General features: G+C 62.3%; 190 protein-coding genes, 15 tRNA genes, 2 rRNA genes, 7 pseudogenes and 1 riboswitch (2 of these 215 running past the window's edge). Of the genes and pseudogenes, 90 read left to right on the top strand and 124 right to left on the bottom strand.

All coding sequences use genetic code 11. The annotated features are described in order from the left end of the window. From torA to KI797_RS04685, 12 genes and pseudogenes are all read left to right on the top strand, one after another. A protein-coding gene (gene torA, locus KI797_RS04740) for a trimethylamine-N-oxide reductase TorA (RefSeq protein WP_226171769.1) crosses the window boundary here: on the top strand, nt 1-177 show its end. Its footprint begins 2,316 nt before the window's first position; the window shows 177 of its 2,493 coding nt (coding positions 2,317-2,493); the start codon falls outside the window, past its left edge; the stop codon is at nt 175-177. A gap of 99 nt (nt 178-276) precedes the next feature. Beyond that, nucleotides 277-945 carry a molecular chaperone TorD gene (torD, locus tag KI797_RS04735; protein ID WP_042648773.1) on the top strand — a complete coding sequence of 223 codons (669 nt, stop codon included), beginning with the start codon at nt 277-279 and terminating at the stop codon, nt 943-945. 7 nt (nt 946-952) lie between these two features. After that, nucleotides 953-1,321, top strand: a complete 369-nt coding sequence (locus KI797_RS04730) for a hypothetical protein (protein WP_042648772.1) — start codon at nt 953-955, stop codon at nt 1,319-1,321. 73 nt (nt 1,322-1,394) lie between these two features. Beyond that, complete coding sequence (locus KI797_RS04725; protein ID WP_319003250.1) at nt 1,395-1,802, top strand: PAS domain-containing protein; 408 nt, start codon at nt 1,395-1,397, stop codon at nt 1,800-1,802. After that, nucleotides 1,736-2,071, top strand: a pseudogene (locus KI797_RS04720) (EAL domain-containing protein); the annotation flags it as partial. The gene KI797_RS04725 and the pseudogene KI797_RS04720, both read left to right, overlap by 67 nt. A 196-nt stretch (nt 2,072-2,267) precedes the next feature. Then, nucleotides 2,268-4,214 (top strand): acetate--CoA ligase, encoded by a 1,947-nt coding sequence (acs, locus tag KI797_RS04715; RefSeq protein WP_226171763.1) that lies wholly within the window; start codon nt 2,268-2,270, stop codon nt 4,212-4,214. 283 nt (nt 4,215-4,497) lie between these two features. Next, complete coding sequence (aroQ, locus tag KI797_RS04710) at nt 4,498-4,947, top strand: type II 3-dehydroquinate dehydratase (protein ID WP_005326561.1); 450 nt, start codon at nt 4,498-4,500, stop codon at nt 4,945-4,947. Between the two features lie 36 nt (nt 4,948-4,983). Then, nucleotides 4,984-5,445, top strand: a complete 462-nt coding sequence (gene accB / locus KI797_RS04705; protein ID WP_005326559.1) for an acetyl-CoA carboxylase biotin carboxyl carrier protein — start codon at nt 4,984-4,986, stop codon at nt 5,443-5,445. Nucleotides 5,446-5,460: 15 nt separating this feature from the next. Continuing rightward, nucleotides 5,461-6,801 (top strand): acetyl-CoA carboxylase biotin carboxylase subunit, encoded by a 1,341-nt coding sequence (gene accC / locus KI797_RS04700; RefSeq protein WP_005326556.1) that lies wholly within the window; start codon nt 5,461-5,463, stop codon nt 6,799-6,801. A gap of 114 nt (nt 6,802-6,915) precedes the next feature. Next, a complete protein-coding gene (locus KI797_RS04695; RefSeq protein WP_005326553.1) occupies nt 6,916-7,164 on the top strand; it encodes a YhdT family protein in 249 nt (82 codons plus the stop codon). Between the two features lie 68 nt (nt 7,165-7,232). Further along, entirely contained in the window at nt 7,233-8,690 is a 1,458-nt protein-coding gene (gene panF, locus KI797_RS04690; protein ID WP_226171761.1) for a sodium/pantothenate symporter, read from the top strand. An 88-nt stretch (nt 8,691-8,778) separates the two neighbouring features. Next, nucleotides 8,779-10,203 (top strand): PTS transporter subunit EIIC, encoded by a 1,425-nt coding sequence (locus KI797_RS04685; RefSeq protein WP_042648767.1) that lies wholly within the window; start codon nt 8,779-8,781, stop codon nt 10,201-10,203. Here KI797_RS04685 and KI797_RS04680 read toward each other — a convergent pair whose 3' ends face one another. Continuing rightward, entirely contained in the window at nt 10,204-11,076 is an 873-nt protein-coding gene (locus tag KI797_RS04680) for a LysR family transcriptional regulator (RefSeq protein ID WP_042648766.1), read from the bottom strand. 100 nt (nt 11,077-11,176) lie between these two features. On the opposite strand from KI797_RS04680, the gene KI797_RS04675 reads away from it, so the two are divergent. From KI797_RS04675 to KI797_RS04665, 3 genes are all read left to right on the top strand, one after another. Then, the gene (locus KI797_RS04675) at nt 11,177-12,193 is read left to right on the top strand and encodes a zinc-binding alcohol dehydrogenase family protein (protein WP_226171759.1); all 1,017 of its coding nucleotides are present in this window, start codon (nt 11,177-11,179) and stop codon (nt 12,191-12,193) included. A 532-nt stretch (nt 12,194-12,725) separates the two neighbouring features. Then, nucleotides 12,726-13,604 carry a 50S ribosomal protein L11 methyltransferase gene (prmA, locus tag KI797_RS04670; RefSeq protein ID WP_005326544.1) on the top strand — a complete coding sequence of 293 codons (879 nt, stop codon included), beginning with the start codon at nt 12,726-12,728 and terminating at the stop codon, nt 13,602-13,604. A gap of 258 nt (nt 13,605-13,862) precedes the next feature. After that, entirely contained in the window at nt 13,863-14,411 is a 549-nt protein-coding gene (locus KI797_RS04665; RefSeq protein WP_226171757.1) for a sugar O-acetyltransferase, read from the top strand. A 366-nt stretch (nt 14,412-14,777) separates the two neighbouring features. On the opposite strand, the gene KI797_RS04660 is transcribed toward KI797_RS04665, so the two are convergent. Next, a complete protein-coding gene (locus KI797_RS04660) occupies nt 14,778-15,326 on the bottom strand; it encodes an NAD(P)H nitroreductase (RefSeq protein ID WP_005326541.1) in 549 nt (182 codons plus the stop codon). 143 nt (nt 15,327-15,469) lie between these two features. Further along, a complete protein-coding gene (locus KI797_RS04655) occupies nt 15,470-17,497 on the bottom strand; it encodes an NADPH-dependent 2,4-dienoyl-CoA reductase (RefSeq protein WP_226171755.1) in 2,028 nt (675 codons plus the stop codon). Nucleotides 17,498-17,803: 306 nt separating this feature from the next. On the opposite strand from KI797_RS04655, the gene sppA reads away from it, so the two are divergent. Further along, nucleotides 17,804-19,648, top strand: coding sequence for a signal peptide peptidase SppA (sppA, locus tag KI797_RS04650; RefSeq protein WP_226171753.1), 1,845 nt, complete (start codon nt 17,804-17,806; stop codon nt 19,646-19,648). Between the two features lie 64 nt (nt 19,649-19,712). Here sppA and KI797_RS04645 read toward each other — a convergent pair whose 3' ends face one another. Together KI797_RS04645 and KI797_RS04640 are read right to left on the bottom strand one after the other, a co-directional pair. Next, complete coding sequence (locus KI797_RS04645) at nt 19,713-20,270, bottom strand: NUDIX domain-containing protein (RefSeq protein WP_226171750.1); 558 nt, start codon at nt 20,268-20,270, stop codon at nt 19,713-19,715. Beyond that, a complete protein-coding gene (locus KI797_RS04640) occupies nt 20,267-21,070 on the bottom strand; it encodes a DUF2989 domain-containing protein (protein ID WP_226171748.1) in 804 nt (267 codons plus the stop codon). Before KI797_RS04640 ends, KI797_RS04645 begins: the two co-directional genes overlap by 4 nt. Nucleotides 21,071-21,280: 210 nt before the next feature. Between KI797_RS04640 and KI797_RS04635 the strand changes: the two genes are divergently transcribed. Continuing rightward, a complete protein-coding gene (locus KI797_RS04635; protein ID WP_226171746.1) occupies nt 21,281-22,714 on the top strand; it encodes a glyceraldehyde-3-phosphate dehydrogenase in 1,434 nt (477 codons plus the stop codon). A gap of 34 nt (nt 22,715-22,748) precedes the next feature. Continuing rightward, nucleotides 22,749-23,027, top strand: a complete 279-nt coding sequence (locus KI797_RS04630) for a YeaC family protein (RefSeq protein ID WP_226171744.1) — start codon at nt 22,749-22,751, stop codon at nt 23,025-23,027. A 238-nt stretch (nt 23,028-23,265) separates the two neighbouring features. Here KI797_RS04630 and ansA read toward each other — a convergent pair whose 3' ends face one another. Further along, on the bottom strand, nt 23,266-24,273 hold the full coding sequence (ansA, locus tag KI797_RS04625) for an asparaginase (RefSeq protein ID WP_042648756.1): 1,008 nt from the start codon (nt 24,271-24,273) through the stop codon (nt 23,266-23,268). A gap of 432 nt (nt 24,274-24,705) precedes the next feature. On the opposite strand from ansA, the gene gltS reads away from it, so the two are divergent. From gltS to KI797_RS04610, 3 genes are all read left to right on the top strand, one after another. Further along, complete coding sequence (gene gltS, locus KI797_RS04620; protein WP_005326527.1) at nt 24,706-25,905, top strand: sodium/glutamate symporter; 1,200 nt, start codon at nt 24,706-24,708, stop codon at nt 25,903-25,905. A 177-nt stretch (nt 25,906-26,082) separates the two neighbouring features. After that, nucleotides 26,083-27,621, top strand: coding sequence for a sensor domain-containing diguanylate cyclase (locus tag KI797_RS04615; protein WP_226171743.1), 1,539 nt, complete (start codon nt 26,083-26,085; stop codon nt 27,619-27,621). 3 nt (nt 27,622-27,624) lie between these two features. Further along, nucleotides 27,625-28,416, top strand: a complete 792-nt coding sequence (locus tag KI797_RS04610; protein ID WP_319003257.1) for an EAL domain-containing protein — start codon at nt 27,625-27,627, stop codon at nt 28,414-28,416. Nucleotides 28,417-28,576: 160 nt separating this feature from the next. Here the strand turns inward: KI797_RS04610 and KI797_RS04605 are convergent, their stop codons facing one another. Beyond that, on the bottom strand, nt 28,577-30,448 hold the full coding sequence (locus KI797_RS04605) for a methyl-accepting chemotaxis protein (protein ID WP_041206830.1): 1,872 nt from the start codon (nt 30,446-30,448) through the stop codon (nt 28,577-28,579). 254 nt (nt 30,449-30,702) lie between these two features. Here KI797_RS04605 and prfB point away from each other — a divergent pair. Both prfB and lysS read left to right on the top strand, forming a co-directional pair. Next, nucleotides 30,703-31,801 (top strand): peptide chain release factor 2 gene (gene prfB / locus KI797_RS04600; RefSeq protein WP_152565378.1). Its coding sequence is split into 2 segments (ribosomal slippage): nt 30,703-30,777 and nt 30,779-31,801, totalling 1,098 coding nucleotides; the frame shifts between segments, so codons are not numbered across the junction. 20 nt (nt 31,802-31,821) lie between these two features. Further along, nucleotides 31,822-33,360, top strand: coding sequence for a lysine--tRNA ligase (lysS, locus tag KI797_RS04595; protein ID WP_264160741.1), 1,539 nt, complete (start codon nt 31,822-31,824; stop codon nt 33,358-33,360). Between the two features lie 93 nt (nt 33,361-33,453). On the opposite strand, the gene KI797_RS04590 is transcribed toward lysS, so the two are convergent. Further along, nucleotides 33,454-34,254, bottom strand: a complete 801-nt coding sequence (locus tag KI797_RS04590; protein ID WP_404801073.1) for a PhzF family phenazine biosynthesis protein — start codon at nt 34,252-34,254, stop codon at nt 33,454-33,456. A 185-nt stretch (nt 34,255-34,439) separates the two neighbouring features. Between KI797_RS04590 and KI797_RS04585 the strand changes: the two genes are divergently transcribed. From KI797_RS04585 to KI797_RS04575, 3 genes are read left to right on the top strand one after another with little or no spacing between them, the layout of a single operon-like run. Then, nucleotides 34,440-36,230 carry an assimilatory sulfite reductase (NADPH) flavoprotein subunit gene (locus tag KI797_RS04585; protein ID WP_226173004.1) on the top strand — a complete coding sequence of 597 codons (1,791 nt, stop codon included), beginning with the start codon at nt 34,440-34,442 and terminating at the stop codon, nt 36,228-36,230. Continuing rightward, on the top strand, nt 36,230-37,954 hold the full coding sequence (gene cysI, locus KI797_RS04580; protein ID WP_226171741.1) for an assimilatory sulfite reductase (NADPH) hemoprotein subunit: 1,725 nt from the start codon (nt 36,230-36,232) through the stop codon (nt 37,952-37,954). Before KI797_RS04585 ends, cysI begins: the two co-directional genes overlap by 1 nt. Next, complete coding sequence (locus tag KI797_RS04575; RefSeq protein ID WP_226171740.1) at nt 37,944-38,750, top strand: phosphoadenylyl-sulfate reductase; 807 nt, start codon at nt 37,944-37,946, stop codon at nt 38,748-38,750. The genes cysI and KI797_RS04575 overlap by 11 nt, the downstream gene beginning before the upstream one ends. A gap of 90 nt (nt 38,751-38,840) precedes the next feature. Here the strand turns inward: KI797_RS04575 and proX are convergent, their stop codons facing one another. The 7 genes from proX to KI797_RS04540 form a co-directional block, all read right to left on the bottom strand. Further along, the gene (gene proX, locus KI797_RS04570; RefSeq protein WP_226171739.1) at nt 38,841-39,860 is read right to left on the bottom strand and encodes a glycine betaine/L-proline ABC transporter substrate-binding protein ProX; all 1,020 of its coding nucleotides are present in this window, start codon (nt 39,858-39,860) and stop codon (nt 38,841-38,843) included. Then, the gene (proW, locus tag KI797_RS04565; protein ID WP_226171737.1) at nt 39,857-41,008 is read right to left on the bottom strand and encodes a glycine betaine/L-proline ABC transporter permease ProW; all 1,152 of its coding nucleotides are present in this window, start codon (nt 41,006-41,008) and stop codon (nt 39,857-39,859) included. Before proW ends, proX begins: the two co-directional genes overlap by 4 nt. After that, nucleotides 41,005-42,201: a glycine betaine/L-proline ABC transporter ATP-binding protein ProV gene (gene proV, locus KI797_RS04560; protein WP_226171736.1), complete on the bottom strand. Its 1,197-nt coding sequence runs from the start codon at nt 42,199-42,201 to the stop codon at nt 41,005-41,007. Before proV ends, proW begins: the two co-directional genes overlap by 4 nt. A gap of 467 nt (nt 42,202-42,668) precedes the next feature. Beyond that, on the bottom strand, nt 42,669-43,163 hold the full coding sequence (folA, locus tag KI797_RS04555) for a type 3 dihydrofolate reductase (protein WP_042648748.1): 495 nt from the start codon (nt 43,161-43,163) through the stop codon (nt 42,669-42,671). Between the two features lie 24 nt (nt 43,164-43,187). Next, the gene (locus KI797_RS04550; RefSeq protein WP_041205157.1) at nt 43,188-43,655 is read right to left on the bottom strand and encodes a threonine/serine exporter family protein; all 468 of its coding nucleotides are present in this window, start codon (nt 43,653-43,655) and stop codon (nt 43,188-43,190) included. Between the two features lie 100 nt (nt 43,656-43,755). Further along, nucleotides 43,756-44,553, bottom strand: coding sequence for a threonine/serine exporter family protein (locus tag KI797_RS04545; RefSeq protein ID WP_049832147.1), 798 nt, complete (start codon nt 44,551-44,553; stop codon nt 43,756-43,758). 222 nt (nt 44,554-44,775) lie between these two features. Beyond that, nucleotides 44,776-45,114 (bottom strand): DUF3135 domain-containing protein, encoded by a 339-nt coding sequence (locus tag KI797_RS04540; RefSeq protein WP_226171733.1) that lies wholly within the window; start codon nt 45,112-45,114, stop codon nt 44,776-44,778. Between the two features lie 403 nt (nt 45,115-45,517). On the opposite strand from KI797_RS04540, the gene mog reads away from it, so the two are divergent. Further along, nucleotides 45,518-46,048 (top strand): molybdopterin adenylyltransferase, encoded by a 531-nt coding sequence (gene mog / locus KI797_RS04535; protein WP_042648418.1) that lies wholly within the window; start codon nt 45,518-45,520, stop codon nt 46,046-46,048. Nucleotides 46,049-46,097: 49 nt separating this feature from the next. Here the strand turns inward: mog and KI797_RS04530 are convergent, their stop codons facing one another. From KI797_RS04530 to KI797_RS04445, 18 genes are all read right to left on the bottom strand, one after another. Further along, nucleotides 46,098-46,511: a DUF2541 family protein gene (locus KI797_RS04530; protein WP_226171730.1), complete on the bottom strand. Its 414-nt coding sequence runs from the start codon at nt 46,509-46,511 to the stop codon at nt 46,098-46,100. A gap of 101 nt (nt 46,512-46,612) precedes the next feature. Next, a complete protein-coding gene (locus tag KI797_RS04525; protein ID WP_042648420.1) occupies nt 46,613-47,839 on the bottom strand; it encodes a beta-ketoacyl-ACP synthase in 1,227 nt (408 codons plus the stop codon). A gap of 91 nt (nt 47,840-47,930) precedes the next feature. Continuing rightward, nucleotides 47,931-48,656, bottom strand: coding sequence for a 3-ketoacyl-ACP reductase FabG2 (locus KI797_RS04520; RefSeq protein ID WP_226171727.1), 726 nt, complete (start codon nt 48,654-48,656; stop codon nt 47,931-47,933). Continuing rightward, a complete protein-coding gene (locus KI797_RS04515; RefSeq protein ID WP_042648421.1) occupies nt 48,653-49,126 on the bottom strand; it encodes an ApeP family dehydratase in 474 nt (157 codons plus the stop codon). The genes KI797_RS04520 and KI797_RS04515 overlap by 4 nt, the downstream gene beginning before the upstream one ends. After that, nucleotides 49,123-50,304 carry a beta-ketoacyl-[acyl-carrier-protein] synthase family protein gene (locus KI797_RS04510; protein WP_161506912.1) on the bottom strand — a complete coding sequence of 394 codons (1,182 nt, stop codon included), beginning with the start codon at nt 50,302-50,304 and terminating at the stop codon, nt 49,123-49,125. Before KI797_RS04510 ends, KI797_RS04515 begins: the two co-directional genes overlap by 4 nt. Continuing rightward, complete coding sequence (locus KI797_RS04505) at nt 50,301-50,858, bottom strand: DUF3261 domain-containing protein (protein WP_226171724.1); 558 nt, start codon at nt 50,856-50,858, stop codon at nt 50,301-50,303. Before KI797_RS04505 ends, KI797_RS04510 begins: the two co-directional genes overlap by 4 nt. Then, on the bottom strand, nt 50,855-53,212 hold the full coding sequence (locus KI797_RS04500) for an MMPL family transporter (RefSeq protein WP_226171722.1): 2,358 nt from the start codon (nt 53,210-53,212) through the stop codon (nt 50,855-50,857). Before KI797_RS04500 ends, KI797_RS04505 begins: the two co-directional genes overlap by 4 nt. Nucleotides 53,213-53,262: 50 nt before the next feature. After that, the gene (locus KI797_RS04495; protein ID WP_226173001.1) at nt 53,263-53,853 is read right to left on the bottom strand and encodes an outer membrane lipoprotein carrier protein LolA; all 591 of its coding nucleotides are present in this window, start codon (nt 53,851-53,853) and stop codon (nt 53,263-53,265) included. Between the two features lie 20 nt (nt 53,854-53,873). Next, a complete protein-coding gene (locus KI797_RS04490) occupies nt 53,874-54,314 on the bottom strand; it encodes an acyl-CoA thioesterase (RefSeq protein WP_139750757.1) in 441 nt (146 codons plus the stop codon). Beyond that, nucleotides 54,311-55,873, bottom strand: coding sequence for an HAL/PAL/TAL family ammonia-lyase (locus tag KI797_RS04485; RefSeq protein ID WP_226171720.1), 1,563 nt, complete (start codon nt 55,871-55,873; stop codon nt 54,311-54,313). Before KI797_RS04485 ends, KI797_RS04490 begins: the two co-directional genes overlap by 4 nt. Then, nucleotides 55,860-57,563: a glycosyltransferase family 2 protein gene (locus KI797_RS04480; protein ID WP_226171718.1), complete on the bottom strand. Its 1,704-nt coding sequence runs from the start codon at nt 57,561-57,563 to the stop codon at nt 55,860-55,862. The genes KI797_RS04485 and KI797_RS04480 overlap by 14 nt, the downstream gene beginning before the upstream one ends. Beyond that, nucleotides 57,560-57,931, bottom strand: coding sequence for an ApeI family dehydratase (locus KI797_RS04475; RefSeq protein WP_226171716.1), 372 nt, complete (start codon nt 57,929-57,931; stop codon nt 57,560-57,562). Before KI797_RS04475 ends, KI797_RS04480 begins: the two co-directional genes overlap by 4 nt. After that, entirely contained in the window at nt 57,915-59,285 is a 1,371-nt protein-coding gene (locus KI797_RS04470) for an AMP-binding protein (protein ID WP_226171714.1), read from the bottom strand. The genes KI797_RS04475 and KI797_RS04470 overlap by 17 nt, the downstream gene beginning before the upstream one ends. Next, nucleotides 59,282-59,869 carry a COG4648 family protein gene (locus tag KI797_RS04465; protein ID WP_016351791.1) on the bottom strand — a complete coding sequence of 196 codons (588 nt, stop codon included), beginning with the start codon at nt 59,867-59,869 and terminating at the stop codon, nt 59,282-59,284. The genes KI797_RS04470 and KI797_RS04465 overlap by 4 nt, the downstream gene beginning before the upstream one ends. Nucleotides 59,870-59,888: 19 nt before the next feature. Further along, nucleotides 59,889-60,137, bottom strand: a complete 249-nt coding sequence (locus KI797_RS04460) for an acyl carrier protein (protein WP_011707160.1) — start codon at nt 60,135-60,137, stop codon at nt 59,889-59,891. A 3-nt stretch (nt 60,138-60,140) separates the two neighbouring features. Then, nucleotides 60,141-60,407, bottom strand: coding sequence for a phosphopantetheine-binding protein (locus KI797_RS04455; RefSeq protein ID WP_005297932.1), 267 nt, complete (start codon nt 60,405-60,407; stop codon nt 60,141-60,143). 17 nt (nt 60,408-60,424) lie between these two features. Continuing rightward, nucleotides 60,425-61,183, bottom strand: a complete 759-nt coding sequence (locus KI797_RS04450) for a lysophospholipid acyltransferase family protein (RefSeq protein ID WP_226171712.1) — start codon at nt 61,181-61,183, stop codon at nt 60,425-60,427. Further along, nucleotides 61,168-61,881 (bottom strand): beta-ketoacyl synthase chain length factor, encoded by a 714-nt coding sequence (locus tag KI797_RS04445; RefSeq protein ID WP_226171710.1) that lies wholly within the window; start codon nt 61,879-61,881, stop codon nt 61,168-61,170. The genes KI797_RS04450 and KI797_RS04445 overlap by 16 nt, the downstream gene beginning before the upstream one ends. A 177-nt stretch (nt 61,882-62,058) precedes the next feature. On the opposite strand from KI797_RS04445, the gene KI797_RS04440 reads away from it, so the two are divergent. The 4 genes from KI797_RS04440 to KI797_RS04425 all read left to right on the top strand — a co-directional run bounded on the left by KI797_RS04440 (nt 62,059) and on the right by KI797_RS04425 (nt 65,335). After that, the gene (locus tag KI797_RS04440; protein WP_226171707.1) at nt 62,059-62,523 is read left to right on the top strand and encodes a hypothetical protein; all 465 of its coding nucleotides are present in this window, start codon (nt 62,059-62,061) and stop codon (nt 62,521-62,523) included. 18 nt (nt 62,524-62,541) lie between these two features. Continuing rightward, complete coding sequence (locus tag KI797_RS04435) at nt 62,542-63,618, top strand: methyltransferase (RefSeq protein WP_226171705.1); 1,077 nt, start codon at nt 62,542-62,544, stop codon at nt 63,616-63,618. A 47-nt stretch (nt 63,619-63,665) separates the two neighbouring features. Beyond that, nucleotides 63,666-63,881, top strand: coding sequence for a hypothetical protein (locus KI797_RS04430; RefSeq protein WP_042649423.1), 216 nt, complete (start codon nt 63,666-63,668; stop codon nt 63,879-63,881). A gap of 728 nt (nt 63,882-64,609) precedes the next feature. Next, nucleotides 64,610-65,335 carry a carbonic anhydrase gene (locus KI797_RS04425; protein WP_226172998.1) on the top strand — a complete coding sequence of 242 codons (726 nt, stop codon included), beginning with the start codon at nt 64,610-64,612 and terminating at the stop codon, nt 65,333-65,335. A 72-nt stretch (nt 65,336-65,407) separates the two neighbouring features. Here KI797_RS04425 and KI797_RS04420 read toward each other — a convergent pair whose 3' ends face one another. From KI797_RS04420 to KI797_RS04375, 10 genes are all read right to left on the bottom strand, one after another. After that, nucleotides 65,408-66,316, bottom strand: coding sequence for a pseudouridine-5'-phosphate glycosidase (locus tag KI797_RS04420; protein WP_226171703.1), 909 nt, complete (start codon nt 66,314-66,316; stop codon nt 65,408-65,410). Further along, nucleotides 66,310-67,401, bottom strand: a complete 1,092-nt coding sequence (locus tag KI797_RS04415; protein ID WP_005326010.1) for a PfkB family carbohydrate kinase — start codon at nt 67,399-67,401, stop codon at nt 66,310-66,312. The genes KI797_RS04420 and KI797_RS04415 overlap by 7 nt, the downstream gene beginning before the upstream one ends. Before the next feature lie 144 nt (nt 67,402-67,545). Next, nucleotides 67,546-67,905: a nitrite reductase small subunit NirD gene (gene nirD, locus KI797_RS04410; RefSeq protein ID WP_226171701.1), complete on the bottom strand. Its 360-nt coding sequence runs from the start codon at nt 67,903-67,905 to the stop codon at nt 67,546-67,548. Between the two features lie 47 nt (nt 67,906-67,952). Continuing rightward, the gene (gene nirB, locus KI797_RS04405; protein WP_226171699.1) at nt 67,953-70,526 is read right to left on the bottom strand and encodes a nitrite reductase large subunit NirB; all 2,574 of its coding nucleotides are present in this window, start codon (nt 70,524-70,526) and stop codon (nt 67,953-67,955) included. Between the two features lie 26 nt (nt 70,527-70,552). Next, nucleotides 70,553-71,374: an ABC transporter ATP-binding protein gene (locus KI797_RS04400; protein ID WP_111912858.1), complete on the bottom strand. Its 822-nt coding sequence runs from the start codon at nt 71,372-71,374 to the stop codon at nt 70,553-70,555. A 31-nt stretch (nt 71,375-71,405) separates the two neighbouring features. Next, complete coding sequence (locus KI797_RS04395; RefSeq protein WP_226171697.1) at nt 71,406-72,365, bottom strand: ABC transporter permease; 960 nt, start codon at nt 72,363-72,365, stop codon at nt 71,406-71,408. Nucleotides 72,366-72,379: 14 nt separating this feature from the next. Next, complete coding sequence (locus KI797_RS04390) at nt 72,380-73,738, bottom strand: CmpA/NrtA family ABC transporter substrate-binding protein (RefSeq protein WP_226171695.1); 1,359 nt, start codon at nt 73,736-73,738, stop codon at nt 72,380-72,382. A gap of 288 nt (nt 73,739-74,026) precedes the next feature. Next, entirely contained in the window at nt 74,027-74,608 is a 582-nt protein-coding gene (locus KI797_RS04385; protein WP_226171693.1) for an ANTAR domain-containing response regulator, read from the bottom strand. A 125-nt stretch (nt 74,609-74,733) separates the two neighbouring features. After that, nucleotides 74,734-75,492 (bottom strand): uroporphyrinogen-III C-methyltransferase, encoded by a 759-nt coding sequence (cobA, locus tag KI797_RS04380; protein ID WP_226171690.1) that lies wholly within the window; start codon nt 75,490-75,492, stop codon nt 74,734-74,736. 29 nt (nt 75,493-75,521) lie between these two features. Further along, the gene (locus tag KI797_RS04375; RefSeq protein WP_226171687.1) at nt 75,522-78,146 is read right to left on the bottom strand and encodes a nitrate reductase; all 2,625 of its coding nucleotides are present in this window, start codon (nt 78,144-78,146) and stop codon (nt 75,522-75,524) included. Between the two features lie 316 nt (nt 78,147-78,462). Between KI797_RS04375 and KI797_RS04370 the strand changes: the two genes are divergently transcribed. Next, a complete protein-coding gene (locus tag KI797_RS04370) occupies nt 78,463-78,966 on the top strand; it encodes an RNA methyltransferase (RefSeq protein ID WP_226171684.1) in 504 nt (167 codons plus the stop codon). 38 nt (nt 78,967-79,004) lie between these two features. On the opposite strand, the pseudogene KI797_RS04365 reads toward KI797_RS04370, so the two are convergent. Next, a pseudogene (locus KI797_RS04365) lies at nt 79,005-79,756 on the bottom strand (hypothetical protein). Nucleotides 79,757-79,958: 202 nt separating this feature from the next. On the opposite strand from KI797_RS04365, the gene KI797_RS04360 reads away from it, so the two are divergent. After that, the gene (locus tag KI797_RS04360) at nt 79,959-80,390 is read left to right on the top strand and encodes a universal stress protein (protein WP_005325997.1); all 432 of its coding nucleotides are present in this window, start codon (nt 79,959-79,961) and stop codon (nt 80,388-80,390) included. Nucleotides 80,391-80,463: 73 nt separating this feature from the next. On the opposite strand, the gene KI797_RS04355 is transcribed toward KI797_RS04360, so the two are convergent. The 6 genes from KI797_RS04355 to gpt form a co-directional block, all read right to left on the bottom strand. Further along, nucleotides 80,464-81,096, bottom strand: coding sequence for a murein L,D-transpeptidase catalytic domain family protein (locus tag KI797_RS04355; RefSeq protein ID WP_226171681.1), 633 nt, complete (start codon nt 81,094-81,096; stop codon nt 80,464-80,466). A gap of 149 nt (nt 81,097-81,245) precedes the next feature. Then, nucleotides 81,246-82,499 carry a glutamate-5-semialdehyde dehydrogenase gene (locus KI797_RS04350; protein WP_042649873.1) on the bottom strand — a complete coding sequence of 418 codons (1,254 nt, stop codon included), beginning with the start codon at nt 82,497-82,499 and terminating at the stop codon, nt 81,246-81,248. A 180-nt stretch (nt 82,500-82,679) separates the two neighbouring features. After that, nucleotides 82,680-83,783, bottom strand: coding sequence for a glutamate 5-kinase (proB, locus tag KI797_RS04345; protein WP_005325991.1), 1,104 nt, complete (start codon nt 83,781-83,783; stop codon nt 82,680-82,682). 133 nt (nt 83,784-83,916) lie between these two features. Continuing rightward, nucleotides 83,917-84,309 (bottom strand): sigma factor-binding protein Crl, encoded by a 393-nt coding sequence (crl, locus tag KI797_RS04340; RefSeq protein WP_218409555.1) that lies wholly within the window; start codon nt 84,307-84,309, stop codon nt 83,917-83,919. 62 nt (nt 84,310-84,371) lie between these two features. Then, nucleotides 84,372-85,640, bottom strand: a complete 1,269-nt coding sequence (gene frsA / locus KI797_RS04335; protein WP_226171678.1) for an esterase FrsA — start codon at nt 85,638-85,640, stop codon at nt 84,372-84,374. Nucleotides 85,641-85,812: 172 nt separating this feature from the next. Then, a complete protein-coding gene (gpt, locus tag KI797_RS04330) occupies nt 85,813-86,280 on the bottom strand; it encodes a xanthine phosphoribosyltransferase (RefSeq protein ID WP_005325980.1) in 468 nt (155 codons plus the stop codon). 937 nt (nt 86,281-87,217) lie between these two features. Between gpt and KI797_RS04325 the strand changes: the two genes are divergently transcribed. Beyond that, nucleotides 87,218-88,669 carry an aminoacyl-histidine dipeptidase gene (locus tag KI797_RS04325; RefSeq protein ID WP_182787799.1) on the top strand — a complete coding sequence of 484 codons (1,452 nt, stop codon included), beginning with the start codon at nt 87,218-87,220 and terminating at the stop codon, nt 88,667-88,669. A gap of 611 nt (nt 88,670-89,280) precedes the next feature. Here the strand turns inward: KI797_RS04325 and KI797_RS04320 are convergent. The 5 genes from KI797_RS04320 to KI797_RS04300 all read right to left on the bottom strand — a co-directional run bounded on the left by KI797_RS04320 (nt 89,281) and on the right by KI797_RS04300 (nt 95,420). Beyond that, nucleotides 89,281-90,282 carry an ABC transporter ATP-binding protein gene (locus tag KI797_RS04320; RefSeq protein WP_226171675.1) on the bottom strand — a complete coding sequence of 334 codons (1,002 nt, stop codon included), beginning with the start codon at nt 90,280-90,282 and terminating at the stop codon, nt 89,281-89,283. A 94-nt stretch (nt 90,283-90,376) separates the two neighbouring features. Then, the gene (locus tag KI797_RS04315) at nt 90,377-91,435 is read right to left on the bottom strand and encodes an ABC transporter ATP-binding protein (RefSeq protein WP_043130013.1); all 1,059 of its coding nucleotides are present in this window, start codon (nt 91,433-91,435) and stop codon (nt 90,377-90,379) included. Between the two features lie 13 nt (nt 91,436-91,448). Further along, nucleotides 91,449-93,266, bottom strand: a complete 1,818-nt coding sequence (locus KI797_RS04310; RefSeq protein ID WP_226171673.1) for an extracellular solute-binding protein — start codon at nt 93,264-93,266, stop codon at nt 91,449-91,451. Nucleotides 93,267-93,348: 82 nt separating this feature from the next. After that, the gene (locus KI797_RS04305) at nt 93,349-94,392 is read right to left on the bottom strand and encodes an ABC transporter permease (protein ID WP_042649866.1); all 1,044 of its coding nucleotides are present in this window, start codon (nt 94,390-94,392) and stop codon (nt 93,349-93,351) included. 2 nt (nt 94,393-94,394) lie between these two features. Then, nucleotides 94,395-95,420 (bottom strand): ABC transporter permease subunit, encoded by a 1,026-nt coding sequence (locus KI797_RS04300; RefSeq protein ID WP_041205130.1) that lies wholly within the window; start codon nt 95,418-95,420, stop codon nt 94,395-94,397. Between the two features lie 738 nt (nt 95,421-96,158). On the opposite strand from KI797_RS04300, the gene KI797_RS04295 reads away from it, so the two are divergent. From KI797_RS04295 to KI797_RS04265, 7 genes are all read left to right on the top strand, one after another. Then, nucleotides 96,159-98,765 carry a TonB-dependent receptor plug domain-containing protein gene (locus tag KI797_RS04295; RefSeq protein ID WP_226171670.1) on the top strand — a complete coding sequence of 869 codons (2,607 nt, stop codon included), beginning with the start codon at nt 96,159-96,161 and terminating at the stop codon, nt 98,763-98,765. A gap of 103 nt (nt 98,766-98,868) precedes the next feature. Further along, nucleotides 98,869-99,633 (top strand): DUF3450 domain-containing protein, encoded by a 765-nt coding sequence (locus KI797_RS04290; protein ID WP_226171668.1) that lies wholly within the window; start codon nt 98,869-98,871, stop codon nt 99,631-99,633. Beyond that, complete coding sequence (locus KI797_RS04285) at nt 99,630-101,003, top strand: MotA/TolQ/ExbB proton channel family protein (RefSeq protein WP_226171665.1); 1,374 nt, start codon at nt 99,630-99,632, stop codon at nt 101,001-101,003. The genes KI797_RS04290 and KI797_RS04285 overlap by 4 nt, the downstream gene beginning before the upstream one ends. Before the next feature lie 10 nt (nt 101,004-101,013). Then, nucleotides 101,014-101,541 (top strand): MotA/TolQ/ExbB proton channel family protein, encoded by a 528-nt coding sequence (locus tag KI797_RS04280; RefSeq protein ID WP_005327072.1) that lies wholly within the window; start codon nt 101,014-101,016, stop codon nt 101,539-101,541. A gap of 66 nt (nt 101,542-101,607) precedes the next feature. Next, the gene (locus KI797_RS04275) at nt 101,608-102,015 is read left to right on the top strand and encodes an ExbD/TolR family protein (RefSeq protein ID WP_005327075.1); all 408 of its coding nucleotides are present in this window, start codon (nt 101,608-101,610) and stop codon (nt 102,013-102,015) included. Nucleotides 102,016-102,031: 16 nt separating this feature from the next. Then, complete coding sequence (locus KI797_RS04270) at nt 102,032-102,667, top strand: energy transducer TonB (protein ID WP_041205125.1); 636 nt, start codon at nt 102,032-102,034, stop codon at nt 102,665-102,667. A gap of 11 nt (nt 102,668-102,678) precedes the next feature. Beyond that, entirely contained in the window at nt 102,679-103,914 is a 1,236-nt protein-coding gene (locus KI797_RS04265; protein ID WP_043129655.1) for a tetratricopeptide repeat protein, read from the top strand. Nucleotides 103,915-104,121: 207 nt separating this feature from the next. On the opposite strand, the gene KI797_RS04260 is transcribed toward KI797_RS04265, so the two are convergent. The 8 genes from KI797_RS04260 to gltX all read right to left on the bottom strand — a co-directional run bounded on the left by KI797_RS04260 (nt 104,122) and on the right by gltX (nt 110,192). Further along, nucleotides 104,122-107,160 (bottom strand): glycosyl hydrolase family 18 protein, encoded by a 3,039-nt coding sequence (locus KI797_RS04260; protein WP_404801072.1) that lies wholly within the window; start codon nt 107,158-107,160, stop codon nt 104,122-104,124. Nucleotides 107,161-107,274: 114 nt separating this feature from the next. Further along, a riboswitch (cyclic di-GMP riboswitch) is annotated at nt 107,275-107,358 on the bottom strand. A 469-nt stretch (nt 107,359-107,827) separates the two neighbouring features. Continuing rightward, nucleotides 107,828-107,903, bottom strand: a tRNA-Ala gene (locus tag KI797_RS04255). A gap of 40 nt (nt 107,904-107,943) precedes the next feature. Next, nucleotides 107,944-108,019, bottom strand: a tRNA-Ala gene (locus KI797_RS04250). Nucleotides 108,020-108,077: 58 nt separating this feature from the next. Continuing rightward, nucleotides 108,078-108,153 (bottom strand) — tRNA-Ala (locus KI797_RS04245). A gap of 64 nt (nt 108,154-108,217) precedes the next feature. Beyond that, nucleotides 108,218-108,293, bottom strand: a tRNA-Ala gene (locus KI797_RS04240). A 28-nt stretch (nt 108,294-108,321) separates the two neighbouring features. Beyond that, nucleotides 108,322-108,397: transfer RNA gene (locus tag KI797_RS04235), tRNA-Ala, on the bottom strand. 236 nt (nt 108,398-108,633) lie between these two features. Then, nucleotides 108,634-108,774, bottom strand: coding sequence for a hypothetical protein (locus tag KI797_RS21015; RefSeq protein ID WP_005327087.1), 141 nt, complete (start codon nt 108,772-108,774; stop codon nt 108,634-108,636). Between the two features lie 2 nt (nt 108,775-108,776). Further along, nucleotides 108,777-110,192: a glutamate--tRNA ligase gene (gene gltX / locus KI797_RS04230; protein WP_264160736.1), complete on the bottom strand. Its 1,416-nt coding sequence runs from the start codon at nt 110,190-110,192 to the stop codon at nt 108,777-108,779. A 250-nt stretch (nt 110,193-110,442) separates the two neighbouring features. On the opposite strand from gltX, the gene KI797_RS04225 reads away from it, so the two are divergent. The 3 genes from KI797_RS04225 (at nt 110,443) to KI797_RS04215 (ending at nt 113,794) form a co-directional block, all read left to right on the top strand. Beyond that, the gene (locus KI797_RS04225; RefSeq protein WP_226171662.1) at nt 110,443-112,545 is read left to right on the top strand and encodes a methyl-accepting chemotaxis protein; all 2,103 of its coding nucleotides are present in this window, start codon (nt 110,443-110,445) and stop codon (nt 112,543-112,545) included. A 99-nt stretch (nt 112,546-112,644) separates the two neighbouring features. Further along, complete coding sequence (locus KI797_RS04220; protein WP_041205123.1) at nt 112,645-113,313, top strand: LysM-like peptidoglycan-binding domain-containing protein; 669 nt, start codon at nt 112,645-112,647, stop codon at nt 113,311-113,313. A 271-nt stretch (nt 113,314-113,584) separates the two neighbouring features. Continuing rightward, nucleotides 113,585-113,794 (top strand): cold-shock protein, encoded by a 210-nt coding sequence (locus KI797_RS04215; RefSeq protein ID WP_005327092.1) that lies wholly within the window; start codon nt 113,585-113,587, stop codon nt 113,792-113,794. Between the two features lie 379 nt (nt 113,795-114,173). On the opposite strand, the gene KI797_RS04210 is transcribed toward KI797_RS04215, so the two are convergent. The 9 genes from KI797_RS04210 to orn all read right to left on the bottom strand — a co-directional run bounded on the left by KI797_RS04210 (nt 114,174) and on the right by orn (nt 115,707). After that, a tRNA-Gly gene (locus KI797_RS04210) sits at nt 114,174-114,249 on the bottom strand. 24 nt (nt 114,250-114,273) lie between these two features. Then, nucleotides 114,274-114,349 (bottom strand) — tRNA-Gly (locus tag KI797_RS04205). A 38-nt stretch (nt 114,350-114,387) separates the two neighbouring features. Then, a tRNA-Gly gene (locus KI797_RS04200) sits at nt 114,388-114,463 on the bottom strand. A 25-nt stretch (nt 114,464-114,488) separates the two neighbouring features. Further along, nucleotides 114,489-114,564, bottom strand: a tRNA-Gly gene (locus KI797_RS04195). 25 nt (nt 114,565-114,589) lie between these two features. Continuing rightward, nucleotides 114,590-114,665 (bottom strand) — tRNA-Gly (locus KI797_RS04190). A gap of 38 nt (nt 114,666-114,703) precedes the next feature. Continuing rightward, nucleotides 114,704-114,779: transfer RNA gene (locus tag KI797_RS04185), tRNA-Gly, on the bottom strand. A gap of 29 nt (nt 114,780-114,808) precedes the next feature. Then, a tRNA-Gly gene (locus KI797_RS04180) sits at nt 114,809-114,884 on the bottom strand. A 24-nt stretch (nt 114,885-114,908) separates the two neighbouring features. Next, nucleotides 114,909-114,984, bottom strand: a tRNA-Gly gene (locus KI797_RS04175). A gap of 177 nt (nt 114,985-115,161) precedes the next feature. Next, the gene (orn, locus tag KI797_RS04170; RefSeq protein WP_182787784.1) at nt 115,162-115,707 is read right to left on the bottom strand and encodes an oligoribonuclease; all 546 of its coding nucleotides are present in this window, start codon (nt 115,705-115,707) and stop codon (nt 115,162-115,164) included. A gap of 91 nt (nt 115,708-115,798) precedes the next feature. Between orn and rsgA the strand changes: the two genes are divergently transcribed. The 5 genes from rsgA to KI797_RS04145 are packed head-to-tail and all read left to right on the top strand — an operon-like array spanning nt 115,799 to nt 118,677. Continuing rightward, nucleotides 115,799-116,833 carry a small ribosomal subunit biogenesis GTPase RsgA gene (gene rsgA, locus KI797_RS04165; protein ID WP_226171659.1) on the top strand — a complete coding sequence of 345 codons (1,035 nt, stop codon included), beginning with the start codon at nt 115,799-115,801 and terminating at the stop codon, nt 116,831-116,833. 42 nt (nt 116,834-116,875) lie between these two features. Further along, entirely contained in the window at nt 116,876-117,748 is an 873-nt protein-coding gene (gene asd / locus KI797_RS04160; protein ID WP_041206823.1) for an archaetidylserine decarboxylase, read from the top strand. Then, a complete protein-coding gene (locus KI797_RS04155; protein ID WP_226171656.1) occupies nt 117,745-118,002 on the top strand; it encodes a VF530 family protein in 258 nt (85 codons plus the stop codon). The genes asd and KI797_RS04155 overlap by 4 nt, the downstream gene beginning before the upstream one ends. 4 nt (nt 118,003-118,006) lie before the next feature. Beyond that, complete coding sequence (locus KI797_RS04150) at nt 118,007-118,270, top strand: DUF2960 domain-containing protein (RefSeq protein WP_226171654.1); 264 nt, start codon at nt 118,007-118,009, stop codon at nt 118,268-118,270. 2 nt (nt 118,271-118,272) lie between these two features. Then, a complete protein-coding gene (locus KI797_RS04145) occupies nt 118,273-118,677 on the top strand; it encodes a hypothetical protein (protein ID WP_226171653.1) in 405 nt (134 codons plus the stop codon). A gap of 216 nt (nt 118,678-118,893) precedes the next feature. On the opposite strand, the gene KI797_RS04140 is transcribed toward KI797_RS04145, so the two are convergent. Next, a complete protein-coding gene (locus KI797_RS04140) occupies nt 118,894-119,223 on the bottom strand; it encodes a carboxymuconolactone decarboxylase family protein (RefSeq protein ID WP_024945875.1) in 330 nt (109 codons plus the stop codon). Nucleotides 119,224-119,336: 113 nt separating this feature from the next. Between KI797_RS04140 and KI797_RS04135 the strand changes: the two genes are divergently transcribed. Further along, nucleotides 119,337-120,254, top strand: a complete 918-nt coding sequence (locus tag KI797_RS04135) for an AraC family transcriptional regulator (RefSeq protein WP_226171651.1) — start codon at nt 119,337-119,339, stop codon at nt 120,252-120,254. A 63-nt stretch (nt 120,255-120,317) separates the two neighbouring features. Here KI797_RS04135 and KI797_RS04130 read toward each other — a convergent pair whose 3' ends face one another. Further along, a complete protein-coding gene (locus KI797_RS04130; RefSeq protein WP_042648318.1) occupies nt 120,318-120,812 on the bottom strand; it encodes a hypothetical protein in 495 nt (164 codons plus the stop codon). Between the two features lie 169 nt (nt 120,813-120,981). Between KI797_RS04130 and KI797_RS04125 the strand changes: the two genes are divergently transcribed. Then, entirely contained in the window at nt 120,982-122,952 is a 1,971-nt protein-coding gene (locus KI797_RS04125) for a sensor domain-containing protein (RefSeq protein WP_139751760.1), read from the top strand. A 103-nt stretch (nt 122,953-123,055) separates the two neighbouring features. Here the strand turns inward: KI797_RS04125 and rraB are convergent, their stop codons facing one another. Next, nucleotides 123,056-123,391, bottom strand: a complete 336-nt coding sequence (gene rraB / locus KI797_RS04120; RefSeq protein ID WP_041206820.1) for a ribonuclease E inhibitor RraB — start codon at nt 123,389-123,391, stop codon at nt 123,056-123,058. Between the two features lie 495 nt (nt 123,392-123,886). Between rraB and KI797_RS04115 the strand changes: the two genes are divergently transcribed. Continuing rightward, the gene (locus KI797_RS04115) at nt 123,887-126,100 is read left to right on the top strand and encodes an immune inhibitor A domain-containing protein (protein WP_226171649.1); all 2,214 of its coding nucleotides are present in this window, start codon (nt 123,887-123,889) and stop codon (nt 126,098-126,100) included. Between the two features lie 419 nt (nt 126,101-126,519). On the opposite strand, the gene KI797_RS04110 is transcribed toward KI797_RS04115, so the two are convergent. Then, a complete protein-coding gene (locus KI797_RS04110; RefSeq protein WP_226171647.1) occupies nt 126,520-126,753 on the bottom strand; it encodes a hypothetical protein in 234 nt (77 codons plus the stop codon). Nucleotides 126,754-126,988: 235 nt separating this feature from the next. Between KI797_RS04110 and galE the strand changes: the two genes are divergently transcribed. From galE to KI797_RS04085, 5 genes are all read left to right on the top strand, one after another. Beyond that, nucleotides 126,989-128,002: a UDP-glucose 4-epimerase GalE gene (gene galE / locus KI797_RS04105; RefSeq protein ID WP_226171645.1), complete on the top strand. Its 1,014-nt coding sequence runs from the start codon at nt 126,989-126,991 to the stop codon at nt 128,000-128,002. Nucleotides 128,003-128,053: 51 nt separating this feature from the next. Further along, on the top strand, nt 128,054-129,100 hold the full coding sequence (locus KI797_RS04100; protein WP_226171643.1) for a UDP-glucose--hexose-1-phosphate uridylyltransferase: 1,047 nt from the start codon (nt 128,054-128,056) through the stop codon (nt 129,098-129,100). Continuing rightward, entirely contained in the window at nt 129,097-130,248 is a 1,152-nt protein-coding gene (galK, locus tag KI797_RS04095) for a galactokinase (RefSeq protein WP_226171641.1), read from the top strand. The genes KI797_RS04100 and galK overlap by 4 nt, the downstream gene beginning before the upstream one ends. Then, nucleotides 130,245-131,216 (top strand): aldose epimerase family protein, encoded by a 972-nt coding sequence (locus tag KI797_RS04090; protein ID WP_226171638.1) that lies wholly within the window; start codon nt 130,245-130,247, stop codon nt 131,214-131,216. Before galK ends, KI797_RS04090 begins: the two co-directional genes overlap by 4 nt. 95 nt (nt 131,217-131,311) lie before the next feature. Beyond that, complete coding sequence (locus KI797_RS04085; protein ID WP_082029922.1) at nt 131,312-131,647, top strand: SemiSWEET family sugar transporter; 336 nt, start codon at nt 131,312-131,314, stop codon at nt 131,645-131,647. Nucleotides 131,648-131,796: 149 nt separating this feature from the next. Here the strand turns inward: KI797_RS04085 and KI797_RS04080 are convergent, their stop codons facing one another. Beyond that, entirely contained in the window at nt 131,797-132,816 is a 1,020-nt protein-coding gene (locus KI797_RS04080; RefSeq protein WP_226171635.1) for a LacI family DNA-binding transcriptional regulator, read from the bottom strand. A 325-nt stretch (nt 132,817-133,141) separates the two neighbouring features. Between KI797_RS04080 and KI797_RS04075 the strand changes: the two genes are divergently transcribed. From KI797_RS04075 to KI797_RS04065, 3 genes are all read left to right on the top strand, one after another. Continuing rightward, nucleotides 133,142-134,236, top strand: a complete 1,095-nt coding sequence (locus KI797_RS04075) for a glycoside hydrolase 5 family protein (RefSeq protein WP_226171633.1) — start codon at nt 133,142-133,144, stop codon at nt 134,234-134,236. Nucleotides 134,237-134,299: 63 nt separating this feature from the next. Beyond that, a complete protein-coding gene (locus KI797_RS04070; protein WP_226171631.1) occupies nt 134,300-135,646 on the top strand; it encodes an MFS transporter in 1,347 nt (448 codons plus the stop codon). Between the two features lie 241 nt (nt 135,647-135,887). Next, nucleotides 135,888-136,868, top strand: a complete 981-nt coding sequence (locus KI797_RS04065) for an IS5-like element IS5 family transposase (protein WP_026141915.1) — start codon at nt 135,888-135,890, stop codon at nt 136,866-136,868. A gap of 107 nt (nt 136,869-136,975) precedes the next feature. Here the strand turns inward: KI797_RS04065 and KI797_RS04060 are convergent, their stop codons facing one another. Next, the gene (locus tag KI797_RS04060; RefSeq protein WP_226171629.1) at nt 136,976-137,269 is read right to left on the bottom strand and encodes an ankyrin repeat domain-containing protein; all 294 of its coding nucleotides are present in this window, start codon (nt 137,267-137,269) and stop codon (nt 136,976-136,978) included. A gap of 376 nt (nt 137,270-137,645) precedes the next feature. Here KI797_RS04060 and KI797_RS04055 point away from each other — a divergent pair, with 376 nt between their 5' ends. The 3 genes from KI797_RS04055 (at nt 137,646) to KI797_RS04045 (ending at nt 138,947) form a co-directional block, all read left to right on the top strand. Continuing rightward, complete coding sequence (locus tag KI797_RS04055; RefSeq protein ID WP_226171626.1) at nt 137,646-138,569, top strand: LysR substrate-binding domain-containing protein; 924 nt, start codon at nt 137,646-137,648, stop codon at nt 138,567-138,569. 221 nt (nt 138,570-138,790) lie between these two features. Next, nucleotides 138,791-138,866 (top strand) — tRNA-Phe (locus KI797_RS04050). Nucleotides 138,867-138,871: 5 nt separating this feature from the next. Next, nucleotides 138,872-138,947: transfer RNA gene (locus KI797_RS04045), tRNA-Asn, on the top strand. A gap of 64 nt (nt 138,948-139,011) precedes the next feature. Here the strand turns inward: KI797_RS04045 and KI797_RS04040 are convergent. Next, the gene (locus tag KI797_RS04040) at nt 139,012-139,233 is read right to left on the bottom strand and encodes a hypothetical protein (protein WP_080675078.1); all 222 of its coding nucleotides are present in this window, start codon (nt 139,231-139,233) and stop codon (nt 139,012-139,014) included. 519 nt (nt 139,234-139,752) lie between these two features. Here KI797_RS04040 and KI797_RS04035 point away from each other — a divergent pair. After that, the gene (locus KI797_RS04035; RefSeq protein WP_042650195.1) at nt 139,753-141,030 is read left to right on the top strand and encodes an alpha/beta hydrolase; all 1,278 of its coding nucleotides are present in this window, start codon (nt 139,753-139,755) and stop codon (nt 141,028-141,030) included. Nucleotides 141,031-141,129: 99 nt separating this feature from the next. Continuing rightward, nucleotides 141,130-144,693 carry an ATP-binding cassette domain-containing protein gene (locus tag KI797_RS04030; protein ID WP_226171623.1) on the top strand — a complete coding sequence of 1,188 codons (3,564 nt, stop codon included), beginning with the start codon at nt 141,130-141,132 and terminating at the stop codon, nt 144,691-144,693. 52 nt (nt 144,694-144,745) lie between these two features. On the opposite strand, the gene KI797_RS04025 is transcribed toward KI797_RS04030, so the two are convergent. From KI797_RS04025 to trmB, 5 genes are all read right to left on the bottom strand, one after another. Continuing rightward, nucleotides 144,746-144,955, bottom strand: coding sequence for a YgdI/YgdR family lipoprotein (locus KI797_RS04025; RefSeq protein WP_182787760.1), 210 nt, complete (start codon nt 144,953-144,955; stop codon nt 144,746-144,748). 188 nt (nt 144,956-145,143) lie between these two features. Further along, nucleotides 145,144-146,427: a rhodanese-like domain-containing protein gene (locus KI797_RS04020; protein ID WP_404801079.1), complete on the bottom strand. Its 1,284-nt coding sequence runs from the start codon at nt 146,425-146,427 to the stop codon at nt 145,144-145,146. Nucleotides 146,428-146,465: 38 nt separating this feature from the next. Beyond that, entirely contained in the window at nt 146,466-147,386 is a 921-nt protein-coding gene (glsB, locus tag KI797_RS04015) for a glutaminase B (protein ID WP_171273301.1), read from the bottom strand. 99 nt (nt 147,387-147,485) lie between these two features. Then, nucleotides 147,486-147,818, bottom strand: a complete 333-nt coding sequence (locus KI797_RS04010; RefSeq protein ID WP_226171617.1) for a YggL family protein — start codon at nt 147,816-147,818, stop codon at nt 147,486-147,488. Nucleotides 147,819-147,861: 43 nt separating this feature from the next. Beyond that, a complete protein-coding gene (gene trmB / locus KI797_RS04005) occupies nt 147,862-148,575 on the bottom strand; it encodes a tRNA (guanosine(46)-N7)-methyltransferase TrmB (protein ID WP_041205099.1) in 714 nt (237 codons plus the stop codon). 277 nt (nt 148,576-148,852) lie between these two features. On the opposite strand from trmB, the gene KI797_RS04000 reads away from it, so the two are divergent. After that, nucleotides 148,853-149,920 carry a M28 family metallopeptidase gene (locus KI797_RS04000; protein WP_226171615.1) on the top strand — a complete coding sequence of 356 codons (1,068 nt, stop codon included), beginning with the start codon at nt 148,853-148,855 and terminating at the stop codon, nt 149,918-149,920. Nucleotides 149,921-150,114: 194 nt separating this feature from the next. Then, nucleotides 150,115-151,296, top strand: a complete 1,182-nt coding sequence (locus KI797_RS03995) for an aminotransferase-like domain-containing protein (protein ID WP_226171612.1) — start codon at nt 150,115-150,117, stop codon at nt 151,294-151,296. Nucleotides 151,297-151,423: 127 nt separating this feature from the next. Here KI797_RS03995 and KI797_RS03990 read toward each other — a convergent pair whose 3' ends face one another. Next, nucleotides 151,424-152,974 carry an EAL domain-containing protein gene (locus tag KI797_RS03990; RefSeq protein ID WP_041205096.1) on the bottom strand — a complete coding sequence of 517 codons (1,551 nt, stop codon included), beginning with the start codon at nt 152,972-152,974 and terminating at the stop codon, nt 151,424-151,426. A 261-nt stretch (nt 152,975-153,235) separates the two neighbouring features. Between KI797_RS03990 and KI797_RS03985 the strand changes: the two genes are divergently transcribed. After that, on the top strand, nt 153,236-154,141 hold the full coding sequence (locus tag KI797_RS03985; RefSeq protein ID WP_226171608.1) for a TIGR01777 family oxidoreductase: 906 nt from the start codon (nt 153,236-153,238) through the stop codon (nt 154,139-154,141). A gap of 64 nt (nt 154,142-154,205) precedes the next feature. On the opposite strand, the gene KI797_RS03980 is transcribed toward KI797_RS03985, so the two are convergent. Together KI797_RS03980 and KI797_RS03975 are read right to left on the bottom strand one after the other, a co-directional pair. Next, on the bottom strand, nt 154,206-156,647 hold the full coding sequence (locus KI797_RS03980) for an ABC transporter permease (RefSeq protein ID WP_226171605.1): 2,442 nt from the start codon (nt 156,645-156,647) through the stop codon (nt 154,206-154,208). After that, nucleotides 156,644-157,354, bottom strand: coding sequence for an ABC transporter ATP-binding protein (locus KI797_RS03975; RefSeq protein WP_226171601.1), 711 nt, complete (start codon nt 157,352-157,354; stop codon nt 156,644-156,646). Before KI797_RS03975 ends, KI797_RS03980 begins: the two co-directional genes overlap by 4 nt. A gap of 57 nt (nt 157,355-157,411) precedes the next feature. Here KI797_RS03975 and KI797_RS03970 point away from each other — a divergent pair, with 57 nt between their 5' ends. Next, complete coding sequence (locus tag KI797_RS03970; RefSeq protein WP_226171599.1) at nt 157,412-158,020, top strand: arylesterase; 609 nt, start codon at nt 157,412-157,414, stop codon at nt 158,018-158,020. Between the two features lie 102 nt (nt 158,021-158,122). On the opposite strand, the gene KI797_RS03965 is transcribed toward KI797_RS03970, so the two are convergent. From KI797_RS03965 to KI797_RS03955, 3 genes are all read right to left on the bottom strand, one after another. Beyond that, a complete protein-coding gene (locus KI797_RS03965) occupies nt 158,123-159,067 on the bottom strand; it encodes a chemotaxis protein CheV (protein ID WP_042650193.1) in 945 nt (314 codons plus the stop codon). Nucleotides 159,068-159,416: 349 nt separating this feature from the next. After that, complete coding sequence (locus tag KI797_RS03960; RefSeq protein ID WP_226171596.1) at nt 159,417-160,484, bottom strand: porin; 1,068 nt, start codon at nt 160,482-160,484, stop codon at nt 159,417-159,419. 317 nt (nt 160,485-160,801) lie between these two features. Continuing rightward, a complete protein-coding gene (locus KI797_RS03955; protein WP_226171593.1) occupies nt 160,802-161,212 on the bottom strand; it encodes a CBS domain-containing protein in 411 nt (136 codons plus the stop codon). A gap of 152 nt (nt 161,213-161,364) precedes the next feature. On the opposite strand from KI797_RS03955, the gene KI797_RS03950 reads away from it, so the two are divergent. From KI797_RS03950 to KI797_RS03940, 3 genes are read left to right on the top strand one after another with little or no spacing between them, the layout of a single operon-like run. Further along, nucleotides 161,365-163,275: an ABC transporter ATP-binding protein gene (locus KI797_RS03950; protein ID WP_226171591.1), complete on the top strand. Its 1,911-nt coding sequence runs from the start codon at nt 161,365-161,367 to the stop codon at nt 163,273-163,275. Continuing rightward, on the top strand, nt 163,268-163,729 hold the full coding sequence (locus tag KI797_RS03945) for a DUF2390 domain-containing protein (protein ID WP_182787743.1): 462 nt from the start codon (nt 163,268-163,270) through the stop codon (nt 163,727-163,729). Before KI797_RS03950 ends, KI797_RS03945 begins: the two co-directional genes overlap by 8 nt. Then, nucleotides 163,723-164,577 (top strand): 23S rRNA (adenine(2030)-N(6))-methyltransferase RlmJ, encoded by an 855-nt coding sequence (locus KI797_RS03940; protein ID WP_226171588.1) that lies wholly within the window; start codon nt 163,723-163,725, stop codon nt 164,575-164,577. Before KI797_RS03945 ends, KI797_RS03940 begins: the two co-directional genes overlap by 7 nt. Before the next feature lie 80 nt (nt 164,578-164,657). On the opposite strand, the gene KI797_RS03935 is transcribed toward KI797_RS03940, so the two are convergent. After that, complete coding sequence (locus KI797_RS03935; protein WP_005325909.1) at nt 164,658-164,864, bottom strand: hypothetical protein; 207 nt, start codon at nt 164,862-164,864, stop codon at nt 164,658-164,660. 180 nt (nt 164,865-165,044) lie between these two features. On the opposite strand from KI797_RS03935, the gene KI797_RS03930 reads away from it, so the two are divergent. Both KI797_RS03930 and KI797_RS03925 read left to right on the top strand, forming a co-directional pair. After that, nucleotides 165,045-165,407 carry a DUF2061 domain-containing protein gene (locus KI797_RS03930; RefSeq protein WP_226171568.1) on the top strand — a complete coding sequence of 121 codons (363 nt, stop codon included), beginning with the start codon at nt 165,045-165,047 and terminating at the stop codon, nt 165,405-165,407. A 402-nt stretch (nt 165,408-165,809) separates the two neighbouring features. Beyond that, nucleotides 165,810-166,238, top strand: coding sequence for a VOC family protein (locus KI797_RS03925; protein WP_226171565.1), 429 nt, complete (start codon nt 165,810-165,812; stop codon nt 166,236-166,238). A gap of 586 nt (nt 166,239-166,824) precedes the next feature. Here KI797_RS03925 and KI797_RS03920 read toward each other — a convergent pair. Further along, a complete protein-coding gene (locus KI797_RS03920; protein WP_226172994.1) occupies nt 166,825-167,805 on the bottom strand; it encodes an IS5-like element IS5 family transposase in 981 nt (326 codons plus the stop codon). A gap of 517 nt (nt 167,806-168,322) precedes the next feature. Here KI797_RS03920 and KI797_RS03915 point away from each other — a divergent pair. From KI797_RS03915 to KI797_RS03905, 3 genes are all read left to right on the top strand, one after another. After that, complete coding sequence (locus tag KI797_RS03915; protein ID WP_226171562.1) at nt 168,323-168,754, top strand: MerR family transcriptional regulator; 432 nt, start codon at nt 168,323-168,325, stop codon at nt 168,752-168,754. A 56-nt stretch (nt 168,755-168,810) separates the two neighbouring features. Then, nucleotides 168,811-169,416 carry an NAD(P)H-dependent oxidoreductase gene (locus KI797_RS03910; protein WP_226171559.1) on the top strand — a complete coding sequence of 202 codons (606 nt, stop codon included), beginning with the start codon at nt 168,811-168,813 and terminating at the stop codon, nt 169,414-169,416. 147 nt (nt 169,417-169,563) lie between these two features. Next, a complete protein-coding gene (locus KI797_RS03905; protein WP_226171557.1) occupies nt 169,564-170,154 on the top strand; it encodes an MliC family protein in 591 nt (196 codons plus the stop codon). A gap of 61 nt (nt 170,155-170,215) precedes the next feature. Here KI797_RS03905 and putP read toward each other — a convergent pair whose 3' ends face one another. The 8 genes from putP to KI797_RS03865 form a co-directional block, all read right to left on the bottom strand. Beyond that, nucleotides 170,216-171,724: a sodium/proline symporter PutP gene (gene putP, locus KI797_RS03900; protein ID WP_043132978.1), complete on the bottom strand. Its 1,509-nt coding sequence runs from the start codon at nt 171,722-171,724 to the stop codon at nt 170,216-170,218. Between the two features lie 274 nt (nt 171,725-171,998). Next, a complete protein-coding gene (locus KI797_RS03895) occupies nt 171,999-172,922 on the bottom strand; it encodes a L,D-transpeptidase family protein (RefSeq protein ID WP_043132981.1) in 924 nt (307 codons plus the stop codon). Between the two features lie 185 nt (nt 172,923-173,107). Then, entirely contained in the window at nt 173,108-174,349 is a 1,242-nt protein-coding gene (locus KI797_RS03890) for a mechanosensitive ion channel family protein (RefSeq protein ID WP_182787733.1), read from the bottom strand. A gap of 133 nt (nt 174,350-174,482) precedes the next feature. After that, on the bottom strand, nt 174,483-175,682 hold the full coding sequence (locus KI797_RS03885; protein WP_041205080.1) for an acetate kinase: 1,200 nt from the start codon (nt 175,680-175,682) through the stop codon (nt 174,483-174,485). Between the two features lie 326 nt (nt 175,683-176,008). Then, a complete protein-coding gene (locus KI797_RS03880) occupies nt 176,009-176,479 on the bottom strand; it encodes a YhcH/YjgK/YiaL family protein (protein WP_041206006.1) in 471 nt (156 codons plus the stop codon). A 300-nt stretch (nt 176,480-176,779) separates the two neighbouring features. Continuing rightward, nucleotides 176,780-177,886, bottom strand: coding sequence for a 1-acyl-sn-glycerol-3-phosphate acyltransferase (locus KI797_RS03875; RefSeq protein WP_041206007.1), 1,107 nt, complete (start codon nt 177,884-177,886; stop codon nt 176,780-176,782). A gap of 209 nt (nt 177,887-178,095) precedes the next feature. Next, the gene (locus KI797_RS03870) at nt 178,096-178,647 is read right to left on the bottom strand and encodes a GNAT family N-acetyltransferase (protein WP_226171555.1); all 552 of its coding nucleotides are present in this window, start codon (nt 178,645-178,647) and stop codon (nt 178,096-178,098) included. Between the two features lie 61 nt (nt 178,648-178,708). After that, complete coding sequence (locus KI797_RS03865) at nt 178,709-179,269, bottom strand: GNAT family N-acetyltransferase (protein ID WP_218409597.1); 561 nt, start codon at nt 179,267-179,269, stop codon at nt 178,709-178,711. Between the two features lie 348 nt (nt 179,270-179,617). Between KI797_RS03865 and KI797_RS03860 the strand changes: the two are divergent. Further along, nucleotides 179,618-181,383: pseudogene (locus KI797_RS03860) on the top strand (M4 family metallopeptidase). Between the two features lie 46 nt (nt 181,384-181,429). Here KI797_RS03860 and KI797_RS03855 read toward each other — a convergent pair. After that, nucleotides 181,430-182,329 (bottom strand): LysR family transcriptional regulator, encoded by a 900-nt coding sequence (locus tag KI797_RS03855; protein ID WP_042648909.1) that lies wholly within the window; start codon nt 182,327-182,329, stop codon nt 181,430-181,432. Between the two features lie 208 nt (nt 182,330-182,537). Here KI797_RS03855 and mdtH point away from each other — a divergent pair, with 208 nt between their 5' ends. Then, nucleotides 182,538-183,731, top strand: coding sequence for a multidrug efflux MFS transporter MdtH (mdtH, locus tag KI797_RS03850; RefSeq protein ID WP_226171553.1), 1,194 nt, complete (start codon nt 182,538-182,540; stop codon nt 183,729-183,731). Nucleotides 183,732-183,933: 202 nt separating this feature from the next. Here the strand turns inward: mdtH and KI797_RS03840 are convergent, their stop codons facing one another. The 14 genes and pseudogenes from KI797_RS03840 to trhA form a co-directional block, all read right to left on the bottom strand. Next, entirely contained in the window at nt 183,934-191,685 is a 7,752-nt protein-coding gene (locus KI797_RS03840; RefSeq protein ID WP_264160735.1) for a VCBS domain-containing protein, read from the bottom strand. 43 nt (nt 191,686-191,728) lie between these two features. After that, nucleotides 191,729-191,872, bottom strand: a pseudogene (locus KI797_RS21140) (VCBS domain-containing protein); the annotation flags it as partial. A gap of 103 nt (nt 191,873-191,975) precedes the next feature. Further along, nucleotides 191,976-194,360: pseudogene (locus KI797_RS03835) on the bottom strand (VCBS domain-containing protein); the annotation flags it as partial. A gap of 43 nt (nt 194,361-194,403) precedes the next feature. Beyond that, nucleotides 194,404-194,535 (bottom strand): hypothetical protein, encoded by a 132-nt coding sequence (locus KI797_RS21010; protein ID WP_264160795.1) that lies wholly within the window; start codon nt 194,533-194,535, stop codon nt 194,404-194,406. Then, nucleotides 194,508-194,900 carry a VCBS domain-containing protein gene (locus tag KI797_RS21005; RefSeq protein ID WP_264160734.1) on the bottom strand — a complete coding sequence of 131 codons (393 nt, stop codon included), beginning with the start codon at nt 194,898-194,900 and terminating at the stop codon, nt 194,508-194,510. Before KI797_RS21005 ends, KI797_RS21010 begins: the two co-directional genes overlap by 28 nt. Next, nucleotides 194,831-195,904, bottom strand: a complete 1,074-nt coding sequence (locus KI797_RS03830; protein ID WP_264160733.1) for a VCBS domain-containing protein — start codon at nt 195,902-195,904, stop codon at nt 194,831-194,833. Before KI797_RS03830 ends, KI797_RS21005 begins: the two co-directional genes overlap by 70 nt. Further along, nucleotides 195,790-196,539 carry a VCBS domain-containing protein gene (locus KI797_RS03825; protein WP_226172990.1) on the bottom strand — a complete coding sequence of 250 codons (750 nt, stop codon included), beginning with the start codon at nt 196,537-196,539 and terminating at the stop codon, nt 195,790-195,792. Before KI797_RS03825 ends, KI797_RS03830 begins: the two co-directional genes overlap by 115 nt. Then, the gene (locus KI797_RS03820) at nt 196,421-199,915 is read right to left on the bottom strand and encodes a VCBS domain-containing protein (RefSeq protein ID WP_226171551.1); all 3,495 of its coding nucleotides are present in this window, start codon (nt 199,913-199,915) and stop codon (nt 196,421-196,423) included. Before KI797_RS03820 ends, KI797_RS03825 begins: the two co-directional genes overlap by 119 nt. Continuing rightward, a complete protein-coding gene (locus KI797_RS21000) occupies nt 199,839-202,262 on the bottom strand; it encodes a VCBS domain-containing protein (protein ID WP_264160732.1) in 2,424 nt (807 codons plus the stop codon). Before KI797_RS21000 ends, KI797_RS03820 begins: the two co-directional genes overlap by 77 nt. A gap of 79 nt (nt 202,263-202,341) precedes the next feature. Beyond that, nucleotides 202,342-204,252, bottom strand: a pseudogene (locus tag KI797_RS20995) (VCBS domain-containing protein); the annotation flags it as partial. 10 nt (nt 204,253-204,262) lie between these two features. After that, nucleotides 204,263-204,391 carry a VCBS domain-containing protein gene (locus KI797_RS21135; RefSeq protein ID WP_226171549.1) on the bottom strand — a complete coding sequence of 43 codons (129 nt, stop codon included), beginning with the start codon at nt 204,389-204,391 and terminating at the stop codon, nt 204,263-204,265. Between the two features lie 143 nt (nt 204,392-204,534). Continuing rightward, a pseudogene (locus tag KI797_RS03805) lies at nt 204,535-208,254 on the bottom strand (retention module-containing protein); the annotation flags it as partial. Nucleotides 208,255-208,476: 222 nt separating this feature from the next. Beyond that, on the bottom strand, nt 208,477-210,138 hold the full coding sequence (locus KI797_RS03800; RefSeq protein ID WP_182787716.1) for a putative transporter: 1,662 nt from the start codon (nt 210,136-210,138) through the stop codon (nt 208,477-208,479). Between the two features lie 118 nt (nt 210,139-210,256). Next, the gene (gene trhA / locus KI797_RS03795; protein ID WP_182787714.1) at nt 210,257-210,892 is read right to left on the bottom strand and encodes a PAQR family membrane homeostasis protein TrhA; all 636 of its coding nucleotides are present in this window, start codon (nt 210,890-210,892) and stop codon (nt 210,257-210,259) included. Nucleotides 210,893-211,122: 230 nt separating this feature from the next. Between trhA and KI797_RS03790 the strand changes: the two genes are divergently transcribed. From KI797_RS03790 to KI797_RS03780, 3 genes are all read left to right on the top strand, one after another. Then, nucleotides 211,123-212,628 carry an aminotransferase class V-fold PLP-dependent enzyme gene (locus tag KI797_RS03790; protein ID WP_226171547.1) on the top strand — a complete coding sequence of 502 codons (1,506 nt, stop codon included), beginning with the start codon at nt 211,123-211,125 and terminating at the stop codon, nt 212,626-212,628. 140 nt (nt 212,629-212,768) lie between these two features. Continuing rightward, the gene (locus KI797_RS03785) at nt 212,769-213,320 is read left to right on the top strand and encodes a septation protein A (RefSeq protein WP_218410869.1); all 552 of its coding nucleotides are present in this window, start codon (nt 212,769-212,771) and stop codon (nt 213,318-213,320) included. Between the two features lie 23 nt (nt 213,321-213,343). After that, on the top strand, nt 213,344-213,640 hold the full coding sequence (locus tag KI797_RS03780) for a YciI family protein (protein WP_005327955.1): 297 nt from the start codon (nt 213,344-213,346) through the stop codon (nt 213,638-213,640). Nucleotides 213,641-213,732: 92 nt separating this feature from the next. Here the strand turns inward: KI797_RS03780 and cysQ are convergent, their stop codons facing one another. Further along, nucleotides 213,733-214,488 (bottom strand): 3'(2'),5'-bisphosphate nucleotidase CysQ, encoded by a 756-nt coding sequence (cysQ, locus tag KI797_RS03775; RefSeq protein ID WP_043133057.1) that lies wholly within the window; start codon nt 214,486-214,488, stop codon nt 213,733-213,735. A gap of 168 nt (nt 214,489-214,656) precedes the next feature. Between cysQ and KI797_RS03770 the strand changes: the two genes are divergently transcribed. From KI797_RS03770 to KI797_RS03760, 3 genes are all read left to right on the top strand, one after another. Next, nucleotides 214,657-214,977: a ComEA family DNA-binding protein gene (locus KI797_RS03770; protein ID WP_226171545.1), complete on the top strand. Its 321-nt coding sequence runs from the start codon at nt 214,657-214,659 to the stop codon at nt 214,975-214,977. Between the two features lie 93 nt (nt 214,978-215,070). After that, complete coding sequence (galU, locus tag KI797_RS03765; RefSeq protein ID WP_139439632.1) at nt 215,071-215,982, top strand: UTP--glucose-1-phosphate uridylyltransferase GalU; 912 nt, start codon at nt 215,071-215,073, stop codon at nt 215,980-215,982. Between the two features lie 213 nt (nt 215,983-216,195). Further along, nucleotides 216,196-217,593, top strand: a complete 1,398-nt coding sequence (locus KI797_RS03760) for a peptide MFS transporter (RefSeq protein ID WP_226171542.1) — start codon at nt 216,196-216,198, stop codon at nt 217,591-217,593. Nucleotides 217,594-217,665: 72 nt separating this feature from the next. Here the strand turns inward: KI797_RS03760 and KI797_RS03755 are convergent, their stop codons facing one another. Continuing rightward, nucleotides 217,666-218,637 (bottom strand): response regulator, encoded by a 972-nt coding sequence (locus tag KI797_RS03755; protein WP_226171538.1) that lies wholly within the window; start codon nt 218,635-218,637, stop codon nt 217,666-217,668. Nucleotides 218,638-218,950: 313 nt separating this feature from the next. On the opposite strand from KI797_RS03755, the gene KI797_RS03750 reads away from it, so the two are divergent. The 3 genes from KI797_RS03750 (at nt 218,951) to KI797_RS03740 (ending at nt 221,308) form a co-directional block, all read left to right on the top strand. After that, nucleotides 218,951-219,625 (top strand): DnaT-like ssDNA-binding domain-containing protein, encoded by a 675-nt coding sequence (locus KI797_RS03750; protein WP_226171535.1) that lies wholly within the window; start codon nt 218,951-218,953, stop codon nt 219,623-219,625. Nucleotides 219,626-219,691: 66 nt separating this feature from the next. Further along, a complete protein-coding gene (locus KI797_RS03745) occupies nt 219,692-220,546 on the top strand; it encodes a DnaA ATPase domain-containing protein (protein WP_043133064.1) in 855 nt (284 codons plus the stop codon). 126 nt (nt 220,547-220,672) lie between these two features. Next, complete coding sequence (locus KI797_RS03740; protein WP_226171533.1) at nt 220,673-221,308, top strand: SDR family oxidoreductase; 636 nt, start codon at nt 220,673-220,675, stop codon at nt 221,306-221,308. Nucleotides 221,309-221,386: 78 nt separating this feature from the next. Here KI797_RS03740 and KI797_RS03735 read toward each other — a convergent pair whose 3' ends face one another. From KI797_RS03735 to KI797_RS03720, 4 genes are all read right to left on the bottom strand, one after another. Continuing rightward, entirely contained in the window at nt 221,387-222,586 is a 1,200-nt protein-coding gene (locus KI797_RS03735) for an ABC transporter permease (protein WP_226171530.1), read from the bottom strand. Then, nucleotides 222,583-223,719 (bottom strand): ABC transporter permease, encoded by a 1,137-nt coding sequence (locus KI797_RS03730; RefSeq protein ID WP_226171527.1) that lies wholly within the window; start codon nt 223,717-223,719, stop codon nt 222,583-222,585. The genes KI797_RS03735 and KI797_RS03730 overlap by 4 nt, the downstream gene beginning before the upstream one ends. After that, nucleotides 223,719-224,723 (bottom strand): HlyD family secretion protein, encoded by a 1,005-nt coding sequence (locus KI797_RS03725; RefSeq protein WP_226171524.1) that lies wholly within the window; start codon nt 224,721-224,723, stop codon nt 223,719-223,721. The genes KI797_RS03730 and KI797_RS03725 overlap by 1 nt, the downstream gene beginning before the upstream one ends. 73 nt (nt 224,724-224,796) lie before the next feature. Continuing rightward, nucleotides 224,797-226,203: a TolC family protein gene (locus KI797_RS03720; protein WP_226171521.1), complete on the bottom strand. Its 1,407-nt coding sequence runs from the start codon at nt 226,201-226,203 to the stop codon at nt 224,797-224,799. A 292-nt stretch (nt 226,204-226,495) separates the two neighbouring features. On the opposite strand from KI797_RS03720, the gene dusB reads away from it, so the two are divergent. Continuing rightward, entirely contained in the window at nt 226,496-227,461 is a 966-nt protein-coding gene (gene dusB, locus KI797_RS03715; RefSeq protein ID WP_226171519.1) for a tRNA dihydrouridine synthase DusB, read from the top strand. Nucleotides 227,462-227,486: 25 nt separating this feature from the next. Beyond that, nucleotides 227,487-227,783 carry a DNA-binding transcriptional regulator Fis gene (gene fis, locus KI797_RS03710; RefSeq protein WP_005309538.1) on the top strand — a complete coding sequence of 99 codons (297 nt, stop codon included), beginning with the start codon at nt 227,487-227,489 and terminating at the stop codon, nt 227,781-227,783. A gap of 79 nt (nt 227,784-227,862) precedes the next feature. Here fis and KI797_RS03705 read toward each other — a convergent pair whose 3' ends face one another. From KI797_RS03705 to KI797_RS03695, 3 genes are all read right to left on the bottom strand, one after another. Then, complete coding sequence (locus KI797_RS03705) at nt 227,863-228,495, bottom strand: LysE family translocator (RefSeq protein WP_226171516.1); 633 nt, start codon at nt 228,493-228,495, stop codon at nt 227,863-227,865. Nucleotides 228,496-228,780: 285 nt separating this feature from the next. Further along, nucleotides 228,781-228,895: ribosomal RNA gene (gene rrf / locus KI797_RS03700) — 5S ribosomal RNA — on the bottom strand. A 123-nt stretch (nt 228,896-229,018) separates the two neighbouring features. Then, nucleotides 229,019-230,686 (bottom strand): 23S ribosomal RNA (locus KI797_RS03695); it runs 1,222 nt beyond the window's last position.

Here is a 230,686-nt window from a genome sequence, read left to right as displayed (position 1 = left end):
TACGGAGACCCCAACGTACTGACCGCCGATATCGGCTCCTCCAGCCTGGCGCAGGCCACCACGGCCCATACCGCGCTGGTGGAGATCGAGAAGTTCCGCGGGCAGGCACCGGCTGTCACTGCCTTCGGCGCGCCGGAATCGGTCAAGGGCATCGACCCCATGTTCCCGGCGCTCTGACCCCGGGAGGACGAAAGCGCCCCCTTGAGTTTCCTTTATTTTTAAAGTCGTTAGAATCGGGAGCCATCAAGGCTCCCGATTGTCATCCACGGAGGATAAATGCAGGAATTTATGGCTACCAGCGAACGCCGGGCCGAGCTTTACTGGTGGTTCGCCACCCTGTTCGCCGCCGAACTCAGTGATGAGCAGATCGCCGAATATGACACCTATGATGTGCGAAGCTTCCTGAAGAGCCTCTCCACCCTGGACCCCATGCGCGAGGCCGTGGCCGAGCTCAATGACGCCATCGCCCGCCTGCTGGTTCGCACCGATCGCCAGCTGGAGCTCGCCGCCGACTTCGCCGGCCTCTTCCTGGTGGATCCCAAGCAGGGCGCCCTGCCCTACGAGTCCCTCTACCGTGGCGAGGCCAAGCTGCTGATGCAGGCCCCCATGGCCGAGATGCAGGCCCGCCTCGATCGCCTCGGCATCAATGTCAGCGATAAATACAAAGAGCCTGCCGATCACCTGGCCATCGAGCTGGATCTGATGGGCAACCTCATCATTCGCGCCGCAGAAGCAAAGAGCGCGGCCGAGCGGGAAAGCTGGCTCGACGAGCAGGAAGCGCTGCTGCACGGCCACCTGCTGGGCTGGTTCGACAAGTTCGAAAGCGCCTGTCGCGCCGCCGACCGGTTTGGCTTCTACTGCGCCAGCGCCCGCCTGCTCGGGGTATTCCTCAAGATGGACGCCAACTACCTCTCTCTGGTCAAACCGGCGCAGTCCGCCGACTAAGCCTCGCATGAAGACAGCCCTGCTTCTTATTGCATGCTGGCTGCTGGCCCTGATCCCGCTGGATCAGGGCATTACTCCCCTGATCGCGCTGCTGTTCAACCCGGACAGGGAGCTGTACGGCAGCGCCCAGCTCACCGGCTTTGGCGGCATCCTGCTCACCCTCTACCTTGCCAACCTCGGGGTCGAGGTGGTGCTGCGCCGCCGCTTCCAGATAGCGGGCATGCTGACCCTGCTGGTAGCCTGGATAGGCTTCATCAACAGCAGTGGCAGCGAGTCGCACTTCCTGGTTCTATACCTGCTCGCGCTGCCATTCCACCTGCTCGGCTGGCTGGTATTTGTGCGCGGCATTCAGGCATTTGGTCGCCAGAAAGGCTGACATCCCCTTGATTTAACATCATTCCCTGACATTCTCTCCCTCTTGAAACTTCCTGCCATACTGACACAGCCGTATGAGTGACAAAGAAATCAATTCAGGAGCCTCCATGGAAAAAGTGCTACCCGAATCGGTTCAGACACAGCATTTGTCAGGCCCGTTATCCCTTCATGAATGGCAACAACTGTTCGAACTGGCGCCCTTTGGGATTGGGGTCTTCGATCGTGACTTCAGATGCCGTGGCGTCAACGGTATCTTCACCGAGCTGAGCGGTCTGGCGCAGGGGGATCACCTCGGCAAGACGCTGTTTAACATCACCCCGACCCAGGCCCCCATGCTGCTCCCCAAGCTCAAGCAGTTGCTCAATGGCGCCCCCCGGGCCGAGCTGGATCTCGGCTGTATCCATGTCTCCCGCCCCGGCGGGCCGAGGCGCTGGGAGTGCAAATCGCCATCGACGACTTCGGCACCGGCTTCTCTTCCTTGAGCCTGCTCAAAAGCCTGCCCATCGATCGCATCAAGATAGACAGAACCTTCGTGCAGGCTCTGCCCGACGACAAACACAGCCGGGAGCTGTGCCGCACCATCGTCAGCCTGGCCGACAGCCTCGGCATGGCGGTCACGGCGGAAGGTATAGAGACCCAGCCCCAGCGCCAGTTCTTGCAGTCTCTGCGCTGCGAGGAGGGCCAGGGCTACCTGTTCAGCCACCCCCTGTCCGAACCCCGCATGACCTCCATGCTCACCCCCCAGCGCTGACGGTGGCCGACAGGGATCCAATGAAGAAGGGAGCACCAGGCTCCCTTTCGTTTACTCCCTTCATCTTGCTCCCGTCAGGGGCGCTCAGTGGCGCCCCACCTTCGCTCGTCGCTATCCAAAAGTCTAATTGCCCTCCCGTGCCAAAGGTATAAGTTGTTACTCAATCATTACAAAAATGTATTCACAGGAGTGAGAGATGAGCGAGAGCAAGGTCTATCCGGTCAAGGCCCACATAGGTAGCGACGCCCTGCTGGACAAGGAAGGTTATGAAGCCATGTACCTGGCGTCGGTACAGAACCCGGACGCCTTCTGGGGTGAGCAGGGTAAGATCCTCGACTGGATGACCCCCTACACCCGCGTCAAGAACACCTCCTACGATCCGGGCCACGTCTCCATCAAATGGTATGAGGATGGCCTGCTCAACGTGTCGGCCAACTGCCTGGATCGCCACCTGGCGACACGCGGCGACAAGGTCGCCATCATCTGGGAAGGGGACAACCCGGCCGAGGATCGCAAGCTGACCTATCGCGAGCTGCACGGCGAGGTGTGCAAGTTTGCCAACGTGCTCAAAGCCCAGGGGGTCAAGCGCGGTGACATGGTCTGTCTCTACATGCCCATGGTGCCGGAAGCGGCCATCGCCATGCTGGCCTGTACCCGCATCGGCGCCGTGCACAGCATCGTCTTCGGCGGCTTCTCGCCGGAGGCCCTCTCGGGTCGTATCATCGACTCGGGCTCATCCATCGTCATCACCGCCGATGAAGGCCTGCGCGGCGGCCGCCCCATTCCCCTCAAGAAGAACGTGGACGAGGCGCTCACCCACCCGGATACCAAGGTCAACAAGGTCATCGTGCTCAAGCGCACCGGCGGCAAGGTCGCCTGGCATGACCACAGGGACATCTGGTGGCACGATGCCGTCGCCGCCGCCAGCCCTGATTGCCCGCCCGAGGCCATGAGCGCCGAGGATCCCCTGTTCGTGCTCTACACCTCGGGCTCCACCGGCAAGCCCAAGGGGGTGCTGCACACCACGGGCGGCTATCTGGTCTATGCCGCCCTCACCTTCAAGTACGTGTTCGACTATCACGAGGAGGACATCTACTGGTGTACCGCCGATGTGGGCTGGGTCACCGGTCACTCCTATCTGGTCTACGGGCCGCTCGCCAACGGCGCCACCACCCTGATGTTCGAAGGGGTGCCAAACTACCCGGCCACCAACCGCATGAGCCAGGTGGTGGACAAGCACCAGGTCAGCATCCTCTATACCGCACCCACCGCCATCCGCGCCCTGATGGCCAAGGGCAAGGAGGCCGTCGAAGGCACCTCCCGCACCAGCCTGCGCATCATGGGATCCGTAGGTGAACCCATCAACCCGGAAGCCTGGGAGTGGTACTACCGCACCATAGGGGACGAGCGCTGCCCCATCGTCGACACCTGGTGGCAGACCGAGACCGGCGGCATCCTGATAAGCCCGCTGCCCGGCGTCACCGCGCTCAAGCCCGGCTCCGCCACCCGTCCCTTCTTCGGGGTGCAGCCTGCTCTGGTAGACAACCTGGGTGAGCCACTGGAGGGCGCCACCGAGGGCAACCTGGTGATCACCGACTCCTGGCCTGGCCAGATGCGCACCGTATTCGGCGATCACGAGCGCTTCGAGCAGACCTACTTCTCCACCTTCCCGGGCCGCTACTTCACCGGCGACGGCGCCCGTCGCGACGAGGATGGCTACTACTGGATCACCGGTCGGGTGGATGATGTACTGAACGTCTCCGGCCACCGCATGGGCACCGCCGAAATCGAATCCGCGCTGGTTTCCCATCCGAAGATCGCCGAGGCGGCGGTGGTGGGCGTTCCCCACGAGATCAAGGGTCAGGGCATCTACGCCTATGTCACCCTGATCGCCGGGGAGGAGCCGAGTCGCGAGCTGCATAAAGAGGTGAAGGAGTGGGTGCGCAAGGAGATCGGCGCCATCGCCACCCCGGACGTGATCCACTGGGCCGAGGGGCTGCCCAAGACCCGTTCCGGCAAGATCATGCGCCGTATCCTGCGCAAGATCGCCACCGGCGAGACCGACAGCCTGGGGGATATCTCCACCCTGGCGGATCCGGGCGTCGTGGACAAACTTATCCGCGAGAAGTCGGAAGCGGCCTGAGTCCTTCCCCTCTCACAACAAAGCCGGCCTTGTGCCGGCTTTGTTGTGTCTGGAAAGCCCAAAGAGGCGGACACTGCGACAGAGCGGCGCTGCGCGCCAACATGCTCAATAAATGGCCAGATGTAGAGATTAGACCAGTAAAATGCTGCTAATTTTCACGAAATCAATATAATTGCGAAATCTGTGTGCTAGGGCACACCGAATTGTGCAGAAAGTGGCTAGATTTTTGGTGGTCCACAGATAGCTGATAGATAGCAGCATAATCATCGAGGATGTACTCAATATGTCGCAACATCACCGAATCCTCCTGCTCAACGGTCCTAACCTGAATCTACTGGGCAAGCGGGAGCCGGGCATCTACGGCAGCAAGACGCTCGATGAGATCGTCGCCGATCTGAGCCAGTACGCCAACGAACTCGGTGTCACCCTGGAACACCTGCAATCCAATGCCGAACATGAGTTGGTCGGCCGCATCCATCAGGCCATGGGCCAGGTGGATTTTATCATCATCAACCCGGCCGCCTTCACCCACACCAGCGTCGCCCTGCGCGATGCCCTGCTGGGCGTGGCCATCCCCTTTATCGAGGTTCACCTGTCAAACGTTCATGCCAGGGAACCCTTCCGCCATCACTCCTATCTGTCTGATGTCGCCAAAGGGGTCATTTGTGGGCTGGGTGCCGATGGCTACCAATTCGCTTTAACCGCGGCCGTGCATCAGTTGCGCGCGGCTTGATAATCACTGATCAGATAAAGAAGAAAGAGAATGCTAATGGATATCCGCAAAATCAAGAAGCTGATTGAACTGGTTGAAGAGTCCGGCATCGCCGAGCTGGAAATCTCCGAAGGGGAAGAGTCCGTTCGCATCAGCCGCAATTTCTCCGGCCAGGTTAGCGTTGCCCCGCAGATGATGATGCAGCCGGCGCAGGTTCAACATGCCGCCGCGCCGGTCGCCGCTGCCGCCCAGGCCGCCGCCCCTGCTGCCGATGCCGCCCCGAGTGGCCATCTGATGCGCTCCCCCATGGTCGGCTCCTTCTACCGCTCCTCCAGCCCGGAAGCCAAGCCGTTCGTGGAAGTCGGTCAGCACGTCAATGTCGGCGATACCCTGTGCATCGTCGAAGCCATGAAAATGATGAACCAAATCGAGTCTGACAAGGCCGGTGTGATCAAAGCGATCCTGGTTGAAAATGGTCAGGCCGTCGAATTTGACGAGCCGCTGTTCATCATCGAATAAGGGAAGACGCCACCCATGTTGGACAAAGTAGTCATCGCCAACCGCGGTGAAATTGCCCTGCGGATCCTGCGCGCCTGCAAAGAGCTCGGGATCAAGACAGTGGCCGTTCACTCCACTGCCGATCGGGAGCTCAAACATGTGCTCCTGGCCGACGAAACCATCTGTATCGGCAAACCCGCCAGCGGTGAGTCCTACCTCAACGTGCCGGCCATCATCGCCGCCGCCGAGGTGACCGGTGCCGTCGCCATCCACCCGGGCTACGGCTTCCTCTCCGAGAACGCCGACTTCGCCGAAGTGGTCGAGAAATCCGGCTTCATCTTCATCGGCCCGCGCGCCGAGACCATTCGCCTCATGGGTGACAAGGTCTCCGCCATCGAAGCGATGAAGAAGGCGGGCGTCCCCTGCGTACCCGGCTCCGACGGCCCGGTGGACAACGATGCCAAGCGCAACGCCACCATTGCCAAGCGGATCGGCTACCCCGTGATCATCAAGGCCGCCGGTGGCGGTGGTGGTCGTGGCATGCGCGTGGTGCGCAATGAATCAGAGCTGGCCGCCGCCATCGCCCTGACCAAATCCGAAGCAGGCCAGTTCTTCAAGAACGACATGGTCTACATGGAGAAATACCTGGAGAACCCGCGCCACATCGAGATCCAGGTGCTGGCTGACGGTCAGGGTACCGCCCTCTACCTGGGTGAGCGCGACTGCTCCATGCAGCGCCGTCACCAGAAGGTGGTGGAAGAGGCGCCGGCCCCCGGCATCACCGAAGAGATGCGCAAGTTCATCGGTGAGCGCTGCGTGCGCGCCTGTCTCGAAATCGGCTACCGCGGTGCGGGCACCTTCGAGTTCCTGTACGAGAACGGCGAGTTCTACTTCATCGAGATGAACACCCGGATCCAGGTCGAGCACCCGGTCACCGAGATGGTCACCGGTGTGGATCTCATCAAGGAGCAGCTGCGCATCGCCGCCGGTCAGCCCCTGTCGATCACCCAACAGGACATCCGCATCCGTGGCCATGCCATCGAGTGCCGGATCAACGCCGAAGACCCTGCCACCTTCATGCCGTCTCCTGGCCTCATCCAGCGCTTCCATGCGCCGGGCGGTCTGGGCGTGCGCTGGGAATCCCACATCTATGCGGGTTACAAGGTGCCGCCCTACTACGACTCCATGATCGGCAAGCTGATCTGTTACGGCGAGAACCGTGACATCGCCATCGCCCGCATGCGTCACTCTCTCGACGAGCTGGTGGTGGAAGGGATCAAGACCAACATCGCCCTGCAAAAAGAGATCATGAAGGACGAGAACTTCCAGCACGGTGGCACCAACATCCACTACCTGCACAAGAAGTTGGGTCTGTAAAAGACGCTTTAGCAGAGCGCGTTCGGTCCCTCGGGATCGACAGCGAAAAAAGGGCCATGGCGACATGGCCCTTTTTTGTTATCCTTGCGCCCCTCAAAATTGTCGGAGGCCAAGGTGAATCGTTTCGCGCTCGCCCGTCGGGAAGCAGCCCTCTGCCTGCTGCTGACCCTGCTTTACTTCGTTGCCTGGTATGGCTCGGCGTACTTCGTTCCCGAGACGCTCGAGCTCTGGAATATGCCGCTCTGGTTTCTGCTCAGCTGCATCCTGATGCCACTGCTGTTTATCGGCCTCTGCGCGCTCATGGTGGATCGCCTGTTCGTCGACATTCCTCTCGACCCCGAGGAGCCCCCTCATGACTCCTGAGCCGCGTACTGAACCCATGACGGATCCCCGGTTTACCGACGCCCCGCTGGATACCGAGGAGGCCCCCCATGAATCTTGAGTTGATGCTGCCGCTCGTCGTCTATCTGGTGCTGGTGCTCGGGATCGGCTTCTGGGCCGGTCGCCACCGCGCCGGGGGTGACTTCGTGCAGGAGTACTTCATCGGCAACCGCAGCATGGGCGGCCTGGTGCTGGCCATGACCCTGGTGGCCACTTACACCTCGGCCTCCTCCTTTATCGGCGGGCCGGGCGCCGCCTACAAGATAGGCCTGGGCTGGGTGCTGCTGGCGATGATCCAGCTGCCCACCGTCTGGCTCACCCTGGGGGTGCTTGGCAAGAAGTTCGCCATCATCGCCCGCCGGGTCAATGCGGTGACCATCAACGACATGCTGTGGGCCCGCTACCGCAGCAAGTGGGTGGTGGTGCTGGGTTCGGTGACCATCATCCTCGCCTTCATCGCGACCATGGTGGTGCAGTTCATCGGCGGCGCCCGCCTGCTGGAGACGGCAACCGGCCTCAGCTACCAGCAGGGGCTCTTCCTGTTTGCCAGCTGCGTGCTGCTCTACACGGTGATCGGCGGCTTTCGCGCCGTGGTGATGACCGACGCCCTGCAGGGCATCATCATGCTGATAGGCACGGGTGCCTTGCTTGCGGGGATACTGATTGCCGGTGACGGCTTGCCGAACCTCATCCATCAGCTCAAGGAGATAGATCCCAAGCTGGTGAGCCCGACCGGCGCCGGCGACATGTTGACCCAGCCCTTCATGCTGAGCTTCTGGATCCTGGTCTGCGTCGGTGTGGTGGGGCTGCCCCACTCGGCCCTGCGCTGCTTCGGCTATCGGGACAGCAAGGCGCTGCACCGGGGCATCCTCATCGGCACCGTGGTCAGCGCGTTGCTGATGCTGGGCATGCACCTCGCTGGCGCCCTGGGTCGCGCCATCCTGCCCGGCATGGACAGCCCGGACAAGATCATGCCCTCCCTGATGATGGAGGTGCTGCCCCCCTGGCTGGCCGGGGTCTTCCTGGCGGCCCCCATGGCGGCCATCATGTCCACCATCGACTCCCAGCTGATCCAGGCCTCGGCGACCCTGGTCAAGGATCTCTACCTCAACTACCTCAATCCTCGCCAAGAGAAGCTGGAGGTGCGCATTCCCAGGCTCTCCCTGCTCTGCACCCTGATCCTCGGCACCCTGGTGCTGCTGGCGGCGCTGCAGCCCCCCGAGATGATCATCTGGCTCAACCTGCTCGCCTTCGGCGGCCTGCAGGCGGTGTTCCTCTGGCCCCTGGTGCTCGGCCTCTACTGGTCGCGGGCCAACGGCCCGGGGGCGCTGGCCAGCATGGTGTCAGGCATTGTCTGCTATGGGGCCTTGAGTCAGTGGGGGATCAAGCTGGCCGGCCTGCACGCCATAGTACCGAGCCTGGGACTCGGCCTCGCGGCCTTCATCCTGGTCAGCCTGCTGACCCCGGCCCCGGATCAGTCGGTTCGCCGATTGTTTGATCAGAAATAAGAAAGGGGCCAATAAAGGGACTCGCACCTATTCCCAAATGGGTGCGAGTGAGTAAAATGTGCGCCACGTCACAAAATACCGCGCCCTTATGCCAGTTCAGAACGCCAGAAAGATCCTGACCCAGTCCCTGCAACGGCTCGGTTATGCCCTGTTGCTGCCCGTCTCCATCCTGCCGCTGGCGGCCCTGCTCTATCGGCTCGGCCAGCCGGACGTGCTGGATCTGGCGGTGCTCTCCCTGGCCGGACGCGCCCTGTTCAGCCAGATGCCGCTCATCTATGCGGTGGCCATCGCCTTCGGGCTGAGCCGACAGGGGCAAGGGGCGCAGGCCCTGGCCGGCGCGGTCAACTTCCTGCTGCTGAGCTCGGCGCTCGCCACCCTGCAGCCCGGCCTGCATGCGGACATGATCTGCGGTCTGCTGGCGGGCCTGACCACCGCCATGGTCTGCTCCTGGACCCGCAGCCTCTCCCTCCCCGGCTGGCTGCGACCGCTGCAGGAAGAGCTGCCCGGCCTGCTGCTCTCGGCCCTGGCCAGCCTGCTGCTGGTCGTGCCCCTGGCCCTGCTCTGGCCGCTGCTGGAACAAGGCATCACCCTGCTCGCCTCCGACCTGCTCACCACGCCGTTTGGCGCCTTCTGCTACGGCGTGCTGAACCGGCTGCTGATCCCCCTCGGCCTTCACCAGGTGCTGGGCAGCCTCATGGGTCTGGGGGAGAGCAACCTGCAGGCGCTCTCCGCCGCCCAGCCGCTGCACGAGGGCTATGTGGCGGGTCTCTATCCGGTCATCATGTTCGGCCTGCCCGGCGCCTGTTTTGCCATCTGGCTCCATCGCCAGCGGATGCGACGCCTGCCGCAGGGGGGCTTGTTGCTCACCCTGGCGCTCACCTCGGCCCTGGTGGGGATCACCGAACCCATCGAATTCCTGTTCGCCTTCACCGCCCCCTGGCTGTTCCTGGCCCATGCCCTGCTGACCGGGTTGTCGCTGGCCATCTGCAGCGGGCTCGGCATCCAGGTGGGCAGTTACTTCTCCGCCGGGCTGCTGGATCTGGTGCTCAGCTACGGCTCAGGTGAACACAGTTTCTGGCTCATCCCCCTCGGCATCCTGTTCTTCGTCATCTATGCCCTGGTCTTCTCCCGGCTGCTTGAGTACGCCCCCCTCAGCCTGCCGAGCAAGCCCATCGCCGAGGAGCTGCCCCAGCTCGCGACCGTGGCCCCCACGGATCCCCAGATGCTGGCCATCCAGTACCTCAAGATGCTGGGGGGCATGGACAACCTGCAGGCCATGAGCGTCTGCCTGACCAGGCTCAGCCTGCGAGTGCGGGAGATGGCGCTGGTGGATCAGTCCCGTCTGGCCAGGCTCGGCTGCCTCTCCTGGATCCAGCTCAACGAGCATCAGCTTGTGTTGGTGCTGGGCCCCAACGCCGGTCTCATCGAGGGGCAGATCCGCATGCTGGCAGAGCGACAGTCGGTGCCGCTCGGTCTCGAACCCGGTCAGGCCCCCCTCAGCCAGCACCGCTGATCAGGCGAATGGCAAGCGCTCGGCGACGAAGTCCATCAGGCTGCGCAGGGCGGGTGCCAGATGCTCGCGGCTCGGGTAGATGAGATAGAAGGGATTGGGGGGTATGGGGTGATCCGGCAGCACCTTCAGCAGGCGCCCCGCCGCCAGATCGTCTCGGCAGACATGATCCGGCAACAGGGCTATCCCCCCTTCGTGCAGTGCCAGCTCCCTCAGCGCCAGCAGGCTGTTGCTGATGCAGGCCCCTTGCGGCCGCCAGCCCCCCTCCAGCAACGGCCACACCGGCAGCGACGTGTGCACCAGGCAGGCATGCCCCCCCAGCTCAGTCAGTTGCTGCGGCGTGCCCTGGCTCGCCAGATAACCCGGGGCCGCCACCAGATGGCGCGCCACCTGGCCGATGCGCCGGCAGATGAGGCTCGAATCTTTGAGCGGCGCCGCCCGCAGCGCCAGATCGTAGCCCTCCCCCACCAGATCCAGCTGCTCGTCGCTCAAGGTCAGCTCCAGCACCACCTCGGGATAGAGGGCACGAAACTCGGCCATAATCCGGCCAAGCAGCAGGGTGCCGGTCGCCTCGGGCGCGGTGATCCGCACCCGACCCGCAGGGGCCGAGCGCAGCCTGGCCATGGCCAGATTGGCGCTTCTCGCCAGGGCCAGCAGGGCCTGGCAATGCTCCACATAGACCTCCCCCTGGGGGGTCAGGCTGAGCCTGCGGGTGGTGCGCTGCAATAGTCGCACCCCGAGCCGTGACTCGAGGCGTGAGATCTTCTGGCTCACCGAGGACTTGGGCATGCCAAGCACCTCGGCCGCCCCGGTAAAACTGCCCTGCTCCACCACGGTGGCGAACAGCCCCATCAACTCCAGTTCGACATTGTTCATATATACAAACAGTCTGTCCCGATTACCCATCTTAATCGAAATAATCAACCAGACTAGACTCGCTGGCAATCCCACTCATACCGATTTGAAAGGAACTGCCATGAAAGCCATTGCCCTCACCCATTATCTGCCAAGCGATCACCCCCACTGCTTCATCGAGACCGAACTGCCGGATCCCACCCCGGGCCCACGGGATCTGCTGGTGAAAGTAACGGCAACCTCGGTCAACCCGGTGGACACCAAGGTGCGCGCCCCCAAGGCCAAGGTGGAGGCGACGCCCCGCGTGCTGGGCTGGGATGCGGTCGGAGAGGTTGTGGCGGTCGGCCACGAGGTAACCCTGTTCAAGGCGGGCGACCGCGTCTGGTATGCCGGCGACATCAGCCGCCCCGGCAGCAACAGCGCCCTACAACGGGTGGATGAGCGCATCGCCGCCCTCGCCCCCAAGACCCTGAGCGACCTGGAAGCTGCCGCCCTGCCGCTGACCGCCATCACCGCCTGGGAAACCCTGTTCGAGCGCATCGGCCTCAACCGTGAAAGTACCGGGCGACTGCTTGTCATAGGTGGCGCCGGCGGCGTCGGCTCCATCGCCATCCAGCTGGCCCGTCAGCTCACCGGAATGGAGGTGATCGCCACCGCCTCCCGACCTGAAACCCGTGACTGGTGCCTGGCCATGGGCGCCCACCAGGTAGTGAGTCATCACAACCTGCAGGAAGAGCTGGCCGGCCTTGGCATCAGCCAGCTCGATGCCATCTTCTGCACCAATGCCACCGAGCAGCACTGGGCCGCCATGGCGAGCCTCATTCGCCCCTTCGGTCACATCTGCACCATTGCCGAATCCAGCGAGCCCTGGGATCTGGGCCTGCTCAAGGCCAAGAGCGTCACCTTCAGCCAGGAGTTCATGTTTACCCGCTCCCTGTTCCAGACCCCGGACATGATCGAGCAGCACAAGCTGCTCGGCCGGGTCGCCGCCCTGCTGGACCAAGGGGTGCTCAAGAGCACGCTCACTCGCACCCTGCCCGAACTGACTCCGACCAGCCTGGCACAGGCCCATCGCGAGCTGGAGGCGGGCCGTATGGTGGGTAAGCTGGTGATCGACATGAGCAGCTTTGCCAGCTGAGGTCCTTGCAGCCAGAGATCCCCACAGCCATGCGACCTATTCCCTTATAGGTAAAAAATGCACCATCATGGGGTGAAATCACCAGTGACAAGCCCCAAGAGTGCACAGCCCCGCAGCCGATCTGTGCCCCTGACGGGCCCCTTCCCCGAAAAAACCATAAAAAGAGGCCATCCCGCCGGGATGGCCCTTAAAACCTGAACGTTGGGGTAACAATCACACACATATCCTTATGCAGGACATGTGGAACTTTGCAGATTGCGTGCCAATGTCTGCTTTTACCCGCAAAATGACCGCTTTTCAGCACGCCTGCATAAAAAAAGCCACCCGAAGGTGGCTGAAAAAGATGACGGAACTTCATAGAGCAAAGCATTCAGCGGGAACAAGTTGCTTCCCGTCACCCAGTAAGGAATACATTAACCATGCCAACTTGGCAGAGTTGCCTTCCTTCCCCATCCCATCATGGGCAAACCACGACAGCACAGGCCCATGATGATAGAATTCCGCGGTTTCACATTTATGAAGAGTCGACCCCATGCCCTGGATACAAATTCGAATCAACGCCACCGCCAAGACTGCGGACAAGGTGAGCAACATGCTGCTGGGGCGTGGAGCCCAGGCGGTGACCTTTATGGATGCCCAGGATGTGCCCGTCTACGAGCCACTGCCTGGTGAAACGCCGCTCTGGGGCGAGACCGAGGTGATGGGGCTGTTCGATGCCGAAACCGACCCGGCTCCCACCATCGCCTTCTTCCAGCAGATCTTCGGGGAAGACGTCGGCTACAAGGTCGAGCAGCTGGAGGACAAGGACTGGGTGCGGGAATGGATGGATCACTTCCACCCCATGCAGTTCGGCGAGCGGCTCTGGATCTGCCCGAGCTGGCGCGACGTGCCGAATCCCGATGCGGTCAACGTCATGCTGGATCCGGGCCTGGCCTTCGGTACCGGCACCCACCCCACCACAGCACTCTGCCTGCAGTGGCTGGATGGGCTGGATCTGGCCGGCAAGACGGTGGTCGACTTCGGTTGCGGCTCCGGCATCCTCGGTATCGCCGCCCTGAAACTCGGCGCCGCCCGGGTCATCGGCATCGACATCGACCCGCAGGCCATCCAGGCCAGCCATGACAACGCCGAGCGCAACGGCGTCGCCGGCCAGATCGAACTCTACCTGCCTGCCGACCAGCCGCAAGACGTCGAAGCTGACGTGGTGGTGGCCAACATCCTGGCCGGCCCGCTGCGCGAGCTGGCGCCGCTCATCGCCGGCCACGGCAAGCCCGGCAGCCTGATGGCGCTCTCCGGCGTGCTGGAGAGCCAGGCCCCGGAGCTGGAGACCATCTACAGCCAGTGGTTCGACATGGACCCGACCGCGGTGAAGGAAGAGTGGTGTCGCCTCTCAGGCCGCAAGCACGGCTGATAGAAAGCTCTATTGCGGCGGCAACACTGCGGTCGCAAGCACGGCTGATAGAAAGCGGCCATTGCGGCGGCAACACTGCGGTCGCAAGCACGGCTGATAGCAACAGGTATCCTCTATACCCAACAAGGGCACCCCAGGGTGCCCTTGTCGTTTCCCGGCGCCAGCTGCGCGCCCTTCTGCCCACTCTGGGGAGAGCTTCACGATTCTCTGCGCCTCGATGACTTATCCTCTTCTCCTTCACCCCATTGAGGCCTAGCCATGACCGAATACGAAAAGATGATCGCCAGCCAGCCTTACAACTGCATGGCCCAGGAGCTGGATGCGATACGCCGGGAGACGGCGTGCCGCTATCGCCGCTTCAATCGCGCGGAAGAGGAGCAGCAGCAGTTGGCGCTGCTCAAAGAGATCGTCGGCGAGCTGGCGGAGGGCGCCTTTATCTACCCGCCCCTCTACTGCACCTATGGCCGCCACATCCACCTTGGCGAGCGCAGCTACATCAATATGGGGGCCACCCTGCTGGACAACGCGCCTATCCGCATCGGCGCCGATGTCATGATAGGGCCGAACGTGCAGATCTATACCGCCGCCCACGCCCTGGACGCCGATGAGCGCATCCAGGGGGTAGAAACAGCGCTGCCGGTGACCATAGAAGACAGGGTCTGGATCGGTGGTGGCGCCATCCTGCTGCCGGGGGTCACCATAGGACGGGAGGCCATCGTCGGTGCGGGCGCCGTAGTGACCAGAGACGTCCCGGCCGGAGCCCGGGTGGTGGGCAATCCGGCCCGCATCCTGCCCGCCAGGGCCTAGATGCAAGTGACCGGCAGCGAGGGGCCCACAGATGCCGTGGTGCTGATGCAGAAAACCGCCCATAAAAATAAAGCCCAATGTCATAACGACGCTGGGCTGTAAAAAGGTGCTACGGAATTGCGACTCTCATCGCAGAAAATTAGAAGGGGTCACCTTCTAAACTGGCAATGGGATAATAACGGGGCGCAAACGTTTTACATAGGGTAATCAACCAGGATTGAGAGCAGCCTCTCACTATTCAAAAAATGTCCGGCCAACCCCCTACCCCCCTCTTGGCAAGCCTCCAATTTTGAGTACAGCCCGATGTCGTTCCAGGGGGAATAAAAAAGCCCTGAATAATCAGGGCTCTTGTGCATTATCTTTGACTCAGAAGCGACGTACGAAGTCGGCGATCGGCAACTCCCGCAACTTGCGCGCCTCCAGCATGGGGGTGCCCAGGTAGAGGAAGCCCACCAGTTGATCGTCCGGTGCCAACCCCAGCCCCTGATTGATCCCCTCGTCGAAGATGAACCAGCCGGAGCGCCAAATGCCGTTGAACCCCTGTGCCTGGGCCGCCATCTGCATCGCCATCAGGGCGCAGCCAGCGGAGAGCTCCTGCTCCAGCTTCGGCACCTTGGGGTGTGCCTGATAGCGGGTCGCGACGGCCACCACCAGGGGCGCTCGCAGGGGCGCTTCACTGCATTTCTTGATGCTATCTTCATCCTCGCCGCGGGTGCGAGCGGCGTCCGCCAGCAGGGTCCCCAGACGCTCACGCCCCTCCCCTTCAAACAGGATGAACTGCCAGGGAGTCAGGGTGCCGTGATCCGGCGCTCGCAGGCCGGCCTTCAGAATATTGTCGAGCACCTCGCCACTCGGGGCCGGGGTGGTCAGACGGCCACAGGAGTGGCGGTTGAGTAACAGGGAGAGGGCATCCATGGTCAGTTCCTTATCAGGAGGCAATGTTGGCGCTACCTTAACACAGCCCGAAAGGGAGCACAGCCAGGGCCGGTCGGCGCCACCAACAGAAACCCCCTGATAGTCAGGGGGTTATCATCATGCTGTCGGCTCAGGCCAAGGCGCTAGATGACGGACGCCAGCTCGGCTCCCTGGCGGATGGCGCGCTTGGCGTCCAGCTCCGCCGCCACGTCGGCCCCGCCGATGATGTGCACCGGCTTGCCCGCCGCCTGCAGGCCGGCCTGCAGCTCCCTCAGGGGCTCCTGTCCGGCGCAGATGATCACCTGATCCACCGGCAGGCACTGCTGCTGTTCGCCCACCTGAATGTGAAGCCCTTCATCGTCGATGCGCAGGTACTGCACGCCGGAGAGCATCTGCACCTTGCGGTTCTTCAATACGGTGCGGTGGATCCAGCCTGTGGTCTTGCCGAGGCCATCCCCCACCTTGCTCTCCTTGCGCTGGAGCAGCCAGATCTGGCGCTCGGGCGCGTCGATCACAGGCGTCATCAGACCGCCGCGCTCGCCGAGGCTCTTGTCGATGCCCCACTCCCTGAGCCAGTGATCGCGATGATGATCCGCGCTCCCCTCCCCCTTCTTCTCCACCAGGAACTCGGCCACGTCGAAGCCGATGCCGCCGGCCCCGATCACCGCCACCTTGTCGCCCACCGGCTTGCCATCGCGCAGCACGTCGAGGTAACTCAGCACCTTGGGGTGATCAATGCCGGGAATGTTGGGGGTGCGAGGACGTATGCCGGTGGCGAGGATCACCTCGTCAAAACCGCCGCCAAGCAGGCTCTCGGCACTCTGGCGCTGGCCGAGATAGAGCTCGACGCCGCACTTCTCCAGCCGCCTGGCGAAGTAGCGCAGGGTCTCGTGAAACTCCTCCTTGCCCGGGATCTGCTTGGCGAAGTTGAACTGGCCGCCGATGGTCGGCGCCTGATCAAACAGGCTCACCTGATGGCCACGCTCGGCGGCGTAGCAGGCGAACGCCAGCCCGGCCGGCCCGGCCCCCACCACCGCCAGCTTCTTGGGCTGGGGCACCCGGCCAAACGTCAGCTCGGTCTCGAAGCAGGCGCGGGGATTGACCAGGCAGGAGGCACGTTTTTGCTTGAACACGTGATCCAGGCAGGCCTGGTTGCAGGCGATGCAGGTGTTGATCTCGTCCGCCCGGTTCTCGGCGGCCTTGATGACAAACTCGGGGTCCGCCAGGAAGGGGCGCGCCATGGAGACCATGTCCGCCTCCCCCTGCGCCAGGATGCGCTCGGCCACCTCGGGGGTATTGATGCGGTTGGTGGTGATAAGGGGCACGGTGAGGTGCTTTTTCAGCTCGGCGGTCACCCAGCTGAAGGCGCCGCGCGGCACGCTGGTGGCGATGGTGGGGATGCGCGCCTCGTGCCAACCGATGCCGGTGTTGATGAGGCTCACCCCGGCTTGCTCCAACGCCTTCCCGAGCGCTATGACCTCCTCGAGGGAGGAGCCCTTATCCACCAGATCCAGCATGGAGAGGCGGAAGATGATGATGAAGTCGGTGCCGACCCGCTCGCGAATGGCCCGCACGATTTCCAGCGGGAAACGCATGCGGTTTTCGCTGCTGCCGCCCCAGCCGTCGCTGCGCTGGTTGGTGCGCTCGCAGATGAACTGGTTGATGAGATAACCTTCCGACCCCATCACTTCCACACCGTCATAGCCTGCCGCCTTGGCCAGTGCCGCGGTCGAGGCAAAGTCCCTGATGGTGCCGCGGATCTGCCGCTCGCTCATGGCGCGCGGCTTGAACGGAGAGATGGGAGCCCGGATGGCGCTCGGCGCCAGGCTGAACGGATGGTAGGCATAGCGACCGGCATGGAGGATCTGCAGGGCTATCTTGCCCCCCTCCTGATGCACGGCGCCGGTCACCTTCTTGTGCTTGGCGACCTGCCAGGGGAAGCTGAGCTGCGAGCCATGGGGCACCAGGCGCCCCCGCAGGTTGGGGGCGATGCCACCGGTGACGATGAGGGCGACACCGCCGCGGGCGCGCTCGGCGTAGAAGGCGGCCAGCTTGTCAAAGCCCCCCTTCTCCTCCTCGAGGCCGGTGTGCATGGAGCCCATCAATACCCGGTTCTTGAGCTGGGTAAAGCCGAGATCCAGGGGTGTCAGCAGCGTTGGATACAGGCTCATGACGCACTCCTTTTAGAGGCAGACGCACGAGATGCCGCCAGCACATGGTGACGAAGAAGGGGACTGCGGGGGGTCAGCAACGTCGGGTAGCGGCTCACAGGGCCTCCAGTTAATTTTTTGTTATCAAATTGAGGCTAGAGTAAAGAATCGAAAATCCTTTTTCAAACAAATGTTTGGACATTTTTTCAGCGAACAGCCGTATCCTGAAGCCAGGGAGAGCGATCCCAGCCAAGCGAAAATGGCAATTGGCGGGTCAACTGGTTAATAATGCCCTTCTCTACCCATTAACAGGGCGTTAGCACGGCTATGTCTATTTTCAAAGGTCTGGGGTGGCTGTTTCGCAGCCTCTGGCGTCTGCTCAACTTTACCCGCTTGATGCTGGTCAATCTGCTGTTTCTCATCGTCGTGCTGGTCATCGCCTTCAGCCTCAACCAGAGCGAGACACCCAGCACCCCCATCGAGGGCGCCCTCACCCTCAATCTCGCCGGCGTACTGGTCGAACAACGCACTCAAACCGATCCGACCGTGCAACTGCTGAGGCAGGTGGAGAAAAGCGACGATCAGCCGAGCGAAATCGTGCTCTCCGACCTGTTGTGGGCCATCAAGAGCGCGGGGAATGACGATCGCATCAAGGCGCTGGTGCTCAAGCCCCAGGGGCTGCAGGGGGCCAGCCTCTCCAAGCTGCAGGAAGTGGCAAGCGCCATCGACGCATTCAAGGAGAGCGGCAAACCGGTCATCGCCATGGCCGACTACTACAGCCAGGGCGCCTACCTGCTCGCCGCCCACGCAGACCACGTGCTGCTCAACCAGAGCGGCGCCGTGCTGATCGAAGGCTTTGGCGTCTACCAGACCTACTTCAAGTCGGCGCTGGAGAAGCTCAACGTCACCCCCCATGTGTTCAAGGTCGGCACCTACAAATCCTTCGTCGAGCCCTATACCCGGGATGAGATGTCCCCCGAGAGCAAGGAGGCGAACCAGCGCTGGCTGGATCAGCTGTGGCAATCCTATGTCACCGACGTGGCCGAGCAGCGGGAGATAGAGCCAGATGCCGTCGCACCAGACAAGGATCACTTCCTCGACCTGCTGCGCAAGGCCGGTGGCAATGCCGCCAGCTACGCCCTCGACAACGGCCTGGTGGATCAGCTCGCCACCCGTGACGAGATGACCCAGGCGGTTATCAAGGAGGTGGGCGAGAGCGAGGATCACGGCTGGAAAGGGGTCGGCCTGAAAGAGTATCTGGCCGCCATCCCCGAGCAATATCCCCAGAGCGGCAAGGATGAGGTGGGTCTCATCACCGCCAGCGGCGCCATCATGGACGGGGTGCAACCCGCCGGTACCATAGGCGGCGACAGCCTGGCCGATCTGCTGGCCGAGGCCCGCCGCGATGACCAGGTGAAGGCCGTGGTGCTGCGGGTCGACAGCCCGGGTGGCAGCGCCTTCGCCGCCGAGCAGATCCGCGCCGAGCTGCTGGCCCTGAAGCAGGCTGGCAAGCCAGTGGTCATCTCCATGGGCAGCTACGCCGCCTCCGGTGGCTACTGGATCTCCGCCGATGCGGACAAGATCTTCGCCTCCCCCACTACCCTCACCGGCTCCATCGGGGTGTTCGGCATGTTCGCCACCATCGACAAGGCGCTCTCCCAGTACGGGGTGCACACCGACGGCATCGGCACTACGGACTTCGTGGGGATCGGGCTGACCCGGGCCCTGCCGGAGCACGTCGGTCAGGCCATCCAGCTGAGCGTGGAAGACACCTACCAGCGCTTCGTCGGTCTGGTCGGCAAGGGCCGGGGCCTGAGCCCGGAAGAGGCGGAGAAAGCCGCCGAAGGCCGGGTCTGGACCGGCCTGGATGCCAAGGCGCTGGGGCTGGTGGACGAGTTCGGCAACCTGGACGACGCCCTCAAGGCCGCCGCCGAGCTCGCCAACCTCAAGAGCTGGCAGGTCACCCCCATAGCGCCGGAAGAGTCGGCAAGGGACAAGTTCCTGCGCGAGCTGTTCGACAGCAGCGCCCAGGCGCTGGCCCCGCACCTGCAAAGCTGGCTGCCCACCGGGTTGGGCAAGGCGCTGGTGGAGATGAACCGCAGCCTGGACCCGCTGACCCGCTTCAATGACCCGCAAGGCACCTACGCCTTCTGCCCGGTCTGCGTGCCCTGATCCGGCAGCGACAATAAAAAAACCGCCGAATGGCGGTTTTTTTATCCTCAGAACCCCATGGCGGTCAGCTCAGCAGACCCGCATCCACCCAGTGCTGCAACTCGGCCAGCACCCTCGTCTCGCGCACCGTCCACTGGGGACAGGGGCCAGCCAGCTGGGTCTTGTTGGTCTGCAGAGCCTCTTCCAGTGCGAACCAGCCCGGGGTGAAACCAAGGCGTATCTCGTAGGGTTGGGGGCGCGGCTCGCACCAGTCCTCCCCCACCTGGCAGAGGTAATAGAAGGAGCGGATGCAGTAGGCGTCGTAGTCGGCCTCGCGGGCGGCGCGAAACTCCCGGGTCTGCCCGAGCAGCAGACCCACGGCCACCAGCTCGGCGCCGCACTCTTCCCGCAGCTCCCGGGCCAGGGCGGTACTGTGGCACTCCCCCGCCTCTATGCCGCCCCCGGGGAACATCAGGTCCCCGTTGACGCGAGAATGCACCAACAGCAGTTCATCCCCGCGCATCACCACGGCCCTGACCGTGGTCCGCTCAAGCACCCGCCCCTCGCAGGGAACCTGACCATGGACGAGGCGGATGTCGAACGCATGGGCCCATTCGCGGGCACTGGGTGGTAGCGGGATCATGGGGCCTGGTAGCTCCCTTCCCTGAGGGCGTCGACTATGGTGGCGGCCGCCTGATCTAACCTCTCCTGCTGCTCCTTACCGATAGCGTGGTAGATCCCGAGGCGGGTGGATGACACCTCGGGGGTCTCCTGAAACGACTCGCTCACCTTGCCCCACTGATAGGCCAGATCAAATGCTTTCTGTCCCATGTAGAGGGTGCTGAGGGCGGTGAGGATCCGGCTGTTGACCTTGTCCCCTTCCCCATAGAGGGAGAGTGCATGGTGCATCAAGGCGATGGCCTTCTGGGGCTCGCTCTTGGCATAGATCCCCCCCAGGGCCAGCTGCAGCTCCGGCTCCTCGAGGGCGGGGGTGCCTTCCAGCGCCAGGAAGCTGGCACGAGCCGCTGGATTGGTGTTGTTGGTCCAATGCCAGAGCAGCAGATAGGGATCCTGGGAACCACGGGTCTGCGCATCCAGCTGCGCCAGCTGAGCGCCGGCGGCCAGCATGCCCTCCACCCTGGGGCTCTTCTGCTCGCGGGCCCGCTTGTATTCGATGTTGGTGGAGTGCTCGGCGCACTGCAGATAACGCTCCAGGCCACGCATCAACTCGTACTGGCGTCTGTCCGAGCCCTCCTCCTGGAGGTAGTAGCGGGCACGGATGACATCGCTGCGCTCATGGCGACACCAGCCGTCGTCCACCAGATCCTCACACAGAGTCGGGGATTGGGAGCAGATGTTGTGGATCCTGTCGTCGTCGCAGGCCATCAGCGTCAGACAACAGGCGAGGGGGAGCAGTAACGGACGCTGTGAGAATAGGGTCATGGTTCACATCTGGTTGGTAACAATCGCAACCCGCACTGGCCACCGCCAACTAGCAAACAGGCTACATATCCATTACAATGCGCGCGCCGTATAAGGCCGCGACTGCAGAATAATATAACGAAACCGTCAGCCCTACACTGATCTGCATTCGACGAATGTCAATTTGCCCAGGCAACTTGCTTCAACAACGTGAAATAAAGGATCTGGTTAATGACCCACGAGCACTACTTGCAGGCGTGGCAGGAGAGCCAGGAGCTCGCCGAAGCCATGCAGCCCTTGATTGGTCGCCTCTACCGCCAGCAAGGGATAGAGATCACCCTCTACGGGCGCCCGCTGCAGAACGCCTCCACCATCGACATCCTCAAGGCCCACCGGGTCGTTCGCCGCCACCAGGGCGCCCCCCTCCCCATCCAGCAAAGCTTCCCCCTGCTCCAGGCCATGGTCGCCCTGAACCCGACCGCCGCCGAAGTGGACCTCGGCAAGCTGGCGGTGGGTTACTGGCAGGATCACCAGGATGAAGCCGGCATAGACGACTACCTGCGCGCCAAGCTGGCCCCGGCCCTGAACCGGGCCAGCGTGCCGGCACCGACCGACGTGGTGCTCTACGGCTTTGGCCGCATCGGCCGCCTGCTGGCCCGGCTGCTGATCGAGCGCACCGGCGCCGCCAACTCCCTGCGCCTGCGCGCCATAGTGGTGCGTGGCGGCCGCGAGGGGGATCTCGAGAAGCGGGCCAGCCTGCTGCGCCGTGACTCGGTGCACGGCCCCTTCAACGGCTCCATCGAGGTGGATAGTGATCGCAGCGCCATCATCGCCAACGGCACCTTCATCCAAGTGATCTATGCAAACAGCCCGGCCGACATCGACTACACCGCCTATGGCATCGACAATGCGCTGATCGTCGACAACACCGGGGTCTGGCGCGACGAGGCAGGCCTGTCCGAGCACCTCAAGGCACGCGGCGCCGCCCGGGTGCTGTTGACCGCTCCCGGCAAGGGGGAGATGAAGAACGTGGTGTTCGGGGTCAACCACGAGGTGATAGGCCCGGATGACAAGATAGTCTCCGCCGCCTCCTGCACCACCAACGCCATCACCCCTGTGCTCAAGGTGATGCAGGACAAGTTCGGCATCCGCCAAGGCCACGTGGAGACGGTGCACTCCTACACCAACGACCAGAACCTCATCGACAACTATCACAAGGGCGAGCGACGCGGTCGCAGCGCGGCCCTCAACATGGTGATGACCAGCACCGGCGCCGCCAAGGCGGTGGCCAAGGCGCTGCCGGAGCTCAAAGGCAAGCTGACCGGCAACGCAATCCGGGTGCCGACCCCCAACGTGTCCCTGGCCATCATCAACCTGAGCCTGGAACAAGCCACCGACAGAGAGAGCCTCAACGCCTATCTGCAGCAGATGGCCCTGAGCTCGGCCCTGCATCGCCAGATCGATTTCAGTGCCAGCACCGAGCTGGTCTCCTCCGACATGGTGGGTTCCCGCTTCGCGGGCATAGTGGACTCCCAGGCCACCATCGCCGAGGGGGATCACTGCGTGCTGTACGTGTGGTATGACAACGAGTTCGGGTACAGTTGTCAGGTAGTACGGGTAATGGAGCAGATGGCCGGCGTAGTCCGTCAGGATCTGCCCGCCTGATCCCTTCATGGCTCAATTTTCAAGGAGAGGCCGAATGTCGTTTCAACAGGTGATAGGGCAGATGCCCAAGGAAGTGTACGAGCGGCTCAAGACCGCGGTCGAGCTCGGCAAATGGCCGGATGGCCAGCCCCTCACCGACGAGCAGAAGGCCACCTCGCTGCAGGCCGTGATGGCCTGGCAGGCGATGCACCTCGAGAATCCCGAGCATATGAACATAGGCAGTGACGGCGAGATCGTGATGAAGAGCAAGAGCGAGCTCAAACGCCAGTATCGCGATGAGGAAGAGATAGTCCGCATCGATCTCAGCCACTGAGCCTGACCCGCCCGCCACAACTAAAGAGGGGAGCCATTATGGCTCCCCTCTTTTTCCACTCTCCCCCATGGTGGGGAGGTCAGAAGCTGTTCACGACATGTAGCGAGAAGGCGTCAGCAAGGTGAAGAGCAGCGCAGGAACCGGAGCGTATAGATATACGTGAGCCCTCTTGTTCACAAACAAGCGAGCAGCACATGAGCCTTGATCACGGCTTCGCAGTAAGATCGTGGGCAGTTTCTCAGGGCGTCAGCTCGCCGCGCAGGGACTGCTGCATCAGCTCACGGATGCGCGGCGCCGGCAGATCCTGGCTCAACAGGAAGTGCAGCTTGGTGAGCGCCGCCTCCGCGGTCATGTCGAAGCCCGAGATGACCCCGGCCCGGGACAGCGCGTTGCCGGTGGCATAGCCCCCCATGTTGACCTTGCCGTGCAGACACTGGCTCAGGTTGACGATGATGACGCCCCGGGCCGACGCCTCGGAGAGCAGCGCCAGCATGGCCGGGTTCTGCGGCGCGTTGCCCACCCCGAAGGAGAGCAGGATCAGCGCCCGCACCGGTTGCTGCAGGATGTTGGCGATCACCTCCGCCGAGATGCCGGGATAGAGGGTCACCACACCGATGGGCTGGGGGGTGATGTCGTGCAGCACCAGCGGCCGCTCGGACGGCACGCCCAGTTCCCCCGCTTCCAGGGAGATGGCGATACCGGCGTTGAGCAGCGGCGGGTAGTTCGGTGAATCGAAGGCGTGGAAGCCGTCCGCGTGCACCTTCTTGCTGCGGTTGCCGCGATAGAGCTGATTGTTGAAAAACAGCGTGACCTCGTGGATCGGGTAGTTAGCCGCGATGTAGAGGGCATTGAGCAGGTTCTGCTGGCCATCGGAGCGCAGCTCGGCGAGCGGGATCTGGGAGCCGGTGATGATGACCGGCTTGTGCAGATCCTCCAGCATGAAGGAAAGCGCAGACGCGGTGAACGACATGGTGTCGGTGCCGTGCAGGATCACGAAGCCGTCGTACTGCTCGTAGTTGTCACGAATGTCCTCGGCGATGCGCTGCCAGTCCGCCGGGGTCATGTCGGAGGAGTCGATGAGGGGGGCATATTCGTGAATATGATAATCCGGCATCTCGGGCCGGTGGAACTCGGGCATCCGCGCCAGACAATCTTCCATGAAACCCGCCATCGGCACATAACCGTGGTCGGAACGCTGCATCCCTATGGTGCCGCCCGTGTAGGCGATATAGATAGACTTCTTCACACCCTCTCCTCTCTCTGGACTGACAACCGGCAGACATTTAAAGGCTTAGCCGGTTCCTTCACTTCCTATTCCGGTGCCGCTCATGGGCGGGAAACTGGCGAATTATAGAGACTGCCGCTGCAAATGACAGCAGTCATTGTTGCGGGCCGGAGCACGCCCAGCGCACAGTGTTAAATGCTAGGTTAATGCACTGTTTTGAGCATTAATATGATGAACATGGATATAAACGGTGATTTTTGCTACTATCCGGCGAATTTTTCATAAATGTCATCTGGATGCCTGATGAAATCGGGCTCGCATCGATCCCATTTTTACCTGGGACTGGGCCCGTGGCCCCCTCTTGAACTGGCGCCTGCGCCACACTGTTTCATCCCGGCTGAATCTGTGCGTCTTTCTCGCCAAAGACACAGCCGATCAACATGGGAGTACCGCATGATACAACTTGATTCCTACGCCACCCTGGTCGCCGCCACCCTGGTGCTGCTGCTTGGCCGCCTGCTGGTCAACCGGATTGGCCCCCTGCGCACCTTCAACATCCCCAAACCGGTGGCAGGCGGCCTGGTGGTCGCTCTGGTGCTGCTGCTGCTGCGCTCCACCATGCAGCTTGAACTGCAATTTGACACCACACTGCAAACCCCGCTGATGCTGGCCTTCTTCGCCTCCATCGGCCTCTCCGCCGATCTGGGCAGCCTCAAGCGCGGCGGCAAGGCGGTGATCACCTTCCTGCTGGTGGTCACCGGCCTGCTGCTGGTGCAAAACAGCCTGGGGGTCGGTCTGGCCACCCTGCTGGGTCTGGACCCGCACATGGGGCTGCTGGCCGGCTCCATCACCCTCTCCGGCGGCCACGGCACCGGTGCGGCCTGGGGCTCCATCTTCACCGAGAAGTACGGCGTGCAATCCGCCGCCGAGCTCGCCATCGCCTGTGCCACCTTCGGTCTGGTGCTGGGGGGCCTGATCGGCGGTCCTGTCGCCCGCTACCTGGTGAAGAAGGTGCAGGTGCCCGGCGAGGAACACAACCGGGACGGCGCCCCCCAAGGCTTCGAGATGCCGGACATGGAGCGACCGCTGACCACCTTCAGCGTGATCGAGACCCTGGCCCTCATTGCCATCAGCCTGAAGGGGGGCGAGATGCTCTCTCTCTACCTCAAGGGCAGCGCCCTGGAGCTCCCGGTCTTCGTCTGCGTGCTGTTCGTCGGCGTGCTGCTGCGCAACCTGCTGACCCTGCTGAACTGGCACGAGGTGAGCGACCGCGAAGTCTCCCTGCTCGGCAACGTCAGCCTGTCGCTCTTCCTCGCCATGGCGCTGATGAGCCTGAAGCTGTGGGATCTCGCCAGCCTGGCCCTGCCCATCTTCATCCTGCTGGCCGCCCAGACGGTGGCGATGGCGCTCTACGCCATCTTCGTCACCTTCAGGGTCATGGGCCGCAACTATGACGCGGCCGTGCTGGCGGCGGGCCACTGCGGCTTCGGTCTGGGCGCCACCCCCACCGCCATCGCCAACATGCAGGCCATCACCCAACGCTTCGGCCCCTCTCACCTGGCGTTTCTGGTGGTGCCCATGGTGGGTGCCTTCTTCATCGACATCATCAATGCCGTGGTGATCAAGCTGTTCCTGGCCCTGCCCTTCCTGTAATTCCCGTCCTCTCAGACGCAATATGCGCAAGAACCCTCAGCCCGGAGGATTCTGGTGACCAAAGCCCCCTCTTTATTGCAAAGAGGGGGCTTTTTGCTCAATAGGAGTCAGACAGCGACCGCATTGATCACCTTCCACTACTATTGGCATACGACGTAGTCAATGCGAGGTGGTGCGGTGAGACTCAATAGTCTGCGCAATAAAGTGTCTCTCTATCTTCTGCTGCTGATCTCATGCGCAGCAGCCATCAGCTATGGCGTCAGCACGGCTGTACTCTCTGCCAATACCCGGATTTTGAACGAGCATAATCAGCAAGCAGCCCTGGATCGTGCAGAGCAATACATTGAATCCATGCAGAAAAGCCTCATGGTCAGCACACGGGACTATGCCGAATGGCGAGACTCCATTCGCTTCATCAATGGCAGCTTGCCCACTTATCTCGACGAGAACTTCAACGCGGGAACACTGGATAACCTCAATGCCCACTTTGTACTGTTCATCAGACCGGATCACTCGCTCTATCGTGTCATCGGTAGAGGGGGGGCAACCTACGTAACCTTGGGCGACTCCCACCCCATCTGGTCCAAAGCGCAGGACTATCTCTCTCACTACTGGTCATCACAACACACACGGGGATACACACTGAACGGCTGGTATCAAGAGCACCCCATCCTGCTAGCGGTTCATCCTGTTCAAGACCCTGATGCCACCAACCCGCACGTGGAGGGCTGGATAGCCATGATCCGCCAACTTGATGGGACAGACGTGCAACAGATCCGGGACATGACCAAGCTGGACATCGAGTTTCTCCGAGATACAGGGGAGGCCTCTCTTGCCGAGCAGCGCGCTCTGCCAGACAGTGAAAATGCCCATCGCCTCATACTGCACGTCCCCCCGGATCACCAATTGCTGACGCAACAGCGGCTCAGCAATCGCATGCTACTCATCAACTCAACCCTGCTCCTGATCGCCGCCGGCCTGGGCACTATTACCATTTATGAACGCATGATGATGCGTCGGCTCACCACTTTTACCCGCCTGGCCGAGCAATACAGCAGCTTGCAGCCCACAAGCAAACATTGGCCTTTATCGGGTAGTCCCGAGTTCGATACCCTGGCCAGGGCGCTCAATAGCATGGTGGAACAGCTCCGACTCTCGGAGCAGGCCCTCTACAACGAGGCCAGACGCGATGGACTGACCCAATTGGGCAACCGGAAATTGTTGAGCGAGCAGCTCAATCAGCATCCCTGCCTGCGCGCCAAACATGACCGTGGCCGCATTGCCTTGCTGATGATCGATCTGGACGATTTCAAGACCCTCAATGACAGTCTGGGGCACGAGACAGGGGATCAGGTCTTGCTAACCATCGCAGGGCGTCTCAAGCAGGCTATTCGTGGTGAAGACATGCTGTTTCGCATAGGTGGTGACGAATTTACCATCATCACCAAGATGGTCAGAGAGGAAGAGGGGGCCATTTCGCTCGCCGAACGGCTGATGCTGACTATATCCGGCCAGCAAATCGAGCAGGGGGGACGAAAAATCCAGGTCGGTGCCTCTATCGGAATCGCTTACGATGATGGCGCCATGGCCGCAGATGAGCTCATCCGAAACGCCGACTTGGCCATGTATGATGCCAAGCAGGCGGGCAAACATTGCTACCGTTGTTATCGAGAGATCTTGCATCATCAGCTTTCACAGCGCATGCAGCTGGAATAAGCGCTGCGGGAAGCGTTGCAACTGCGACAATTTGAGGTCTGGTATCAACCCATCATGGATGTGGAAAGTGACCGCGTCGCCATGGTGGAAACCCTGTGCCGCTGGCCCACCCCAACGGGGTTCTGCCCCCCCAGTGTATTTATCCCTCTGGCAGAACAGGCCGGGCTGATTATCCCCCTGGGCAAGTGGATTGCCGACCAGGCGATGGGAACGCTGCATGAACTGAGATACGCCTACCCCGACCTGAACATCAATATCAATCTGTCGGTACTACAATTGATGGAGCCAGATCTGGTGACACAACTCGCCGAGCTGGCCGATCGTCATCAGTTGCCAAGAAGCGCGATCCATTTTGAACTAACGGAGAGTCTGTTTGCCGAGAATCACGGTCGCTTGGAAGAGCAACTGCTGGCACTGACTCAAGCGGGATTCAAAATCCATCTTGATGACTTTGGCACCGGTTACTCCTCCCTGGAGCGATTGCTATCTCTGCCTATCGATGCGATCAAACTGGACTACAGCTTCACCCAGACACTGCTGAAAGGGGATGAAAGACTCGTCAAAGCGGTGCTTTTACTGGGACGTGAACTTGATATGCCAGTCATTGCAGAAGGCGTCGAGACCGAGGAGATGCGTATACAACTCTACCAATTGGGGTGCCATTTGATGCAAGGCTATCTGTTTGCGCATCCCATGAACAAAACCGATCTGACTCAATGGCTTGAACTCAAAACTGGCACGGCTCCCACCGGATTGGCAGAGACCTGTAGCCAAGTGAATTCATTCACTCGCTGACGTTCCCAGACGAACATGCCAGAGGGAGATCGCCTGGCGCATTTGACGTTTCGGCGCAAGCAGCGTTGACGACATACCAACAGCCCCTGACGAACAAGCCTCGCGCTCTCTCGAGTGTGGGGCTTGTTTATGTCAGCTCGAACAGGCTGCGACTGGCGCCTTAGAGGATAAAGGTCGACACCTGCTGGTTCAGATTGGTGGCGCGTCCCTTGAGGTTGTGCGCCTGATCGAGGTCGCGCATGGCGGAGGCGGTGATCTCGTCGCTCACATCCTTGATGGCGGTGGTGTTCTGGGTGATCTCACCGGTCACCTGGGTCTGCTCCTCGGCGGCGGTGGCGATCTGACCCGCCATGTCGGAGATAAGCGAGACCGCCTGGGTGATCTCTTCGAGCGCGGCGGCGGCGGCATCGGCGTCCTTCACGCTGTTGTCGGCCAAGCCCTGGCTGGTCTGCATCAGGCTGACCGCACGGGCCGTGGTCTGCTGCAGGGTCTCTATGGTGGACTGGATCTCCTGGGTGGAGTCCTGGGTACGGCGCGACAGCACCCGCACCTCGTCCGCCACCACCGCGAAACCACGGCCTTGCTCACCCGCGCGGGCCGCTTCGATGGCCGCGTTCAGCGCCAGCAGGTTGGTCTGCTCGGCAATGCCCTGGATGGTGGAGAGGATGCCGGAGATGGCCTGGGCGTGACGGCTCAACTCGCCGATGACGCCGGTGGCCTGACCCACCTCCTCGGCCAGGTTGTTGATGGACTGGCGAGTCTGGTTCACCAGCATCTTGCCCTGCTCGCTGCTCTGGGCGGATTGCTGGGCGGCGGCGGCGGTGTTCTCGGCGTTGCCGGCGATCTCCATGGTGGCGCTCGCCATCTCGGTGACCGCAGTGGCGACCATGGTCACCTCCTGCTGCTGGCGCTGCAGCTCTTCCACCGCGGCCTGGTTGGTTACCAGACTGCGCTCCGCATCGGCGTTCAGCTCGTTGGCAAGCTGGCGGATGTTGCCGATCAGCTGGTGCTGGCTGCCGACGAAGCGGTTGAAGCTGTTGGCCAGCTGACCCACCTCGTCGTTGGCGTCGATCTTGATGCGCTGGGTCAGATCGCCGTTACCGTCGGCGATGCGGGCCAGAGCCTGGGAAACCTTGCCGAGCGGGCCCAGCAGCAGGCTCACCAGCCAGGAGATGGCGAGGATGCTGCCCACCAGTACCAGCAAGGCCAGACCGAGCTGGGTCATCAGCAGGGAGGAGAGCGGCGCCTCCAGGGTGGCCTTGTCCAGCACCAGCACCAGCTCCCAGTCGGTGTTCGGGATGTCCGTCGCCCACAGCAGCTTGTCGCGACCTTCGTTGTCAAAATAGACGGGGAGCAGGCTGTTGCTGCTCTTGCTCTGTTCGATCAGGGCATTGGAGAGATCGTTGTCGATCTCGCTGGCAGGCTTCATCGCCTTGGCCGCATCTTTGTAGGCGATGACGGTGCCATCCTTGTGCATCAGGATGGCGACACCGTCCGCCGGCAGGGCCATCTTGGTGACATCCTCCACCAGGGAGGCGATGGAGAGGTCGCCGCCGACCACGCCGCCCTGGGCCGGTTGAGCCAGGGTCACCACCATGACGTTGTAGGCCACGTCCAGATAGGGTTTGGTGACGATCATGCCGCCCTTGGCCATGGCTTCCTGATACCAGCCACGAGAGCGGGGATCATAGCCGTCACGATTGATGGAGGGATCCGAGTCATTCATCTTGCCGCCGCCCTCACCGAAGTAGGTGAGCTGGAAGCGGCCGGACACCTGGGCCTGTTGCAGGGCGTTGAGGGGCTCGGGGCCGGCCTTGTTGCCAAGGGCCTGGATCACGTCGCGACGGGCGGCGAGCCAGTCACTGACACTGGCGGCCTGCTGGCTGCCGAGGCGCTGCACCTGTTCCTGACTGCCTTGCAGCAACAGGGACTTCTGGCTGCTGTAGCTCTGCCAGGAGAGCAGCAGGATCACCAGGGAGAGGGCGATCACCACAGACAACAGTATCTTCTGCTTGAGTGATAGGTTTTTCATCATGCTTTCTTCTTGTGGGGTCAGGAACAGGATTACTCGAAAGTGCGCGGCACTCCATGTAGTTGTTAGCGGCCAAGGCGCACGAAACTGAAGCTGAAAATGGGGTGGCTGACGATATTTTCCGCAAGAATGCACAAAACGACATCCGAAATCGGTGACAGAAGGCGGCCAGGGCCAGCCAACCCTGTTTATTCCTTCCGCAATTGGCTAGAATATCCCGTTTTTAAATCACATCGACCCCGAGAGTTTTCACGATGTTTGAAGTCAATCCTGTATTAAACAAGCTTAAGGAGCTGTCTGAGAGGACCGAGCTGCTTAGGGGGTACCTTTGACTATGACGCCAAGAAAGAGCGTCTAGAAGAGGTCAATGCCGAGCTGGAACAGCCGGATGTCTGGAATGAGCCGGAACGCGCACAGGCGCTGGGCAAGGAACGCGTGTCGCTGGACAACGTGGTCAGCACCATAGACGTCTTGACGCAAGGTGCTGAGGACGTCGAGATGCTGGTCAGCCTGGCGGTCGAGGGTGAAGACGAGGAGACCTTCAACGAGGCCGTCGCCGAAGCCGATCAGCTGGAAGCCAAGCTGGTGGATCTCGAGTTCCGTCGCATGTTCTCCGGTCAGCACGACGGCTCCGACTGCTACATCGACATCCAGTCCGGCTCCGGCGGCACCGAGGCCCAGGACTGGGCCAACATGGTGCTGCGCATGTACCTGCGCTGGGGTGATGCTCACGGCTACAAGCCCGAGCTCATCGAATGCTCCGAGGGCGACGTGGCCGGCATCAAGTCCGCCACCGTCAAGTTCACCGGCGAGTATGCCTTCGGCTGGCTGCGCACCGAAACCGGCGTGCATCGTCTGGTTCGTAAATCGCCGTTCGACTCCGGTGGCCGTCGCCACACCTCGTTCTGCTCCGTCTTCGTCTATCCCGAGATCGATGACGACATCGAGATCGAGATCAACCCGGCGGATCTGCGCATCGACGTCTACCGCGCCTCCGGTGCGGGTGGTCAGCACGTCAACCGGACCGAGTCCGCGGTGCGTATCACCCACGTCCCGACCGGCGTCGTGGTGCAGTGCCAGAACGACCGTTCCCAGCACAAGAACAAAGATCAGTGTATGAAGCAGCTGAAGGCCAAGCTCTACGAGCTGGAAATTCAGAAGCAGAACGCCGAGAAGCAAGCCCTCGAAGAGACCAAGTCCGACATCGGCTGGGGCAGCCAGATCCGCTCCTACGTACTGGATGACTCCCGTATCAAGGATCTGCGTACCGGCGTCGAGACCCGCAATACCCAATCGGTACTCGACGGCGACTTGGACAAGTTTATCGAAGCCAGCCTGAAATCAGGCCTGTAAACAGAGCAGCAGGAATCACCATGTCTGAACAAACCACTACTCCGGAAGTCGACCAGACTCTCGAACTGAACAACGAGATGACTGAGCGTCGCTCCAAGCTGGCCGCCTTGCGCGCCCAGGGCAACCCTTTCCCCAACGACTTCCGTCGTGACAGCCTGTCCGGCGATCTGCACGCCGAGTTTGGCGACAAGAGCGCCGACGAGCTGGTGGCCTTGAATAAACGGGTGAAGATTGCCGGTCGTATCATGACCCGCCGGATCATGGGCAAGGCTTCCTTCGCGACCCTGCAGGACATGGCTGGCAAGATCCAGATCTACGTGACCCGTGACGACCTGCCGGAAGGCTTCTACAACGAGCAGTTCAAGAAGTGGGATCTGGGGGACATCGTCGGTGTCGAAGGGACGCTGTTCCGCACCAACACCGGCGAGCTCTCCGTCCATGTGGGCGAAATCCGCCTGCTGACCAAGGCACTGCGTCCGCTGCCAGAGAAGCACAAGGGCCTGACCGATCAGGAAGCTCGCTGCCGCCAGCGCTACCTGGATCTGATCGCCAACGAAGAGTCCCGCAAGACCTTCATGATCCGCACCCAGGTGGTGGCCGGCATCCGCAAGTTCTTCAACGAGAAGCGCTTCATGGAAGTGGAAACCCCCATGATGCAGGTCATCCCGGGTGGTGCCTCCGCGCGTCCGTTCGTTACCCACCACAATGCGCTGGACATCGACATGTACCTGCGTATCGCCCCCGAGCTCTATCTGAAGCGTCTGGTGGTCGGTGGCTTCGAGCGTGTCTACGAGATCAACCGTAACTTCCGTAACGAAGGGATCTCGGTGCGTCACAACCCCGAGTTCACCATGATCGAGTTCTACATGGCCTATGCCGATTACATCGATCTGATGGATCTCACCGAGGAGCTGCTGCGCACCCTGGCCCAGGACATCCTGGGTGACACCAAGATCCGTTACGCCAAAGAGGGCGAAGATGGTCTGACCATCGACTTCGGTCAGCCGTTCCAGCGCCTCACCATGGTCGAGTCCATCCTGAAGTTCAACCCGGATGTGACCAAGGACGATCTGGCCACCCTGGAGAGCGCCACCGCCGTCGCCAAGCGTCTGCACATCGAGCTGATGAAGGGCTGGGAGCTGGGCCACGTGATCACCGCCATCTTCGAAGAGACCGTTGAGCACATGCTGCTGCAACCGACCTTCATCACCGAGTACCCGGCTGCCGTCTCTCCGCTGGCCCGCCGCAACGACGTGAACCCGGACGTGACCGATCGCTTCGAATTCTTCATCGGTGGCCGCGAGCTGGCCAACGGCTTCTCCGAGCTGAACGATGCAGAAGATCAGGCCAAGCGCTTCCAGGATCAGGTGAACCAGAAAGAAGCGGGCGACGACGAAGCCATGTTCTACGACGCCGACTTCGTCACCGCGCTGGAACACGGCCTGCCGCCGACTGCCGGTCAGGGTATTGGTATCGACCGTCTGGTGATGCTGTTCACCAACAGCCACACCATCCGCGACGTCATCCTGTTCCCGGCTCTGCGTCCGCAACAGAAATAAGCCTGCCGCTCGGCCAGCCCGAGCGCGCTAGCAATAAAATGCCCCGCAACTGCGGGGCGTTTTTTATGGCGAAGACAACAACCAGCTTGCGGCTCATGGGCAGGGCGGCAGCAGCCACTCCCCCTGCCACAGGGTCAGCGCCTGACCCGACATCCACACCCTGTCTCCCTGCAACTCGAGCACAAGCTCCCCGCCGCGCGCGGAGATCTGGCGCGCCCTCAGTTGCGTCCTGCCGAGGCGCTCGGCCCAGAAAGGCACCAGGGCGCAGTGGTTGGAGCCGGTCACCGGATCCTCCTCCACCCCGACCCAGGGGGCAAAATAGCGGGAGACAAAGTCATGGTCCGGATCCCTCGACGGCGCCGTCACCATCAGGCCACGACCGGGCAAGGCCCGCAGGGCGTGGAAGTCCGGCTTGAGTGCCCTCACTTCCTCCTCACTTGCCAACTCCAGCAGGAACTTGGCGCCGGCGGCCAGGGTTTGCAACGACGTGCAGCCAAGGGCTTCGGCATAAGCGGGATCCAGTGTCAGCGGAGCAAGGGGGATACGCGGAAAGTCGAGCCGGATCCACTCCCCCTCGGCGCGGGCCTCCAGCAGGCCGCTGCGGGTCTCGAAGCGCAGCGTCTGGGAGCGGGCCACCTCCCCGGTTTGCCACAGCACATGGGCCGCCGCCAGGGTACCGTGACCGCAGAGATCCACCTCGACCGTCGGGGTAAACCAGCGTAGCCGATAGCGCGCCTCCCCCAGGGGGCTGAGGAAGGCGGTCTCCGACAGGTTGAACTCCGCCGCCATGGCCTGCAGCTCGGCATCGCTGCGCTCCGGCCCCAATACGACGATGGCGGGATTGCCCCCGAAGGGGTGCTGGCTGAAGGCATTGACATGGAACAGTCTGGACATCGGCAGATCCTGAGAGGCAGAAAGGGACTCAATATTGCGATTTTTATACCACAGCCGGGGAGTCGCCGAGGCGGATTTCGGCTTTATAAATTCATAAATCGCATAAAGAAGATATTTTTATTCTTTGTTGTTATTCATTGCACCCCTTAACCTGACCAAAAATCAGACCATGGAAGACGTGTGTGATGCAATTGACAGCCCCAATACCCAACATAAGCCCGCTCTCTGACGAACAGCAGCGCCAGCTGAATCAGGTCTTGTCGACCCTCAACACCCAGCAACTCGCCTGGGTGAGCGGTTATCTCTACGGCCTCTCCCAGTCTGGCGTCCAGAGCGTCGCCACCAGCGCCGCCGTGGCCGCCCCCAGTGGCAGCCTGACCATTCTCTACGGCTCCCAGACCGGCAACGCCAAAGGTGTCGCCAGCGCCATCCAGGCGCAGGCGAAGGCCCACGGCCTGCCGGTGACCCTGACCTCGATGGTGGACTACAAACCCAAGCAGCTCAAGAAAGAGAGCCATCTGCTGGTGGTAGTGAGCACTTACGGGGAGGGCGAGCCGCCGGAGAGCGCGGTCGATCTGTTCGAGCAGCTCAAGAAGGGCAAGATTGGCAAGCTGGACGGCCTCAAGTTCGCCGTGCTGGGGCTGGGTGACAGCTCCTATGAATTCTTCTGCCAGACCGGCAAGGACTTCGACGACTTCCTGTCAAAAGCCGGGGCCGAGCGCATTCATGAACTCGCGAGCCTGGACGTGGATTATCAGGAAGCGGCCAGTGCCTGGGGCGAACAGGCAGTCAATGCCGTCGCCGCCACCCTGTCTGCTGGCGCCGCGACTGCCAGCGTGGCGGGCTCGGTGCAGCAAGCCGTCGGCCATAGCCAGTATCACAAGGAGAACCCCTTCCCGGCACGACTCTCGGTCAATCAGAAGATCACCGGCCGTGACTCCACCAAGGATATCCGCCATATCGAGATCAACCTGGAAGAGTCCGGCATCACTTATCAGCCAGGGGATGCGCTGGGCATCTGGTTCGACAACGACGCCGATCTGGTGGGCGAAGTGCTGGCCCTGACCGGCCTCTCCGGCGATGAAGCCACCGCCCAGGGCCCGCTGCGCGCGGCCCTGACCCGCCACTTCGAGCTGACCCGCTTGCACGGCGGTTTCATCACCGGGTTGGCCGAGATCTCTGGCAACGCGGCACTGAAAGACCTGGCCGGCGACAAGGCTCAGGTCAACGCCCTGGTGGCCAGCGCCCAGGTGGTGGATGTGCTGAAACGCTTCCCCGCCACACTCACTGCAGAGCAGCTTGTCAAACTGCTGCGCCCGCTGACCCCTCGCCTCTACTCCATTGCCTCCGCCCAAAGCGAGGTAGAGGAAGAGGTGCACCTGACCGTGGGCGTGGTGCGCTACCCGCAGGAAGATGGCACTGTCCGCAGCGGCGGCGCCTCCTCCTATCTGGCAGACCGCCTGGCCGAGGACGCAGAGGTCAGGGTGTTCGTGGAGCACAACGACAACTTCCGCCTGCCCGCCAACCCCGACACCCCCGTCATCATGGTGGGTCCGGGCACCGGCATTGCGCCGTTCCGCGCCTTTATGCAGGAGCGGGAAGCTCAGGGTGCCGAGGGCAAGAACTGGCTCTTCTTCGGTAACCCCCACTTCACCCAGGACTTCCTCTATCAGGTGGAGTGGCAGCGTTATGTGAAATCCGGCCTGCTGTCGAAGATCTCCCTGGCCTTCAGCCGGGATCAGGCCAACAAGATCTATGTGCAGGACCGCCTGCGCGAAGCCGGGCTTGAGCTCTACCAGTGGCTGGAAGCAGGCGCTCACTTCTATGTGTGTGGCGACGCCAACCACATGGCGAAGGATGTGCAGGAAGCCCTGCTGGATGTGATTAGCGATCATGGCCACAAGAGCCGTGAAGAAGCAGAAGAGTATTTGAGCGAATTGCGTCGTGCCAAACGTTATCAAAGGGATGTCTACTGATGAGCAAGCAACCAATCTCGAAGCAAGCAGCAGGACCGGTTGAAGGGCCACTGTCCGACAACGAACGCCTCAAGCGCGAAAGCAACTTCCTGCGCGGCACCATAGCCGAGGATCTGCAAGATCCCCTCACCGGTGGCTTCAATGGCGACAATTTCCAGCTGATCCGCTTCCACGGCATGTATCAGCAGGATGACAGAGACATCCGCCCCGAGCGCACCGCCCAGAAGCTGGAGCCCCTGCACAACGTCATGCTGCGTGCCCGTCTGCCAGGCGGCATCATCACCCCGGCCCAGTGGCAGGTGATCGACAAGTTCGCCGAAGAGCACAGCATGTACGGCAGCATCCGCCTGACCACCCGCCAGACCTTCCAGTTCCACGGGGTATTGAAGCGCGACATCAAGCTGATGCACCAGACCCTTAACAGCACCGGCATCGACAGCATAGCCACTGCGGGGGACGTGAACCGCAACGTGCTCTGCACCAGCAACCCGGTGGAATCCGAGCTGCATCAGGAGGCCTACGAGTGGGCCAAGAAGATCTCCGAGCACCTGCTGCCCAAGACCCGCGCCTACGTGGAGATCTGGCTGGACGGCGAGAAGCTGGGGGACGACGAGGAGCCGATCCTGGGCTCCAACTACCTGCCGCGCAAATTCAAGACGACCGTGGTGATCCCGCCCCACAACGATGTGGACATCCACGCCAACGATCTCAACTTCGTGGCCATTAGTGATCACGGCAAGCTGGTAGGCTTCAACGTGCTGGTGGGCGGTGGTCTGGCCATGACCCACGGCGACACCAGCACCTACCCGCGCAAGGCGAGCGATTTCGGCTTCATCCCGCTCTCCCACGTGCTGGAGGTGGCGGCCGCCGTGGTCAGCACCCAGCGCGACTGGGGCAACAGGGTCAACCGCAAGAACGCCAAGACCAAGTACACCCTTGAGCGCGTCGGCGTTGAGGCCTTCAAGGCCGAGGTGGAGAGCCGCGCCGGCATCCAGTTTGGTGAGGTGCGCCCCTATGAGTTCACCAGCCGTGGCGATCGTTTCGGCTGGGTGGAGGGGATAGACGGCAAGCACCACCTCACCCTGTTTATCGAGAACGGCCGCCTGCTGGACTTCCCGGGCAAGCCCCTCAAGACCGGCATGTTGGAAATCGCCAAGGTGCACCAGGGGGATTTCCGTCTCACCGCCAACCAGAACCTCATCATCGCGGGCGTCCCCGCCGGTGAAAAGGCCCGCATCGAAGCCCTGGCGCGCCAGTACGGCCTGCTGGACGACGGCGTGAGCGAGCAGCGCAAGCAGTCCATGGCCTGCGTGGCCCTGCCCACCTGCCCGCTGGCGATGGCCGAGGCCGAGCGCATGCTGCCAGCGTTTGTCACCGACATCGAAGCCTTGCTGGCCAAACACGGTCTGGCGGATGACGCCATCATCTTCCGGGTCACCGGCTGCCCCAACGGCTGCGGCCGCGCCATGCTGGCGGAAGTGGGTCTGGTGGGCAAGGCGCCGGGCCGCTACAACCTGCACCTGGGGGGCAACCTCGAGGGGACCCGCATCCCTCGCTTACACCTGGAGAACATCACGGAGCCGCAGATCCTGGCCGAGCTGGATGCCCTGATCGGCCGCTGGGCCAAGGAGCGCGACGGGAACGAGTGCTTCGGCGACTTCGTGATCCGGGTTGGGGTGGTTGCGCCCGTTATCGACTCCGCGAGGGACTTCTATGCAGCCTGAACTGACTGAAAGCGGGCGGTTGACACTGACCGCCGATGGCAGGCTCGACCTCGATGCCCTGCTGGCCCTCGGCCGCGAGGAGCAGACCGAGGCGCTGGCCCCTCTCAACCGGGAGCTGGACGCCATGAGCGCCCCCGAGCGGGTGCGCTGGGCGCTGGCGAACCTGCCGGGGGAACACGTGCTGTCGTCGAGCTTCGGCATCCAGGCGGCGCTGATGCTGCACCTGGTGAGCCGCGAGCGGGCCGACGTGCCCGTGGTGCTGACCGATACCGGTTATCTCTTCCCCGAGACCTACCGCTTTATCGATGAACTGACCAAGCGCCTCGCACTCAACCTCAAGATATACCGGGCCGAGCTCACGCCGGCCTGGCAGGAGGCCCGATTTGGTCTCTTGTGGGAGCAGGGGGTGGAGGGGATCACCCGCTACAACCAGCTCAACAAGGTGGAGCCGATGGACAGGGCGCTGCGGGAGCTGGGCGCCCGCACCTGGTTCTCCGGCCTGCGCCGGGAGCAGGCCGGCAGTCGCGGCAAGCTGCCGGTGCTGGCCATACAACGCGGCCGCTTCAAGTTTCTGCCGGTGATCGACTGGAGCAACAAGGACGTCTTCTACTACTTCAAGGAGCACGACCTGCCCTACCATCCCCTGTGGGAGCAAGGCTACCTCTCGGTGGGCGACGTCCACACCACCACCAAGTGGGAACCGGGCATGAGCGAGGAGCAGACCCGCTTCTTTGGCCTCAAGCGCGAGTGCGGCCTGCACGAGGAAAATGGCGAGCACGACGGTTCCGGCATCTGATCCCGGGAGCAAGCGGCTGACCATCAAAAACGCCCGGCAATAGCCGGGCGTTTTGCTTGCTGACATCGGTGGATTGGGCCGAGGCGGGGTTTAGCCCGCAGACTGCTCTTTCGCTGCGGCGGCGCGCGCCTGGGCCAGCCAGTCATTGACCAGGGCCTCGTGTCCCTTGAGCCAGGCATCGGCGTGACGCTCCACATCCGCCGGCTTGTTCTGCCCCTTGTTCATCAGACCGTTCTGGATGTTGATGTCATTGAGGGGCAGCTTGACGATGGAGAAGAGCTTGGCGGCTGCAGGGTTGGCCTCGGCAAACTGCTTGTTGGCGACTATGTGCATGGTGTTCACCGCAAAGCCGTAGTTCTTGCCGTTCGGCAGCCGGGTCTTGTCCGCATCAGGGGCATCGGTGGGTACCTCCAGCCACACCACATCCTTGCCCGGCACCAGCTCGCTGCTGAGCCAGTAGGGGGTCCAGGTGTAGTAGAGCACCGGCTTGCCGGCCTGATAACGGGCCAGGGTATCGGCGATCAGGGCCGCGTAGTTGCCCTGCTTGTGGGTCACCGTGGGGGTCAGGCCGAACTCGTCCAGATGATGGTTGATGGCCCCTTCGCAGCCCCAGCCCGGGTTGCAGCCCACCAGATCGGCCTTGCCGTCGCCATCGCCGTCAAACAACGCCGCCAGCTTGGGATCCTTGAGCTGGCCCAGGTTGGTGATGCCGTATTGGGCTGCGGTCTTCTTGTCCACCAGATACCCCTGGGCGGCACCGGCCACATAAGTGCCCTGACGGAAGAACACCTTGTCACCCCCTGCCTGCTCGTACTTGTTGTCCTGCAGCGGTATCCAGTTGAAGGCGAGGAAGGTGCCGTCCCCCTGCGCCACCGAGGCGTAGGCCACGTTGTAGTCCACCTCCTGGACGGGCTGCACCTCATAACCGAGGCGCCCCATCAGCTTGCTGACCAGCAGGCTCTGGAAGGCCTCCTCCGGCAAGGAGCTCTGCAGAGGCTGCACCTTGACCCCCTCCCCCGGCAACTCGGCGCTGGCCATGGCGAGCGGACTCAGCAGTTGGGTACTCAGCAGCAATGTGCCCAGGGTCAATCCTTTGGTGATCTCTCTCATGCGTTTACTCCTTTGTAATCGATTTTCTTGTTACGACCGGCCAGACGCAGCAGCAGGGCGGCGGGACCACGTTGATACCAGCGGCCGGTACGGGTGCGATCCGGTTGTCCCATCGCCTGGGTGAGGCGATCCAGTACTATGGCCAGCAGCACTATGCCGAGGCCGCCGATGGAGGCGAGCCCCATGTCGAGCCGACCTATGCCGCGCAGCACCATCTGGCCAAGGCCCCCGACCGCTATCATGGAGGCGATCACCACCATGGAGAGCGCCAGCATCAGGGTCTGGTTGACCCCGGCCATGATGGTGGGCATGGCGAGCGGCAGTTGAACCTTGAACAACAACTGGGAGGGGCTGGCACCGAACGAGTGGGCCGCCTCCACCAGATCGGCGGGCACCTGACGAATACCCAGCATGGTGAGGCGGATCATGGGGGGCAGGGCGAAGATGACGGTCACCACCACCCCGGGCACGTTACCGATGCCAAACAGCATGACGATGGGGATGAGATAGACAAACGCCGGGGTGGTCTGCATGGCATCCAGCAGCGGCCGGGTCCAGGTGGAGAGCCGCTCGCTGCGGGCCAGCAATATGCCCACCGGCAAGCCTATCAGCACGCAGAAGAACAGCGAGGTCAGCACCAGAGACAGGGTCACCATGGCATCGGACCAGGCCCCGATAAGGCCGATCCCAACAAGAGATGCGAGCGTGCCGAGCGCCATGCGGCCGCCCACCAGCTGCCAGGCGATCAGGGTCAGGAGCCCCATCATCAGGGTGGAGGGTACTGTCTGCAGCAGCTGGGTCATGGCCCCCAGCGCCAGCTCCACGGGGGCGCGGATCAGCTGGAACACAGGCCGCAGGTTCTCCACCAGCCAGCCTATGCCCCCTTCGACCCAAGTATCCAGCGGCACCATGGCCTGCTGGAAGGGATCCAGCCAGTCGACGGCGACACTGTCATCGACAGCTGCAATCTGGCTCTGCCAGTCTGCAGCCTCTGTGGCCGTACTGCCCCAGGGATCCTCGGCTGTTGTGGTGGTGGTCGCAGCTCCCCAGGGATCGGCCTGCGCCTCGTCGGCCCCAGTGGGAGTGCTGGTCAATAGCAACAGCGCCAGCAAGCCGGTCAGCAGAGGGTTAAAGGGGTTGAGATTCATGCCGGTGTACTCCTGTCCAGGGTGTTGAGCAGATTGGCCTTGGAGATGAGTCCCAGATAGGTGCCATCCTCCTCGACCACGGGCACCTGACAGGGCGCGGCGGCCACCTGGCTGATGAGTTCATTGAGGGAGGTGTCCGCCAGAATGGGCTTGATGTCTGCCAGCAGCGCCTGCTCCAGGCTCCCCTTGTCACGCACCGCCTGACCGAGCGACTCGACCGAAACGACCCCGAGGAAGCGGCGGCTGCGATCCACCACATAGCCGTACTCCCGCTCCAGCTCCTTGAGCTGGCGCAGGGCGTTGCCCGGTCCGTCCGTGGTGTGCTTCTTGATGAGGGGCGTCTGCTTGCGGCTGGCCACATCTCGGGCACTGAAGACGTTGGCGAGATCCACCCCACGAAAGAAGGCGCGCACATAGTCGTTGGCGGGCTGGTTCAGGATCTCGTCCGGGGTGCCCACCTGCACCAGCTGGCCATCCTGCATGATGGCGATGCGATCGCCGATACGCATCGCCTCGTCCAGATCGTGGGAGATGAAGACTATGGTGCGCTGCTGGCTCGCCTGCAGCTTGAGCAGCTCGTCCTGCATCTCGGTGCGGATCAGCGGATCCAGCGCCGAAAAGGCCTCGTCCATCAGCAAGATATCGGGGTCATTGGCGAGCGCCCGGGCCAGACCGACCCGCTGCTTCATGCCGCCGGAGAGGGCATCGGGGAAGGCGTCAATCCACTGACCCAATCCCACCTGATTCAGCGCCTGACGGGCACTCTGCTGGCGCTCCGCCAGCGGCACCCCAGCCAGCTCCAGACCGAAGGCGGTATTCTCCAGCACGCTCAGGTGTGGCATCAGGGCGAAGGACTGGAACACCATGCTGATCTTCTTGCGGCGCACCTGGCGCAGCTCGCGCTCCGAGATGGCGGCTATGTCCTCGCCGTCGATCAGCACCTGGCCACGGGTCGGCTCTATCAGCCGGTTGAATAGGCGCACCAGGGTGGATTTGCCCGAGCCGGAGAGGCCCATCACCACGAAGATCTCCCCTTCGTGGATGACCAGATTGACATCCTGGACCCCCAGGGTCTGCCCGGTCTTTTGCAGGATGCTGGCGCGGTCGTGCCCTTTCGCCAGCAACTTGAACGCTTTTTCCGGCTGATCGCCGAAGATTTTGTAGAGTGATTTAACCTCGAGTTTGACTGTCATATTGTCCTTTTTTCATGGTCGACGACTTGCAAGGCAAACCGTCGAACGCGAGCCAACTACTTTTAACACTAAGTAATTTTGGGGCCTAATAAAAGAACCATAAGAGTCTCAACGAAGTTCTATAATCATAACTCATTGATATTAAATGATTATTTTTAATATAAAAAACCATCTAAATGTGACATAACAGCATATGCTCGACAATGAAATGCAAACAAATTCAATCAAAATGCCGAATTCATTGAGAAACAGGCTTGATTCAGGGGCAGGATACGAGGAAATAACTGCACTTATCTTCGAAGGGCTAGTTTGATTAGATAACTAATTATTTTAGGAAGGTGGACAAGAAAAGAGCTGATCAAGCGACGCTGTATAAATACCTCCATTCACCGCGCCAGGAGCAGCCAACAAAAAGGCCCCTTGCGCAGCGCAGGGGGCCTTTCATCTACCACGGCAATACGCTGTCGTCAGCGCCTCTGCCAGGTCTCGAAACAGTAGGGATGAGGGTTTTTCTCATCAGCCTCATGAGGCTCGCGTTCAACGCAATGCCACTCTCCCTCATCGAAGGCGGGGAAGCGGGTATCCCCTGCCACCGCCAGATCGATCCGGGTTAGATAGAGGCTATCGGCCCGGGGCAACAGCTGACCATAGAGATGGCCGCCGCCGATCACCATCAGCTCATCTGGCGCCTCGGCCTCAGATAAGGTGGCCAATACCTCGTCGATGGATGAAAAAACCTCTATGCCTGATGCTTTGAATCCTGGGTTACGGCTAATGATCAGGTTTCGGCGCCCGGGCAAGGGCCGACCGATGGACTCGAAGGTCTTACGCCCCATCAGTACCGGCTTGCCCAGGGTGACCCGCTTGAAGTGGGCCAGATCCGCCGGCAGGTGCCAGGGCATCTGGTTGTCCAGACCGATCACACGATCGTGGGCCATGGCGGCAATCATGGAGATTTTCATGGTGTCAGCCTCTCACACAACCATTCATATTATGGGCCGGTTACGGTACACGACCAGGGAGGGTATCGCCAGCCCGAAGCTCAATGCGCCTACTATAAAGATAGCCTTCAAGCCGTTCTCCACCGCGCTCTGGATAAGCTCCATGGTCACCCCGGAGATGTTGAGCTCCACTATGGCTATCATCGCCTTGAAGGCATAGCTGCCGGGGATCATGGGGATGATGGAGGCGACGCTGAACACCGGACGCGGCGCCAGCAACCGGCGCGACCAGTAGACGCAGACAAAGCCGACCGTGGTCGCCGCCGCCAGGGTGGCCCACTCGATGGGCATGCCGTAATGGATGAGCAGGGTACGCAGACTGTGGGCCAGGGCGCCGCCCATGGCGCAATACTTCAACATCCGTGGCGGCACGTTGAACAGCATGGCAAAGCCCACCGCCGGAATGGCAGACCAGAAGGCATCCTTGGCCAGCAGCCAGATCAAATCCATCATACCTTCCACCCCCAGATGCCGGTCACCGACATGGCGAGGATGATACCGATATGGATCCGCGCGCTGATGGATGGTCGGGTTGATACAGCGTCAAATCCCTTCATACCTTCCACCCCCAGATGCCGGTCACCGACATGGCGAGAATAATCCCTATCGCCGCGCTGATGGTCAGCAGGGTCGCCGTGCCCCAGCGGGCCAGCCCCATGTTGAAGTAACCTTTCACCATGTCGGAGACCGCGTTGATCAGCGGAAAACCGGGCACCAGCAAGAGTACGCTGGCGGCCATGGCGAGATAAGGCTGCTCGCCCCAGCCAAAGAAGGTGGCGCTGGAGGCGAGCAATGTGGCGATGAAGCCGGTCACGGCGAAATTGATGAGGGGGCTATGGTGGTGGCGAGCCATCAGCTGGCGAACCCGCATGGCGACCGAGGCCGAGAGGCAGGTCACCATGAAAATGGGCCAGTCACCGCCGAACAGCAGGCTGAAGGCGCCGCAGGAGAGCCCCACCATGGGCACCACCAGCCAGGGGTGGTAGTGAAACGGTACTATGCCGTCGAGCCGCTGACGCACCTCGCGCGCGCCGATCAGCGCCTTTTCAGCCATGATGCAGATACGCTGGATCTCGCACACCACCTGCATGTTGATGCCATGCTCGCGCACCCGCCGGGTGGTGGTGACACAACTGCCCTGATAGAGGCTGGTCAGCACGATGGCGCTGGAGGAGATGGCCATCTCGACGCTCTCCAGCCCCAGTGCCAGGCCAAGCCGAACCGTGGTCTGCTCTATGATGCGGCTCTCGGCTCCGAACTGGGCCAGCATCTGACCCGCCTTGACGATGATCCGGGTGATTTCCGTCTGCTGCTCCCGCGACAGCTCCCTTCCTGGTGTGATGCTGCTCATGATCCCTTTGAGTGTTAGCAAGGTGGAATATGCCGTGATATTACCCCAACCCTTATATTCCTTCATCTATATCTGCTGATTTACCTGATCACTATGTTATTCAACTTGTACCACAGGTCCATTTGCAGCAAATAAAAAACAAACCACCCAGCTTATTAACATTGGATGGTTTGAACTGAATGAAATATTGGGAAATAACGAGACTGGATGCCTGCCAACGCATTATTTATCCTTCACACGCTCTACCAGCCAGATCACATTGTTCGGCGGCACAATCTCTTCGCTCTCCTCCTGAGACGCCTCCTGCAGGTGAACGATGTGGCGGCGCATGGCATGAACGGATTCGTGCATCATGTTGGCGATCCGGATGCAGCTGTCCAGATTGTTCCTGGCGAGACGACGCTGACAGTCGATGCGAAACTGCAGGCCTCGCAACCGCCGTTGCTGCTCCGGCCCCACCTGCGCGATCAGTGCCTCTATCTGCTGGTGCAGCAAGGCATCGAGCCGCTCCGGCTCGGCCAGGGCCCAGTATTTCAGCGTATCAAAATCCGGCATCTCCATATCCCCTCCTGGCCAGACGCCTTGCGTGAATCTGTGTGACCACACCCGGCACATCATTTCGCTGTCCATAAACAGGTTATATAAGATGGTGGCGATTTAGGGTCATCCCGCACCGATCCACAGGAGTCTGATTTTTCATCCATTTGGCGACTATGGGTCGAAAGGAAATATTTATTCGTTATGATTCATGAAATTATCCTCATGCGACCTGCGTCACTTTTTTTATAAATTTTAAAGGCTTTTATGGTTCTTCTTATTCCCTATTCATCGATAGCGAATAAATCTGCTTTTCGTTCGACTCTCAAATCTGGCCTTCCTGTGTCACGCCCATGCCGGTGCTTTAACATATCTCACTGATTATGTTATTTTATTTACCACTTTTTCCAATGACCAAAGGCAGATCATGAGCAAGGCAAGAATCGGTATCGTCACCGTCAGCGATCGCGCCAGCGCGGGCATCTATGAGGACCTCTCCGGCAAGGCCATCATAGACACGCTGAACGCCTATCTGACCTCAGAGTGGGAGCCCATCTATCAGGTGATCCCGGATGAGCAGGATCAGATCGAAGCGACCCTGGTCCGGCTGGCGGACCAGGAGCAGTGCTGCCTCATCGTCACCACCGGCGGCACAGGGCCGGCCAAACGGGATGTGACTCCGGAGGCGACCGAGGCGGTGTGCGATCGCATGATGCCGGGCTTTGGCGAACTGATGCGGGCCGAGTCCCTCAAGTTCGTGCCGACGGCCATCCTGTCGCGCCAGACCGCCGGCCTGCGCGGCAGTTCCCTCATCGTCAACCTGCCGGGCAAGCCCAAGTCCATTCGCGAGTGTCTGGATGCGGTCTTCCCCGCCATCCCCTACTGCATCGACCTGATGGAAGGGCCCTATCTCGAATGTGACGAAGCCGTCATCAAACCGTTTCGCCCCAAGAAATAGGCCCTGAGTGGGCGGGGAGCTCCCCGTCCATCTCCCAACTTGCAGCCGTTTATTTGCGGCCGTATACCTTGACCCCCGCCTTGCTCCCTTCCGAATTGCCATAGACCTCGACTCGCTTGATGCAAACCCGACTGCCGAGGGATTTCCAGCCGGACTCCTGATCCTCTTTCAGGCTCTTGTCAAAGTGCAGGGTCTTGCTGCGGTCATTGCCGTAGATCACCTTGACCCTGTCCAGGGTCAGCTCCCTTCCCGCCTTGACCATGATGGACCTGGCCGGTCGGCAGATGATGATGGGAATAATGGCTGGGTGGTCGCCCACCCCCAGCAGGATGGTGTTACCCAGCCAAAATTCATCATCAGCCCTGACGGGCGAGGCCACCCCCCACCACAGGCAAGAGAGTAGAAAGGCCAGCAGACCACGGCGCAGCGAAGATTGAACAGAACAAAAAGCTAAAACAGACATGATGCCTCCCAACAAAGTGGGAGACATATTAATTAATCAAACCTAAACCAAAGCTGTACTGGAGCTGTACCGGGTGCAACCGGACGGGCTGGACAGCCCCCTCAACCCCAGCGCTTGAAGATGAGGGAAGTGTTGATACCACCGAAGGCGAAGTTGTTGGACATCAGGTAGTCCACCGCTAGCGTGCGGCCATTGCCCATCACGTGATCCAGCGGGGCACAGGCCGGATCCGGCTCGGTCAGGTTGATGGTGGGGGCAAACCAGCCCTCCTGCATCATCTCCAGCGCCAGCCAGGCCTCGATGGCGCCGCAGGCTCCCAGGGTATGGCCGAAGTAGCTCTTGAGCGACGATATGGGGGTCTTGTCGCCGAAGATGGCGGCGGTGGCGTGGCTCTCGGCGATGTCGCCCCGCTCGGTGGCGGTGCCGTGGGCGCTGATGTAGCCGATGTCGGCGGCCTTGAGTCCGGCCTGGGCCAGCGCCATCTCCATGCACAGCTGCATGGTCTCCTGCTGGGGCTGGGTCACGTGGGCGGCGTCGCAGTTGGTGGCAAAGCCCACCAGCTCGGCGAGGATGGTGGCCCCGCGCGCCTGCGCATGTTCCAGCTCCTCCAGCACCAGGGTGCCTGCCCCCTCGCCAATCACCAGCCCGTCCCGCTGCCGATCGAACGGTCGCGGCGCCAGCTCGGGGTTGTCGTTCATCTGGCTGGTGGCAAACAGGGTGTCGAACACCACGGCCTCCGACGGGCAGAGCTCCTCGGCCCCGCCGGCCACCATCAGGGTCTGATAGCCGTGCTTGATCGCCTCAAAGGCGTAGCCAATGCCCTGGCTGCCGGAGGTGCAGGCGCTGGAGGTAGGGATCACCCGCCCGCGCAGACCGAAGAAGAGGCCGGCATTGACCGCCGCCGTGTGCGGCATCATCTGTACATAGGTGGTGGCCGTGATGCTGGCGGTGCTCTTGTCGTTGAGCATGACCCCGAAGGCACGGATGGGCTCCGTGCTGCCGATGGAGGAGCCATAGGCGATGCCGGTGCGACCATCGGTCAGCACGGGGTGGTCGGTAAGTCCCGCCCGTGCCAGCGCCAGTTCGCTGGCCACGGTCGCCAGCTGGGAGACTCTCCCCATGGCCCGCGTCTTCTTGCGCGGATAGTGGGCGGGCAGCACAAAATCGGCAATGGGCGCCGCCAGCCGGGTGTTGAGCCCCTCGTAGATGGCCCATTCCGGCATGGCCACCACCGCATTGCGCCCCGCCTGCAACTTTGCCCGCACGCTCGGCCAGTCCTGGCCGAACGCCGTCACCCCGGCCATGCCGGTTACCACTACCCGCTTCATACCATACCGCCATTCGCAGAGATAAGCTGGCGTGCCACAGAGACAGCACCATGTTGAATCAACATCAGACAAGATCTCACCGACATCCGCGTCATACCATGCCCCCGTTGATGGAGATGACCTGACGCGTGACATAGCCGGCGATGTCCGACATCAGGTAAGAGACCAGCCCGGCCACCTCGTCAACCTGCCCCATGCGCTTGAGCGGGATCAGTTTCAGCGCCTCGGCCTTCACCTCGGCATCCACCATGCCGGTGTCGATAAGGCCGGGTGCCACGCAGTTCACCGTGATCTTGCGCTTGGCGAGCTCCAGCGCCAGCGCCTTGGTGGCCCCCATGATGCCCGCCTTGGCGGCGCTGTAGTTGACCTGGCCCCGGTTGCCCATCAGGCCTGAGACCGAGGAGATGGTCACGATACGGCCGCCCCGGCGCAGGCCTATCATCGGCATGATGCAGGGCTTGAGCAGGTTGTAGAAGCCATCCAGATTGGTGTGCAGCACCCCGTCCCACTCTTCGTCGGTGAGGGCGGGAAAGGCGCCGTCACGGATGATGCCGGCATTGCAGACCACACCGTAATAGGCGCCGTGTTCGGCCATGTCGGCCTCCAGCCGCACGCGGCAACCCTGGCGATCGGCGATGTCGAACTGGATCAGGCGCCCCTGCCCACCGGCCGCTTGCAGGCTGGCCAGCGTCGCCTCGGCACCGGCGCGGTCGCCGTGGTAGTGCACCACGACGAGAAAACCGTCGGCGGCCAGCTTGAGGGCGATGGCGCGGCCTATCCCCTTGCTGGCGCCCGTGACCAATACGGTAGAGATCATGAAACGTCCTTCGCTAACAAATCGGATAACTCGCCGGGTGCGGGTTGATAGGTCGAGAGGCGTGCGGTGGCGCACTCCCGCCCATCTTGCAGGATCCGGCATTCGAAACTGGCCATGCCGCCGTCTTGCAACAGGCAGCTGGCCTCTATGGTGAGCAGGGCCCCCGCAGCAAAGCTAGTGGGCTGGCAGCGGTACTTGCGGGTGCCGAGCAGCATGCCAATACGCACCGGCTCACCGCGCAATCGCCCCTGCATGCCAGCCCAGGCGGCGATGGTCTGGGCCATCAGCTCGATGCCGACCCAGCCGGGCAACGAGCCCTCGCCATCCAGCAACAAGGCGTGGCGGGCACCGACACGGGTCTCGCAGCGCGCCCGGCTCGCATCCACGGCGCAGAGCCGGTCCAGCAGCAACATGGGGGCCTGATGAGGCAGCAGGGTCTCGATGGCGGGCAACGGTGTGAGCTCATTCATGAGGCAGATCTCCCGAACAGCAGGCTGACATTGTTGCCACCGAAGGCAAAGGAGTTGGAGAGGATCCGGGGCGTCGCCAGCGGGGTGGTGCCACTCACCAGCCGGATGGGCGCCAACGCCGGATCCGCCGTCATCACCCGCTGGGGTGGCAACGGCAGTGCCCGCTCCAGCAGCAGGCAGGCGAGCGCAGCCTCGATGGCCCCCGCCGCCCCCAGAACATGGCCGGTGAGCGGCTTGGTGGAGCTGCAAGGCACCCTGTCCCCGAACAGGCGATAGACGGCCTGGCTCTCCATGGCGTCATTGAGGCGGGTAGCGGTGCCGTGCAGGTTGATGTAACCCACCTGCTCCGGCGTCAGACCTGCCTGGGCCAGCGCCATGCCCATGGCCGCCTCGGCCCCCACGCCGTCTGGATGCGGCGCCGAGATGTGCCAGGCATCGGACGACTCCCCCGCCCCCAGCAGCGCAATCGGCGCAGGCTGTCTGCTCAGCAGAAACAGCGCCGCCCCCTCGCCGATGTTGATCCCCTGGCGGTCGTTGTCGAAGGGCTGGCAGAGGGTGCCACTGAGGGACTCCAGGCTGTCAAAACCGTTGAGAGTCAGCCCGCACAGGCTGTCGGCGCCCCCCACCAGCACCGCATCCACCAGTCCGGCCGCCAGCATCCGCTGACCGCTGATGAAGGCGCGGGCGCTGGAGGAGCAGGCGGTGGAGAGGGTGTAAGCGGGTCCTTCCAGGCCGAGGTGGCGAGCCAGAAATTCGGACGGGGAGCCCAGCTCCTGCTGACGATAGTCAAAGGCCGTTGGCACCGCCTCCCCCCGCCGGTCGGCGGCGATCGCCAGCTCGGCCTCGCCGATCCCGGCGGTGCTGGTGCCGAGCACCAGCCCCACCCGCGCAGGGCCAAACGTCGCCAGCGCCTCGTCGAGGGCGGGCCGGATCTGGGCCAACGCCGCCAGCAGCAGCTGGTTGTTGCGCGAGGCGTAAGGAGCCAGCGCCGCCGGTATGGCCGGCAACTCGCCCTCTACCCGTCCCACCGGGGTCAGGCGGCCATCCAGCAAGGCCTGGTTGTGGCGGGTGAGCGGCGTGCTCCCCTTGGCCTGCCAGGCCAGCAGGGCCTCGGCGCTGGCATCAACGCCCTCACCCAGTGCCGAGATGAGGCCATAGGCGGTGATAAAACAGCTCATCGGCTCAGGGTCTCCAGTTGCAGGCGGTAGTGGAATACGTGCTGCTGCAGGCTGACCGGCTCGCGCACGCCGTCGATGTCGCGGTAATGGATCTCGCTGACCAGGGTGCCATCGGGGGCACGCAGCCGGCGCGTCAGCCCTTCGTCGTGCAGCGTCCAGCCCGGTGGCAACTGCGGCTGCCAGCTCGCCAACGGCCAGTAGCAGAGCATGACGTCCGCCAGCACCTGGGTCACAGGCGGCATGCCGGTGGCGAGCAGCGGGCTCAGTTGTTGGGTCGCTATGCCCTGCTGATCGTAACGCACTCGGAACAGCCGTACCCCGCTCGGGGTCAGGCCGACCAGGGTCAGCTGGTGTCCATCGGCCTCCAGCACCGTCATCAGCTGATGGGCGCTCTCACCCACTGTGGCCGTCAGCAACTGCTGGCGATAGAAGGGGGTGGCCAGCACGGGGGCCGGCAGCACCATGACGCTGCTCTTGTCGAGATAGGCGGTGGGGGCCGGTTGGCTGCTGCAGCCCCCCAGCAAGAGGATGAGTAATGCGAACACTGATCTCATGGTTGCTCCGGCTCCCGCTCGTCATGCCTCCGCTTGTCCGCTTCCCTGTCCAGCACCAGGGGCGACAACAGGAAGGCGGTAAAGATACCGCCACTCAGCACCAGACCAAAGCCCGCGATGGCGGGGGTGTGACTCAGCGCCAGCAGACCGAAGGCCAGCTGGGTGGTGAGGTTCGCCAGCAGGATGGCGAGCAGGGTGGCACTCTGCCGCGCCAGCTCGCGCCCGCTGTGGGCGAAAAAGAGACCATAGTCGATACCGATGCCGAAGATGAGGCTGAGCGCCAGCACCCCGAACAGGGTGAGCGGCTGGCCGCAGGCGGCGAGCAGCGCCAACCCCATGGCCAGCGCAATCAGGTTGACCAGCAGCACCCGGGCCGCCCGGGCCGCCCCCATCCGCCGCCAGAGCAGCAGGGCCACCAGGCCGATGGCCACCGACAGCAGCTCCGCAAGCTTGATCCGGTAGTGGGCGAACAGCCGGCTCCACTCGCTGCGCTGATCCTGCCAGTAGACTCCCTGCTCGGCCGCCGCCAGCGCCGTCAGGGCCTCTTCGTCCACCACCCCCACCAGCGGCACCCAGATGGCGACGCGGCCATCGTCCAGCGAGTGCCACAGCAGACGGCTCCCCTCGCTGACCGGGCTGGCCAGCCAGGCCGCCGGGGTCAGCCAACCGGGCTCGCGGACGGGCGCTTGCCCCCCTGCAGGTATTGGCACCCCGGCCTCTTGCAGTCGGGTCACCACTTGGGGCAGCAGGGCCCGGATGGCGGCCGCATCCTGCTGCTGGCGCGCCAGCGAAGGCAGCCAGCGGGAAAGAGAGACAAAATCCTGCAGCGCACCGCGCTGTTTAAGCTCGGCCAGCCGGTCGTCGAGCCGCTCCAGTCGTTGCAGCGCCTGTTCGCCGTCCGCTCCCGTCACCAGAAAACCCTGCATGCCGCCCTGCTGGCCGGTCAGGGTCTTGATCTGGTTCTCCTGCGCCTGCAGTTCCACCGGCAAGGGTTGCAGCCGGCGGATGTCGTCATCCACCCGCAGCTGGCTGATGCCAAGAGCGGCCAGCAGCAGACAGCAGAGCGGCAGGCCGATACGCACCAGCGGGCGCTGCCGCCAGGCCCTGAGCCAGGCCATCAGCAGTGACTGAATGACCAGGGGCCGGGTCGGCAGCGGGCCGGCCCAGCGCGGAAACAGGCAGAGCACAGTGATGAAGGCGCTGAACAGCCCCGCCAGCGCACACACCGCCAGCTGCTGCAGCCCGGGGAAGGGGGCGAACCAGAGCAGGCCATAACCGATCAGGGTAGTCAGCACCGCCAGCGACAGGCTCGGCAGCAGCCGTAGCCGGGTCTGATGCGCGCTCTCGTCGCCGCCGTGCAACCGCCGCTCGCACAGGAAGTGGATGGCGTAATCGATGGCGATGCCGATGAGGCTGCTGCTGATGACCAGGGTGAAGACATGGATCTCGCCAAACAGGATGAGCACGGCGCCCAGCCCCCACATCAGCCCCACGCCGATGGGCAGCAGGGAGAGCAGCAGCGCCCGGGTCGAGCGGAACACGCCCCAGATCAGCAGGATGACCCCGATCATGGAGCCAAGCCCTATGGTGGAGATGTCCTGCTGGGCCAGGTTGCTGGCGTGCTGGCTGTAGAAGAGGGTGCCACGGCGCAGCAGCTCGGCACCGGGATAAGCCAGGGCCAGCCGCTGCTCGGCGTTGTCGAGCGCCCTCAGCACCCCTTGATTGCGCTGGATGTCGAAGGCGGAGAGATCCAGCTCGGCGCGCACCATGTACCAGTCACGCCCCCCCTTGTCCCGGCTGACCAGCCAGCCCGCCTTGAGCTGCATGGGGCCGCTGACCTCGGCCAGTACCCCGGCCCGGGTCAGCAGCAGCGGATCGCTTTGCCACTCGGCGCGAGAGACTCCGCCAAAGGGCGAGTAGATCTGGCCGAGCACCCACTGGCTCCAGCCCTCAGCGCCAGCTGCCAGCCGGGCCCGGCTCGCCTCATCCAGCCGCTGCCAGGCGAGATCGTGCAGATAGACCTGCCAGGCGGAGGCCAGCTCGGGCTGATGCCCCTTGATATGGGAGAAGGCCGCTATCTGGCCGAGTTGTGTTACCCATAGCTCGGCCGCCGCCTGCCCGCTCTGTCCGGCCGGCAGACTCAGCATCCAGACCAGCTGGCGATCGAGCTGCTGCAGCAAGCCCTGCTGCAGGGCCGGATCCAGATCGCTGCGGGATGCGTGGGGCAGCAGATCCATCAGGCTGGTGTTGATGCGGCTGTGGGGCAGCTGCCAGGCGAGTACCGCCGCCAGCAGCAGACAGAGGCCGATCCAGAGCGTGCCAAGCCGGTGCCAGGTGGTTTCAGCTTGCAGCAAGGTCGACTCTCCCGGCCAGAACACGGGCAGTGGCTTGGCGCGATGCGGGGCTAGTGGGCAGCAAAGCGGGCCTGCTCCTCAGGGGTCAGTGGCAAGCTTCGCGCCTGCCAGGCACTGAAACGGATGCGGGTGCTGTCCCCCTGCTTGTCGGCGATGATGAGCTGATCCAGCTGCCCCAGCCCGCTCAGGGTGAGGCTGGCGAACACCTTGTCGAGCGGCGCCTGCGTGGGCACCATCACCAGCTGCCAGCCCGCCTCCGAGCTCTGGAAATCGATGCTGAAGTAGCGGCTCAGGGTCGCCTCGTCCGAGCCGAACAGCGCCAGCAGCATCTGGCTGAATTCCAGCAGTTGGGGGCTGTCGATGACGGTGGCGGGCTGACCCGCCACCTGCTGCACCATGCGTTGCGGCGTCAGGGTCAGCGTCAGGGCAAAGGGCTTCTGCTGCTGCCACCAGAGCCCGAGATCGCGCACCAGCAACAGCTCGCCGGAGGCTTTGAGCGGCTGACTCAGTCCCGCCACCTGTTTCTCCTGCTCGAAATGGGCCTGCCGGGCCGGGCTCAGGGTCAGCAACTGCTGCACCTGGTCACGGGTCAGGGGGGCCGCCTGCAGTGGCCACGCCAGCAGCAGGACCAGTCCGACCATCAGCCGGTTCAGAAGAGGGGTCACTGGCTCACCCCCAGCTTGTCCAGCAGCACCTGGGGCGAGGCCAGGCACATCTCGCCGCTCGCCTTGCTCACCGCCACCTGGATGCTGTAACCCTTGCTGGTGCGGGTGCCGCTCACGGCATCGCTCAGCAGGTAGTCGATCTTCAAGCGGTTCTGGTACTCGGTCAGGGTGGCGCGCACCCGCACCCGCTGGCCGAAGCGCAGCGACGCCAGGTACTTCATCCGAGTGTCGATGATGGGCCAAAGGTAGCCGGAGGCCTCCATCTGCGGATAGTTGTAATCGATGAGGTCGAGCAGGGCGCAGCGTGCCAGCTCGATGTAGCGAAAGTAGTGGCCGTGCCAGGCTACCGCCATCATGTCCACGTCGTGGAATGGGATGGTCACCTCGATCTCAGTACTGATCTGCCAGGGTTCAGGCGTAGTCTGGATGCGGCTCATAGCGAAGAGTCCTGATAGAGGGGGTAGTGGCGCTGGCGGATGCGGGCTATCAGCGCCCTGAGCTCGGGCTCCAGCGCCCTGTCTTCCAGCAGCGGGGCGAACTCGGCCCGCACCTGCACGACCATGTCGGCCAGCGCCGTGCCGAGCGGGCGGGTGAAGGGGGTGGGCCGGGCGAGACGCAGCTCCACACCCTGCACCGCCGCCAGCAGGCAGGCGGCCGCGACCTGCTCGGTCAGGGTCAGCACCCGCAGCGCATCGCGCGCCGCTATGGTGCCCATGCTCACCTTGTCCTGGTTGTGGCACTCGGTGGAGCGGGAGAAGACGCTGGCGGGCATGGTCTGCTTGAGCGCCTCCGCGGTCCAGGCCGAGACGCCGATCTGCACCGCCTTGAAGCCGTGGTTGATCATCTGCCGTTCATCCGGCGCGCCGGAGAGGTTGCTCGGCAGGCCGCCGTTGAACTTGCTGTCCACCAGCTGGGCCAGCTGGCGATCCAGCAGGTCGGCCAGGTTGGCGACGGCCGTCTTCATGCTGTCCATGGCCATGGCGATGTGACCGCCATAGAAGTGGCCGCCGTGCATCACGTGCTCCCCCTCCCCGTCGATCAGCGGGTTGTCGTTGGCGCTGTTGAGCTCATTTTCGATGAGCTGGCGCCACCAGGGCAGGCTGTCGGCCACCACCCCGATGACGTGGGGGGCACAGCGCAACGAGTATCTGTCCTGCAGCCGGTCGCTGTGGCGCGGCAGCTCGCCGGCCACCAGGTCTTCCCTCAGCCAGGCCGCGATGCCCTGCATGCCGGGGTGCGGCTTGGCGGCAAACAGCCGCTCGTCGAAGTGGAAGGCGTTGCCACCCATGGCGACGCTCACCAGCGCGGTGATCCGGGTCGCCAGCCGCATCAGGTAGTCGGTGCGGGCATAGGCGAGGCAGGCCAGCGCCGTCATCACCGAGGTGCCGTTCATCAGTGCCAGCCCCTCTTTCGGTCGCAGGGTCAGGGGGGTGACCCCCAGCTCCCGATAGACCTCGGCGGCGGGGCGCAGCCGCCCCTGCTGATGGAGCTCGCGCTCCCCCACCAGCACGGCGGCGACGTAGGAGAGCGGGGTAAGATCGCCGCTGGCACCGACGGAACCCTCTTCCGGGATACGCGGCACCAGATCCTGCTCCAGCAGCCAGCAGAGCCGCTCAAGCAAGGCCGGGCTGACCCCGGAAACCCCCTGCGCCAGGGAGCAGAGCCGGGTCGCCAGCACGGCGCGGGCGGCATCGAGCTCGAGATCCGCCCCCAGCCCGCAGCCGTGAAAGCGGGTCAGATGCAGCGGCAGCTCGGGCACCAGCTCGGTCGGTACCGGCCGGGTCACCGAGTCGCCGTAGCCGGTGGTCACCCCGTAGATGACCCCCTCTTCGGCCAGCAGCCGGTCGAGAAAGTCGGCCCCCCGCTGGATGCGGGCCATGAAAGCCGGATCCGGATTCAGTGCGGGGGTGGCGCGCCCTTCGGCCAGCGCCACCACGTCTTCGATGGTCAGCGGCGCGGCGCCGAAGGTGACCCTTCTCATCTCACTCTTGTTCATCGGTCAGCTGCCAGAAATCAAAAAAGTTGAACCAGTCCAGCGGGGCCCGCAGGCAGTGATGCTGCAGACGATCGGCATAGGCCTGCACCCGGGACGCAAGAATCTCTTGTCGCCCCTGGCGTGGCAGGGGCTGGCCGTCGACAAAGGGCTCGAAATGCACCCGAAAGCGCCCCTGCTCCTTGAGGCCGAACATCAGGTAGACAGGGCAGCCCAGCACGCTGCTGAGCACGAAGGGTCCGAGCGGAAAGGGCGCCGGCGCCCCGAGAAAGTCGGCCCAGATCACCCGCTTCTCCCGGGTCACAGAGGTGCGATCGCCGACGATCACCACCCACTCCCCCCGCTCCAGCTTCTCCTTGAGCAGGATGGCGGTATCGGCCCCCAGCTCCTGCACCTGAATGAGGTTGAGGTGCGAATCCGGGTTGATCTGTTTGAGCAGGGCGTTGAAGCGGGCCGCGTGGCGGGTGAACACCAGCGCGTTGATGCGCAGCCCCTGCTTGCGACTGCCAAGCGCGCGGCACAGCTCCAGATCGCCGAGATGGGAGCCCAGCAGCAGAACGCCCTGACCGCTATTGATGGCCGCCTGATAGTGCTCCGCTCCCACCAACTCCACCTCTTGCTCCGTGATGTCGCCGCGCCAGCCCGCCAGCTTGTCTAGCGCCGCCTCGCCAAAGCGCAGGAAGTGGCGAAAGCTCGATCTCGGCTCGGCGGGCAGCGTCACCCCCTGCGCGCGGGCGAAGCGCTCGAGGCGGGCCAGATAGGCCTGGGATGCCTGGCGCTGGGCGCGGCCGGTCAGCCAGAAGTAGCCGATGACCGGATAGAGCAGCAGGGAGAAGCCGCGCCGCCCCAGCAGGCGATAGCTGGTCAGCATGATCTGCATGCCGAGCAGCGATCCCCGCTCCGGGGTGCGTGACCAGTGGGTGCGCCGCTCTCGCCACAGCCGGGTCACCCATGACCAGAGGCGGCGGGGCCAGCGGCCGATGCGCAGCAGCTGATCCCACAGCAGGCGGCACACCAGTCGGGTGTGCATCCAGGAGATGTCGCGGTTGTCGCGCCAGAGCTGGAAGTGGGAGCTGCCATCGGCGGGATAGATGACCCGGGTTGGCACGAAGCGCACCGCCACCCCGGCCCAATGGAGGCGCACCATCACCTCGGTGTCGAAATCCATCCGCCGGCCGAGCGCCACCCACTCGAGCAGCGCGCAGGTGGCGGCCAGCGGATAGACCCGAAAGCCGCACATGCTGTCCTTGATGGCGAACGACAGCGTCTCGATCCAGACCCAGACATGGGTGATGTAGCGGCCGTAGAGGCGCCCCTTGGGCACGGAATCATCGTAGAGCGGGCGGCCGGAGATGAGCGCCGCCGGGTGTTTGTCCGCCTCGGCCAGCAGGGCCGGCAGGTCCGCCAGATCGTGCTGGCCGTCGGCATCCACCTGCAGGGCGTGGCTGAAGCCGAGTGCATGGGCGCGGCGCAACCCCGTCATCACGGCGCCGCCCTTGCCCTGGTTGTGGGGGTGGCGCAGCAGGGTGACCCAGGGGTAACGCGCAGCCAGCGCATCCAGCTCGGCGGCGGCAACCGGCTCGCTGCCATCGTCGATCAGCAGGCAAGGCAGCCCGTATTCGGCCAGCCGCGCCAGCACGGCGGCCAGCGGGCCGGCATGGTTGTAACAGGGAATGAGAATGCAGGGCGTCATGGGATCAGACGCACCCGTCCGCTGCTCGCTGGCTCATCGCCGAGCAGATACTGAAAGAGGAGCTGGTCCTTGTCCGCCTGCCACTGCAGGCGCAGGCTGCACTCGGCTCCGGGGCGCAGGGGGCGTTGGAACTTGAGCTGATCCACCCCGTGAAACGGCCGCGCCAGCTTGAGCAGGCTGGCGGCATAGTGCATCACCCAGTGGATCTGGGTCACCCCGGGCAGCAGGGGCGCACCGGGAAAATGGCCTGTAAACCAAGGCAAATCGGGATCGAGCCGCAGTTGCAGGCGCACCCCGTCGGCCAGCGTCTCGCAGGCCAGCACGGTGGGCAAGGTGTTCGGTGGCAAAGAGTCAACCGAGAGGCTCATCGAACAGCTCCTTGAGTTGTGGCCAGGGGCGCTTGCCCTGGGCGTTGACGGGCATCTGTTCGACCCGGCGCACGCTGCGCGGCAGGGCGACCGGCTCGAGCCAGGGACGCAGTTGCTGGCGCAGGGCCAGCAGAAAACGCCCGGGCCCGAGCTCGGCCCAGCGGGCGGTGCCCGCCTCGCTCAGCACCAGCACGGCGCCGAGGATCTGGCGCTGGCCCTGCTGCAGCGGCAGCACGGCGGCCGCTTCCACCTCCGCCAGCCCCTGCAGGCGCGCCTCCACCTCGTCGAGGGATATGCGCTTCTCCTCCAGCTTGACCACCCGATCCTGGCGGCCCAGCAGCTCGAACCCGGCCCCCGTCATCAGGATACGATCGGCGCAGGCCAGCCAGTCGTCCTCTGCCAGGAAGGGGGAGCGCAGCAGCAGGCCCTGATCCGGACCGACCCGCACCTCGACTCCGGGCAGCGTCGTCCAGGGGGTCTGTACTTGGTGGCGCTGGCGCCAGCCGATGCCACCGGTCTCGCTGCTGCCGAAGATCTCCACCGGCAGCTGACCGAGCAGCAGTTTGGCCTGCTGGGCATCGCCCGGTTGCAGGGGACCGCCAGAGGAGACGATCAGCCGGCAGCCGGCGGCGGGAATCGCCGGGTCAAGCCGGCTCAGAAACGCTGGGGAGGCGATCAGGCACCAGGGGGCCGTTTGCAGCGCCAGCTGCTCCGGGTAGTCGATGCTGCGGCGATCGAACGGACGGCCGAGGGCCAGCGGCAGCAGGATGCGAAACAGCAGGCCGTAGATGTGCTGGTGACTGACACTGGCCAGCACCCGACTATCGGCCAGCCGCTCGCCCCACAGCGCCATCTGCACCCGCAACTCCGCCTCCAGCTGGGGCCAGGCCTTGGGGATCGCCTTGGGCTCGCCGGTGGAGCCGGAGCTGAACAGGGTGAGATCGAGGCGCTCGGGCAGCAGGGCCGCGCCGTCTGCCTCCAGCTCGTCATCCGCCACCAGCAGCGGCAGCCTGAGTTGAGGCACGGCAAGTGCCGCACCGGGCGGTTCGCCATCGGTGAGCAGGCCGTCGAACTGTGCCTGCAGCGCCTGCAAACCGGCCAGCCGCTGATGGCCCGGCAGGATTGCCTGATAGCCACCGAGGGCGCAGGCGAGCAGTGCTTGCGTGAACAGCAGGCTGTCATCGAAGCAGAGGGCCCAGCGCGCACCTGGCTGGCCGGCGCCGGCGTGGCGGGCCATGGCCCGGGCCAGTTGCAGGCTGCCGCGGCGCAGCTCGGCCAGGGTCACCTCGCCATCCGGGCCGAACGCCACCACCAGCTCGCCGTCCCGCTGCCAGATAGTTTTCAGCAGGGTCATGGGGCCAGCCTCTTGAGCAGGCGGCGGCGCACCAGATACTCAGCGCCCATCAGGCCGCCCATCAGGGCGTAGCTGATGAGACCGTTGTAGAGGCTCCAGAGCGCCAGATCCCCGTGCCAGATAGTGAAGGCCGCCAGCGCGCCGTTGATGACGAAGAAGCCGCACCAGACCTGGGTCACCCGCCGGGTGTAGCCGATGGCTGCCGGCGGCAAAGCGGGATCCTGCAGGCGGGCCAGCCGCTCCACCAGGCTCATGGGACGAGTCAGGCTCCAGCCAAACAGGCAGAGCAGCGCCAGGCTCACCGCCAGCGGGTAGTAGAGCAGCCAGTGCCGGGCACTGAACAGGGCCGACAGCAGGGTCAGTCCCAGCCCGATGCAGGCCAGCAGGCGGCCCAGCCAGAGCCACTCCGGCAAGGGGCCGAGCCGGACCCGCCCCTTGAGCAGGCCGGGCAAGAGCCGCAGTGAGAAGATGAGCAGCAGACCGAGCAGCAGCGGGGTCTGACCGGCGTGGGTCAGCCCCCAGTAGACCGCCAGCGGGTAGAGCAGCAGGGCACCACCGGCCAGCCAGGAGAGCCAGCGCATCATGGCAGGGCGTGCACCGGCATCAGGCGTCGGCCAGCAGACGCTCGACCGCATCCACCACGTCGTTGACGCTGCGCACCGACTTGAACTCTTCCGGCTTGATCTTCTTGCCGGTCAGCTTCTGCAGGTGCACCACCAGATCGATGGCGTCGATGCTGTCGAGCTCGAGATCCTGATAGAGGCGGGCCTCGGGGGTGATGGCCTCTTCGTCGACCTCGAACAGCTCAACGAGGGCGGCCTTGATCTGGGCAAAGATGTCGTCACGGGTCATGGCTCAGGCCTCCCCTTTCGACTGGGCCTGCACCAGGGCGACCAGGGCCGCAACGGAGGCAAAGTGGCGACGGGTGTTCTCATCCTCGGCGGAGAGCACGATGCCGTAGCGGCCCTTGATGGCAAGGCCCAGCTCCAGCGCATCGATGGAGTCCAGCCCCAGGCCATCACCGAACAGCGGCGCCTGACTGTCGATGTCGTCAGGGGTGAGCCCCTCGAGGTTGAGGCTGTCGATGATGAGTTGTTTTATCTCTAGATGAAGGTCTTGCATAACTGTTCCATATGCTGTCATTGGGGCCCCGGTTGCAGGGCCCGGGTGAGAAAGCGGGTCAGCTGGCGGGCGGCCAGCGCACTGCTCTGGCCGGTGGAGACCACCTCGTCCGCCGCCACCTGTTGCAGGAATTCTATGGTGAAAGTCGGCTTATTTTCCGGGATCTTGAACCATTTGTCCTGCTTGGTGAGAAATCGGGTGCTGCAGTGGATCCGCACCAGTTGCAGCGGCACCTGGCTGCGCACCGCAAGCTGGGCCGCGCCGCGCTGCAGCTTGATGGGTTCGCCCGGGGTGGTGCGGGTTCCCTCCGGGAAGACCAGCAGCAGGCCGCCGGCCCGGATCCGCGACTGGCACAGGGCCAGTAGATCCTCGCCTGCCACGTTGGGCAGATAGTCGGCCGCCCGCACCACGCCACCGATGAAGGGGTTGCGCCAGAGGGACTGCTTGACGATGCAGTCGCACACCGGCATCTCGGCCGCTAGGATGACGTAGTCGAGCAGGCTGGGGTGATTGGCCACCACCAGGGCGCCACGCAAGTGGGCGGGCATGCCGCTCACGCTGTAATCGAGCACCCCCCAGCCACGCAGCACGCCGAGAAACAGCCGAAAGCTGTGGCGGATGGTGAGCTGGGCCAGGATACGGCGCCGCTCGCCGCGCAGACAGAGTGCCAGCAGCGGAAACCAGAACAGGGAGAGCAGCAGGCCGCCCACCCCGAACAGGGTGAAGCCAAGGGCCGTGCCGATCAGCCGCCAACCCCGGTTCAGCAACGCTGCCATGCCCACTCCTGGCGGCCATCGCAAAGGGCCAGGGTCGACTCATGCCGCAACAGGGCACGCCAGCAGGCCAGACTCTGCGGCAGCGGGCGGGCATGGGGTTCGACTGTGCGGCGCGCCCCCTCGCAGCGCCACTGGTCGCCAGCCTCAAGCACCAACCCCAACGCGTGGGGCGGCGCCTCGTCCGCCAGCCAGGGACGGTGAAACTCGGGCACAGGTCCTTCGAATCCCACCAGCAGCACCCGGCGGGCACCGGCCTGCAGGGCGCAGACCGCTTCGGTCAGGCCCGCCATCAGGCCGTTCTCTCCCGCCGCCAACGAGGTCATGGGAATGGCGGCCTTGCCCTGAATGGAGCAGAGTCCGGCGGCGGTGTTGTGCACCGACATGGAGAAGTCCGTGGGCGACAACGCCTGTCCGTCCGCCAGCGCCTGCAGCAGGGTCACAGAGCGGGCCAGCTCGCCATGACGGCTGACGAAGATGGCGTAATCAATGGCATGGCGAGCCAGCAGGCTCAGCCCCACCTGCACCGCCAGCCGGGAGCCCTGGCTCAGACGGCGCGCCATCATCATGGGCAGCAAGGGGGTAGCGGGAAACGGCGGGTCGACGGGCCAGCGGCCCTGCTGCGCCCACGCTTGCCAGGCGGCCTCATCGGCCAGACCCGGAGACAGTGCCTGGCTATCCAGCAGCGAGAAAGAGAGCATATTTCAGGCAACCTGTCCTTAAAACGGTGGGTGGGAGCGAAGACGATAAAAGGCACTCATCCGACGTGCAGTGCCTGCTCCACGGCATGGAATGGCGTCATCAGGTTAATACCGGTCGGATAATACCATTATTCATCAAAAATAATAGCTGGCGCAGATTATCCACTGCCTTGGCGATTGAAAATAAACAATTTGTGTTGTCTCATTGCCTCGCCCGAATTGATGAATATCCTCCCCGAAGGAAATATTATGAAACTCATTAATAAAATATCCCTGATACTGACCTGTGCCTTGTTGGCCGCTTGCTCCACCAGCCAGCCCATCCGTAATATGGCGGTCAATCCGGTGCCCTTCAATCTGACCGAAGAACAGGTGGCCAAGGCCATTATTACGGCGGGCATAGGCAAGAGCTGGGTGATGAGGAAAGAACGACCAGGGCTTATTCGTGGCCAGGTCAATGTGCGTCAACATCAGGCGGTGATCGATATTCCCTATAGCGCTCGCGATTACTCCATTAATTATGTGAGCAGCATCAACCTTGATGAAAAGGGCAAGGGCAGCATACATCGCAGTTATAACCGTTGGGTGCTGGGTCTGAATCAGGCCATCCAGACCGAACTCTCCCGCACACAGAACCAATAATCCGGCAGGAGTCACCCCGTGAACCACTATCAGGCAGACCCATACAACGCGCTGGAAGCCATCAGCGAGGCCCAGAAAATCGCCTTCGGGCCCATGCTGTTTCAGGCCAGCTGGTGCCTGCGTGAAACCGGGGTGCTAGCGTTTCTCGAGACCTGCGGCTCGCGGGGGGCATCGCTGGCCGAGATCGCCCTGGCATGCGAGCTGAGCGAATACGGTGCCGGCGTGCTGCTGGACATGGGGCTCGGTGGCGGGCTCTGCTACCTGACAGACGAGCACTATGTGCTGGGCCGGGTCGGCAAATACCTGCTGCACGACGCCATGAGCCGGGTCAATCTCGATTTCACCCAGCATGTCTGCTACCAGCCTCTCGCCCATCTGCTCGACGCCATCCGTCAGGGCTCGCCGGCCGGCTTGCAGGAGTTCGGTCCATGGCAGACCCTCTACCCGCACCTGAACGAGCTGCCCGAACCGGCCCGCCGCAGCTGGTTTGCGTTCGATCATTTCTACTCCGACTGGGCATTCCAGCAGGCGCAGGACAAGGTGTTCGGCTATGCGCCGCGCCACCTCTACGATCTGGGCGGCAACACCGGCAAGTGGGCCATCGCCTGTGCCAAACGGGATCCCGCTCTGCGGGTCACCATCCTGGATTTGCCCGAGCAGCTGGCACTGGCCCACCTCAACATCGAGGAGGCCGGACTGGCGGAGCGGGTGCAGGGTCATCCGGTGGATCTGCTGCAACCAGGCCCCCTGCCCGGCGAGGCCGACATCTGGTGGATGAGCCAGTTTCTCGACTGCTTCAGCCACGCGCAGATCGTCGCCATCCTGAACCGGGTCCGACTGGTCATGAAACCGGACGCCCGGGTCTGCATCCTGGAGCTGTTCTGGGACAGGCAGACTTTCGAAGCCGCCAGTTTCAGTCTCAACGCCACCTCCCTCTACTTCACCTGCCTGGCCAACGGCAACAGCCGCTTCTATCACTCCAAACAGCTGTACCAGTGCCTGCGCGAGGCTCATTTCCATGTGGAGGCCGAGCACGAGATCCCGGGACCGGGCCACACCCTGCTGGTTGCCCGCCCGCTGCACACGAGGCCATAATGCCGACATCGACATGAAGATGATGATGAAACGAAAAGGAGCACGGCATGAGGCATGACTGCATGGCACTGATGGCACTCGGCCTGGCCCTGGGCAGCCTGCTCGGCGGCTGCGCCGACATCAAGGAGGCGGGCCGCACCGTGGGTCACACCACCCGGGACGTGACCCGCGAGATTGGCCACACCACCCGTGACGTGACCCGCGAGATCGGCCACGGTACCCGGGATGCGGTCAAGCAGGTGGGGGATGAGATCAGCAAATGACAACGGGGCCGAGGCCCCTGTTGTCATGAGGGAGAGCCACTGCCCATATGGCCATCAGCCTGAACTCCATAGCCTCTTCCGGCTCATCAGGTCGCTCGGCGCAGAAGTCGAGCCCGCTCTGCTGCTTCACCTCATCCACCGTCACTGCGTAGTCCGCAAGCCGGCTGGCCGACTTGTTGTCCTGAGGCATAGCCCTCCCGGTACAGCAGCTGATCGGGCTGACCAGTTATATCGGCCCAATTACCCGTTCCGGGCAAGGTCAGCACCAGCGCCAGCAAACAATATTTACTCTCTCTCTTGAGTTTGCGAACAATCGCAGCGTCAGCCTGCTCGGGAGCAACTGTCTATCATTTGTTCAAGTTCAAAGCAGGAATGAAAAATGATAATAAAAAACAATGAATTGTGATTTTTTTTGGTGGGCTTGAAGCGAAGGCTTGCGAGGTAAAAAGCCTGACCTCGATGAGAATAACATGAAAAAATTCATCCTTGATACCAGCCAATTAATTAGATTACTTTCATTTTACAGAGCCACCATTCAATATTAAGGAGTGGCCTAAGGTTATTTAGATTCATATTAAATGTATCATAAATATCGCCTGCAATGATCCTCAATAATAAATATCCGGTCTGACATTCTGTATCCCGCATTCCAGAGAATGCCATCTGCTGTTCCCTCACCGAGTGGGGAAACGGATGGCCGTGCTTTTCAATCAAGATAAGGATGCATGATGAGAAAGTCCCTGTTGGCCTGCTCTCTGTTGTTGTGCCCCACCGCCTTCGCCGCAGCTCCGCACTGGGAATACAGCGGTGAGGCCGGCCCGGCGAAATGGGCCAGCCTGACCCCGGAATTTGGCCAGTGCGCGGGCAGCAACCAGTCGCCGGTCAACCTCGCAGGTCTGGTGGAAGCCGAGCTGGCACCACTGCAGTTCCACTACCTGTCGGGCGGCAAGACCCTGGTCAACAACGGCCACACGGTGCAGGTCAACTATGCCCCGGGCAGCAGCCTTGAGCTCGACGGCATGCGCTTCGAGCTCAAGCAGTTCCACTTCCACGCACCCAGCGAAAACCTCATCGAAGGCAGGTCCTATCCCCTGGAGGGGCACTTGGTACACGCCAATGACAAGGGGGAGCTGGCAGTGGTCGCCGTGATGTTCGAGCCGGGCCGGGCCAATGCGGCCCTGAGTCAGGCCTGGCAGGCGTTACCAGCCAAAGCGGGTGAGATGCACAGCTTGGAGCAGCCGATCTCGGCCGAGTCACTGCTGCCCGCCAGGCGCGACTACTACCGCTTCAGCGGCTCCCTGACCACACCGCCCTGCTCGGAAGGAGTGCGCTGGCTGGTGATGAAGCAGCCGGTGCAGGTGAGCCAGGCCCAGATCGATGCCTTCAAAGTCGTGATGCACCACCCCAACAACAGGCCCGTGCAACCCCTCAACGGGCGACTGGTGCTGCAATAAGGTTTTATGTAACCGATTTGCACAATAAGAAAGAGGGCCAACAGGCCCTCTTTTGCATTCATCCACCTGCCGTTACAGGCTGGCGGCAATCTTTGCACCCAGGGCGGCATTGTTCAGCACCAGCTGGATGTTCGCCGCCAGCGAGTTGCCGCCGGTCAGCTCGCACACCCGGGCCAGCAGGAAGGGAGTGGACTCCTTGCCCTTGACCCCCTGCTCGTCCGCTTCCCGCAGCGCCTGTTTGATCGCGGTATCGATGTCGGCCTTGGGCATGGCAAACTCGGTCGGGATGGGGTTGGTGACCACGGCGCCACCGGCCAGCCCCAGCTCCCACTTCAGACGCAGCGCCTCGGCGATCGCCGCCGGGGTGTCGAGGCGGTAATCCACCTTGAAGCCGCTCTCGCGGGTGTAGAAGGCGGGCAGCTCCTCGGTCTGGTAGCCGATCACCGGCACACCCTGAGTCTCCAGGTACTCCAGAGTCAGGCCGATGTCGAGGATCGACTTGGCACCGGCGCAGACCACGGCCACCGGGGTCTGGGCGAACTCCTGCAGATCCGCAGAAATGTCGAAGGTCTCCTGGGCGCCGCGGTGCACGCCGCCGATGCCGCCGGTGGCGAACACCCGGATCCCCGCCATGGCGGCAATGATCATGGTGGAAGCTACAGTCGTCGCGCCCAGCCCCTTGTTCGCCAGCACGAAGGGAATGTCCCGTCGGCTGCACTTGGTGGCGGTGTGGCCGGCCTTGCCCAGCGCCTCCAGAGCCCCCTCGTCCAGACCCACCTTGAGGCGACCGTCGATGATGGCGATGGTGGCCGGCACGGCGCCGTTGTCACGCACCACCTGTTCGACCTGACGCGCCGTCTCCACGTTCTGCGGATAGGGCATGCCGTGGGAGATGATGGTGGACTCCAGGGCAACGACAGGTTTGCCAGCGGCCAGGGCAGCGGCGACTTCAGGTTGGATATCGAGGTAAGCGTTCAACATGGGTACTCCTCCAGCATGCGTTCAACGGCGGCCTTGGATAGGCCGGAAAAGACGGTATCGGAACAATTGACGGTGAGGGCGGCGCAGCCGAGGGCGAATCGGGTCGCCTCCATGATGCCCTGCTCCAGCAACCAGGCGTGGGCCAGCCCTGCCATAAAAGCATCGCCGCCGCCGGTCACATTGACGACAGGGCTGCCGAGCACGGGCAGATGGCCCTGGCACTCCCCGTCGCTGTAGAAAATCCCCTGATCGCCGAGGCTCAGGAACAGCCGTTGCACCCCGGCGCGGTGGAACCAGGCCGCCGCCATGGGCCAGGTGTCGGGCCCGGCGATGGTGAAGCCGCACAGTTGTTCCGCCTCGGTGCGGTTCGGCTTGAGGGTGTGGATACGGTGCAACCAGGGGCGGATCTTCTCCACCTTGGCCACAGAGACGGTGTCGACGAAGATGATGTGTTCACCCTGGCGCTCGAACAGCCAGTCCAGGGTGTGAGTAGCGAGGTTGGTGTCGAGCACCCAGAGCCGCGCCGCGCCGAGGAAGCCGCTCAAGGGAGCGAGCCTGGCCGGAGTCAGCTCGTCGATGATCCCCATGTCGTTGACGGCGCAGCTCATCTCGCCGCTGCCGTCGTGCAGGCTGAGGTAGCAGGAGGTCGCCTGCCCATCCAGCACCAGCACCTGGCGCACGTCGACGCCGGCACGCTGGCTCACTTCCAGCAGGTGATGGCCGTACTGATCGTTGCCCACCGCGGTCAGCAGCCGGGTATCGGTGCCGAGCCGCGCCAGGTTCTCGGCGATGTTGCGCCCCACCCCGCCAGCCGAGGTACGTACCCGGCCCGGGTTGGAATCGCCGATGCGCAGGTTGTCATGGCTGCAACCACAGATATCCATGTTGGCGCCGCCGATCACCACGGCGTAGGGGCCTTCACGCAGCACATAGCCTCGGCCTTGCACATAGCCCTGGCGCATCAGGCTGGAGATATGGCTCGCCAGCGCCGAGCGGCTGATGCCAAGCCTGTCCGCCAGCTCCTGCTGGGCAATCATGGGATCCTGGCGCAGCAGGGCGAGGATCTCTTGCTCACGTTCCGTCATAGACAAACATCCAGTTACAAACGTTTGTCCATTATTTCCGAAAAACGTTTACCCGCCATCGCCTCGTGTAAAAATTGTCGACTTGCGCACAAAAAATCACCGGGCAAGCCCGGTGACAGGAAAACGGTTTTCAGATGGTGCCACTCAACCCAGCTGTACCCAGACCTCGCCGCCGTCCAGTCGCACCGGCCAGCAGGCGACGCTCAGGGCCGGATCGTCCAGGCAGCGGCCGTCCATCAGGGCGTAGCGCTGCTTGTAGAGGGGTGAGGCGACCACGGGCTCGCCCCCGGCATCCCCCACCAGGCCACGCCCGAGCACCGCCACCCCGGCCAGGGGATCCACCCCGTCCAAGGCATAGACTCGCTCCCCGAGGCGAAACAGCGCCAGCACCCGCCCCTCAAGCCAGGCGCTGCGCCCGGCCTGCTCCGGCAGGGCCGCCAGCTCGCACACTCGATGCCAGGCTCCGGGCGCTGACGTCAAGCCCTCTTCCTTCCATTCGCTCATATCACCTCCTTGATGCTGATGGCGGGCGTGCAACCCGCTGGCCCCGCTCATACCACCTCCTTGATAGAGATATCCGGCACCCACTGCCCCCGCTCCTCACGGCGCGGCGGTGTCTCGTCTTCGGGCCGGTTGACGAAGGCCTCGAACAGCTTCAGCTTGTCCGGGTCCGCCAGGGTGCTCTTCCACTCGCACTGCCAGGTGCCGACTATCTCCCCCATCATGGCCTCTAGTTCGGCACCTATGCCGAGCCTGTCCTCGATGATCACCGACTTGAGGTAGTCGAGCCCCCCTTCCATGTTCTCCATCCAGACCGAGGTGCGTTGCAGCCTGTCCCCGGTGCGCACATAGAACATCAGCAGCCGGTCGATGTAGCGGATCAGGGTCTGCTCGTCGAGATCGGTGGCGAACAGGTCGGCGTGGCGCGGCCGCATGCCGCCGTTGCCGCACACATAGAGGTTCCAGCCCCGCTCGGTGGCGATGACGCCGATGTCCTTGCTCTGGGCCTCGGCGCACTCCCGGGTGCAGCCAGAGACCGCGAACTTCAGCTTGTGGGGGGCTCGCAGTCCCTTGTAGCGGTTCTCCAGGGTCTGGGTCAGGGTCATGGAGTCCTGCACCCCGTAGCGGCACCAGGTCGAACCCACGCAAGACTTCACGGTGCGCACCGACTTGCCGTAGGCCTGACCGGTCTCGAAGCCCGCCGCCACCAGCTCGCCCCAGATGGCGGGCAGCTGATCGACCCTGGCACCAAACAGATCGATGCGCTGACCGCCGGTGATCTTGGTGTAGAGGCCGTACTTGCGCGCCACCTCGCCTATGGTGATGAGGCCCTCCGGGGTGATCTCCCCACCGGGGATGCGCGGCACTACCGAGTAGGTACCGTCCTTTTGCAGGTTGGCGAGGAAGGCGTCGTTGGTGTCTTGCAGGGCGCGGTGGGGCTTCTCCAGCACGTGCTCATTCCAGAGCGACGCCAGAATGGAGGCGACCGTCGGCCGGCAGATGTCGCAGCCCAGACCCTGGCCATGCTTGTCTCGCAGCGCTTCGAAGCTCTTCAGCTCGCCGACACGGGCCAGGTGATAGAGCTCCTGGCGCCCGTAGGCGAAGTGCTCGCACAACCCCTTGTCCGCCTCGACACCAAGATCCGCCAGGGTCTGATCCACCACCTGTTTGAGCAGGTTGCTGCAGCCGCCGCAGCCGGTGCCCGCTTTGGTGCAGCTCTTCACCGCAGACAGCTCGTGATTGCCCGCCCGAACGGCGGCCACCACGTCCCCCTTGCTCACGTTGTGGCAGGAGCAGAGGATGGCGCTGTCCGGCAGCACCAGGGGCGCGGGGGCCGTGCCCGCCTCTCCCACCAGCAGGGAGAGCGGCGGCTGGGGCAGCGCCACCCCGTTCTGGTAGTACTGCAGCAGCCGCTCATAATCGGTTCCGTCCCCCACCAGGATGGCGCCGAGCAGGCGATTGCCCTCGCCGTCTGTCACCAGCTTCTTGTAGATGCCATTGACCCTGTCCAGCAACAGCAGCTCCTGGGCCCCGGCAGTGCTGGCGTGGGCGTCGCCGATGGAGCCCACGTCCACCCCCATCAGCTTGAGCTTGGTGGACATGTCGGCCCCGACGAAGCGGGTCTCGCCGCCGCACAGGCTGGCCACGGCGGTGCGGGCCATCTGGTAGCCGGGAGCCACCAGGCCGAAGATGCGCCCCTGCCAGAGCGCACACTCGCCGATGGCGAGGATGGCGGGATCCGAGCTGTGGCAGCCGTCGTCGATGCAGATGCCGCCGCGCTCCCCGACGTTCAGCCCGGATTGGCGGGCCAGGGCGTCGGCGGGGCGGATGCCTGCCGAGAACAGCAGGACATCGGTCTCAAGATGAGAGCCGTCCTTGAAGCGCAGCCGGTGGCGGGCCTGCTCCCCCTGCTCGATGCACTCGGTGGCCTTCTCCACCAGCACCTCGACCCCGAGCGCCTGAATCTTGTCTCGCAGCACGGCGCCGCCGCTCTCGTCGAGCTGCACCGGCATCAGCCTGGGGGCAAACTCCACCACCTGGGTCTTGAGCCCGAGTAGGCGCAGGGCGTTGGCCGCCTCCAGCCCGAGCAGGCCGCCGCCGATGACCACGCCGCTGCGGGCCTGGGCGCAGGCATCGCGGATGGCGGCAAGATCCCCCAGGGTGCGGTAGACGAAGCAGCCCTCCCGCTGATGGCCGGGGATGGGGGGCACGAAGGGCACAGAACCGGTCGCCAGCACCAGGCGGTCGTAAGGGAACTGCTCGCCGTTGGCGAGCGTCAGGGTGCGGGCGGCCCGGTCGAGCACCTCCACCTCGGCCCCCAGCCGCAGCGCAATGCCGCTCTCTTCATACCAGGCAGGATCCGCCATGCGCAGCGCCTCCGGGGCCTTGCCGCCGAATACCTCGGAGAGGTGCACCCTGTCGTAGGCGGAGTCAGGCTCGGCCCCGAACACCGTCACCTCGAACCGGTCGAGGCCACCGGCCGCCACCAGCTGTTCGACGAAGTGATGACCCACCATGCCGTTGCCCACCACCAGCAGGCGTTGCTTTTCGGCGGATCCGGCGCTCTGGCGATCGATCAGGTCCACGCCGTCGCCGATCACCCACTGTTGCTCTTTGTCAGTCATATCTCTCTTCCTTGAATCCGGTGGGCTCAGGCGCGCAGCTTGCTGCGCGCTTGCCCGGCTGCCTTGAGGGGGGTCACCTTGCGCTGCTTCTCGTAGAGGAAGCGCAGTACCTGCTGGCGCAGCTTGTGGTAGTGGGGGTCATCCGCCAGGGCGACCCTGTCTCTGGGCCTTGGCAGATCCACGGTCAGGATCTCCCCGACGGTGGCACTGGGGCCGTTGGTCATCATGACGATGCGATCGGAGAGCAGCACCGCCTCGTCCACGTCGTGGGTGATCATGATGACGGTGTTGCCAAGCTCCGCCTGGATCGCCATCAGCGCATCCTGCAGATGGGCCCGGGTCAGGGCGTCGAGGGCACCGAACGGCTCATCCATCAGCAGTACCTTGGGGGAGAGCGACAGGGCCCGCGCGATGCCGACCCGCTGTTTCATGCCCCCCGACAGCTCGTGGGGCATCTTTTGGCTGGCGTGATCCATCTGCACCAGGGAGAGGTAGTAGTCCACCCGCTCCGCCACCGCCCGCTTGTCAGGCTCCACCTGGCCCACCGCCAGCGCCACGTTCTGCTGGACGCTGAGCCAGGGCAGCAGGGCGTGGTTCTGGAACACCATGGCCCGCTCGGGCCCCGGCCCCGCCACCTCGCGGCCATCGAGGATGATGCCGCCCAGGGTCGGCTCCAACAGCCCGGCCACCAGGTTGAGCACCGTGCTCTTGCCGCAACCCGAGTGACCGATGAGGGAGACGAACTCCCCCTTCTCGATGCGCAGGTTGACCCGGCTGAGGGCCTCGAAGCTGCCCTGCTCCGTCTCGAACGAGATGCCGACGTCGCTTATCTCCAGATAACTCTTCATTGGCTCTTCTCCTGCCTGAATAGAAATGTGATTAACGCAGCACCTGGCGCTTGTCCCAGGACAACCACTGCTGCAGGGCCAGCATGCCCCTGTCCAGGGCGCAGCCGATGAGGCCTATGGTGATCACCGCCACCATGATGCGGGCCAGGGAGGCCGAGCCTCCGCTCTGGAACTCGTCCCACACAAACTTGCCGAGCCCCGGGTTCTGGGCCAGCATCTCGGCTGCGATCAGCACCATCCAGGCCACCCCAAGGGAGAGCCGCAGCCCGGTGAAGATCATGGGCAGGGCGCCGGGCAGCACGATGCGGCGCACGTGGGTCACAAAGGAGAGGCGCAGCACCCGGCTGACGTTGTGCAGGTCGCTGTCCAACCCCGCCACCCCGACTGCGGTGTTGATCAGGGTCGGCCAGAGGGAGCAGAGGGTCACCGTCAGCGCCGAGGTGAGGAAAGACTTGGCAAGCCAGGGGGTGGGGTTTGCATAGAGAGCGCTCACCACCAGCGTGATGAGCGGCAGCCAGGCCAGCGGCGACACCGGCTTGAGCAGCTGGATCACCGGGTTGGCGGCGCGATAGAGCCCCTGGTTCATGCCAAGCAACACCCCGCACGGGATGGCGATCAGGGTCGCGAGCCCGAATCCACACAGCACGGTGAACAGGCTGGTCGCTATCTGATCGAAGAAGGTGGGGCGCCCTGTGTAGGGGCGCAGCTTCACCTCGGCCGCCGGATCCGCCGCCAGCCGCTCGGCGTTGCGAACCTGCTGGCGCTCGAGGAAGGCGCTCGCCTTCTCCCGCTCCGCCAGGTGATCCTGGCCGAGGGACCAGAACTGGCTGGCGGTGGCGAGCGGCCCCGGCAGGGTGCCCAGGCTGGTCTGCACCTGACTCGCCCCCCACTGCCAGAGGCCGAGGAACAGCAGCACGCCGAGCAGGGGCTGCACCAGGGTTTTCAAATTGATGGCTTTCCAATTGATGAATGGCCACTTGTGTCGTTTCATTGCGTTCTCCTCGCTCATTGCACCCGCTCATCGCCCTTGAGGCCGATGGCGAACTGCTGCAGATAGGCGTTGGGGTGGCGGCCGTCATAGATGAGGCCGTCGATGAAGCCATCCTGGGGGCCGCGATAACCCTGCTCGCTGGCAAAGTCGGGGAAGTCTTGCGCCTTGAGCTTGCCCTCGGCGATCAGCGCCTCGGCGGCCTGGCGATAGACCTCGGGTTGATACACCGCCTTGGCCACCTGCTCGAACCAGGCGTCCGGCCTGGCCTCGGGGATCTGGCCCCAGCGCCGCATCTGGGTCAGATACCAGATGGCGTCGGAGTAGTAGGGATAGGTGGCGTGGTGGCGGAAGAAGACGTTGAAGTCAGGCAGCTGCCGCTTGTCCCCCTTGGCATACTCGAAGGTGCCGGTCATGGAGCTGGCGATCACCTGCTCGTCGGCACCCACGTACTCGGGTTTGGCCAGCATCCTGGCCGCCTCGCGCCGGTTGCCGTTGTGTTCGGCATCCAGCCACCAGGCCGCCCGCAGCAGCGCCTTCACCAGCCGGACATGGGTGTTGGGGTGGCGCTCTGCCCATTGCCGGGTGACGCCGAACACCTTCTCCGGGTTGTTGCGCCAGATCTCCTGATCCGTGATGACGGGCACCCCTATACCCTTCGCGACCGCCTGCTGGTTCCAGGGCTCCCCCACGCTGTAGCCGGCGATGGTGCCCGCCTCCAGGGTGGCGGGCATCTGTGGCGGCGGCGTCACCGACAGCAGCACGTCCGCCTGGCGCTGGCCCGAGTTGTCGCCGAGCTTGGGTGCGTAGAAGCCGGGATGCAGGCCGCCCGCCGCCAGCCAGTACCTCAGCTCGTAGTTGTGGGGGGAGACGGGGAACACCATCCCCATGTTGAAGGGCTTGCCCCCCTGGCGGTACTCCGCCACCACGGGCTTGAGGGCGGCGGCGCTCACCGGCGGTGGCACCTCTCCTGCGACCGGCTTGGGCAGTTGGGTGGCCATGGCCGCCCAGACGCTGTTGGCCACCGTGATGGCGTTACCGTTGAGATCCATGGCGAACGCCGTCACCAGCTCGGCCTGGGTGCCGATGCCGATGTGGGCGGCCAGGGGTTGGCCCGCCAGCATCTGGGCGCCATCCAGCTCGCCGTCGATCACCCGATCCAGCAGGATCTTCCAGTTCGCCTGGGCCTCCAGGGTCACGTAGAGCCCCTCGTCCTCGAAATAGCCCCGCTCGTAGGCCACCGCCAGCGGCGCCATGTCGGTCAGCTTGATGAAGCCGAGTCTGAGCTCCTCCTGCTCGGGGGCACCCACCGCGGCCAGCACCGGCAGCGACAGCACCGCCAGCAGCATCCCCGCACATCCTTGTCGTCTTTTCATTCCAGTCCCTCGCTCGGTTCCTTGTTCCGGGCTGTCACCCTCCTGCCTCGTTGCAGGATGGCGACCAAAAAAAAGCCCCACCGATCCGGGATCGGTGAGGCCTCTTTGCCCTGTTGCGAGTGACGGGCCCTGGGCGCCATCACTCCTTGTATGTTGGGTAATTCACTTTTCGTGCCAGATTGGCCAAGCCGCATCGGACGGCCTTTCCCGGCTTTTTCTTCCCTCCTTTTCCCCCCTGTTTGCCTCAATTAGGCGCAATTGCACCAAAACGGTTTGCCAGCGGGGCGCTCAGGCGGGCAATGCCTGCAGCAGTTGCCGCGCCAGCTCCCCCAGGCTCAGGTGGCGGCTCATGGCGGTGCTGCGCATCAGGCGATAGGCCTGCTCCTCATCCAGCCCCTGATGACGCATCAGGCGCCCCTTGGCCTGCTCGATGAGCCGCCGCTCCACCAGCTTCTGGCGCAGCTCGCTCTCGGTCTGCATCAGGGTCTGCACCATGGCGAGCTGGCTGCGGGCGAGCCGCAACCACTGCTCCACCGGCTCCCGCTCGCCGCAGGGGTGGGGCACCAGCAACACCCCCTGCTGCAGCAGGGCGAGCTGGGTATCGCCCCCGAGCCGCTCGCAGAACAAGAGGCGCGGCATGTCGGGCCAGAGGGAGAGGCCGAGGCGCACCTCGGCGCCGAACTGGCGGCAGCTGACCAGCAGGGCCTCCCCCTGCTCCATCGGGGTCAGCAACTGGCGGGTGTCGAGGATCCTGGGCTGATGACCGTAGTGGCTGACCAGCAGGGCCAGGCGATTGGCCTGGCCCGGATCATCGGCGTGGATCAGCAGGCGGGAGGAGGGGCCATCCTGGCCCCGGGGAAGAGTAGTCATGGCGCTCCTTGCCAACGGCTATCGCAACGTGTCTGCTGCCAATGCCGCAACATGAAGGCCAACTATTTGAATCTACCTCCTTTTTATCCATCAGGAGGTAGTAGGGGTAGAGGGGGAAACCCGGCTCAGGCTACCCGCTCCATGGTCTGGTTCAGCAGGGCCTGCAGCTCGGCGCCAAGGTTCACCACCTCCCCCATGATCATCAGCACGGGGCTCTGGCCGAGCAGGGCACGGGCGGCCTGCTCCAGTCCCTCCAGCCGGGCGTGATGGACCTGCTGGCGCGCACTGCACCCGGCCACCACCAGCGCCACCGGCAGATCGCCCGAGGCCCCCGCCGCCAGCAACCCCTGCCGGATCTGGGCCGCCCGCTCCAGCCCCATGTAGAACACCAGGGTATGGCCGGCCCGGGTCAACCCCTGCCAGCCCCGATAGTCCCCCTCGTCCATCAAATGACCCGTCACCAGGGTCAGGGAGCGGGCCAGCCCTCTGTGGGTCAAGGGAATAAGAGTGCTGGCGGCGCAGCCCAGGGCCGCCGTGATACCAGGCACCAGCTCGGCCTCGATGCCGTGGCGGGCCAGGTGCAGCGCCTCCTCCCCGCCCCGGCCGAACACCAGGGGATCCCCCCCCTTGAGCCGCACCACCCGCTTGCCGGTGCGGGCCAGCGCCAGCAGCAGGGCATTGATCTCCTCCTGGGTCGGGCTCGGCTCGCCGCAGCGCTTGCCCACGTCGAAGCGGGCCGCCCCCTGGGGGATCCGGGCCAGGATCTCGCTCCCCACCAGGCGGTCATAGACCACCACTTCTGCCGCCTCGATGCGGTACAGGGCGCGCAGGGTCAACAATTCGAGGGGCCCGGGGCCCGCTCCTACCAGACTGATTTGGCTCATCGCACACTCCTTGTGTTGCTGCCCAGGCCTCAGACCTGGGCGATATAGACATGCTTGATCAACAGCTTGTCGATCTCGGGCAGGCAGGTGCCGCAGTTGCTGCCGCAGCCGAGCAGGGCCTGCAGCCCCGCCAGCTCGCTCACCCCCTGCCGGGTGATGGCATCGACGATGCGCTGCTCCGACACCCGCAGGCAGGAGCAGACCAGCCGGCTCTCACCGGCCAGGGCCTGGCTCAGGGTCTGGCTCAGGGCCCCCGTCTGCAGCGGCGTGCCGAGCAGGCTGGCCAGCAGATCGACTTTGATGTCCGGTCGCCGCTCCCCCACCAGCAACAGGCCCTCGATGCGATCCCCGGCCAGGGCCAGGGCGAGCCAGCCCTCCTTCAGGGGGAGCCGCAGCCAGCGCCCCTGGGTTGCCAGCCGCTGCCACAGGAGTTCGGGGGCCTCTGACCAGGAGGCCAGCAGGGTGCAGTTGCCCTCGGGCAGAGGGCGTCTGGCCCACCAGTCCACCGGCTCGCGCCAGTCCCGGCGGCCGCACCAGAGTCCCTGCCAGCGGGTGGCTTGCGCCCTGGCCTGCACCCGCCCCTGCTTGAACATGGGCTGGCCGGAGAGGGGATCCACCACGGCGGCGATGAGGCGGTTGACCGCACCCTGGCTGCACTGGCTGTCGGTCCAGTGCATGGGCAGGAAGGCTTCCCCTTCCCTGAGCCCCTCGTCCAGCCCCAGCAGCAGCAGGGCCTCCCCGAGCTCGTTGTGAAGGCGCACCAGATCCCCCTCCCTGGCACCGAGCGCCAGCAGGCTGGCGGCCCCCACCCGCACCCTGGGCCAGGGCTCGGCCTCCTGCAACCTGGGCACGTGACCGGTGCGGGTCATGGTGTGCCACTGATCACGCAGCCGGCCGCTGTTGAGGAGCAGGGGGAGATCCTCCCCTCGGGGGGCGGCATCATGCTGGGGGGGGAAGTGCTGGGCCAAGGGCAGCAGGCGGGCCCGGCCATCCGGGGTGGCAAAGCGCCCATCCTCGAACAATCGGGCCCTCCCCTGGGGCCAGTCGGCATTGACGGGCCAGCTCAAGGGTTCCAGCGCCTCGAACTCGGCGCGGCTCAGACCCGCCAGCCCCGAGATATCAAACTGGCGGCGCCCCTGGTTCTCGAAGCCGGAGAGGGCGGCGTGCTCACAGAAGATCTCGTGCTCGTGCTCATAGGCGAACCCCTCGCCAAAGCCGAGCCGGCGGGCGAGCTGGGTCAGCGCCCACCAGTCTGGCCTGGCCTCTCCCGGCAAGGGCAGAAAGGCGCGTTGGCGACTGATGGTGCGCTCGGAGTTGGTAACCGTGCCGCTCTTCTCCCCCCAGGCGGCGGCGGGCAGCAGCAGATGGGCGAGGCGCGCCGTGTCGGTGTTGGCCGTCACCTCCGAGACCACCAGCAGCTCGCAGCGGCTCAGGGCTTCGCGCACCCGGTTGCCGTCCGGCAGGGAGACCGCCGGGTTGGTGCCGAGCACCCAGAGGGCGCGGATCTCCCCACGGTGCACCGCCTCGAACAGCTCGACTGCCTTGCGCCCGGGCCCGCGCACCATGGTCGGACTCTGCCAGAAGCGCCGCACCCGATCGCACTCTTCCTCGCCAAAGCCCATGTGGGCGGCAAGCTGGGTCGCAAGCCCCCCCACTTCGCGCCCCCCCATGGCGTTCGGTTGCCCCGTCATGGAGAAGGGGGCCGCCCCCGGCTTGCCGATGCGGCCGCACATCAGGTGGGCGTTGATGATGGCGTTGGCCTTGTCCACCCCCTGGTTGGACTGGTTGATCCCCTGGCAGAACAGGGTGACCGTCTTGGGGGTGCGGGCAAACAGCTGGTAGAAGCCGAGCAGATCGCTACGGGAGAGGCCGCAGCTGCGGGCCACCTCGTCCAGTTGCCAGGCGGGGTCGTCCAGCGCCGCCGCCAGCGCCTCGAAGCCGCTCACATGTTGCGCCACATAGGCCTTGTCCCAGCCGTCGCTGTCAAGCAGGTAGCGGCACAGGCCGTTCCACAGCGCCACGTCGCTGCCGGGCTTGAGGGCCAGGTGCAGATCCCCCTGCTCCGCCGTCATGGTGCGACGGGGATCCAGCACCACCACCTTGAGCTCGGGGCGCCGTGCCCGCGCCTGCTGCAGGCGGCGAAACAGCACGGGGTGGGTCCAGGCGGTGTTGGCACCGGTGAGCACCACCAGATCCGCTAGCTCCAGATCCTCGTAGCAGGCGGGCACCAGATCCTCCCCGAAGGCGCGTTGGTGGGCCACCACCGCCGACGACATGCAGAGCCGGGAGTTGGTGTCCACGTTGGCACTGCCCAGATACCCCTTCATCAGCTTGTTGGCGACGTAGTAGTCCTCAGTAGTGAGCTGGCCCGACAGGTAGATGCCGATGGCCTCGGGCCCGGACTCGGCCAGGATGGCGGCAAGGCGCTGCGCCAGGGTGTCCAGCGCCTCATCCCAGCCGATGCGCTGCCCCATCCAGCGCGGGTAGAGCAGGCGATCGGGGAACGCCAGGCTCTCCAGCAGGCTGGCCCCCTTGACGCACAGGGCGCCGCCATTGGCCGGATGCTGTTCATCCCCCTGCAATTGCCAGTTGTCGCCCTCCCGGCTCAACCGGATGCCACACCCCACTCCACAATAGGCACAGGTGGTCTTCATTCCCTCGCTCCTTGTCGCCGGCGGCCCCCGGGGGCCGCCTCCTTGTCCTGTTGGATGACGGGCCCATAAAAAAAGCGTCCGCCCCCCTGCGGGGACGGACGCCTTTGTCCGGATGAGCCTCAGTCATCTTGTATGAGGAAATGACTGCAAACCCCGCGCCAGGATGTCAGGTGCGCCACCATTGAGCGCCAGGGCGCGGGGCTGCGCCAGAGCGGTGCAACTGCTCCCTTGTTGGGCCCGCCGGACGGGAGTCGGCGCCACAGGCTGGGCAAGGGGCGCGCCGGGGGTATAATGCGCCGCCACAGAGGAGAACGAGATGAAAGAGTCAGATTACGGCGCCGCACAGCGGGTCGATGTGCAGCCGGATGCGGCTCCCGATTATTGCGCCATCGGGCTGGTCAATCCCAAGTCACCGGAGAATGTGGGAGCCGTGATGCGGGCCGCCGGCTGTTACGGGGCAGAAGAGGTCTACTACACGGGGCAGCGCTTCGAGCTGGCGCGCCGCTTTGCCACCGACACCAAGCAGATGGTGGAGAAGATCCCCCTGCTCGGGGTCGAGGATCTGCTGGCGTTCGTCCCCGAAGGCTGTACTCCTGTGCTGGTGGATCTCATCGAGGGGGCCACCTCGCTGCCGGACTATGTGCACCCGGCGCGGGCCTTCTACATCTTCGGCCCGGAGGATGGCACGCTGGATCCCGCCCGCTTCGCTGCGGTGAAGGAGGTGATCTACGTACCGACTCAGGGTTGCATGAACCTGGCCGCCTCGGTCAACGTGATCCTCTACGACCGGCTGGCCAAGAAGCTGAGGGCTGAAGACTGAGCAAGAAGGTGATCCAGACAGCCAGACACAAGACCGCATCAATCCGGTGATGGTGCCAGCGTGCGCGCCCTCGCCTCCTGCTCCCTGATAAAGTCCCGGTAGTCGTGGTAGAGCCTGTTTTTCCGATAGATCTCCGCCAACCTTCCCTGCCTGATCAGGGTGCGCATGCCGGGATCCCAGAGCCCATGCAGCTGCCTGCCCTTCTCGTTATCGGCGAAGATGGGGTAGGTCGGGATCCAGCGCAGGAAGACCTGAGCCAGCTCGGGCGGGAGGGCGCCCTTGGGGTAGAGGGCGCCATCGGTCAGGTAGTAACGGTAACGCCCCTTGAGCAGCAATTGCAGTGCCGTGGTGTGGTTGTCTATCTCGTACCAGCGCATGGTCACCGGGATGTACTTGTCGAAGGCCCAGCCCCGCAGCCAGAGCACCTCCTGCTCCTTCAGGCTGGCCTCCCCGGTCCATTGCGGCAACCAGCGCTTCTGCATCACCACAGTTACGTAGTCGGCCGAGTCGGGGTAATCCGGCTGATGAACGCCTGCCACCTCCCCCGATAGACCCCCATCGCCATGTCGCCCCCCTTCTGCGCCACCACCGCCAGCGCCCGCTTGTAGGGCACCAGGTGAGGCTTTACCACATACCCTTCGGGTTCATAGATGGCGCGAACAAGGTCCAGATAGACCCCTTTGCCATCCCTTTGGCAGAAGCCGGGCCAGTCATCACAATAAACGTGCAGGGTGTCGGCCCGAACAGGCAAGACGAGCAGCAAGCAGCACAACAGGAGCGGACGAACCATGTACCAGTGTTTCCTCTAAGATGTTGCCGTCAGCAGGCGCTCACAGCCAGGCGGCACATTCAGGCATACAGATAGCATAGAAAGCCGTCGTGCCCGTTCATATTTTTCCTGATTTTGCGAGCGGGTCGAGGGTTATTGCCCCATCGTTCCGTATCATGAATCATAAGATTCATTAGTGACCTAACTTGAGGGGAGCTTTCTCATGCCAACCATCAAATCCCTGCTCTGTCCCGTCGATTTTTCCGATATGTCCAAGGCCGTGCTCGACTACGCCGTCTTCATGGCCCAGAGCCACCAGGCCGAGCTCAAGCTGGTGCACGTGGTGGACCAGTTGCACGGCTTCGACAGCTACAAGATCCTGCACATGACCGCCATCGAGATCACCCACGAGATGGAGCGTCAGGCCAAGAGCCAGCTCAAGGAGCTGGTCGCCAGCCTGCCCATCCCGGCCAAGTTCGAGGTGCGCTTCGGCCGCGCCGCCGACGAGATCGTCCTCCAGGCGAAGGAAGACAAGGTGGATCTGCTGGTCATGGGCAGCCACGGTCGCTCCGGCCTCAGCCATCTGCTGGTGGGCAGCGTGGCGGAATCCGTGGTGCGTCACGCCCCCTGCCCGGTGTTGGTGGTGCGCAAATAATCCCCCTTCCATCTGACAACCGAAGGCCAGCATTTGCTGGCCTTCTTGCCCTGTATTGCTCGGGGTACCCGCCTCAGCCGTGGGCATAGATGACACTCCCCCCCTTGATGATGTCGATGATGGCCCTCGACTGCTCTCGCGGCAGCGCCGGGCAACCCCAGCTGCGGCCCAGCTTGTCATATTTTTGCAGATGCCTCGGGCTCGCATAGTCAGCCCCGTGCACGACGATGGCGCGCTTGCGGGCATTGCTGTTCTTGCCCGGACTCAGTCCGTCGAGGCGCAGGGAGTAGCCGTGCTTGCCCTGATAGGTTTCGGCGGTGCGATAGACCCCGAGGGAACTCTGCCGGGAATTCATCTGGTTGGAGAACTGGCGCGCGGCCAGCTCCCCCGAATTGCGACCGTGGCTGACCCAGGTGTGGTAGAGCAGCTTGTGCCGCTTCACGTCGATGACGAACAGCCGGCGCATGGTCGAGGGCTTGCTGTAATCGATGATGGTGAGGATGGGTTTGCGCTTGTGGCGCACATCTTGATAACCCAGCAGGGCCTTGCGGAACACCTGTTTGTCGAGCTTGCTCGCCAGACCCAGCTGACGGTAGAGATCCTGATCCCAGCTGGCGTGGCCCTGGCTGCTGAAGCAGAGCGCCACCAGCAGCGGCAGCCCCAGCCAGAGGCGGGTCAGCCGCGCAACCCAATGCTGTCGCTTCATCCTTGAAGTCGCTCCCCTTCCTGATCTTGCGCCCTGAATGACGCCATCTCTCGCTGGATAGTTATATGCAAGCCACTGATAGTGCGCAATAAAAAACCACAAAATGCCGACCAGAGTCGGCATTGACGGCAAGATGTTGATCGCCTTGCTCAGGCACGGATCAGATAGTCCGCCTGGCCGACCCACTTGTAGCTGGTCAGCTCGGTCAGCCCCATGGGGCCACGGGCGTGCAGCATCTGGGTCGAGACCGCGACTTCGGCCCCCAGGCCAAACTGGCCGCCATCGGTGAAGCGGGTGGAGGCATTGACGTAGACCGCCGCCGAACCGGCACCGTTGACGAAGCGCTCCGCATTGGCCAGATCGTTGGTCAGGATGGCGTCGGAGTGGCCGGCGTTGTGCTCGCGCATATGGGCCAGCGCCTCGTTCACATCCGCCACCAGCTTGATCCCCAGAGTCAGTCCCAACCACTCGGTGTCGAAATCTTCCGCTCCCGCCTCGCACAGGTTGTCGGCACCGGCCAGCAGTGGCATGGCGCTGGGTGCGGCCACCAGGGTCACCTGGCGCTCGTTCATCAGGGAGACCAGCTGCGGCAGGAAGCGGGCGGCGATCTTCTCGTGGACCAGCAGGGTATCGAGGGCGTTGCAGGCGGAGGGGCGCTGCACCTTGGCGTTGTCGATGACCGCCAGGGAACGTTCCAGATCGGCGCTCTCGTCCACGAAGATGTGGCTGATGCCAAAGCCGCCGATGATGACGGGGATGGAGCTGTTCTCCTTGCACATCTTGTGCAGCCCGGCACCGCCGCGGGGGATGATCATGTCCACATAGCGATCGAGGCGCAGCAGCTCGCCCACCAGGGCCCGGTCAGGGTTGTCGATGTACTGCACCGCATCACCAGGCAAGCCCGAGGCTGCCAGCGCGCGCTGGATCACCCGCACCAGCTCCAGGTTGGAGTGGAAGGTCTCGCGCCCACCGCGCAAGATGCTGGCGTTGCCGGTCTTGAGACAGAGGCTGGCGATGTCGATGGTGACGTTGGGGCGCGCCTCGTAGATGACGCCGATGACACCTATAGGCACCCGGCGGCGGGAGAGGCGAAGGCCGTTCTCCAGCACCCGGCTGTCGATTTCGGCGCCGACCGGATCGTCAAGGGAGATCACCTTGCGCACATCCGCCACTATGCCGGCGAGGCGGGCGGGGTTGAGCAGCAGGCGATCCAGCATGGCTTCCGACAAGCCGGCGTCGCGGCCTGCCGCGATATCCTTCTCGTTGGCAGCCAGGATCTGCGCACTGTGCGCTTCCAGTTCATCGGCGATGGCGGCCAGCGCGCGGTTTTTCTGCGCCGTGCTGATGGTCGCCAACTGATAGGCGGCCTCACGGGCCGCCTGCCCCATTTTCTCCAGACTCATAATGTGGTTCCTTTCTGAGTGCCGCCTTACGGCAGCACCATGTCATCTCTATGAATGGCCCATGGTCCCGTGACTTCAGGCTCTAGGTCGGTGCATCACAACAGCACCATATCATCCCGGTGGATGGCCCATGATCCCATAGCCATGGCAGCAGCCGCAGGGTCTATCAGGGCCGACTACTCACAGCAGCACCATGTCGTCTCTGTGGATGGCAACGGCGCCATAGCCGTAACCCAGCACGGCCTCTATCTGATCCGAGTGTACGCCCCGCAGCTTCTCAAGCTCCAGATGATCGTAACGGCAGATGCCGCGGGCCAGCTCACCCCCCTGGGGGCCCAGGATCCGCACCACGTCGCCACGGACGAAGTCTCCCTTGACCGCGACTATGCCCTTGGGCAGCAGGCTGGAGCCTTTCTCCTGCATGGCGGCCACGGCCCCCTGATCCACCTGGACTTCGCCGTGAGGGGGCGGCCCTGCCAGGATCCAGCTCTTGCGCCCTTCCAGCGGCGAGGCCAGTGCCGGGAACAGGGTGCCCACCCGCTCGCCGGCGGCAAGGCGGCCGATCACTTCCGGGATCTGGCCGGTGGCGATCACCACGTTGACCCCGGCGCGGCGCGCCACGTCGGCGGCCTGCAGCTTGGTGGCCATGCCGCCGGTGCCCAGACCGCTGACGCTGTCACCGGCGAGGGATCGCAGGGTGTCGTCTATGGTCTGCACCTCTTCGATGAGCTGGGCATCCGGGTTGGTGCGAGGGTCCGCGGTGAAGAGCCCCTTCTGGTCGGTCAGCAGGATCAGCAGATCCGCATCGGCCAAGATGGCGGCGCGGGCGGAGAGGTTGTCGTTGTCCCCTACCTTGATCTCGGCGGTGGCCACGGCGTCGTTTTCGTTGATCACGGGGATGATGCGGTGATCGAGCAGGGTGCGCAGGGTGTCACGGGCATTGAGGTAACGTTCCCTGTCCTCCAGATCGGCGCGGGTCAGCAACATCTGGCCGATGTGCAGACCATAGAGGTTGAACAGGTCCTGCCAAACCCGGATCAACTGGGTCTGACCGACTGCCGCCAGCATCTGCTTGTTGGGCAGGGTCGGCGCCAGCGGAGGATGTCCCAGATGCTCACGTCCAGCGGCGATGGCGCCAGAGGTCACCAGCACGACACGGTGCCCGTGTCGATGCAGGGCGGCACACTGCCTGACCAGCTCCACCATGTGGGCACGATTGAGATGGGCAGATCCCCCGGTGAGCACGCTGGTGCCCAATTTGACGACTATGGTTCTGTTTTCCATGGGAACAAAGGGTCAGAAAAGTAAGGAATCCCTTTATACCCACGGCCCTGTTGCCCTGCAAGGCAATTAAGCCTCACAGCTGTCATGGCAAAGAGGGGGCCCCGCGGATCGATGACCACAGGGCCCAGGCGGATCAGGCCGCCGTCACGTTCAGCTCGTTGGTGACCTGCTTCGCGGGAGACAAGGTGCACTCCAGCAGGGTCAGCTTGCCGCTGATGAGTTTGTAGAAGTGGTTGAGGGTTCGTTCGACCTCGGCCTGGTGCTTCTTGGGCAGCGGCTTGTCGAGCCACACCCCGTCCGCATTGTAGAACCCGACCTGATAGTGATAGCTGAAGCTGTGGTCCTCCTGCTCCAGCACCAGCCACCAGCCCCAGAACTCCCGCTTGTCCGGTGCCGGTTTGGCACTGACACAGACGGAAAGGCAGTCGAAGCGGTAGCGTCCCTCCTCGCACAGATCCTCGCGCAGATAGGGGCCAATGGCCGCGAATTGCCTCAGCAATCGCTTGTAGGTCACTCTTTCTGACATGCTAACCTCCCTGTTGAACAAGCCATACCATCACATGGTGATGTTACATTTTTAGTTATATATCATGTACATAAGTGTTTCTTTAGCCAATCTACCGTCTCTTTGAGCGCTTCGTCATACACCTCGAGCAGAGGCTGTTTGTCAAACACCACCGCCTTGCCATTGCGGCTGGCGGAGGCCAGGGCCCGGACATCCGGCTCGGGACAAATGAAGTCACGCTTGTGGCCAATGCTCAGGATGGGCACAGAGGTGCGACTCCCCAGCAACCCCTGGGTCTTGAGGGAGAAGACCTGGCACTTGGTACGCAGCAGATCCCACTGGGCGGCATCGGCCCCCAGGCGGTTCGCCAGCCCGTCCCGCATCATGCGCGGACAACGGGCAAACATCTCCTGATTGGTAAACACCTGATTGATGCCGGCCCCGATGCAGACCACAGTCCTGAGCTTGAAGGGTTCGATGAAGGCGAGGCGTGCTGCCACATTGCCGGCGAGGCGGAATCCCACCATGGCGATGCGCTGATGATCGACCCAGGCCACCTCGGAGAGGTGGTTGAGCACCGCCTGGTGCAGGCGACTGGTGTCCTGCACCAGCGGCCAGTGCTCCGCATAGCCGGTTCCCGGCATATCCAGCGACAGCATGCCGATGCCGTGGGGCTCGAGGCACTTGAAGTAGAAGTTGAGGAAGTCGACCTGGAGGGCGTCGATGCCGCCACTGACGATGACCAGAGGCACAGGCTTGTCGGTGGTGGGCAGGTGCAGATAACCCTGAATGGTCTTGCCCCGGAACGGGACCTGCAGCTCCTTGAGGGGCACCTTGAACAGCCTGCCGGCCTCGCGGTAAGCCATGTTGCAGAGCAACTGGGCCTGATCCGCCAGCTCGTCATTCTTGAGGTGGGGGTAGCTCGCGATGGAGTAGTAGCGCACCGCCTTGAGAAGGTTTTTCAACGCTCCGGCGGCATCGCCCTGGCTCACCAGCTCGCGCCCGGCATTGAAATAGCGGCCAGCCAGCTGGCTCCACTCATAGACCCAGTTGCCGGGCACATAGCCCTTGATGGTATCCAGATAGCGCTCGTGGCTGCGTTCCCCCTGCCACATGGCGATGCGGGCCAGGGTCTGCTCCACCTCCACCGGATCCGCCCCCTGCCAGGCCCAGGTCGGCCGGCGCAGCAGGCGATACCAATGGGGCGACAGGGCGCCGTCGATGAAACACTCGGCCAGGGAGCTGTCCTGCTCTTCGACCGGGCTGGAGTTGGATATTTCGGAGGTTTCCAATACCTTTTTGACCCGGGTGAACAGCTTTTCCGTCAGGTTGGTATCGTCGTTTGGTTCCAAGATGGTGACTCTTCTGTCTCAAACAATGGCCCATCTTAACCACTTTTCACCGCAGGCAGCCACATCATAAACACATAAGGCCCCAAACAGGGGCCTTATGAAACCGTCTTGCCATCGGCGCGAGCAACCCGCCCCCGCAGCAGTCAGGGGCGGTGCGCCAAGGCAGCGGCAATTACTCTTCGTCGCAGATCGGGTTGGCAAACTCCAGCGCCATGTCCCAGGGCTGCTCAATCCAGGTGTCCTGCGGGATGGCGACCTCGAAGTCATCCACCAGCGGCTCACCCATCGGCTTGGCGAAGATGGTGATGAACTTGGCCTTGGGATAGAGGTCACGGATCGCCTTGGCGGTACCACCGGTGTCCACCAGATCGTCCACTACCAGCCAGCCTTCGCCGTCACCGGCGGTGGTGGCGGCCTTGACGACCACCAGCTCACGCTGGCTGTTGTGGTCATAGCTGGAGATGCAGAGGGTTTCGACGTTGCGAATGCCAAGTTCGCGGGCCATCAGGGCGGCAGGCACCAGGCCACCACGGCTGACCGCGATGATCCCTTTCCACTGGCTGACGGGCAGTTGACGACGGGCCAGACGGCGCGCTTCACGTTGCAGGTTATCCCACGACACATAGAACTTTTTTGGCATGCTATCGATCTCAACGAGTTATAAAGGCAATCACTTAAGGCGTAAGAGTCCCGGCAGACACACGGGATCCGGTAAATTCTGGCCACCGTTTCCCGAATTTTGCTTGCACTTTTGCGGCCTCAGGGGTGAACCCTCGGCAGCAAAAAGCAGATGCATTGAAAACAGGACGGGCATGGCTGGCGGCCATATCGATCGAAACCCAGACCTCAGGCCAGCTGTTGGGCCGGTATGATAGCACCCTTTGCAGATAAAATGACTGGCAAACGTATGCGAAAAACAGGAAAAATCGGTCATCTCCTGCCTGCTTCGCCTCCCCTCGGGGCTCGGCCCTCGTCAACAGGGTGCTCATTTGAAGAGCAAACCTCGAATTTCGGGTAAAAAAATAGCAGGGGGAGGATGACACCCTCACACACCTGCTGCTTTCTGCTTTCTCTGTCAGCCTGGCTGACTGCCCGGCTTAACGGCGACCGGCGTAGGGGTTCGGATAGTTGAAACCCTGGGTATAGAGGGACTGGGCAAACCAATAGGTTGAATTGCTGCCGGACATAATAAACTCCTGATTGCTTAACAAGTTACGTACCTTTAATGCGGGTTCAGATCCTTGAACAGACACTCGGTTCCGTGGAGGCGCACTTGCTTTGCTTCGGTTCCCTGGAGGCATTGATTGTCGTCCTGACAAGTGGTTGACCCACGGCGGCTAATTTACCACCCGGCGGCGAAAAGACAACATTTTTGTGATGTCCGTCACGAATTTCATATTGTGCTGGTACACATGGGGAAGGCAGTCATGTTCGCCATTCAGGCTCCCTTTATCAGCACAAGCAGACCGCAATTTGCGCAGATCGCTCATATTTTTGTGTGATTGACTGTATTATCGTTACCCTCTTCTGCGGCCCACTGGGCCCTGTCCATTTCCGTGCTGGTAAGGAGTCCCGACGTGGCACAGCTTAGTTCTCTGTCTCCCAAATTGATTTGGCAATTCTTCGAGCAGATCTGCTCCATTCCACACCCCTCCAAGCACGAGGCCAAGTTGAGCGCTTGGATAGTGCAATGGGCCCAGGGAGAAGGCCTGGCGGTCAAGCAAGACGCCGTGGGCAACATCATCATCAAGAAGCCGGCCACCCCGGGCATGGAAAACCGCAAGGCCGTGGTGCTGCAGGCCCACATCGACATGGTGCCCCAGGCCAATGCCGACACCCAGCACGACTTCACCAAAGACCCTATCGATGCCTATATCGACGGTGAATGGGTCACCGCCCGTGGCACCACCCTGGGCGCCGACAACGGCATGGGCATGGCAGGCTGCCTGGCCGTGCTGGCGGACAAGACCATCAAGCACGGCCCGCTGGAAGTGCTGCTGACCACCGACGAAGAGACAGGTATGACAGGCGCCTTCGGCCTGGAAGCGGGCTGGCTGGAGGGCGAGATCTTGCTCAACACCGACTCCGAAGAGGATGGCGAGGTCTACATGGGCTGCGCCGGCGGCGTGGATGCCAATATCCGCTTCCCGCTGGAGCTGGTTGCCGCAACTGAAGGGGAAGGCTTCGAGCTGCAGGTCAAGGGGCTGCGGGGCGGTCACTCCGGGGTCGACATTCACCGCGGTCGTGGCAACGCCAACAAGCTGCTGGTGCGCCTGCTCAAGGCCGCCGAGCCGCTGGGGGTGCGTCTGGCCGAGATAAGCGGCGGTACCCTGCGCAACGCCATCCCCCGCGAAGCCCGCGCCACCCTGCTGGTGCCCACCGCCAGCGTCAGTGAGTTCAAGGCCCTGGTTGACCGCTACGCCGGCATCTATCAGAGCGAGCTGGCCGCCACCGAGGCGAACCTCACCGTGCTGCTAAACGGCCGGGACACGCCCGCCAAGCTGATGAGCGAATCCCTCCAGACCCGCCTGCTGGACGCCCTGGTGGCCTGCCCCAACGGGGTGATGCGCATGAGCGACGCCATCCCGGGCGTCACCGAGACCTCCACCAACCTCGGCGTCATCAAGACCCTGGAGGGCGAGGTGTATGTGCAGTGCCTGATCCGCTCCCTGATCGACTCCGGTCGCGAGAGCGTCGAGCAGATGACCCGTTCCCTGTTCAGCCTGGCAGGCGCCAGCTGTGAGTTCACCGGCGCCTACCCGGGCTGGGCACCGAACGTGGACTCCCCCGTCATGGCCCTGGTGCGCAGCAGTTACCAGACCCTGTTCGGCGAGATGCCGAACGTCATGGTGATCCACGCCGGCCTCGAGTGCGGTCTGTTCAAGAGCGCCTACCCGGATTGGGACATGGTCTCCTTCGGCCCGACCATCCGCGGCGCCCACGCGCCGGGCGAGAAGGTACACATCCCGGCGGTCGAGCGCTTCTGGCAACTGCTGGTCCACGTGCTGGAGCAGATCCCGGCCAAGTAAGCACCGCCTACCCTGCCGCTTCATGCCCCGCCCAGTGCGGGGCATGTCATTGGGGCTGCGCCCCTGCTCTCCCTGCATTGCCTCCCTTCATTGCCCTGCTGATCCCCCTTGAAATCGTATCCATAAGCAACCCTGGATTTGAAAACCTTTTCCATAATTTATGTAAATTTACAACACAATAAGTTGATCGAGATCACAAAAGCCTCTAGCATCAAAGTGTGACCAAGGTCACATGAAGCAATAAACAACAGAACAAAGAGGTAAGACTATGTTTGAGAACCTGGCAGTGCTGTTCCACCTGAAGGGTGCATCCAGCAAGAAAGGCACACAAGAGAAAGACACTTATGCGCCTTCGACTCGCAACTACTACTTCCGCTATGGCGCCTGATGTCGCCGGCTCGGATGTCGAAGCAACAAAAGTAGTAAAATTACAAAATAACGCAATCCACACAACAGCCACCCCCTCGGGGCGCTGTCCTGCCCGGGCCAGATGTTCCACGGCCAAACCTGAACTCCAACCATGAAGATGGGGCCCACAGGCCCCATTTTTTATTGATCATCCTCGACACCGCCTTGCTGTGATACCGGCCGTGGCGAAGCGGACGCCGGCATCAGACCGCCTTTCCCAACGGCACCGCCTCCACGGCAGGCAAGGGGAAGTGGCAGGCTACCTGATGGGCCTCTGTGCCACAGGGCTCGAGACTCGGCGAGGTACTGCGGCACAGATCCGTGGCATAGGGGCAACGCTGATGGAAATGACAACCGCTCGGGGGCGAGATGGGTGAGGGCACATCCCCGGTCAGCAGGATACGCTGGTTGCGCCTGCGAGGATCCGGCACCGGGATCGCCGAGATAAGCGCCTGGGTGTAGGGATGGCGCGGGCTCAGATAAAGTTGCTGGGCCTCTGCCAACTCGACGATGCGCCCGAGGTACATCACCGCTATCCGGTCCGAGATGTGCTTGACCACCGACAGATCGTGGGCGATGAAGATGATGGCCAGATTCATCTCCCGCTGCAGGGTGAGCAGCAGGTTCACTATCTGGGACTGTACCGAGACATCCAGCGCCGATACCGCCTCGTCACACACCAGCAGCCTGGGTTTGAGGGCGATGGCACGGGCAATGCCGATGCGCTGGCGCTGACCGCCTGAAAACTCGTGAGGATAGCGATCCACCGCACTCTTCGGCAGGCCCACCTTGTCCAGCAGCTCCAGCACCCAGCCCCGTCGCTGCTCTGTGTTGCCTTTACCGTGGATGATGAAGGGCTCTTCCAGGATCTGGCCCACGGTGTGACGACCATTGAGAGACTCTGCAGGATCCTGAAACACGATCTGCATCTCCTGGCGCAGGGATCGCATCTCCCCGGGCGACAACCGGGTGATGTCGCGTCCCTCGAAACTTATCTGCCCCGCCGTGGGCTCAAACAGCTTGAGCAGGGAACGGCCCAGGGTGGACTTGCCACAGCCGGACTCCCCTACCAGCCCCAGCGTCTCCCCCTGCTTGAGGTCAAAGCTGATGCCATCCACCGCATAGACGGTGTAGGGTTTGCGCAAAAAGCCGCCACCCATCTTGAAATGCTGCTTCAAGTCCCTTACCGACAACAAGACGCTCATCGCCGCCACTCCCGTCCATCCTGGTGAAGAGCCGACATAGCCCCTTCCCTATTGCTGAAGTGCTGTTTCAACTCCCGCACCGACAACAAGACGCTCATATGCTCAACTCCTTCCAGTGGTGGCAGGCCACCGCGTGGCGATCGCTCAGCTGCTCTGTCGCCGGTATGGTGCTCACGCAGATCTCGGTGGCGTGGGGGCAACGGTTGGAGAAGCGGCAGCCCGCTGGCATCTCGTGCAGGGCGGGCACCTGGCCCTTGATGGTCTTGAGCAGGCTCTTGGGCACATCTTCGAGGCGCGGGATCGAGGCCATCAGACCATGAGTATAGGGATGGCGCGGGTGGTCAAACAGCTCGAAGATGTCGGCCCGCTCCACCGCCCGGCCCGCATACATCACCACCACCTCGTCACACAGCTCGGCCACTACCCCGAGATCATGGGTGATGAAGATGATGGCCATGCCGGTCTGGGCCTGCAGCGCCTTCATCAGATCCAGGATCTGGGCCTGGATGGTGACATCCAGCGCCGTAGTCGGCTCGTCGCAGATGAGCAAATCCGGCTCGCAAGCGAGCGCCATGGCGATCATCACCCGCTGGCGCATGCCGCCGGAGAGATTGTGGGGATAGACCGCAAAACGCTGGGCCGGCTCCGGGATCCCCACCTTCTGCAGCATGGCGATGGCGGCCTCCTTGCGCTGGGCCTTGCTGAAATCGGGCCTGTGCAGGCTGAACACCTCCATCAGCTGATCCCCCACGGTCTGCACCGGGTTGAGGGCCGTCATCGGCTCCTGGAAGATCATCGAGATGCGGTTGCCGCGCACCTTGTACATCTGATCCGGCTGCATCGCGAGCAGCTCCTCCCCCTGAAAGCGGATGGAGCCGGCTACTACCTGGCCATGGGGCCTCGGCAACAGCCCCATGATGGCCAGTGAGGTGACGCTCTTGCCGCAGCCGGACTCGCCGACTATCCCCAGGGTCTGGCCCGGGGCTACCTTAAAGCTGACCCCGTCGAGCACCTTTATCTTGCCGTCGTCGACCGCGAACTCCACCTCGAGATCGCTGACCTCGAGGATGGGGGCCATGCCCTGGCCGCCATCAGCGGTGAACTTCCCCCCATTCTCTCGAACGTCGAGGATGGGAGCCTGTGTCTCTGCCATCGCCTCCCCCTTCTCAATGATGCGCATAGGTCTTGTCGATCAGAGTGATGGGCGCAAGCGCTTCACCCGCGTCCTTGGCTTTCCGGGTCTCTTCCTGCACCTTGGGATCGAGCCAGAGCAGGCCGCCACTGCTGTGGGGGTAGCCATCCATGGGCCAATAGAGCAGATCCGGCGTGTTACGGGTGGCAGGCACCTCCGGCAGCATCACATGACGCCAGCTGCTAGCCCGCACGTAGTTGAGCTGCACCCCGGGCACGAAGATGGCGAGATCATAGATGCGCTGCTGGACCTGACGCGAGATCCCGGCACGCTTGGTCATGTCGAACTCGACGTTGTAGGCATCGATCAGGGCGTCCAGCTCCTTGTCGGCCACGTTGAACAGATTGTTGGTCTGCGGCTTGTTGGCGTTGGCCGAGTGGAACGACTCCCAATATTGCGGGTAGAGACCACCGCCACCCCAGCCGAGCCAGGCAGCCTCGTGCTTTTTCTCCAGCATCACCTTGAAGCCGGTGGCGCCATCCACCAGGTTGAGCTCCAGATCCAGGCCCGCCTTCTTGGCCTCTTCCTTGAGTACGGTCAGCCGCTTGGAGTGCTCCTGGCTGGTGTAGGTGAGGGCAAGGGTCAACCGCTCCCCCTTGTCGTTTTGCAAGATGCCGTCCGGCCCCGGCTTGTTGTAGCCGCCCCTGGCGAAGTACTCCCGCGCCTTGGTGATGTCATAGGCCCGCTCCGGCAGCTTGATGTCAGTGAATTCGCCAAAGCCCGAGCCGAAGGTGGTGGCCCTGTCATAATCGCCGTGCAGCACGGTCGCTATCATCTTGTCCAGGTTCATGGCGTGCTGGATGCCGAGGCGCACATTCACGTCCGCCAGCTTGGGATTGGCCACATTGAGGTGCACCCCCTGCCCCCCCTGCTTGGTGTCGGTCATCGCCATCACCTTCTGCACGTACCCCTTCTTGTATTCCGGGGTGACCGCTTTTTCATGCCACCAGTTGGGCAAGATCATCTCGAAAGTGTCGAGTTCCCCTTTCAGGAAGTGGCGAAACGCGATGTTGTGGTCGCGGATCACCTGCACCTTGATGCGGTCGATATTGAATCTGTGCTGGTTGTAACGATCGTTCTGGGCCCACCAGTTCTGCTGCTTGCTGAAGGTGATGGACTTGCCCTTCTTCACCTCGCTCATCACATAGGGGCCCGTGGTCGGGACCACAGCCCAGTTGTACTGCTTCACCCAGTTCGGTCCCATCTTGTAGTAGTGCTTCGGCTGGGGCCACAGCTCCGTGGTGTTGAGGAGATCCAGCCTGGCCTTGCGGCTGCCTGCCTTCACCAGGATGGTATGATCGTCAACCTTCTCCACCGCCACCACCTCTGTGGTGTAGTAGTTGTTGAACCAGGGGCCCTTGATGTCCTTGGAGCGCATCATCTCGTAGCCGAAGGTGTAGTCGTCGGCGGTGACCGGCTTGCCGTCAGACCATTTGGCACGGGGGTCCAGCTTGAAGTAGACGGTCTGGCTGTCCGGCACGATAGCCCAGGCGCTCGCCAGCGAGGGGATGGGGTTGCCGGTGTTGGGATGGAAACTGATGAGCCTCAGCTGGTTGTCCTGGATGAAGGAGCGGAACGAACCGTTGGAATCGGGCCCCACGGTGCGAAACGTCAGCGGAAAGCTGTCGATGAAGAGGTTGAGAGTGCCACCGGGCAGCGCCTTGGGGGAGGCGAAGGTGGGGTCGGTGTCGTTGGTCTCCCACTTGAGATCCGCAGGCAGGCTGGCGGCCCACACCCAGGATCCGTTCACCAGCAGAAAAAGCGCACCTATCCATTTGATTTTATTTTTCATGTTTGACTTCCAAGTCTGGCCCCTGCACCGGGGGCGTCTCAATTAAGGGTTGGATACCCAAGGCAATGAGGCATGCCCCGGGTCACTGATAACGGGTAAATTTGCGCGGATCGAACGCCTCGCGGATCGCCTCGCCGATGAAGGAGACCATGATGAGCACCAGGCTCACTGCCACCACCACGGAGCTCACGATCCAGATGGCATCCAGGTTGTTGATCCCCTGGGAGAGCAATTCCCCCCAGCTCGGGGTTGGCGGCGCCAGGCCGAAGCCAAGATAGTCCAGCGCCGTCAGAGTGGAGATATTGCCCACCACGGCGAACGGCGCCAGGGTGACGATCATCATCAGGGTATTGGGCAGGATATGGTTGAAGATGATGCGCCGGGTGGTCGCCCCTTGCGCCCGCGCCGCCATCACATAGTCCCGCGCCCGCTCCTTGTAGGTGAGGGTGCGCATGTACCAGGTGATCCCCATCCAGCCGAACAGCACGTTGATGCCCACGAACAGGCCGAAGTTCGGCTTGGCCAGCGACACCAGGATCATGATGACGTAGAGAAACGGCACCTGAGACCAGATCTCGATAAAACGCTGCAACACAAGGTCAAACCGTCCGCCGAGGAAGCCCATCATGCAACCGATGCTGACCCCGATGACATAGCTCGCCACCAGGGTGATGAAGGCAAAGCCGATGGCGATGCGAAAGCCGTAGACCAGGCGCGCCAGCACGTCGCGACCGCTGGTGTCGGTGCCGAGGAAGTGGCGCTCCGCCAGGTTGGGGGCGTAGGGCGGGTAGGCCTCCTCCTTGAAGTCCTGCTCATAGGGGTTCCAGGGCACCAGGGGCAGCAGCACCCAGTCCCCCTTGGCCTCTTGCGCAAGCTTGGCTTGCAACTGGCGGTAGTTGGTCTCGTACTCGTAATCGAGCCCGAAGTGCTGGCCCGGGATCACGTCGCCATAGGTGGGAAAGTAGATCTCTCCCTGATAGCTCACCGCCAGGGCCCGGCTGTTGACCAGGAGCTCCGCCAGCAGGGAGATGACCACCAGGACCGAAAAGATGACAAAGGAGTAGTAGCCGCGCTTGATCGACTTGAAGCGCTTGAGTTTTTTCAGGGTTACCGGATTCAGGTTCATGCTCAGTCTCCAAACCGCACGCGGGGATCGACCAGGGCAACGCAGATGTCGGAGACGATATTGCCCACCAGCATCAGCATGGAGGTGATGGCCAGGATGCCCATGACGGTGGGGTAATCCCGCTCGACGATGGCCTCATAGCCGAGCAGGCCGATGCCGTCGATGTTGAAGATGGTCTCGATGAGGAAGGAGCCCCCGAAGAAGACGGTGAGCACCGATCCCAGGTGGCTCGCGATGGGGATCAGGCTGTTGCGCATGGCGTGGTCGGTGACCGCCTTGCGAAACGGCAGCCCCTTGGCCACGGCGGTACGCACGTAATCCGCCGACAGGTTCTCCATCAGGCTGTTCTTCATGGTCATGGTGAGGATGGCGAAATCCCCGATGGCATAGGCGATGAGTGGCAGCAGGGCGTGAGCGAAGACGGTACGGATCTGATCCCAACTGCTCTCCATCGAGTCGAAGTCGTCCCCCGGGAAGCCCCCCATGGGCAGCCACTCCAGATGAAACGCGAAGACGGTGATGAGGAAGATCCCCACCACGTAGGCGGGCAGCGCATAGGCCATGTAGATGAGCATGGAGCTCAAGGAATCGAAGCGGCTGTTGTGCCTGAGGGCCTTGGCCACCCCGAGCGGGATGGAGACGGCGTAACTCAGCAGGAAGGTCGCCAGCCCGAAGAAGGCGGTCACTGGTAGCCTGTCCTTGATGAGATCCCACACCGGCTCGTAGTAACGGGTCGACTCCCCGAGATCCAGCACCGCCAGCTTCTGCAGCCACTCCCAGTAAGCGATCAGCATGGGCTTGTCGAGGCCGTAAAAGGCCTTGAGCTCCTCGATCTGCTCATCGGAGAGCGCCTGCGCCCCCTTGCTGCCACTGGAGCGGCCGGTCTCGTTCTGTGATACCTGCGCCTGCAGCAACATGCGCTCGACCGGGCCGCCCGGCACGAAGCGGGTGATGGTGAAGACGAGCAGGGTGATACCGAGAAACGTCGGGATGATCAAAAGCATCCGACGTAGGAAATACGACAGCATGGTGGAACCTCGTCCTTGTTGTTCTTTTATGGTCAGTCACATCCGGTGACCGACCTGTCCTTCCTGGCATTACTCACTGAATTGACTGGTATTGGCAGTCAATCCCGCTCGGTCACTGTAAAAGCTCTGCAACAAAAATCAAGTAGAACTAACCCGGTCAACGGTCAGTGACGTCAACAGCATAACTCACCGATGTTTTTTTCCAAAAAATCCAACTTCCATATAAAAAACTGCTACGCATTCTCATTTAACTTGTTTTTAATTATTAAAAAATTAATTGAACAATCACATAAAAAACACAAAAAACCAATAAAAACAAAAAGATAAAATCAATCACACCCTGTTTTCATTTTATCCATAAAAGAAGAGGGAAATATCCCAAGAACGAACCCTGAACAGAAACTGCCTCACGTCCAAATACAGATTTAAATACTGAGAAAATATCATTACGCGATATTAAGAACATCGAGACAGGCGACTTATCGATAAGTTCAAAAATAATCAATAAAATGGCAAAAGACAAAATTAACAACGTTTTTACATTATTGTTCGCATTTCTTTCGGAATAAAACGCCAAAAAATATGCCGAAATCCTACATAGTCTTCTAATCCCCCGTCTCTTCCCCATCCTGGCCGCTCCATTTGACGTCAATCATCAAACCTTGATAAGCCTTACGCACCGCTCCAACGAGGGCGGTAAAGGAAGCAAACAATAAACAATCAGGAAGGATACTAGCGATGCTTAGGAAAAGCAGACTCTCTGCTGCCGTAGCGTTTGCCTTGGCGAGCGCGGCAGTTGTGGCCACCCCTGTCCTGGCCGAAGAGGGCCAGAACGTCGAAAAACTGCAGAAAATCAAGGTCACCGGCTCGCGGATCTCTCGAGTCGATGTGGAAGGCTCCACCCCGGTCGTCTCCGTGACCAAGGCAAAAATCGAGCAATCCGGTCAACAGACCGTCGCCGATTACCTCAAACAGGCCTCCTACAACTCCTTTGGTGGCGTCTCCCCGGCTTCCGGCAGCTCCTTCCAGTCCCAATCCACCGTCGGCCTGCGCGGCCTGGGTTCAGAGCGCACCCTGGTCTTGCTGAACGGCAAGCGGGTCGCGGGTTCCCCCACCATGGGTGGCACCTCCATCAACCTGAACACCATCCCCATGGCCGCCGTTGAGCGGGTCGAAGTCAACCTGGACGGCGGCTCGGCCATCTATGGTTCCGACGCCATCGGCGGTGTCATCAACGTGGTGCTCAAAGAGGGCTACGAAGGCCTGACCTTCCAGGGTCGCCTCGGCTCCCCGACCGAAGAGGGCGGTGACGAGAAGAGCGGCTCCGTCGTGGCAGGCGTCAACGGCGAGAAGGGCTCGCTGATGGCGGTCTACGAGCACGACAAGAAGGACGTCATCTACAGCCGTGATCGTGATTATCTTGCCAAGCAGGGCAACGATGCTCCCAGTCCCTATGGCCGCAACGTGGAAGGGATCACCGGCCTGGACGGCAACGGCGACCCCATCTGGAAATACGGCCCCCTGGCCGGCGCCACCAATGCAGACGGCTCATGCAAGGAGCCCTTCGTCGGGTTCGAGGGCGGCTGTAACTTCAACTACGGCCAGGTCGCGGCCACCACGGCTTCCCGCAGCCGTGACACCCTGTACGTGAACGGTCGCTACCACATCAACGACACCGTGGACTTCGTGCCGCAAATCATCGGCTCCCGGGTCGAGAGCTTCGGTCGCTTCGCCCCCGCCGCCGGCGCCTTCGCCATAGACCCGGCCAACCCGAAAAACGCGCAGTTCTTCGCCGACAACGGCCTGGATGCTGCCGCCACCCAGGGTCTGGGTGAAGCCGCTTACGCCTACTACCGCTTCAGCAACGTCGGTCCTCGTGACAACTACGTCACCGACATGACCGGCAGCCTGAACCTCGGCTTCGAGGGCACCGTCACCACCGAAAGCGTCGGTGACATGCAGTGGAACGCCGGTTACATGTATTCCAAGACCGACAACAAGGAGAACGGCACCGGTTACGTGCTCAAATCCTCCGCCCAGCAGGCTATCGCCGACGGCAAGTTCGTCGGTGGCGAGTTCGATCCCAAGAGCACGGCCGCCATGGCCGCCGACACCAGCCGCCGCTCCACCATGGACTTCTACCAGTGGTACGCCGGTGTCCAGTGGGACATGGGTGAGCTGCCGGCCGGTCCGGTCAGCTGGTACGCCGGTGCCGAGTACAACGACTGGGTCTATACCGACAAGTACGATGCCCAGTCCGAGGCTGGCAACATCATCGGCTCCGCCGGCAACTCCTCCGGCGGGGTGCGCGACGTCACCGCCGCCTACGTCGAGTCCCTGGTGCCCATCACCGAGCAGGTCGAGCTGAACCTGGCCGGTCGCTTCGATGATTACAGCGACTTCGGCAGCGCCTTCTCGCCCAAGGCGAGCCTGCGTTACCAGCCGCTCGACAACCTGATGCTGCGTACCTCCTGGTCCCGCTCGTTCCGCGCCCCCAGCCTGAGCGATCTCTACGCGGCTGACTCCTTCTCGGCCGACTGGGCCAAGGACTATGTCTACTGCGAGGCGAACGGCATCTCGGCAGCGGACTGCCCGAACCGCCAGTACGACACCACCCGCACCGCCAACGAGGATCTGAAGGAAGAGACCGCGGACACCTGGAACTTCGGGGTGGCCTACAGCCCGGTGGATGACCTGAACCTCTCCCTGGACTACTACACCATCAAGATCAAGGACGTGATCCAGCTGAACTCCCTGCAGTCCGTCATCTATGACGAGCTGAACAACGGCGGTTCCAGCAACATCACCCGCAACAGCCAGGGCAAGATCAGCGGTGCCATCGCACCTATGGTCAACCTGGGTACCCTGAACACCAGCGGCCTGGATCTCAAGCTGGATTACCGCTACGACCTGAACTCCGCCACCATCCGCTATGACCTGGGCGGCACCTACATCCTGGAGTACAAGGAAGGCCTGTACGCCGGTGGCCCCGTCATCGACAAGATCGGCCAGAACGGTCTGCCACAGATGCGCTTCAGCTCCGGCGTGGGTGTCAACGTGCCCCAATGGTGGAACATGGATACCTATCTGAGCGCGAACTACATCGACTCCCAGAGCCAGGACTACATCGCCGACACCGGTGAGGAAGTGGGCCATATCGCGTCCCAGACCACCTGGAACCTGAACGTCGGGGTGGATGCGCCCTGGAACGGCAAGATCCAGGTCGGGGTGAAGAACATGTTCAACGCGGGCCCGTCCCTCGAGAGCGATGGCTTCACCTATGACGACGAGCTCTACAGCATCGACGGTCGCATCTACTACCTCGACTACGCCCAGAAGTTCTAATCCACCAAGCAAGTGACAAGCCGGCCCACTCGGGCCGGCTTTGCCCAAGGTTCCAAGGAAGTCACGGAGATAGGGTAATCCTATGAAAACAAGGACTATTACAATGAAGAAAGCGCTCCTCGGCAGCCTGGTTTCGGCTGCCCTGCTGACCAGCTTCAATCTGAGTGCAGCCTCTGCCGATCAGGCAGTGGACGCTCAAGCCGCCACCGACAATGCCTCCAAAGTATCCCAACAGAAGATCGACAGCTACGCCGAGTCTGCCGAGTCTGCCCTGGCGCAGTACAAAGCCGCCCTGCGTCAGGTCGACAGCCTGCGCACCTACAACGAGCAAGTGGGCAAGATGGTCGACTCCCAGGCCACCGAGCTGGCCTCGATGCAGCGCCAGATCGCCCAGATCGATCAGACCAGCACCGAAGTGGTGCCCTTGATGCTCAAGATGATCGACTCCCTCGATCAGTTCGTCTCCCTGGACCTGCCGTTCCAGAAGGTCGAGCGGGAGGACCGCGTGGCGGCCCTGACCGACCTCATGAACCGGGCCGACGTCACCATCTCCGAGAAGTACCGCAAGATCCTCGAGGCCTACCAGATCGAGGAGGGCTTCAGCCGCACCATCGAGTCCTACAAGGCAAGCCTGGACAAGGACGGCGGCGAGAAGACCTACGAGTTCCTGCGCGTCGGTCGCATTGCCCTGCTCTATCAGTCCCCGGACGGCAACGAGACAGGCATGTGGAACAAGCAGACCCGCCAGTGGGAAGAGCTGCCCCAGGAGTATCGCAGTGCAGTGGAACAGGGCCTTCGCATCGCCAAGAAGCAGGCGCCTCCCGCCCTCATCAAGCTGCCGGTTCAAACTGCGGAGAAAGCATCATGAAAGGAATCAAACTTGCCATTGCCTCCCTGATCGCGGGAGCCACCCTGATCACCCTGCCGGTGACCGCCGCCGAGAAGCCGGTGGATCTCAACGCCCTGCTGAGCCAGGTCAAAGCCGCCAGTACCAGCGAATCCCAGCTCAACAAGGAGCGGGAGGCCCGCTTCCTGGCTGACAAGAACGAACAAGGGGCCCTGCTGGCCAAGGCCAAGGCGGAACTCGCCGCCGAAATCGCCAAGGGCGAGCAGCTCAAGGCCACTTTCGATGCCAACGACAAGCAGCTCACCGAGCTGACCGAGACCCTGCGCCAGCGTGCCGGCAACATGGGTGAGATGTTTGGCGTGTTGCGCCAGTTCGCCGGCGAGTTCAAGGGGATCTTCAACGCCTCCGCCCGCCGGGTCGAGCATCCGGAGCAGACCGCCCTGCTGACCCGCCTAGCGGAGAGCAAGGAACTCCCCTCCAGCGACGACCTGACCGCCTTCTGGACCACCACCCTCAGCCGCATGGTCGATGGTGGCAAGGTGAGCCAGATCCCGGCCACCGTGGTCTACGGGGAAGGCAACCAGGCCGAGAAGACGGTGACCCAGATCGGCGAGTTCAACACCGTTTCCGAGGGCAAGTACCTCACCTTCGTGCCGGAGACCGGCAAGTTCGAGCAGCTCTCCCGCCAGCCCGAGAATGCCGTGCTGGAGCCCGTCGCCAAGTTTGAACAGGGCAACGGCGCCGTCGAGCCCATCTTCATCGACCCGTCCCGCGGGGTGATCCTCTCCCTGCTGGTGCAGTCGCCAACCCTGAAGGAGCGCATCGATCAGGGTGGTTCCGTGGGTTACGTGATCCTGGCACTGGGGGTCATCGGTACCCTGCTGGCCATCTTCTGCGGCCTGCGTCTGTCGATGATCGGCACCTCCATGCGCAAGCAGCTGAAATCCGATCAGGTCATCAAGGGCAACCCCATCGGCGAGATGCTGGGGGCTTATCAGTCCCACCGCGGTGACAACATCGAGGATCTGGAATCCAAGCTCGACGAGATCATCCTGCGCAACGTACCCAAGTTCGAGAAGGGCATCAGCCTCATCAAACTGATCGCCTCGGTCGCCCCGCTGCTGGGTCTGCTGGGGACAGTGGTCGGGATGATCGCCACCTTCCAGGCCATCACCCTGTTCGGTACCGGGGATCCCAAGCTGATGGCGGGCGGCATCTCCGAGGCCCTGGTCACCACCATGCAAGGTCTGGTGGTCGCCGTGCCCATGCTGTTCCTCTACACCATAGTGCAGACCCAGAGCCGTCGTCTCATCCAGGTCCTGGAAGAGCAGAGCGCCGGTTTCGTCGCCCGTTATCAGGAACGTCTGCACGCCGCCAAAGCCGCAGCCTAAGGAGTCACCCATGTGGTTCTGGTTGATTGAAGAAGTCGAGTCGGTCCGCCGGTTTCTGGGATTGGGGGGCGACGTACTGGTCGCCCTGTTCTTCCTGACCCTGATGATGTGGGCCCTGCTGCTGGAGCGCTGGTTCTACTTCATGGCGGTCTATCCCAAACAGGTGAAGCAGACCAAGGCGACCTGGATGGCCCGCAGCGATCACCTCTCCTGGTCTGCCAAGCAGATCCGGCGCGAGCTGGTCTCCCGGGTCGCCATGGCGGTGGACAAGGGGATGCCGGTCATCAAGGTGCTGATCGCCCTCTGTCCGCTGATGGGGCTGCTCGGCACCGTAGTGGGCATGGTGCAGGTGTTTGACACCCTGGCCATCACCGGCACGGGTTCCCCCAGGGCGATGGCCTCGGGGATCTCCAAAGCGACGGTACCGACCATGGCGGGCATGATTGCCGCCCTTTCCGGCCTGTTTTTTGTCAACCAGCTCGATCACAAGGCCAAGTTGGCGGTGCAAAAGCTGGAAGACAACCTGAAACACGGCTGATGCAGGATGCACTCCCCCGGCCGGGTACTGCCCGCCGGGGCACAGAACAAGCAAGGAGTTTTTGCCATGAGAAAACGTCACAGCGACAGCGGTGCCGATGAGGCGGCCATCGATCTGACCCCCATGCTGGACATAGTGTTCATCATGCTGATCTTCTTCATCGTCACCACCTCGTTCGTCAAGGAGTCCGGCGTGGAGATCAACCGCCCGAGCGCCAGCACGGCCGAGACGGTGAAGAAGGGGAACATCATGGTCGCGGTCCGCGAAAACGGCCAGGTCTGGGTCGACAAACGGGTCGTCGAAGTGGGTGCCGTGCGTGCCAACATCGAGCGGCTGCGAGCGGAGAATCCGGAGAGCGCCGTGGTGATCCAGGCCGACACCGAGTCCCGTTCCGGTCTGGTGGTCCAGGTCATGGATCAGATCCGCATGGCCGGTGTCCAGAACATCTCCATCGCGGCGAGCAAGAGCAGCTGATGCCGGAGCGAGCACCATGAGATACCTGATAGCGATAGCGGTCTCCTGTGTGGTGGTGTTCTTCCTGTTTCTGGGAATGAACAAGCTCATCACGCCGGATCACCGGGAGCTGACGGAGAGAGAAGACGTCACCATGACCGACTTCATTCGCCTCAAGCCCCAGGAGACCCTGCAAGAGAAACAACGGGAACTGCCCAAGCCGCCCCCCCCGAACCGCCCGCCTCCCCCACCCGAGATGGAAGTGGCGAGCACCGACAGGCCGAAGATGGAGAGCGCTCCCATGGACATGCCCAAGCTCGACATCCCGGTCAACATCGGCGGTGGCAACGCCCTCGGCGCCTACAGCACCGGCGGCGGTGGTGGCGGCATGGGGGGCAACAACGGCGCCATTCCCATGGCGACCTTCGAGCCCATGATGCCCCGCAAGGCGGCGCTGGCTGGCCTCGCCACAGGCAAGGTACTGGTGGAGTTCACCGTGACCGAGCGCGGCACCGTCAGCAACATCCGCATCGTCAAGGAAGAGCCGCGCAGCTATGACCTCGGCAAGGAGGCACGCAAGACGATTGCCAAGTGGACCTTCAAGCCGGCCATGGTGGACGGCAAGCCCCAGGCAAGCCGCATGCAGCAAGAGATCGAGTTCGCGGTCAACTAAGGAAGGTGGCGATGAAAAAGTTACATACCCTGATCCTCGCCCCGGTGGCCATGGCGGTACTGCTCAGTACCGCCGGCTGGGCCGCCGAGCAACCCGCCCTGTCTGACCGCGCCTACCGCGCGGTCAACAAGGCCCAGGCGTTGATCACCGAGAAGAAATACGGCGAGGCGAATGCCAAGCTGCAGGAGGCGCTGTCCGGCGCAGGCGAGCGGGTCTACGACAAGGGGGTCATCCTGCAGACCCTGGGCTTCGTGGCGGCCCAGCAGGAGAAATATGGCCAGGCGACCAAATACTTCGCCGATGCCATCGCCACCGGCGGCCTGCCGCAGCCGGTGGCCCAGCAGGTGCGCTACAACCTGGCCCAGCTCTATATGGCGGAGGGGAACTTCAAGGGCTCCATCAGCACCATGAACCAGTGGTTTGCGAGCCTGGGCAAGGACGAGAAACCGACCCCGCACGCCTACATCACCCTGGCCAACGCCCACGTGCAGCTCAAGCAGTATCGGGAGGCCATTCCGGCGGTGGATCAGGCCATCAAGCTCTCGGCAGGCAAGGCGCCGGAGTCCTGGTATCTGCTGAAAATGGCGGCCCACTACGAGCTGAAACAGTACAAGCCGGCCACCGAGGTGCTGACCGCCCTGGTGGACAAGTTCCCGGAGAAGAAGAAGTACTGGACCCAGCTCTCGGCCATGCACATGCAGGCGGGCAACGATGCCAAGGCCCTGGCGGCGCTGGAAGGTGCCTACAACCTCGGCATGCTGACCGAGTCGACCGAGTTGCTGCGGCTCGCCAACTACCTGGCCTTCGCCGGCATACCCCACCGCGCCGCCCGCGTGATGGAAAAGGCGATGAAGGAAGGGACCATCGAGAGCAATGCGGCCAACTACAAGACGCTCGCCAACTACTGGCACCAGGCCAAGGAGCTGGACCCGGCCATCGATACCCTGGCCAAGTCCTACAAGCTGGCCCCCAGTGCCGATCTGCAACTGAAGATGGCGCGCATGATGATCCAGAGCAAGCGCTACCAGGATCTGGTGGCCTTCGCCGCCAAGCCTGCCGCCAATGCCAGCGGTGAACAGCGGGCGGATCTCAAGTTCCTGACCGGGGTTGCCTACTTCGAGCAGCAGAAACCGAAGGAGGCATTGAACGCCTTCACCCAGGCAGCCCAGCATGGCAACGTCAGTGGCCGCGCCTCCCCCTGGATCAGCTTCCTGAAGGAGCAGCAGGGCGGCGCCGTCACTCAATAAACCGGCACGCCATGGGCAGGCATCCGTCCATGGCGACTGCCCATCCACAAGGGGGTCAGCCCCACAGCTTGCCTGGTGGCAATTGGCCGCTCTTCGGAGCGGTCTTTTTTATGGTCCCCTTCCTTTATATAGGCAGCAAAAAAATCCGGAGCCTGGGCTCCGGATTGGGTCATTGCGTTGAGGCGGGGTTGGCCCCTCAACCTGTCATCAGTAATTGCATACCAGCTTCCAGCTGCCATCACCCGCCTTGGGTTCGCTGCTGGTCCACCAGTTCGCCTGCCAGACCCCCTTGTTGTGGGTCATGCGGTCGGTGCCGTTGGCGTGATCCCCGCGTGGCCAGGTCGGATAGGCATTGTACTCCGCCGGGTTGACGCTCTGGCTGGCGCAACTGGTGCCACCGCTACCGCCGTCACCGCCACTGCTGCCCCCCAGCACCGCCTCGGCCAGGGCCGGGAAGTCGGACTTCAGGCCTATGGTCTGGCTACCGGCAATCAAACGCATGCCGCTCGGTACGCCAGCGGCTGGCAGATAGTAGGTCATGGCCACTTCCACCTCGGTACCCGGCGCCCAGGCCTTCCAGGCCGGCAGCGTCAGTGCCACCTTGTGGAAGTCCTTCTCGCCTGCGATGCCGTCGGAGTTCTGGTTGCCGCCGCTCTCCACCACGGTCAGCCCCATACCGCTCTGGTCGGTGATGGTGTCGGAGGTGGAAGTAGGCATCAGGAACTCGATGCGGGTGCCACCCGGTATGGTCTGGGTCGACTTGTTGGTGAGCTTCAGGGTCGGGTTGATCGGGTAGTTGGAGTCCCCTTCCTTGAAGCCGGAGAGGCTCACACCGATGTCGAGCTGGGCGGCCGGTGCCGGCAGATCGTTCTGCTTCAGGGCCGCCTTGTCGGCCTTGCTGAACTTGTCGTAGGCGAGGCTGGTGAGGGTACTGCCCATCACGTACTCGTTCTTCGCGGCGTCGAAGTCATAGTCCCCCGCCATCTCCCAGAACATCACGCCCCCCAGACCGCGACTGACGATGTAGTCGAGCTTGTGGCCCATGGACTCTTCATCTTCGGTGGAGAGGAACACCTTCTTCTGCTCGTTCCACAGCCAGGGCGCATGGGCCTTGTCGTCGTAGTAACGCACGTACTGGCCTTGCATCACGTGGGCCGGGTTGTTGGGATCCAGACCCCAGGCCTGGCCGTAGCTCGGCAGTGTGGTGATGCCGAGGCTGGCCGCATGCTCCAGGTTCTTGGCATGCCACATGGGCACGGCACCACCGCCAATCTCCTTGCCGTTCTTGTCAAGGTCATGCCAGATGTTGTCGATGCCGACCGCACCATTGCCGCACGGAATGGTGCTGCCACCGGTCCCCGGCTGGCAATCGCTCTGGCTCGGCAGCGCCGCCTTGCCCCCCAGGCCATGGGTGCCACCGGTGACCCCCTGCCAGCCACGGGTGTAGTAAGGCACCCCTATGTTGATCTTGCCCGCCGCCAAAGCCCCCCGGAAGTAGTGGGCTGCCCAGGCGGAGTTGAGATAACCGATGCCACCGAACTGGGCCTGGGTGTAGACACCCCACTGGGACAGCTCGGGATCCGCCTTGTTGTCGAACAGGGCGGCGTTGTGGCCGACGAAGTGGTTCCAGGCACCGTGGAAGTCATAGGTCATCAGGTTGACGTAGTCGAGGTACTGGGTGACCTGGAAGTTTTCCATGCCGCGCAGCAGGTAGGCCGAGGCCGGCGAGGCGATGGTCAGCATGTACTTGCGACCATCCTCGGTCCCGGCGCTGTCGAGCTTGTTGCGCAGGGTCTTCATCAGCACTTCATAGTTCGCAAACAGCTTGCCGCGACACTGGTTGGAGAGCGGGAAATCGTTGGGGTTGCCCGCATCCTTCATGGAGGTGGGGTACTCGTAATCCACATCCACCCCGTCGAAACCGTACTGGCGGATGAAGCCCACCGCCGAGTCGGCGAAGGCGTTAATGCCGGCGGTGTTGACCGAGCAGTCGCCCTTGGTGGTGGCGGCGTAGAAGCCGCGGGTATCGGCCCAGCCCCCCACCGAGATGAGGGTCTTCACGTCCGGGTACTGCTTCTTGTATTTCGACAGCAGGTTGAAGTGACCCTGATAGGCGAACTCGGGATCCATCTCGGCGCCCGGCACCCCGTCCCAGGTCATCTTGGTGGCGGCGTCATCCACCTTGATGAGGTGGCTCTGTTCATCCACCGCCGCGAAGGCGTAGTTGATGTGGGTGATCTTGTCCCAGGGGATGTCGCCCACCAGGTAGGAGGGCAAGCCGTTCTTGCCGGTACGCCAGGAGGTGAAATAACCGATGACGCGACGGCCATGGTCATCCCCCATGCACTCGCTGCCATCGGCGCGGTAGATCTGGCGCACGTCGCAGGAGAGGTTGCCGCCGGTGGGAGGCAGGGCCGCCTCTTCCACCTGCACATCCACCTGGGTGGACTCGCCAGAGAGATTTGCCTTGTCGGTCGCCACCAGCTTGAGACCGGTCAGCCCCTTGTTCTGGGGCGTCCAGCTCAGTTGCCAGGGAGCGCTGCTGTCTTCGCCCACCTTCTGGCCATTCACGAAGAGCTCGAGCTTGGCGACGTCGTCATTGGCGTCGGTCACATTGCCGGTCACGGTGAGGGCGCGGCTCAGGGTCACCTTGGCACCGGCGGCGGGGCTGGCGATGCTCACCTTGGGGGCCTCTGGCGCCACCACGGCGGCGACCTTGAAGCTGGAATCAGCTTCACTCAGCACCTTTCCGTCTTTATCCAGTGCCCGTGCCTTGAGGGCGTGATTGCCCACACCGGCGGCAGACCAGCTGGCGCTCCAGGGGGAGGCCGTGGCCGTGGCGACCAGGGTGCCATCGACCAGGTATTCCACCTTGGCGAGCGCCGTGGCCGGGCCGCTCAGGGTCACCGCCAGGGCCACACTGGCCCCCTCGCTGACGCTGCAGCCCACGGCGGGGGAGCCGATGGCGATCACCAGGGCCGGCGGCGGCACCTCACCGCCATAGAGTTTCCAGGCATCGGCCCAGACAGCGCCGACACCGGGTTCGTAGTGGTAAGGCGACGCGCCACACCAGCCGGAATAAGGGAATTCCTTGCATTCATAGAGGGCGCCTGCGTTGCTGACGATGTCGCCAGCCTTGTAGGCGGTGCCGGCCTGATAGGCGGGATAGGCGGCCTGTGCCCAGGCAGGGACGGCCGCAAGGGCGACCAGCATGGCGAGCCTGCTGGGCCTCAAGATCTGTTGCATATTGTTATCTTCCTTGTTTTGTCTTGGCTTTTAAAACCAGGAAAAGCGCAATCGCAACAGGGAACAAGGGAACGACAACAGGCCATGGACGGGCCACATACCCTCATGTCACCCCGGGGTAACCCCGCTGTCTGGTCCGCTTGGGACAGATCGGAGGCTTTGCGTCCCGGCATCACTGCCGGTTTGCCCTTAACCTGGGTTCCGTGAGGAACGGCTCGAGTATAGGAAGCAAGTGGCAGCCGCTCAATCTTTATTCTCTAAGGAAAATATGTGCATGCCAGCCAGTTCACACTTTCCTTCAATCGGCCAACTAAGAATTAAGTCATTAATATCAATCTGTTAGTCACATCAGAAAAACGGACTCAGCCTCTTTTGTCTCCCCATAATGTGCGTTGCCTCACTGGTCAGAGCTGCCAGAAATGTGACAACGCGCGCCTTTGACCAACGCGCCAAGGCTATGGAAACACTGGCCAAAAATAAAAAAATACCCATGAAAGGAAGACCTACCCTGCTGCCTCTGGCCTGGCGCCGTCGCCACGGTTGATAACTTGCCACAACACCCAAGCTCGCAGCCAATGCGGGCTTTTTGACAGTCGTGCATAGAAGGCAGAGAGAAAAATAGGCAAAAACAAAAAGGCCACCGCGATAACGGTGGCCTTTTAATGTTTGGTGGAGCTACGCGGGATCGAACCGCGGACCTCTTGCATGCCATGCAAGCGCTCTCCCAGCTGAGCTATAACCCCAAGTTGTTGCGAATCAAGGTCAAGACCTTCACTCTGAATTTGGTGGAGCTACGCGGGATCGAACCGCGGACCTCTTGCATGCCATGCAAGCGCTCTCCCAGCTGAGCTATAACCCCAAATTCTTTACTCTTTAGACAATCGGTTCTGGCGGCCGTTTGCCCTTCTTCTAAATATTGGTGGAGCTACGCGGGATCGAACCGCGGACCTCTTGCATGCCATGCAAGCGCTCTCCCAGCTGAGCTATAGCCCCACAAAGGTCGGCCTGGGTGATACACACCGCACTGCCCTGGGTACTGTATTACCAATTTGGAATCTGGTGGAGCTACGCGGGATCGAACCGCGGACCTCTTGCATGCCATGCAAGCGCTCTCCCAGCTGAGCTATAACCCCTTGGATTCCAGATTGTTCGAGGAGAATTTGGTGGAGCTACGCGGGATCGAACCGCGGACCTCTTGCATGCCATGCAAGCGCTCTCCCAGCTGAGCTATAACCCCAACTCACCTCGGCGCTACCAAAGTTATCTCTGGCAACGGAGGCGCATGATAGGCATCACCCGCTTTGCTGTCAACCCAAAAATAACACCGGCTCGAGCGTTTAGTCAAAATTCAGACAGTTAGCTGTTTTTACCGCCAACTGCATCGCTATGTCGCTGTTTTATGTCATGAATCTGAGCGCTGCACAAAAGCAAAGGGCTCCCTTGCGGGAGCCCTTTTCAAGCAATGGCAGAGGCTTACTCGGCTGCCATCCGCGCTTCGATATAGGCCAGGGCACGATCGATGCGGGCGAGCACCCGCTCCTTGCCCACCAGCGCCATCGCGGCGTCGATGCCGGGGGACTGACCCAGATCGGTGACGGCAATGTGCGATGGCAAGCTTACTCGGCAGCCATGCGCGCTTCGATATATGCCAAAGCGCGGTCGATGCGGGCGAGTACGCGCTCCTTGCCCACCAGCGCCATCACGGCGTCGATGCCGGGGGACTGACCCAGACCAGTCACGGCCACGCGCAGCGGCATGCCGACCTTGCCCATGCCCTGACCCAGCTCGGCGGCAGTGGCTTCAATCAACTCGTGCAGCGCTTCGGTGGTCCAGCTGTCCAGTGCCGCCAGCTTGGCCTTGGCCAGGGTCAGCGGCTCGGCAGCGACGCCACGCAGGTGCTTCTTGGCGGCCGCTTCGTCGATGGCCTCGTACTCTTCGAACAGGTAGCGGCTCTGGGCAGCCACTTCCACCAGGGTGTTGCAGCGCTCGGCCAGCAGGGTGACAACCTCGGCCAGTGCCGGGCCCTTGCTGGTATCGATGTTCTGGGCGGCCATGTGCCATTCCAGGTGCTTGGCCACATAGGCCGGATCCAGGCTGCGCATGTAGTGGTTGTTCAGCCACAGCAGCTTGTCGGTGTTGAAGGCGGAGGCAGACTTGGAGATGGCATTCAGGCTGAACAGCTTGATCATCTCATCCAGGCTGAAGATCTCCTGATCGCCGTGGGACCAGCCCAGACGCACCAGATAGTTCAGCAGGGCTTCCGGCAGGTAGCCGTCGTCCCGGTACTGCATCACGGAAACCGCACCGTGGCGCTTGGAGAGCTTGGCGCCGTCGTCGCCCAGGATCATGGAGACGTGGGCGAACTCCGGCACAGGCGCGTTCAGCGCCTTGTAGATGTTGATCTGGCGTGGGGTGTTGTTGATGTGGTCTTCACCACGCACCACGTGGGTGATCTCCATGTCCCAGTCATCGACCACCACGCAGAAGTTGTAGGTGGGGGCGCCGTCGGTACGGCGGATGATGAGATCGTCGAGCTCGGTGTTGGCGAACTCGATGCGACCGCGCACGTGGTCATCGAACACCACCGAGCCTTCGGTCGGGTTGCGGAAGCGGATCACGTGGGGCGCATCGGCCGGGTGATCGTGGGCGTGGTCACGGCACTTGCCGTCATAGCGGGGCTTCTCGCCATTGGCCATCTGGCCTTCGCGCAGCGCCTCCAGCCGCTCCTTGGAGCAGAAGCACTTGTAGGCACGACCGTCGGCCAGCATCTCGTCGATGATGCCGTTATAGCGATCGAAACGCTTGGTCTGGTAGTAGGGGCCCTCATCCCAGTTCAGCTCCAGCCATTCCATGCCCTCAATGATGGCGTCGATCGCCTCCTGAGTGGAACGTTCCAGATCGGTATCCTCAATACGCAGCACGAACTCACCGCCCTGGCTCTTCGCAAACAACCAGGAATAGAGTGCGGTACGGGCACCGCCAACATGCAAGAAGCCGGTCGGGCTGGGAGCAAAACGGGTTTTGACTTTCATCTTTAAGCCTTGTGTAGAGGGCCTTGGGCCAATGCGTTAAAAAAACCGTCGCATTTTAGCACTCAGAATCACGGATGGGAAAACCATGCAATAGCCGGGGCCTAAACAGGTCTTGATTCGGTCGTGGCACCGTTCTTTGAGAGGGATCGCAAAACCTCCCCTCATTTTCCGCTTTGCTGGGCAACATTGCTGGAGGAATCTCCCGCCATGCCGATAATTCATACAACTTTCTACGCACAAGGAACACGAGATGCAGTTTCGCTCTATCCAGAATCGCATCCTGGTACTGGCGGGAGTCGCCATGACCACGGCCCTGGTCATCCTGATCCTGCTCAACCAATACTCGAGCAAGCAGACCCAGCAGCTGACCATCAGTTCCAGCCGCGCGGCCCTGCAGCAGGAGGCGTGGCAGAAGGTGAGTGCCAACGCCCGCGCCGAGGCCGCCACCATTACCCAGTTGCTGCAAAAGGGGCTCTCCTATACCCAGCAGATGGCCAGCGTCTTCGCCCAACAACAGGCGGGCAAGCTGCCGCTGGATCGCCAGCAGGCCACCGACTTGCTCAAGGCGCAGCTCGGCCTGGAGCCGCAACTCTACGGCGCCTTCGCGGGCTTCGAACCGAACGGCTTCGACGGCCAGGACAGCGCCTTCGCAGGCCAGAGTGCCCTTGGCAGCGATGACAAGGGACGCTTCGTCCCCTACTTCTATCGCGACAAGGAGAACATTGGCTCGGATCTGCTGCTCTCCATCGAGAAGAGCGACCCGGACGAATTCGGCAATCCGGCCAACGACTACTACGCCTGCCCGAAACGGGAGGGGCGCTCCTGCCTCGTCGATCCCTTCAAGGTGGACATCAACGGCCAGCAGGTGCTGGTGAGCACCATCACCACCCCCATCATGGTAAATGGCCAGTTCAAGGGCATAGCCGCGCTGGATCTGGCGGTGGACTCCATCAGCCGTCAGGCCCAGTCTCTCAACAGCAACATCTATGACGGCAAGGGCGAGACCCTGATCGTCAGCGCCGCCGGCGTCATCACCGGCACCAGCGGGGACCCCAGCCTGCTCGGCAGCCGCGCCGACAAGCTGCTTGGCGACGGCTGGCAGCAATACCTCAAACCCGAGCTGCAACGCCAGGAGCTCGACGAGTCGTTTCGCATCTCTGTGCCCATCGCGGTGCCGGGCATGGCCCGCAACTGGGCCATCATCGTCACCCTGCCCTACCAGGTGGTGCTGGCAGGGGCCGATCAGCTGGAGAGCCAGCTCACCGAGATGAACCGGGCCGCCATGACCCAGCAGCTTATCGGTGCCCTCATCGTACTTGTGCTGGCCCTGGCCACCATGCTGGCGATCGCCCGCAGCATCACCGGCCCCATCCGTCAGATGGTCAGCCTGGTGGATGACATCGCCGATGGCGAGGGGGATCTCACCAAACGGCTCAATACCCAGTCCCGCGATGAATTGGGGGACTTGGCCAAGGGCATCAACCGCTTCATCGACAAGCTGCAGGTGCTGCTCGGGGATGTGCTCAAGACCGCCAGCGAGGTCCATCGCCACGCAGGGGATACCGATCGCATCGCCGGCCAGACCGACACCAACCTGCAGCATCACCAGGCGGAGATGGAGCAGATGCTGACTGCGGTGCAGGAGATGTCCTATGTCAGCCAGGAGGTGGCCACCCACGCCAACAACACCGCCGACTCCGCCAAGCAGGCACAGGGTGCGGCGGATCAGGGCAAGGTGCGCTTCCAGCAGGTGATCCAGTCCATGCACAAGGTGGCGGCCGAGGCGGGCAAGGGGGCCGAGGTGGTCGAGGGGCTGGCCCACGACAGCGAACAGATCACCAGCATACTCACCGTCATTCAGGGCATCGCCGATCAGACCAACCTGCTGGCGCTCAACGCCGCCATCGAAGCGGCCCGGGCTGGCGAGCAGGGACGCGGCTTTGCGGTGGTGGCCGACGAGGTGCGCAAGCTGGCGGGCAACACCCAGCAGGCGGTGCAGAACACTCAGGAGCTGATCGAGAAGATCCGCCACAGCTCGGCCAATGCGGTCAACGCCATCCAGCAGAGCCAGCAGTTGACCCATCAGGCGGTGGGCGAGGCCGATCTGGCAGAGGCGGCCCTCGACAGCATCTTCCAGGCCATTGCCACCATCAACGATATGACCTATCAGATCGCCTCCGCCGCCGAGGAGCAGAGCTCGGTTTCCGAGACAGTCTCAGGCAACCTGTCAAAAACCAACGCACTGGCCAACGACATCGCCCAGGATGCGACCAATACGGCGAAAGCCAGCCAGGCCTTGCGCCAGGCGGCCGAACGTTTGCAGCAGTTGCTGGGGCAATTTCGTCTCAGCTGATAATTTTCATGCTCAGGGCTCTCCCCCTCGGGGGCGAGTCCGTTTACCATAGGCGCTATATTTGCCTGATGGCAGGCAATGTAGTGAGAGGTAAATGCCGTGCCCACCCCGGACCGTCGCCCACGTGGCCATAACAGACGAGCCCAGCAGCGTCGCCAAGACGAATCACAAGGAACCCTGCTCCATCGTATCAATGCAGCGACCCTGCCCCTGCGTCAACGCCTCGGTCAGGGCATGAGTGGCCTTGGTCAACGCAACAAGGAACCCAGAACCAGTTCATTCAAGCTGGCGAGCCCGCTGCCACGCAAGCACACCATTGGTCTGCTGGTGCTGGTGCCTCTCTGGCTGTTGCTGCTCGCCTGGGAACCCGCCCCCGCCGCCCCCAAGGCGGCACCTTCCGGTTCACTCGCCGTGCCGCTGGCCGTACCGACCCAGGCGCTGACCGTGGGCAACGGAGCCGCAAGCAGTGCGCCGGCCGCGGCCAAACCGGTCGAAGAAAAGGTGGATGGCACCTGGCTGCAGCACGAGGTGCAGGCTGGCGAGACCCTCTACTCCATCTGGCGCAAGTTTGAATTGCCCGGGGCCGAGCTGAGCCGCCTGATCGCCATCGAGGGGCCGGACAGGCCGCTGACCCGGCTGCAATCGGGCAAGTCGGTGTTCATCCTGGTGGACACAGGACGCCGGATCCAGCGGGTCGAGATCCGCTCCTTCGGTCAGGCAAACTACCGCTACGACCGACAGGGTGAAGGGTTCGCCCTCAAGGAATAAAAAAACGGGAGGCCATGGCCTCCCGTTTTTTTGACCAGAAGCATGAAACAAGCCGCTGACTTCCCAATACTTTTAGCTCGCTCAAAAAATGAAAAGTGCCAAATTGACAAGGGATCGGGCTCCAGTACAATCGGTTGTGCTTTAGACAGGGATTGTACTGCATGCCACTGGAACAAATTGACGTAGTCAGTCATGGGTAGGCCCCTGCATTCTAGGCAAATGCTGCCCAACAAGGCGTTAGTTTCATTTTGTTATAGATAGGACTTACCACATGTCTGACATTCGCACCGGCCAAGTAAAATGGTTCAACGAAACCAAGGGTTTTGGCTTCATCGAGCAATCCCAGGGACCGGACGTTTTCGTTCACTTCTCCTCCATCCAGAGCACTGGTTTCAAGACCCTGGCTGAAGGTCAAAAAGTCCAGTTCACCGTGACCCAGGGCAAGAAAGGCCCCCAGGCTGAGAACGTGACTCTGCTCTAAGCCGCACTAGTGAACTCGCAGGAGGAGCCAAGGCCCCTCCTATTTTTTTGCCCACCGTTTCCCCTTCCCCGCCACGCTCATAAGCCTGTCCGCAGCAACCACAACCCTCCCCCACACCTGTGCACAAAGCGGCTACAGAAGACATGGGTCTGATCTGGCTGAATGCCGGATACGACAAATCATCGCTGCGCGATGTGATGGTCAATTCAAATGGATGATGAGGACTTCGAAGAGAGATTGGAGCGGGAACGAGACTCGAACTCGCGACCCCAGCCTTGGCAAGCGCGGATCATGCTCTACCAACTGAATATGGCAGTGATTGTATTGAGAAACTGGATTCGTGAGCTTGGGCGGAAAGAGATTGAATTTGAAGAGAGATTGGAGCGGGAAACGAGACTCGAACTCGCGACCCCGACCTTGGCAAGGTCGTGCTCTACCAACTGAGCTATTCCCGCAACAGGATGTCTTCTGCAAGTGATTGGAGCGGGAAACGAGACTCGAACTCGCGACCCCGACCTTGGCAAGGTCGTGCTCTACCAACTGAGCTATTCCCGCATCGGAATAATCATCTGCAGTAGCTTACTAATACGTATTGGAGCGGGAAACGAGACTCGAACTCGCGACCCCGACCTTGGCAAGGTCGTGCTCTACCAACTGAGCTATTCCCGCAACAGGATGTCTTCTGCAAGTGATTTGGAGCGGGAAACGAGACTCGAACTCGCGACCCCGACCTTGGCAAGGTCGTGCTCTACCAACTGAGCTATTCCCGCAACAGGATGTCTTCTGCAAGTGATTTGGAGCGGGAAACGAGACTCGAACTCGCGACCCCGACCTTGGCAAGGTCGTGCTCTACCAACTGAGCTATTCCCGCATCGGAATAATCATCTGCAGTAGCTTACTAATACGTATTGGAGCGGGAAACGAGACTCGAACTCGCGACCCCGACCTTGGCAAGGTCGTGCTCTACCAACTGAGCTATTCCCGCTACATGTGTCTTGAGGCTGTGCTGATGATTGGAGCGGGAAACGAGACTCGAACTCGCGACCCCGACCTTGGCAAGGTCGTGCTCTACCAACTGAGCTATTCCCGCATCGGAATATCATCTGCAAACTTTTGGAGCGGGAAACGAGACTCGAACTCGCGACCCCGACCTTGGCAAGGTCGTGCTCTACCAACTGAGCTATTCCCGCAACTACCTTAAAACGGCCGTACAGCATTTGGTTGCTTGCGCTACTGTACGGGAGCCGAATTATAAGAGCAGTCATTCCAATTGCAAGGGCTTTTTTGTCACTGTGCAGCCGTTCGCTCAAAAGCTGGCCGAACTGCCGATTTTAGCAACCGGACGACTGCAACCCCTTGCCGGGGACTCAGATTTTGAAGACATGGCTGCGGTAGAACTGCAGTTCGGCGATGGACTCACGGATGTCGTCGAGCGCCTGGTGGGAACCGCTCTTGGTGAACTTTTCCAGCAGCTCCGGCTGCCAGCGGCGCACCAGCTCCTTGATGGTGCTGACGTCGACGTTGCGGTAGTGGAAGAAGGCTTCCAGCTCCCCCATGTGCTTGACCATGAAGCGGCGATCCTGGCCAATGCTGTTGCCGCACAGAGGGCTGGTGCGCTCCGGCACCCACTGGCGGATAAAGTCGAGGGTCTCGGCCACGGCGCGGGCTTCGTCGTGCTCGCTCGCCTTGACCCGGGCTACCAGTCCGCTCTTGGTGTGGGTGTTGACGTTCCACTCGTCCATCTTGGCCAGCTCTTCATCGCTCTGGTGAATGGCGATGACGGGCCCTTGTGCCAGCACGTTCAGATCCTTGTCGGTGATGATGGTGGCAATCTCCAGAACCACGTTCTGTTCGGGGTCCAGACCCGTCATCTCCATGTCGATCCATACCAGGTTCTGCGCGCTGACTGTCATGATTGCTCTCTCTATTGGGAGGAATGGCGGAATTTTGCCAATTTGCATGTATCATACTGGCTTTGGATCTGTTCATAAACTGGCGAATCGAGTGGCAAAGAAAGCAAAACTCAATCTGGGTCAACAGAGGCGCGTTCAGGCCAACCGCGAGCGGCGGCTGCAAAAAGATCACACCACTGTGGTGGATGACACCCTGTTTGGCGCGGCCATCGAAGGGGTGGTGATCAGCCGCTTCGGCCAGCATGCGGACGTGGAAGCCGTCGACGGCACCATACACCGCAGCAACCTGCGTCGCAGCAGCATCAACAGCCTGGTGTGCGGTGACAAGGTGGTGTGGCGTCCCGGCCTCAATGCCGCGACCGCCGGCGTCATCGAGGCGGTACATCCCCGTCACTCCGTGCTGACCCGGCCGGACTTCTACGACGGGGTCAAACCCATCGCCGCCAACATCGACCAGATAGTCATCGTTTCGGCGGTGATGCCCGAGTTCTCCACCAACATAGTCGACCGCTACCTGGTGGCGGCGGAAGACGTGGAAATCGCGCCCCTCATCGTCCTGAACAAGGTCGACATGCTGGACGAAGCGGCCCGCACCCGGGTCGAGGGCCAGCTCGCCGCCTACCGCAAGCTCGGCTACCCGGTGATCCTGGTAAGCTGCGAGAGCGGTGAGGGGCTCGATGCGCTCAAGGCCGCCCTGACCGACAAGATCAGCATCTTCGTCGGCCAGTCCGGGGTGGGCAAGTCGTCCCTGACCAACGCCCTGATGCCGGGGCTCGGCGTGCTCACCGGCGAGATCTCCGAAAACTCGGGGCTGGGCACCCACACCACCACCACGGCGCGGCTCTATCACTTCCCGAGCGGCGGCGATCTCATCGACTCCCCCGGGATCCGCGAGTTCGCCCTCTGGCATCTGGAAGCCGATCGCATCACCTGGTGTTTCGTGGAGTTTCGCGACTACCTCGGCAGTTGCAAGTTCCGCGACTGCACCCACAAGGATGATCCCGGCTGCGCCCTGCGGGCGGCGGTCAGCAGTGGCGCCATCAGCCCTGACCGCTTCCACAACTATCACCGCATCCTGGAAACCATGCAGGAAGCCCGCCACGGTCGGCAACAAGCCCGGCTGTGACCCAATCAACCTCCCTCTTTTTAGAAAGAGCAGATGAAGATCATGAGCATCACTGACAACCTGAAAATTGCCGGTCAATACTGCCTGCCCAAACACGCCCTCTCCCGCCTGCTCGGCAAGCTTGCTGCTGCCGAGGCTGGCAACCTCACCACCCGGGTGATCGAGGCCTTTATCAAGCAGTACGGCGTCGATATGAGCGAAGCGCTGCACGAAGATCCGGCCCACTACGCAAGCTTCAACGCCTTCTTCACCCGCGAGCTCAAGCCGGGGATCCGTCCGCTGGTCGAGGATGCCATGACCCTGGCCCTGCCGGTGGACGGCACCGTCAGCCAGCTCGGCCCCATTAGCCAAGGCCGCATCATCCAGGCTAAGGGCCACGACTACAGTGCCCGCGAGCTGCTGGGCGGCTTCGAGGATCTGGTGGCGCCGTTCAAGGATGGGGACTTTGCCACCATCTATCTGGCGCCCAAGGATTACCATCGCATCCACATGCCGCTGGACGGCGTGCTGGAGAGCATGGTGTTCGTGCCGGGGGATCTCTTCTCCGTCAACCCGCTCACCGCCGAGAAGGTGCCCAACCTCTTTGCCCGCAACGAGCGGGTGGTTGCCACCTTCCGCACCCCCCACGGCCCCATGGCGCTGGTGCTGGTTGGCGCCACTATCGTCGCCAGCATCGAGACCATCTGGGCCGGCAACATAGCGCCGACCAAACAGAAGGAAGTGGTGCGCTGGGATTACACCGGCGACGAGGCCATCACATTGCAAAAAGGCGCCGAGATGGGCCTGTTCAAGCTCGGCAGCACCGTAGTCTGCCTGTTTGGCCCCGGCATGCTGGCCGGTTTCGAACCCCACCTGGCCAACGGGGTCACCACCCGCATGGGTCAGCCCTTTGCCAAGCTGGCGGAGCAGGCATGAGTGACCAGTCCAAGCCTGCTAGCTCGCAGAAAAACAACCCGCTGCACGGGCTGACCCTGGAGGCGATCATCACCGCCCTGGTCGAGCATTACGGCTGGGAACAACTGGGGCAGCAGATCAACATCCGCTGCTTCATCGACGATCCCAGCGTCAAGTCCAGCCTGAAGTTCCTGCGCAAGACCCCCTGGGCGCGAGAGAAGGTAGAGAGCCTCTATCTCTACGTTCAGCGCAAGCAAGCCAAATCAAAGGAATAACGCCATGGCGTTCAAGATTACCTACACCTACGGCAAGAAAACCAAAGAGATCGGCTACGCCAACGACAAGTTCAACAGCATCTACGATGCCATTGCCGCCGCCGAAGGCATCGATCTCACCCGCTTTCACGCCATGGAAGAGCAGCTGGCCCAGGTGTGCCGCCGCGACAAGAAGAGCGTGAAGGACTACCGGGAGAACTACTTCAAGGAGCTGGGCTTCTCCAACGTCGTGATCGAACGGGACAATCTCGAAGACAAGCAGGAATGAGCATGCGAACCCTGACTCTGATGGCCGCCTCCCTGCTGCTGGCGGCCTGCAGCACCCAGCCTCCCCAGCTGGTCGGCAACGATCAGGATGCCCACGGCTGCCGTGCCAGCGCCGGTTACCAGTGGTCCCCCCTGCTCGGCCAGTGCGTACGGCTGTTCGAACAGGCGGTGCGCCTGCAATCCCTCGAGGCCACCGAGAGCGGCAGCGCCTTCGTGCTGTTCAACGCCGATCGGAGCCAGGCCGAGCTGACCCTGCCAAGCGGCGAGCTGATCCCCCTTGACCGCCAGGGCGAGGAAGGAAACTGGTCCTGGCAGGGAGGGGCCTACCAGCTCTTCCCCTGGAAGGGCTATGTGCTCAAGTCCGGTGATCGGGCGCTGTTTCACGGTGACAGCGCACTCCAGCCCTGATCCCCTGAGATAAGCACCCAACCCCCGGCCCAGCCGGGGGTTTTGTTTCTGGAAAGCGCAAACCATGGCCGGCAGGCCAGCCCGCAGACAAGAAAGCCACGCCCGTGGGGCGTGGCAAAGGTAGGCAGGGTCACTCAACTTGCTGGGACCAGCAGGGACTGGCCGGCAGACCGACAACCTGGCGGCAGGGCGGCGTCAGAGCCGCCCCACCCTGGCTCAACGGTCGATGGCGTCCAGCACACGGGCGGAGTAGACCATGGCGGCCCCGGCATTCATGGCAACGGCAACCCCCAGTGCATCGGCGATCTCCGCCCGGCTGGCCCCCTGCTTGAGGGCGGCATCGGCATGGACGGCGATGCAGCCATCGCAGCGGGTGGTGACGGCCACCGCCAGCGAGATGAGCTCGCGGGTCTTGCCATCGAGCACGCCGCTCTTGCTGCCGGCGGACGACAGCTGCTGATAACCCTTGAGGGTATCCGGGCTCAGGGTGCCCAGCTCCATGACGCGGCCCATCAACTGTTTACGGTATTGATCCCAGTCTTGCATCTTGACTCTCCGGTGTGGCAGAACAGGCCCCTGCCTGCTCGATGAAGCCAGTATTGCATCGAGGCGTGAGTCGTTTAATACTTTAAAGACGCAAATAACAGTCAAATAGAATCATGAATCAGATAGACCAGCTGATCAGCCAGGCCGGCATCCAGGGCACGTTCGACCTGCGCTGCCTCTATCGCGGCGGTTTCAGACTGCCCCACGCGCAGAGCCCGGCCGGGGTGATGCCGTTCCACCTGCTGATGAAAGGAGAGATCCGGGTCAGCACGGCGCAGGGCGATGACGTGGTCCTGCGGCCGGGCGATCTGCTGCTGCTGCCCGGTGGCGAGCCCCATACCATCTGGCGGGAAGGCGACACCCTGGCCCTGGCCGAGCCGGGCGACGGGCTGCTGCCGCTAAGAGGCGATGGCGGCGATCAGGTGGAGTTTCTGTGCGGCGAGTACCGCTACCAGGGGCCGCTGCGGCCGCTGTTGCTGGATGCCCTGCCGAGCCCGCTCTGCATCCCGCTGCTCGCCAGCGAGTCGCAACAGGCGCTGCGCCTGGTACTGAGCCTGATCCACCAGGAGCTGCAGCGCGAACAGCAGGGCTCGGGGGCGGTGCTGACGGCCCTCAGTCAGGTGCTGCTGGCCATGGGGCTGCGGGCCCATGCCAGCGATCCGCACGGGGCGCTCGGGCTGGTCGGCGCCCTGCAAGACCCCAGGCTGGGCCGTTCGCTGCAGGCCATGCTGGCCGACCCGGCCCACCCCTGGAGCGTGGATGAACTGGCGGCGCTGGCCGCCATGTCCCGCGCCACCTATTTTCGCCACTTTCGCCAGCGGCTGGGCTGCAGCGTCTGGGACTTCATGGTACGGGTGCGGATGGTGCGGGCGGCCGAACTGCTGCGCCACCCGGATCAACTCCCCCTCGGCGAGGTGGCGCAGCGGGTCGGCTATCAGTCGGAGGCCTCCTTTGCCAAGGCATTCAAGCAGTCGAGCGGGATGGCGCCTGGCCGCTTTCGCCAGCAGGGCTGGCCTGCCCTGCCCGGCTAGCGGACCAAAAACAAAAACCCCGTTGCAGGCAACGGGGTTTTCATGCGCGCAGGCAGGGCAGGATCAGTTGCCCAGGGTGGCGAACAGACTCTGCTCCAGGCTGCCGCGGGAGACGCAGACCGGGGTGATGGAGGGGGCCAGCACGCGCTCGCCGGAGGACTCGACGAAGTAGAGCTGGGTGTTGCCCTTGACGTTGACGGTCGCCACGCTGTTGTTGCCACTCTGGGTGATGATCAGATTGATCTGCAGATTGGGGTTGCCCAGTGCGACCTTGGAACCCATGGTGCCGCAATCCAGCCACTCCAGCCCGTCGGCCGAGTTTTCAACGTTGGCGGTCATCAGACCTGAGCCACGCTGGCTGTTTTCGATGTTGAGACCGTGATCGCCAAACCACTTCTCGGCGCGGGCCCACACCAGATCCACCGGAATCGCCATCTCCTGGGTGTTGTTGGTCGCCTTGGCAACCGGCGGGGTATAGCGGTACTGCTCGCCACCATTGTTGTCACTGGCACAACCCACCATCAACAGGGCCAGGGCGCCCCCCATTATCTTCTTCATGCTGCTTCTCTCATCCATAAGGCCACCACAGGCCAATCGGCGGCTATTATGGCGATCACGACACAGACTGTCAGCAGGGATCCACATAAATGGTGGATTCTTAACCCAAGCTTTACAAAACTGACCTGTTATCATAGATTTGCTCGAAGTCTCCCCCGTGAGTGCTCACGTGAATTCTTCGCTCTCCCTGGCGCTGCTGCAGCAGATCATCGACCAGTTACCCATGAATATCTTCTGCCGGGATACGGCCGGACGGTACCTGTTTGCCAACAAGGCCTTCGCCCGGGAGGCAGGACTACAGCAGCCAAGCGACCTCGTCGGCAAGACGGACGCCGAGATGCCCTGGGGCGATCAGTTCCGTGAGGAGGACGGGCGCCTGCTGGCCGAAGGAAAACCCCTGCTGCACCAGCAATGGCACTGCCACAGTGGCGCCAACACCAACTGGATGGAGATCCACAAGGTGCCGCTCTATGACGAGCAGGGCAACCCCCTTGCCCTCTTTGCCATGGTCAGCGCCATCGATCAGCGCAAGGAGCTGGAGCAAACCTTCCGCCAGCAGCAACTGTTGCAGCGCCGCCTGCTGGATGCCATCCCCGATCTTATTCGCCTCGAAGATCACCAGGGCGTGCTCATCGACTGCAATCAGGCTTTTCTCGACTTCATGGGCCTGACGGCAAGCGACGCCCTGGGTCGACGAGTGCCCCCCCGTCTCCCCGTCGAGCAGACCCTGGGACAGGGTGAATATTGCGTGGTGGATGCCCAGGGCAAGGGCCGCCATCTGGAGGTCACCCGGGTCGAAGTCCCGGACGACGAGGGTAACGCCCTCGGCATTCTCACCCTGAGCCGTGACATCACCGGACTGCGTACCACCCAGGCCCAGTTGCAGCAGGAGCAGCACTACGACAGCCTCACCGGCCTGCTCAAGCTATCCCACTTCCTGCAGACCAGCCGCCACCTCGGCGCCCGCAAGGCCAGCCTGCTGTTGGTGGATCTGCAACATTTTCGCGAGATCAACGATCGCTTCGGCATCCGGGTCGCCGACCGCCTGCTGAGCCAGGTGGCGCGTCGCCTGCAACGGCTGGCGCCGCCTCAGTCCCTGCTCTGCCGGGTCGCTGCCGATGACTTCGCCCTGCTGCTGCCCGAGCTTCCCCTCTCCCTGGATGAGTGGAGCCGCAACCTGCAACAGGAACTGATGGCCCCCTACCAGGTCGAGGAACACAGGATCCAGATCCCGGTCTTCCTCGGCATCGCCCACGGCAAGGCCAAGGAGGCCGAGCGCCTGTTGAGTCACGCGGAGGCCGCGCTGGCACAGGGCAAACGCCAGCAGCAGCACTGCACCCTGTTCGATCCCGATCTCGATGCCAAGCTCAAGCGCCGTCAGCTCATCGCCGCCCAGTTGCCGCTGGCCATCAAGTCGGCCGAGCTGACCGCCGTCTACCAGCCCATCATCTGCACCCACAGCAACCGGCTGCACGGGGCCGAGTTGCTCTGCCGCTGGCCTCACCCCGAGTTCGGCATGATCTCCCCCGATGAGTTCATCCCCCTGGCGGAAGAGCTGGGCCTCATCGGCCAGCTCGGTCAACTGATGCTGGAGCTGGGCTGTGCCCAGCTGGCGCGCTGGCAGGTGGCGGCCCCTGACCTGGTGCTCTCCATCAACCTGTCACCGCTGCAGTTCCGCGATCCCGAACTCTGCCCGCAGATCTTCGCCTGCATCGAGCGCCACGGGCTCGCCCCCTGGCAACTGGAGCTGGAGATCACCGAAGGGGTGCTGATGGAGAATGCCGACGAGATAGAGAGCAATCTGGCCTGCCTCATCGAGGCGGGCTTCCAGCTCGCCATCGACGACTTCGGCACCGGTTACTGCTCGCTCGCCTACCTGCCGCGGCTGCAGGTGGCGACCCTCAAGCTGGACAAGAGCTTCACCCAGGGGCTGGCCAGCAACCAGGCCACCACCGCCATCGTCCGCTCCGTCATCGGTCTGGGTCATGAACTCGGCATCAGGATCACCGCAGAAGGGGTGGAAACGGTAGAGCAGCAGGCCTGGCTGGTACAGGCGGGCTGCGATCGGCTGCAGGGCTATCTGTTCAGTCGCCCCCTGCCCCCCGGGGAGTTTGCCAGCAACTACCAGTTGCCAGCTTGACCCGCCACCAACAACGAGGCCACCCCAGGGGTGGCCTTTTGATTGTCTGGCAGTGTATCAGCCGTCATGGACCATGATGCACACAGCCGCCGCCGACCCAGGCTTACTCCTGGAAGTAAGTGCCCCAACCGTCGTAGTCCACACCGTACTTTTCCAGAATAGGCAGCATCTTCTCGATGTCAGAGACGATGGTCTCGATATCCAGCTTGCACTCCACGGTAGCATCGAAGCAGAAGATGGTGGCGCCGTCGTCCAGTTCCATCTCCTCGGCATCGGTCACTTCGAAGCCGGCCTTGAACAGGTCAACCGCAGCCTTCTCCAGCAGATCGAAGTCCTGACAGGCAAAGTGGTGCTCAATCTCGTAGTCCAGATCCGGGTTGCTGCCATCGGCCAGCAGCTCGTTGACGATGGCGGTGGTCTCTTCGCGCCACTCTTGCATGTTGATACTCATATAAACCCCAGACGGTATTGGATGGATGTAGCCCCTGCTGGCGGACACGCTGCGGCCGTGTCGGCCCGCTCGCCGCCAGGGGGTGGTTGCGGCAAAGCATACCCGCAGAGCGCAACGGGCTCAATGCGGCGGACCAAGATAACTGCCTCTCAAGCCTCCTCCCAAATGGTGGTGTCCGCAAAAAGGTTAAAAAAGTGTAATAACCCACCATTGACAAGTGTCACCCATAGATACCTTCATCATCCGGCACAAGACAGTCAAAACACATCACATGCTTCTTTCAGGTCAGCGTTTTCCACCATCGAGGTGCTGATGACAAAGGACCAATCCAAAGGCATAAAGGGACGCGGGTGAATCACTCCCCGTCCGGAAAAGGAGCCCGACGGGCTCCTTTCTGATCATGTGAAGGAGCACATTGCAATGCCCAAAACAACAATAACGAGCCTGCTTATCGGCTCTACCCTTATGATTGGAAACCATGTCATGGCCGCCCCGGTCCATGGCCCCTTCGATGCCCCCCTCGCCGACGAGATGAAGGTGCTGGAGATGCTCAAGAAGAGCGGCCGGATCCCGACCCTGGCCTCCCCCGAGATGGAGCAGGCGGCCCTGACCCGCTATTACCGCGACAAGTCACGGGCCTACAACGGCAACAGTGGCACCCTGGCGGTGAAAGAGGGCAAAGTACGGGAGCGCATCCTCAAGAAGATCCGCCTGAACGGCACCGCCCGCCCCGGCGATCGGGTGCCCACCCTGCTGCTCAAGGCCATCGAGAAGGAGCATTACAGGGGCAAGATGCGCAAGGACAAGATCCTCGCCATCCTGGTGGACTTCCCCGACTACCCGAAGAACAGCGTTACCCCCGAGCTCACCAAGATGTACTACCCGGACTACAGCCAGACGCACTACAACGATCTGCTGTTCTCGTCCAAAGGCTATGCCGGTCCGAACGGCGAACGCTTCATCTCCATGCGCCAGTTCTACGAGCAGCAGTCCGGCCAGAGCTACAGCGTGCGCGGTCAGGTGGCGGGTTGGTACACAGCCAGGAAGGACGCGGCCTACTACGGCAGCAACCAGAACGAAACGGCGGTACGGGAGCTGGTGAAGGAGGCGCTGGCGCAGGTGGCGGCAGATCCTGCCATCGATCTGGCCGAGTTTGATCAGGAGGATCGTTACGATCTCAATGGCAACGGCAACCGGGACGAGCCGGACGGCCTCATCGACCACCTGATGATCTTCCACTCCAGCGTCGGCGAAGAGGCGGGGGGTGGCGATCTCGGCGAGAATGCCATCTGGGCCCATCGCTGGAACCTGGGCGCCCCCTACCCCATCCCCGGCACCAGCAGCCCGAACGGCGATTTCGGCGGCCAGTTCGCCGCCTACGACTACACCATCCAGCCCATCGATGCGGCGGCCGGGGTCTGTGCTCACGAATATGGCCACGATCTGGGATTGCCGGACGAGTACGACACCAAGTACAGCGGCAAGGGGGAACCGGTGGCGACCTGGTCCATCATGTCCTCAGGCTCCTGGGCCGGGGTCATCGGGGGCACCGAGCCGACCGGCTTCTCCCCCTGGGCCAAGGAGTTCCTACAGGCCTCCCTCGGGGGCAACTGGCTGCACGGCAGCAATGTGCAGCTCGCCGATCTCAACCCTCGCGGCAACGTCTACATGCTGGATCAGGCCAACGACAAAGGACGCAACGACGACGTGGTGCGCATCAACCTGCCCGCCAAACAGGTACCCCTCAACCCGCCCTATGCCGGCCAGTACCAGTACCACGGCGGCAAGGGCAACAACCTGGACAACCGCATGAGCCTCAAGCTGGATCTCGGTGGCAGGCAGAGCGCCAGCCTGCTCTTCAAGGCCTGGTATCAGATCGAAGATGGCTTTGACTACGGCCGGGTGCTGGTCAACGGCGAACCCATCCCAGGCAACCTGACCACCAGTGACGATCCGAACGGGATCGGCTTCGGGGTCGGCATCACCGGCAACTCCAACGGCTGGACCGATGCCGAGTTCGACCTCACCCCCTGGGCCGGCCAGCAGATCACCCTCACCCTGCAATACCAGAGCGATGGCGGCGTGGCCGAAAACGGGCTATTCGTGGACGAGCTGCAGATCCTCGCCGATGGCGACACTCTGCTGAGTGACGGGGCCGAGGGCAGTGCGGCCTTTACCCTGGCCGGCTTTGTGAAGAACGATGGCAACGAGGCCAAGGATCACTACTATCTGGCCGAGTGGCGCAACCATGCGGGGGTGGACAAGGGGCTAGCCCACATCAACGTGGCCGACCAGCTGATGCGCTACGAGCCGGGTATGCTGCTCTGGTACGTGGACAGCAGCCAGGCTAACAACTGGGTGGGCCAGCACCCGGGTGAAGGCTTCCTCGGGGTGGTGGACGGGGATCAGCGCACCCTCACGTGGAGCGATGGGGCCGTGGCCGGCACTCGTTACCAGATCCACGATGCTGCCTTCGGCCTGGGCTTCCAGCGCCCCCTCGACCTCAAACACCCGAGCGGCTCCCTGCTGCGCGACTTCTGGATCACCCCGAACCGGGTGTTCAAGGATTCCCGCAGCTACCAGAGCAAGGAGATCCCGGACGCCGGTCGTCTGCTACCCGAATATGGACTCAAGATCAGCGTTACCGGTCAGGCCCGCGACATGAGCACCGGGAGGATCATCGTCAGCCGTCACTGAGTCATGGCATGAATCCACCGGGTTCAGACCAGAATGCCAGTCAGTTAAGTCTGACTGGCATTGTTTTTATTCGCTTTTTTCATACTTAACCGCTGCGGTGCGGCCTCAGCACATCGCGGGGAATGCGGCCCTGTGATGGGGAGAGCAAACTGCCCGCAGGTCGCTCCAGACCGGTTTACCCGCCCCGGAATATTGCCCGGTGTCCTGGTGGTAACCCTGCCAGTTGTTGAGGGCGATGTCGCATTCCTTCAAGGTCATGCTTTAGCTGTTGAGCAGCGCCAAACCGGGCGGACACAAGGCATCATCGCTCCTTCCTCTCACTTGGTACCTTGCTGTTCCCCCTTCTGGGCTTCACACCTCTTGCGATCAGCAATTCGATCGCTTCCCGCTCCTGCTGGCGCGGTGAAAAACAGTGTCCATCAGCAGGCGCAACCCCGTTTCATGGTGCTCTCCTTGGCCGAGGCACAGAGGCAGGGCTTGCCCATATGGCCAACCGCCACCATGGTGTCGTTGGTCTGGCTGACCAGAGCCCGGGCGTTGGGGGGGGGGTAGTCCAGTACGGCCGTGGCCTTCTGCATCACCTCGCGGAAGGCGACACTGACATTGGGCGAGCGGCCCTTTTGTGGAAGCGTTACCACTTTAGCGCCAACCACGTGCGCAACATCCTTGATGGCGCCCGCGCAGCCTTTACTCTCCTCACGGTCGAAACGGGCAACAATGCACGTAAAAAGCGCCGACAAGTTGATAGCCACAGGTAAAGGTCCATTCTCACAACAAGTGTAATCGTTTACACAACTACGTGATATGCATCACGGTTTAAGTAATCTGGCTTCGGCTAAACTCCTGCTCAGACTTTCCTTGCGTGAGGCACGAACGGTGGAGAAGAGGATGAGAGTACTGGTGACCGGCGGTTGCGGCTATATCGGCAGCCACACTTGTCTGGCCTTGCTGGCGGCAGGCATGGAACCCGTGGTGGTGGACAACCTCTGCAACAGCAAGGCCGCCGTGCTGACACGGGTTGCCGCCATCAGCGGGCAACTGCCCCGCTTCTATCAGGGGGACATCCGTGACCCGGCACTGCTGGACAGCATCTTCGCCGAGCAGCAGATCGACGCCGTGATCCACTTCGCCGCCCTGAAAGCGGTCGGTGAATCGACCCGGATCCCCCTCGCATATTATGAGAACAACCTGAGCGGCACCCTGGTGCTGCTGCAGGCGATGAAGCGCGCCGGGGTTCACAACCTGGTGTTCAGCTCCTCGGCCACCGTCTACGGCGACCCGGCCAGCACCCCCATCCGGGAAGATTTCCCGCGCAGCGCCACCAACCCCTATGGCCGCTCCAAGCTGATCATCGAGGAGATCCTCGAGGATCTGCAGGCCGCCGAGCCCCACTGGAGCATGACCCTGCTGCGCTACTTCAACCCGGTCGGCGCCCACGAGTCCGGCACCCTGGGGGAAGATCCCCAGGGCATCCCCAACAATCTGATGCCCTATATCACCCAGGTGGCCATTGGCCGTCGCGACTGCCTCTCGGTCTTTGGAAACGATTACAACACTCCGGATGGCACCGGCGTGCGCGACTACATCCATGTGATGGATCTCGCCGAGGGGCACGTCAAGGCGCTGCACCACTGTGCGGGGCGAGGCGGCGTCCACCCTTACAACCTGGGCACGGGCCAGGGCCAGAGCGTGCTGCAGATGGTGGCCGCGTTCTCAGCCGCCTGCGGCAAGCCACTGCCTTATCGCATCGAACCCAGACGCCCGGGCGACATCGCCGAATGCTGGGCCGATCCCGCCAAGGCACAGCGCGAACTGGGCTGGCATGCCACCCGGGATCTCGCCGCCATGTGCGCCGACAGCTGGCGCTGGCAGCTCGCCAACCCGAACGGTTACGAGGAGTAGGCCTGCCGGCCTGCCCGTTACGATTTTCTCAACTCATTGACTGGAGTGATGATGTTCAACCCTGTTGATCACCCCCACCGCCGTTTCAACCCGCTGACCGGCCAGTATGTGCTGGTCTCCCCCCACAGGGCCAAGCGCCCCTGGCAGGGTCAGATCGAAAAAATAAGCCAGGCACCGAGCCAGTCCCACGATCCGGACTGCTTCCTCTGCGCCGGCAACAAGCGCGTCACCGGCGACCAGAACCCCGACTATCGGGACACCTTCGTCTTCACCAACGACTTCGCCGCCCTGATGCAGGACACCCCGGCCGCCGGTGGCGAGCAGGATCCCCTGCTCAAGCTGGAGGCGGCCCGCGGCACCAGCCGGGTCATCTGCTTCTCGCCGGATCACGGCAAGACCCTGCCCGAGCTACCCCTGCCCGCCATCGAGGCGGTGATCACCACCTGGATGAGCCAGGTCGCCGAGCTGTCGAGCCAGTGGGAATGGGTGCAAGTGTTCGAGAACAAGGGCGCCGTCATGGGCTGCTCCAACCCTCACCCCCATGGCCAGCTGTGGGGCAGCGACTTCCTGCCCAACGAGATAGCCCGCGAAGAGCAGCACCAGCGCACCTGGCTGGCCGAGCATGGCCGCCCGCTGCTGCTGGACTATGTGGAGCGGGAGCTGCAAGACAGATCCCGCATCGTGGTGGAGACCGCACACTGGCTGGCGGTGGTGCCCTTCTGGGCGGCCTGGCCGTTCGAAACCCTGCTGCTGCCCAAGGCCCATGTGCCCTCAATGCTGGATCTCACCCAGGAGCAGCAAGAAGACCTGGCGGTGGCGCTCAAGGAGCTCACCAGCCGCTACGACAACCTGTTCGAGTGCAGCTTCCCCTACTCCATGGGTTGGCACTTCGCGCCGCCGAACTCGGACTGTCCCGAGGCCTGGCAGTTGCACGCCCACTTCTACCCGCCCCTGCTGCGCTCGGCCACCGTGCGCAAGTTCATGGTGGGCTTCGAGATGCTGGCCGAAACCCAGCGGGACCTGACGCCGGAACAAGCCGCGGAACGCCTGCGTTCCCTCTCCCCCGTTCATTACAAAGCCAATGAGGTGACCCCATGACTCCCAGCCAACGCGTCAGCGCCGTGTTTGCCGAGCAGTTTGAGCAACAACCCGACCTGCTGGTGCGCGCCCCCGGTCGCGTCAACCTCATCGGCGAGCACACCGACTATAACGACGGCTTCGTGCTGCCCTGTGCCATCGACTACGAGACCTGCGTCGCCATCGGCCGGCGCAGCGACAACCTGGTGCACGTGATCGCCTCCGACTACGGCAACCAGCGGGATCTGTTCAGCCTGGACAAGCCCATCACCCATCACCCGGACCAGCGCTGGAGCGACTACATCCGCGGCGTGGTCAAGCATCTGCAGGCCCGTGGCCACGCCCTGCGCGGCCTCAACCTGGTGGTCTCCGGCAACGTGCCCCAGGGCACCGGCCTCTCCTCCTCCGCCTCCCTGGAGGTGGCCATCGGCCAGGCTTTCAAGGAAGCCCAGGGGCTTGCCATCAGCCAGGCCGAGATCGCCCTCAACGGCCAGCAGGCGGAGAACCAGTTCGTCGGCTGCAACTGCGGCATCATGGATCAGATGATCTCCGCGAGCGGCGAACGGGATCATGCCCTGCTGCTGGACTGCCGCACCCTGGAGACCCGCCTCATCCCCATGCCCGAGGATCTGGCGGTGCTGATCGTCAACTCCAACGTGCGCCGCGGCCTGGTGGACAGCGAATACAACACCCGCCGCCAGCAGTGCGAGACCGCCGCCCGTCACTACGGGGTCAAGGCGCTGCGCGACCTGGATCTGGCCGCGCTGGAAGCGGGCAAGGCCGGGCTGGACGAGGCCTGCTATCGCCGCGCCCGCCACGTGGTGGGGGAGAATGCCCGCACCCTGGCCGCCGCTGACGCCCTGGCGAGCGGCGATCTGGTACGCCTCGGCGAACTGATGGGGCAGTCCCACGCCGCCATGCGCGACGACTTCGAGATCACGGTGCCCGCCATCGACGGCCTGGTGGAGATCATCAAGGCCCAGATCGGTACCGAGGGGGGCGTGCGGATGACAGGGGGCGGCTTCGGCGGCTGCGTGGTTGCCCTGCTGCGCCCCGAGAAGGTGGCCGAGGTGATCGCCGTGGTCGAGGCCCAGTACCCGGCCAAGTTTGGCCTCAAGGCGGACTGCTATGTCTGCCGCGCCAGCGCCGGGGCGGGGGTCATCGCATGAAAGAGTTCCATCTGCGAAATGCAGCGGGTCTGCGGTTGAGCGTGCTCGATTTCGGGGCAACGCTCACCGCCCTCGAGATCCCGGTCAACGGCACATCTTGCAATGTGCTGCTGGCCTGTGATCCGGTGGATTATCCCGAGCAGCGCGCTTATTTGGGCTCGATCGTGGGGCGTTTCGCCAATCGTATCGGCAACGCCCGTCTGGAGCGGGATGGGCAAGAATGGCAGATCGATGCCAACGAGGGCACCACCTGCCTGCACGGGGGCAGCCACTCCCTGCACAACCGGGAGTGGCAACTGGCCGAGCTGGCCGAAGATCGCATCCGTCTGCAAACCCGGCTGGCCGACGGCGAGCAGGGCTTCCCTGGCAATCTGGACGTGACGGTGGAATACCGGCTGGAGCAGACCGATCTGGTGATCGCGTTGAGCGCCACCACAGATGCACCGACCCCGGTCAACCTCACCAGCCACGCCTATTTCAATCTGGATGGCGGTGACGTGCGTGACCATCGCATCACCATCAATGCGGATCGCTATCTGCCGACCGATGAGCACTCGCTGCCGCTTGGCATCGCACCGGTCGAAGGGGTATTCGATTTGCGGCATGGCAAGCGGGTCGGGGAGCAGTGGATGACCCACTCGCAGCAGGAGAAATGTCTGGGATTCGATCACTGCTTCTTGTTTGATGACGCCTCGTCCGCACCACAGGCCACTCTGATGGCAGGGGATGGCAGCCTGCGCATGGAGATGCATACCGACCAGCCGAGCGTCCAGCTCTACACCGGCAACTGGTTGGCCGGCGCGCCCAAGCGCGGGGGTGGGCATTGGGGAAACTATCAGGGGATCTGTCTGGAGGCGCAGCAATTGCCAGACAGCCCGAACCGTCCAGAATTGGGCGACCCTTGGTTGATGCCAGGTGAATGTTATCAACACGTTACCCGTTATCGGCTCATCCCGGTCGTGGCGTGACTCATTGAAGGGGTGCGTCAAGTCGCCCCTTTGTCGCACCTCTTCCGCCCATCGGCTTCATCATGACCGCATTCAACACAGAAAAGGAACGAAACATGCTGCCCGCAGCTTTATGGCCTCGCGCCATTGCGATATCAGTCGTGCTTTGCGTCTCGGTATTATGGCTTGATGCCGATTATCTCGGCCTATGCGCAGCCTTCTTGACCACAGGATCCTTTGCACTACAAGTGCTGCAGATACTGAAAACCAGGGAGACCAAAGCGATCTCGAACAGCATGTATCTCGCGTTCAGTTGTGGCGTGCTGTGCTGGCTGGTGTATGGCCTTCAGATCGGCGACATCCCCCTTATCATTGCCAATGCCATCACGCTGGCCTTGGCATGCACAGTGTTGCTGCTCAAACTGAAAAACGAATATCTAACCATTCATTAGCTGACCGAGTGGTGGACGAGGCCACTCAATACCCATCATGGGCTTCTCATTTTTGATTCTTACCACACACTTTCGCGGGCATGACGGCATAAATCTCAGCACGATCCGTGGCATAAGGCGTCGCTGTGCCACAGGCCATTGAGAGGGGGTCAAAGGCGGTTAACTGGCCGGCCCCTGGTCGAGGCGCGGATCAGCAACTCGCCCTCCAACTTCATCTGCAACGCGATGGGCTTCTCTCCTTGCGCCAGTTGCAACAAGGTATCCACCGCCTGTTTGCCCATCTCGTCGTAAGGCAGTTCGATGGAACTCAAAGGAGGCTCCATTTCGCTGGCCAGCATCTGGTTGTCGTGGCCGGCCACCAGAATGTCTTCCGGGATGCGCAACCCCGCCTCGGCAATCGCCTGATAGCAACCCTGGGCCATGTAATCGCTGCAACAGAAGATGCCATCAGGCGGCTGAGGCAGTGCCAGCAGTTGCCGGGTCTGTTCATAGGCCTCGTGCAGCGACCAGTTGCCCACGCGCACCCATTGTGGTTCAGGGATCAGATCGTGGTTGATCAGCGCTTGGCGATACCCTTCCAACCGCAGGCTGTTCGCTTCCATCCAGGGCTCTCCCTGAATAAGTGCAACCCGTTTGCAACCTTGATCCAGCAGGTGTGCCGTCACCTTATAGCCCGCTAACTTATCGGCAGGCAGGATGGAATAGCGCTCGGGCAAGCTCGTGGCTTCCAGATAACAGTTGAGCAACACGGTAGGCACCTGTGGGGAGAGCTCCATCTCGGCGAGTTGCCTTGTCATGGAGGAGGCGAAGATCATCCCCAGATAATCCCCCTGATTGATCTCCTGTTCGATCAGTCTGGTGAGCTCCGCGCTGTTGCGATAATCGAAGGTAACCAACATGCGATCAGCCTCCCAAGCACGCTCATTGCAGGCATTGATCGCATCGAGAAAAGGGTCATAGGGGGTGAGACCATTGAATACAAAAGCAATTTTTCGCGCAGATGGCCCCCTGGGTAGATGTTCGGCTCGCTTATGCTGGTAACCCAGCTCGACCGCTTTCTCGAGCACTCTGCGCCGTGTTTCGTCCGCCAGCTTGATGGTGGTCGAGCCATTGAGCACGAGTGAGACCGTTGATTGGGAGACGCCAGCAGCCGCGGCGATGGCACTCATGGTGATGCGTTTATTGTTCATCGGTATGACCATAATGTGAGCGGTACCGCCCAGATAATAATATTAATTATTTACCTTCCATCATGACTCATGATTACGGGCATGAGCAAGTAGTACAAGCGCTTTCAGAGACGATGCAGGAGTTATCTGGCACAGAGCGATAACCCCGAGGAGACAACAGCTCGCCAACTCCAGCTTGAGAACACCTTAAATTTGTTCGTTTTGTGACTGATCCCAGAATTCTATCCTTCATCATTTGCAACCAAGGTTATTAGCTAATAATAATTAGCAAATAGACACAAATAATTAGTAAAGGGGATCTCCGATGGCGGTACAACAGTGGTCAACAGAACGGGCTTGGCAGTGGTGGGATAAACAACCTTGGCTACTGGGCTTCAACTACCTGCCCCGTACGGCGGTCAACTGGACCGAGATGTGGCAGGCCGAGACCTTCGATCCCACCATCATCGATCAGGAGTTGGCCTGGGCCAGCGAACTGGGCTACAACACCCTGCGCACCAATTTGCCGTTTATTGTCTGGCAACATGATCGTGATGGCCTGATCGCACGGATCGCGCAATTCCTCACCCTGTGCGGCAAACACGATATCCGCGTGATGATGACCCTGATGGATGACTGCGGTTTTTCTGGTGATCATCCCTATCTGGGTAGCCAGAAACCACCGCGGGACGATGTTCACAACAGTCAGGCGGCAGCAAGTCCAGGCCGCAACATCGTCACTGACCCGACCCAATGGCACGAGCTGGAGCGTTACATCCGCGATCTGGTGCGTACCTTTGCCAATGACGAACGGATCTTCATCTGGGATCTCTACAACGAGCCGACCAACCGCGGCATCTTCTCGGAAGGCGATGTCGAGGTGCGTTTCGATGAATCGCTGGAGACATATGCCCACTATCTGATGGAACTGGCCTTCGTCTGGGCCCGGGAGGAGAACCCCATCCAGCCGCTCACCGTCGGCGCCTGGCATGCCCCCTACAGCATCGGTCAGGGAGATGCGGAATTTACCCCGGAAAACACCTTCACCCACCCCACCGACCGGCGGGCCATGGCGCTGTCGGATGTCATCACCTTCCACTCCTATCAGCGCATGGAGGGGTTGAAGATCTCCCTGGAGGTGGTCGGCAGCTATCGCCGTCCTATGCTCTGCACCGAGTGGCTGGCACGCCATGTCGGCAGCACGGTGGAGCAGCAATTACCCCTGTTCAAGGAGCTGAAGATTGGCGCCTATCAGTGGGGCCTGGTGAAAGGCAAAACCCAGACCCATTTACCCTGGCCCTTCGTTCGCAATATCGACCCCGATTGGCGCCGGGTCTGGTTCCATGATCTGCTGGAAGAGGACGGCACCCCCTACTCCGCCAGCGAAACAGCACTTATCCGCACATTGACCCGCTCATAACACAAGAAGGACGCCACAGCAGTGGCGCTCTTCACAACCCATTCATGTCGTAGAGGTTGGCAGATGACAGACCAAAAGATACAAAATAGAGAGCTGGCGGGATATTTCAGCTACGCCGTCGGGCAATGCCTCAGCTTCGGCCTGGTGGGTTCCTTCATTCTCTATTTTTACACCGATATTCTTGGAATATCGCCTGCTGCGGCCGGGGCCATTTTCCTCGTCGCCCGTATTTGGGATGCCATCAACGATCCCCTCATTGCCGGCTATATGGATACGCTGAATTTCAAGCGCGGCAAATTTACCCCCTATATGTTGTGCGTGCCCTTCCTGATCGCGGGCGTCACCTCCCTCAGCTTCATCGGCCTGGATCTGCCGATGGCAACCAAGGTGGCCTATGCGGCGGTGACCTATATCGCCTGGGGCATGATCTACACCCTCTCCGATGTGCCGTTCTGGACCATGTCGTCTGTCATGAGCCAGGAGCCGCAAGAGCGCGCCAAAGCCGTGACCGTCGCCATGCTGGGGGTCAATATCGGCATCGGCGGTGCCTCCATCATCTTCCCGAAGCTCACCGAGCTGTTTGCCGCGACCAGCAGCACCAAGGGCTACATGGAAGGCGCCCTCTGCCTGATGCTGATCGCCCTGCCGCTGATGGTGATCGGCGCCAGCCAGATGAAGGAGCGCGTCAAGCCCAACCCGGATGACAAGATCACCATCAGGGACTCCTTCCGCGTCCTGCGGGCCAACAAACCGCTGGCTTATGTGCTGGGCTCCTTCTTCTGCAATGTCTTCTTCAACCTGGCGACCGGGCTCTACATCTTCTTCTTCACCTACAACATGGGTGACGCCGGGTTGCTCTCGGTGATGGGGACCATAGGCGTGGCCACCTCCATGGCCTGCATGCTGGTGCCGGTGTTGACCAAGCGCTTCAGAAAACGTGATCTCTTCCTGATGCTCACCATGCTGGAGATCGCCCTGCGCGTCGGTTTCTACACGGCGGGTTACGACAACCTGATATTGGTGTTCGGCTTCCTCGCCCTGATCCATGCCGCCAACGTCATCACCAACCCGCTGATCTCCGCCATGCTCAGCGAGACCATCGAATATGCCGAGCTCAAGTCCGGCCGCCGCTGCGCCGCCATCGCCTTCTCAGGGCAGACCTTTACCGGAAAATTAGCCTGGGCCATTGCGGGCGGGATCTCCGGCACCCTGCTGATCTGGCTTGGTTATCAACCGAATACAGCGCAGACTCAAGCAACGATGGATGGGCTGTTTATCTGTATATCTCTGGTACCAATCTTGGGCAGCATCATGCGTATTATTATCATGACACGGTACAACTTCACCGAAGATAAACATGCCAGGGTGCGTCACCCCTTGATAAAATGGCGCTCGAACAACCCTATTTAAACTGACTGAATGGTGTAACCTGGTTCGGTGTCTGGCAATCATTGACGATATATGGCCTACCCACTGCAACAGGCCTTTTAAAATCACGTCAGAGGCAAGGCGGTCTGCCCCGGGCCGCTTTCTTCACTGAGCTCCTGTCTTCCTGTGATTGACTATTTGGAGTCGCAGCTTAGGGAAGGTGCGAACAAGTCCCTGATATGAGATCATGTTTGTCATCTGGAGCCATGGAACAGGGTTCATCATGAGTCATCAACTTACCTTCGCCGACAGTGAATTCAGCAGTAAGCGCCGTCAGACCAGAAAAGAGATTTTCTTGTCCCGCATGGAGCAGATTCTGCCATGGCAAAACATGGTGGAAGTCATCGAGCCGTTTTATCCCAAAGCCGGTAATGGTCGTCGGCCCTATCCGCTGGAAACCATGCTGCGCATTCACTGCATGCAGCATTGGTACAACCTGAGCGATGGCGCGATGGAAGATGCTCTGTACGAAATCGCCTCCATGCGTCTGTTTGCGCGGTTATCCCTGGATAGCGCCTTGCCGGACCGCACCACCATCATGAATTTCCGCCACCTGCTGGAGCAGCATCAACTGGCCCGCCAATTGTTCAAGACCATCAATCGCTGGCTGGCCGAAGCAGGCGTCATGATGACTCAAGGCACCTTGGTCGATGCCACCATCATTGAGGCACCCAGCTCGACCAAGAACAAAGAGCAGCAACGCGATCCGCAGATGCATCAGACCAAGAAAGGCAATCAGTGGCACTTTGGCATGAAGGCCCACATTGGTGTCGATGCCAAGAGTGGCCTGACCCACAGCCTAGTCACCACCGCGGCCAACGAGCATGACCTCAATCAGCTGGGTAATCTGCTGCATGGAGAGGAGCAATTTGTCTCAGCCGATGCCGGCTACCAAGGGGCGCCACAGCGCGAGGAGCTGGCTGAGGTGGATGTGGACTGGCTGATCGCCGAGCGCCCCGGCAAGGTAAGAACCTTGAAACAGCATCCACGCAAGAACAAAACGGCCATCAACATCGAATACATGAAAGCCAGCATCCGGGCCAAGGTGGAGCACCCATTTCGCATCATCAAGCGACAGTTCGGCTTCGTGAAAGCCAGATACAAGGGGTTGCTGAAAAACGATAACCAACTGGCGATGTTATTCACGCTGGCCAACCTGTTTCGGGCGGACCAAATGATACGTCAGTGGGAGAGATCTCACTAAAAACTGGGAATAACGCCTTAAATGGCGAAGAAACGGTCTAAATAGGCTGATTCAAGGCATTTACGGGAGAAAAGATCGGCTCAAACTGAAAAAATGAAATGACTGAGTCAGCCGAGAAGAATTTCCCCGCTTATTCGCACCTTCCTTAAGTCATTCATCAGGCAGCTTATTAAAAAAGGATTAAAGCAAGTCTGATCTTGTTTGTTAATGTCTGCACCAGACTCAATCAATAGTGCAACGCAGTCATAATGTTTATTAAGACTGGCAATAATAATGGCGGTCCGCCCCTGACGATTTACCCCATTAACATCGACTTTATTCGCCAGGCAAGATGCTAGTCTCTCAACATTCCCTTGCTCGGCTGCCAGCAGAAATTCGGTCATGAGTTCTTTATCAAGCATATTCCCTCTCTTGTAGCTCTTCAGATTTATTGAAATTTCTATGGCTTGAGAATAACAACAGCCTTGAAAGAAAAACATCCGCTTAAGAAGCATTCATCGTAAATCACTGGATTATTGATACAAAATCAACAATCGAAGCCGAATGTGCAGTTGATCACTATTCTTCTTGTGGTTATCGGCTCACTTGTCACTTAAAATCTCTGTGGGCAACATTCCACAATGCCTTGCAAGCTGTGCCTTCCAGCTAAAATATTGAAGTGTGATTAGCTTCAAACCAAGTGTAACTATAATGTTGCATTAAGTTCCAAAATGATCTTTCAGACTAAAGATTAAAAATATATTCAACAATGATCCTGCGGCACGAGATGAGATCAGTATGAATTCAATTTTTACAGAGGAGAATCTGCTGGCCTTTACCATGGCGGCGCGCTTCGGTAGCTTCAGCAAGGCTGCAGAGGAGCTTAGCTTGACCACCTCCGCCATCAGTTATGCAATCAAGCGAATGGAAACTGGACTCGATGCAGTACTTTTTACCCGCAATACTCGCAGCATTGAGCTCACTGAATCAGGACGTTATTTTTTCCGCAAAGCGACCGATCTGCTCAACGACATTCACGCAATCAAGCGCAGCATCGATGCCATCGCCCAAGGTATCGAAACACGAGTGCGCATCTGTATAAATCAGTTGCTGTACACCCCACAGCACACTGCACGGTTGTTGCAGGTGTTGAAAAAAAAGTTTCCCACCTGTCAGTTCGCAGTGACAACCGAAGTCTATAACGGCGTCTGGGACGCCATAATCAATAATCAGGTCAACATCGCCATCGGCGCCCCGGGTACGTTACTGGACGGTGGCGGTATTGACTACATGGAGATTGGCGCTATTCGCTGGGAATTTGCTATCACTCCGGATCATCCGCTGGCCTTTATACCTGAACCCATCCCTGAGAGTCATCTAAGACTGTATCCGAACATCATGGTAGAGGATACGGCGCACAACATGAATAAGAAGGTGGGCTGGCTGCTACATGGCCAGGAGTCAATTCTGGTCCCTGATTTCAGTACCAAGTACCAGTGCCACATTCTTGGCGAGGGCATCGGTTTTTTACCGGATTACATGGTTCGTGAGGCGATGAAAGAAAATCTGCTGGTGATCCGCCGGATCAATAACCCACGCCAGGATTCGCGCATGTTGCTGGCCATCCAACACTCAGCAACCGGCCAAGTAGCTCAATGGATCAAACATGAATTTCGCCCCGACGGTTTATTAACCCATATCTATCAAGATCTGCTGACATAGCTCCCCGCTGGCCCTCAGAAGGGCTACGACTGAGTGGCAAGTTATCCAATTTAAGGATGAATAGCCTTGAATTTCGTAGAAACTGGACTGCCCCCCCGGCGTTGAGTCAGGGGCTCCTTGCACAGTATCTCGCCACTTGGTTCACCCTATGCAAAAACATGCCAGAAACTGGGGCTGCAAGGTTGACACCCCAGTCCAGAAAGGGTTTAATGCGCGCCGTTGCCCAGATAGCTCAGTCGGTAGAGCAGGGGATTGAAAATCCCCGTGTCGGCGGTTCGATTCCGTCTCTGGGCACCAATAATTCCTCCTTAGTTCAGTCGGTAGAACGGCGGACTGTTAATCCGTATGTCGCTGGTTCAAGTCCAGCAGGAGGAGCCAAATTCGAAAGGCCCGCTCATCTGAGCGGGCCTTTCTGCATCTCCTCTTCCCGAAGTGTCATCCCCTAATAGCGATTCTCGTCACCGTGCCAGACATGACCGGCAGAACATGCCCGGGCGACCTCGTGACAAGGATCATCGGCATGAGAGCGGAAGAAGTGCTGATCTTGTTGCAGCAGGAGCGAACTCATCGAGTGGCTGATACCGGCCAGAGCCTCGCCAGCGGTCAATCCTGCAACCCGGTGATCTGTGGCCAAATGAGCCAGTACCCTTTCACGACTATTCATGATCGCCTCCCTCTGTGGATCCCGTCGTAAATTGACCATAGCAGCAGGTATCAGACTACCGCAAACCCGCGCCAGCAAAGGGCTCCAGGCCGGTCCACCCCTGCCGGAAAAGGGAGACAAATGAAGAGGCCCACCCTGTCGGATGGGCCTTCCATGCCTGCTATCCGCCGTTACAGGCTGCCAGCAACAGGGTTGCCCCGCAGGTAGCGCTGAATACCAGCAACCCCGCCTGCAGCACGCCCTCAGGATCCGTCTCTTTTCTTCTCTCTCTGAACCTTGTCCATCGCGGCTTCATCGAGCCCACCTCGTCCTGTTGTGTCCGCTCCCCTGCCCTTCTCGGCAGAAGGGCATCTTGATCCCGGTTCAGCTCAAGGTCAATCGGTCCGCAACCATAAACCGGCCAGGTACACAAGAGAGTCTCTCGTCATCGGCCGCTCATTATCGGGAAAACCGGCGTGACCCTTCTGCGAGCCAGGGCTATGATGAGGCCGACGATTTCCGACCTCAGGGAGACCCCAGATGAGCAGCCCCTTGCACTACGTGCTGGATGGCATCCATTGCGAGCCACACTTCTTCACCGTGCCCCTCGACCACCAGCGACCGGATGACGAGAAGAGTATTACCCTGTTTGGCCGCACTCTCTGTCGCCAAGACAAGCTGAACGATGAGCTGCCCTGGCTGCTCTATCTGCAGGGGGGGCCGGGCTTTGGCGCCCCGCGCCCGACCGCAAGCGGCGGCTGGATCAAGCGGGCCCTGCAGGAGTTTAGGGTGCTGCTGCTCGATCAGCGCGGCACCGGCCACTCCACCCCCATCAACGCCGAGGCACTGGCCGGGCTCACCCCGGTTGAGCAGGCCGGCTACCTCGGCCATTTTCGCGCCGACAGCATAGTGCGGGACGCCGAATACATTCGCGAGACCCTGAGCCCGGACCGGCCCTGGAGCCTGCTTGGCCAGAGCTTCGGCGGCTTTTGCAGCCTCACCTATCTCTCCCTGTTCCCAGGCAGCCTGCACGAGGTCTACCTCACCGGCGGCGTGGCCCCCATAGGTCGCAGCGCGGACGAGGTCTACCGCGCCACCTATCAACGGGTGGCAGACAAGAACCGCGCCTTCTTCGCCCGCTTCCCCCATGCCCAGGCCATCGCCAACCGGCTGGCGACCCACCTGCACCGCCACGACGTCCGCCTGCCGAACGGCCAGCGCCTGACGGTGGAGCAGTTGCAGCAGCAGGGGCTGGATCTCGGCGCCAGCGGCGCCTTCGAGGAGCTCTACTACTTGCTGGAGGACGCCTTCATCGGCGAGGAAATTAACCCTGCCTTCCTCTACAAGGTGCAGGCCATGCAGCCGTTCAACACCAATCCTGTGTTCGCCATTTTGCACGAGTCCATCTATTGCGAGGGGAGCGCAAGCAACTGGGCGGCCGAGCGGGTCAGGGGCGAGTATCCGGCCCTGGCCTGGGCGCCGGGCAAGGATTTTGCCTTCACCGGCGAGATGATCTTCCCCTGGATGTTCGAGCAGTTCCGCGAGCTGATACCACTCAAGGAGGCCGCTCATCTACTGGCCAAAAAGGCCGATTGGGGCACCCTCTACAACCCGGCTCAGCTGGCTAAGAACCCGGTGCCGGTGGCCTGCGCCGTCTATGCCGAGGACATGTACGTGGAGTTCGACTACAGCCGCGATACCCTCAAGGGCCTTGGCAACAGCCGCGCCTGGATCACCAACGAGTACGAGCACAACGGCCTGAGAGTCGACGGCGAGCAGATCCTGGACCGGCTCATCCGCTTGAACCGGGACTGCTGATCCCGCTCGGGCGGCGCGCCCGCCATAACAAGAATATCGAGGGCGGCCCATGAGCCGCCCCGCCCTGTCGGAAGCAACACAAAACAACAAGGACACCCTTTGGATCATCCGGAAATCTCGGCCGGCTGGCTGAGCCGCCTCTTCTATCACTGGACGGGCCCGCTGCAACGCAAGGGGCTGACCGAGCCCCAGGTCGGTCTCGACGATCTCTACCCCCTGCTGCCGGAAGACAGGCGCGACGCGCGGGCCGATGCCTTCCTCGCGCTCACCGCCGCTGCGCCGGTGCGCCCTTGGCCCATCATGGCCTTTATCTGGCGCCACTACCGCCGCCGCATCGGCCTGCTCACCCTGTTGCAGCTGATCGGCATGCTGGCCACCCTGGCCAGCCCCTGGCTGCTCAACCACAGCATGACCCAGCTCGGCACCGGGGCCAGCACCGGCCACAAGCTGTTGCTCGCCTTCGCCCTGTTTGCCTCGGTGCTCGCCGCCGGCATGCTGGCGGAGCACTCCCTGCAGCTGGCGCTCAAGATGCACGTCCCCATTCGCCGCCTGCTGGCCGAGTCCCTGCTCGCCAAGGTGATGAAACTCGGCGGCAAGAGCTTCGATGACAGGGCCGGTGGCCGGGTACAGAACCTCATCAACCGGGACGTGTGGGACATTACCTGGATATTGGCGGATCCCGCCATGCCGCTCACCATGGCACTGCAGCTGGCGGGCACCATAGCCCTGCTGGTATGGCAGGTGGGCAGCGCCGGCCTGGTGGGCTTTGTGGTGCTCACCCTGCTGCTGCTGCTCTCCACCCGGGTGGTGCGCCGCATGAACCAGCAGGAGCAGCAGCTCAAGCGCCAGCAGGACGAGCGCAACGGCATCCTGGCGGAATACATCAAGAAGCTGCGGCTGGTGCGCCAGAACGGTCTCGGCACCTTCTTCACCCGGGCGGCCAACACCAGGCGCCAGCAGGAACTCGTGGTGCTCGGCCGGGTGCTCAAGCTCGATGCCATCAACAGCTTCCTGATGATGAGCACTCCGCTGCTGGTGACGCTCGCCACCTTCACCACCTATCTGGCCTCGGGCCAGAGCCTGACCCTGCCCCAGGTGTTCACCACCATAGCCCTGTTCGCGGTGCTGCGGATCCCCATGATGCGGCTGCCCTACCTCATCCGCACCCTGATCAACTTCAATACGGGCTTCAACCGGCTGTGCGAGTTCTTGAATGGCCCGGAGCAGCATCGGGATCTCACCGACCCCAGCCTGCCGGCAGGCAGCCTGCGGCTAGACCGCGTCACCGCCCTGCACCAGCAAAAAATGGTGTTGCAGGACGTCAGCCTCAGCATCCAGCCGGGGGAGCTGGTGGGGATCACCGGGGCGACCGGCGCGGGCAAGAGCTGCCTGCTGCACCTGGTCGCCGGTTTTGACAACGACTTCGAGGGGAGCATCCACCGCAACGGCCGGGTGGCGCATCTGGGCCACAAACCCTGGCTGATGAACGACAGCATCCGCAACAACATTCTGTTCGGCCAACCCTGGCACGAGGAGCGCTACCACTGGGTGCTCGGTGCCTGCGCCCTCACCACGGATCTGGGACTGCTGAGCCACGGGGATCGGACCCTGGTGGGTGAGCTCGGCACCCGCCTCTCCGGCGGTCAGCAACAGCGGGTCGCTCTGGCCCGCGCCCTCTATGCAGAGGCCGACATCCTGCTGCTGGACAACCCCCTGTCTGCACTGGACCCTATCGTCTCGGCCCAGGTGCTGGAGCAGGGGCTCACCTTCAAACCGGGACCGACCCGGCTGCTGGTGAGCCACGATCCGGATGTGCTTGCCCACTGCGATCGGGTGATCCGTATCGAGCAGGGCCGGCTGGTGGAGCTCGACGCCCGCCAGTTGGCGGATCTTATCCAGCATCCGCTCCCCACCCCCATGGTGGCGCCTCAGGAGGCGGAGCAGTTCAGCGAAGAAAAAGTGGTGGAAGGCAAGGTGGACTGGGGGCTGTTCGGCTTCATGTGGCAGCGCCTGGCCGCCCCCGGCGCCATCCTGATCGCCCTGCTGCTCACCCTGGGTCAGGAGGGGCTGCGCATCGCCTCGGATCTCTGGCTCGGCGGCAAGGCCGAGGTGAGCGATGTGGGCACCCTGCTCGGCATCTATGTGCTGTTGGGGGCGGGCTCCCTCGTCTGCATCATGGTGGTGCGGGTCATCAACTACAAACTCGGCCTCAAGCTGGCCTGGACCCTGTTCGACGGCATGCTGGGTCGCATCAGCCGCGCCCCCATGGCCTTCTTCGACAAGGTGCCCCAGGGGCGCATCCTCAACCGCTTCGACCGGGATCTCGGGGAGGCACAGGAGGTGCTGCTGTCCATGCTGATGGGGCTGTTCGGCATGCTGGTCTCTGTGCTGCTGCAGGTGGTGGTCATCGGCATCAACATTCCCCTGCTGCTGCTCATCGCCCCCCTGGTGGGCTGGGCGCTCTACGTGCTGCAACGGCGCTACCGGGCAGTGCAGCTCAAGCTGCGGCGCCAGTCCTCGGTGCTGCGTTCCCCGCTCTACATCAGCATCAGCGAGACCATTCGCGGTGCCCCCGCCCTGCGTCTGGCCGGGGCCGAACGCTTCGCCCTAGATCAGGTGCTGCATCACTATGACAACAACCTGCGCAGCTGGTACACCACCACCTCCATCAACCGCTGGCTCGGCATGCACCAGACCCTGCTCTCCGCCGCCCTGGTGGGGGCAGTGGCACTGATGGTGGCCTTTGGCAACAGCCCGCTGCTGGGGGCCGTGGCCATCACCTACGCCTTCACCGCCTCGGCCATGCTCAACTCCCTGATCCGTACCTTCGCCGAGGTGGAACAGGTGATGAACGCAGTGGAGCGGGTGCGTGAATACAGCGAGATAGAGAGCGAGCGTCAGGAGGGAGAGGCCCTCGCCACGCCCCATCCGGCGGTGCGTTTCGACAACCTGGGACTGCGCTACCCGGGTGCCAGCCAGTGGGCCCTGCACAGGGTCAACTTCGAGCTGGCCCCCGGCGAGAAGGTGGGTGTCTGTGGCCGCACAGGGGCGGGCAAGAGCTCCCTGCTCGGGGTGCTGCAGGCCATGTATCCGGTATCCCAGGGGGAGATCTACTACGGCGATCAGCCGCTCTCTGCCCTGGCGCCGGAGGCAGTGCGCGCACTCTATGACACCGTCTCCCAGATCCCCCTCACCTTCTTCGGCACCCTGCGTGCGAATCTCTCCCCCCTGAGCGAGCAGAGCGACGCCGCGCTGGAACAGGCGCTGGCCCGGGTCGGCCTGGCCGAACGCTGCGCCGGCCGGCTGGACGAAGATCTCGACAGGCTGCAACTCTCCGCCGGCGAGACCCAGTTGCTGGTCATCGCCCGCATTCTGCTGTCGCACCGCCCGCTCATCGTGCTGGACGAGGCCACCTCGGATCTTAGTCACGGCGGCATGCGCAAGATGGCGGAGTTACTTTATCGCTACCGGCCCGAGGCCAGCTACCTGGTGATCGCCCACCATCTAGAGCCGCTGCTGTCGGTGGACAAAGTCGTGGTGATGGAGGCAGGTACCGTGGTGGAGCAGGGCTCGCCGGTCAGCCTGTTGGCCAATCCGGGCTCCCGCTTCCATCAGCTGTTCGCCGGTCAGGTGAACCGCCAGGTGGGAGAGCTGACGGGCTGAAACAAGGAGGGCTGCCCCAGGGCAGCCCTCCTTTCACCACAGTCACAAGGTATCAGCGCTCCATGATCTGGGTAACATCGTCCTGCTTGATCATGACCTCCCGCCCCTCGGCATCGTAGTAGCGGTACATGCCGGTGCTCTCGTCCAGCTTGGGCTTGCTGTCGGTGGTGATCATCTTTCCGTCCTTGGTACTCATTATGTATTGGGAGCTGCATGCCACCAGCCCCAAGGCACACACCATGATCATCATCAGCTTTTTCATCTGCTTTAATCTCCGCTTTCATCCTTACCTCAAGGACGTCTGTTGAAGATTAGTTCAATGAAATCAATCCGTTCAAAAAACTCTGCAAAACTGGATCCATATCAAGAATCAACTCCCCATCTCAGCCCCCTGAATACTCAAAGGCCGGACATGAGTCCGGCCTTTGACTGGGCAACGTATCCGCGTCATCAGCCCTGTGGCTTGCGCTCACCGGTGACGGTGGGGTTCGCAGGATCCGAGCTCCACTCGTACCAGCCGCCGTCGTAGACGCTGATCCGCTTCCAGTCCATCAGCCAGGCGTAGAAGAAGGCTTCGGAGGCGCGCCAGCCGGTACCGCAGTAGAATGCGGCCTGCTGGGTCGGTTCGATGTCCCACTCATCCCACATGGCGAGGATCTCGCTAGCCGGCTTCATGGTGCCGTCCGGGTTGTGGAAGTCACTCATGCTGTTGGCATCCACGCCGCCGCGACCCCACTTGGCACCGGGAATGTCGCCCTTGGGCTTGATGTAGCTGTAGCCGGAGGTGTTGCCGACAAACTCATCCCAGGTGCGCACGCTGACCAGGGCGCCATCGGGTTGCTCGAGCAGCGCCTTGGCCTGGCTCAGAGTGGTGTAGTACTCGGGATAGGCCGGAATGGACACGCCAAACTCCTTCACCGGCTCAAACTTGTTCGCCAGACCCGTTTCGGTGCGCAGGTGCTGCACGAACCAGGCATCCAGGCCGCCATCCAGCAGGCGTACGTCTTCCACACCGGCATACATCATCAGATGGGCGGCGCGGGCCGCCGCCATGGTGTTGCGACCATAGAGGATGACGGTGGTGTCGTGACGGATGCCGTTCTCCAGCAGCAACTGCTTGAGGGCTTCGTCAGAGACCTTGTTCCACAGCGGCTCCGCCTCCAGGCGGTTGGTGTCGATGTAACCAGCCCCCGGAATGTGGCTCAGCAGATAGGCCTTGGGAGCACCCCAGTCCACTTCGAACACCTTCCACTCCCCCTTGGGGGCGGCAGCCACCGGCTTGCCTGCCTGCAGATCGGCGAGCCAGAGCGGATAGACCAGTTGCTGCCAGCGGGCCAGGTGCTCTCGCGGCGCATTTTGCCAGCCCTGCAGCTCGAACAGCTGCTTGATGCCCTGCTGGCGCAGCAGGCGGGCCACCTCGGCCACTTCCCGCGGTGCGCCGTAGAGGGCGACCGGGAGATCGGCCTTCAGCCCCTTGCTCGCGAGCGCCTTGGGCCACTCTTCGTCACTGTATTTCCACTCGGCGGAGAGGTGCTCGGCACCGGCCACATGGCCACCCTGCGTCTCGCCCGCCATGGGCCAGCCCTGGTAGAAGTAGCTGGGGCGGGTATCCAGAATCACAGCCTGCTTCGCCTTGGCATCGGCCAGGGAGAGGGAGGGCAGTTCGGCGGCCAGGGCGGGCCAGGCACACCAGAGCAGCAAGGCGGCCAGGCCGCTTCGCCACAGTCCTGTCATTCGTTTCATGATGTTGTCTCGATGCATAGTGAACAGAGTTAAAAAATGGAGCGCCCCAGGCGCTCGGCCAGCAGCTCCAGCGCCGCCGTGCCCGCCAGGGAGTTGCCCGCCTTGTTGAGCTCAGGGGACCAGACACAGACCGTCAGCTCGCCGGGGATCAACGCCATGATGCCGCCCCCCACCCCGGACTTGCCCGGCATGCCAACCCGATAGGCAAAATCACCGGCTTCGTCATAGAGACCGCAGGTGGCGAGCAGGGCGTTGACCTGCTTGGTGGTGCGGGCAGGCAGCAGGGGCGTCGTCTCACCGAGCGGCACGCCACGGTTGGCCAGATAGATGAAGGCCCTGGCCAGATCGACGCAGCTCATGCGGATGGCACAGGCATTGAAGTAGCTCTGCAGCACCTTGTCCACCTCGTTCTCGAAGTTGCCATAGGCCTTCATCAGGTAGGCGATGGCGGCGTTGCGGGCAGCGTGCTGATATTCGGAGCGGGCCACCACCTGGTCCGCCATGATGGCCGGATTGCCGCACAGGCGCCGCACCAGTTCCAGGGTACGCTGCCGGGGGGCGGTGAGCCGGGTTTCCAGCAGATCGCTCACCACCAGGGCACCGGCATTGATGAAGGGGTTGCGGGGAATGCCGTGCTCGAATTCAAGCTGGATCAGCGAGTTGAACGGCTGGCCCGACGGCTCCTTGCCCACCCGGGCCCAGATCTCCTCCTCCTGATAGAGGGTGAGTGCCAGCGTGAGGCTCAGGGCCTTGGAGATGCTCTGAATGGAGAAGGGCTCGAAGGCGTCACCGGCGGTGAACAGCTCCCCCTCCACGGTACAGACGGCGATCCCGAGCCTGTCCGCCGGCACCTGCGCCAGCGCGGGAATATAATCGGCCACCTTGCCCTGCCCGAGCAGCGGACGCACCTCTTCCAGGATGCTGGCCAGTAATTCGGATGACAACACCATCGACGATTCCATGAGATGAGACGAGGTGAGGCGAGGCTCACCGACAAAAATCCCGCCGGCGGCGGGATTTTCTATGTGCCCGTGACAGGCAATCCGATATCAGGCCGGCTCACCGTACCAGAGGTCGAACAGCTCGGTGACCACCACCGCTTCCATCCCCTTGCCTTCCAGCCAGGATTTGACGACGGCGCGGTCTTCTTCGGTACACTTGCCCAGTTGCTGGGTACAGATCATGCCTTCCCAGGCCAGGTGGCCCGAACCGGCAAAGGCCAGTCTACGGGGTTCAACAACCTCATCGATCATCGCATCGACTACCGCATCGATGGTCTCTTCGGCAGTGCCGACCGGGAAGTTGAAACTGATGTCGAAACCCATTTCCTGGAATTCATCGACGCGCAGTTTCTTACGCAGACGGCGGCTACGATTGGCCATGATAGCTCCTCAAGTTAGTGGATACGCGAGTTGACGCGCCAGCTTAGCTGACACGTTTGAAAATCAGATCCCAGACTCCGTGACCGAGACGATGGCCACGTTGTTCGAATTTGGTCAGCGGGCGCCAGTCGGGGCGCTCCACCCAGTTGCCGGTGGCGGAGGTGTTCTCGTACCCTTCGGCGGCACTCATCACTTCCAGCATGTGTTCGGCGTAGTTTTCCCAGTCGGTGGCCATGTGGAACACGCCACCGATGGCGAGCTTCTGGCGAATGTCCTGAGCAAACGCCGGCTGCACGATGCGGCGCTTGTGGTGACGGCTCTTGTGCCAGGGGTCCGGGAAGAACAGCTGCAGGCAGGCGAGCGAGCCGTTCGGGATCATGTGCTCCAGCACTTCCACCGCATCGTGACAGATCACGCGCAGGTTGGTGACGCCCGCCTCCTGGGCGGTGCCGAGGCAGGCACCCACACCGGGAGAGTGTACCTCAATGCCGATGAAGTTCTTCTCGGGGGCATTCTTGGCCATCTCCACCAGGGAGGCGCCCATGCCGAAGCCTATTTCCAGCACCACCGGGGCCTCGCGGCCAAACAGCGCCACCATGTCCAGCGGCGCCGGTGCGAAATCGATGCCCATGACCGGCCAGAGCTCTTCCAGAGCCTTCTCCTGCCCTTTGGTCAGGCGGCCTTCGCGGCGGACGAAGCTGCGGATCTTGCGCATGAACTTGCCGTCTTCGTTAAATACATCTTGGGTCACAGGCATAATTGTCTCGTTATTTCATCAATCCGGGTAACAGAACCGGGGGTCATCCGGGTTAAGGGTGACCTGGGTGGTTCGTTATTTCATCAATCGGCAAAAACAGGGGAGCGAATTATCCCAAGATAGGCCCAAGGCGCAAGTGTTTCGCACAACAAATCCCCCCTGACTGACCAATTCCGCCCCTGCGGTTGACAAATGCCACCCCCTTCACAGAATCTCCCGGGCGTCAGGTGCATCCTGACGCGGAAAAATAAAACCATACACAACAAAGGATTGCAGTATGAAAAAAGCCCTGTTGACCCTCGTCATCCCGTCCCTGCTGGCCGGGTGCAACACCTCCGACAATGACTCCCAGCCCCCTGCGCCCGCCACCCAGGCCTATGAATACCTGGTGCAACTGAGCTCGAGCGCCGAGGGGATAGGCGCCAGACCCACGGGAAGCGAGGCCGAAACCCGCGCCGCCGCCTGGATCCAGGATCATCTGACTGGCTGGGGCTACGAGGTGCAGAACCAGCCCTTCAGCTACACCCGGGGCGGCACCGACAGAACCTCCCAGAATCTGGTCGCCGAACTCAAGGGTCAGAGCGACAAGGTGATCCTGATCGGTGCCCACTATGACAGCACCGGCGAGAAGAAGGGATCCGAAGGTGCCACCGACAACGGCGCCGGTGTCGCGGCCCTGCTGGCGGTCGCAGAGGCGCTCAAGGATCAAACCCTGCCCTACACGGTGCGCTTCGCCTTCTTCGGAGCGGAGGAAAACGGCCTCAACGGCTCCAGGGCCTATGTCGCCAGCCTCGACGGCGACGCCGTCGCCAAGCTGCTGGCCATGGTGAACTACGACACCATCGCCGGGGGCGACATCGTCTATGTCCACTCCGCCCACTCCGACGTGGCCGAGTACAACTGTGCCGAGCCAAGCCGGTACAGCTTCGATCCCAAGGTGCGCGATCGCCTGCTGGCCATCTCCAAGCAGACCTCGACCCCCTTCGCCATCCACCCCAGCTACGGCGGTTATCCGGAAGGGGAAACGGGCAGCTGGTCGGATCACGCGCCCTTTGCCTGCCTGGGGGTGCCCATCGCCTATGTGGAGGCCACCAACTTCACCATCGACGGGGAAGATGGTTATGACGGCTACTCCCAGAGCACCAACCCGGCGCTGTGGGATTGCTACGACGAGGCCAGCAAGAGCGCCTGCGACAGGGACAGCGAGACCCAGTGGGGCAAGATCTGGCACACAGAGCACGATCGCCTCGACAAGATGGCCGAGCTGTTCCCGGGCCGGGTCCAGCAGCAGCTCGGTGCCAACACCGATCTGATGATCCGTTTCCTGAAGGAACCCGGGCTCTAAGCTCAGGGCAGATGAACGCCTGACAGGGGTTTTTGCGCCCCCGGCCAGTGTTGAAGCGATAAAATTCGGGCAGGTGTCAAACCTGCCCTTTTTATGGATTTTTGTGACAGCCATTGCCTCATTTCTGAAATCTGATACAAACGGATAACCTGGCGGTTGAATGGAGCGACCGCCACCTAGTCAGAGAGAACCCTATGCAGCCGTTTTTTGCCCAGCGCTTCGAGAAGGTCGAGCCTTCCTTTATCCGTGAAATCCTCAAAGTCGCCGCCAATCCGGAGATCATCTCCTTCGCCGGCGGCCTGCCCAATCCCCACCTGTTCCCGGTCAAGGCCATCGAGCAAGCCTGCCAGGACGTGCTGCGCGAGCAGGGCGCCGCGGCGCTGCAATACGCCACCACCGAAGGGTTCGCCCCGCTGCGCCAGTACATCGCCGACCGCTACCTGAGCCGCCACGGCATGAGCGTCAACCCGGACAACATCCTGATCACCAGCGGCTCCCAACAGGCGCTGGATCTGCTGGGCAAGGTGCTGGTGGACGAGGGGCAGGATCTGATCATCGAAGAGCCGGGCTACCTGGGTGCCATCCAGGCGTTCTCCGTCTATCAACCGAACTTCAAGCCCATCACGCTGGGGGAAGAGGGACTGGATCTGGCCGCGCTGGATGCGCTGCTGGAGCAGGGTTCCAGCGCCAGGCTGCTGTACGGCGTGCCGAACTTCCAGAACCCGAGCGGGGTCTCTTACAGCCGCGCCAACCGTGAAGCCCTGGCCGAGCGCCTGGTGCGCCACGATCTGCTGATGGTGGAAGACGACCCTTATGGCGAGCTGCGCTTCGAGGGGGAACATCTTCCCCCCATCGCCAAGCTGGCGCCGAACAATACCGTGCTGCTCGGCTCCTTCTCGAAGACTGTCGTACCCGCCTTCCGTCTGGGCTGGATGCTGGTACCGGACTGGCTGCGCAAGAAGGTGACCATCGCCAAGCAGGCCACGGATCTGCACAGCAACGCCTTCAGCCAGCAGGTGCTGCACCGCTTCCTGACCGATCACTCCCTCGACGCCCATCTGGAGAAGATCAAGGAGGTCTATGGCCGCCAGCGGGCCGCCATGGAGGCCGCCCTGAGCCGTCATTGCCCGCCCGGCGTCAGCTACACCCGTCCCGAGGGAGGCATGTTCCTCTGGCTGACCCTGCCGCCCAGCGTCAGTGCCATGGCCCTGTTCGACGAGGCGATCAAGGAGAAGGTGGCCTTCGTGCCCGGTGCTCCCTTCTATGTGCGCCCCGAGATCCAGAACACCCTGCGCCTGAGCTTCTCCTGCGTGGATGAGGCCACCACGGAAGAGGGCATCAAGCGCCTCTGCCGCGCCCTGGCCCGCATGCTCTGAACCCTCTGAAGATGAAAAAAACCAGCGACCCGGGTCGCTGGTTTTTTTATGTCTCGCCGTCAGCCCCGGTGAGCGGGCAAGACGTGGATGGGCAGACCATTGGAGCCGCTAGCCAAGGCGCGGCCCCTCAGGCTGACGATCCCTTCTGGGCGGGTAGCTGGCTGGCAAAGACAGTCATCGGCATGGGCCTGCCATAGAGGTAACCCTGCTGGAAGTCCACCTTGCGCGCTTTCAGGTAATCGGCCTGAACCTGGGTCTCCACCCCCTCAGCCACCAGCAGCAGACCGAGCCGGGTCGCCAGATCGATGACGTTCTCGACGATGTGGCTGGAGAGCGCATCCGACCCTATCATGCCGACGAAACTCTGATCGATCTTGAGGAAGTCCACCTGGAAGGTCTGCAGATAGGTCAGGCTGGAGTGGCCGGTGCCGAAGTCGTCGATGGCGATGAAGACCCCGAGCTGGTGCAGCTCGGCGAACAGCCGGTCAGTCACCTCGTCCGCCACGATGAGCTCGCGCTCGGTCAACTCCAGCACCAGCTTGATGGGGTTATCCCGGAAGGCATAGATGAAGTCCCGGCAATCGTCCACCAGGCTGAGATCCTTGCAGTGGCTGGCGCTGATGTTGAAACCGAAGTGGAACCCCCTGGGCAGCTTATCCGCCAGGGGGGCAAACGCCTCCCGCACCTGGGCCATCAGCAACCGGGTCATGGGGACTATGAGGCCGCTGTCTTCCGCGAGCGGAATGAAGCGATCCGGCGAGATCATGCCCTGGCGGGGATGTTGCCAGCGCATCAGCACCTCGCAGCCGCTCCAGTGCGCATCGTCCCCGGTCACCACGGGTTGCAGGTAGGGAATGAACTCCTGCTGATCCAGCGCACGCTTCAGCTCCTGGGTCGGGGAGGTCGATCGTCCCGTCAACCAGAAGATCCCCACCCCGAACAGCAGGCTCAGCAGGGGATAGACGATGATGCCGACCTTGGAGTAGTCCCAGATATGGGCCCTGTACTCACCGACCGATACCCTGGTCACCACCTTGAACGGATACCTGGTCGAGCGCTCCTCCAGATAGCCCTGGCTGCCCGGGGGGATGAGCTTGTCGGTGAGCTGACTGTCCCGCAGCAGCATCTCCTGGCCGACCACCAGGCCGAGGGGGGAGTTGCGGCTCAGCATGTCCAGAATGTTGAGCAGGTAGTAACCATCTATACCCACCAGCACGCTGAACGCACCGATCTCCTCCCGGTAGACGATGAGGGGACGATTCGGGGTAACGGGATTGCCCTTCATCAGGTCGAGCTTGCCATCCGCATAGTCGCCCAGCCGGATCTCCCCGCTGACCGGCCCATAGAGGGAGGTGCAGTAGATGGTCGTGCCCTCGGCCAGGTTGACGCTGCGCACATCCGGCACCGTCGCCACCTGATCCCGCAGCCCCTGCACCACCTCGAGGCAGGGCTTGTCCAGGCTGCCGCGAAGGGCCGACGCCGCCACTTGGGCGTTGTCCAGAGTACGGTCAAACATCAGCCTGGCATGTTGCAGCCGCGCCACCGCATCCTGCCGCACCCCGGTGGCGGTCTGCCAGACGATGATGGCCAGTCCCAGCACCATGGGCAGCAGACCCGCCAGCAGGGCACAGACCAGCCGGACATAGAATTGACGCACCCTTAAACGACGAAATGGCATAACTGCCCTCATGGTCACGGCGAAAAAGCGGACGAGTTTACTCGCTGCTGTCCGCTTGGCAAGTAATGGTGATGCGTCCAGATACAAAGCGAATGGCGGCATGGTCGACAAATACCACCCCCATCGACGCTTCGTGCCGCCGCCAGCGCAAGGTGCACTAGCATGCCCCATCGTGAATTTATAATGCTCATAAAAACAGGATCTTGTCCATCCAGCGCCCAGCCTCTAGAGTAGAGCGAACAGCCGTCAGGGAGGCAGGACATGAAGATACTGATCACGGGAGGCACAGGCTTTATCGGCCGCCGCCTGGTGGCACACCTCAAGGTGGCGCATGACGTGGTGGTGTTGACCCGTCAGGGTAGCCGGGCCTATGAGCTGCTTGGCCATGACGTCACTCTGCTCGACAACCTGGACCGGCTGGACCACCTCAACGACGTGGACATCGTCATCAACCTGGCCGGGGAGCCCATCGCCGCCGGCCGCTGGAGCGAATCCCGCAAGCAGTTGTTGTGCAACAGCCGCTGGCTGCTGACCGAGCAACTGGTCGATCTCATCAAGCTCTCCAGCACGCCCCCCAGATTGCTGCTGAACGCCTCCGCCATCGGCTGGTATGGCCGCCAGGGGGATGAGCCTCTGGACGAGCGCTGCCACCACCCCCACGACGAGTTCACCCACCGGCTCTGCCAGCGGTGGGAGCAACTGGCCCTGCAGGCCCGCAGCGCCCAAACCCGGGTCTGCATAGTGCGCATCGGCCTGGTGCTCGGCACCGATGGCGGCGCCCTGCCCAGGATGCTGCCCCCCTATCGGCTGGGGCTCGGCGGCCCCATGGGCCCGGGCACCCAGACGATGAGCTGGATCCATGTGCAGGATCTGGTGCGGGCCATGCTGTTCCTGCTCGAGCACGACGAGTGCGAGGGGATCTTCAATGGCACGGCCCCGCAGCCGGTCAGCAATCGCCAGTTCAGCCAGACCCTGGCCAGCACGCTGCATCGCCCGCACCTCTTCTTCGTGCCAGCCCAGGTGCTTCGACTGCTGATGGGCGAGGCGGCGGATCTGCTGCTCACCGGCCAGCACGTCCTGCCCGCACGCTTGCAGGAGGCGGGGTTCCACTTCACCTATCCGGCCCTCCCCGAGGCCCTCGGCAACCTGCTGCAAGCCCCGCGCTGAAGCCATTATGAAAAATCCCGACCGAGGTCGGGATTTTTACGACTGGCACCTCGCCAGGGGGCTGTCAGAGCAGCCCCTGCCCCAGGCCTCTTAACCGGTCGCTCAGGGTGCCCGCCAGCAACTGGCGGCGCATGCCCTGACCGGCCAGGGTCACCAGCAGGGCACCCAGCAGGGGCAAGCAGGCCCAGATGGCCCAGTGGAACTGCCACCGGCCATCGAACCACCACCACTGCAGACCAAAGGAGCAAAGCTCCACCACCGTGGCGGCGCACAGTCCCGCCAGGGCGCCGCTCGCCACCAGCTCCCAGCGCAGCATCTTCTCGAGCAGTTTGCTGCCGGCCCCCAAGGTGCGCATCAGCAGCAGCTCGCGGCGCCGGGCGGCCATGCTGGCCTGGGTCTGGGTCAGCAGCACCAGCAGGGCGGCCACCGTCACCAGCCCCAGCATCAGCCCCAACGCCCGGCTCACTTGACTCGAGACCAGGGTTAGCCGTCCTATCAGATCCTCCACGTCGATGAGACTCACCGTGGGGTGGCGACGGATGATCTCCACCTCGGCACTGCGTCCCTGTGGCGGCAGGCGATAGCTGCCAAGCCAGGTCTGGGAGAAGGGGGCCAGCACGTCCGGCGAGAAGATCATGTAGAAGTTCGGGCGCATGTTGTCCCACTTGATGGACCTCAGGCTGGTCACCCTGGCCTCGAAGCTGCGCCCCTCTATGGTGAAGCTGAGGGCGTCCCCCAGGGCGATGCCGAGCTGGCCCGCCAGCACCTCGTCGACGGAGACCTCCCCCTTGCCGCCGAGCCACTGCCCCGAGATGACCTGGTTGTCGGGGGGCAGGGTCGCCGTGGTGGTGAAGTTGAGCTCGCGGTTCACCCCCTCCCGCGCCGCATCCTCACCCACTGCCTGACCGGCGATCCGGGTCAGACGCCCGCGCACCATGGGGTAGAAGTCCGAGGTGATGGCCCCGGCCTTGTGCAGGTCCGCCAGTATGCCGTCGCGCTCCCCGTCGGCCACATTGACCAGGAAGCGGTTGGGGGCATCCGCGGGCAGGCGGGCGGAGAAATCATCCAGCAGATCGACCCGCGCCGCCCACAAGAGCCCGAACAGCATGAGCGCCAGGGCAAAGCCCGCCAGCTGGAACAGGCCGCTGCCGCGCTCGCGGGAGAGGTGGCTGATGGCCAGACGCAGGGCATGGGGCCCCTTGAGCCGACCACCGAGTCGCAACAGCCCGGAGGCCAGCAGCGCCAGCAGCACCATCAGCAACCCCATGCCTCCGATGAGACCGAGCGCCAGCCTGACATCGGCGGTAAAGCCCCAGACCAGCCCGAACAAGCCGAGCAGGCCAACCGGCACCGTCAGCCAGGGGGGGATGCCCGCTTCCAGCTCCCGGCGCAGCACCCGCAGCGGTGGCACCTTGAGCAGACGCAGGAAGGGGACGAAGGCCAGCAGCAAGGTGATGAAGAAGGCGACCGCCAGACCCAGGGCGAAGGGACGCCAGGAGGGGGGCGGCAGATCCGCGGGCAGCAGATCCCCCAGCAGTTGCAGCGTCAGCCACTGCATGGCGCTCCCCGCCACCAGGCCGATCAGGGCACCGATCAGGGTCAGGGAGGCGAGGAGCGTCCCCATCAGTTGCCAGAGGGTACGCCGCGACGCGCCGAGCGTCTTGAGCAGCGCAACCATGTTGGTCTGCCGCTCGGCGAAGTGGCGCACCGCTATGCCCATGGCCAACGCCCCCAGCAACACGCCTGCCAGCGACGCCAGGCGGAAGAAGCGCTCGGCATTGGCCAGGGTCTTGCCGACCTGGGAGCCCTGATCGTCCGGCTTGATCAGCTTCTGCCCAGCCGTCAGCTTGGGCTTGAGCCAGCGCTCATAACGGGCGACCCCCTCCCGCGGCCCCTTGATGAGATAACGCCACTGCTGGCGGCTGCCCGGCAAGAGGGCGCCGGTCGCCTCAATATCGGCGCTGTGGATCAGCGCCCTTGGCGCCATCTGGAAGGGGCTGAAGCCCTGATCCGGTTCCTGACCCAGCTCCCCCGCCACCTTCAATCTGGTGTTGCCGACCTCGAGCTCGTCCCCGAGTGTGGCGCCGAGCAACTGCATCACCCGGTCGGAGAGCCAGATCTCGCCGGGCGCAGGGGCGCGCTGGGGCATCAGCTCCAGCTTGCCATAGAAGGGGAAATCGCTTGGCACGGCGCGAATAGACGCCAGCTGCAGGCCATCGCCGTGAAACAGCATGCTGTTGAAGCTGACCGTGGTCTGGACGAGGAGCCACTCCTGCTTCGCCTGGGCGAGCCAGGCCTCGGGCGCCGGGGTGGCGGAGCGCAGCACCCGATCCGCCCCGATGAAGTCGCGGCCCGAGGCCTTGAGCCCCGCATCCAGCCGGTCCGCCACCAGGGCCACACTCAGCACGCAGGCCACGCTCAGGGCCAGCGCCAGCACGAACCAGCGCAGCTCCCCGCTGAAGCCTTCCCGGCGCAGCAACTTGAAACCCAGTCGCCACTGACTCATGACAACTCTCCCACCCTGGCCGCCGCAACGGGCTCTGCCTCCAGCCGTCCCGCCGCCATCACCAGTTGCCGCTGGCAGCGCTGGGCCAACTCATGATCATGGGTCACCACCACCAAGGTGGTGTTGTGCTCACGGTTGAGGCGAAACAGCAGCTCGATCACCGTCTCCCCCGTCTTGCTGTCGAGGTTGCCAGTCGGCTCGTCCGCCAGCAACAGGCTGGGCCGGGTCATGAAGGCCCGGGCGATGGCGACCCGCTGCTGTTCCCCCCCGGACAGGCGCGGCGGCAGGTGGTGCAGCCGCTCGGCCAGCCCGACCTGGGTGAGCAGCTCGCGGGCCCGAGGCTCACAGTCGGTCTCGCCGCGCAGCTCGGCTGGCAGCATGACGTTCTCCAGGGCGCTCAGGGTGGGCAGCAGCAGGAAGGACTGGAACACGAACCCCACCTGCTCGGCACGCAATCTGGCCCGCCCCTCCTCGTCCAGCTGGGTCAGGGATTGACCCAGGATCTCTATCTCGCCGCTGCTCGGCAGATCCAGCCCGGCCAGCAGGCCGAGCAGGGTGGACTTGCCAGAGCCGGAGGCACCGACCAGCGCCAGCGTCTCGCCGGTATTGACTTGCAGATCGATCCCTTCAAGGATGGTGAGACTTTCCTGGCCGAGGCGAACGGTTTTGCCGAGCCCCTTGACGGTGATAATGGGCGTTGAACTCATGATACGTTTCCTGTTTGCCTGAACCTGTAATGACCATAGATCTTGGGAGTTGAATGCATGATACGTGTCTTGTTCGTCTTGAGTTGCCTGTGTGGCTGGCTCTCATCAGCTCAGGCGCAAACCCTGCTGGTACTGGGGGACAGCCTGAGTGCCGGCTACCAGATGCCGACCGAACAGAGCTGGCCTGCCCTGCTCAATGAAAAATGGCAGCAGCAGGGTGGCGAGCACAAGCTCATCAACGCCAGCATCAGTGGTGAAACCACCCAGGGAGGGCTGGCCCGCCTGCCCGCCCTGCTCGAGGAGCACAAGCCTGACTGGGTGCTGATCGAGCTCGGCGGCAACGATGGCCTGCGCGGCTTCGCCCCCGCCATCACCCGGGCCAACCTCACCAAGATGGTGGCGCTGGCCAAGGCCAGCCAGACGAAGACGGTGCTGACCCAGATCCAGTTGCCGCGCAACTATGGCGCTCGCTACCTGCAGCAGTTCGAGCAGATCTTCCCGGAGCTGGCGCAAGCCAATGGCCTGCCGCTGATGCCCTTCTTTCTCGATGATATTGTGTTGCGCCCTGAACTCATGATGAACGATGGGATCCACCCCACGGCGGCGGCGCAGCCCCAGATCCGCGATCGGGTCGCCCGCTTTATCGAGCCCCTGCTGACCCAGTGACCCCAGGGGGCCGGCATTGGCCCCGGCCCGCCAAAACAGAGCACCCGCCTTGGCGGGTGCTCTGTTTTGGCGGGCTTAAGGCGCTAGGCCTTTGAGTCGGGTTCAAGCCCCCAGGATCTGGCGCATGCGCTCCTGGGTAACCCCGACCAGCAAATCAGGCTGGAACTTGGAGATGAAGCGATCGCATCCCACCTTCTTGACCATGGCCTCGTTGAAGTTGCCGCTCAGGGAGGTGTTGAGGGTGATGAAGAGATCGGCCATGCGCGGATCGCTGCGCACCTCGTGGGTCAGACGGTAACCATCCATCTCAGGCATCTCGGCGTCCGTTATCATCAGCATGATCTCGTCAGTCACCTTCTTGCCCGCGTCGCACCACCCCTTGAGCAGCTTGAGCGCCTGCAAGCCATCCTGACACTCGATCACCTCGAGCCCGAGCTGGGCGAGCGTCTCGCGCACCTGATTGCGGGCCGTGCTGGAGTCATCGACGATGAGCACCCGGCGCCCCTGCATCTGGGGCAGGATCTCCTTGTCCAGCACCTCCGCCGAGATGCGGATGTCATAGGTGATGATCTCCGCCAGCACCTTCTCCACGTCGATGATTTCGACAATCTGATCGACCCCGCCCTCCGGGACACGGGTGATGGCGGTGAGGTAGTTGGCGCGGCCCGCCGAACGGGGGGGCGGCAGTATGTCCTTCCAGGTCATGTTGACGATGTGGGCCACCTGCCCCACCAGGAACCCCTGAATGGTGCGGTTGTATTCGGTGATGATGAGGTTGGATTCGTTGTCGACCGCCATGGGGCGCATGCCGATGGCACCGCGCAGGTTGATGACGGGAATGGAGACGCCGCGGATGTTCGCCACGCCGCTGATGTTGTGATGGGAGCCCGGCATCTTGTTGAGATGGGGCAGCTTCACCACCTCCCGCACCTTGAAGACGTTGATCGCAAAGAGCTGCTGGGTACCCAGCCGGAACATCAACAACTCCAGGCGATTCTCCCCCACCAGCTGGGTACGTTGATCCACTGAATCCAATATGCTCGCCATATAAAGCCCTTACGTCCGTTTCCCGAGTGCCGCCCCGCGATGGGGCGCCAGCATGCCAACCAGACCCGCATTCTCCCGGCAGGAGCAACGCAAGTCTCTATAGAAATAATGAAAAGGGTCGAGAAAAGATAGGAACTTGGCCACGGGACGTGATCCTCGCCCCATAGCCCAGTGACAGTCGTCCTTCATCGCCACCGACCCGACACAGAGAGTTATCGACCAGCAGGGGACAATGCTGAACCCGGGATTGGCCTGACGCCCGATAACACGCCCACCTGATGTGGCGCCCATAAAAAAACCGGCCGCAAAGCGGCCGGTCCAAAAATACAGTAGGCAGTCAGGGAATGACTTAGAAGTGGTACTGCATTGCCACGCCAACGACGTCGTCGGTGTTCTGGCCGAACTTGTTGTACCCGTCAGTGCCGTCGCTGCTCAGCAGGTTGGCCTTGTAATCAACGTAGACATCGAAGTTGTCGTTGATGTTGTACCAGGCACCGATGGACACGTACTCGGTCAGGGTATCGTCAATGTTCTGGTCGGCGTCTTTCACGTCCAGACGGTTGTACGCCAGGGACGGCTTCCACTGGCCCCAGGTGTACTGAACTACGGCTTCGTAACCGTTGCTCTCGCTAACGTAACCGTTGTTGCCGGCATTGTTAACGTAGACATGGTCTTCGCCATAGGCATAGGTCGCGGCAGCATACAGGTTGTTGGCGTTGTACTTGATACCAACGGCAGTCAGCTTCGCGTCCTGAGCGCCGAAGTTGGCCTTTTCAACCTGTTCGGTGGTCTTGCCGGCCTGGTTATAGGCCAGACCCAGGCTGATGCCCATGTCGAAGTTGTAGTTGGCAGACAGGGCGTAACCTTCGTTGGAGCCCTTGGTCCAGCTGGTAGCGCTCTCGTTCTGCGCTTCGTTCTCGCCGGTGAACTGGGCACCCAGCACCAGACCGTCGAAGGTGTAGATGTACTGGGCCAGGCCGTTGGTGCGACCGGTACCGAACACTTCGGTACCCTTGCCCAGGCCATCTCCGCCCCACTCCGGCAGAACGTCGGTGTAGTCGTTAACGGCCTTGGCAATCAGACCATCCTGACGACCGTAGCTGAAGGCACCGAAACGATCGTTCTTGATGCCAACGTAGGCATAACGCAGCTCGGTGTCGGAGCTGTTGGTCGGTACGTTGTACTCGACGAAGCCGTTGGCGACGGTTTCTTCGTTGATGCGGGTCTCACCACCGATGCGCAGACGCAGGTAGCTCTGATCGCCACTCTCGTCGTCGTTGTCGCTACCGTAGTACATGCCTTGAACACGGCCACCGATGTCAAGCTTGGTACCATCCTGGTTGTAAACGGTAGAAGCTTGTGCACCACCGGCCAGCAGCAGGCTGGAGATGGCCATCGTCAATGCTGTCTTTTTCATTGTTCGTTCCTCTGAGGTGTAAACCAGACCTGTGCTCGGTCGTTGTCATTTTGAATCGGGTTCATTTCCGATGACCTAGGGTAGATCTGCGAACCTTGATGGGAACTGAAGCTGGGGTCGATTAATTGGAAAAACACGATGCAATCCAGTCATTGCGACACCAAGTGTCACAAAGGCCGATTAATTTGGAATTTTAAACCATAGAAGACATGAAATAAGAACAATAAAAACGTCCTATATCGATATGACAGACACTTGTATCGAGCGGTGTTCAATAAGGGCCAGGTGGAGTGGGCTCCATGCGACCCCAATGAGCCTCAGATCGGTTGCCAGCCCCGCATGACGCGCAGCAGGTCTTTCCAGCTGACGATGCCCACCAGGGCGCCGTTTTCCAGCACCGGCAGGCAGGAGACATGCTGCTCCAGCATGATGCTGGCTGCCTCCTGCAAGGAACGTTCGGGAGAGATGGTGATGGGCTCGCGACTCATGATCTGGTGGGCGCGTCGGTTGAGGGTCTCGGTGTCGCGGTTCATCTCGGCATCCGTGTCGAGATAGGGGCTGATGGCGCGCAGCAGATCCCGGTCCGAGATGACCCCCACCAGCACCTCCTCCTCCACCACCAGCAGGTGGCGAAAGTGAGCCTGCTCGAAGATCGCCTTGATGACATTGAGCCTGTCATCCATGGAAACGGTCGCAACCCGGGTCGTCATGATCTCTTTAATCAACATGGAAGCCTCCAGCCCCCTGACAGATGTCTCTGTTATGGCACGTTTTTCTTGCCGCAGCCAGCCATGCCCTCCAGCCTCAAGTGCAAATCCGAGTCATTTCACGTAAGATCCGCGCCAGTTTCTCCCCTTCATTGAGCCAAGCAGATCCATCCATGATAGTTGCCAGTCAAATCGAACTGATCCGCGGCGGCCGCACGCTGCTGGACAACGCTTCCTGCACCATACATCCCGGCCACAAGGTGGGCCTGGTGGGCAAGAACGGCTGTGGCAAGTCCACCTTCTTTGCGCTGGTGCGGGGCGAGCTGGCCATCGACAACGGCAGCTTCAGTCTGCCCGCCGGCTGGCAGATTGCCGGCGTGGCCCAAGAGACCCCGGCGCTGGACTGCTCCGCGCTGGAGTACGTGGTCGATGGCGACAAGGAGTTCCGCGCCCTCGAAGCCCAGCTGGCCCAGGCCGAGGCGGATGACAACGGCCTCCTGGTGGCCGAGCTGCACGGCAGGCTCGACACCATAGGCGCCTACAGCATCCGCGCCCGCGCCGCCGAGCTGCTGCACGGCCTGGGCTTTGGGGGCGATCAGCTCGACTCGCCGGTGCGTAGCTTCTCCGGTGGCTGGCGCATGCGCCTGAACCTGGCCCAGGCGCTGCTCTGCCGCTCCGATCTGCTGCTGCTCGATGAACCGACCAACCACCTGGATTTGGATGCCGTCATCTGGCTGGAGAAGTGGCTCAAGGGCTATCAGGGCACGCTGGTGCTTATTTCTCACGACCGCGACTTCCTCGATTCGGTCATCAACCGCATCATCCACATCGAGAACGGCAAGCTCAACGAATACACCGGCGGCTACTCCGACTTCGAGCTGCAGCGCGCCGAGCAGCTGGCCCAGCAGCAATCCATGTACGAGAAGCAGCAGCGGGAGATGTCCCACATGCAGGCCTATGTGGACAGATTCCGCTACAAGGCCTCCAAGGCCCGTCAAGCCCAGAGCCGGCTGAAAGCCATGGAGCGGATGGAGAAGATACTGCCCGCCCACGCCGACTCCGAGTTCAGCTTCGAGTTTCGCGAGCCCTCGGCCCTGCCGACCCCGCTCATCGCCATGGAGAACCTGTGCGCCGGTTACGGTGACAAGGTGATCCTGGAGAAGATAAAGATGAACCTGGTGCCGGGCTCGCGCATCGGCCTGCTGGGGCGCAACGGCGCCGGCAAGTCCACCTTCATCAAGATGCTGTCGGGCTCCAATGCGCCGCTGTCGGGCAAGCTGGAGGTGAGCGCCGGGGTCAGCATCGGCTACTTCGCCCAGCATCAGCTCGAGACCCTGCGCCTGGACGACACCCCGCTCGATCACCTGGCCCGCCTCGCGCCGGACAAGTCCGAGCAGGAGCTGCGCAACTACCTCGGCAGCTTCGGCTTCCACGGTGACAAGACGCTGGACAAGGTGGCGCCCTTCTCCGGCGGTGAAAAGGCGCGGCTGGTGCTGGCGCTGATCACCTGGCAAAAGCCGAACCTGCTGCTGCTGGATGAACCGACCAACCACCTGGATCTGGAAATGCGCCACGCCCTGACCATGGCGCTGCAAGGCTTCGAGGGCGCCATGGTGGTAGTCTCCCACGACCGGCACCTGCTGCGCACCACCACGGACGACTTCTATCTGGTGCACGGTGGCCGGGTCGAGCCGTTCGACGGCGATCTGGACGACTACCACAAGTGGCTCGGGGAGCAGGAGAAAGAGGCCAATGCCAAGCCGACGGACGGCCCCGTCTCCGCCAACTCGGCGGTGGCACGCAAGGATCAGAAGCGGCTCGAGGCCCAGTTCCGTCAGCAGACCCGGCCACTGCGCCAGAAGCTGGAGAAGCTCGAGGCCAGCATGGAGAAGCTGCAAGGCAAGCTTGGCGACATAGAGAGCCAGCTGGCCGATCCCGCCATCTACGAAGAGAGCGCCAAGGGCAAGCTCTCCGAGCTGCTCAAGTCCCAGGGCCCCCTCAAGGAGCAGCTGGAAGAGGTGGAGCTGGAGTGGATGAGCCTCAGTGAGGAGCTGGAAACCATGGAGCAGGCCTTCTTTGCGTGACGAACGGCTGATGGCCAGCGAGCGGGTCGCCGTGCATGAGCTGCCGACGCCGCTCGGCTTCTGGCACTGGAGCGGCAAGGTCTATGGCGAGCGCAGCCAGGACTGGCTCGACGTGCAGAGCCAGGGGGGCAACGTCAACCTGGCGCTCTTGCTGCACCACCTGGACTTGCTCGGCATCCCGGTCGATCTCACCGACCTGCAACCGGCCCTGGTCCAGACCGAAGCCGTGCTGCTCCCCTGGCGCACCCTGCGCCAGCAAGCCAAGTCACGGCTGGCCGAGGAAGAGTACCAGGCCATGCTGGCCCACGAGCTGGAGCTGGAGCGGCTGCAACAGGGGGTCCTGCTGCAGACCCTGCGCGGCCTCTCCCTGTTTCGTGGCAAGAGCCACAACCTGTTGAACTATCTATCGTTACTGGGTGCCCAGCAGGGCCCCCTCAGAGATCTAATATGCTGAGCTACCGCCACGCCTTTCACGCCGGCAACCATGCCGACGTGCTGAAACACGCCGTCCAGGCCCTGATCATCGAGTCCCTCAAGAAGAAGGAGAAGCCCTTCATCGTGCTGGATACCCATGCCGGCGGCGGTCTCTACGACCTGCGCGGCGACTGGTCCCAGAAGAAGGCGGAATATGCCGACGGCATAGGCCGCCTGTGGGACGAGCGGGCCCAGTGGTCTGCCATGGCCCCCTATCTGGGCGTCATCGAAGAGATGAATAGCGATGGTCAGCTGCACTACTACCCGGGTTCCCCCGAGCTGTCGCGCCGTCTCGCCCGCGAGCAGGACAAGCTGGCGCTGATGGAGCTGCACAACAACGAGGTGGAAGATCTTCGCGCCAACATGGGGTATGACCCCCGCGTCGCCGTGCACCATCGCGACGGTTTCGAGGGACTGGTGGCCCTGCTGCCGCCGACGCCGCGTCGGGGGCTGGTGCTCATCGACCCTCCCTATGAGTTGAAAGAAGACTACTTCGCCGTGGTCAATACCCTTAAAAAAGCGCAGAAGCGCTGGGCCACCGGCATCTACGCCCTCTGGTATCCCATCCTCGGCCAGGAGGCGGACAAGTCCCGCGATATGCTCAAAGCCATCAAACGGGAGAACTTCGGCAACGTCCTGGTGGCGGAGCTGGAAGTGGCCGGCCAGACCGCCGACTGGGGCATGAACGGCTCCGGCATGCTCATCGTCAGCCCCCCCTGGATGCTGGACGAGCAGATCGAAGACTTCCTCAAACCCCTGTGCGCCAAACTGGCCCAGGGCGCCGGTGCCCAGTACAGGGTGGAGTGGCTCAACAAGGCAGCTGACTGAGCCCTCACCGACCGCAAACACGACAAAGCCCCGAAAGGGGCTTTTCTCTGTCTGCCGTTGCCGGGATGACGCCGCTCGCCTCAGGCTCTGACGGGCATATCCCGCCAGAGCGCCAGAATGAGCAGCGCCAGCAGGGCGAAGGGCGGTACCAGGCAGAGCAGCACGCACAGGACGGTGACAAGCACGGGGTGGCGGCTCTTGCGCCGGGCCAGTCGCCAGGCCACGACGCCGACGACGATCATCAGCAGCAGGATGAACAGCACATAGATGTTGGCATTGATGGTCATGAAAGCTCCTTTTTCATGGCAAAAGGCACACTCTAGCGCCGTTGTGGCCCCAGGCAACTCCCAATCTGGTGGTGTCTCCCCTGGTTGATAGGCATTTTCTATTTCGCCGATAGATGAGAATGGTTTTCATTTGATGTGATTCCGGGCGATACTGCACTCATCGCCATAGGAGACACCATCATGAAAAAGACCATCAGCTTTGCCGTTCTGCACTTCAGTGTCGCCTTCACCGTCGCTTACCTGCTGACCGGCGAACTGCTCACCGCCAGCCTGATCGCCCTGATCGAGCCCGCCGTCAACACGGTCGCCTTCTACTTCCACGACCTGGCCTGGAACAAGCTCAAACCGGGCCACAGCCTGCAGGCCAAGACCAGCAGCTTCGCCCTGGTGCACTTCTCGGTGGCCTTCGCCGTCGCCTACCTGCTGAGCGGCGAGCTGCTGACCGGTGGCGTCATGGCGTTGATCGAGCCTGCCATCAATACCGTCGTCTTCTTCTTCCACGAGCGGCTGTGGCGCGCCCGCCAGCAACTGGCACTGGCATAAGGGAGGGCTACCAGCCCTTCCCCCTCACGAGCGGCGATAGCAGCCACCAACCCCTGCTGCTGGCCTAAAGGAGGCCGGCAAAACCGGCCCCATGCGCCCAATGAGGGGGCATAACCCCCTCTCACAGCTCGACTACACCGACACTCCCCTTGCCATAACGACTCATTCTTTGATCCCGCCCGAAAATCCATCACCCTGCCCTTCCCCTCAGCGCCACCCTCGCTAACATACCCGAATGGCAATATATGCCTCGTTGGAGTCACCCATGAGCCACGCCATCCCCCAGGCACAGCCAAATAGCAGCACACTGGAAACTGAAATCCAGTGCGGTAGCTTGCCTAAAAGCGGTAACCAGCAAACAGAGCTGTTTCTTGTCCAAAAATTTCTGAGTGGAGGCTGTGCATGGAAACGCAAACGCTGCATCGGGGTCGGCTGATCGACCACATTCAGCTGGTGGTGAAGGACCTGGTTGCCAGCCAGCGCTTTTACACAGCTACGCTGGCCGCCCTCGATATTCCCATAGGCGGCGCGGGTGAGGGCTATTTCTGGGCTGACGAGCTCTTTGTCACCTACATCGACAGCCTGGCATCGCTCGGAGTGCTGACCGGTCGTCATCATCTCGCCTTCCAGGCGCAAGACAGGGCCATGGTGGATCGCTTCTACCAGGCGGCCCTCGCCCACGGCGGCCAGGACAATGGCGCCCCCAGCGAGCGGGTCTATCACCCCGGCTACTACGCCGCCTTTGTCCTCGACCCGGACGGTAACAATATCGAAGCTGTGTATCACGGCGAGGCAAAACGCAGTTCGGGGTCAGTGGAAATTCGCTTTTAAAAATAGGCCGTAATACCCGCGATTCGGGCACCTACACATATCATGATGCCGAAGGTGCCGGCGCCTCGCCCTAGCTCAAAATAGCGTGTACCTAAATGTCAACCTAATATAATTCTCTAGCTTTTATCGATCTGATTTGTGAGACTTAGCAATCGTTGTGATTCAAATATAGTCATGGTTGTGATAGAACACCCAAAGAAAGTACAATATGCTCTATAGATTGCATTTTAAATATTTTCCGTTAGATTTAATATAATGTTTTTGAGGTGATAACATGTCAGACTATTGTTTTTATACACATGATGCCTTAGCTATAGCAGAGCGTGTCAGCATAAAGGAACATATAGATAGTTTTGCCGAGAGGCACAAAAAGCAAACTTATGTATTGTGTAAACCGTTATCAAAAGAAGATGCATCATATGAATACAATGATGCTCTAGGGAAGGTGCGAATAAGCGGGGAAATTCTTCTCGGCTGACTCAGTCATTTCATTTCTTCATGTTTGAGCCGATTTTTTCTCCCGTAAATGCCTTGAATCAGCCTATTTAGACCGTTTCTTCGCCATTTAAGGCGCTATTCCCAGTTTTTAGTGAGATCTCTCCCACTGACGTATCATTTGGTCCGCCCGAAACAGGTTGGCCAGCGTGAATAACATCGCCAGTTGGTTATCGTTTTTCAGCAACCCCTTGTATCTGGCTTTCACGAAGCCGAACTGTCGCTTGATGATGCGAAATGGGTGCTCCACCTTGGCCCGGATGCTGGCTTTCATGTATTCGATGTTGATGGCCGTTTTGTTCTTTCGTGGATGCTGTTTCAAGGTTCTTACCTTGCCGGGGCGCTCGGCGATCAGCCAGTCCACATCCACCTCGGCCAGCTCCTCGCGCTGTGGCGCCCCTTGGTAGCCGGCATCGGCTGAGACAAATTGCTCCTCTCCATGCAGCAGATTACCCAGCTGATTGAGGTCATGCTCGTTGGCAGCGGTGGTGACTAGGCTGTGGGTCATGCCACTCTTGGCATCGACACCAATGTGGGCCTTCATGCCAAAGTGCCACTGATTGCCTTTCTTGGTCTGATGCATCTGCGGATCGCGTTGCTGCTCTTTGTTCTTGGTCGAGCTGGGTGCCTCAATGATGGTGGCATCGACCAAGGTGCCTTGAGTCATCATGACGCCTGCTTCGGCCAGCCAGCGATTGATGGTCTTGAACAATTGGCGGGCCAGTTGATGCTGCTCCAGCAGGTGGCGGAAATTCATGATGGTGGTGCGGTCCGGCAAGGCGCTATCCAGGGATAACCGGGCAAACAGACGCATGGAGGCGATTTCGTACAGAGCATCTTCCATCGCGCCATCGCTCAGGTTGTACCAATGCTGCATGCAGTGAATGCGTAGCATGGTTTCCAGCGGATAAGGTCGCCGGCCATTACCAGCCTTGGGGTAAAACGGCTCGATGACTTCCACCATGTTTTGCCATGGCAGAATCTGCTCCATGCGGGACAAGAAAATCTCTTTTCTGGTCTGACGGCGCTTACTGCTGAATTCACTGTCGGCGAAGGTAAGTTGATGACTCATGATGAACCCTGTTCCATGGCTCCAGATGACAAACATGATCTCATATCAGGGACTTGTTCGCACCTTCCTTAGATTCGATGATGATGAGGAAAATGAAAACGGTCGAGTTCATCCGAGATATCATTTTGACTTCTACTATAAAAACTCTTCATCAGTTAAGCTTGGTATTGAAAAAAGCATTAGCTTTGAATATTTTAAAAAGCTCTTTGATCACGAGGCTGAAAGGCCTTATGTTACATAATTGGACAATCTAATCAATATTATATAGCTATGATGTGATACCAGCCCGTAGATTAGAATAACGAAGCGTATTTGAACATGCGCGAGTCAAGCAGCACACCGGTAGCCGGATAATCGTCAGGCGCCCTTCCAACGATCATTCTGCCGCGATCGTCTGATTACGCTTCGCTAATCAGACCTACAAAAGAGATATTTCACTCCCTCCTTCAGGATCGGGAAATCCCCCTGCCACTGACCTATAGTGGGCTCCTTTCACACCACCTTTGCGAGCAGCAGTATGTATATCGGCGAATTTGCCCGGCTGGCGGGCACCACTCCAAAGGCAATCCGGCTCTACGAGCAGCTCGGGCTGCTGCCCGAGCCCAGGCGGCGCGGCAAGTATCGCGTCTACCGGGCCGAGGATCTGGAGTGGGTCGGCTTTATCCGCCAGACCCAGCAGCTCGGCTGCAAGCTCGGGGAGCTGGTTCCCTTGCTGGCAGGCCTCACCAGCCTCGCCGAGTTTCCCTGGCAGAAGGTGGAGCAGCTTATCGCGGGCAAGCTGGCGCAGATCGAGGCCGAGGTCGCCAGGCTGCAACGCCAGCATCAATCCCTGACCCAGTGCACCGAGTTGCTGGCGCAGCACCCCTGCCGCTATGGCGCTCCCGTCCCACACGACCCCGAATCGCAGCTTCATCAGAGGGATGCAGGGCAGGCGCACAAGGTGGCTTGACTCTGTCCCATGGGACAAGGGGTGTAATGGGGGCTCACTTCATCAGGAGCCACGCCATGACACCCAAGCTGCTTATCATCAACGGCAACCCCAAACCCGACAGCCTCTGCCATGCCCTGGCCAGGGAGTACGCCCGCAGCGCCGAGGAGGGTGGCGCTGAGGTCACCCTGCATCACGTGGGGGAGCTCGCCTTCGAGCCGGATCTGCACCATGGCTATGACGAATTGCAGCCCCTCGAGCCCGATCTGCTGGCATTGCAGCAGAGCCTGAAGCAGGCTCACCATCTGGTGATCGTGGCCCCTCTCTGGTGGGGCCACCTGCCGGCCCGGCTCAAAGGCTTGCTGGACAGAACGTTGCTCTCGGGGTTCGCCTTTCGCTATCAGAAGGGCAAGGCGCTTCCCGAGCGCCTGCTTGCCGGCAAGACGGCGCGCCTGCTGCTCACCATGGACAGCCCTGTCTGGTACTACCGCTGGTGGCTGGGCTCCCCCGTCGAGCGCACCCTCGCCAAGCCCGTGCTGGGGCTCTGCGGCATCCAGCTGACCCACCGCCAGCATCTGGGGCCCGTCCACACCTCGGATGAAAAGGCGCGCCAGCGCTGGCTCACGCAAGCCGGGGCCGCCGCTCGCCAGGATACGCAGCAGTTGGCGCGGCGACGACCCTGAGCCAGGGCGTCGGCGACCCAGGTGACCAGGGTTGTCGGCAGCGGTGCCCAGAGAGACGGACAAGCTTGCCTGGGGTGAAAAAGTCCTCGGCGGCTTGGCGCCCTTGTGCTGTAGTAAGCGGGAATCCCCCTTGCTGGAGCCTTTTCGATGAACAAGATGTTGCTTGGCACCCTCGCCTTGATGCCGCTGCTGGCCAGTGCCGCTACCCCTTCCTTTGACTGTGCCAAGGCCCACAGCGCAGCCGAGCAGCTTGTCTGCCAGGACGCCGGGCTGGCGGCGCTGGATAACGAACTCGCCGCCCTCTATCCCAAGGCGCTGGCCAAGCTGTCGGCCGAACAGGCGAAGACGGAGAAGGCGATGCAACGCGGCTGGATCAAGGGGCGCAACGAGTGCTGGAAAGAGAGCGACTCGCGCCAATGCGTGGAGGAGAGCTACCAGTTGCGCATCACAGAGCTGCAGATAAAGGGGGGGCAGCTGAGGGTGCCAAGCCCGGTCGACTACCAGTGCGACGGCGGGATCCGGCTCTCGACCTACTTCTATAACGAGGCCAAGCGGCCCGCTGCCGTGATCAACCTGAGCGAGGGGGCGCAGCAGTCGCAGGTGCTCGCCTTTGAAGCCCCCAGCGCCAGCGGCGCCCGTTATGAGGGGCAGAATCTCACGCTGCTGACCAAGGGGAACGAAGCCCGGCTGGAGCGTTATGACCAAGCCGCCCGGCAGTGCCGGGTCAGCGGCCAATAAGCCCGCCTCGCCCATGAAAAAGCCCCGCAGTTGCGGGGCTTTTTGTTGGCGGTCACCGGGGTTATTTCACCGCGATCGCCTCGGCCATGGGGGTCTGAAACTCCCGCTCGGCATCGGCGAAGCGATCCAGCATGGCCTTGGAGGGGGCCTTGTCCAGCAGGCTGAACAGCACTATGGCCAGGGTGGCGAAGACGAAGCCCGGGATGATTTCATACAGACCCAGCCAGCCGAACTGCTTCCAGACGATGACGGTCATGGCACCGGTCAGCATGCCGGCCAGGGCGCCGTTGCGGGTCATGCGCGACCAGAGCACGGAGAGCAGCACCACGGGACCGAAGGCGGCACCGAAACCTGCCCAGGCGTAGCTCACCAACCCCAGTACCCGGTTCTCCGGGTTCACGGCGACAGCGATGGCCACCACGGCGATCAGCAGCACCATGGCACGGCCGACCCACACCAGCTCTTTCTGGGAGGCGTTCTTGCGCAGGAAGGGCTTGTAGAGATCTTCGGTGATGGCGCTGGAGCAGACCAGCAGCTGACAGCTCAGGGTGCTCATCACCGCCGCCAGAATGGCGGAGAGCAGCACGCCGGCAATCCAGGGGTTGAACAGTATCTTGGAGAGCTCGATGAAGACGCGCTCCGGGTTGCCGGTGACGCCGGCGGCCTGCTCGGTGAAGGTGGAGAAGTAGGAGAGGCCGAAGAAGCCGATGGCCACGGCGCCGCCGAGGCAGAACACCATCCAGGTCATGCTGATACGGCGGGCATTGACCATGGAGTGGTGGGAGTCCGCCGCCATGAAGCGCGCCAGTATGTGGGGCTGGCCGAAGTAGCCCAGGCCCCAGGCCATCAGCGAGATGATGGCGATGAAGTCCAGGTTCTTGAACATGTCGAGGTTGCTGGCGTTCTGTGCCGCTACCTGCACCATGGCGGTGTCGATGCCGCCGACGGCGATGATGACGAATACCGGGGTGAGGATCAGGGCGAAGATCATCAGGGTCGCCTGCACCGTATCGGTCCAGCTCACCGCGAGGAAGCCGCCGAAGAAGGTGTAGGTGATGGTGGCCGCGGCACCGACCCAGAGGGCGGTGTCATAGCTCATGCCGAAGGTGCTCTCGAACAGGCGGGCACCGGCCACCACGCCGGAGGCGCAATAGATGGTGAAGAACAGCAGGATCACCAGGGCGGAGAGGATGCGCAGCACCCGGCTCTTGTCCTCGAAACGGTAGGTGAAGTAGTCCGGCAGGGTCAGGGCGTTGCGGTTTTTCTCGGTGTGAACCCGCAGCCGGCCTGCTACCCAGCGCCAGTTGAAGTAGGCACCTATGGTGAGGCCGATGGCAATCCAGCTCTCGGAGATGCCGCCGATGAAGACGGCGCCCGGCAGGCCCATCAGGAGCCAGCCGCTCATGTCGGAGGCCCCGGCGGAGAGGGCGGTGACCCAGCTCCCCATGCGGCGGCCGCCGAGAATGTAGTCGTCAAAGTTCTGGGTGGCGCGATAGGCGATGAAGCCGATCAACACCATCCCGAGGATGTACACCAAAAAGGTGATGAGCATTGGGGTGCTAGCTGTCATTCAAAACTCCGTTATGTGACGTCTGTGTTCGTTCTTGCGACGAACTCTTCCTTAAAAAAACCGGCCTAGAGTAATCAGCAGATCGCCTGATCACAACCACTTTTAACAAATAAAAAACACAGAGAAAACGTTTCACACCTAATCAAGTAACCAATCAAGAGCGGTTAGGCCGGATTATATCCCGGTGGTGCAAAGACTTATCCGTGGGATCCCCTCCCCTGCATCATAAAAAAGCCCCGACCTTGGCCGGGGCTCGACATCGAGGACAACCGGATCAGCGGTTGATGGCGATGGGCATGCCGCTGCGCTGTTCCAGAGCCTGCTTGACCAACTGGGAATCGCTGTCGGCGTGGGCGATGAAGCGGGTCACAGCAGTGGACATGGGCAAGGGTGCCGGCAGGCTGGAGTTGAACTCCTCCTGGCTGCGGGAGAGCGGCTGGTGCACTTCCAGGTAGCGGCTGCCATCCGGCTCGACCGAGGCCTTGATCGGCTGGTTCACGAACTGGACCCGGGTGCCGACCGGTACCTGCTTGAACAGATACTCGATGTCGTCGTTACGCAGGCGCACACAACCGTGGCTCACCCGCAGACCGATGCCGAACTGGGCATTGGTGCCGTGGATGGCGTACATCTTGCCGATGTAGAGCGCAAACAGCCCCATGGGGTTGTCCGGGCCGGCCGGCCAGACCGCAGGCAGGGTCTCGCCGCGGGCGGCGTATTCGGCGTGCATCTTGGCGGTCGGGGTCCAGGTCGGGCCCGCCTTCTTGCGCTGCACGCTGGTCACCCAGTCTTCCGGGGTGTCGGTGCCGAGCTGGCCGATGCCGATCGGCAGCACTTCCACTACCTTCTTGCCCTTCGGGTAGTAGTAGAGGCGCATCTCGGCGACGTTCAGCACTATGCCCTCGCGGGGGGCATCCGGCAGGATCAGCTGGTGCGGCACGACCAGCTTCTCACCCGCCTGCAGCAACAGGGGATCCGCCTTGGGGTTGGCTTCCAGCATGTTGGTCAATCCCAGCTGGAACTTGGCCGCGGCCGCTTCCAGGGGCTGGCCCGCCTCTTCGGCCGGCACCACGTATTCCAGGTTCTCGCCCACCAGGCGGCTGTTGGCCGCAGGCAGGGCATATTCGATGGCAAACCCGGGGGCGGCCAGGAGCAGGCTGCAGCACAGTGCGGCCGCCGTGTTGTGGAGGAGCTTCATAACTTTCCTGTGATATAGGGGGTGATACAGCACTCTGTGCCAGACCGGGCTCGGCGTGCGCGCCCGGGGCGAAGAGAAGGCAGCCATTTTTCTCCTCTGCACCGCAAATTTCAACCGACACGTGGTGACGGGTCGATGATTAATATGGCGTTTTCCCCTGGCCTCATCCTGTAACAATAATCAAATCACCCGTTCTTCCAGGCATGCATGTCATAACCGGTTGGTGATTGATGCAACCGCAGATGAAATTGCCCGATAATGGCGAATATGTGGTCGAATATATCGGCCTGGATCCCTTCGTAATCGGCCCAGGCGGTGGTCGCCGTGAAGCAGTAGATCTCCAGCGGCAGGCCGTCGGAGGTCGGTGCCAGCTGGCGCACCATCAGGGTCATGTCCTTGCGAATACCGGGGTGGGCACGCAGGTAGGCATCCAGATAGGCGCGCAGGGTGCCAAGGTTGGTGAGGTGACGGCCATTGATGGGACAGCTGATGGCGTCGCTGAGCTGCTGGTTGTAGGCACTCAGCTCCTGCTCCTTGCGGCTGAGATAGGGGGCCAGCAACTTGGCCTGTTTGAGCTGCAACTGCTCCTCGGAGCTCAGGAAGCGCACGCTGGTCATGTCGATGTTGACGCTGCGCTTGATGCGCCGGCCGCCGGACTCCGTCATCCCCTGCCAGTTCTTGAAGGAGTCGGAGATGAGGGCATAGGTGGGGATGGTGGTGATGGTCTTGTCCCAGTTCGACACCTTGACCGTGGTGAGACCGATATCGGTCACCTCACCATCGGCGCCGTACTTGTCCATCTGCAGCCAGTCACCGACGCTCAGCATGCGGTTGGCGGAGAGCTGGATCCCGGCCACCAGACCGAGGATGGGGTCCTTGAACACCAGCATCAGGACCGCGGTCATGGCCCCCAGGCCGCTGAACAGGAAGAGCGGCGACTTGCCGAGCAGCAGGGCGATCATCAGGATGCCGACCAGTATGCTGGCCACCAGTTTCACCCCCTGGAAGATGCCGCGCAGGGGCAGATCCCGCCCGAGCCGGGTATGGCGGCTCACCGACAGCAGGCAATCGAGCAGGGCAAACAGCGCGAGCAGCAGGAACAGCAGGATCCAGAGCTGGGCCAGCATCTCGATCAGTTGCAGGCTGTCGGATGCCTTGGGCAGCCAGATTTCCGCCTGACCGAGCAGCACGGCCCCCTGCAACACCAGGGCGAGCCGGTAGAACAGGCGCTGCTGCAGCTGGGGCGGCAGCCACACCTGCTTGGTCTTGCCGAGCAGCCCCACCAGACGCACCAGCAGGATACGGTGCAGCACCAGGTGCAGGGCCAGAGCGGTCAGCACGATGAAGCCCAGGGCGATCACCAGGGCGATCATGGGGGTCACATCGACACCCAGGCCTGACAACCAGTTGAAAAATATCTCCTTCATCTCTACCTCCGGGACGTGAAACTGCGGTCAGGGTACGTATCTGGCACCTCATGTCAAATGACAGCTTGCTCAATGTGCCCCCGAAACGACAACGCCCGGCACAGGCCGGGCGTTGATTCGCTGCGAGGTGGCGTCAGCCGACCAGGCTCAGGGCATCGCGGGCGATGACCAGCTCTTCGTTGGTGGGCATCACCAGGGCCAGGCGGCTGCCTTCGGCCGTGATGGGGCCTTCACCGCCCAGTACGGCGGCGTTGTTGGCCTCTTTATCGACCTTGAAGCCGAACAGGGCCAGACGCGCCAGCACCATCTCACGCACCATGGCGGCGTTCTCGCCGATCCCACCGGTGAACACCAGGGCGTCCAGGCGACCGTCCATGGCGGCGGCATAGGCACCGACATACTTGGCAACTCTGTAGGTGAACACATCCAGCGCCCGCTTGGCGCCCGCGTCGGTGGCGTAGTTGGTGGTGACGTAACGGCAGTCGCTGCTCGCCTCGGTCATGCCCAGCAGACCGGATTCACGGGTCAGCACCTGGTTGATCTCGTCCACGCTGTAACCGAGCTGGTCGTGCATGAAGAAGACCACGGCAGGGTCGATGTCACCAGAGCGGGTGCCCATGGCCAGCCCTTCCAGCGGGGTCAGGCCCATGGAGGTATCGACGGACTCGCCGTTTCGGATGGCGCAGACGGAGGCACCATTGCCCAGATGGCAGTTGATGATGTTGAGCTCGGACAGCGGCTTGCCCAGCGCCTTGGCGGTCTCTTCGGCGATGAAGCGATGGGAAGTGCCGTGGGCGCCGTAACGACGGATGCCGTTCTCCTGATAGAGCTTGTAGGGCAGCGCGTAGAGGTAGGCTTCCTGCGGCAAGGTCTGGTGGAAGGCGGTGTCGAACACGGCCACGTTCTTCTCGGCCAGGGCCGGGAAGACCTTGAGGGCGGCACGGATGCCGATGAGGTGCGCCGGGTTGTGCAGGGGGGCGAACGGAATGGCGGCCTCGATGCCGGCGATGACACCATCATCGATGCGAACGGAGCGGGAGAACTGCTCGCCACCGTGCACGATGCGATGGCCGATGGCGACAAGCTGCTCGGCGAGTGTCGGATCCTGGGGCAGGATGTGACCCACTATGTGGTCAAGGGCTTCCTGGTGCGCAGCGCCCGCGCCCAGCATGGCCTCGCCCTTGACTCCGTGGAGTTTCCATTTGATACGTGCGTCATCCAGATTGAAGCATTCGGCCAGGCCGGACAGCATGTCCTCACCTGTTTCGGCGTCCATTACGGCAAATTTCAGGGAAGAGCTACCGCAGTTAAGGATCAATACCAACTTGCTCATGTTCTACATCTTCCTGTGCTTCGGCTTTACGCCGACAGTGTCGTGTCATCCAACATGGATGGGATTCCCCTGCCGGGGGCGTTATGGTCGCAGGAAAGTGCGCCCAATTTTTCAAACTGTCTGGCGCCGACCACCAACGCTGGGCCTGGCGCACTCATCCTTTCAAACTCTCTGGCGCCGACTCATGATCTGGCGCGCTCATCTATCTCAAACTGTCTGGCGCCGACCGCCAACTCTGGGCCTGGCGCGCGCGTCGAATCATCGATTCGGGACGGGCCGAGCGGCGGCCCTGTTGTGGCGGGTGCCCGGGCACCCGGCGCTGCGGCTCAGACAGTGGCCAGCAACGACTGGTGGACCTTGACAACCAGCTTCTTCACCAAGCCTGGGGTAGTCAGGGTACAGAGAGGGCGATGCAGTTCTCCCGGCCAGAAGATGGCAAAGTCGCCGGGCTGCAACGCCAGATAACTGGTCTGGTCGTCATCGACGAACCAGAGATCGGGGTGGGGATGATCGGCACCGTCGTTCACATAGGCATGGGGCCCGACGCCGATCCACTCCTCCCCCCGCAGCAGCAGCTGGATGTCCAGATACTGCTCATGAAACTCGCCGCGGCGATCCGCGACCGGCTCGGTCAGCGCTTCGCTCACCAGGCAGAATAGCTTGAGACCGTCTATGTCATGTTTCCCAAGCTGCGCCTCACTCCAGTGGGCAAGGCTCTTCACCACCTCGGCCATGATGCGGGCCAGCGGGGCGGGCAAGGGGGTGCGTTGCAAGGTATCCAGACTGCCGGTGATCATGGGGTTCGCATCCTTAGGTATATCTCCCGTCTATCTTTGTCCATCAATGAAAAAGGACCCCTAAAGGTCCTTATTCAGCGTCGCCTGCCATCCATGCAGACTCGAAAAGCGCCTGATTCATCTTGTTGGCGCCGGGTCACTGTTGCACAGTCGCCCGCCCCTTGCCAAGAGATACCCGCTCATTCACCCGATGATCGTACCAGTTGAAACAATATTATTCACTAGTCCATTGCCACCGACTTTGACCAGACGCAAAAACGGGAGCATCTGCTCCCGTTTTTTTCACCGAATCGGCGTCATTCAAGCCTTGCGGGCGTTCTCCACCGGCTTGGCGTACATGGCACGCCAGATGGCCTTGTGCTCTTCCGGCACCTCCGACTGGCGGGTCAGGAAGGCGGTCTGCTCTATGGTGCTGGCCTTGCCGGGCACATCTGCGGCCAGGTAGTTGCCCGGGAAGAGGCGGTAGCTGCTCCAGATCGCCTTGTCGATGAGCGCGGCCAGTTCGTCCGGATCGCTGAAGCCCTCGGTGATGGGGGCACCGAAGGAGACATGTACTCGCCCCTTCTGGCCGATGATGCCGGCGACTATGCTCTCGATGTCCTCGAACTCGCCCTTCTCATAGCTGCCGTTGACCGACTTCTCGTAGAGCTCCCGCGCCTTGGCCTTGTCGGTGGGATCCACCTCGTAGCTGATGCTCACCGGCACTATGTTGAGGCTGCGCATGTAGTCGACGAAGTCGATCTTCTGCTTCTTGCCGTCCACGTAGAACATCTTGAGGATGGCCGGATCCGTCTTGTCATCACCGTTCTTGGCGCGCCCTTCCTTCTGGGCGATCCAGATGGAGTGGCCTTCGTGCACCGACTGGCCGATGTAGGCCGACAGCTCGCCGAGGGCTTTCATCATCTCCCGCGGCCCCTTGGCGGAGCGCTTGACGATGAAGCTCTTGTTGAGCTTCATCAGCTCGGTGGCACAGGGCTTGCGCAGCAGGTTGTCACCGATGGCGATGCGCACGGTATCGAAGCCGTGGGTGTGCAGCCCCCAGTTGACGAACGCCGGATCCATGGCGATGTCCCTGTGGTTGGAGACGAACAGGTAGCCCTGCTCCTTCTTCAGATGCTCGAGACCGGAGAAGCTCACCCCCTGGGTGGAGGTGGCGATCATGCGGCTCATGTAACGGGTCACCCCCATCTGCACCTGATGGATGGTGCTGACCTTGGCCCACTTGTGGCGCAGGAACTGGCGGATCAGCGGGCGAATGGCCCAGCCCAGCCAGCTCATCAGGGAACCGAAACGGTATTTGGCGATGGCGCCGATAAACTCGTCATCCTGGATCAGCCGCTCGATGGCAGCCGGCACTTCGTCATCGCGATAGGGGCGAATGTCCGCGAATCTATCTACTTCTGTCACAATGTCAGCCTTGCATGTATGGAGTCGCGACCAGCTGCTGCTGGCCGGGAAAATTCAGGGCGCAATTTTACACGCTTTTGGGGTCAGGGGTATGAGACGCACACAGATAGTGCGATCTTGCCGTGAAAAAGCCGACAGATCCCAGGGAACAAGGATCCAGGATGGCCTGCGCCGACGGATTGGCGAGGGTTGGCCCTGCCACATGCAGCCTAACCTGCCGGATTGAGCAGCGCGGTGAGGATGTGGTCCTCCCAGCGGCCGTTGATCATCAGGTAGTCCCGGGCATAGCCTTCCTGCTCGAACCCGAGACGCGCCAGCAAGGCGCCGCTGCGCCGGTTCGCCGGCATGTAGCTCGCCATGATGCGGTGCAGGCCGCGCTCCCGGAACAGATAGTCGATGCCGGCGGCCACCACCTCCTGCATCAGCCCCTGCCCCTCATGGGCCTGGTCGATGGCATAGCCCAGATGGCATGCCTTGAACATGCCCATCATGATGTGGGTGAAGTGGCAGGTGGCGAGTACCCGCTCCCCTTTGGGATCGAGCGCTACCAATGGCACGGCGCTGCCATCGAAAAACTGGCCGTAACCGTCGCGCAGTCGCCCCTGCCAGTGACCCAGGGTATAGAAACTCTCGTCACGCCTCAGCTCCCAGGGCGCGAGGTGAACGCGGTTGCGCTGGTAGAAATCCAGCATCAGACAGGCCCGCTCCGGGGGCAGCACGGTCAGCCGGGTACGGGCCGTGGTGATATGAGGCAGAGTCATCACTGTGTCTCCCCATCCTGACCATGCATGGTGCCAGCGACCAGGTTGGGCCGGGACGCCATCAGTGATCCCTTTCCCGCAACCTGAGCCAGTCATCCCGCAGCAGACCGTAGTGGACGTGATCCACCACCCTGTCCGCCAGCCGCTCCGCCCGCCGGGTGATCCCCTCCTGCTGCATGCCGAGCCGCTCGCACACCGCCCGACTGGGTTCGTTCTCCAGTGCGGCGCTGATCTCCACCTTCTCCATCCCCATTTCCTCGAAGGCGTGATGAACCAGGGCCTGACAGGCCCGGGTGATGATGCCGTTGCCCTGCCAGCGCTCCGCCAACCAGTAGCCGATGCTGACCTTGGCCAACCCCTGATCGATCTGGTTGTAACCGATGACGCCGACCACTTCCCCCTGGTATTCGATGGCGGTGGTCAGCCCCTCGCCTCGGGCAAATTTCTCGATGGCGTGGCGAATGAAGGTGGCGCTGTCAGAAGGCTGCTGGATATGGGGCACCCAGGGCAGCCACTGGGAGAGATAGTCGCGATTGCGCTGGCAGAGGCGAAAGAGTTCGCTGGCCATGTCGGGCTGCAGGAACAGGAGCGCCAGTTCGTCATCCAGTTGCCATGAAAACATTGTTTCTCCCCCGCTTTTGGCCCGGCATTCGCCATCATGGGAGCCAATGTAGTCAATCAATCCCTTGTTTGCCAAGGACTTTCGGCGCATATCACCGACCGGCAACCCCCATATGGATGCCCCCATTCGGGTATCGCATTGAGCATTTCATCAATCATCCTCCCACTTGGTACAACGCACCAAATTTACGACGTTTTTTAGCTGTCACCGATGAAAACAGTCAGATCTGCTGCTCCTTTATGCTGCTCTGTCACATATGACAGGCAGTAATTTCAGGCGGGCCCACTAGTGTAAATGCGCCGGGCGACAGACCCGGTGTGTAATATTCATCGACTAAGGAAAGACGAGATGAACAAAGTCTATTTGGCCGTGGTACTGGCCTGCTGGGGAAGCGCCGCCATGGCGGCAGAACAGGTGGAAGTGAATCAGGTTGCCGGTCTGTTGGGAGCACCGAGCGGTGCTGCGGGGGTCAGCGCGCTGGCGGGAGAGGGCGAGTTTCGTCAGGTGCGGGCCGTCAAGCTGCCCAATGGCCAGCAACGAGTGCGCTACGAGCAGACCTGGCACGGCATCCCGGTCTGGGGGCAGGTGCTGGTGGCCGAGCTGTCCCTCGGGGGTCAGATAAGCCAGGTCTCCGGCCAGATGCTGCGCCAGATCGATGCCGATGTGGCCAGTCCGACTGCCGCCCTCTCCCCTGGCGATGCCGCCCTCAAGGCCCGCGCCGGAGCCAAGGGCAGCAACGAGCGGGTCAAGCTGTTCGTGATGCAGGATGAGGCCGGCCAGGCCCGGCTGATCTACCTGGTCTCCTGGCTCGCAGCGAGCGAAGAGCCGAGCCGCCCCTTCGTGGTGATCGATGCCCAGAGCGGTGCCGAGCTCAAGCGCTGGGAGGGGATCAACCACAAGGACGCCACCGGCCCGGGCGGCAACCTCAAGACCGGCAAGTACTTCTACGGCGCCGATTTTGGCCCCCTTCAGGTGGACGACAACTGCCGCATGACGGGCACGAACGTGGACACGCTCAACATGAATCACGGCACCACGGGCGGGGCCATCCATCAGTTCACCTGCCCGGAGAACACGGTCAAGGAGATCAACGGCGCCTACTCGCCGCTCAACGATGCCCACTACTTCGGCAACGTGGTGTTCGACATGTACCGCAATTGGTACAACACGGCACCGCTCAGCTTCAAACTGAAGATGCGGGTGCACTACAGCCGCAACTACGAGAACGCCTTCTGGGACGGCAGCCAGATGACCTTCGGTGACGGTGCCACCACCTTCTACCCCCTGGTGAGCCTGGACGTGGCGGCCCATGAGGTGAGCCACGGCTTCACCGAACAGAACTCGGGCCTGGTCTACTCCGGTCAGTCGGGCGGCATCAACGAGGCCTTCTCCGACATGGCGGGTGAAGCGGCCGAGAACTACATGAAGGGCAGCAACGACTGGCTGGTGGGGGCCCAGATCTTCAAGGGCAACGGCTCCTTGCGCTACTTCGAGGATCCGACCCGGGATGGCAGTTCCATTGGCCATGCCAGCGATTACTATGACGGCATCGACGTGCACCACAGCTCGGGGGTCTACAACCGCGCCTTCTACCTGCTGGCCAACACCGGCGGCTGGAATACCCGCAAGGCGTTCGAGGTGTTTGTGCTGGCCAACCGCCTCTACTGGGGCGCCAACACCACCTACGATCAGGGCGCCTGTGGCGTGACTAGGGCGGCTACCGATCTGGGCTACAGCCTGACCGATGTGGCGGCAGCCTTCAACACGGTCGGCGTCAACGCCAGCTGCGGCGCCACACCACCGGCCGGCACTGTGCTGCAAAACGGCGTGCCGGTGACCGGCCTCGCAGCCGCCAAGGGGGCAAGCTGAGCTACACCATCGAGGTGCCGGCCGGCAAGAGCCAACTGGTGGTCGCCAGCAGCGGGGGCAGCGGGGATGCGGATCTCTATGTGAAGTTTGGCTCGGTACCGACCAGCACCAGCTACGACTGCCGTCCCTACAAGAGCGGCAACACCGAAACCTGCACCCTGAATGCGCCCAAAGCGGGCACCTGGCACGTGCAGCTCAGCGGGTTCAGCGCCTTCTCAGGGGTGACCCTCAAGGCCAGCTACTGAGCCTGAACGGGAATAAAGGAGAGCGCCGGACTTGTCCGGCGTTTTTTTATGCGGGCTTCCCTGACCAGCGCCTGGCCAGGGTGCGCGCCGCTTCCAGCACCCGCTCCTTGGCGGGATTGGGCCGCTTGCCGCTGCGCCAGGCCATCATCACATCCCAGTGATCCGGCGGCAGATCCGTCACATCCAGTCTCACCAGGCGGCCGAACTCCAGATCCCGGGTAATGGCGAGCGCCGGCATCAGGGTGATGAAGCCATGCTCCAATGCCAGCTCCCGCGCCGCACTGGCGGGCTGGATGGCGTGCAGCGGGCTCGTCACCTGGCGCAGCAGCCGCAACTGCAGGATCAGCTCGTCACACCCGGTGCCCCACTGCTGGGGGGCCAGCCGCTCGTTGGCAATGTCCTGCAGGGTCAGCCCCTGCCGACCGGCCAGCGGGTGGGTGGCGCAGGCCACGGCGATGATGGGAGAGCGATAGAGCAGTTCGAGCTGGATACCGGCGATGGCGGGACACTTGAGGATAAAGCCGACGTCGGTCTCGCCGGTCAGCAGCTCCTGCATGATGATGCCGGAGTGATCCGTGTTGCAGCGGATCTCGAAAGCTTCATCCACCAGGGCCAGCAGCAAGGGGCCGAATACCGCCGTAGTCAGGGAAGGGAGACAGGCAAGCTTGATACGTGGCAGGGCGGGCGCTCCCTGCATCGCCAACCGCCCCCCCTCCAGGGCGCTCAGGGCTGCACTCGCGGCAGGCAGAAACTGCTCGCAGGCCGGGGTCGGGGTAGCCCCCCGCCGATGGCGACGAAACAGGGACTGACCCAGCTCCTGCTCCAGCACGGCGATCCGCTGGCTCACCATGGGTTGTGACCAGCCGCGAATGGCCGCCACCTTGCTGAAGCTGCCACGATTGGCCACGTCCAGCAGCAATTGCAAATCATCGAGTGTCACAGCCATAACCAAATCCAATATAAAATATAGCCAGTTGTCGGCTACCACTATATCTGGCGCCCCACCAGAATAGCAGCATCAATCGTCATGAAATGGCAGAACGCCAGCGAGTCAGGGACTTATCGTCGCCCTTGGCTCTGTTTGGTGACGGCGCCATTCGGGCAATGAGTACACAACAAATAATGTCATCGAAGCAAGCAGGGGTATAAGGGTCATGGTGGAGCGGGCGAGGCGGTTGGGGCGGTGGTTCTTGGCATTGGATTCCCTCTTGGTGATCCTGGGGTTCTTCGTGGTGATGCCCATGATAAGCCTGCGTTTCGTGGATCAACTTGGCTGGGCCGCCGGTGTGGTCGGGCTGGCGCTGGGGCTGCGCCAGCTGACCCAGCAGGGGCTGGGGGTCTTCGGCGGCTCGCTCGCCGACAAGTTCGGGGCTCGCCCCCTCATCGTCTGCGGCATGTTGCTGCGGGCGCTGGGCTTTGCCAGCCTGGCCTATGCCCAGAGCGGGCTGGAACTCATTCTCTCCTGCATCATCTCGGGACTCGGCGGCTGTCTGTTCGATCCGCCCCGCGCCGCTCTGGTGATCAAGTTCACCCGCCCGCGGGAGCGCGGCCGCTACATCTCCCTGCTGATGATGCTGGAGAGCGCCGGCGCCGTGGTGGGGGCCCTGCTCGGCAGCTGGCTGCTGAACTTCGATTTTGAATATGTCTGCCTGCTGGGAGCCGGCCTGTTTGTCTGCGCGGCCCTGTGCAACCTGCTGATCCTGCCCCCCTACAAGCTCTCCCTGCGGCCGACCCCGATCCGGACCGGCCTCGGCCAGGTGCTGGCGGACAAGGCCTTCTGCCGGCTGGTACTGATCCTGAGCGGCTACTACGCGCTCTGGGTGCAGGTGATGCTGATCTTCCCCATCCTGGTCAAGCAGATGGCGGGCAGCACCACGGCGGTGGGATGGATGTACACCCTGGAGACCGCCATCTCGCTGGCTCTGCTCTACCCCCTTGCCCGTTACGGCGAGCGCCACTTCAAGCTGGAAAACCGCCTGATGGCGGGGGTATTGCTGATGACGGCAGGGATAGGGCTGGTGGCCTTTGCCACCACCTTGCCCGCCGTCTTCATGCTGCTTGCCTGCTTCTATCTCGGCATCGTCATCGCCGAGCCCGCGAGAGAGACGCTGATGACCAAGCTGGCGCAGCCGGGGGCGCGCGGCAGCTACATGGGCTTCAGTCGCCTTGGTCTGGCGCTGGGCGGCATGACCGGTTACGTCGGTGGCGGCGCCCTGCATGACTATGCCAATGCCCAGGGACAACCCTGGTTGCCCTGGCTGGTGCTCGGCACCGTCGGCGTCACCACCCTGCTGCTGCTGGTGAACTGCTTTCAGCGCGATTCCCGTCTGGCCCATGTCAATGCCTGATCCCTGAGCACACATGCAGTCGACATAGTCCCCCGGGCGCCCCTCATTCGAGTCGGCGCCCTTCTTTTATCCCGCAACACAGGATCGACGACCAGCCTCTCCATACCGGTCCCTCGTTCCTATTTTCCTCACTTCACGGACCGAATCGCGCACATAAAAAAAGCGGCAGATTGCTCTGCCGCTTTGTGTTCATCTGGCTGGGTTACTTGTCGATATCCAGCATGTGATTGTTCGGATTTAACATGTAATCGATCACCTGGTTGGCCGTGGTCCCCGTGCCCCCCGTCAGGGTGTCGAAGGTGTGGTTCACCAGCACTATCTCCTGGGTCACCGGCGCCGCACTGCTCTCCTTGACCTGCAGATGCACCCCCTCGCTGTCCTGGAACACCGAGAGCAGGCTCTTCAGGGAGCTCTCGCTCTTGTTACCATCGCTGTCGAGCAGATCGCTGAGATCCAGCTTGTCCCCTTCCGACTTGCTGAAGTCGACGATGTAGTCTTTGGCCACCTTGCCGGCTTCGGTATCCCCCTTAAGCCAGATGAAGGTATCGGCCCCCGCATCCCCCTTCAGGATGTCGTCGCCCACCCCCCCGATGAGGATGTCGTTACCCAGCCCCCCGCTCAGCACGTCGTTGCCAGTCCCACCGTACAGGGTGTCGTTGCCGCTGCCACCACTCAACACGTCGCTGCCACTCTCACCATAGAGAGTGTCGTTGCCGCTACCACCGAACAGGGTGTCGTTGCCGGCCCCACCGAACAGGAAGTCGTCACCACCCTGACCGAACAGGATGTCATTGCCATCCCCGCCGTAGAGGGTATCGCCCTTGTCATTGGTCGACGACTGATCGAACTCGCTGGCGTGATCCGTGATGTAGGAATGCACCTGGGCATCGGTCACCGACCCGGCCCCCAGCTTGCCGCTCACATACTGCTTGATGGCCGCATATCCTTCCCCGCTGATACCGGTGAAGCGTACCGCATCGCCGAACAGGATATCGTCGCCTGCACCGCCTTCGAAGCGGTCGGCCCCCGGCAGGTTGTTGGTGGAGCTACCCAAGATGGTGTTGGCCAAGTCGCTAGCATTGACGCCGGTCATGATGACGCCGTCAAAGTCGTAGGACTTGAGATCGTTATAGGAAATGTTGCTACCCAATCCGATCGCCTCGACGGTCACCCCTTTTGCGGTCAACAGCTGGTAACCCAACAAGGCGTCGGCCTGGACGTCCTCGGTGCTGTTTAGACCATCCCCACCCAGCAACTGGATCCGATTCTGGCCATTACTACCCTTGACGATAACTCCCACCGTGGTCTTCGACCAACCACCCCATACTTGAGTCCACTTGATCACTTCCCCTTTACTGTTGACCACTTCGAAACCGCTATAGGTCACGGTATTGCCGAGCACATAATTGTTGAGGTTCAAAGAAGTAGCGTTGAGATAGTCGTCATTGCCAAAAGCCCAGTCGATGATCTTCACATCACGGAGCCTAGTGGTGGTGCCGAGATCATAGAAGGTCGGCTTACCATCGGTGATGAAATAGGCCAGGTTCTTCGCATCGATATTGTTTGTCGCCTGACTACCGGCAAACCAGTCCGCCGCCTTGCTGAACGCAGCCTCGTAGTTGGTGCCACCTTCGGCGGACATCCCCTTGAGGGCATCGAGCAAGGTCTTCAATGCCCCGCTATCGGTCAGATTGACGCTGACACTGCCATGGGTCGTGGTATCGAAATCCACGAGGAAGATATTGACGGTACCCGCATTGTCGGTGCCCGCGCTGGTCTTGAGGCTGGTAAAGACTTGCTCCAGCTGTGTGCGGATCGTCTCCATTGCCTCGTCACCGATACTGCCGGAGCTGTCGACCATAAAGGCGATGTTGTAGTTCTGGCCCGGCAACACCACGCTGCCGTCGAGATCGCCCACCACTATGTTGTGCTCGCTGCCATAGGTTCGGTTCTGGTCCCCCGGCTCCCCTTCGATGGCATTGAAGTAGCTCAGGCGGATGCTGTCATCGTCGGTGGCGGAGCTGGTCTGATCGGTCCCCACCTCCTTGGCGATAGCCTCAACCTTGAGATCGACCTGGCCGGCACTGTTACCGGGGACTCGCAGGGTCAGCCCGCTCAGCTTCACATCCAGCGCGCTCGCACTCCACAGACCGCTGCTGGCGGTGAGGGTGATCTTGCCGTCGGCTCCGGCGGTGCCCAGCAGCTGGTTGCCGTTGTAGAGCAGGGTGTTTTGCGGCATGCCGCTCAGCACCAGGCTGTCGAACTGCTCGCTACCATCCCGATCGCTCAGGGAGGCACTCACCTCCAGCGGATAATCGACCACCACCGGCTGCACTAGGGTCAGCTCACCGGTGCTCTGGTTAAGCTGGTAGATACCATCGGCGAACTGGACATACTCCACATCGTGCAGCGCCTTGGTGATGCCGGCGCCCTTCTCCGTGACGTAGAAGTCGAACCAGCGATCATTGACCGAGTATCCGCTGCCCTTCGTGATGGCGTAGTCGGCACGGTTGCCGGACAGTACAGCGATATCTTTATCACCAGCACCGCCAAAGAGAGCATCGCCACCCAACCCAGCGACCAGAATGTCGTTTCCAACGCCGCCGTCGAGGGTATCGCCCGACACTGAGTTGCCACCGACCAGCACGTCATTGCCGTTGCCACCGACGAAGTGGTCGCCGCCCCCCTTCACGCTGACGATGTAGTCGTTGCCATCACCGCCCACCACGGAGTCCTTACTAGAAGTGCTATCGGTCAGAGTGTTGGTGATCCCGAGGGCCCCCTTGTCGAAGCTGCCGGACTGGAACTGGCCCGTGGAGATCCCCGCGCTCGGGAAGCTCTGGCTGTAAGACGGCATGCCATTCCCCATCAGGGTGACGTTGACCGTGGGCTTGTCGGCCACCGCAGTCACGTCGATCACCAGCTTGCCGCTGTTGCTGAGGTTGGCCCCGTCGCTTACCTGGTAATCGAAGCTGGCGTAGTCCCCCTTCAGGTTGCCGATCAAGGCACCGCCGCCGTTGCTGACATTGGTGCTCGACTCGTTCAGACCAGGCACGAAGCGCAAATGACCCGCATTCACCTCGTCGTAGGAGATGAGGGCGCCAGCCGACACGGCCACCCATTGCCCCGCGGCATTGAGGTATTCGAGAGTGCCATTAAGCGGCAGAGTGTTGATCTTCACCCCGAGATCGGTCGCGGCCTGATCGTCGCTGGCACCAAACTGTGCCCAGGTCAGCACCTGGGGCTTGTCTTCCTGCCCGGCACTGTGGCCCCCTGCAGCGGTCGGCGCCCGATCGTTGTCAAGGATGGTACCGGTGCCGCTCTGGCCACCTATGGTCACCGACAGGGTCTCGTTTGCCTCGACCAGACGATCGTTCACCGTCGGAATGGTCACGGTGAAACCGGATACCCCGGCCGGCACCGTGATCTTGCCGGTGGTGCTGTTATAGGTCACCCCGTTGCTGAACTGGGCTGTGCCCCAATCCAGGTTGGATGCGGGGTTGATGCCGTTGCCCCTGATGGCGAAGTCATATTGCGTCGCCTCCTGGGTCGCATCGGACAGGGTCACCGTATGTTGCAGATTGCCGCCTTCCACTGTGTTCTCGCTGGATACCGACTGCACGATCGGAGTAAACAGCGGCTTGGTCGCGAAAGAACCCAGGCTGGAATCACCATCCCCATCCACCACCTTGATCTGGAAGTCGATGTCGCTGTCACCCAGTGGCTTGGACATGTTCTGATACTGGAAGAACTCCCACTTGCCGGTGGCCGGGGTGAATTCCAGACGGAACACCAAGGTGTCGTCGCTGGCCTTACCGATCAGGGTATTGGCCGACTCCATGCTGGTGGTGATCAGCTTGCCGGTGGCCGTGGTCAGGCCGGTCTCGTTGGAGCCGAGCAACTGCATGTAGCCCTTGCCATCTGCTCCCCACTGCGGAGTGACAGTACCCGAACCGTAAGCAATGGCGGGTACCGTGGTGGCACCGAGGAACTCGATGCTTTTCACGGTGAAGTCGCTGTTGTCGGCGTACAGACCGTTACCATTGTTGGTGGCCTTGATGACCATGGTATCGAAGCCATCCTGTTGCACCTGGAAATTGCCCGCATAGTCGCCACCCGCAGCATTGGAGCTGAAGGTCTGGGTGCCGATCAACACGCCACCGCGATAAAACTCGACCACGCCGCTCTCCAGTTCGCCGCCGAACATCTGGCTGAACTTGATGTTGGCGCCATAGGCCACCTTGCCCGCATCCAGCTTGATGGTGAGCTGCTCTGAAGCCGAGGTGCCGTTTGCAAAGTGACGGAAATCAACTTCGTTGGCGAGGTTGTGATTCGGCGAACCCACACTGGAAACCCCCAGGCCTGAGCTGGAGCCGTTGACGTTGGCGGTGATCAGGGTCGAGTTGGTCGACGAGGTAAAGCCCAGCGCCGTGATACTGAAACCGGACACGTTAAGGGTCGTCTGGTTGCTGCCACTGTATTTGGTCAGATCAAACAAGCCGGTCAGGGTATCCGGGATATTGGTCTTGATGACGGACACGGCCGCGGCATCACCAGCGATCGGCGCATCATCCTCGACCGAGATGAGCAGGTCACTAGAGGTACTTGTCTTGCCATCCGATACGGTCACACCAATCTTGATGTCTTTTACATCCTCATTATCAGGATTCTGATGGTCAACCGGGGCCTTGAGGGTCACGTCGTAGCTCCACTCACCCTTGCTGCCACCAACCGGCGCGGTCAGCTTCACGTCCATGACCGTCTTGTAGTCGGTACCACCCGGTGTACCGGTATACCCGGTCAGCACCTTGGTGGCAGCATTCCAAGTCCACTGAACTGCCGCACCACCGGAAGTCAGACCCGCCGGCCCATTCAGGCTGATGGTCAGACTATCCTGGCTATCGACGTCGCCGACCGTGATCTTGCCGCTGGCAGCCACGCGGTCAGTGGTATCACTGCTGCCTGACGTATCGGCAATGCCGCCGGCAAGCCCCTCTTCGGAGACCACGGCCCCCTTGTCGATGCTCAGTGTCGGCACATCGTTGGTGCCGATAATGGTCACCGAGACGGTATGGCTGGTGCCATCCACGGACTGCACGGTGAAGGTCTCGACCTTGGTCTCCCCTTCTCCCAGGTACTGCACCTTGCTGTTGTCGACCTGGTAGGTCCAGGCACCGCCTTCGGTGATGGCGAGGCTACCCAGCGCGCCCGCACTCGGGGTGCCGTTGCCAGCCAGGAACTTGGCTTCATCGGCGCCGTCCAGGTCGGTCACGCTCAGGGTGCCGGTCTCGGTCAGCAGCGGGGTGCTCTCGTCTTCGGTGACCGCACCGCTGTCGGTGCCGGTGATGACCGCGGCATCGTTGACGCCGGTGATGGTGATGGTGACGGTGTGCTCGGTGCCATCCACAGACTGCACGGTGAAGGTCTCGACCTTGGTCTCCCCTTCGCCCAGGTACTGCACCTTGCTGTTGTCGACCTGGTAGGTCCAGGCACCGCCTTCGGTGATGGCGAGGCTACCCAGCGCGCCCGCACTCGGGGTGCCGTTGCCGGCCAGGAACTTGGCTTCATCGGCGCCTTCCAGATCGGTCACGCTCAGGGTGCCGGTCTCGGTCAGCAGCGGCGTGCTCTCGTCTTCGGTCACGCTGCCGGTGTCGGTGCCGGTAATGACGGCCTCATCGTTGACGCCGGTGATGGTGATGGTGACGGTGTGCTCGGTGCCATCCACAGACTGCACGGTGAAGGTCTCGACCTTGGTCTCCCCTTCGCCCAGGTACTGCACCTTGCTGTTGTCGACCTGATAGGTCCAGGCACCGCCTTCGGTGATGGCGAGGCTACCCAGTGCGCCCGCACTCGGGGTGCCGTTGCCAGCCAGGAACTTGGCTTCATCGGCGCCGTCCAGATCGGTCACGCTCAGGGTGCCGGTCTCGGTCAGGGTCGGGGTGCTCTCGTCTTCGGTCACGCTGCCGGTGTCGGTGCCGGTAATGACAGCCGCATCGTTGACGCCGGTGATGGTGATGGTGACGGTGTGCTCGGTGCCATCCACAGACTGCACGGTGAAGGTCTCGACCTTGGTCTCCCCTTCGCCCAGGTACTGCACCTTGCTGTTGTCGACCTGGTAGGTCCAGGCGCCGCCTTCGGTGATGCCGAGGCTACCCAGCGCGCCCGCGCTCGGGGTGCCGTTGCCGGCCAGGAACTTGGCTTCATCCGCCCCGTCCAGGTCGGTCACGCTCAGGGTGCCGGTCTCGGTCAGCAGCGGGGTGCTCTCGTCTTCGGTCACGCTGCCGGTGTCGGTGCCGGTAATGACGGCCTCATCGTTGACGCCGGTGATGGTGATGGTGACGGTGTGCTCGGTGCCATCCACGGAGGTGACCACAAAGGTCTCGACCTTGGTTTCGCCTTCGCCCAGGTACTGCACCTTGCTGTTGTCGACCTGGTAGGTCCAGGCGCCGCCTTCGGTGATGGCGAGGCTGCCCAGTGCGCCGGCACTCGGGGTGCCGTTGCCGGCCAGGAACTTGGCCTCATCTGCCCCATCCAGGTCGGTCACGCTCAGGGTGCCGGTCTCGGTCAGCAGCGGAGTGCTCTCGTCTTCGGTCACGCCGCCGCTGTCGCTGCCGGTGATCACCGCCGCATCGTTGACGCCGGTGATGGTGATGGTGACGGTGTGCTCGGTGCCATCCACAGACTGCACGGTGAAGGTCTCGACCTTGGTTTCGCCTTCGCCCAGGTACTGCACCTTGCTGTTGTCGACCTGGTAGGTCCAGGCGCCGCCTTCGGTGATGGCGAGGCTGCCCAGTGCGCCCGCGCTCGGGGTGCCGTTGCCGGCCAGGAACTTGGCTTCGTCGGCGCCGTCCAGATCGGTCACGCTCAGGGTGCCGGTCTCGGTCAGCAGCGGGCTGCTCTCGTCTTCGGTCACGCTGCCGCTGTCGCTGCCGGTGATCACCGCCGCATCGTTGACGCCGGTGATGGTGATGGTGACGGTGTGCTCGGTGCCATCCACAGACTGCACGGTGAAGGTCTCGACCTTGGTCTCGCCCTCGCCCAGGTACTGCACCTTGCTGTTGTCGACCTGGTAGGTCCAGGCACCGCCCTCGGTGATGGCGAGGCTGCCCAGCGCGCCGGCACTCGGGGTGCCGTTGCCGGCCAGGAACTTGGCCTCATCTGCCCCATCCAGGTCGGTCACGCTCAGGGTGCCGGTCTCGGTCAGCAGCGGAGTGCTCTCGTCTTCGGTCACGCTGCCGCTGTCGCTGCCGGTGATCACCGCCGCATCGTTGACGCCGGTGATGGTGATGGTGACGGTGTGCTCGGTGCCATCCACAGACTGCACGGTGAAGGTCTCGACCTTGGTTTCGCCTTCGCCCAGGTACTGCACCTTGCTGTTGTCGACCTGGTAGGTCCAGGCACCGCCCTCGGTGATGGCGAGGCTGCCCAGCGCGCCGGCACTCGGGGTGCCGTTGCCGGCCAGGAACTTGGCCTCATCTGCCCCATCCAGGTCGGTCACGCTCAGGGTGCCGGTCTCGGTCAGCAGCGGAGTGCTCTCGTCTTCGGTCACGCTGCCGCTGTCGCTGCCGGTGATCACCGCCGCATCGTTGACGCCGGTGATGGTGATGGTGACGGTGTGCTCGGTGCCATCCACAGACTGCACGGTGAAGGTCTCGACCTTGGTTTCGCCTTCGCCCAGGTACTGCACCTTGCTGTTGTCGACGTTGTAAGTCCAGGCACCGCCCTCGGTGATGGCGAGGCTGCCCAGTGCGCCGGCACTCGGGGTGCCGTTGCCGGCCAGGAACTTGGCCTCATCGGCGCCGTCCAGATCGGTCACGCTCAGGGTGCCGGTCTCGGTCAGCAGCGGAGTGCTCTCGTCTTCGGTCACGCTGCCGCTGTCGCTGCCGGTGATCACCGCCGCATCGTTGACGCCGGTGATGGTGATGGTGACGGTGTGCTCGGTGCTCGGTGCCATCCACAGACTGCACGGTGAAGGTCTCGACCTTGGTTTCGCCTTCGCCCAGGTACTGCACCTTGCTGTTGTCGACCTGGTAAGTCCAGGCGCCGCCCTCGGTGATGGCGAGGCTGCCCAGTGCGCCGGCACTCGGGGTGCCGTTGCCAGCCAGGAACTTGGCTTCGTCGGCGCCGTCCAGATCGGTCACGCTCAGGGTGCCGGTCTCGGTCAGCAGCGGAGTGCTCTCGTCTTCGGTCTTCGGTCACGCCGCCGGTGTCAGTGCCGGTGATGACCGCCGCATCGTTGACGCCGGTGATGGTGATGGTGACGGTGTGCTCGGTGCCATCCACAGACTGCACGGTGAAGGTCTCGACCTTGGTCTCGCCTTCGCCCAGGTACTGCACCTTGCTGTTGTCGACCTGGTAAGTCCAGGCGCCGCCTTCGGTGATGGCGAGGCTGCCCAGTGCGCCGGCACTCGGGGTGCCGTTGCCAGCCAGGAACTTGGCTTCGTCGGCGCCGTCCAGATCGGTCACGCTCAGGGTGCCGGTCTCGGTCAGCAGCGGGGTGCTCTCGTCTTCGGTGACCGCACCGCTGTCAGCGCCGGTGATGACCGCGGCATCGTTGACGCCGGTGATGGTGATGGTGACGGTGTGCTCGGTGCCATCCACGGAGGTGACCACAAAGGTCTCGACCTTGGTTTCGCCCTCGCCCAGGTACTGCACCTTGCTGTTGTCGACCTGGTAGGTCCAGGCGCCGCCCTCGGTGATGGTCAGGCTACCCAGCGCACCCGCGCTCGGGGTGCCGTTGCCGGCCAGGAACTTGGCTTCATCGGCGCCGTCCAGATCGGTCACGCTCAGGGTGCCGGTCTCGGTCAGCAGCGGGGTGCTCTCGTCTTCGGTGACCGCACCGCTGTCAGCGCCGGTGATGACCGCGGCATCGTTGACGCCGGTGATGGTGATGGTGACGGTGTGCTCGGTGCCATCCACAGACTGCACGGTGAAGGTCTCGACCTTGGTCTCGCCCTCGCCCAGGTACTGCACCTTGCTGTTGTCGACGTTGTAGGTCCAGGCGCCGCCCTCGGTGATGGCGAGGCTGCCCAGTGCGCCGGCACTCGGGGTGCCGTTGCCGGCCACAAACTTGGCCTCATCCGCCCCATCCAGATCGGTGACGCTCAGGGTGCCGGTCTCGGTCAGCAGCGGGGTGCTCTCATCTTCGGTGACCGCACCGCTGTCAGCGCCGGTGATGACCGCGGCATCGTTGACGCCGGTGATGGTGATGGTGACGGTGTGCTCGGTGCCATCCACGGAGGTGACCACAAAGGTCTCGACCTTGGTCTCCCCTTCGCCCAGGTACTGCACCTTGCTGTTGTCGACGTTGTAGGTCCAGGCGCCGCCCTCGGTGATGGCGAGGCTGCCCAGCGCGCCGGCACTCGGGGTGCCGTTGCCGGCCAGGAACTTGGCCTCATCCGCCCCATCCACGTCGGTCACGCTCAGGGTGCCGGTCTCGGTCAGCAGCGGGGTGCTCTCGTCTTCGGTCACGCCGCCGCTGTCAGTGCCGGTGATCACCGCCGCATCGTTGACGCCGGTGATGGTGATGGTGACGGTGTGCTCGGTGCCATCCACGGAGGTGACCACAAAGGTCTCGACCTTGGTTTCGCCCTCGCCCAGGTACTGCACCTTGCTGTTGTCGACCTGGTAGGTCCAGGCGCCGCCCTCGGTGATGGTCAGGCTACCCAGCGCACCCGCGCTCGGGGTGCCGTTGCCGGCCAGGAACTTGGCTTCATCGGCGCCGTCCAGATCGGTGACGCTCAGGGTGCCGGTCTCGGTCAGCAGCGGGGTGCTCTCGTCTTCGGTCACGCTGCCGCTGTCGCTGCCGGTGATCACCGCCGCATCGTTGACGCCGGTGATGGTGATGGTGATGGTGACGGTGTGCTCGGTGCCATCCACAGACTGCACGGTGAAGGTCTCGACCTTGGTTTCGCCTTCGCCCAGGTACTGCACCTTGCTGTTGTCGACGTTGTAAGTCCAGGCACCGCCCTCGGTGATGGTCAGGCTACCCAGCGCACCCGCGCTCGGGGTGCCGTTGCCGGCCAGGAACTTGGCCTCATCGGCGCCTTCCAGATCGGTCACGCTCAGGGTGCCGGTCTCGGTCAGCAGCGGCGTGCTCTCGTCTTCGGTCACGCTGCCGGTGTCGGTGCCGGTAATGACGGCCTCATCGTTGACGCCGGTGATGGTGATGGTGACGGTGTGCTCGGTGCCATCCACAGACTGCACGGTGAAGGTCTCGACCTTGGTCTCCCCTTCGCCCAGGTACTGCACCTTGCTGTTGTCGACCTGATAGGTCCAGGCACCGCCTTCGGTGATGGCGAGGCTACCCAGTGCGCCCGCACTCGGGGTGCCGTTGCCAGCCAGGAACTTGGCTTCATCGGCGCCGTCCAGATCGGTCACGCTCAGGGTGCCGGTCTCGGTCAGCAGCGGAGTGCTCTCGTCTTCGGTCACGCTGCCGCTGTCGCTGCCGGTGATCACCGCCGCATCGTTGACGCCGGTGATGGTGATGGTGACGGTGTGCTCGGTGCCATCCACAGACTGCACGGTGAAGGTCTCGACCTTGGTCTCGCCCTCGCCCAGGTACTGCACCTTGCTGTTGTCGACCTGGTAGGTCCAGGCACCGCCCTCGGTGATGGCGAGGCTGCCCAGCGCGCCGGCACTCGGGGTGCCGTTGCCGGCCAGGAACTTGGCCTCATCTGCCCCCCAGGTCCAGGTCGGTCACGCTCAGGGTGCCGGTCTCGGTCAGCAGCGGAGTGCTCTCGTCTTCGGTCACGCTGCCGCTGTCGCTGCCGGTGATCACCGCCGCATCGTTGACGCCGGTGATGGTGATGGTGACGGTGTGGTGTGCTCGGTGCCATCCACAGACTGCACGGTGAAGGTCTCGACCTTGGTTTCGCCTTCGCCCAGGTACTGCACCTTGCTGTTGTCGACGTTGTAAGTCCAGGCACCGCCCTCGGTGATGGCGAGGCTGCCCAGTGCGCCGGCACTCGGGGTGCCGTTGCCGGCCAGGAACTTGGCCTCATCGGCGCCGTCCAGATCGGTCACGCTCAGGGTGCCGGTCTCGGTCAGCAGCGGAGTGCTCTCGTCTTCGGTCACGCTGCCGCTGTCGCTGCCGGTGATCACCGCCGCATCGTTGACGCCGGTGATGGTGATGGTGACGGTGTGCTCGGTGCCATCCACAGACTGCACGGTGAAGGTCTCGACCTGGTTTCGCCTTCGCCCAGGTACTGCACCTTGCTGTTGTCGACCTGGTAAGTCCAGGCGCCGCCCTCGGTGATGGCGAGGCTGCCCAGTGCGCCGGCACTCGGGGTGCCGTTGCCAGCCAGGAACTTGGCTTCGTCGGCGCCGTCCAGATCGGTCACGCTCAGGGTGCCGGTCTCGGTCAGCAGCGGAGTGCTCTCGTCTTCGGTCACGCCGCCGGTGTCAGTGCCGGTGATGACCGCCGCATCGTTGACGCCGGTGATGGTGATGGTGACGGTGTGCTCGGTGCCATCCACAGACTGCACGGTGAAGGTCTCGACCTTGGTCTCGCCTTCGCCCAGGTACTGCACCTTGCTGTTGTCGACCTGGTAAGTCCAGGCGCCGCCTTCGGTGATGGCGAGGCTGCCCAGTGCGCCGGCACTCGGGGTGCCGTTGCCAGCCAGGAACTTGGCTTCGTCGGCGCCGTCCAGATCGGTCACGCTCAGGGTGCCGGTCTCGGTCTCGGTCAGCAGCGGGGTGCTCTCGTCTTCGGTGACCGCACCGCTGTCAGCGCCGGTGATGACCGCGGCATCGTTGACGCCGGTGATGGTGATGGTGACGGTGTGCTCGGTGCCATCCACGGAGGTGACCACAAAGGTCTCGACCTTGGTTTCGCCTTCGCCCAGGTACTGCACCTTGCTGTTGTCGACCTGGTAGGTCCAGGCGCCGCCTTCGGTGATGGCGAGGCTGCCCAGTGCGCCCGCGCTCGGGGTGCCGTTGCCGGCCAGGAACTTGGCTTCGTCGGCGCCGTCCAGATCGGTCACGCTCAGGGTGCCGGTCTCGGTCAGCAGCGGGCTGCTCTCGTCTTCGGTCACGCTGCCGCTGTCGCTGCCGGTGATCACCGCCGCATCGTTGACGCCGGTGATGGTGATGGTGACGGTGTGCTCGGTGCCATCCACAGACTGCACGGTGAAGGTCTCGACCTTGGTCTCGCCCTCGCCCAGGTACTGCACCTTGCTGTTGTCGACCTGGGTAGGTCCAGTCCAGGCCCTCCGCCCTCGGTGATGGCGAGGCTGCCCAGCGCGCCGGCACTCGGGGTGCCGTTGCCGGCCAGGAACTTGGCCTCATCTGCCCCATCCAGGTCGGTCACGCTCAGGGTGCCGGTCTCGGTCAGCAGCGGAGTGCTCTCGTCTTCGGTCACGCTGCCGCTGTCGCTGCCGGTGATCACCGCCGCATCGTTGACGCCGGTGATGGTGATGGTGACGGTGTGCTCGGTGCCATCCACAGACTGCACGGTGAAGGTCTCGACCTTGGTTTCGCCTTCGCCCAGGTACTGCACCTTGCTGTTGTCGACGTTGTAAGTCCAGGCACCGCCCTCGGTGATGGCGAGGCTGCCCAGTGCGCCGGCACTCGGGGTGCCGTTGCCGGCCAGGAACTTGGCCTCATCCGCCCCATCCAGATCGGTGACGCTCAGGGTGCCGGTCTCGGTCAGCAGCGGGGTGCTCTCATCTTCGGTGACCGCACCGCTGTCAGCGCCGGTGATGACCGCGGCATCGTTGACGCCGGTGATGGTGATGGTGACGGTGTGCTCGGTGCCATCCACGGAGGTGACCACAAAGGTCTCGACCTTGGTCTCCCCTTCGCCCAGGTACTGCACCTTGCTGTTGTCGACGTTGTAGGTCCAGGCGCCGCCCTCGGTCGGTGATGGCGAGGCTGCCCAGCGCGCCGGCACTCGGGGTGCCGTTGCCGGCCAGGAACTTGGCCTCATCCGCCCCATCCACGTCGGTCACGCTCAGGGTGCCGGTCTCGGTCAGCAGCGGGGTGCTCTCGTCTTCGGTCACGCCGCCGCTGTCAGTGCCGGTGATCACCGCCGCATCGTTGACGCCGGTGATGGTGATGGTGACGGTGTGCTCGGTGCCATCCACGGAGGTGACCACAAAGGTCTCGACCTTGGTTTCGCCCTCGCCCAGGTACTGCACCTTGCTGTTGTCGACCTGGTAGGTCCAGGCGCCGCCCTCGGTGATGGTCAGGCTACCCAGCGCACCCGCGCTCGGGGTGCCGTTGCCGGCCAGGAACTTGGCTTCATCGGCGCCGTCCAGATCGGTGACGCTCAGGGTGCCGGTCTCGGTCAGCAGCGGGGTGCTCTCGTCTTCGGTCACGCTGCCGCTGTCGCTGCCGGTGATCACCGCCGCATCGTTGACGCCGGTGATGGTGATGGTGACGGTGTGCTCGGTGCCATCCACAGACTGCACGGTGAAGGTCTCGACCTTGGTTTCGCCTTCGCCCAGGTACTGCACCTTGCTGTTGTCGACGTTGTAAGTCCAGGCACCGCCCTCGGTGATGGTCAGGCTACCCAGCGCACCCGCGCTCGGGGTGCCGTTGCCGGCCAGGAACTTGGCCTCATCGGCGCCTTCCAGATCGGTCACGCTCAGGGTGCCGGTCTCGGTCAGCAGCGGCGTGCTCTCGTCTTCGGTCACGCTGCCGGTGTCGGTGCCGGTAATGACGGCCTCATCGTTGACGCCGGTGATGGTGATGGTGACGGTGTGCTCGGTGCCATCCACAGACTGCACGGTGAAGGTCTCGACCTTGGTCTCCCCTTCGCCCAGGTACTGCACCTTGCTGTTGTCGACCTGATAGGTCCAGGCACCGCCTTCGGTGATGGCGAGGCTACCCAGTGCGCCCGCACTCGGGGTGCCGTTGCCAGCCAGGAACTTGGCTTCATCGGCGCCGTCCAGATCGGTCACGCTCAGGGTGCCGGTCTCGGTCAGCAGCGGAGTGCTCTCGTCTTCGGTCACGCTGCCGCTGTCGCTGCCGGTGATCACCGCCGCATCGTTGACGCCGGTGATGGTGATGGTGACGGTGTGCTCGGTGCCATCCACAGACTGCACGGTGAAGGTCTCGACCTTGGTCTCGCCCTCGCCCAGGTACTGCACCTTGCTGTTGTCGACCTGGTAGGTCCAGGCACCGCCCTCGGTGATGGCGAGGCTGCCCAGCGCGCCGGCACTCGGGGTGCCGTTGCCGGCCAGGAACTTGGCCTCATCTGCCCCATCCAGGTCGGTCACGCTCAGGGTGCCGGTCTCGGTCAGCAGCGGAGTGCTCTCGTCTTCGGTCACGCTGCCGCTGTCGCTGCCGGTGATCACCGCCGCATCGTTGACGCCGGTGATGGTGATGGTGACGGTGTGCTCGGTGCCATCCACAGACTGCACGGTGAAGGTCTCGACCTTGGTTTCGCCTTCGCCCAGGTACTGCACCTTGCTGTTGTCGACGTTGTAAGTCCAGGCACCGCCCTCGGTGATGGCGAGGCTGCCCAGTGCGCCGGCACTCGGGGTGCCGTTGCCGGCCAGGAACTTGGCCTCATCGGCGCCGTCCAGATCGGTCACGCTCAGGGTGCCGGTCTCGGTCAGCAGCGGAGTGCTCTCGTCTTCGGTCACGCTGCCGCTGTCGCTGCCGGTGATCACCGCCGCATCGTTGACGCCGGTGATGGTGATGGTGACGGTGTGCTCGGTGCCATCCACAGACTGCACGGTGAAGGTCTCGACCTTGGTTTCGCCTTCGCCCAGGTACTGCACCTTGCTGTTGTCGACCTGGTAAGTCCAGGCGCCGCCCTCGGTGATGGCGAGGCTGCCCAGTGCGCCGGCACTCGGGGTGCCGTTGCCAGCCAGGAACTTGGCTTCGTCGGCGCCGTCCAGATCGGTCACGCTCAGGGTGCCGGTCTCGGTCAGCAGCGGAGTGCTCTCGTCTTCGGTCACGCCGCCGGTGTCAGTGCCGGTGATGACCGCCGCATCGTTGACGCCGGTGATGGTGATGGTGACGGTGTGCTCGGTGCCATCCACAGACTGCACGGTGAAGGTCTCGACCTTGGTCTCGCCTTCGCCCAGGTACTGCACCTTGCTGTTGTCGACCTGGTAAGTCCAGGCGCCGCCTTCGGTGATGGCGAGGCTGCCCAGTGCGCCGGCACTCGGGGTGCCGTTGCCAGCCAGGAACTTGGCTTCGTCGGCGCCGTCCAGATCGGTCACGCTCAGGGTGCCGGTCTCGGTCAGCAGCGGGGTGCTCTCGTCTTCGGTGACCGCACCGCTGTCAGCGCCGGTGATGACCGCGGCATCGTTGACGCCGGTGATGGTGATGGTGACGGTGTGCTCGGTGCCATCCACGGAGGTGACCACAAAGGTCTCGACCTTGGTTTCGCCTTCGCCCAGGTACTGCACCTTGCTGTTGTCGACCTGGTAGGTCCAGGCGCCGCCTTCGGTGATGGCGAGGCTGCCCAGTGCGCCCGCGCTCGGGGTGCCGTTGCCGGCCAGGAACTTGGCTTCGTCGGCGCCGTCCAGATCGGTCACGCTCAGGGTGCCGGTCTCGGTCAGCAGCGGGCTGCTCTCGTCTTCGGTCACGCTGCCGCTGTCGCTGCCGGTGATCACCGCCGCATCATCGTTGACGCCGGTGATGGTGATGGTGACGGTGTGCTCGGTGCCATCCACAGACTGCACGGTGAAGGTCTCGACCTTGGTCTCGCCCTCGCCCAGGTACTGCACCTTGCTGTTGTCGACCTGGTAGGTCCAGGCACCGCCCTCGGTGATGGCGAGGCTGCCCAGCGCGCCGGCACTCGGGGTGCCGTTGCCGGCCAGGAACTTGGCCTCATCTGCCCCATCCAGGTCGGTCACGCTCAGGGTGCCGGTCTCGGTCAGCAGCGGAGTGCTCTCGTCTTCGGTCACGCTGCCGCTGTCGCTGCCGGTGATCACCGCCGCATCGTTGACGCCGGTGATGGTGATGGTGACGGTGTGCTCGGTGCCATCCACAGACTGCACGGTGAAGGTCTCGACCTTGGTTTCGCCTTCGCCCAGGTACTGCACCTTGCTGTTGTCGACGTTGTAAGTCCAGGCACCGCCCTCGGTGATGGCGAGGCTGCCCAGTGCGCCGGCACTCGGGGTGCCGTTGCCGGCCAGGAACTTGGCCTCATCGGCGCCGTCCAGATCGGTCACGCTCAGGGTGCCGGTCTCGGTCAGCAGCGGAGTGCTCTCGTCTTCGGTCACGGCTGCCGCTGTCGCTGCCGGTGATCACCGCCGCATCGTTGACGCCGGTGATGGTGGTGATGGTGACGGTGTGCTCGGTGCCATCCACAGACTGCACGGTGAAGGTCTCGACCTTGGTTTCGCCTTCGCCCAGGTACTGCACCTTGCTGTTGTCGACCTGGTAAGTCCAGGCGCCGCCCTCGGTGATGGCGAGGCTGCCCAGTGCGCCGGCACTCGGGGTGCCGTTGCCAGCCAGGAACTTGGCTTCGTCGGCGCCGTCCAGATCGGTCACGCTCAGGGTGCCGGTCTCGGTCAGCAGCAGCGGAGTGCTCTCGTCTTCGGTCACGCCGCCGGTGTCAGTGCCGGTGATGATGACCGCCGCATCGTTGACGCCGGTGATGGTGATGGTGATGGTGACGGTGTGCTCGGTGCCATCCACAGACTGCACGGTGAAGGTCTCGACCTTGGTCTCGCCTTCGCCCAGGTACTGCACCTTGCTGTTGTCGACCTGGTAAGTCCAGGCGCCGCCTTCGGTGATGGCGAGGCTGCCCAGTGCGCCGGCACTCGGGGTGCCGTTGCCAGCCAGGAACTTGGCTTCGTCGGCGCCGTCCAGATCGGTCACGCTCAGGGTGCCGGTCTCGGTCAGCAGCGGGGTGCTCTCGTCTTCGGTCACGCTGCCGCTGTCGCTGCCGGTGATCACCGCCGCATCGTTGACGCCGGTGATGGTGATGGTGACGGTGTGCTCGGTGCCATCCACGGAGGTGACCACAAAGGTCTCGACCTTGGTTTCGCCTTCGCCCAGGTACTGCACCTTGCTGTTGTCGACGTTGTAGGTCCAGGCGCCGCCCTCGGTGATAGCGAGGCTGCCCAGTGCGCCGGCACTCGGGGTGCCGTTGCCGGCCACAAACTTGGCCTCATCCGCCCCATCCAGATCGGTCACGCTCAGGGTGCCGGTCTCGGTCAGCAGCGGGGTGCTCTCGTCTTCGGTGACCGCACCGCTGTCAGCGCCGGTGATGACCGCGGCATCGTTGACGCCGGTGATGGTGATGGTGACGGTGTGCTCGGTGCCATCCACAGACTGCACGGTGAAGGTCTCGACCTTGGTCTCGCCCTCGCCCAGGTACTGCACCTTGCTGTTGTCGACGTTGTAGGTCCAGGCGCCGCCCTCGGTGATGGCGAGGCTGCCCAGTGCGCCGGCACTCGGGGTGCCGTTGCCGGCCACAAACTTGGCCTCATCCGCCCCATCCAGATCGGTGACGCTCAGGGTGCCGGTCTCGGTCAGCAGCGGGGTGCTCTCATCTTCGGTGACCGCACCGCTGTCAGCGCCGGTGATGACCGCGGCATCGTTGACGCCGGTGATGGTGATGGTGATGGTGACGGTGTGCTCGGTGCCATCCACGGAGGTGACCACAAAGGTCTCGACCTTGGTCTCCCCTTCGCCCAGGTACTGCACCTTGCTGTTGTCGACGTTGTAGGTCCAGGCGCCGCCCTCGGTGATGGCGAGGCTGCCCAGCGCGCCGGCAGGGGTGCCGTTGCCGGCCAGGAACTTGGCCTCATCCGCCCCATCCACGTCCACGTCGGTCACGCTCAGGGTGCCGGTCTCGGTCAGCAGCGGGGTGCTCTCGTCTTCGGTCACGCCGCCGCTGTCAGTGCCGGTGATCACCGCCGCATCGTTGACGCCGGTGATGGTGATGGTGACGGTGTGCTCGGTGCCATCCACGGAGGTGACCACAAAGGTCTCGACCTTGGTTTCGCCCTCGCCCAGGTACTGCACCTTGCTGTTGTCGACCTGGTAGGTCCAGGCGCCGCCCTCGGTGATGGTCAGGCTACCCAGCGCACCCGCGCTCGGGGTGCCGTTGCCGGCCAGGAACTTGGCCTCATCGGCGCCTTCCAGATCGGTCACGCTCAGGGTGCCGGTCTCGGTCAGCAGCGGGGTGCTCTCGTCTTCGGTCACGCTGCCGGTGTCGGTGCCGGTAATGACGGCCTCATCGTTGACGCCGGTGATGGTGATGGTGACGGTGTGCTCGGTGCCATCCACAGACTGCACGGTGAAGGTCTCGACCTTGGTCTCGCCTTCGCCCAGGTACTGCACCTTGCTGTTGTCGACCTGGTAGGTCCAGGCACCGCCTTCGGTGATGGCGAGGCTACCCAGTGCGCCCGCACTCGGGGTGCCGTTGCCAGCCAGGAACTTGGCTTCATCGGCGCCGTCCAGATCGGTCACGCTCAGGGTGCCGGTCTCGGTCAGCAGCGGGGTGCTCTCGTCTTCGGTCACACGCTGCCGGTGTCGGTGCCGGTGAATGACCGCCGCATCGTTGACGCCGGTGATGGTGATGGTGACGGTGTGCTCGGTGCCATCCACAGACTGCACGGTGAAGGTCTCGACCTTGGTCTCGCCCTTCGCCCAGGTACTGCACCTTGCTGTTGTCGACCTGGTAGGTCCAGGCGCCGCCTTCGGTGATGGCGAGGCTACCCAGCGCGCCCGCGCTCGGGGTGCCGTTGCCGGCCAGGAACTTGGCTTCATCCCCGTCCAGATCGGTCACGCTCAGGGTGCCGGTCTCGGTCAGCAGCGGGGTGCTCTCGTCTTCGGTCACGCTGCCGGTGTCGGTGCCGGTAATGACGGCCTCATCGTTGACGCCGGTGATGGTGATGGTGACGGTGTGCTCGGTGCCATCCACGGAGGTGACCACAAAGGTCTCGACCTTGGTTTCGCCTTCGCCCAGGTACTGCACCTTGCTGTTGTCGACCTGGTAGGTCCAGGCGCCGCCTTCGGTGATGGCGAGGCTGCCCAGTGCGCCCGCGCTCGGGGTGCCGTTGCCGGCCAGGAACTTGGCTTCGTCGGCGCCGTCCAGATCGGTCACGCTCAGGGTGCCGGTCTCGGTCAGCAGCGGGCTGCTCTCGTCTTCGGTCACGCTGCCGCTGTCGCTGCCGGTGATCACCGCCGCATCGTTGACGCCGGTGATGGTGATGGTGACGGTGTGCTCGGTGCCATCCACAGACTGCACGGTGAAGGTCTCGACCTTGGTCTCGCCCTCGCCCAGGTACTGCACCTTGCTGTTGTCGACCTGGTAGGTCCAGGCACCGCCCTCGGTGATGGCGAGGCTGCCCAGCGCGCCGGCACTCGGGGTGCCGTTGCCGGCCAGGAACTTGGCCTCATCTGCCCCATCCAGGTCGGTCACGCTCAGGGTGCCGGTCTCGGTCAGCAGCGGAGTGCTCTCGTCTTCGGTCACGCTGCCGCTGTCGCTGCCGGTGATCACCGCCGCCGCATCGTTGACGCCGGTGATGGTGATGGTGACGGTGTGCTCGGTGCCATCCACAGACTGCACGGTGAAGGTCTCGACCTTGGTTTCGCCTTCGCCCAGGTACTGCACCTTGCTGTTGTCGACGTTGTAAGTCCAGGCACCGCCCTCGGTGATGGCGAGGCTGCCCAGTGCGCCGGCACTCGGGGTGCCGTTGCCGGCCAGGAACTTGGCCTCATCGGCGCCGTCCAGATCGGTCACGCTCAGGGTGCCGGTCTCGGTCAGCAGCGGAGTGCTCTCGTCTTCGGTCACGCTGCCGCTGTCGCTGCCGGTGATCACCGCCGCATCGTTGACGCCGGTGATGGTGATGGTGACGGTGTGCTCGGTGCCATCCACAGACTGCACGGTGAAGGTCTCGACTTGGTCTCGGTACCTGGTCGACCTGGTAAGTCCAGGCTTCGCCCTGCCCAGGCGTACTGCACCTTGCTGTGCCGGTGTCGACGTGTAAGTGCCGGTCCAGGCGTTGACGCCGGTGATGGTGATGGTGACGGTGTGCTCGGTGCCATCCACAGACTGCACGGTGAAGGTCTCGACCTTGGTCTCGCCTTCGCCCAGGTACTGCACCTTGCTGTTGTCGACCTGGTAAGTCCAGGCGCCGCCCTCGGTGATGGCGAGGCTGCCCCATGCGCCGGCACTCGGGGTGCCGTTGCCGGCCAGGAACTTGGCTTCATCGGCGCCGTCCAGATCGGTCACGCTCAGGGTGCCGGTCTCGGTCAGCAGCGGAGTGCTCTCGTCTTCGGTCACGCTGCCGCTGTCGCTGCCGGTGATCACCGCCGCATCGTTGACGCCGGTGATGGTGATGGTGACGGTGTGCTCGGTGCCATCCACAGACTGCACGGTGAAGGTCTCGACCTTGGTCTCGCCTTCGCCCAGGTACTGCACCTTGCTGTTGTCGACCTGGTAAGTCCAGGCGCCGCCCTCGGTGATGGCGAGGCTGCCCAGTGCGCCGGCACTCGGGGTGCCGTTGCCGGCCAGGAACTTGGCCTCATCGGCGCCGTCCAGATCGGTCACGCTCAGGGTGCCGGTCTCGGTCAGCAGCGGGGTGCTCTCGTCTTCGGTCACGCTGCCGCTGTCAGCTGCCGGTGATCACCGCCGCATCGTTGACGCCGGTGATGGTGATGGTGACGGTGTGCTCGGTGCCATCCACAGACTGCACGGTGAAGGTCTCGACCTTGGTCTCGCCCTCGCCCAGGTACTGCACCTTGCTGTTGTCGACGTGGTAAGTCCAGGCGCCCGCCCTCGGTGATGGCGAGGCTGCCCAGTGCGCCGCGCACTCGGGGTGCCGTTGCCGGCCAGGAACTTGGCCTCATCGGCGCCGTCCAGATCGGTCACGCTCAGGGTGCCGGTCTCGGTCAGCAGCGGGGTGCTCTCGTCTTCGGTCACGCTGCCGCTGTCGCTGCCGGTGATCACCGCCGCATCGTTGACGCCGGTGATGGTGATGGTGACGGTGTGCTCGGTGCCATCCACAGACTGCACGGTGAAGGTCTCGACCTTGGTCTCCCCTTCGCCCAGGTACTGCACCTTGCTGTTGTCGACCTGGTAGGTCCAGGCGCCGCCTTCGGTGATGGCGAGGCTGCCCAGTGCGCCCGCGCTCGGGGTGCCGTTGCCGGCCAGGAACTTGGCCTCATCTGCCCCATCCAGATCGGTCACGCTCAGGGTGCCGGTCTCGGTCAGCAGCGGGGTGCTCTCGTCTTCGGTGACTGCACCGCTGTCAGTGCTGGTGATCACCGCGGCATCGTTGACGCCGGTGATGGTGATGGTGACGGTGTGCTCGGTGCCATCCACAGACTGCACGGTGAAGGTCTCGACCTTGGTCTCGCCCTCGCCCAGGTACTGCACCTTGCTGTTGTCGACGTTGTAGGTCCAGGCGCCGCCCTCGGTGATGGCGAGGCTGCCCAGTGCGCCGGCACTCGGGGTGCCGTTGCCGGCCACAAACTTGGCCTCATCCGCCCCATCCAGATCGGTGACGCTCAGGGTGCCGGTCTCGGTCAGCAGCGGGGTGCTCTCATCTTCGGTGACCGCACCGCTGTCAGCGCCGGTGATGACCGCGGCATCGTTGACGCCGGTGATGGTGATGGTGACGGTGTGCTCGGTGCCATCCACGGAGGTGACCACAAAGGTCTCGACCTTGGTCTCCCCTTCGCCCAGGTACTGCACCTTGCTGTTGTCGACGTTGTAGGTCCAGGCGCCGCCCTCGGTGATGGCGAGGCTGCCCAGCGCGCCGGCACTCGGGGTGCCGTTGCCGGCCAGGAACTTGGCCTCATCCGCCCCATCCACGTCGGTCACGCTCAGGGTGCCGGTCTCGGTCAGCAGCGGGGTGCTCTCGTCTTCGGTCACGCCGCCGCTGTCGCTGCCGGTGATCACCGCGGCATCGTTGACGCCGGTGATGGTGATGGTGACGGTGTGCTCGGTGCCATCCACGGAGGTGACCACAAAGGTCTCGACCTTGGTCTCCCCCTCGCCCAGGTACTGCACCTTGCTGTTGTCGACGTTGTAGGTCCAGGCGCCGCCCTCGGTGATGGCGAGGCTGCCCAGTGCGCCGGCACTCGGGGTGCCGTTGCCGGCCAGGAACTTGGCCTCATCGGCCCCATCCAGATCGGTGACGCTCAGGGTGCCGGTCTCGGTCAGCAGCGGGGTGCTCTCGTCTTCGGTCACGCTGCCGCTGTCGCTGCCGGTGATCACCGCCGCATCGTTGACGCCGGTGATGGTGATGGTGACGGTGTGCTCGGTGCCATCCACGGAGGTGACCACAAAGGTCTCGACCTTGGTTTCGCCCTCGCCCAGGTACTGCACCTTGCTGTTGTCGACCTGGTAGGTCCAGGCGCCGCCCTCGGTGATGGTCAGGCTACCCAGCGCACCCGCGCTCGGGGTGCCGTTGCCGGCCAGGAACTTGGCTTCATCGGCGCCGTCCAGATCGGTGACGCTCAGGGTGCCGGTCTCGGTCAGCAGCGGGGTGCTCTCGTCTTCGGTCACGCTGCCGCTGTCGCTGCCGGTGATCACCGCCGCATCGTTGACGCCGGTGATGGTGATGGTGACGGTGTGCTCGGTGCCATCCACAGACTGCACGGTGAAGGTCTCGACCTTGGTTTCGCCTTCGCCCAGGTACTGCACCTTGCTGTTGTCGACCTGGTAGGTCCAGGCGCCGCCTTCGGTGATGGCGAGGCTGCCCAGTGCGCCCGCGCTCGGGGTGCCGTTGCCGGCCAGGAACTTGGCCTCATCGGCGCCGTCCAGATCGGTCACGCTCAGGGTGCCGGTCTCGGTCAGCAGCGGAGTGCTCTCGTCTTCGGTCACGCTGCCGCTGTCGCTGCCGGTGATCACCGCCGCATCGTTGACGCCGGTGATGGTGATGGTGACGGTGTGCTCGGTGCCATCCACAGACTGCACGGTGAAGGTCTCGACCTTGGTCTCGCCCTCGCCCAGGTACTGCACCTTGCTGTTGTCGACCTGGTAGGTCCAGGCACCGCCCTCGGTGATGGCGAGGCTGCCCAGTGCGCCGGCACTCGGGGTGCCGTTGCCGGCCAGGAACTTGGCCTCATCGGCGCCGTCCAGATCGGTCACGCTCAGGGTGCCGGTCTCGGTCAGCAGCGGGCTGCTCTCGTCTTCGGTCACGCCGCCGGTGTCGCTGCCGGCAATGATGGCAGCATCATTAACCGGCGTGACAGTCCCGGTCACGCCGCCAGTGGCACTGTGCAAACCATCTGTGACTGTGTATTCGAACGAGATATTGCCATTGAAATCAGGGGATGGCGTAAAGACAAGCTGGCCGTTGGTCAGAGTGACCGAACCATTGCCGATCGCCACCGAGCCGCCTTCGGCAATGGCCTGACCATTGATGGCGGTGATGCTTAGGCGATCGCCATCCAGGTCGGAGTCGTTGCCGAGCACGTTGATGGTGACCGTCCCATCCTCTTCCACGGTGAACTGGTCGTCTCCTGGCACAGGCGCGGCATTCACCACGCTGTTGTCAGTGCCCTTGGGTGAGGTATTGCCAGCAGGATCGGTCAGGGTGGCATCCACTGTGATGGCGCCATTGACCGGCAGATCCGTGGTGGGAATAGTCAGGGTAATCTGGGTCTTGCCGATGTCATCAGCAGTCAGGATGGAGCTGGCGTCAGGCACCCCATCCCCATTCCAGTCCACGTCAAGGCGATCACCGACCTTGGCATCGGCTGGCAAACGGATGATGACATTCACGCCGTTCTCGCGCTCATTGGAGGAGATGATGTTGTCAGCGCCATCCTGGATCTCCACCAGGGGAGCAGAGGGAGCCGTGCCATCCACGCTGCCATCATCGGTGGCAGTGCCTGTGTTGCCGGCAGGATCGGTCACATTGGCGGTGACCGTATAGGAGCCATCCGCCAGCGGTGTGGTGACATCCACGCTGAAGGTGCCGTCCGGATTGACGGTCGTGGTCAGGGTCTGTTGATTGCCATTGGCATCCGTGACCAGCAGGGTCACCGTGCTCCCCGCCGGGGCATCCGTGGTACCGGTCAGGGTTGGAGTCGTGTCATTGGTATTGTCAGGGGCCGATACTGTGATCACCGGCGGCGCCAGGTCGATCAACTGATCTTCCTCACCCGCGAACGCATCGCCAATCACACCCGTGTCGGCCTGGGTAGCGGTATCAAAACCCGCCGCCGCTATGGTGGTATCACCGGTACGATCTATGGTGACGAAGCCACCATTGCCGCTGGCGCCTGCAATGCCGCCGATGTTGCCTGTAGCGGGTGCCCCGCCCGCCGCAGACGCTTCAAATGTCTGGGTCGGATCCGTCCCCGCCAGAATAGCCTGCTGCAGGGCGGCAATATCGTCAGGCACATTCGCCTGCCCCTGCTGCGCCAGCTGGGGTTCCTCCGCCTCGGGAGTGTTGCTCGGGCTCAGGGTAAAGGTGGTCTCTCCACCCTGGAAGCTGGCCCCCTCCGGCGCAAGCAAGACCGCATCCTTGGGCAGCACATCGCCTTCGGAAAGAAGCGTCTGGCTCCCGTCAGCGGCAATCAGATAGACTTTGCCTTGCAATTGGGTAACGACGACATCTTGATCCAGTACGATGTTCTTACTGCTCATGGTTTCTCCTGAAATATCAATGGGCATAGATTTCCAGCGTCCAATGTGCCCGTTAGTCTGACCAGAAACCAGTGAGAAAAATCGAACGAACAGACCGAAATGAGACTTAGATTGGCGCCGAAAACGAAGGGTGTTTGATGGGAAATAAAATTAACTAAATCAATAGCATCAAAAATGAGCGTGCGAAGATGGGAGCCAAGATGGCTCCCATTTCATGTCGGCTCAGGCCCCGGCCCAGAGCAGGATGGCCAGCAGCTGTGGCGAGATGATCCGCAGGAACATCACCAGGGGGTAGACGGTCGCGTATGACAGGGCACTGGCACCACTGGTGGGGTGCATGCCGTTGGCAAACGCCAGGGCGGGAGGATCCGTCATGGAGCCGGCCAGCAGACCGCACAGGGTGAGATAATTGACCTTGCCATAGTGGCGCGCCAGCACCCCGACCACCAGCAGTGGGATAAGGGTGATCGCCACGCCGTACATCATCCAGGCAGGACCATCCCCGTTGATCAGGGTGTCGATGAAGCCGGCCCCGGACTTGAACCCCACCACCGCCAGAAACAGCACTATGCCGATCTCCCGCAGTGCCAGGTTGGCACTCGGCGGCATGAACCAGTAGAGCTTGCCGATGCTGCCGATGCGAGACAGGATGAGGGCCACCACCAGGGGGCCGCCCGCCAGACCCAGCTTGAGCGCCGCCGGGAATCCCGGCAGATAGAAGGGAATGGAGCCGAGCAATACACCCAATCCAATGCCGATGAAGACCGGCAGCATCTGCACCTGCTGCAGTTTCTGCTGGACGTTGCCGACCACACTGGTCACGGCCTCGATGGCATCGAGCCGCCCCACCAGGTTCAGGATGTCGCCAAACTGCAGGCTGGTCTGGCTGGTCGGAACCAGTTCGATGCCAGCCCGGTTGAGGCGCGAGATGACCACGTCATACTTCTGCTTGATGTCCAGATCGCGGATCCGTTTGCCGAGCACCTGCTCGTTGGTGACCACCACCCGCTCGACGCGCAGATCCGTGCCCCGGGTGGAGAGGGAGGTATCCACCTCCTCCCCGAGCACCAGCAGCACCTTGTGCAGGGCGTGACGCTCCCCCACCAGGTGCAGCAGATCCCCGAGCTCGATGCGCGAGTCAGGTCTGGGCACCATCAACTCGTCACCGCGCTTGAGGCGGGAGCAGATGACATCGGCCTCGTCCAGGCTCGGGATCTCGCCAAGCATCAGGCCGTGCATGTTGGGATTGCGCACGGCGATGTTGATGGTTTGCAGGCTCTCCTTGGTTTTGCCTGCCTGTTGCTCGAACTCGGCCGCTTCTTCGTCGATCTTGATATGAAAGAACATGCGAATAAGCCACATGGTGAGCAAAATGCCACAGATCCCGAACGGGTAGGCCACCGCATAGCCCATCCCCATCAGGCCGGTGGAGCCCGGATCCGCCCCGAGCTCCGCCAGGATCTGCTGACCCGCCCCCAGCGAAGGGGTGTTGGTCACGGCACCAGAGAAGACCCCGAGGATCACCGGCAGCGGCACGTCGAACAGCTGGTGCAGCGCGGCGGCCACCACGCAGCCAAGCAGCACCAGCAAAGCGGCAAAGCCATTGAGCTTGAGGCCCGAGCTGCGCAGGGAAGAGAAGAAACCGGGACCGACCTGGATGCCTATGGTGTAGACGAACAGGATCAAACCAAATTCTTGAATAAAATGAAGTGTGTGCTCATCCAGCTTCAAGCCGGATAGCCCGGCAAAATGACCCACTATGATGCCGCCGAACAGCACACCGCCAATCCCTAAACCAACGCCATAGACTCGCCAGTTTCCCAGCCAGAGTCCCAGCACCGCCACCAGCGACAACATGCTGATGGAAAGCGCGATCTCACTCATTATTTGCATCCTTTCCAAGCTGAACTGACCCTAGCTTGTCAGCAAACAAAGGGGGCAACTGTGGGATACCGCACGAATTCAGGCTTTCATTAGCGCAAAAATACCAATTAAGGGCTAGTCAGGCGACATAGCCATAGATGGCCATGAAGTGACAAACACTCCCGCCCAGCACGAACAGATGCCAGATGGCGTGGTTGTAGGGGATCTGCCTGGCCATGTAGAAGATGGTGCCCAGACTGTAGATCAGTCCTCCGAGTCCCAGCAGCATGAGCCCGGTGCCATCCAGATGGAGGTAGAGCTGATAGACGACCACCAGCGACAGCCAGCCCAGCATCAGATAAGTGAACAGTGACAGGCGTTTGAAGCGGTTGATGAACAAGAGCTTGAACAGCACTCCGGCCAGGGCCAACCCCCAGATCACCACCATCAGCCCCCGCGCCAGCGGGGTATCGAGCGCCACCAGCAGAAAGGGTGTGTAGGTGCCGGCGATCAGCAGGTAAATAGCACAGTGATCGAACAGCTTGCACCAGCGCCTGGCCGCCGCCGACCTCATGCTGTGGTAGAGGGTCGAGGCGAGGTAGAGCAGCACCAGGCTGGTGCCGTAGAGGCCGTAACTCAGCAATACCCGAGGGCCCTGATCCCATCCCTTGTGCAGCAGCAAGACAAGCCCCAGACCTCCCAGCAGCAACCCCAGCCCATGGCTGAGGCGATTGGCCCACTCTTCCCGTGGGGAATACCCCGTTACATCCGTCATCATCACCTCCAACCAAGACCCGATCCACTCTAGCGACCGGCATTTCAGGCTACAAGTGTTAGCTCAAAATAAAAGGGACTGGCCAGGGAGTCTCGGGTGAGGAGGTGGCTGTTCCCCCTGCCCCTTTGGTGTATGCTCTGCGGCCGACGCCACCCGCGCAGATGGCCGTGTCTGTCCGGCATGGCGCGCGCCCGGTACTTTCTGCCCGACAGGCTGGTCTGGAGAACCTGATGAAGCTGACTGAACTGTTTACACAACCGGATCCTGACTTCGGCCAGGCCATGACGGCCCTGCTGGAGACCTTCCATCACTCGGATGACAGTCAGGCACCTTATCAGCGCGACAGTTTCGTCCATCAACTCGATCAGTCGTCCATGCCCGCCATCGGCATGAGCACCCAGGCCTACCTGGCCCGCCTTGCCACCCTGGTACCAGGCGCCTCCCATCTCACCTCGCCCCACTACATGGGACACATGACGGCCCCCTTGCCAGCCTTCACCGCCGAGCTCTCCCGACTGCTGGTGATGCTCAATCAGAATCCGATGAAGATGGAGTCCTCCCGCCTGCTCAGCTTCCTGGAGCGGGAGGTACTGGCCAAGCTGCATCGTCTCGTCTATCGCGAGGACGACGGCTTTTACGAGGCGCAGATGCACGCCAAAGACGCCGCCCTCGGCGTCATGACCAGCGGCGGCACCATCGCCAACGTCACCGCTCTCTGGCTGGCCCGCAACCGGGCCTGTGGCGACGATCTGTTTTCCCTCTATGAGCAGGGTTATCGAGGCGCCGTGATCCTGGGATCCAGGCTGATGCACTACTCCTTCGACAAGGGGATGGATCTGCTGGGGCTGGGTGCTTGCCGCGTCTGGCGGCTCGAGACCGATGCCGACAACCGGCTCTGCCTCTCGGCGCTCGAGAGCGCACTGGTCCGATGCCGGGAGCAGAAGCTCAAGGTGCTGGCCCTGGTGGGGGTCGCCGGCAGCACGGACTTTGGTTCCATCGATCCCCTGCCCGAGCTCGCCGCCATCGCCCGGCGCGAGCAGATCCACTTTCACGTGGACGCCGCCTGGGGTGGCCCGACCCTGTTTTCCCCCCGCTATCAGGGCTTGCTGGATGGCATAGCGCAGGCCGATACCGTGACCCTGGACGGCCACAAGCAGTTGCTGGTACCGCTCGGTACCGGCATGCTGCTCTGCCGCCAGCCAGACCTGATGATGACGGTGAAGCGGGAGGCCCCCTACGCCATTCGTGCCAGCTCCTTCGATCAGGGCCGCTTCACCCTGGAGGGCACCCGCCCCGCCAACGCGCTCTATCTGGATGCCGCCTTCCAGCTGCTGGGCCGGCAGGGCTATGCCCAGCTTATCGAAGCCAATTACGACAGAGCCCGGCGGATGGCAGAGCTCATCGATGCCCACCCCGCCTTCGAGCTGATGTCGGCTCCCGTGATGAACCTGCTCTCCTATCGCTGCATTCCACCTCACCTGCAAGGCAAGGCACCGGACGAGGCGGCAAACGAGCAGATCAACGCCTTCAACGTGGCGTTGCAGAAGGCCCAACGCGCCGAGGGGCACAGCTTCGTCTCCCGCACCCAGCGTGCGGTGAGCCGCTATGGAGCACAGCCGCTCACCCTGCTGCGCGCCGTCCTGCTCAACCCCCTCATCGAGGAGCGCCATATCCGTGACTTGCTGGATGACCAGTTGCGGCTCGGCAGCCTCGTCGCCAGTCAGCTGTTCGGCTAGAAGGCGCAACAAGAATCATCGTCACCCCGAAGGGTGGCGGCCCCGCAGCGGGGAACTGCATACTAAATGAACGGTCTTATTCATTTGCCGTTGCCTAATGGGCAGGTACACTGAGTGAAATTTTGAGGTTAGAGCCCAGCATGAAGCAGTTTATTGAATTTATTCCCCTGATCGTCTTCTTCGCGGTCTACAAGTTCTACGACATCTACACCGCCACCGGCGCCCTGGTGGTCGTCACCGGTCTCCAACTGCTTTACAGCTGGGTGCGGCATCGCAAGGTCGAGAAGATGCAGCTGTTTACCTTCCTGCTGGTCGGTTTCTTCGGCGGTCTCACCGTCTTCTTCCATGACGATACCTTCATCAAGTGGAAGGTGACCGTGATCAATGCCCTCTTTGCCCTCGCCCTGCTCATCAGCCGCTACGGCTTTGGCAAGAATCTCATCAAGCAGATGCTGGCCAAGGAGCTGCAGGCCCCCGACCGCATCTGGGACAACGTCAACCTAGGCTGGGTCGGTTTCTTCGCCCTCTGCGGCCTGCTCAACCTCTATGTGGCCTTCAACCTGTCGCAAGAGATGTGGGTCAACTTCAAGGTCTTCGGCCTGCTGGGCATGACGCTGGTGTTCACCCTGCTGAGTGGCGTCTATCTCTATCGCCACATGCCGGCCGAGCAGAAAGCAGAACAGAAAAAATAACCGCAACCAGAAAGGATCCTCTCATGTGGTATCTCATCTATTCCGAAGATGTCGCCGGCAGCCTGCCCCAGCGCAAGCTGGCTCGCCCCGCTCACCTCGCCCGCCTGCAGGCGCTGCAGGATGAGGGGCGCCTGCTGACGGCCGGCCCCAATCCGGCCATCGATGCCGAGGATCCGGCCGATGCGGGCTTCACCGGCAGCACCGTCATCGCCGAGTTCCCCAGCCAGGCGGACGCCAAGGCATGGGCGGATGCGGACCCTTATGTGGCGGCAGGCGTCTATGCCAGGGTGACCATCAAGCCGTTCAAGAAGGTGTTCTGAATCAGGAAACGATTGGCATCATTGAACGCGAAAATGTAAAAAGGCCGGACACTGTCCGGCCTTTTTACATTTGCGCGCCCTGGCGACGGCAATCAGGCCCGCGCCACAAACCAGGGGTTGAGGATATCCGGCTTGTTGTAGGCAAGCGCTGAGCCATCGAGTTGGGTCACGCTGCCCCCCGCCCCTTCCAGCACCGCCTGCGCCGCCGCAGTGTCCCATTCGCAGGTGGGGGCAAGACGCGGATAGAGCTCGGCGCCCCCTTCGGCGATGATGCAGAACTTGAGGGAGCTGCCCATGGAGACCAGCTCAATCTCGCCAAACGGCGCCAAGTAATCCAGGGTCGCCTGGGAAAGATGGTTGCGGCTGCCCACCACCCGCCATGGCGTACCTTCCCGGTGAGGCCGGACCTGGATGGCTTCGCACTCACCATCGGCAACACGCCAGGCCCCGATCTCTCTACCGCCATACCAGAGCTTGTCCAGCACAGGGGCATAGACCAGACCCCAGACCGGCCTGCCCTCCTCGATCAGCGCGATGTTCACGGTGAATTCGCCGTTGCGGGAGACAAATTCCTTGGTGCCATCGAGCGGGTCCACCAACCAGTAGCGGGACCAGCTGCACCGCACCTGCATCGTCTCGGCGTCGGACTCTTCCGACAGCACAGGAATATCCGGCGTCAACCGGGCCAGCGCCTGCACGATCACCTCGTGCGCCCCCTGATCGGCGGCGGTGAGCGGACTCTCGTCCTGCTTGTACTCCACCGCAAAGGGCTGACAGTAGATGGCCAGGATGGCGTCACCGGCGGCGCGGGCGATGGGCTCCAGTGCGGAAATGGCGGGTAGGTACATGGAAAAGACATCTCGCTCAAATGGTTAGCCAGTGTATCTGCTTCAGACCTGTCTGGCTTATAGCCGATTTGCCTGAGTTATTCCTTGCTAGTTCTGACAGACAAAAAGTGGCGCAATACGACTAATGATAAATGTGCCATTAAGGCAGTTTCATAAGGAAGTGACGCAATGAACCGAAAGACTCTGATTGCCGCCCTGTTGCTGGGTTGCCTGCCGCTGTTGAGCCAGCCCCTGCTGGCCGCCGACAAGCCAGCCGCCAAACCGGCCACGACGGTCACCAGTACCAAGGAGGTGGGCAAGATCAACCTCAATACCGCCAGTGCCGATGAACTCGCGGCGCTGAAAGGCATCGGCGAGAAAAAAGCGCAAGCCATCGTCGACTACCGCGAAAAACAGGGCAAGTTCACCTCGGTGGATCAGCTGGCGGAGGTGAGTGGCATAGGGCCCGCCACCCTGGATGCGAACCGGGACATGATTATCGTCAAGTAACCGGTTTGAATCCCTGTCATACAAGGGCGGCCTGTGGCTGCCCTATTTGTCTTCGGGTATCATGAACGCACTTCGTATCCTCGGACTCATTCCATGAAAAAGACACCCCTCGTTGTTCGCAAGGCCGTCCTCCCCGTTGCCGGTCTGGGTACCCGCATGCTACCCGCCACCAAGGCCATCCCCAAAGAGATGCTGCCGGTGGTCGACAAGCCGCTGATCCAGTATGTGGTGCGTGAAGCCATTGCCGCTGGTATCAAGGAGATCATTCTGGTGACCCACTCCAGCAAGAACTCCATCGAGAACCACTTCGACAAGAGCTTCGAGCTGGAGGCGACTCTGGAAAAGCGGGTCAAGCGCCAACTGCTGGAAGAGGTGCAACACATCTGCCCGAAGGACGTCACCATCATGCACGTGCGCCAGGGCGAGGCCAAGGGCCTGGGTCATGCGGTGCTGTGCGCCCGCCCGCTGATCGGGGATCACCCCTTCGCCGTGCTGCTGCCTGACGTACTCATCGACGAGGTGGCTAGCGATCTCAAGCAGGACAACCTGGCCGAGATGGTGCACATGTTCGAGGCGGACCAGATCAGCCAGATCATGGTGGAAGCCGTCCCCGAGAGCGAAGTGGACAAATACGGCATCGCCGACATCAAGGGCGAGGCACTGAGCGCCGGCATGTCACTGCCGATGCAGGCCATCGTCGAGAAGCCGCCGCGCGACGAGGCCCCCTCCAACCTGGCCGTGGTCGGCCGTTATGTGCTCTCCGCCAACATCTGGCCCCTGCTGGAGAAAACCCCGGCCGGGGCGGGCGACGAGATCCAGCTGACCGATGCCATCGCCATGCTGATGGAGAAGGAGCAGGTCAATGCCTACTTCATGAAGGGTCGCAGTCACGATTGCGGCAGCAAGCTGGGTTACATGAAGGCCAACGTGGAATATGCGGTACGCCACCGCGAACTGGACGGTGAATTTACCGCCTGGCTCAAGCAGTTTGTCAAACAGCTGTAATTGCTGAAAATTAACACAATACACAGAATAAAAGACTGGGCATCATTCGATGCCCATTTTCATTTTATAAACAAATATTCAACCATCGATAGATAAAATATCGTCAAAACCTGTCATTGTAATTCAATCCTGCTTGTTTTATAAGGAATATGGCTGGTTCCTAGCCCTTGCATAAAATTTCTAAAAAAATATAAGACACAGGTGGAAGTTCCAATGAATAACCCGTCCAAAGGGACCTTTTTAGGTCACCCTAAAGGGCTCTTTTTGCTCTTTAGTACCGAACTCTGGGAGAGATTCTCCTACTACGGCATGCGTGCCGTGCTCGTCCTCTATCTGACTGACATGACCGCTAACGGCGGCATGGGCTGGACCCAGGCCGACGCCCTCAAGCTGTACGGTATCTATACCGGTCTGGTCTACATCACCCCGATCATCGGGGGCTGGCTGGCCGACACCTTCCTCGGTCAACGCCGCGCCATTCTGATCGGTGCCATCTTCATGGCGGCGGGTCAATTTACCCTGGCCCTGCCCCACGCCATGTTCCCGGACATGGTCAACATCGTCTTCTACACGGGCCTTGGCTTGCTGATCCTGGGTAACGGTCTGTTCAAACCGAACATCTCCACCATGGTGGGCGACCTGTATCAGGAAGGTGACCACCGTCGTGACGGTGCCTTCACCATCTTCTACATGGGCATCAACCTGGGCTCCCTGCTGGCGGGCGTGATCTGTGGTGCCGCCGCCACCGCCTACGGCTGGCAAGCCGCCTTCGTCAGCGCCGGTATCGGCATGCTGCTCTCTCTGGTGGTGCAAGCCACCATGGCCCAGCGTTTCCTCGGCGACATCGGCCGCATGCCGGCCGCCCAGCGCGCCGCCTTGCAACGCTCCAAGGAGCAGAAGGCCCCGCTGACCAAGCAGGAAGTGGATCGCATCAAGGTCATCCTGGTGCTGGGTCTGTTCACCATCATCTTCTGGGCAGGTTTCGAGCAGGCCGGTGGTCTGATGAACCTGTATGCACAGGAATATACCGATCGCATGATCGGCAGCTTCGAAGTACCGACCGCCTGGTTCCAGTCCCTGAACCCTTTCTTCATCATCACGCTCGCTCCGATCGTGGCGGCCATCTGGATCAAGCTCGGCAGCAAGGAACCAAACTCCCCGGTGAAATTCGCCATGGGTCTGCTGTTCCTGGCCGTCGGCTTCCTCTTCATGATCGGTGCCGTGCTGGAACAAGGCGGCGATCAGGCCGTCAAGACCTCCATGTTCTGGCTGGTCGGTGCCTACCTGTTCCACACCCTGGGCGAGCTCTGTCTCTCCCCGATTGGCCTCTCCATGGTCACCAAGCTGGCCCCGCTGCGCCTGGCGTCCCTGATGATGGGTGCCTGGTTCGGCTTCGTCGCCCTGGCCAACTATGCGGCCGGTTTCATCGGTTCCTTCGTTGGTGAAGCGGGTCCGATCGCCATCTTCGGTGGCATCGCCCTGGCCGCCGTGATCAGCGCCCTGATCCTGCTGACCATGGCGAACCGCCTGGTCTACTGGATGCACGGCGCCGAAGGCCCCGCCAAAGAGGCTGACGAGCACGACAAGAAGCTGCAATCCGCCACCGTCTAACCGGTCCGGACGGTACCAGACAAACAGGGCGCCCAATGGGCGCCCTGTTTGTCTTAGCGTTAAGCCACAACCTCAATGATGACGAACCCGCATCTTCAGGGCGCTGCCGCTGTCGCTGCGAAACTGCAACTCGAAAGGCTCGTGCCAGCTGCGCTTGTGCAAGCCATAGCGGCTGCTGCGCATCAACCCGAGTGGCAACCCCCCAGAGCGCATCAGCCAGTGGGGTGAGGTGAGGCCTGCATTGGCAAATACCAGCCCGTCTTCCTGATCGAACAGCAGCGCCGCCATGGCAAAGGAGTGGCGCAGGCCCGACTCCAGCAGTTGCAGATTGAGGTAGTCGAGCAACCTGTGGGGTTGGGTCAGCAACTGGCTCTCCTGCTGCTGAAACTGGCGATAGGGGCCATTCATCAGGGATCGCACCAGAGCACCGCAGAAGGCGGCATCCACCCCGAGGATGGGCAGCTCCATCACCAGCACCAGCAGCTTGTCGCCCAGCTTGAAGGTATCGGGAATGAACAGATTGCCCATGCCGGCGAACGTCACCTGCCAGGGCCCCCACTCCTGCATGCCGGGCGGTGCCAGCCAGGCCAGCAGGCGGCTGGACGCCAGGTCGTGAGCCCGGAAGAAGTCGATGTGCTCCATCAGCTCCAGTTGCTGGCTCTGGTGGGCGTTGCTCGTCAGGCACTGATCGATGCTGCGCCGGATCTGGCCATAGTCATCCACCGGCTTGATGAAGAAGTCGCTGGCCCCTGCCCGCAGCGCCCGCTCGATGGCGGCCATCTGATCCTGACCCGAGATGACAATGACAGGCACCTCGGGGTAGCGGGCCGCGAGGCAGGCGATCACCTCATGCCCATCCATGTTGGGCATGTTCAGATCGCATAACACGATATCGGGGTGGTAGAGCGCGGCTGCCGAGAGCCCTTCGATCCCATCTTCGGCCTGAAAGACACAGGCCCCATCATGCTCGAGATAAGTGACCAGCGAGTGGCGAAAAACCGCTTCATCCTCCACCACCAGGATCCGTAGTCCGGCTTTTGACATCTTGACAAAGCTCTTATTAGTCAAATGGTTATTTGAGCACTAAGCCTAGAACATGGGGGCGCCATCTTGCCACCCAATATTGCCGGGCAGCGCCTTCAAATAGCCAGTCGGCCTCCCAACCATTTGAAATGGGCTGATTATTTTGTCAGTAATTTATGCCGCACCCATGGCGATCGGGGAGGTTTTCACTCCCAATCTCCCCTGGATGAAGGGTCGTCACTGCCTCATCAGGCTGCCATCCAGGGGCACTGTGAATTGTATGGAACCCCGCCATGAGGGATAATGCCCTCCACTCCAGATCGTGAAGCAGACCATGACGCCAGCCGAATACAGCGCCCTCGCCCATCCCAGACTCTCCCATCCGGCACGCAGCCTCTATACCCTGCAACTGCGCCGGCTGGTGCTGGAAAATCGGCTGCCCAGGCTCAACTACCCCGAGCTTGGGCGCGCCCTGGCGGTGGTTGATCCGGGCAATCCCAGCGGGTTCTGCTATCAGGTCAATGCCCGCCAGCTCACCGAGCTGCTCGATGAACTGATGGAAGCCGAATTGTTGCAGGTCGAGGCGCAGGCGGACAGCGAGCACTACCATCAGTGCCCCTTCCAGCTGCCCCTGCTGAGCCAGCGGGTGCGCAGCCCGCTGCCGGAGCGGCCGTTCCAGATGCATCTGCAGTGGCGGCCGGATGAAGAGCTGCCCGCCCTCGCCCGCCTGTGCGGGGTGATCGATGCCAGCTACAGCGAAGAGGATCTGGGAGAGTTCATCGCCTACTGGCTGGGTCGCCCCGAGGTATTCGACTCCCAGCATCAGTGGATGCTGAAGTTCATCCGGACCCTCAAGAGCCGGCGATACACAAGGCGCCAGCCGACCGAGGTGGCCGGTTATCAGCAGATCACCCCAGCCCCCGTCGATTCGGGGCCGAGCAAGCGGGCCCAGGAGATGATCGAGGCCGCCAAGCGGCTGGCCCAGACCGAGGAGCCGGACAATGATTGATCCCGGATGCCCGCAGCAGGCACTATTAACCCCTTGTCACCCCAGCCCCAGCAGAAGGAGTATTCCATGACAGATCCGCACGACCCGCTGCGCCAGGAGCTGGAAGAGATCGAGGCCAAGCGGCGCAGGATCGCCAAGGCCAAACAGGACCATCGCGTTCACGATCCTGAGCTGAGTCAGCACGTGGGTGGCCTGCTCGAGCGTATACGTCGCCTGCAGGCCCAGACCGGCGGCGGCCAGTACGACTACGAGACCCTGCGCAAGGAGTACGACGCCAAGGCCAATGCCGAGGTGCGCGAACTGCAGAAGGCGGCGCGCCAGGAGCGGATCCAGAAGCTGATCGCCCAGGCCGACCTCAACCCGGACTGGATCTTCGAGAAGATGGATGCCGGCGACCCCGCGCTGCAATACCCCATAGAGACGGCCCGCTACTTCATCAGCGGCTTCGAGCATTGGGAGAAGAGCGGTGGTGGCTGCATGCTCATCTACGGCGACTACGGCACCGGCAAGTCCACCCTGGCGGGCGCCGTGGCCCACGAGCTGATCGAGCGCCATCAGAAATCGGTGATCTTCCAGCAGTGGGCCTCCATCGTGGACAGGCTCTTCTTCAACGTCATCCAGGATCAGGAGGAGCGCAACCAGTACCGCCGCGCCCTGGAAGAGGTGGATCTGCTGATCATCGACGAAGTGGCGGCCAACCGCGCCAAGATGGCGGAGAGCCAGTCAAGCTTCCTCGGCCACCTGCTGCGCCGCCGTCGCAACCTCTCGAAAAGCGTCATCATCATCACCAACCACAGTCCCCAGAGCCTGCATCAGGCCATAGGTGACTTCAGCTTCGAGGCGATCAAGGCGTTCAACCCGGTGGATATCCACCTGAGCGGCCCCAGTCGTCGTCCCAGCATAGGCCACTACAACGGCTGATCCTGTGCGAGCCCGGACCAGTGGCCAGGGCTCGCCGTATTTCCCCCGTTTCGAATAAAAACAACTCTCATTTACAGCACTGTGCCAACCCTTTAGGCTGACCCTTTCGCCACTGGGAGCAACACAATGCCAACCACACTCATCTTCGGAGCCAGCCGCGGGCTGGGCCGCGCCTTCACCGATCACGTCCTGCGCCAGGGTCACAGGGTCCTGGCCCTGGTTCGCCAACCCGAGATGGCCGCCGAGCTGCGCGCCCTGGGGGTCGAGGTCATCGAAGGGGATGCGCTGGATGCGGCCGCAGTTACGCAGGCTTGCGTGCAAGCGGGCCCAGGTGCCCGGGTCGTCTCCACCCTCGGCAGCTTCCGTCAGCCACAACCTGTGGATTATCAGGGCAACCGCCACGTCATCGACGCCATGGAGCAGACCGGGCTTACCCGCCTGCTGTTGGTGACGTCCCTCGGCTGCGGCGACAGCTGGCAATACCTGCCCGAGCGGGCCAGGGCGGCATTTGGCCACGAAGTGCGCTTGAAGAGCCTGGCAGAGAGCTGGCTGCAGACCAGCGCGCTCGACTGGACCATTCTGCGGCCGGCCGGGTTGCAGGATGGGGAGGCAACGGGCCGTGCCGAGCTGAGCCGGGGCAAGGAGGTGCACGGACTGGTGCGCCGAAGCGATGTGGCCATTCATGGCCTGCGCCTGCTAGCCGACGAGGCTGCGCTGAGGCAGATCTACGCCATCGGCGATCCCGATCTCCATCGTGCCTGACCCCTCCACAACCCAAGCCTGCGCATAAAAAAACGGTCAGCCCCTGGGCTGACCGTTTCACACTCTCTAGCCGCCGCGTTATCTCGCCTGGCTGGCGGCCGTATCGCTTGCCACCTGGTTGGCAACCGGCAGCAAACGCTGACGCCAGCGCAGCAGCAGGCAAGCGAGGCCGCCATGAAGCAGTGCCAGCCCCCAGAGTTGCCACCAGTAGCGCGACACCTGGCTGAACTCCGCGCCCATCTGGTTGAGGCGCAGGAAGCCCTCTATGGCTGGCGTGCTCGGCACCCACTGGGCCAGCCAGTTGAGGGGGGGCGGGATCAGCTCCAGCGGCCAGATGAAGCCGGCGAGGAAGACCAGCGGCAGCGAGGATATGAGCACTACCTGGGTCGGCAGGTCGCGACGGGTAAACAGGGCCCCCAGCACCACCCCGAGCCAGGTGGTGGCCAGCAGGAAGGGCAGGGTGAACAGCCACAAGGCGGCCGGCTCTGCGGTGCGGGCTATGCCGTAGTGGTCGAAGCAGAAGCCGAAGAAATAGGTCACCGGCAGCACGAACAGCCCCCCCACCACAAGGGTGCGGGCCAGCAGCAACGCCAGCACGGGCGCCTGCTGCCAATAGCCGTGCTCCCCTCGCCCGCTTCGCTGGTTCTGGGTCGCCCCCAGAATGCCGGTGCCCATCAGCAGCACCTGGTGCAGGATCAGCACGAAGACCGCCGGCACCACGTAGTTCACATAGCCCATGGACGGGTTGAACACAGGCACCACATTGAGCCCGACTGCATTCCAGCCCATGGCCGCCTGGGGCAGCGCCTCGCCGTGGCTCAGCAGCCGGGCCACCTTGACCTGAGCGGCCAGGGTGCCTCCGGCCTGGGCCAGCCCCTCGGCTATGGTGCCGTAGACCAGGAAGTAAGAGGCGTCGCCGGCATAACCCAGGGTAACGCTCTTGCCCAACATCAGATCCCGGTAGAAGTGACGGGGAATGTGCAGTATGCCGCTCGCCTTGCCGGTCAGCATCCACTCCCGCGCCTGTGTCAGGCTGTCGACCCGAGCCACCAGTTTCACCTGGGGCGTCGCATCGGCCATGAACTCCAGCTGACGGGAGAGCTGGCTGCCGTCATCGTTGACCACCACCACAGCCTCTTCGCGAGGCAGCTGATGCAGATAGGGCTGCGGATAGAGGAAGGAGTAGAAGAAGACGCCGCCAAACAGGGTCAGCATGATGGCCCTGTCCGCCAGCAGTGTGCGCAACTCGAGACGCACCAGATCCCAGAACCCCATCATGACTTGGACTCCTCCTGGCTTGGGGCTGCAGTTGCCTGGGGTTGATAGCGCCGCACCACCAGCAGCAGCGGCAGCAGGAACAGCAGCAGGGCGCCGAACTGGGGCAGGGCCGCCGTCAGCGGCTGGCCGTAGTTGGTCTGGCCTATCTGCAGCTCGACATAGTGGGAGATGGGCAAGAGACTGCGCCAGAACTGGGCGACGTCCCCCATGGCGCTGACCGGGAAGGTGACCCCCATAAAAGCAAAACCGGGTGCAGTGTAAGCCCCCGCCAGAGAGAGCGCCCGGGCCGGATCCCGAATGACGCCGTAGAAGAAGGCCCCCATGCTGACGCAGGCGGCCGAAGCCAGCCCCAGACCCAGCGTCAGCACCAGCCAGCTGCCCTGCATGGGATAACCCAGCGCCTTGAACAGCAGCAGGCTCCACGCCAGCCCCCACCCCCACCCGATGAGCACATGGGGCAGCAGGGTGCGCCAGAGGCCGAACCAGACCCCTCTGGTGGTCCAGTCCAGGCCGAGTCGATCGGTACGGGCCAGGGCATTGAGGCCATAGAGCACCACCAGGATCTGCCACACCGCAGGCAACAGGGCGCTGAGCAAAAACTGGGCGTAGCTGGAGTTGATGTTGTAGAGCGCCGTCACCTGGCTCGCGATGGGCACAGATTGCCCCAGCGCCCCGGGCAGCGCCTTGCCGTCGGCCATGGCCGCCAGCACGCCCACCTGGCCGTTGAGGGTGCCCACCACCTGGGCCAGGGCCGCGTTGACCAGCTTGGCGATCAGGATGAACTGGCCGTTGTTGAACACGGTCACCCTGGGCTGGGTGCCCTCCCGGGCATCCCGCTCCAGGTGGTTGGGGATCACCACCAGGGCATAGATGTCCCCTCCGCGCAGCGCCCTGGCGCCCTCGTCGATGGTGTCAAACTGCTGCGCTATCTTGAGCCCGGCCGAGCCATCCAGAGAGAAGGTGAGCTGGCGGGAAAGGGTGCTGCGATCCAGATCCACCAGACCCACCTTGAGGTCGCGCGCCAACCCCGCCGAGAAGATCCAGCACAAGAGCCCGATCAGCAGCAGCGGGATCCAGCTGGTCAGGGCCCGGCTGAAGGGGTCTTGCCACAACAGCCGCCATTCGCGCCCCATCAGAGTTCGACCAGCACGCTCATGCCAACCCGCAACCCTTCAACTGGTTGCAAGGGGCGCGCCTCCACCTGGAAGCTCTTCATGTCGAATCCCTGACGGGTGTCTGTGGCTCGCCAGGTAGCGAAATCCCCCATCGCGGCCACATGGGACACCTTGAAACGCACCGTCTGATCGCCAAGGCCCGGGATGCGGGCATCAAACTCGGTGCCAACCGGGAAGCGGGGCAGCAGATCCTCGCGCACATGGAACTGGGCCCAGGCATCCTTCATGTCGAGCAGGCTCACCACAGGGAAGCCCTGGGGCGCCAGCTCGCCGCTGCGCAGCAGTACCTGGGCGACTTCCCCCTCGTGTGGGCTGGCGATGCGAGTGTCGGCCAGATAGGCCTCGACCTCGGCCACCCCGCCAGCCGCCATCTTGGCCTGCTCCCGCGCCGCGACCTTGGTCTCCTCCCGCGCCCCTTCCAGGGTCATCTGATATTGCTGCCAGGCCATGCCTTCGCTGTATTTGGCCGCCTGCCAGGCCGCCCAGGCCTCGTCACGCTTTTGCAGCGATATGACGCCGTCCCGATGCAGGCTGGCGATACGTTCATAGGTCTTGCCACGAAGCAGGGCGGCTGCCTTGGCTTGCTGCCACTGATCCTTGGCCGCGGCGATCTGCTGGGCCCGCGCCCCCTTCTCGGCCTCCTGCGCCATGGCACCCGCGGCCGCCTGACCCGCCTTGGCCTGGCTCAGCTTGGCCTCGATTTCGGGGCTCGCCAGGGTGAACGCCAGCTGACCCTTGGCCAGTTGATCTCCCTTCTTCACCAGCACCTCGTCGATACGCCCCGCCACCTTGGAGGAGACCGAATACTGCTGCGCCTCAATCTGGCCCTGCAGGCGCACCGGCTCCGGCTGATAGGCCAGCCAGAAGCGCCAGCCCAGCCAAATGACCAGCAGCACCAAGGCAAGTGGCAGCAACCAAGGCTTGCCCTGGCTCATCTTCTTCTTGATGGGGGGATGACTCATGAATTCACCTCGACAAAAGGGCGACCCTTGGCGGTCGAAACAGTGATGGATAGATGGGCCTGCTGGGTCGAAGTCATGAATTCACCTCTATCGCCTGACCATGCTGATATTGATTGAAACTGTTCATCTGCCCCGAGAGCGCCAGCAGTCGGGCCAGGGAGACCACGTATTGGTAGGCTGCCGCGGCGCGCTGGGTCTTGACCCCGGCCAGCTGGCTCTGGGCATCCACCACATCCAGCGAGGTGGAGAGCCCCTGACCGAATGCCTTGTCCCGCAGCCGCACGTTCTCTTCCGCCAGCGCCTGGGTCGAGGAGAGGGATTGATACTCCTCCAGTCCCTGGGCCGCCTCACGCCAGGTCTTCTCGACCAGCAACTCCAGATCCTGGCGGGTCTTGGCCTGCAGCAGATTGACCTGCAGCTCGGCACTCTTGGCCGCCTGCACCGTCTCGGAGCGGCCGTCGCGGCTCACCAGCGGCATGCTGACCCCGACCCCGACCAACCAGTCCGGGGTGGTCTTGGAGACGATGGAGTCATCTTCATAGAGGTTGTAGTTGCCAAACAGGAACAACTCCGGGGCATATTTGCCTTTCTCCAGCTTGATCATCCCCTGAGCCTGCTCCTTCTTGGCCGCCAGCAGCTTGAGACCGGGGTGTACCGACAGGGTTTCCTCCACGAAGGGAGCCAATGCTGGCATCCCCTCGTTGATGAAAAGGCTGGTATTGGGCTCGGCCTGTTTGAGCTTGAGCATGTGACCGAGGGCCAGCTGGGCTATCTCCAGGCTGCGCCGCGCCTTCTGGGTATCGATGCGGGCCCTGTCATAGGCCGACTGGGCGGAGAGCCGCTCGACCTTGGCTATCTGGCCCTGGGCTTCGAGCTTCCTGGCGTGATCCAGGTGGTGGGCCAACCCCTGCTCGATCTCCTGCTTGGTCTGCACCACTTGGGCCGCCAGCACCACGCCGAAGTAAGTCTGGGAGAGGCTCTCGAAGGTAGACTGCTGCTTGAGCACCAGTAGTTGCTGCGCTTCGCTCACCTGCGCCTGGCGAATGTCCTGGGCCGCATCGATACGCCCACCGGTAAACAGCGGCCACAGCATCTTGACCGAACTGGTGACCACATTCTGCTTGGTGAGGGGGGTGACGAAGTCGCTGGGGCTGAGGTTGAGCGCCTGCATGACGGGACCCAGCACCTTGCCGAATTCCGGGTGGTTGGCGATGGGATTCAGATCCAGCATGTCCAGTTCCATCGGCTGATCGAGGTGGGTATAGCTGGCCCCCACATCCACCTTGGGCAGATACATGGCCTTGGCTGCCTCGCGCAGTTGCTCTGCCCGCTCCACCCCGGCCTGCTCCGCCGCCAGGCCGTCATCCTGCTGGATGACCCGGCTCCAGGCCTCGGTGAAGCTGACGGTTTGCGCCTGCGCCGAGCCCAGCATGGCTCCCAGCAGGCCCGGGCAGAGCAATTTGATGAACCTTGACGTCATACATCCCCAATTTATGTTTGTAATAAAATTGTGTGGAGCCTTTGCTCGATTCAGGTTCGCTATCATAGCGTAAACAGGCGCCGGAAAGAGACTGTCAAATCACCGAGTCCCTCACTCATTTGACCCTGACCATGGTCCCAGACAATATGTCTGATTTTCAAGCACTCCTGAATTTGCAAGCCTTGGCGCGACGTTTTTTTCAGAAAAAAATGGCTGACGCTCAAATACTAACCTTTTCTCCTGACTAAAAAATGCGTAATATACGCCGCCCTAAGCCGATGGTAACCGTGGAATGCAGATAGGTCCCCACACGCTTGAAACTCCCTTGATCGTGGCCCCCATGGCCGGTGTAACAGACCGACCATTTCGTGAACTTTGTTTACGTTTGGGAGCCGGCATGGCCGTTTCAGAGATGCTGCTGGCCAACCCGGATGTCTGGGATACCCAGAAAACCAGGATGAGAATGGGCCACTCTGCCGAAACCGGACTGCGATCGGTCCAGATTGCCGGATCCGACCCCGAGATGATGGCGTTTGCTGCCCGCTACAACGTGGAGCAGGGCGCTCAGATCGTCGACATCAACATGGGATGTCCGGCAAAAAAAGTGAATAAAAAGTTGGCAGGCTCCGCCCTGCTGCGCCAACCCGATCTGGTCAGATCCATCTGCCAGGCCGTGGTGAATGCAGTAGAGGTACCTGTCACCTTGAAGATCCGCACAGGATGGGATCCGGATAACCGCAATGGCGAGGAGATCGCCCGAATCGCCGAAGATTGCGGTATCGCGGCCCTTGCCGTGCATGGTCGTACCCGCTCCTGCCTCTACAAGGGCGAAGCGGAATACGACACTATCAGGGCGATTAAGCAGGCCGTATCGATTCCTGTTGTCGCCAATGGCGACATAGACAGCCCGGAGAAGGCCCGGTATGTCCTCGACTATACCGGCGTCGACGCCGTGATGATCGGCCGTGCTGCGCAAGGACGACCCTGGATTTTCCGGGAAATCCGTCATTTTCTTGAGACGGGCACCAAGCTGCCGCCTCCCGACAGGGAAGAGGTTCGCACCCTGATGAACGAGCATGTTACCAACCTGCACCAGTTTTACGGTGCATATCTGGGAGCGCGCATTGCCCGTAAACACGTGGGCTGGTATCTGGATGAAGAAGAGACGGGCCGAGAATTCCGTAAGCACTTCAATGCCCTGGATTGTGCAGACGCACAACTCGAGGCACTCGAAGCGTATTTCGATGGATTAGGTTAACGCATAACTAAAGAGCCGACCGAATATGTTCGAACAAACCCTGACTTCTGATGCATTGGTAACAACTACTCACAATCACGCTGCCGAGCCGACCCAGCGCCCCCTGCGTGACTCTGTGCAACAGGCCCTGCGTAACTACCTGGCCCAGTTGAACGGTCAGGAAGTGATTGATCTGTACGATATGGTTCTCTCCGAAGTCGAAGCCCCCATGCTGGACGTGATCATGCAGTACACCCGTGGTAACCAGACTCGCGCCGCCGTGATGATGGGCATCAACCGTGGCACCCTGCGCAAGAAACTCAAGCGCTACGGCATGAACTGATTTCAGTCATCCTGCTGCAGTGCAGATAAAGGCGTGTCCCAGCGATGGGATACGCCTTTTTCTATGCCCAGTCGCCATCTCACTCCACGGCCAGCTTGATGCCGAGCCCCACAAACAGGCCACCCATCACGCGATTGAGCCAACACCCCAGCCGGGCAGGCAAGCGCATCATGCGACTCGCATAGGCGGTCGAGAAGGCCAGCAGGTGGCACCAGATCATCCCGTTGATATTAAAGATGCAGCCCAGCACGATAAAAGCCAGCGCCTTCTGCGGTGCGGCGGGATCGATGAACTGGGGCACAAAGGCGAGGAAGAAGAGTGCTACCTTGGGATTGAGCACATTGGTCAGCAGGCCCTGCCGAAAGATCCGGCCATAAGAAAGCACAGGCAACGCCACAGCCGCATTGGTGGCGGAAGGAGCCTTGGTACCTTGCCAGAACATGGAAAGCCCCAGGTAGACCAGATAGAGCGCCCCCATCAACTTGATGACAGCGAACAGCTCGGCCGAGGCGCTCAGCACAGCCGACAGCCCCAGCGCTGCTGCCAGCACATGCACCATGGTACCCGTTCCTATGCCCAGTGCGGCCACCGAGCCCGCTCGCCAGCCTTGCGAGCCACTGCGCAGCATGATGAGCAGGGAGTCCGGTCCCGGCATCATGTTCAACAGCAGGCCGGATACGATAAACAACGCCAGATCGTGGATCCCCAACATACACAGCTCCCTTGCCGATGAAACTCACAGTCTATGGATCCAGCCCTCCTTGTCACTCCCCCGTTACGGCAATAGTGAACATAGGCAGGAGGCATAGCCAGGGGCTATCAGGGTTGGCGAAGAGAGTAGAAGAGTCGAAAGGTAAGCCGGTGGGTAAAGAGCGGGTCATTTATTTTGAAGCAGATGACCTGAGCATCCTCTAAGCAGTCACTAAATCGGTGCTGAAGCACAGAATGTCAGGCAATAAAAAACCCCGCTCAGTGAGCGGGGTTTTTTATATTGGGTGCCTGGCAGTGTCCTACTCTCGCATGGCGAATGCCACACTACCATCGGCGCTACCGCGTTTCACTTCTGAGTTCGGCATGGGATCAGGTGGTTCCACGGCGCTATGGCCGCCAGGCAAATTCTTAATCTAGAAAGCTGACGTGAATAACAACTCGGCTAGTTTGCCTTGTCATTATCACTGAATTAGGTAGTAGTTCTTCGATTTGCTACAAGGCCCAGAACACTTCTTGGGTGTTGTATGGTTAAGCCTCACGGGTAATTAGTATGGGTTAGCTCAACACGTCGCCGCGCTTACACACCCCACCTATCAACGTTGTGGTCTCCAACGGCCCTTTAGGACCCTCAAGGGGTCAGGGATGACTCATCTCAGGGCTCGCTTCCCGCTTAGATGCTTTCAGCGGTTATCGATTCCGAACTTAGCTACCGGGCAGTGCCACTGGCGTGACAACCCGAACACCAGAGGTTCGTTCACTCCGGTCCTCTCGTACTAGGAGCAACTCCCTTCAATCATCCAACGCCCACGGCAGATAGGGACCGAACTGTCTCACGACGTTCTGAACCCAGCTCGCGTACCACTTTAAATGGCGAACAGCCATACCCTTGGGACCGACTTCAGCCCCAGGATGTGATGAGCCGACATCGAGGTGCCAAACACCGCCGTCGATATGAACTCTTGGGCGGTATCAGCCTGTTATCCCCGGAGTACCTTTTATCCGTTGAGCGATGGCCCTTCCATTCAGAACCACCGGATCACTATGACCTACTTTCGTACCTGCTCGACCTGTCCGTCTCGCAGTTAAGCTGGCTTATGCCATTGCACTAACCTCCTGATGTCCGACCAGGATTAGCCAACCTTCGTGCTCCTCCGTTACTCTTTGGGAGGAGACCGCCCCAGTCAAACTACCCACCAGGCACTGTCCGCGAGCCCGATTCAGGGCCCTGCGTTAGAACATCAAACATACAAGGGTGGTATTTCAAGGACGGCTCCAGCGCAACTGGCGTCACGCCTTCAAAGCCTCCCACCTATCCTACACATGTAGGTTCAATGTTCAGTGCCAAGCTGTAGTAAAGGTTCACGGGGTCTTTCCGTCTAGCCGCGGGTACACCGCATCTTCACGGCGAATTCGATTTCACTGAGTCTCGGGTGGAGACAGCATGGCCATGGTTACACCATTCGTGCAGGTCGGAACTTACCCGACAAGGAATTTCGCTACCTTAGGACCGTTATAGTTACGGCCGCCGTTTACCGGGGCTTCGATCAAGAGCTTCGCTTGCGCTAACCCCATCAATTAACCTTCCGGCACCGGGCAGGTGTCACACCCTATACGTCCACTTTCGTGTTTGCAGAGTGCTGTGTTTTTGATAAACAGTCCCAGCCATCTGGTCACTGCGACTCCCAACTGCTCCATCCGCAAGGGACTTCACTGTCAAGAGCGAACCTTCTCCCGAAGTTACGGTTCTATTTTGCCTAGTTCCTTCACCCGAGTTCTCTCAAGCGCCTTGGTATTCTCTACCCGACCACCTGTGTCGGTTTGGGGTACGATGACTTGTAATCTGAAGCTTAGAGGCTTTTCCTGGAAGCAGGGCATCAATGGCTTCACCACCGTAGTGGCTTCGTCTCGTGTCTCAGTGTTGTGTCTCCGGATTTGCCTAGAAACACCACCTACGCACTTTCACCAGGACAACCGTCGCCTGGCCCACCTAGCCTTCTCCGTCCCCCCATCGCAATTACAAGTCGTGCAGGAATATTAACCTGCTTCCCATCGATTACGCCTTTCGGCCTCACCTTAGGGGTCGACTCACCCTGCCCCGATTAACGTTGGACAGGAACCCTTGGTCTTCCGGCGAGGAGGCTTTTCACCCCCTTTATCGTTACTTACGTCAGCATTCGCACTTCTGATATCTC

Source organism: Aeromonas media (assembly GCF_020423125.1).
In the GTDB taxonomy this organism is placed as follows: Bacteria; Pseudomonadota; Gammaproteobacteria; order Enterobacterales; family Aeromonadaceae; genus Aeromonas; species Aeromonas media.
The sequence above is the reverse complement of the archived record's forward strand: the minus strand, read 5'-3'. Positions and strand labels throughout refer to the sequence as shown.

Coding starts and splice junctions, on each gene's coding strand:
- KI797_RS04680 (WP_042648766.1), bottom strand. CDS start 11,076: ATGAACAATGTCGAACTGGAGTTGATGGGGCTGTTCGCCACCGTGGTG.
- KI797_RS03785 (WP_218410869.1), top strand. CDS start 212,769: ATGAAGCAGTTTATTGAATTTATTCCCCTGATCGTCTTCTTCGCGGTC.
- KI797_RS03885 (WP_041205080.1), bottom strand. CDS start 175,682: ATGAGCAAGTTGGTATTGATCCTTAACTGCGGTAGCTCTTCCCTGAAA.
- torD (WP_042648773.1), top strand. CDS start 277: ATGCAGGAATTTATGGCTACCAGCGAACGCCGGGCCGAGCTTTACTGG.
- KI797_RS04025 (WP_182787760.1), bottom strand. CDS start 144,955: ATGAAAAAGCTGATGATGATCATGGTGTGTGCCTTGGGGCTGGTGGCA.
- KI797_RS04465 (WP_016351791.1), bottom strand. CDS start 59,869: ATGATGCGCTGGCTCTCCTGGCTGGCCGGTGGTGCCCTGCTGCTCTAC.
- KI797_RS03720 (WP_226171521.1), bottom strand. CDS start 226,203: ATGACGTCAAGGTTCATCAAATTGCTCTGCCCGGGCCTGCTGGGAGCC.
- KI797_RS04450 (WP_226171712.1), bottom strand. CDS start 61,183: ATGGCAGCGTTGCTGAACCGGGGTTGGCGGCTGATCGGCACGGCCCTT.
- panF (WP_226171761.1), top strand. CDS start 7,233: ATGAATCTTGAGTTGATGCTGCCGCTCGTCGTCTATCTGGTGCTGGTG.
- KI797_RS04090 (WP_226171638.1), top strand. CDS start 130,245: ATGAAAGAGTTCCATCTGCGAAATGCAGCGGGTCTGCGGTTGAGCGTG.
- KI797_RS04215 (WP_005327092.1), top strand. CDS start 113,585: ATGTCTGACATTCGCACCGGCCAAGTAAAATGGTTCAACGAAACCAAG.
- trhA (WP_182787714.1), bottom strand. CDS start 210,892: ATGACGGATGTAACGGGGTATTCCCCACGGGAAGAGTGGGCCAATCGC.
- KI797_RS04475 (WP_226171716.1), bottom strand. CDS start 57,931: ATGAGCCTCTCGGTTGACTCTTTGCCACCGAACACCTTGCCCACCGTG.
- KI797_RS04530 (WP_226171730.1), bottom strand. CDS start 46,511: ATGTCTGTTTTAGCTTTTTGTTCTGTTCAATCTTCGCTGCGCCGTGGT.
- KI797_RS04640 (WP_226171748.1), bottom strand. CDS start 21,070: ATGACCCTATTCTCACAGCGTCCGTTACTGCTCCCCCTCGCCTGTTGT.
- KI797_RS04055 (WP_226171626.1), top strand. CDS start 137,646: ATGAATTCAATTTTTACAGAGGAGAATCTGCTGGCCTTTACCATGGCG.
- KI797_RS04135 (WP_226171651.1), top strand. CDS start 119,337: ATGAATCAGATAGACCAGCTGATCAGCCAGGCCGGCATCCAGGGCACG.
- KI797_RS03915 (WP_226171562.1), top strand. CDS start 168,323: ATGTATATCGGCGAATTTGCCCGGCTGGCGGGCACCACTCCAAAGGCA.
- proX (WP_226171739.1), bottom strand. CDS start 39,860: ATGAGAGAGATCACCAAAGGATTGACCCTGGGCACATTGCTGCTGAGT.
- KI797_RS04270 (WP_041205125.1), top strand. CDS start 102,032: ATGAGATACCTGATAGCGATAGCGGTCTCCTGTGTGGTGGTGTTCTTC.
- KI797_RS04300 (WP_041205130.1), bottom strand. CDS start 95,420: ATGCTGTCGTATTTCCTACGTCGGATGCTTTTGATCATCCCGACGTTT.
- trmB (WP_041205099.1), bottom strand. CDS start 148,575: ATGCCTGTGACCCAAGATGTATTTAACGAAGACGGCAAGTTCATGCGC.
- KI797_RS04315 (WP_043130013.1), bottom strand. CDS start 91,435: ATGGCAGAGACACAGGCTCCCATCCTCGACGTTCGAGAGAATGGGGGG.
- KI797_RS04305 (WP_042649866.1), bottom strand. CDS start 94,392: ATGAACCTGAATCCGGTAACCCTGAAAAAACTCAAGCGCTTCAAGTCG.
- KI797_RS04460 (WP_011707160.1), bottom strand. CDS start 60,137: ATGACCCGTGACGACATCTTTGCCCAGATCAAGGCCGCCCTCGTTGAG.
- KI797_RS04420 (WP_226171703.1), bottom strand. CDS start 66,316: ATGTTGAACGCTTACCTCGATATCCAACCTGAAGTCGCCGCTGCCCTG.
- gltS (WP_005326527.1), top strand. CDS start 24,706: ATGATACAACTTGATTCCTACGCCACCCTGGTCGCCGCCACCCTGGTG.
- lysS (WP_264160741.1), top strand. CDS start 31,822: ATGTCTGAACAAACCACTACTCCGGAAGTCGACCAGACTCTCGAACTG.
- KI797_RS03770 (WP_226171545.1), top strand. CDS start 214,657: ATGAACCGAAAGACTCTGATTGCCGCCCTGTTGCTGGGTTGCCTGCCG.
- cysQ (WP_043133057.1), bottom strand. CDS start 214,488: ATGTACCTACCCGCCATTTCCGCACTGGAGCCCATCGCCCGCGCCGCC.
- galU (WP_139439632.1), top strand. CDS start 215,071: ATGAAAAAGACACCCCTCGTTGTTCGCAAGGCCGTCCTCCCCGTTGCC.
- KI797_RS04730 (WP_042648772.1), top strand. CDS start 953: ATGAAGACAGCCCTGCTTCTTATTGCATGCTGGCTGCTGGCCCTGATC.
- KI797_RS03730 (WP_226171527.1), bottom strand. CDS start 223,719: ATGGGGCGCGAATGGCGGCTGTTGTGGCAAGACCCCTTCAGCCGGGCC.
- KI797_RS04350 (WP_042649873.1), bottom strand. CDS start 82,499: ATGAGTCTGGAGAAAATGGGGCAGGCGGCCCGTGAGGCCGCCTATCAG.
- KI797_RS04635 (WP_226171746.1), top strand. CDS start 21,281: ATGACCCACGAGCACTACTTGCAGGCGTGGCAGGAGAGCCAGGAGCTC.
- KI797_RS04155 (WP_226171656.1), top strand. CDS start 117,745: ATGAGTGACCAGTCCAAGCCTGCTAGCTCGCAGAAAAACAACCCGCTG.
- accB (WP_005326559.1), top strand. CDS start 4,984: ATGGATATCCGCAAAATCAAGAAGCTGATTGAACTGGTTGAAGAGTCC.
- KI797_RS04085 (WP_082029922.1), top strand. CDS start 131,312: ATGCTGCCCGCAGCTTTATGGCCTCGCGCCATTGCGATATCAGTCGTG.
- KI797_RS04470 (WP_226171714.1), bottom strand. CDS start 59,285: ATGACCCTGCTGAAAACTATCTGGCAGCGGGACGGCGAGCTGGTGGTG.
- KI797_RS03970 (WP_226171599.1), top strand. CDS start 157,412: ATGATACGTGTCTTGTTCGTCTTGAGTTGCCTGTGTGGCTGGCTCTCA.
- mog (WP_042648418.1), top strand. CDS start 45,518: ATGAGCAAGGCAAGAATCGGTATCGTCACCGTCAGCGATCGCGCCAGC.
- nirD (WP_226171701.1), bottom strand. CDS start 67,905: ATGAGCGAATGGAAGGAAGAGGGCTTGACGTCAGCGCCCGGAGCCTGG.
- KI797_RS03780 (WP_005327955.1), top strand. CDS start 213,344: ATGTGGTATCTCATCTATTCCGAAGATGTCGCCGGCAGCCTGCCCCAG.
- crl (WP_218409555.1), bottom strand. CDS start 84,309: ATGTCAGAAAGAGTGACCTACAAGCGATTGCTGAGGCAATTCGCGGCC.
- KI797_RS04360 (WP_005325997.1), top strand. CDS start 79,959: ATGCCAACCATCAAATCCCTGCTCTGTCCCGTCGATTTTTCCGATATG.
- KI797_RS04395 (WP_226171697.1), bottom strand. CDS start 72,365: ATGAAACGACACAAGTGGCCATTCATCAATTGGAAAGCCATCAATTTG.
- KI797_RS04495 (WP_226173001.1), bottom strand. CDS start 53,853: ATGGTCGGACTGGTCCTGCTGCTGGCGTGGCCACTGCAGGCGGCCCCC.
- KI797_RS04150 (WP_226171654.1), top strand. CDS start 118,007: ATGGCGTTCAAGATTACCTACACCTACGGCAAGAAAACCAAAGAGATC.
- KI797_RS04660 (WP_005326541.1), bottom strand. CDS start 15,326: ATGGATGCCCTCTCCCTGTTACTCAACCGCCACTCCTGTGGCCGTCTG.
- KI797_RS04265 (WP_043129655.1), top strand. CDS start 102,679: ATGAAAAAGTTACATACCCTGATCCTCGCCCCGGTGGCCATGGCGGTA.
- KI797_RS04000 (WP_226171615.1), top strand. CDS start 148,853: ATGAAAAAAGCCCTGTTGACCCTCGTCATCCCGTCCCTGCTGGCCGGG.
- KI797_RS04445 (WP_226171710.1), bottom strand. CDS start 61,881: ATGCTCTCTTTCTCGCTGCTGGATAGCCAGGCACTGTCTCCGGGTCTG.
- KI797_RS03990 (WP_041205096.1), bottom strand. CDS start 152,974: ATGCCATTTCGTCGTTTAAGGGTGCGTCAATTCTATGTCCGGCTGGTC.
- KI797_RS03870 (WP_226171555.1), bottom strand. CDS start 178,647: ATGACTCTGCCTCATATCACCACGGCCCGTACCCGGCTGACCGTGCTG.
- KI797_RS04685 (WP_042648767.1), top strand. CDS start 8,779: ATGCCAGTTCAGAACGCCAGAAAGATCCTGACCCAGTCCCTGCAACGG.
- KI797_RS04655 (WP_226171755.1), bottom strand. CDS start 17,497: ATGAGCCTGTATCCAACGCTGCTGACACCCCTGGATCTCGGCTTTACC.
- KI797_RS03760 (WP_226171542.1), top strand. CDS start 216,196: ATGAATAACCCGTCCAAAGGGACCTTTTTAGGTCACCCTAAAGGGCTC.
- KI797_RS03890 (WP_182787733.1), bottom strand. CDS start 174,349: ATGAAGGAGATATTTTTCAACTGGTTGTCAGGCCTGGGTGTCGATGTG.
- KI797_RS03965 (WP_042650193.1), bottom strand. CDS start 159,067: ATGGCGAGCATATTGGATTCAGTGGATCAACGTACCCAGCTGGTGGGG.
- fis (WP_005309538.1), top strand. CDS start 227,487: ATGTTCGAACAAACCCTGACTTCTGATGCATTGGTAACAACTACTCAC.
- KI797_RS03800 (WP_182787716.1), bottom strand. CDS start 210,138: ATGAGTGAGATCGCGCTTTCCATCAGCATGTTGTCGCTGGTGGCGGTG.
- cysI (WP_226171741.1), top strand. CDS start 36,230: ATGAGCAAGCAACCAATCTCGAAGCAAGCAGCAGGACCGGTTGAAGGG.
- KI797_RS04675 (WP_226171759.1), top strand. CDS start 11,177: ATGAAAGCCATTGCCCTCACCCATTATCTGCCAAGCGATCACCCCCAC.
- KI797_RS03950 (WP_226171591.1), top strand. CDS start 161,365: ATGATAGTTGCCAGTCAAATCGAACTGATCCGCGGCGGCCGCACGCTG.
- KI797_RS04430 (WP_042649423.1), top strand. CDS start 63,666: ATGAGGCATGACTGCATGGCACTGATGGCACTCGGCCTGGCCCTGGGC.
- KI797_RS04075 (WP_226171633.1), top strand. CDS start 133,142: ATGGCGGTACAACAGTGGTCAACAGAACGGGCTTGGCAGTGGTGGGAT.
- KI797_RS03905 (WP_226171557.1), top strand. CDS start 169,564: ATGAACAAGATGTTGCTTGGCACCCTCGCCTTGATGCCGCTGCTGGCC.
- KI797_RS04525 (WP_042648420.1), bottom strand. CDS start 47,839: ATGAAGCGGGTAGTGGTAACCGGCATGGCCGGGGTGACGGCGTTCGGC.
- KI797_RS03895 (WP_043132981.1), bottom strand. CDS start 172,922: ATGAAGCTCCTCCACAACACGGCGGCCGCACTGTGCTGCAGCCTGCTC.
- orn (WP_182787784.1), bottom strand. CDS start 115,707: ATGACAGTCAGCGCGCAGAACCTGGTATGGATCGACATGGAGATGACG.
- KI797_RS04145 (WP_226171653.1), top strand. CDS start 118,273: ATGCGAACCCTGACTCTGATGGCCGCCTCCCTGCTGCTGGCGGCCTGC.
- KI797_RS04275 (WP_005327075.1), top strand. CDS start 101,608: ATGAGAAAACGTCACAGCGACAGCGGTGCCGATGAGGCGGCCATCGAT.
- KI797_RS04375 (WP_226171687.1), bottom strand. CDS start 78,146: ATGAAGACCACCTGTGCCTATTGTGGAGTGGGGTGTGGCATCCGGTTG.
- gltX (WP_264160736.1), bottom strand. CDS start 110,192: ATGAAAGTCAAAACCCGTTTTGCTCCCAGCCCGACCGGCTTCTTGCAT.
- KI797_RS04515 (WP_042648421.1), bottom strand. CDS start 49,126: ATGAATGAGCTCACACCGTTGCCCGCCATCGAGACCCTGCTGCCTCAT.
- KI797_RS04550 (WP_041205157.1), bottom strand. CDS start 43,655: ATGATGGATTTGATCTGGCTGCTGGCCAAGGATGCCTTCTGGTCTGCC.
- galK (WP_226171641.1), top strand. CDS start 129,097: ATGACTCCCAGCCAACGCGTCAGCGCCGTGTTTGCCGAGCAGTTTGAG.
- KI797_RS03865 (WP_218409597.1), bottom strand. CDS start 179,269: ATGTTTTCATGGCAACTGGATGACGAACTGGCGCTCCTGTTCCTGCAG.
- KI797_RS04370 (WP_226171684.1), top strand. CDS start 78,463: ATGAAAGAGTCAGATTACGGCGCCGCACAGCGGGTCGATGTGCAGCCG.
- KI797_RS04425 (WP_226172998.1), top strand. CDS start 64,610: ATGAGAAAGTCCCTGTTGGCCTGCTCTCTGTTGTTGTGCCCCACCGCC.
- proW (WP_226171737.1), bottom strand. CDS start 41,008: ATGAATCTCAACCCCTTTAACCCTCTGCTGACCGGCTTGCTGGCGCTG.
- KI797_RS03725 (WP_226171524.1), bottom strand. CDS start 224,723: ATGAGTCATCCCCCCATCAAGAAGAAGATGAGCCAGGGCAAGCCTTGG.
- KI797_RS04575 (WP_226171740.1), top strand. CDS start 37,944: ATGCAGCCTGAACTGACTGAAAGCGGGCGGTTGACACTGACCGCCGAT.
- KI797_RS04630 (WP_226171744.1), top strand. CDS start 22,749: ATGTCGTTTCAACAGGTGATAGGGCAGATGCCCAAGGAAGTGTACGAG.
- KI797_RS04260 (WP_404801072.1), bottom strand. CDS start 107,160: ATGCAACAGATCTTGAGGCCCAGCAGGCTCGCCATGCTGGTCGCCCTT.
- KI797_RS03840 (WP_264160735.1), bottom strand. CDS start 191,685: ATGGCACCGAGCACCGAGCACACCGTCACCATCACCATCACCGGCGTC.
- KI797_RS04400 (WP_111912858.1), bottom strand. CDS start 71,374: ATGAAGAGTTATCTGGAGATAAGCGACGTCGGCATCTCGTTCGAGACG.
- dusB (WP_226171519.1), top strand. CDS start 226,496: ATGCAGATAGGTCCCCACACGCTTGAAACTCCCTTGATCGTGGCCCCC.
- KI797_RS03755 (WP_226171538.1), bottom strand. CDS start 218,637: ATGTCAAAAGCCGGACTACGGATCCTGGTGGTGGAGGATGAAGCGGTT.
- KI797_RS04385 (WP_226171693.1), bottom strand. CDS start 74,608: ATGACTACTCTTCCCCGGGGCCAGGATGGCCCCTCCTCCCGCCTGCTG.
- KI797_RS04645 (WP_226171750.1), bottom strand. CDS start 20,270: ATGATCCCGCTACCACCCAGTGCCCGCGAATGGGCCCATGCGTTCGAC.
- gpt (WP_005325980.1), bottom strand. CDS start 86,280: ATGCCAAAAAAGTTCTATGTGTCGTGGGATAACCTGCAACGTGAAGCG.
- proB (WP_005325991.1), bottom strand. CDS start 83,783: ATGGAAAACAGAACCATAGTCGTCAAATTGGGCACCAGCGTGCTCACC.
- KI797_RS03985 (WP_226171608.1), top strand. CDS start 153,236: ATGAAGATACTGATCACGGGAGGCACAGGCTTTATCGGCCGCCGCCTG.
- KI797_RS04290 (WP_226171668.1), top strand. CDS start 98,869: ATGAAGAAAGCGCTCCTCGGCAGCCTGGTTTCGGCTGCCCTGCTGACC.
- KI797_RS04505 (WP_226171724.1), bottom strand. CDS start 50,858: ATGAGATCAGTGTTCGCATTACTCATCCTCTTGCTGGGGGGCTGCAGC.
- KI797_RS04390 (WP_226171695.1), bottom strand. CDS start 73,738: ATGAAAAGACGACAAGGATGTGCGGGGATGCTGCTGGCGGTGCTGTCG.
- KI797_RS04285 (WP_226171665.1), top strand. CDS start 99,630: ATGAAAGGAATCAAACTTGCCATTGCCTCCCTGATCGCGGGAGCCACC.
- rraB (WP_041206820.1), bottom strand. CDS start 123,391: ATGCAAGAGTGGCGCGAAGAGACCACCGCCATCGTCAACGAGCTGCTG.
- KI797_RS04490 (WP_139750757.1), bottom strand. CDS start 54,314: ATGAGCCGCATCCAGACTACGCCTGAACCCTGGCAGATCAGTACTGAG.
- KI797_RS04225 (WP_226171662.1), top strand. CDS start 110,443: ATGCAGTTTCGCTCTATCCAGAATCGCATCCTGGTACTGGCGGGAGTC.
- KI797_RS03955 (WP_226171593.1), bottom strand. CDS start 161,212: ATGTTGATTAAAGAGATCATGACGACCCGGGTTGCGACCGTTTCCATG.
- KI797_RS03790 (WP_226171547.1), top strand. CDS start 211,123: ATGAAGCTGACTGAACTGTTTACACAACCGGATCCTGACTTCGGCCAG.
- KI797_RS04310 (WP_226171673.1), bottom strand. CDS start 93,266: ATGAAAAATAAAATCAAATGGATAGGTGCGCTTTTTCTGCTGGTGAAC.
- KI797_RS04415 (WP_005326010.1), bottom strand. CDS start 67,401: ATGACGGAACGTGAGCAAGAGATCCTCGCCCTGCTGCGCCAGGATCCC.
- KI797_RS04605 (WP_041206830.1), bottom strand. CDS start 30,448: ATGAAAAACCTATCACTCAAGCAGAAGATACTGTTGTCTGTGGTGATC.
- KI797_RS04355 (WP_226171681.1), bottom strand. CDS start 81,096: ATGAAGCGACAGCATTGGGTTGCGCGGCTGACCCGCCTCTGGCTGGGG.
- folA (WP_042648748.1), bottom strand. CDS start 43,163: ATGAAAATCTCCATGATTGCCGCCATGGCCCACGATCGTGTGATCGGT.
- putP (WP_043132978.1), bottom strand. CDS start 171,724: ATGACAGCTAGCACCCCAATGCTCATCACCTTTTTGGTGTACATCCTC.
- KI797_RS03735 (WP_226171530.1), bottom strand. CDS start 222,586: ATGATGGGGTTCTGGGATCTGGTGCGTCTCGAGTTGCGCACACTGCTG.
- KI797_RS03995 (WP_226171612.1), top strand. CDS start 150,115: ATGCAGCCGTTTTTTGCCCAGCGCTTCGAGAAGGTCGAGCCTTCCTTT.
- KI797_RS03940 (WP_226171588.1), top strand. CDS start 163,723: ATGCTGAGCTACCGCCACGCCTTTCACGCCGGCAACCATGCCGACGTG.
- acs (WP_226171763.1), top strand. CDS start 2,268: ATGAGCGAGAGCAAGGTCTATCCGGTCAAGGCCCACATAGGTAGCGAC.
- KI797_RS04510 (WP_161506912.1), bottom strand. CDS start 50,304: ATGAGCTGTTTTATCACCGCCTATGGCCTCATCTCGGCACTGGGTGAG.
- KI797_RS04485 (WP_226171720.1), bottom strand. CDS start 55,873: ATGAACAAGAGTGAGATGAGAAGGGTCACCTTCGGCGCCGCGCCGCTG.
- KI797_RS04100 (WP_226171643.1), top strand. CDS start 128,054: ATGTTCAACCCTGTTGATCACCCCCACCGCCGTTTCAACCCGCTGACC.
- KI797_RS03855 (WP_042648909.1), bottom strand. CDS start 182,329: ATGGCTGTGACACTCGATGATTTGCAATTGCTGCTGGACGTGGCCAAT.
- glsB (WP_171273301.1), bottom strand. CDS start 147,386: ATGGTGTTGTCATCCGAATTACTGGCCAGCATCCTGGAAGAGGTGCGT.
- KI797_RS03705 (WP_226171516.1), bottom strand. CDS start 228,495: ATGTTGGGGATCCACGATCTGGCGTTGTTTATCGTATCCGGCCTGCTG.
- KI797_RS04060 (WP_226171629.1), bottom strand. CDS start 137,269: ATGCTTGATAAAGAACTCATGACCGAATTTCTGCTGGCAGCCGAGCAA.
- KI797_RS04520 (WP_226171727.1), bottom strand. CDS start 48,656: ATGATCTCTACCGTATTGGTCACGGGCGCCAGCAAGGGGATAGGCCGC.
- aroQ (WP_005326561.1), top strand. CDS start 4,498: ATGTCGCAACATCACCGAATCCTCCTGCTCAACGGTCCTAACCTGAAT.
- KI797_RS04040 (WP_080675078.1), bottom strand. CDS start 139,233: ATGAATAGTCGTGAAAGGGTACTGGCTCATTTGGCCACAGATCACCGG.
- KI797_RS03920 (WP_226172994.1), bottom strand. CDS start 167,805: ATGAGTCATCAACTTACCTTCGCCGACAGTGAATTCAGCAGTAAGCGC.
- KI797_RS04080 (WP_226171635.1), bottom strand. CDS start 132,816: ATGAGTGCCATCGCCGCGGCTGCTGGCGTCTCCCAATCAACGGTCTCA.
- KI797_RS04065 (WP_026141915.1), top strand. CDS start 135,888: ATGAGTCATCAACTTACCTTCGCCGACAGTGAATTCAGCAGTAAGCGC.
- sppA (WP_226171753.1), top strand. CDS start 17,804: ATGTCTATTTTCAAAGGTCTGGGGTGGCTGTTTCGCAGCCTCTGGCGT.
- KI797_RS03935 (WP_005325909.1), bottom strand. CDS start 164,864: ATGACCATCAATGCCAACATCTATGTGCTGTTCATCCTGCTGCTGATG.
- KI797_RS04320 (WP_226171675.1), bottom strand. CDS start 90,282: ATGAGCGTCTTGTTGTCGGTAAGGGACTTGAAGCAGCATTTCAAGATG.
- KI797_RS03910 (WP_226171559.1), top strand. CDS start 168,811: ATGACACCCAAGCTGCTTATCATCAACGGCAACCCCAAACCCGACAGC.
- KI797_RS04665 (WP_226171757.1), top strand. CDS start 13,863: ATGACCGAATACGAAAAGATGATCGCCAGCCAGCCTTACAACTGCATG.
- KI797_RS04540 (WP_226171733.1), bottom strand. CDS start 45,114: ATGGAGATGCCGGATTTTGATACGCTGAAATACTGGGCCCTGGCCGAG.
- KI797_RS04035 (WP_042650195.1), top strand. CDS start 139,753: ATGAGCAGCCCCTTGCACTACGTGCTGGATGGCATCCATTGCGAGCCA.
- KI797_RS03980 (WP_226171605.1), bottom strand. CDS start 156,647: ATGAGTCAGTGGCGACTGGGTTTCAAGTTGCTGCGCCGGGAAGGCTTC.
- KI797_RS03960 (WP_226171596.1), bottom strand. CDS start 160,484: ATGAAAAAGACAGCATTGACGATGGCCATCTCCAGCCTGCTGCTGGCC.
- cobA (WP_226171690.1), bottom strand. CDS start 75,492: ATGAGCCAAATCAGTCTGGTAGGAGCGGGCCCCGGGCCCCTCGAATTG.
- KI797_RS03925 (WP_226171565.1), top strand. CDS start 165,810: ATGGAAACGCAAACGCTGCATCGGGGTCGGCTGATCGACCACATTCAG.
- KI797_RS04140 (WP_024945875.1), bottom strand. CDS start 119,223: ATGCAAGACTGGGATCAATACCGTAAACAGTTGATGGGCCGCGTCATG.
- KI797_RS03745 (WP_043133064.1), top strand. CDS start 219,692: ATGACAGATCCGCACGACCCGCTGCGCCAGGAGCTGGAAGAGATCGAG.
- KI797_RS04020 (WP_404801079.1), bottom strand. CDS start 146,427: ATGACAGGACTGTGGCGAAGCGGCCTGGCCGCCTTGCTGCTCTGGTGT.
- nirB (WP_226171699.1), bottom strand. CDS start 70,526: ATGACTGACAAAGAGCAACAGTGGGTGATCGGCGACGGCGTGGACCTG.
- KI797_RS04480 (WP_226171718.1), bottom strand. CDS start 57,563: ATGACGCCCTGCATTCTCATTCCCTGTTACAACCATGCCGGCCCGCTG.
- KI797_RS04585 (WP_226173004.1), top strand. CDS start 34,440: ATGCAATTGACAGCCCCAATACCCAACATAAGCCCGCTCTCTGACGAA.
- KI797_RS04725 (WP_319003250.1), top strand. CDS start 1,395: ATGAGTGACAAAGAAATCAATTCAGGAGCCTCCATGGAAAAAGTGCTA.
- KI797_RS04130 (WP_042648318.1), bottom strand. CDS start 120,812: ATGAAGAAGATAATGGGGGGCGCCCTGGCCCTGTTGATGGTGGGTTGT.
- proV (WP_226171736.1), bottom strand. CDS start 42,201: ATGACAGTCAAACTCGAGGTTAAATCACTCTACAAAATCTTCGGCGAT.
- KI797_RS03750 (WP_226171535.1), top strand. CDS start 218,951: ATGACGCCAGCCGAATACAGCGCCCTCGCCCATCCCAGACTCTCCCAT.
- KI797_RS03930 (WP_226171568.1), top strand. CDS start 165,045: ATGAAAAAGACCATCAGCTTTGCCGTTCTGCACTTCAGTGTCGCCTTC.
- asd (WP_041206823.1), top strand. CDS start 116,876: ATGAGCATCACTGACAACCTGAAAATTGCCGGTCAATACTGCCTGCCC.
- accC (WP_005326556.1), top strand. CDS start 5,461: ATGTTGGACAAAGTAGTCATCGCCAACCGCGGTGAAATTGCCCTGCGG.
- KI797_RS04010 (WP_226171617.1), bottom strand. CDS start 147,818: ATGGCCAATCGTAGCCGCCGTCTGCGTAAGAAACTGCGCGTCGATGAA.
- KI797_RS04590 (WP_404801073.1), bottom strand. CDS start 34,254: ATGTCCAGACTGTTCCATGTCAATGCCTTCAGCCAGCACCCCTTCGGG.
- KI797_RS04115 (WP_226171649.1), top strand. CDS start 123,887: ATGGCCGCCCCGGTCCATGGCCCCTTCGATGCCCCCCTCGCCGACGAG.
- prmA (WP_005326544.1), top strand. CDS start 12,726: ATGCCCTGGATACAAATTCGAATCAACGCCACCGCCAAGACTGCGGAC.
- mdtH (WP_226171553.1), top strand. CDS start 182,538: ATGGTGGAGCGGGCGAGGCGGTTGGGGCGGTGGTTCTTGGCATTGGAT.
- KI797_RS03740 (WP_226171533.1), top strand. CDS start 220,673: ATGCCAACCACACTCATCTTCGGAGCCAGCCGCGGGCTGGGCCGCGCC.
- KI797_RS04295 (WP_226171670.1), top strand. CDS start 96,159: ATGCTTAGGAAAAGCAGACTCTCTGCTGCCGTAGCGTTTGCCTTGGCG.
- KI797_RS04545 (WP_049832147.1), bottom strand. CDS start 44,553: ATGAGCAGCATCACACCAGGAAGGGAGCTGTCGCGGGAGCAGCAGACG.
- KI797_RS03975 (WP_226171601.1), bottom strand. CDS start 157,354: ATGAGTTCAACGCCCATTATCACCGTCAAGGGGCTCGGCAAAACCGTT.
- KI797_RS04070 (WP_226171631.1), top strand. CDS start 134,300: ATGACAGACCAAAAGATACAAAATAGAGAGCTGGCGGGATATTTCAGC.
- KI797_RS03880 (WP_041206006.1), bottom strand. CDS start 176,479: ATGATCACCGGCAGTCTGGATACCTTGCAACGCACCCCCTTGCCCGCC.
- KI797_RS04455 (WP_005297932.1), bottom strand. CDS start 60,407: ATGCAAGACCTTCATCTAGAGATAAAACAACTCATCATCGACAGCCTC.
- KI797_RS04280 (WP_005327072.1), top strand. CDS start 101,014: ATGTGGTTCTGGTTGATTGAAGAAGTCGAGTCGGTCCGCCGGTTTCTG.
- galE (WP_226171645.1), top strand. CDS start 126,989: ATGAGAGTACTGGTGACCGGCGGTTGCGGCTATATCGGCAGCCACACT.